Source organism: Bradyrhizobium sp. OK095, from assembly GCF_900109945.1.
Classification (GTDB): Bacteria; Pseudomonadota; Alphaproteobacteria; order Rhizobiales; family Xanthobacteraceae; genus Bradyrhizobium.
The window spans coordinates 1-226,463 of record NZ_FOBX01000003.1; the positions used below are offsets into that span (position 1 = coordinate 1).

Sequence of the window (226,463 nt, forward strand, 5' to 3'; positions counted from 1 at the left end):
CATCGGCCACCTCGTCAGAGGCGTTCTGCCCGGCGAATGCAGCAACTACTTTGTTAATGCCGGATACGCTTCCATCAAAAAATGAAACGCTCTAGATGAGTTGGTCGGGCGCGCTCTTCGAGTTTGTCGGCTCGCTCGGACAGCTGCTTGGTCTTCACCACCAGCAGGTCGGACCCGGAGTTGATCCCGATGTTCTTGAGCTTCGCTGCTTGCTGCCGGAGCGCCTTGACCTTGCGCATATCGTTCTCGAACTGCCTTCCTCGCGCAGCGTCGCGGTCCTCCAATGCTCGCAGAGCGTGAGAATAGGGCAGAGAAAAATCCGCGCTTTCCAGCGGACGCAGGAATAAGGTGCGGTTGGTCACGTCATCGAGAAAAGCTCGGTCATGGCTCGCCGCGACCACGGCGCAGTCGCGAGGTAAGGCGGCGAGAAACCTTTCGAGCACGCCGATCCGACCGATGTCGAGATGATTTGTCGGCTCATCCAGCAGGAGCAGGTCAGGTTCGACCACGGCAGCCCTCGCCAGGAGCATCGTCCGTTGCCAGCCGCCGGACAGGCTGTGAACGGCGCGGCCCCTTGTAGATTCTTCCACCAGGAGATCATCAAGCAGGATATCGACGCGCCAGCTCTCGGTCTCGGCAACCTCGTGAGCGAGAGCGTCGCGCACAGCATCGTAGAAGCTGAGGGACAGGAGCCGTTCGGGTGGATCTTGCGGGGCGGTCGCGACAATCAGTCCGCGTAAGCCGGTGACGGTTCCGGTCGTAGCATCGTCTTCGCCCGCCATAATACGAAGCAGGGACGACTTGCCGCGTCCGTTGGCGGCAACAAGGCCGACGCGATCGCCTTTGGCGATCGAGAAACTCAGTCCGGTGAAGAGCGACTCGGTACGAGTCAGAGAAGCGTCTTTGATGGCGATCAGGGTCATTGCAGTCTCATGAAGTCAGTGGGCGCGATGAAACGCGCAGAAGCGGCTGACAACGAGACGGCGATGCGTTCCTTGGTCAGCCCCGCGAGATCAGACGCGGGGCGGAGACAGGTCCTCGGGTTGGATTCTGAAAGGTATAATAGATCACTGGTTTTTCCACGCCTTCAACCTTAGGCTATGAAATACTACCAACTCAGTCGCGGCGGGGCAAGGCTATCACAGACAAGCTGGGGCACGTCCTGCGTTGATCGGTCGGCTTCGATTGAAGCGGATGCGCCACCAAATTGTTCGAGCGATCAGAGTGATAAGGACCACCGACAGCTAGTTTGAGCTGTCGGAAATGGATCCCTTAGCTTGGTCTCTAAATGAAAACAGCGAGCTACGTTGCTTCCCATAAGCTGAGGTAGTTTGCCAGACTAGCCGCCGCCTTGAGCTGGCATCTACTGCGGCTCGATTCCGGCCGCTTTAATAATCCGTCCCCACTTGCCAATCTCGGACTTCAAGAAAGCTTCGAGCGCAGCCGGCGTTGCGCGCTCGGGCTCGACCGGAGCCATGCTGAGCTCGGCAAAGCGGCTGATCAGGGCGGGATCCCTAAGCGCGGTCTGGAGCGCCCCGACCAGATGGTCAACCACCGGCTTAGGCGTGCCGCGCGGTGCGTAGAGGCCGTACCAGGTCGTGACGTTGAACTCGGGAACGCCGGCCTCTGCCGAGGTTGGCACGTCAGGCAGCGTCGCGACACGCGTCTTGCTGGTGATCGCGTAGCCCTTGATCGTGTTCGACTGAATATAGGGCGTCGGTCCGGTCGCGGGATCGCAATAGACGTCGATGTGGCCGGCGATGACATCGTTCAACGCGGGACCGCCGCCCTTGTAATAGATCTGCGAGAGCTTCGTATCGGTCGTGCTCATGAACATCAGGCCGCAGAGCTGCGAGGCCGAGCCGAGACCGACATTGCCGAAGGTCATCTTGTCGCCCTCGCTGCGGATGCGCCCGATCATCTCGCCGAGATCCTTGGCTGGAAAATTCGGCCGCGCGACCAGGATCATCGGGACGTCCGTGACGAGCCCGATCATGGCGAAGTCGTCGACGGGGTCGAAGGGCAGCTTCGCATAGAGGGCGGGAGCGGTGGCCTGGCCGACATGCATCAGCAGCAGCGTGTAGCCGTCGGGCGCGGCCTTGGCGACGCGATTGGTGCCGAGCGTACCGCCGGCGCCGACGACATTCTCGATGACGATGGACTGCTTCAGCGTCGCGCTCATGGCGTTGCCGAGGATGCGCGCGATGACGTCGCCGGGGCCGCCGGCGGAGAAGGGCACGATCATCGTGACCGGGCGGGTTGGGTAGTCGTCCGCGATCGCGGAGCCGCAGGGATAGAGCAGGAAGAACAGGATCAGCGATCGTACAACAGACTTCATCGAACACTCCCTGGCGGCATTTTTTTAGTCGTCGGAAGGCGCCGCCTGCTTGGCCGCCGACGATTTTTCGATCATGTCGAGCGCGGCCACCGCCGCCGCATTGATGTGGTCGACGCAGCAGCGCTCGGCGAGGTCCGCGTCGCCGTTCTGGATCGCGCGCCAGATCGCGGTGACTTCGCGCAGGCTCTTGTTGATCCGCTTGGGCTGCGACATCGACGTGATCCGCAACAGTTGAATGCGGTCGTGGAGCGGCTTGAGCATACGCTCGATGAACGCATTGCGGCAGCCGCCGATCAGCGCGCCGTAGAAATCGGTCTTGGCCTCGAGGCAGCCCACCAGATCTTGTCTCGCCGCAGCCGCCTTCAGCCGCGTCAAGGCATCCCCGATCCGGCGTGCGACCTCAGGGTCGTTCAGCCGGGCGCATTCGCGGCCGGCGTATCCTTCGAGGACCGCGCGTGCTGCGTAGAGCTGACGGGCTTCCTCCAGGCTAATCGTGGAGACCATGGGGCCGCGGTGTGGGACGATATTGATCAGCCCGTCGGCCTCGAGCGCGCGCAGCGCCTCGCGGATCGATGGACGGCTGACGCCCATCATTTCGCAGAGCTCGCGTTCCACCAGGCGCTGGCCGGGCTTGAGCGTCCCGGACATGATCGCCTCGCGCAACTTTTGCGCGACCATCGCCCGGACGGTCGGGACGTCGTCGATGCGGAGTGTCGACTGCAATTCGCTACGTCTTTCCATGTCCGGGTCCTGTTCGGGAAAACTCAGTACCGGTTTACAGGCAGAATCATCATTTCGGCAATTTGAACGTGGGCGGGCTGGTCAAGGGCGAAGACGATCGAGCGGGCAATATCGGCAGGCTCGAGCGCCAGCTTGAATTGGTCGAAATAGTCCTTTTCCTTCTGCGTATCGCCGCGATAGCGGGTCAGGATGATGTTGGTCCGGGTCAGGCCGGGCTGGAGCTCGGTCACCCGGATCGCGGTTTCCGCGAGCTCCCCCCGAAGGGTCTCGGTGAACATATGCACGCCCGCCTTGCTGGTGCTGTAGGCGGCCATATCCGGGACAATACGGACGGCGTTGATGGAGCTGATGTTGACGACGTGGCCGGCATTGCGCTCGACCATGCCGGGGAGGATCGCGCGGGTGACGCGCATCAAGCCGATCAGATTGGTCTGGATGATGTTGGACCAGTCGTCGGGGGAACCAACGTCGAAGCGGGTCCGTCCGCCGATATCGTGGCCGGCATTGTTGATGAGAATTTCGACCGGCTTGAACTGCGCTGGAATGGCGTCCGGCAGGCCATCCACGGCCTTTGCGTCGCTGATGTCGAGCTGGATCGGAAACACGGCGTTGCCCACCGTTGCCGCCAGCTCCTGAAGCGCCTTGGCATCGCGATCGACCAGCACGACACGGCGGCCGCTCTCCAGCAGCGCCTTGGTGATGGCGCGTCCCATGCCGCCGGCGGCACCCGTCAGCACGACCGTCTGGCCCGATTGTTCAGTCATCGCAACACTCCCAATGCTCTCATGCGACCGACCAACCGCCGTCGATCGGCAGGCTAGCGCCGGTGATGTCGTTTGCGGCGGGGCCACAGAGAAAAGCGACCATGGCGGCGACGGCATTCATTTCGACGAAACGCTGCGTCGGCTGTCGCTCGCCGAGATAGTCGCGGGTCACGTCCTCGACGGGACGGCCGTTGCTGGACGCTATCGTCGCGATCTTGTTCAGGATCGCAGGCGTCGGCAGCGTGCCGGGGCAAAGCGTGTTGCAGGTGATGCCGCTGCGGGCTGTCTCGATGGCGACGGCGCGGGTGATGCCCAGGATCGCCGTCTTGGTGGTGACGTAGTCGATGCGATCCTCGACCGCGCGGCTCGAATAGATCGAACCCAAATTGATGATCCGGCCCCAGCCGCGCCGCTTCATGGCCGGCAGCGCCAGGCGGATCAGATGGAACGGCGCCGAGAGGTTGACCGCCAGCGCCTGATCCCATTTCTCAGGCGGAAACTGCTCGATCGCGGAGAAATGCCTGACGACGGCGTTATTGACGAGAATGTCGATGGCGCCGTAGCGGTCGAGCAGGTCGGTCATCATCGCCTCGATCGCCTCGCGCTGAGACAGATCGGTGCCGGCCGCTATGACCTCGACGCCGAAGCGGGCGCGCAGATGATCCGCGGCCTGCTTCGGCGCGATGAGATCGTGAAGGACAATGTTGGCGCCCGCGCCGGCGAGGCCTTCCGCGATGGCGAAGCCGAGGCCCGCGGTTGCGCCGGTCACGAGTGCCCATTTGCCCTTCATCGCTGCCACGCTCCGCTATTTCTTGTCGAGCTCGGCGAAGACTTCCTTCGCGTTCCGGAATGCATCGACGCCTGCCGGCACACCGCAATAAATCGCCACCTGCATGAACACTTCGCGGATTTCCTCGCGGGTGGCGCCGTTGGCGAGCGCGCCGCGGACATGGGTCTTCAGCTCGTGCGGGCGATTGAGCGCGCAGAGCATCGCCAGGTTGAGGAAGCTGCGGGTCTTGCGCGTGAGGCCTTCGCGGCCCCAGACGTAGCCCCAGCAATATTCCGTGGTGAGGTCCTGCATTGGCCGATTGAATTCATCCGCGGATGCGATTGCCTTGTCGACGAACTCGTTGCCGAGCACGCTCTTGCGGATTTCGAGACCGCGGTCGTAAGTTGCCTTGTCCATATCGTTCTCCGTTTCTTGTCAGTTTTTCGGCCAGAACGGCTGCGCCAGCGCGAGCTGCGGCGGGAACACCGTCACTGGCACGCCGGCCTGCCACTGCACGATGGTCATGCCGGCGCCGACGCGGCGGCCCTTTTCGTCGAACTTGATCTCGCCCAGCGGGTAATATTTCGAGGGGCCGGCATCCATGGTGCGCAGCGCTTCGCCGACGGCGACGCGGTCGGCCTTGCCGGCCTTTTCCAGCGCGTCCTTGATCACCCACATGTCGCCATAGGTGGAGATCGCATTCTGCGTCATCCACGGCTCCTTGTAGCGGGCCTTCAATTCGGCGATCAGCGCCTCATGGCCCTTGGCGCCCCAACTCGCGACGCAGGTCAAGACGCCCTGGAGCAGTTCGGGGCTGACGGTCTGCAGCATGTCGGGCTCGGCGATCGCGATGCCGAACGAGATGGTCGGCACCTTGCCCTGGCCGAGGCCGAACTCGTTCATCTTCTCGAGCAGCAGCTTTGCGTCCGAGATCACCGTCGGCAGGAAGAACAGCAGGTCGGGCTTTGCCGACCGGATCTTCTGCACCAGCGATGTCGCATCCGCCAGCGGCGGCGTGAACGTCTCGTCGACGATCAGCTGCAACTGGTTCTCCGCCAGCAGGCCTTCGCGCATTGCCTTTGCGGAGGCGATCGAGGCCCCCGTATTGTCGGTCAGGATCGCGACCGTCTTCGGCCGCTTACCGGCGGCCGTCTCCGCGAGCTTGATAATCTGCGGCAACGCCTGCCGTGCTTGCGAACCTGCGGTGGCCGCGGTCTGGAACACGTATTTGAATCCGCGATCGGTGATCAGGTCGGAGTAGGAGAGGGTGAGAACGGGCAAATTGGCGCGCTCGGTGACCTCGGTCACCGCGAGCGTGAACGAGGACAGATAGGCGCCGCTGGCCGCGACCAGGTCGGTTTCCTGCGCGACCATGCGCTGGGCGGCGTTCTTGGCCTTCTCCGTGGTGTCGCCGGAATCGAGCACCACGAGTTTCAGCTTGGCGCCGCCGAGCGCCTTGACGCCACCTTGCGCGTTGATGTGGTCGATCGCCATCTCGGCGCCTTCGCGCATCACCGTTCCCGGACGGGCATAGAGCCCGGAGATCGGCACCAGCAGGCCGACCTTCACCTCAGAAATTTGCTGCGCCCAGGCGCGGGATGCGATCAGCGTACCGGACGCGCCGGCAAGCAGTGTTCGCCTCGAGATCGTGATCTTGGCAGTCATGACAATATCTCCTCCCTGAAAAATCGCGTGGCGCTTAGGATTTCTTCGGCCAGAACGGCTCCGCCTGCGCGAGATCGGGCGGATAAACGGTGACGGGCACGCCCGATTGCCACTGCACGATGACGACGCCGGCGCCGACGCGGCGGCCCTTCTCGTCGAATTTGAGCTGGCCGCCCGGATAGTATTTCGACGGGCCGGCATCCATGGTGCGGAAGGCTTGCGCGACCGAGTTGCGGTCGGCCTTGCCGGCCTTCTCCAGCGCCTCCTTCATCAGCCACATGTCGCCATAGGTCGAGATGACGTTCTGCGTCATCCAGGGCTCCTTGTATTTGGCCTTGAGCTCGGCGATCAGCGCCTCGTGGCCCTTCGAGCCCCAGTTGGCGACGATGGTCATGATGCCCTGCACGGTCTCCGGGCTCACGCTCTGGAGCATGTCCGGCTCGGCGATGGTGATGCTGAAGGACACCGTCGGGATCTTGCCCTGGCCGAGGCCGAACTCGCTGATCTTCTCGAGGCCGAGCTTGGCGTCCGACACCGCGTTCGGCATGAACAGCAGCAGATCGGGCTTTGCCGTACGAACCTTCTGGATCAGCGGGGTGGCATCCGACAGCGGCGGGGTCCAGACCTCCTCGACGACGAGCTGAAGGCTTTCTTGCGCGAGCAACTTGTCCTTCAGCGCCTTGGCGGTCGCGACCGACGTTGCGGTGTTGTCCATCAGCATCGCCACGGTCTTCGGCTTCTTGCCCGACGCATTTTCGGCAAGCTTAATCAGCGTCGGCAGGCCGAGCTCGGACTGACGGCTCGCGGTCGCTGCGGTCTGGAAGATGTACTTGAAGCCGCGGTCGGTCAGCAGGTCCGAATAGGACAGCGTCAGCACCGGCAGTTCGGCGCGCTCGGTCACCTCGGTGACGGCGAGCGTGAAGGAGGAGAGATAGGAGCCGGTGGCGGCGACGAGATCGGGCTCCTGCGCCACCATGCGCTGCGCCGCGTTCTTGGCCTTCTCGGTGGTGTCGCCGCAATCGATCACGACCAGCTTCAGCTTGGCGCCGCCGAGCGCCTTGATGCCGCCTTGCGCGTTGATGTGCTCGATGCCCATCTCCGCACCCATCTTCATCACCTGGCCGGGGCGGGTATAGATGCCCGACAGCGGCACGATCAGTCCGACCTTGACCTCGGCCGGAGCCTGCGCACGGGCTACGCCGGCGAGGCCGACGGCTGCGGCGCCGGACAGCACGGTCCGCCGCGTCAGTCCTTTCGATGCCTTGCCTTTCGATGTCTTGTTCATTCTGTTCTCTCCCTGGTCTTTTGTTTTTGTGTTCGTCACATGCCGAGATAGGCCTTGCGCACGCGATCGTCGGCGCGCAGCGTGTCGTTGTTGCCTTCGAGCACGACGTGCCCGGCTTCGAGGACGTAGCCGTGGTCGGCGGATTCCAGCGCTTCCGCAACGCGTTGCTCGACCAGCAGCATGGTCAGGCCGGACTGGCGCCGGATATCGATCAGCCGCTCGAAGATGAAGTCCGCGGTCGACGGGGCAAGCCCCATCGAAGGTTCGTCCAGCATCAGTAGTTTTGGCGAGGAAGCCAAGCCACGGCCGATCGCGAGCATCTGCTGCTGGCCGCCGGACATCGTGCCGGCGAACTGATCGCGGCGCTCCTTCAGCACCGGCAGCCATTCGAAGATGCGCTCGATGTTGGCTTTCCAGTCGCGCCGGCCGCTCTCGGTCATCGCGCCCATTTCCAGATTCTCCATCACGGTCAGTGACGGGAATACCTGGCGCCCCTCGGGGACATGCGCGATGCCGAGATGGGCGCGCTGCGGCGGCGGCACCGCGAGGAGGTCGACGCCGTCGAACGTGATGGCTCCGCCGCTCGGTTTCACGATGCCGGAGATCGTCTTGAACAGCGTGGTCTTGCCGGCGCCGTTGGGGCCGACGATTGCGACGAACTGGCCGGCGCCGACATTGATCGAGACGTCGTTCAGGACGGGTTTGGCGGAGTAGCCCGCGCTCAATCCTTCAATTCGCAGCATGGGCCGCCCATTTCTTTCCGAGATAGGCCTCGACGACACGGCTGTCGCGCGTGACCACCTCCGGCAGTCCCTCAGTGATGACGGCGCCGTGGTCGAGCACGAGGAATCTGTCGACCAGCCGGACCATCGCCTGCATGGTGTGCTCGATGATCGCGATGGTCACGCCGTCGCGCGCAAGCTGCTGGATCACGGCGACGACCTCGTCAGCCTCGCCGTGGCCGAGGCCTGCGAGGGTCTCGTCGAGCAGCAGGATACGCGGCTGGCCGGCGATCGCGCGGGCCAGCTCCATCAGCCGCAACTCCTTGGTCGAGAGTTCGCCGGCGACACGGTCCGCGACCGCCGAAAGCCCGACGCGCGCCACCGCATCGGCAGCGAGCCTGCGCGCCTCCGCGTCGGAGCGGGCGCGAACATAAGCGCCCACCACGACATTATCGAGGACCGACATGCGCAGGAACGGCCGCATGACCTGGAAAGTGCGGCCGATGCCGGCCTCGCAGATCACGTGCGGACGCTGGCCCGACATGTTGCGACCGTCGATCAGCACCTCGCCCTGGCTCGGCTTCAGGAAGCCGTTGAGCAGATTGAACAGCGTGGTTTTTCCGGCGCCGTTGGGGCCGATGATGCCGAGGATCTCATTCTTGTGGAGCTTGAAGCTGACATCCTGCACTGCCTTGAGGCCGCCGAAGGAGCGCGAGAGGTTACGAATCTCGAGCACGACCTCGCCGGTCGCGGCGCGCTGACGCGCCGCGGGCTTTAGAGGGGTGACATTGACGGCGGCGACTTCCGGAGTTTCGCTAGCGGCTGGTCTGGAAGCATTCCGCTTGCGCAGCAGATCGCGCAATTTCCAGAACAGGCCTTCCGGCGCGAGCAGGATGACGGAGACGATGGCAAGGCCGAAGATGACGCCCTGGATGCCGGGGATGCGCGCGCCGGCTTCGGCGTGCAGGATCTCGGCTAGCGGGATCAGGATCACCGCGCCGATGACCGGACCCCAGACCGTGCCGACGCCGCCGAACATCGCGACCGTCAGCGCCTGCGCGGACACCAGCATGCCGAACACAGATGCCGGGGTCACGACCAGCAGCACCTGCGCGTAGAATCCGCCGATGGCGGCGGCAATTGCGCCGCTCAAGGTGATTGCGCGCAGCTTCCAGGCCAGCGTGTTGATCCCGGCCGCCTCTGCTGCGGCCTCGTTCTGCTTGATCGCGAGCAGCGCCATGCCGAAACGCGAACGCTCGATCATCTGCGTCAGCACGATAGTGGCCAGCATGAGCGCCAGCCCGAGCAGAGTATAGAGGCGGGGATCGGCGAACTGCATGAAGGCGATCGGCGCGTCGCGCTTGATCGGAAGCGTCACCTCCTGGAAGCCGAGCCACTCGAACACATAGAGAATGGCAAGCGGGTAGGCCAGCATCGCAAGCGCAAAGTAGTGGCCTTGCAGGCGGAAGGTCGGAAACCCGATCAGGAGTCCGGCGATGCCGCCGAGCATGGCGGCAATCGGAATCAACAGCCAAGGCGAGATATTGAAATAGATCTGCCCGAGTGCGGTCGCATAGGCACCGATGCCGAAGAAGGCCGCGTGGCCGAACGAGATCAGTCCTGTGTAACCGCTGAGCAAATTCCAGGACAGCCCGAACACCGCCCACACCGGCACCAGCGTCAGGATGAGCTGATAATAAGAGTTGGTGACGCCGAGCGAGATCCCGGCATAGGCGAGCGTGAAGAGCAGGGGAGGCAGCAGGGAACGCATCGGGAGCATGGTCACGTCCTCTCGACCATGCGCCCGAAGAAGCCTTGCGGACGGAAGAAGATGATGAGGAGGAAGACAGCGAAGATCGCGGCGTTCTGCAATTGCGTCGGCAGGATCAGCGTCGACATCTGCTGCACGAGGCCGATCGTCATGCCGCCCCAGAAGGCGCCGATGATGCTGCCCATGCCGCCGAGCACGACGCCGGCATACATGACGATGACGTATTCGAGGCCGACGAAAGGGTGGAACGGGTAGTTAGTGGCGAGCAGGCCGCCGGCAATCGCGGTGATGCCGCAGCCGAGCGCAAAGGCGGTGCGGTGCGCGCGGTCGACGTCGATGCCCATGTAGGTCGCGGCGGTCGGATTGTCGGCTGCAGCGCGGAGCGACTTGCCGATCCGTGTGCGCGTGATCAAGAGCGAGAGCAGGATCATGATCGCAAGCGAAACGATCGCATCGATGCTGCGTGCCTTGTTGAGGAAGATGCCGATGTCGAGGAAGGGATTGAGCTCCCATGCCGAGCTCGACAGGGGCGTACGGATCGAAGCCAGCACCGAACCGAAGACGATCAGGCCGCCGTTCTGGAGGATCAGTGCGATACCGAGCGTGAGGATGAGCTGGGCGTAATGGCCTTCGCCTTCCAGCGAAGCGGTGCGCGTGCCCGACACCCGCGAGATTAGCGCCAGATGGACGAAATAGCCGAACACGGCGAGCACGGGTCCGGCCAGCAGGATCGCGACAAACGGGCCGACCGTATTGCCGAACAGCGACTGGATGCCGGCGGCGGTGAAGAGATAGAACGCGGCATACATGCCGAGCATCATGAAATCGCCGTGGGCGAAGTTGATGACGCGCATGACGCCGAAGATCAGGCCGAGCCCGACGCACATCAGACCGTAGACGGCGCCAATCAGAAGGCCCGCGGCGAGCGCTTGCAAAAAGCCTTCCATCAGCTTTGTCTCCGCGCAGCGTCTGCTTGCCGGCAATCATTCGCCGATGGCACTACTAAGCTGGTCTCCAAGTTGACCATGTTTCCCCCGTACTTCCCGGCATTTCTTATGATGCCGATCGTAAAACCCGTTCGAGCGCGTCCAGACGGCACTGCGCTGCGATGGCGCCTGCATTGCCGAGCTGTTCGCAGTCGTCGATGAGTTGCTCGAGCCGGTGTGCACGGTCGTTGCCGAGGACGCGGCTGGCGGCGGCGCGAAAGCGCGCGCGTATCTCTGAAGGCGTTGCGGCGATGACGTCGGGCAAGGCATGCCGAATCGTCCGGCCGTCCCGCAGATGCAAGGTCACATCCGCGCCCTGCTTGCCGGGGAAGGCGGCGGTGAAGACGGGGTCGACCTTGAGGTCGGTGACCGAAACCAGACGGATGATGTCGGCATCATCGAGTTCGGAATAGTTCTCTTCCTCGATCTCGCCCCGCGCTAGCGTCGCGGCGACGCTGAAGGGAATGCTCATCTTGGCCTGAAGGGCGTTGCGGTAGGGCCCCATGGAGTCGCAGCCGGGATAACGAACGGCAGCGTCGGGTGCGCGAATGACGACGCGGTCGATCTCGTCAGCGCTGGCGAGCTCGTGCGAGACGCGGAGCGCCGCCTGGGCCGCAGTCTGCGCGAAATTGCAGGCTGGGACTGGTTTGTTGTAGACGGCCATGATCTCGCTCTCCCCATTGGGGAAGAGCACGATGCTGTCGGGCGCGGCCTGGCGGCGAAAGGCTGCGAACAGGCCGGCTTCACCTTCGAGGATCGTTTCCGAGCCGAAGGCGCCGGCCACGGCAAGGCCGATCGCCTTGATCGCGTTGCTGGCGGCAAAACCCGGATGAAAATACATGTCGGAGCCGCCGGCATGCGGCCACTCATTCAATCCGCTGGATGTGTTGGCGGCGATCGCGATGGCGCTGGTCGCGGCGTCCTCGGACAGGCCGAGCGCAAAACTTCCCGCGAGCGCCGCGCCCGGAGGTGCCACAAGGCCGGTCGGACGGTAGAGGCGGGCGAGGTCGGAGGTCAGCAGCGCGCGGCCGATCCGCGCGCCGGTCTCATAGCCGATGATGGCAGAAGCGAGAAACTTGGCGCCGTGTAGCGGCGTCTGTTCCGACAGCGCAAGCAAGGTCGGCCAGATCACGACGCCGTGGTGCGCGATGCTGGCCGCATGCATGTCTTCCCGTACAAGACCGTGCCCCATGACAGCATTGGCGAAGGCGGCATCGGCCGGGGAGGAGAGTTGGGCAGTCCCAATGATCGTCGCGCTGCCACCGTCTTGCGCGATCGCAACTGCCTGGCGGCTCCAGGCATGATGGCCCGCCTCGAAAGCGCAGGACAGGAAGTCGAGCAAGCAAAGCTTTGCCTTGACGACGACCTCTGGCCCGAAGTCTCCGAGATCCAGTGCAAGCACGCTCCGCGCCATCTGGCGCGCGAGCGACACCTTGCCTGATACGGTCGGGCCGATCGTCATTGCAATCGCTCTCCCTGAGGACCTGCGCGCTTAGCCGCGCATCTCGACGCCGGCCCACTCTTCGAGCACCTTGGCGATCGAGGTGAAATCCGATGCCGCGCCGTATTTGGCGTTGGTGATCGCGAGCATCTGCCTCACCACCGCGCCGCAGACCATCGGCACGCCCATCGCTTCGGCCTCGTCAACGCACAGCCGGACGTCCTTGTAGGAAAGGCCGGTCGTGAAACCGAAATCGAAGGTGCCGGGCAGCACCGCGCGGGGGAATTTGTCTTCGGAGGCGCTGTTGCGGCCGCTGCTGGCGTTGATGATGTCGATCAGCACCTTTGCGTTGACGCCGCCCTTGACGCCCATCGCGACGGCCTCCGACGTGATGACAAGCGCCGCGGCCGCCATCAGATTGTTGGCGAGCTTGGCCGTCTGCGCCACGCCGGGCTTGTCGCCGGTGTAGAACAGCTTGCCGAAATTCTTCAGGATTGGCTGCACGGTCTCGTAGGTCGCCTGCGGGCAGGACACCATCACGGCCAGCGTACCGTTGATGGCGCCCTTGATGCCGCCGCTGACGGGCGCATCGACCAGCGTCATGCCCTTGGCTTTCAGGCCTTCCGCAACGATTTTCGCCGCACCGGGACCAGAGGTCGAGAGGTCGATCACGATCTTGGCGCGGTTGCCGCTGCTGATACCGTCCTGGCCGAGCGTGACGGCCTTGACAATGTCGGGCGTCGGCAGGCTGGCGAGCACGATGTCGGCGCGGGAGGCGACGTCGGCTGGTGATTTGCCGAGGAGTGCACCGCGCTTGACCAGTGGCTGGGTCGCTTCGGTCTGTGTGTCGTAGATGACGAGCGAATAGCCCGCATCCATCAATCGTCCCGCCATAGGACCGCCCATGCGGCCCGTGCCGATTACGCCGAGCGTTTCTCCCGCCATCGTCCACTCCCTGTCGCGCGATCCCGTGACGGGCGCGCCTTCTTGATCTCTTGGTCGTTGATCTTCTGGTCGATCGTTTTCGCCGGCCGGCCTTCCCGGCCGCCGTCGTCGTGGCGGCGGGATCCCGCGCCAACGGGGCGGATTGTTATGATTGTCAGACAAGCTGTCAAGCATAACATTTTGGGGTCGACAGTTTGCCGCGGATCGTCATATGGTCCGGGAAAACGAGGAAGACGCCCCGCGTGCCGCAAGTCCCAATTCCGAGTGTGAGCAAGACGCTCGCCGATTTCGTCGAGTCCTCGTCATGGGCGGACGTCGAGGCGCAGAGCCGCGAGGCGCGGCGCTCGATCCTCAATTTCTTTGCGACCGCGCTCGGCTCTGCGCGCGATCCCGTGGTCACGGCCGCGATGCGCACTCTGGCGCCGTTCAGCGGCGCCGCGACATCGACGGTGATCGGCCATTCGGAGCCGATGGACGCGTTGTGCGCCTCGTTTCTCAATGCCATTTCGGCAAACCTGCTCGACTTCGACGATACCCATCCCGAGACGATCATTCATCCGGCCGCGCCGGTCGCCGCGCCGATATTGGCGCTTGCGGAGACGCGAAGACTGTCGGGGCGCGAGGTGCTGACGGCGTTCATTCTCGGCGTGGATGTCGAATGCCGGATCGGCAATGCGGTTTCGCCGCGTCATTACGCGCGGGGCTGGCACATCACCTCAACCTGCGGGATTTTTGGCGCGGCGGCTGCGTGCGCGAAGCTGTTGGGGCTGCCGGCGGAAGGGATTGCGAATGCCATCGGGCTTGCGGCAAGTCAGTCCGCCGGCAACGTCGAGAACCTGCCGAGTGCCGCCAAGAACGTAAGCGTTGGCAACGCGGCACGTAACGGGTTGTTCGCCGCTCTGCTTGCGCAGCAGGGCTATGAGGCTGCGCCCCGCGCCATCGAAGGTCCGCTTGGCTGGGCGCGCACCATGGGCGACGAGCCGGACATTGCGCGCCTGCTCGATGGTCTCGGCAGCACTTGGGAGATCGCCAAGAACACCTATAAGCCCTATCCCGCCGGCATCGTGTTCCATTCGGTCATCGATGCCTGCCTGCTGCTGCGCGAACGGATCGGCCGGCAGATCGATCAGATCGAGTCGGTGACGGTGGAGGGCTCGGCGCTGCTGCTTGCGCGCGGCGACCGTCCCGTCAACAACGAGCGCGATGCGCGCGTCAGCATCCACCATTGCGTGGCTTGCGGACTCTTGCTCGGTCGGGCGGGCGTGACCGAGTTTGCGCACGAGACCGTGGTTCGGCCCGATATCGCGCAGCTGCGGCAAAAGGTCAGGGCAGAGCTTGATGCCCAGATGCCCGATGGTGCTACGCGCGTTACCTTGCGCTTGGCGTCCGGCAAGGTGCTCACCGAGATCGTGACGTCGCCGCGCGGCAGCCAGGCTGCACCGCTTTCGGATCGCGACATCGAGGAGAAGCTGCGCGAAGGCGTACGGACCGGTCGAAGCGATTGGGACGCGGACCGCGTCATCGACGCGGTCTGGCGTATCGATGCGGCGGATGACGTCGGAAATCTCCTGCAATCGCTGCGGCCGCCGTCGGCCTCGCGCCTGACAACTTCCAACTAGACTCTCTCAAGACCTGAAAGGGACGATCATGAGCAAGACCGAACTGTTCGAAAAGGGCCTCAAGGTTCGTAAAGAGGTGCTCGGCGAGGACTATGTCAACAAGTCGATCGCCGGCGCCGACGAGTTCACGCGCACGATGGCGGAATGGTCCACCGAGTTCTGCTGGGGCGCGTTGTGGACGCGGCCCGGCGTCGACCGGCGCACGCGCTCGATCGTCAATCTGGCGATGCTCGGTGCGCTGAACCGGCCGCATGAGCTGAAGCTGCACGTGAAGGGTGCCCTGAAGAACGGGCTGACCAAGGACGAGATCAAGGAGATCCTGCTCCAGGTCGGCGTCTATTGCGGCGTGCCCGCCGGCATCGACGCCTTCCGCAACGCGCGCGAGGCCTTCAACGAGGTTGATTCGGCGGGTTCCTGAGCCCGCTTGATTGGAAGCTCATGGCTGACACGGAATACGAGCTCTTCGCCATCCGCTATGCAACGCGGGATGCGCAGCGGAGCGAGCACTTCATCGGCGGCGACCCGCATGACGGGCCGATGCCGATGGACTATTTTATGTGGCTGGCGCGGGGAGGCGGGCGCACCTTCGTCATCGACACCGGGTTCAACGCGGAAATCGCCAAGCAGCGCAGGCGGAATTTCCTGCGCTGTCCCGTGGAGACGCTTGCCGCATTTGATGTCGACATCGCCGACGTCAAGGACGTGATCCTCACGCATCTGCACTATGACCACGCCGGTAATTTCGACCGGTTTCCCAATGCGCGGTTTCATCTCCAGGAGCGTGAGCTCGCCTATGCCACCGGGCGTTACATGCAATATCCCAGGCTCTCGCATTCCTTCGAGGTCGAGGACGTCTGCGGCATCGTGCGGCTGAACTACGCACGCCGGGTGCTGTTCTACGATGGCGATGCCGAGATCGCGCCCGGACTGACGGTCTATGCGGCGGGCGGGCATTCCGCCGGTCTGCAGTTCGTTCGCGTCAACACGCGCCGCGGTCCTGTCGTGCTCGCCTCCGACGTCAGTCATTTCTACGAGAACATGACCAGCGAGCGTCCATTCACGACGGCATTTCATGTCGGCGACATGCTGGTCGGCTTCGACAAGCTACGCGCCGCAGCGCCCGACGCGGACCACATCGTCCCCGGCCATGATCCGCTGGTTATGAAGCTTTATCCGCCCCCGAGCCCGGACCTGAATGGCGTCGCGGTTCGCCTCGACGTCGCGCCGTCCGATGCTGCGCATTCCCCGACCCGTAAGCCAGGCTAAAAAATCGATTTTCGATTTTCTATTGACCCTTGCTCCCTCCCTTGCGATCATCCGGCCATGGGTCCGCTTCAGTTCCAATTATCCGGAAGCCGCGGGGATGGTCCGCGCAGCCTGACATCGGCGCTGCACGGACGTCTGCGTGCCGACATTCTGGCGACGCGGCTGTTGCCGGGGCAGAAGCTCCATATCGCAGGACTCGCAAAACAGTTTTCCGTCAGCCTCGCCGCCGTGCGCGAGGCGCTGTCGCGCCTGGTCGCCGACGGGCTTGTACAGGCTTCCGACCAACGCGGCTTTCGCGTGAGCCCGGTCTCGCTCGCCGATCTCGCCGACGTGACGCAGACCCGGATCGACATCGAGGGGCTTGCGCTCCGTCGCTCGATCGAGCGGGGCGATGCTGCCTGGCTCGCCTCGGTGAAATCCGCCTGGGTGAATCTGAAGGCCGTTCCCCATCGCTATCCCGACGATCCGACCGTTCACTACGAGGAGTGGGTTGACCGTCACCGCATCTTCCATCGTGCGCTGGTCAATGCGTGCGGCTCGCCATGGCTGCTCGGCTTTCGCGACGTGCTGCACGAGCAGAGCGAGCGCTATCGCCGCCTCTCGATCCGCAGGGAAATCGGCGGCAAGCTGCGCGACGTCGAAGCCGAGCACAAGGCAATCGTCGTCGCCGTGGTGAAACGTGATGCAGATGCGGCAGTTCGCGCATTGTCAAAGCACTTCGGCATCACCAAAGAGTTCGTCGAGCTCGCCGCCTCGCGCATCGCGGAGGTGAGCCGCACGACCTGACGATCCCAAGAAATTCGGCACAAAAAAAGACAGACCGGGAGGAAACAATGAAGATCAATCGCCGTCACGCGCTGATGTCGCTCGCCGCCGTCGCAATACTGGCCGGCCCTGCGAGCGCAGCCGACACAATTCGCGTCGGCCTGCCCACGAAAACCTATTGGCCGACGACGATCGCTGAGACGGCCGTGCGCCAAAAACTGTTCGAGAAGGAAGGCATTCAGGCCGAGCTGACCATCTACCGCAGCGGCGCCGAGACGTTTGAAGGCATGGCTGCGGGCGCCGCCGACATCATTCTCGATCCGCCGTCGCTGGTCTCGGCCGGCCGCAAAAAGGGCGTGATGTCCAGGATCGTAGCCAATGCCGCGATGGGGAATTTCGGCTGGCAGTTGATGGTCCCGACCAAATCAACGCTCGACGTCAAGGATCTCAATGGCAAGAAGGTCGCGATCACCGCGGCCGGCTCCGGCTCTGATCTGCTTGCGCTGTGGACCCTCCAGGACAAGAAGATCGATTTTACGCGCGTCCCCGTCGGCGGCGGCGGCCTGGTGCCGAACCTGCTGGCCGGCAATGTCGAGGCGGCCGTGGTCTACTCGCCGCTGAGCTTCCAGATCGCGAAATCCGGCGAAGCCAAGACCATCCTCGATTACGCAACCGCAGTTCCGCCGAACCTCACCGCAGGCTGGATCGTGCTCGACAAGCTCGCCGAGGCAAAGCCGCAGATGGTGCAGAAGGCGGTGAACGCGCTCTACGGCGCGGTCGCGTTCATGCGCGCTAACCGCGACGTCACTGTCAAGCTGATCGCCGAACTCTACGAAATGCCGCCGGAGATCGCCGGTCTGGAATACGACAACACCATCATGAAGCTTGAGACCAGCGGCGACATGGGCGCAGCCAATGTGAACGCGGCCGTGCAGTTGTCGCTCGATCTCGCCAAGCTCGGCGGTCTCAAGGACATCGTGCCGGTCGAGGAGGTGATCTCGGGCAAGTTCAAGCCCGTTCCGACCAAGCCGTAACCATGCCGGGCACAATCGCCAACAACCTTGCGCGGATCGCGATCGTCATCGCGGTCCTGGCGCTTTGGGAGGTGCTGTCACGCACCGGCATCGTCAATCCGCGCCTGCTGCCGTCGGCGTCCGACACGTTTGCGACGCTCGGCGATCTCCTGCAGCGCGCGGCCGTGCGGAAGGATCTGATGGTGACCGCGACCGAAGTGCTGGCCGCATTCGCGCTGGCCGTGCCGTTCGGCGCGTTGATCGGTTTCGCGGTCGCTGAGAACCGCTACTTCGAGGATGTGGCCAAGCCGCTGCTGTTCTTTGCGTTCAGCATCCCGAAGTCGATCTTCCTGCCGATGTTTATCCTGGTATTCGGCGTCGGCTTTGCCCAGAAGGTCGGTTTCGGCTTTTTCTCCACGATCTTCATCGTGATCATGTCGACCACGACGGCGGTGGAGTCTGTCAAGATGGAACATCTGACGGTGGCGCGCTCCTATGGCGCCACGCGGGTCCAAACTGCGTTCCGGGTCTACCTGCCCAGCATGCTGCCGGTGCTGCTGGAAGCGCTCCGGATCTCGATGATCTTCAACCTGACCGGCGTGATCCTGGCCGAGATGTACGCCTCGCGCGACGGAATCGGCCACCAGATCGCGACCTGGGGTGAGAATTTCCAGATGAAGCAGCTCCTTGCCGGCGTCGTGATGGTCGCCGCGATCGCCATGACCTTCAACGAACTCGTCAGATGGGTGGAAACGCGATGCAGCCATTGGCGAACGTGACCCCGTTGAAACCTCCCGCGCGGGCCGGCGCAATCGAGGTGAAGAATGTCGGCCAAGTCTTCAGGGGCCGGTCGCAGGACGTCGTCGCGCTCGAAGATGTCTCGCTGGAGATCAAGCCCGGCCGCTTTGTCGTGCTGGTCGGCCCGAGTGGTTGCGGCAAGTCGACCCTCCTGATGATGATGGCGGGCCTGCGCCAGCAGACCTCGGGCACCATCACGATCAGCGGCGCGCCGATTCCGCAGCCCGACCCTGACAGAGTCGGCGTGGTGTTCCAGGAAGCGAGCCTGTTTCCGTGGCTGACGGCAGAGGACAATGTCGAATTTCCGCTGGCGCTGCGCGGCGTGCCCAAGGCCGAACGCCGGGCCAAGGCGCAGGATGCGCTCAAGCTGGTCGGACTCGATGGTTTTGGCAAGCGCCATCCGCACGAGTTGTCAGGCGGTATGAAGCAACGCGTCTCGATCGCGCGGGGCCTGGTGCAGGATCCGCCGGTGTTGCTGATGGACGAGCCGTTCGCGGCGCTCGACGAACAGACCCGCATGACCATGGGCGACGAGCTGCTGCGCATCTGGGCTGCGACCGGAAAGACGGTCGTGTTCGTCACGCACAGCCTCACCGAAGCAGTCTATCTCGCCGACGAGGTGATCGTGATGTCGGCGCGGCCCGGCCGCATCGTCGACCATCTCCAGGTACAGTTGCCGCGGCCCCGCACTTACGAGATGCTGAGCGGCGACGCCTTCGGGAGCTTGCGCGACCGCATCTGGCGGCACATCCGCAAATCGGCGTGAGGCGGAGATGAACGCCAGAATAAGTGCAAAGACGCTGCGATTTTTGATCGTGATAAGCCTGATTGCGCTGTGGGAGCTGCTGCCGCGCACCGGTCTCATTCCCGAGCTGTTCCTGCCGTCGCTGTCGTCGACGCTGATAGCGGGGTGGACGGATGCGGGCGAATACGGTCATGCGCTCGTGGTGACGCTCTACGAGGTCGTGGTCTCCATGACGTTCGCCTGCGGTGGCGGCATCTTGCTCGGTGCCATCGTCGGCAGCCTGCCGCGCCCGCGCGTCCTGATCATGCCGATGGTGTCGAGCCTCTATGCGGTGCCGCTCGTGATCCTCTATCCCGTCTTCACGGTGTGGCTCGGCATCGGCTCGGAATCCAAGATCGCGTTCGCCTCGATCTACGGCTTCCTGCCGACGATGCTCGCCACCGCCGCCGGCATCCAGACCATCGACCCGCAGCTCCTGCTCGCGGCACGCAGCATGGGCGCCACGTTGAGCCAGCGGCTGGTGCGCGTCATCATTCCTGCCGCGATCCCGACTGTGCTGTCGGGCCTGCGCGTCGGCGGCGCGCTGGTGATCGTCGGCGTCGTCGTCTCGGAGATGCTGATTTCCTCGGCCGGCATCGGCTATTTGATCTCGCGCTACCGCACGATCCTCGACAGCCCGCACGTGTTCGCGGGCGTGCTGCTCGTGCTGTTCCTCGCCATCGCCTTCAACGCCGCGATCCGCTGGATCGAGCGCAAGGCGGCGATCTGGCAGACCGGCACACGCGCCGGCCAGGCCAATGACGAGATCAATTCGGGCGCGATGCAGCCGGCGACCTGAGGTATCCACGTGTACGATCTGACCCTGACATTCGACAATGGCCCCGATCCCGATGTGACGCCGCGCGTGCTCGACATCCTCGAAGAGCGCGGGATCAAGACCACTTTCTTCGTCATCGGCGAGAAGCTCGCTGACCCCAAGCGGCGCGATCTTGCCGTGCGCGCGCACGCCGAGGGGCACTGGATCGGCAATCACACCTTTACACATAACATTCCGCTCGGCGAGCAGCCGGATCGCGACACGGCGGAGAACGAGATCGGTCGCACGCAGTCCGCGATCTCTGATATCGCGCATCCGCAGCGCTGGTTCCGGCCGTTCGGTGGCGGCGGCAATCTGGATGCGCGGCTATTGAAACCATCCGTCGTAGACCATCTCATCCGCAACAAGCACAGCTGTGTGCTTTGGAACGCCATCCCGCGCGACTGGGACGATCCAGACGGCTGGACCGAGCGTGGGCTCGACCAATGCAGCCGGCAGCCCTGGACGCTGATGGTGCTGCACGATCTGCCGACCGGCGCGATGGATCATCTGGAGCGGTTCCTCGACCGTGCAGAAGCCGCCGGCGCCCGCTTCCGCCAGGATTTCCCGCCGCAATGCGTTCCGATCCGCAACGGCGAGATCGCACTTCCGATCAACGACTATGTTTCCTCCATCGAAGAGAGTGTTTGACTGATGAAAGTTGCAAGCTTCACGATATCAGGCAACGCGAGCTATGGCATCGTCACTGACAAGGGTGTCATCGATGCCGGCAAGCGCCTGAAGGCATATCCGACGCTGAAGGCGCTGCTGGCGAAGGGCTCACTCGACGAATTGAAGAACATTGCCGGCGAGAAGCCCGACTATACGCTGAAAGACGTCACGCTACTGCCGACCGTGCCGGATCCGGACAAGATCTTCTGCATCGGGGTCAACTACGCGACGCATCTGGCCGAGAGCGGCCATCCGACACCGGCGTATCCGATGATTTTCACCCGCTTCGCCAACAGCCAGGTCGGCCATGGTCAGCCGATGATCCGGCCGCTGGAATCGGAGCGCTTCGACTATGAGGGCGAGATGGCCGTCATCATCGGCAAGACCGGGCGTCGCATCTCGCGCGAAGCGGCGCTCGGCCATGTCGCCGGCTATGCCTGCTACAATGACGGCAGCATCCGCGACTGGCAGCGTCACACCTCGCAATTTGCGCCGGGCAAGAACTTTGCCGGCACCGGCGGCTTCGGACCCTGGATGGTCACGACCGACGAATTGACCGATGTCACCAAGCAGACGCTGATCACGCGGCTCAACGGGGTCGAGGTGCAGAAGGCGCCGATCTCCGATCTCGTCTTCGACGTCCAGGCCCTGATCGCCTATTGCTCGACCTTCACCGAACTCGCGCCCGGCGACGTGATCGTCACCGGGACGACCGGTGGCGTCGGCGCGTATCGCAACCCGCCGCTGTGGATGAAGGGCGGCGACACCGTCGAGATCGAGATCTCGGGTATCGGCATCCTTAGCAATCCGGTCAAGGACGAGGGACGCGCGGCCTGAACGGTCACACTCGACAACAAATAAGAAGGAGAACCCCATGCCCATGCCAACCCATATCCTGCCGACCACGGTGGTCGGCAGCTATCCGCAGCCGGAATGGCTGGTGAATCGCGCGATGCTGTCGAAGGTGGTGCCGCGCACCCGCCTGCACGATATGTGGCGGCTGCCCGCGGAGCATCTGGAGGAGGCGCAGGACGATGCGACCATCGTCGCGATCCGCGACATGGAGCGCGCCGGCATCGACATCGTGACCGACGGCGAGATCCGCCGCGAGAGCTACTCCAACCGCTTCGCGACCGCGCTGGACGGCATCGACGGGGACAATCCCGCGATGATCACCGCGCGCACCGGCAACACTCAGACCCCGGTGCCGCGCGTCGTCGGCCCCGTGAAGCGCAAGGGCCCGGTGGAGTTGCACGACATGCAGTTCCTGCGCGGGAACACCGACCGCGCCGCGAAGATCACCCTGCCGGGCCCGTTCACGATGAGCCAGCAGGCCAAGAACGAGTTCTACAAGGACGAGGAAGAGCTTGCGATGGCTCTGGCCGAGGCCGTCAATGCCGAGGCGCTCGATCTGCAAAAGGCGGGCGCCGACGTGATCCAGCTCGATGAGCCCTGGGTGCGCAACAATCCGGAGCGCGCCAAGCGCTACGCCGTCAAGGCGATCAACCGCGCGCTGAAGGGCATCACCGTGCCGACCGTCGTGCATCTGTGCTTCGGCTATGCGGCGGTCGTGCCGGGCTCGAACAAGCCCGCCGGCTATTCCTTCCTTGCCGAGCTCGACGACACCATTGCCGACCAGATCTCGATCGAGGCGGCACAGCCGAAGCTCGACCTCGGCGTGCTCAGGGATCTCTCGTCGAAGAAGATCATGCTCGGCGTGCTCGATCTCGCCGACCCCGCGATCGAGAGCGTCGACACCGTAGCCGACCGTATCCGCAACGGGCTGAAATATGTCTCGCCGGATCGTCTTGTTCCTGCGCCCGATTGCGGCATGAAATATATGCCGCGTGCAACAGCATTCGGGAAGCTGAAGGCCATGTGCGATGCGGCGGCCAAGGTTCGGGGGGAGATCAGCTAACGGGCTGTAAGGTGCTTCTCGAAGCTCGTTTTGGGCTTGGCGGCGCACCTCGACTTCGCGGGAGGCAAAGCGCCGTCCCAATTGAGTCGTCTATTGATCAGATTCGCCCTGTTTGGCAGGAACTGGCTCAAACCGGCCCATGCTGGATTGGAGCGAAAATCCGAGTGTTTCAGTAGGTTAGAAGGCGTCTTGTGCACCGGGAGTTCAAGAAAAATCTACACTTCGCCAATTTGGAGCCGTCGCGTCCAACACATAGTAGATCATCGAGCCAAGCCAGCGAAGTTAGTTCGCTCCAAGTGTCCTCACCCCGCAAGAAATCCTCCATCTACTGCGACCACCGTGCCGGTCGCGTATTGCGAGGCCGGCATGCAGAGGAACGCAACGGCGCCGGCAATGTCTTCCGGCTGTCCCCAGCGCTTAAAGGCAGTGCGGTCGGCGATGCGCTGATGATGCGCACGGTCAGTGCGGCCGGCAGCGTTGATCGCCGTTTCGATATAGCCCGGCGCAACTGCGTTGACGCGAATGTCTTCCTCGGCCCACTTCAAGGCCAGCGCCTTGGTCAGCATCACGACGCCACCCTTGCTGGCGCAATAGGCGGGAATCCGCGGCAGCGCCAGCGTCGCATTCATCGAGGCGATATTGACGATCGAGCCTTTCGTCTCGGCGAGCAGGGGGTGGAAGGCCATGCAGGTCCGGAACGTGCCGGTGAGATTGACGTCGATCACCTTCATGAAGGTCTCGATTTCGAATTCCTTGTCGCGCGCGAGAATGCCGGCGCAATTGACCAGCGCGTCGACGCGCTTGTGCTGCCGGGCAAAGGACGTAACGGCTGCATCGTCGGTGACGTCGAGCGTCGCGAGTGTGAGGCCTGCACGCGGCTTGAGCAGCGTGCGGGCAAGATCCGCCTCGTTCGCGCCGGTTGCGGTGACCGTCCCGCCGAGATCGCAAAACTGATTGCTGATTGCAGCGCCAATGTCACCGGCGCCGCCGATCACGACAGCATGGAAGCCGGGCGCGAGAGAAAAATTCGAACTCATGGGAACGATCTCACGTCAGGGATTTCGGAGGCGGTGCCGTCGACTCGCGAACCACCAGCGAGAAGTCGATCTCGCGATGCATGATGGTCTGCTCGCCGGCGAGGCTGCGGACCAGATATTCTCCGGCGCGCTGCCAGGTTTCTCCGGTCGGAACGTGGATCGTGGTCAGGCTTGGCCGCAAATGACGGCTCCAGTCGAGGTCGTCGAAGCCGACGACCGACAGGTCGCGCGGTACCGAAAAGCCGCTGCGTTCGGCCTCGAGCAACACGCCGTAAGCGATGACGTCGTTGCCGCACACGACGGCCGTCGGACGATCCTTGAGGCCCAGAAGATAGCGGGCCGCCTCGCGCGCATCGTCGAGCGTATAGGGTACCTCGACATGCCACTGCGACGGCAATTCGAGGCCATTCTCGGTCAGCGCGCGGCGAAAGCCGGCGACGCGCGCGCTGGCGCGATCGTTGTTGCGCTGGAGCGCCGAGACGATCCCGATACGACGGTGACCGAGCTCCATGACATGCGCGGCGGCGCGATGGGCGGCGGCTTCGTTGTCCGTGCCGACGCAGGGGTAGGGCCGATCAGGCTGGTAGATGCCGACATTGATGAAGGGTACCGCATTGTCCGCGAGCAGCTTGCGCAATCCGTCGTGATGGCAGTCGCCGCGAAGCACGAGGCCGTCGACGCCGCGGCTGATCAAATTGCGCGCCTGTTGCAATTCGACATCGAGATCGTAGCCGCTGGTGGTGAGGAACAGCATGTATCCGACCGAGGAGAGATACTGCTGCAGCGAGGCGATGCCGCGTGCGAACATCGTGTTGTCGATCGTCGGCACGATCGCACCAAGCGTGCGCGAGCGACGCGACGACAGGATGCGCGCCGGCGCATGCGGGATGTAGCCGAGCGCGTCGATGGCCTGCTCGATGCGCGCGCGCAGAGATGGGCTCACCGCATCGGGATTGTTGAGGGCGCGCGAGACCGATGCCGTCGAGACGCCGGCACGGGCCGCCACGGCGCGGATGCCCTGTTTCACAGACTTGGCGTTGGTGAGTCTCATTGGTGTAACGTTACATCTGGCGCAATGGGGGCCGATCGGTAGCAGATACTTGACGAATTTGCCGCAGATTACGCGATTTGTCCATCGCTTGACAGAAGCGACGTGATGCTTAGGATGTAACCGTTTTCAAGTGACGTTCAAAAAAGGTCTGCCAACCCAATCAAGGCGGCCAGCCGGGAGGAGAGTTCGATGAAGGCCAGGATGCTCGCGATGCATGTCGCGTTGCCGGTTCTCGCGATTGCCGCCACCAGTACGCAGGCGCACGCGGCCGATTTCGACTGGATGAAGTTCAAGGGCAAGACCGTCACCTTTCTCGCCAACAACAATCCGGTCTCGCAGGCGCTGCTGACCTACAAGGCGGATTTCGAGAAGCTGACCGGCATGACCCTGAAGGTCGACGGCTATCAGGAACAGCAGATGCGCCAGCGTCTGGTCACGGTCATGAATGCGAACAGCGACGAGGTCGACGTGTTCATGACGCTTCCTTCTCGCGAAGGCGAGCAGTTCGCCGCCGCCGGCTGGTACGGCGATCTCACGGCGATGGCCAAGAACGATGTCGCCAAGGACTACGACCCGGCCGGACTGAGCCAGGCCCTGCTCAAGGCCGCGACCTTCGGCGGCAAGCTGACCAGCATGCCGATGAATCTCGAAGGGCCGATCTTCTACTATCGCACCGACATCTTCAAGAAGTGCGGTCTCGAGGCGCCCAAGACCATCAAGGACGTCGAGGCGGCTGCCGAAAAGATCAAGACCTGCGACAGCACAGTCACGCCGTTCGTCTCGCGCGGCCTCAAGCCCGCGATCGCCTACACCTTCAGCAATTTGCTGCATAATGTCGGCGGCAGCTACATCGCCAACGGCAAATCGAACCTCTGCTCGGCCAAGGGCAGGGAGGCGCTCGATACCTATAGCCGCCTGCTGCGCGATTTCGGGCCGCCCGGCGTCGTCAACTACAGCTTCCAGCAGATTTCCGCGCTCTATCGCAGTGGCCGTGCCGCGATGGCGTTCGAATCCTCGAACGAGTTGCGTACCGTGATGGAAGGCGGCGCGCGCCTCAAGGACACCGGCCTGTTGCCGTTCCCGGCGGGCGATGCCGGCCAGGTGCCGACCACGATCGGCTGGGGCATGGCGGTGTCCTCGCACAGCAAGCAGCCGGATGCGGCCTGGTACTTCGTGCAATGGGCGACCAGCCCGGAAGTGCAGAAGAAGATGGCGCTCCAGGGCATCGCCCCGCCGCGCCCGTCGGTCGCCAACGATCCCGAGTACCGCAAGTGGATCGACGAGGAGCCGGTGCGCAAGGAATGGCAGGCTGCGCTCGACGTGCTCGCGACCAAGGGCTCATCCGAAGTCGGCTATCCCATCGTCGCCAATCCGCAATCGCGCGAGTTCATCGGGCAGGCGGTGCAGGATCTGATCCTGAAGCAGAAGACCATCGATCAGGCTTGCGCGGATGCCGACAAGGCGCTCGACGCGCTGATCGCACTGAACTAACCGCCCGATGCCGGCTGGCTTCGCGCCGGCCGGCATCTCACTCGATCAAGGACACGAACACATGTCGGACACGGCTGCGATACTCACGCAGGACCGGCAGAAGCTGGAGATGTCGGCGCTTTCGGCGCCGGCCGTGGTTTTCACGGTCGCGATGATCGCGTTTCCGGTCGTCTACACGATCTGGCTCGGCTTCCAGACGTTCTCCTCGACCGGGAAGCAGTCCTTTGCCGGCCTCGCCAATTATTCGAAGCTGGTCTCCGACTACGAGTTCTGGCACGGGCTGTGGGTCACCATCGCGCTGTTCGTGCTGTCGCTGGTGCTGCAACTCGTCTTCGGCGTCTGGCTTGCGCTGGTGCTGTTTCACGCCAAGCGTCTGCCGGGCATCGTGCGTTCGCTGTTCATCTCGCCCTTCATGATGCCGCCGGTGGTCGCCGGCATGATGTGGCTCGTCATCCTCGATCCGTCGCTCGGTGCGGCCAACTATATCCTGCAGTCATTCGGCCTGCCGCCATCGGACTGGCTGGCCTCGCCGACATGGGTTATTCCGACTATCGCGTTGATCGACAGCTGGCAGTGGACGCCCTATGTCGCCCTGATCGTGCTGGGAGGCCTGCAATCCCTGCCGCCGAGCGTCTACGAGGCTGCGCAGATCGACGGCGCATCCGCGTTCAAGACCTTCCAGCGCATCACGCTGCCGCTGCTGCTGCCGACCATCGTCACCGCGGCGATCCTGCGCAGCGTCGACCTCCTGCGCTTCTTCGACATCATCTACATCACCACACAGGGCGGTCCCGGCAACGCCTCGAACACGCTCAACATCTACGGTTTTCGGGTTGGTTTCGAGTTCTTCAACATCGGCTATGCCAGCGCCTTGATGCTGACGCTGACGGCGATCGTGTTCGGCGCCGTGCTCGCCTTCAACCGCCTGCGCGGCGCGGTGGCGTGGTGATGTCATGAACGATGCCGCCAACACCGACCGCTGGATCCGCTGGCTCAACACGGTACAGCTCGTGATCGCCGGTGTGCTCATCATGGCGCCGACGGTCTGGATGGTGCTGTCCTCGTTCAAGCCGTCCTTCGAGGTCACCGCCTATCCGCCGACGTTGGTCTTCTCGCCGACGCTGGCGAATTACGCCGAGCTGACCAGGACCACTCCGTTCCTGAGCTATGCGCTCAACAGCCTTATCGTCACCGTCGGCTCGACCGCGCTTGGGCTGCTGTTCGGGATTCCCGCCGCCTTCGCCGTGTCCTGGACGCGTATCACGTGGCCGGCGATCCTGACGCTCGCCGCGCGCATGGCGCCCGGCACGCTGTTCCTGTTGCCGTGGTACGTCATGTTCCGGCAGATCGGCATGATCGGGTCGTATACGGCGCTGATCCTGAGCCACGCCGTCATCACTTTGCCGATCGTGATCTGGGTGCTGCTGCCGTCGTTCGACGGCATTCCGCGCAGCATCTTCGAGGCGGCTCAAGTCGACGGGTGCAGCGTCACGCGCATCCTTTGGCGCATCGCGCTGCCGCTTGTGGCGTCCGGCGTCGCGGTGTCGGCGATCCTCGCCTTCGTCTTCTCGTGGAACTACTTCCTGTTTGCGCTGGTGCTCTCCAATGGCGACACCAAGACGCTGATCGCGGCGGCCTTCAACTTCATCGGCGAAGGCTCGACGCAATGGGGCGCCCTCATGGCCGCGGCGACGCTGATCGCGTTGCCGCCGCTGGTGCTGGCGGCCCTGGTTCAGCGCTGGCTGGTGTCCGGACTGACGCTTGGCGCGGTGAAAGGCTAGGTATCTGATGAATATGTCCCCCCGTCCGAACTCGATCATGCAGGCCGCGGTCTTCCACGGCAACGACCGCATCACCATCGAGCGCGTGGCGATGCCCGATGTCGGGACGGGTGAAGTGCTCGTCCGCGTCTCGCGCACGGCGCTGTGCGGCTCGGATTTCAAGCTCTGGCACAAGGGCGCCGAGTTCACCGCCGGCCACGAGATTTTCGGCGTGGTCGAACAGCCCGGTCACCGTCTGCATGGCCGTCGCTGTGCCGTCTATATTCCCTTGCATTGCGATCACTGTGCCGCCTGCAAGCGCGGCGACACCCAGATGTGCCTGGAAGTCTCGAGCCTGATCGGCTGGAACAGGCCGGGCGGCTATGCCGAATATGTGCCGGTGCCGGAAAACTGCCTGCTGCCGGTGCCCGACGACATCGAGGACAGCCTCGCGCCGCTGCTGCTCGACACCATCGGCACATCAGGTCACGCCGTGCGGTTCGTCAGCCGTGTGGTGCCGCCGGGCGAGGCCGGTCCGGTCCTCGTGATGGGGGCGGGGCCCGTCGGCCTCGGCGTCGTGCTGGCGCTCCGCGCGCTTGGCTACAGCGATATTCACGTGGCCGATCCGAATGCGGCGCGGCTGAAGATCGCGCAATCTTTCGGTGCCAAGGCGCATCCCGTTGGCGACACCTCGAAGCGTTTTGCTCTCATCATGGAATGTTCCGGCGCGCATCCGGCGCGCAATCTCGGCATCGAGTTGGTCCTGCCGCGGGGCGCACTGGTGCTGGTCGGCGAGAACGCGGCGCCCTGGACCATCGAGGAGGGCAAGGTGTTCCGCCGCAAGGACTTCTATATGATCCGGACCTTCTACTTTCCGGTCTCGGATTTCGAGCCGAATGTCGAGCTGCTGCGCAAATACAAGGATGAGTATCGAGTCCTCGTCGACGGTGAGTTCGGCTTGTCGACGCTGCCTGAAAACTTCGCGCGCTTTGCCAAGGGCGAGCTGATCAAGCCCGTCTTGGCACTGGATTGAGCGATCATGGCCTCGATCTCGATCCGCAATCTCGTCAAGCGCTACGGCAATTTCACCGTGATCCCCGATCTCAATCTGGAGATCGCGGACCATGAATTCGTCGTCTTCGTCGGTCCGTCCGGCTGCGGCAAGTCGACCTTGCTGCGCATCATCGCAGGCCTCGAACCGATTTCGTCCGGCGACCTCTATATCGGCGACAAGTACGTCAACGGCGTGCAGGCAGCGCAGCGCGACATCGCGATGGTGTTCCAGGACTATGCGCTCTATCCGCACATGCGGGTCTACGACAACATGTCGTTTGCGCTGGAGCTGCGCGGCACGCCGAAGGCGGAGATCGACGCCCGCGTGAAGCGTGCCGCGGCGCTCCTGCACATCGAGCCCTATCTCGACCGCAAGCCGAAGGAGCTCTCCGGCGGCCAGCGCCAGCGCGTTGCCATGGGCCGCGCCATCGTGCGCAATCCGAAGGCCTTCCTGTTCGACGAGCCGCTGTCCAACCTCGACGCAAAGCTGCGCGGACAGGTGCGCGCCGAAATCAAGGCGCTGTCGCAGGAGCTAAAGACCACCATGGTCTTCGTCACCCACGACCAGATCGAGGCCATGACCATGGCCGACCGGATCGTGGTGCTCCTGAGCGGCACGATCCAGCAATACGACACGCCGGAGACGGTCTACGAGCGACCCGCCAACCAGTTCGTCGCCGGCTTCATCGGCTCGCCCGCGATGAACTTCTTCGCGGTCGAATGGCGCGAGGAGCGCGCGATCCTTTCGCAAGGTGGAACGGCAGTGCCGCTCGACGGCGAGACCGCAGGACGTCTGCGTCAGGCGGGTAATGCCGTGCTCGGCATTCGGCCCGAACATTTTGCCGTGGCCACGGATATCGCCGATGGCATTGCCATCAGCGTCAAGCTGGTCGAGCCGCTCGGCTCGGATACGCTGATCCATTTTGATCTTGCCGGCGTGTCGTCCATCGCGCGGGTCGATCCGTCGCTGCGGCCGAAGGTCGGCGATCGCATCACGCTGCGGCCGCAGTCGGGCAAGACGCATTTGTTCGACGCCGCCAACGGGGAGGTTTTGCGGTGAGCGCGCTGGCGAACATCGCGGATGTGTCGGCGCTGGCGGACGTGGCATCCGGGAAGAGCCCCGTGCACGTGATCTGCCTCGGGCTATCCGCGCTTGATCAGGTCTGGCGCGTCGATCGCCTGTTCGCGGGCCAAAGCGAGAAGATCAAGGCCGTCGGCTACGGCACGCTTGGCGGCGGTATGGCGGCCAATGCCTCGGTCGCGGTGGCAAAGCTCGGCGCGTCCGTCGCGTTCTGGGGGCGGGCAGGGAATGACGCCGCGGGTCATGAGATGAAGTCGGCCTTCACCGCCGAAGGCGTCGATGTCGAAAACTTCCGCCTGTTTCCCGATGGCCGCTCGTCCGTGTCCGGAGTTATCGTCGACAGCTCCGGTGAGCGGCAGATCGTCAACTTCCGTGGGCATTACCCGGAGGCCGCAGACTGGCTTCCGCTCGACGCCGTCGCGCGCGCATCCTCCGTGCTGGCTGACCCGCGCTGGGTCGATGGCGCCGCGACGCTGTTTCGACAAGCGCGATCGTGCGGCATCCCGACGGTGCTTGATGGCGACATGGCCGATGCCGAGGTGTTCGAACGGTTGTTGCCCTTGACCGATCACGCCATCTTCTCCGAGCCCGCGCTCACATCCTTTGCCGGCTCGGCAAAGGATGAATCTCTCGCAGCCCTCGCGCGCTTCGGCTGCCGCGTCATCGCTGTCACGCGCGGCGAGGGTGGTGTGAGCTGGTACGAAAGCGGCGAGCTGCACCGCCAGGCCGCCCATGCCGTCGATGTCGTGGACACGACAGGCGCGGGTGACGTCTTCCACGGCGCCTATGCGCTTGCGATCGCCGCCGGCCTCGACGTGCGCGCGGCCATGGCGTTCTCGGCAGCCACGGCCGCTATGAAATGCCGCCATGCCGGCGGTCGAAACGGAATCCCCGATATCAACGAGTGTCTTGTATTCATGAGGACGAAGCCATGAGAACGATTGGAAAGAACCGCGGCCTTGCACGGCTCGCTGACGCGGACGGCCATTTTCGGATGGTCGCGCTGGACCAGCGGCCGCCACTGTTCGATGCCATCGCGAAAGCGAAAGGCATCACGCGGGAGCAGGTGGAGTATTCCGACGTCACGGCGGCCAAGCGCCTCCTCGTCGAAAACCTCGCGCCGCATTGCAGCTCGATGCTGTTCGATCCGAATTTTGCGGTACCCGCTGCGATCGACCTGCTGCCGCCGCGCTGCGGACTGATCATGACCCTGGAAGAGCATCGCGTCGAGGAGACTGCGGGCGGCCGCAAGTCGCGTGCGATCACCAATTGGAGCGTGGAAAAAATTCGTGCCATGGGCGGCGACGCCGTCAAGGTGCTGGCCTGGTACCGGCCGGACGCCGATGCCGCGGTGAACGAACACCAGAAGCGCTTCGTGCGCAAGATCGGCGAGGACTGCGCCCGTCACGACATTCCCTATGTCCTGGAACTGCTGGTCTATCCGTTCCTCGGCAGCGCCAATCATACCGCCGACTACGTGGAATCGCCGGGCAAGCTCCCCGGCCTCGTCATCGACAGCGTGCGCGAGTTCGCCAAGCCGGAATACTGCGTCGATCTCCTCAAGCTGGAGAGCCCGCTCGCGGCCAACAGCCTGCCGGCCCGCGACGGTAGCGCGGAAGCAAAAGCTGCGCAGAATGAATTCGATGCGATCGGCGATATCTGCCGCCAGCGCAACATCCCCTGGGTGCTGCTGTCGGGAGGCGCTGCGCCAGAAAAGTTCGAGCTGGTGCTCGATTACTCCTATGCTGCAGGCGCGAGTGGCTTCCTGGCGGGCCGCACGATCTGGCTCGATGCCGTCCTGAAGAATTTCCCGGACCGCGCGGCGGTTTCGGCCAGCCTGCGCAAGGATGGCCTCAATGTGCTCGAGCGGCTCAGCGAGCTGACCACGGCCAAGGGCACGGCCTGGAAGGCGCGCTATCCGGTCTTCACTGAAATCAAGCAGGAAGGTGACTTCGCGCGCGCTTACTGAGATGGTGGCGGCTCCGCGTCGTCTCGCAGGATCTGCAACATGACTGACAGCTTCACCATCCGTTCGATCGAGGCGTTCTGCTATCGCTATCCGCTGGCGACGCCGGTGGTGACTTCGTTCGGCAAGATGCTCAACCGACCCGCCGTCTTCGTTCGCGCTGTCGACGAGGATGGCGTCGAGGGGTGGGGTGAAGCCTGGTCCAACTTTCCCGCACCGGGCGCCGAGCATCGCGCCCGGCTTGTCAATGACGTGCTTGCGCCGGGTCTTGTCGAGCGCAGGTTCGACGGCCCCGCGCAGGCTTTCGAGGCCTTGACTGAGGGTACCGAGGTCCTTGCACTTCAATGCGGCGAGCCCGGTCCGTTCGCGCAAGGAATTGCAGGCATCGATCTCGCGCTTTGGGATCTCGCCGCAAGGCGGCAGCGCTTGCCGCTGTGGCGGCTGCTCGGTGGGCAGTCGAGAAAGATCAAGGTTTATGCCAGCGGCATCAATCCCGGCGGCGCCGCGCAAATGGCGGAAGCCGCGCTTAAGCGCGGCCATCGCGCGCTGAAGTTGAAGGTCGGGTTCGGCGCGGAGACCGACCTTGCCAACCTCACCGCGCTGCGCGCGATCGTCGGCGCGGGCATGCTCGCCACGGATGCCAATCAGGGCTGGTCGGTGGATCAGGCATTGGAGGTGCTGCCGCGCTTGGCCGAGTTCGATCTGCGCTGGCTGGAGGAGCCGATCCGTGCCGATCGGCCGCGCGAGGAGTGGCGTAGGCTGTGGGCGAGCGCGAAGATGCCGATTGCCGCGGGCGAGAACATCTCCAGCGCTGCGGGCTTCAGGGAGGTTCTGGCGGAAGAGGTGCTCGGTGTGGTTCAGCCCGATATCGCGAAATGGGGCGGGCTCAGCGTCTGTGCCGGCCTCGCGCGAGACGTTCTGAAGTCGGGTAAAACGTTCTGCCCGCATTATCTCGGTGGCGGCATCGGACTGCTCGCCTCGGCGCATCTCCTCGCGGGTATTGGAGGTGCCGGATGGCTCGAGGTCGACGCCAACGACAATCCGCTGCGCGATCTGTTCTGCGGTCCAGTCGAGACCGTGCGCGAAGGCACCGTTTTGCTGAGCGACGAGCCCGGGCTCGGAATTGTGCCAGATCTTTCAACTATCGCTTGTTACCGCAGCGTATAGGCCCGCGGCGACGGTGTCGTCAGACGCGGCGGGCTATCAAAGTGCGATCGCTTGCGAATGCCTCTGTTATCTGGCGCGCAATCCATTCGGCCGTCGGGTTCGCGGTGACGTTGATCCAGACGAGGTCTCTGGAGGTCCGTGTCCAGCAGTGGCCGCCTACCTACCGAGCGCGACTTCCAACGCCATTAGCAGCGAATGCCTGCCCGATGCCAACGCACGAGTGTCTCGGGGCCGATGATCGTAAGGACCTCCAGGATCGACGGAAACCAACGATACAGCTGGATAAAGAACCAGCGGTCGCTGTTTGTCAGTCGCACCCGGCCCTTCACCTTACGCGTCACCCCAGCAACGCGGATAGGGTTTTCGGTACACACAGGTCGCCAGGCCTGTGCACTCGGGTTTTCGTGTGCACGATGTGTGTACGGAGGCGGCGATTTGGCTTCCAATCGGAGCGGATATGATCGTAGAAAGCCAGCTCGGGAAAGCTCGATCGCACCAAATTCTTCAGTCGGTCCAATCCGATGTGGGACCGAATGGAGACAAAAAAGACAAACGAAATGAATAGCTTAGACTGCCGCTTTTCCGTGGCGCCCATGATGGATTGGACTGATCGGCATTGCCGGGTGTTCCACCGTCACCTGACACGGCGGGCGCTGCTCTATACCGAGATGCTGACGACCGGTGCGATCATTCATGGCGACCGGGAGCGGCTGCTTGGGTTCGATGCGGTCGAGCATCCGGTCGCGCTTCAACTCGGCGGATCGGATCCGCGCGAGCTCGCGCAGGCGGCGCGGATCGGCGAGGAGTTCGGCTATGACGAGATCAATCTCAATGTCGGTTGCCCGTCCGACCGTGTGAAGGATGGCCGCTTCGGCGCTTGCCTCATGGCGGAGCCGGAGCTTGTGGCGCGGTGCGTCGAGGCGATGAAGCGTGCGGTTGCCGTGCCCGTCACGGTGAAGTGCCGCATCGGCATCGATGACCAGGATCCGGAGGTCGCACTCGATACGCTCGCGCGCGCGGTGGTCGCCTCCGGCTGCGATGCGCTGATCGTGCATGCGCGAAAAGCCTGGCTCAACGGTCTGTCGCCGAAGGAGAACCGCAACATTCCGCCGCTCGACTACGACCGCGTCTATCGCCTCAAGCGCGCGATGCCTGACGTGCCCGTCATCATCAATGGCGGCATCCCAGGCATCGACGAAGCGAAAGCCCATCTCGAACACGTCGACGGCGTGATGCTCGGCCGCGCCGCCTATCAGGAGCCGTGGCGGCTGTTGTCGGTCGATGCCGATATCTTCGGCGAGGCGGCGCCGCATGCGACCATGCAGGAGGCGTTCCAGGCGATGATGCCCTATATCGAGCAGCAGCTTGCACGGGGTACGCGGCTGCACGCCATCACGCGGCATTTCGTCGGGGCATTCCATGCCGTGCCCGGCGCACGCGCCTTCCGCCGCCATCTCGCCGAGAATGGGGTGAAGCCGGGCGCAGGTGTGGACGTGCTGCGCGATGCGATCGCGCGGGTCGGTGCGCGCGCGCCGGCGGAAGCGGCGGCCTAGCCGTAATCACACGAAGAGCCGGATTGCGACATCCGGCTCTTCGTCGATTGGTTTTAGCGGAACAGATCGAAGTGATAGTTCACGCCGACGCGGAAGGTGTGGAATTTCGCGGCGTTCCAGTCCGCCAAATCGTTATGCTTGAAGTCGGTGTAGAGATATTCGGCCTTGGCCGACCATTTCGGCAAGAACGCCCATTCGACGCCGCCGCCCGCGGTCCAGCCCATCTTCATCTTGTTGATCGGGCCGTCCTTCAGTTCGCCGGTGGCAAGACCGGCGGTCCCGAAGAAAAGCAGCCGTGAATCCATCGTGGCGATGCCGGCGCGGGCGCGGCCGGTCATATACCAGGGCAGGCTGATTGCGGCGCTGTTGAGCGCGTCGTGGTTCTTGATGTCTCCGCCTTCGAAGTCGTTCTCGATGCCGACCACGAACATCGGCGAGATCTGGTAGTTGTAGCCGATCTGCACGCCGCCAACGGCGCCCTTGACCTTGCCGCCGCCGGTGCCGACGAGATTGTTGAAGGCGTTGTCGCCGCTCTCGGCATAGCCGGCGTTGAAGCCCGCATAGAGGCCCGTCCACGAATAAACGGGCTGAGGCGTCGTGTAGGCGGAGGCCGGCGCTGCATAGCGCGGCGACAGGTCCGCAGCGCAGGCGCTGCCCGCTGCGAACGCAGCGGCAAAGGGCAGGGCGCGCATCGTGCAGCGTAAGGCGGCTCTGGCAGTCATGATTCTCAATCTCCCACTTGGCCGCATCCCCTAAGGGTGAGCAGCACTCATCCAACCCCGATCCGGGAATGGTGATTGTTATAAACCGACTGGGCGGTTTGTAAATAGCGGAAATGCCACACTCGGCCCGCTCCGGCGAGCGCGTCGCCTGTTGCAGTGTGAGGACGGTGGATTTGCGCGACTGCGTCTAATCGATCGCCGTGCGCGGGCGCCGGTGGCCGCCCTGAAGCTCCGGATAGCCGGTGAGCATCAACGTGTCGGAGCGAACGCCCCAGCTTTCGAGACGATCGAGGAAGCTCATGCCGAGCAGATTGGTCTTCATCTGGCCGCGCTGCACGACGAGGGCCGGCACTGATTTTTCGACGAGATGGCCGACGGAGAGACGGTCGAGCGTGAGGCGAGCGGCCTTGGTGTGGCCGCCGGCGGTCTCGAGATCGACGTTATACTCGAGCATATCGAGCGGCAGTCCGATCGCTCTTGCGGTTTCCCAGGTCAGCACCACCGAGGTCGCACCGGTATCGATCACCATCGGCGCGGCGATGCCGTTGATCTTTGCACGCAGCGCGAATTCGCCGCCCTGGCCGCGCTGGATCTGCACGGCAGGCGCCGGGGAGGCCGTCTGCGCGCGAAACATGTGCGAGACCTTGGTGCTCGCGCGCACGAACTGGTCGGGATCGCCATAAGCGACCACGGCACCGGCTGTGCCGGCGAGCATGACGAGAACGAGCAGGAAGCGGATCATTGCGCGCCTCCGCTGATGCGCAGGCCGGTCAGGCGCGTTTCGGCGATCCCGCGATCGGCTGCAATCCAGCATCCGTCATGCGTGCCGGCAACAGCGCCATGACCGAGAGACGCTCCGCGCTTTCCATGGCGTGCCAGCGTGCGATCTCCGGCAAGGTGCGGCCGCATCCGAAACACAGCTTGGTCTTGGGATCGATCATGCAGACGGCGACGCACGGTGTTTCTTTGCTCATCCGGACATAGTGAAGGATTGGCGGGTATGTCTGCAAGCATGGTTTAGGAGCCCGTACCTGCGCTCATGATCGGTTTGTGGCGCGGCCGGCGCTTCTCGTCGGGCACCTCCGGCTGGAGCGGCGGAGAATCATCCGACATCGGCGCCAGCGCGCTCATCACGCGCTCCGGCGGGAAGGTGACGATCACCTCGGTGCCGATGCGCAGCTTCGATTTCAGCGTGAACGTGCCGCCATGCAGGTCGATCAGGTTCTTGGCGATGGGCAGGCCCAGCCCTGCGCCCTGTTCGGCCGACTTGATCGAGTTGGAGCCCTGGCCGAACGAGGCGAGCACGATCGGAATCTCGTCCTCGGGGATTCCGGAGCCGGAATCCTTCACGGACAGATATTGTCCGCCCGACGCCGTCCAGCCGGCCTTGAGCCAGATCTCGCCGCCTTGCGGGGTGAACTTGATCGAGTTGGAGAGCAAATTGAGCACGACCTGGCGGATCGCACGTTCGTCGGCCCACAGTCGCGGCATGGCCTGCTCGAACACCTCGTGGATGGTGATGCCGCGGCTCGAGGCGCGCAGCTTCATCAGGTGGTGGCAGTCGGCGACGATTCCGACCAGCGCCACCGCCTCTTCGTTCAATTCGTAACGGCCGGCCTCGATCCGCGACAGATCGAGGATCTCGTTGATGAGGTTGAGAAGGTGCACGCCGGAATTGTGGATGTCGCCGGAATATTCCTTGTAGACCGGCACGGCATGCGCGCCAAAGATCTCGCTCTTCATCACCTCGGAGAAGCCGAGAATCGCGTTCAGCGGCGTGCGCAGCTCATGGCTCATCTGCGCCAGGAAACGCGATTTTGCGACGTTGGCGGCCTCGGCGCGGTGACGCGCTTCGTCGGAGATTGCTTTCGCCTGTTCCAGTTCGCCGATCAGCGCGTCCTTCTCGGCGCGTGCTTCCAGCGTAGCGAAGGTCGAGGAGTGCAGGCGGTGTGCCAGCAGCACGAAATAGCCTTCGGCCGCAAGCGCGAGCGCGGCCAGGATGTAATTGTCCAGCGCGCCGGTCATCGCAAAGCTCAGCGCCATCGCGACCGCAACCGGCGCGGTGGCGGCGAGAGCTGCGATCGGCAGGCTGGCCGCCAGCATACTCGATACTGCGATCACCAGCAGCATCAGGAACATCATCAGCGTTTCCGTGACCATGTCGAGGACGGGATGGATCAGGATCGCCATCCAGCACAGGCCATAGAGCAGATCGAGCATGACGAAGCGGGTCTGCCAGGCGCGCGTTGCCGCGGGCGAGGCGGGTTCGGCCAGGAAGCGGTGGCAGCTGCGGATCATCGCGGCGTGGATGCAGAGCATGCCGGCGGTCCAGGCCGCGGCCGGGATCGGCTGCATCCACAGCCCGAACAGCACGCCGGTCACGACCACCAGCAGCATCACGACATAGGAGGCCGACAGCCGCGTCTGTGCATATTGGCGCAGCATCTCGGCGTCGAAGGCCGGCCGGGTTCCGCTGGTCGACGTTAACTTATCGCGCGCCTCGCGCACCCGCTGCGACGCAGCCCGTCGGCTGCTCGCCGATGGAGCGCTTGCCGGCTCGGCCGGAAGCTGAACTACCTCTGGCTTTTCAGCGGGGTTACTCATCAAGCAACAACGATTCCTGCCCGCGCCGGACGCGGGCCTTCTGCATTGTCTATCTCTGGCAAGAAATCCTTAAGAGGTGACTTAAGGAGCTAAAGAATTACGTTAACCCCGCGTTAATTTTTAGTTCGCGCGGCGCCTCTCAATGCAGCCACGCATGCTGCGCGACATAGACCACGGCGCCCGCCAGATAGCCCGCGAGCGCGGGCACGGCGATGCGGCGGGCGTACCAGAGGAACTCGATCCGCTCGAGCCCCATGGCGGCAACGCCGGCGGCCGAGCCGATGATCAGGATCGACCCGCCAGTGCCGGCGCAATAGGCGATGAACTCCCAGAGGAAGCTGTCCGGCGGATAATGCGCGAGGTCGTACATGCCCATGGTCGCAGCCACCAGCGGCACGTTGTCGATGACCGCGCTGAGCAGCCCGAGCACGACGACGATGATGTCCTGGCGGCCGATCATGGCATCCAGCCATCGGGCCACCGTCGAGAGCAGGCCGGCATGTTCGAGACAGGCGACCGCGAGCAGGATGCCGAGGAAGAACACGACCGAGCCCATGTCGATCCGCGTCAACGCATGCGCCAGCGACAGGGGACTGCGCACATGTTCGTCCTTGTCGCGATGCACGACCTCGCCGACCAGCCAGACGACGCCCAGCCCGAGCAGGACGCCCATGAACGGCGGCAGGTGCGTGACCGTCTTGAAGGCGGGTACCGCGACGAGCGTCCCGAGCCCGAGATAGAACATCACGTTTCGCTCGAACGGAGCGACGCCCTGCAACCCGTCGTCCTTCTGCGGCGGCGCGATACTCTTGCCTTTGAGCGAAAAGCTGAGGAACGCGAGCGGCACCAGCAGATTGACCAGCGAGGGCAGGAACACCGCGCCCATGATCTTCACCGGAGATATCTGTCCGCCGATCCACAGCATGGTCGTGGTGACGTCGCCGATCACGGTCCACGCGCCGCCAGCATTCGCAGCGATGACGATGAGCGAGGCGAACAGCAGGCGGTCCTCACGCCGGGCAATCAGCCGCTGGATCAGCGAGACCATGACGATGGTGGTCGTCAGATTGTCCAGGATCGAGCTCAGGAAGAACGTCACGAAGCCGATCAGCCAGATCAGCCTGACCTGGCTGGTCGTGCTGATGCGGGAAGTGATGACCTCGAAGCCGTCATGAGCGTCGATCACCTCGACGATGGTCATCGCGCCGATCAGGAAGAACACGATCTGCGCGGTGGAGGCGACGGAGTCGTCGAGCTGACGGCCGACCACAGCGTGGTCGCCCGTCGCGAGCGCGTAGACTGTCCAGAGCAGGCCCGCAGCCAACAGCGCAGACGCGCTCTTGTTGACCCCGATGGGGTGCTCGAGCGCGATGGCCGCGTAGGCCAGAACGAAGATGGCGGCGATCGCGATCAGCAAGACAGGTCCGGAACGTTCGAGATCAGCGATTGAGGCGCGCGAGCAGGCTCGATGTATCCCAGCGCTTGCCGCCCATCTTTTCGACTTCGGCGTAGAACTGGTCGACCAGCGCGGTGACAGGCAGGTTGGCGCCGTTGCGGCGGGCCTCGGCCAGCGAGATCGAGAGGTCCTTGCGCATCCATTCGACCGCGAAGCCGAAATCGTACTTGTCGTCATTCATGGTCTTGTAGCGGTTCTCCATCTGCCAGGATTGCGCAGCGCCCTTGGAGATGGTCTCGATCACGGCGGCGACGTCGAGGCCGCTCTTCTTGGCGAAGTGGATGCCCTCCGAGAGGCCCTGAACCAGGCCAGCGATGCAGATCTGGTTGACCATCTTGGTCAGCTGCCCCGAGCCGGCGGGCCCGAGCAGTTTGCACATCCGCGCGTAGGCGCTGTTGATGATCGGCTCGGCGCCGGCATAGGCGCCCTCGGCGCCACCGCACATCACCGTCAGCACGCCGTTCTCGGCGCCGGCCTGACCGCCTGATACGGGTGCGTCGATGAACTTGAATCCGGCCTTGGTTGCGGCCGCATCGAGCTCGCGCGCGACTTCGGCCGAGGCGGTGGTGTGGTCGACGAAGGTCGCGCCCTTCTTCATGCCGGCAAACGCGCCATCAGCACCAATCGTGACCGCGCGAAGATCGTTGTCGTTGCCGACGCAGCACATCACGAAGTCCTGGCCTTCGGCCGCGGCCTTCGGGGTCGCCGCGGTCTTGCCGCCGAACTTGTCCGCCCATTCCTTCGCCTTGGCCGCAGTACGGTTGTAGACGGTGACCTCATGGCCCCCTTTTTTCACGAGGTGTCCGGCCATGGGGAAGCCCATCACGCCGAGACCGAGGAAAGCGATTTTAGCCATTGTGGTACCTTGTCCGTAGTTTGAGTTTTACGGTTGTAGCCGGGCGGAGGCGCCCAAGCGGCATTTTTGAGGTTCCGTCTTGAAACGGATCGGGCGCACCATAAACCCTTAAGTGCGGAGGGCAACGGCTTCGTTTGGCGGCCTCCCGTGCTAGGATAGCGGACCTTAAGGACTTCAAAACAAGGGAGCGAAAGCATGGGCGGCGTGAGCGTTGGTGTGCTCGATCATTTCAACATCCGGACCCGGAATTTGGCCGAGACGGTCCGCTTTTACGAGGACGTGCTGGGCCTGGAAAATGGCGCCCGGCCGAATTTCGCATTCCCCGGCGCCTGGATGTACAGCGAGGGCAAGCCGGTGGTGCACCTCGTCGATATCTCCCCGACCTCGGAGCCGCAAAAGCCGGATTCCGGCGTTGTCCATCACGTCGCCTTCGTCAGCCGCGGGTTCGACGGCATGAAGCAGCGGCTGACCTCCAAAGGCATGAAATTCGACTCCCGCCAGGTGCCCGGCGGCGACCTCTGGCAGATCTTCGTCCACGACCCCAACGGGGTCATGATCGAGCTGAATTACGAGGCGGCCCTGGAGCAGGGGGCGGCGCCCGCCGAGATGGCTGGTGACATTGGCAGGCAGTAGCCTTTTGGGTGTTTCCGCTCTAATGGGGCATCTTGAAATCTAGGAGATGCGCTTTGAGCGTGACGCAGCAACAGGTTCTCGACAGCCTCGCCAGGATCAAGTCGCCCCGCGGGGTCGCGCTCACCAATGCCAATGTGCTGAGCGCGATCAGCGCGGCCGACGGCAAGGTGTTCTTCTCGATCAACGTCGATGCCGCCGAAGCGCGGGCCTGGGAATCCGTCCGGGCCGAGGCCGAGGCGGCCGTGCGCGCCATGCCCGGCGTCACCACCGTGATGGTGGCACTGACCGCCGAGCGCAAGGCGGGTGCAGCACCACCGCCACCCCCGCAGCCGAGCCGCGGCTCGCCCGGCGTGCAGCCGGTCCACGCCCACAAGCCGCCACCGCAGGGCGGCGCTCAATCGCCGATGGCGCGGCAGTCGGAGATTCCGGGCGTTGCAGCGGTGATCGCGGTCGCCTCGGGCAAGGGCGGCGTCGGCAAATCGACCACCGCGCTCAATCTGGCGCTTGGCCTGCGCGACCTCGGACTCAAGGTCGGGCTGCTCGATGCCGACATCTACGGCCCCTCGGTGCCGCGCCTGACGGGCCTGCACGAGAAGCCGGAGCTCGACGGCGAGCGCAAGATGATTCCGCTCAAGCGTTTCGGCCTCGCCATCATGTCGATCGGCTTCCTCGTCGAGGAAGAGACCGCGATGATCTGGCGCGGCCCGATGGTGATGTCGGCGGTGACGCAGATGCTGCGCGACGTCGCGTGGGGCACGCTCGACGTGCTCGTTGTCGACATGCCGCCCGGCACCGGCGATGCCCAGCTGACGCTGGCGCAGAACGTGCCCCTGAAGGGCGCCGTGATCGTCTCGACCCCGCAGGACCTGTCGCTGATCGACGCGCGCCGGGGCCTTGCGATGTTCAAAAAGGTCAACGTGCCCGTGCTGGGGATCGTCGAGAACATGAGCTATTTCCAGTGCCCGCATTGCGGCACGAAATCCGACATTTTCGGCCATGGCGGCGCGCGCCACGAGGCCGAGAAGCTGGACGTGCCGTTCCTGGGCGAGATCCCGCTCCACATGGCGATTCGCGCCTCGTCGGATGCCGGTAGCCCGGTGGTCGACAGCGAGCCGGACGGGCCTCATGCGGCGATCTATCGCGCCATTGCGGGGCAGGTCCGGGACCAGCTCAAGGGCGTCATCGCCGCGGCCTGAGCCGGTTCTGGGGACATGCGACTTTCGTAGAGCCCCGTCATGCCAATGTCGCGTTCCGAAACCGGGCCGTCCGTGTTAAAGGCCACGGCAGTCAAGCCCCTTCGGTCCGACGCGGCCCAAAACGCGTCGCCGGAATGAGCGGCGACAAAGAGGAAGTTAGGGGAAACGCCCCAACAAGGAGAGACAAGAAGATGAAGCGTCGTGATTTTCTGAAAGTGTCGGCAGCAGGCGCGGCGGCGACCGCCGCGGTGGCCTCGCCGGCGATCGCGCAGTCCTCGCCCGAGATCAAGTGGCGCATGACGTCGAGCTTCCCGAAGTCGCTCGACACCATCTATGGCGGCGGCGAGCAGGTGGCGAAGTACGTCGCCGAGATGACCGACAACAAGTTCCAGATTCAGGTGTTCGCAGCGGGCGAAATCGTTCCCGGCCTGCAGGCGCTCGACGCGACCACCAGCGGCACGGTCGAGATGTGCCACACCGTCTCCTACTACTATGTCGGTAAGGACCCGACCTGGGCGATCTACGCCTCGGTGCCGTTCGGCCTCAACGCACGCCAGCAGAACTCCTGGTGGTATCAGGGCGGCGGCATGGAGCTCGGCAACGAGTTCTTCAAGAAGTCGAACGTGATCGGCTTCCCCTGCGGCAACACCGGCACGCAGATGGGCGGCTGGTTCCGCAAGGAGATCAAGACCGTTGCGGATCTGTCCGGCCTCAAGATGCGCATCGGCGGCATTGCCGGCCAGGTGCTTCAGAAGGTCGGCGTGGTGCCGCAGCAGCTCGCTGGCGGCGACATCTATCCGGCGCTGGAGAAGGGCACCATCGACGCCGCCGAGTGGGTCGGCCCCTACGATGACGAGAAGCTCGGCTTCGCCAAGGTCGCCAAGTACTACTACTATCCCGGCTTCTGGGAAGGCGGCCCGACCGTCCATGCCTTTGCCAATCTCGACAAGTGGAATTCGCTGCCGAAGAACTACCAGGCGATCCTCACCAACGCGATGGCCAACGCCAACAGCTGGATGGCCGCGCGCTACGACATGCAGAACCCGGGCGCGCTGAAGCGCCTGGTGGCCGGCGGCACCCAGCTTCGTCCCTTCACCAACGAGGTGCTGGAAGCCTGCCTCAAGGCGACCAACGAACTGTGGGGCGAGATCTCGGCCAAGAACCCCGACTTCAAGAAATCGATCGACGCCATGCAGGCCTACCGTTCCGACGAATATCTGTGGTGGCAGGTCGCCGAATACACCTATGACAGCTTCATGATCCGCTCGCGCACCCGCGGCTGATCTTTCGAAGCGAAGCAAGACGACGGAGCCCGGTCTCGTTCGCGAGGCCGGGCTTTTTGTTTTTTGCGGGTGCATTCGCAGGTGCCAAAACAAGAAATGTCGAAAACAACCCCATGCACAGTAGAAACGGGGTGAGGGCACGTTGCCCGGTGGGTGGGGCTAACGACTTGCCGCGTCGGGGTAAATCGACGGGACGGGGCAATCAGCCGGCAGAACCCGGCCAGCGCGACGATCTGCGCCTGATGGCGACCGGAACGACATCGTCGTTTGGCGCGCCTCGGCACCCCGCATCGTCATTGCGCTCGCAATGACGATGGATGGAGTTGGGCTCAGCCGACCAACAAGGCCGTTTGACTCGTCGGGTAAAACAGGAGCAGAATGCAATAATCGTATAATCCGAAATTAATCGGCGCCGATCCCCGGAGGCGCCGATGAGCTTCGATCCCGATGAAGTTCAGGAATGTTATCAGGACGAAATGAACTCTGCGTACAGATCGGCGATGCGCTGTGTGACCGGACCGGGCTGCCCCCGTCCGATTGTTCTGCCGTCGACCTGAGCCACTGGCGTGATTCCACCCAGGGTACCGGTCACGAATGCTTCCGTCGCATTGTACACTTCGGCCAGGGTGAAGTCGTGCTCGCGGACCACACCGCCGTCCCGACCGTAGAGGGAGATCACCTTCTGACGCGTGATGCCTTTGAAGTTGAAGCGGCCCGTGGAGGTCCACAATTCGCCACCCTTCACGATGAAAAAGTTGGTGGAATTGCAGCTTGCGACAAACCCATGTGGGTCGAGCATGAGCGCCTCATCCGCGCCAGCGTTGATTGCCTGAATAAGCGCTTGGATGAAGTTGAGCCGGCTATGCGAGTTGAGCCGCAGGTCAAAAACGTCGGGCCCACTGCAGCGAATGGCTGACGTGAAGAGACTCAAGCCCTTGGTCTTCGATTCCGGCTTAGGTGTCTTGTACTCAGCTACGATCACGATCGTCGGCTGACCCAGCGCAAAGCGCGGATCCTGGTTGGGAGTTTTCTTTCGACCGCGGGTAACCATCAGCCGCGCATGCGCACCGTCGGTCATGCCGTTGTTTTTGAACGTTGACCAAATGGCATCAACCATTTGATCCCGTGTCAGGCCGATGTCGAGCTCGATTGCACGTGCTCCCTCGTATAGGCGATCCAAATGATCGTTCAGCGCGACAATCTTCCCCTTAACCAGGCGAATTCCTTCCCAGACGCCATCGCCAAGGACAAAGCCGGCATCGAAAACCGATACTTTCGCCTCGTCTCTTTTATGAAACTGACCGTTGACGAAGATCATGACGTTGTCGTTGCGATCATCGTCGATGTAGCCCTGCGAGCTGGTTTTGCTTGAAGTCGATGTTGTCATTCTGGAGGGCCTCCCGGATACTTCCGCCACGCGCCTAGAAGGAAAATTCTGTAAAACGGCTCAGGAAAGCGCGCGTGCGTTCCTGCTTCGGATGCTTCAGCACTTCGTCAGGCGTCCCCACTTCATGGAACACGCCATCGGCGAGGAAGATCACCTTTGTCGCGTAGTGATACGCAAATCCGAGTTCGTGAGTGACGAGTAGCATTGTGCGCCCCTCGTCGGCGAGCGCACGGATCACTCGCAGGACCTCGCCAACAAGCTCCGGATCGAGCGATGACGTTGGTTCGTCGAATAGCAGAATCTCGGGCATCATCGCCAGCGCACGCGCGATGGCAACGCGCTGCTGCTGCCCACCCGAAAGACGGCCCGGATAGGCATCAACCTTGTCCGCAAGACCGACCTTTTGAAGCTCTTTCAGCGCGCATTCACGCGCCTCCTGCTTCTTCATCTTCTTGACCGTCACCAGGCCTTCCATGACATTTTCGAGCACGGTCATGTGCGGGAACAGATTGAACTGCTGGAACACCATGCCAACGCGCTCGCGAACGGCACAGAGTTCGCCTTCGGGATAGAGCCTGTCGTCGGGATTGCCCCTGACAGGCCTTCCAAGAGTTTTGCCGTCCAGTTCTATCGTCCCCGAGGTTGGGCTCTCCATGAAGTTGAGACAGCGCAAGAGCGTACTCTTTCCAGAACCGCTGCCTCCAATGATCGCAATGCGCTCGCCGGGCTCCACAGCAAAATCGATCCCACGCAGGACGTGCAGGTCACCAAACCGCTTCTGCAAATTCGTCACGCGAAGGATCGTTTCAGACATTGCACCGTTTCCAGGACTGGTCATCAGCTGTTGCTCGCCATGCGACGCTCAAGCTTCATTGAAAGATAGCTGCCGGGGTAGATCATCAAGAAATAGATCAAGGCGACGGTGGTGAGGATTTCCAGGGGACGGTAGTACGTCGAGCTGAGCAGCCGGCCCTGATACATGAGCTCGTGAACCGAGAGAACTGAGGCGAGGGACGACATCTTCGCCACCTCGATGGCGCGGTTCGTAAAGGCCGGGAGCATTCTCTTGAACACTTGCGGCAGTATGACCCTCCGCAACACAGCAGTCGGCCGCATCCCGAGCGCCTTCGCGCCCTCCCACTGGCCTGCTGCAATCGACTGGATTCCACCGCGAAAAATCTCGGCGGAATAGGCCGAGGTATTGAGGCTCAGTCCCAGGAGAGCGGCGATAAATGGCGAAAGTTGAACGCCGACGATGATCGGAAACGCATAGAAGAACCAAATGAGCTGGATCAGCACCGGAGTATCGCGGAACAGTTCGATATACAGAAGGCTCGGAACACGTATGAACGGGGTTTTTGAAAGTCTGCACAACGCCAAGAGGAGGCCGAGAGCGAGACCAGCGGCGATGCTCGGCACCCAGAGCTGTATCGTGACAAGCAATCCTCGAAGGAGCACCGGCAGGCTCTGCAAGATGAGCGCAAAATCGAAATGATAGTTCATGATCGCTGCCTCACCGCCGATAGGCGGTCATGTGAGCTTCGGCGACGCGCGCGAGGGTGCTCGCGAAAACCAGCAGAACGACGTACATCAGTGCGATCGTGGTATAGACCTCGAGCGGACGAAAGGTCTCGCTGTTGACCAGCATCGCTTGGTACATCAGGTCGGCGTAAGCCAGCGTAGAGGCGAGTGCGGTCGTCTTGGTAAGCTCGAAGGAGCGCTCGACAAACGGCGGAAACACTCGCGTCAGGGCTTGTGGTAGGACTACGCGGCGCATGAGCTGCGATTGCTTCATGCCAAGCGCTTTTGCGCCTTCCCACTGCCCGCGCTCAACGGAAACAATTCCGCCCCGAAACACTTCCGCATAGAAGGCACCCGATTGCGTGGAAAGCGCAAGGATCGCAGCAATGAAAGGATCGAGGCTGATATTTGCAATCACGGGAAGCGCATAGAAGAACCAAAAGAAGTGAACGATAGGCGGCGTGTTGCGATAGAACTCGATCAGGATCGTGGCCGGATATGATAAAGCTCGCTTCGGCGAGAGCTTCAAGAACGCAAGCGCCAATCCGATCACGACGCCAAATACGATCGAGATAACCGCGATCTCGACCGTGTTGATAAGGCCTTCAACAAGCAGATCTGAACGCGCCAGTACGGGGGCGAAATCCCATAAATAGGTCATAGTCCCTTGACCCTCATTCTCTACGGAAGGGCTCTGGCGAGAATGCCGACCGAACCCCGTCGCCTTGCAAGACCTGACGAAATACGAGGCGCAGGCGCCGTCTCAACGTCTCTCGAAAGCCGATTACCATGCTTCTTTTATGAGCCCCGGAATTCCGGTCGCGTCGATGTTCTTCGACTTGAGATAAGTGGCGAACAGCTGGTTGGGGACGCCGGCTTTATAAAGCTCGGCAAACTGAGTGTTGACCCAGTCTCGGAACGCCGTGCTCTGCTCCTTGCGCAAACCTGCGCTGGTCGCCACCGGAGTAACAGGCTCCGGCAAAATCACCTTGCCGAGCTTGAGCCGCGCGTACTGCACCACAAGCGCGGGGTGGAATTGGACGACGACATCGACGCGCTTGGCGGCGAAGGCCGCGATCGCCTCATCGTTGTTTGAAAAGCGACTGATCGCGGCCGACTTGGCCATGGCGGTCACGTTCTTGTCGAGTGAGGTGCCAAGGGTAACGCCGATGCGAGTGCCCGGCTTGTCGATCGTGGTCCACGACGCGAACGGGCCGTTTTCGGGGACCAGCGCGCCCATCGCGTAGTAAAAGAGCGGTGCATCGGGAAAATCGATGGCCTTCCTTCGCTCGTCTGTCGGATCAAGTACGAACATCAAGTCGATCTGGTTTGCTTGCAGCGCGGCGACGGCATTGGCCCATGTCGTCTCGACAGGCACCATTTCCACGCCAAGATTGGCCGCAAGCTTCTCGCCCATGGCAACGCCGATCCCGGTCCATTTCTCGGACAGCGGATCTTTGAAGAACCAAGGCTCCGCCGAGGTTACCCCGATACGCAATTGCTTTCGCGCCTTGACCTGATCCAGTGTCGTAGCGTCCTGTGCGAAGACGGGAATCGAGTCGAAGTTGGCTGCGGCGGCCGTGGCCAGAGCCAGAAAATGTCGCCTGCTGAAATCCATGTTCATTCTCCTTTGAGAGACATTCGGCGGTGACTTTCGATGCCTCTATTCGACCGACTTCGACAGTTCGCGAGCGCGGCTTGCTGCGGCAGCAGTCGTGCCTGCGTCGTTCGCGGCGGAAGGAAGCGACGGCGGTGCGATCGGCTCCTGCACGCGGCTCGCGAGAAAGGCTTCCGTCTGACTCCCGCCGCGCGCCATATGACCGGTGATTTCCTGTCGGAGGTCCTCAAAGTTATCGCCGAGCGCGGTTCTGACGTAGTCATCGTGGCCGTCACGCCTCGGACCACGGATGCCATGCGCCCTGTGATGGGCAGCCCAATACAACTGGAGCCGACCGCGAATGCTTTCCCATGTCTTCAGAAGGATTCGGTGCCCGGCCGCCTCGTAAACAAAACCGTGCAGCTCTAGCTCGGCCGAGATGCTGGCCGCGTCATCCTGTGCGTCGATGCACTGGGTCAGGGCTTCATGACGACGAACCAGACCGTCCCGGAACTGGGCATCCCGGCGCGGCCAGATCTGCTCGAATGCGAATATCTCGAGGTTGACGCGTATCGAATAGATCTCGCGAACGTCCTCGACGGAGAGATCAACGACGTGAGTCCCGGTGTACGGGACCGTCACGAGTAATCCTTCGTCAATTAGCTGACGCATTGCCTCGCGCAGGGGGCCCCTGCTGACGCCGAACTGGCTAGCAAGGTTGGCCTCGATAAGCGGAGAGCCTGGCTCCATGTCGCCGCGCAAGATCGCTTGCCGAAGTCCATCGACGATATGCGCCCGGAAGGTGGATTTCGGGACACGCGCAAACTGGCTGACGCTGCGCGTGTCTCCCCCACCCAAACGAGCTTCTTTCATACCGCGACCCATCTTTTCAGCAGGTGATCGATTGTCAACAATCTTTCATCTGCTGTTTCTTTCGTCAAGTGGAGGCGCCGTCTATTAATTAGGCGATAGGTCCGTGGTTACGAAAGCCAAGCCGTCTCGTGGTCATTATTCTCCGATTGGATTGACGCGTCGCGGAGCGATCGCGTTGCTTGCATCCGTCGCTGCATCCGAAATTCGTCCGACGCCAATCCTTGGAGATGACGATGAGCTTCGATCCCGATGAGATTCAACGCGCGCTGCGCAAGGCCTGGTCGTTGTCGACGGCGAGCCAGTGGACGGCGGACAATCCGGCGGCAGGGCAATGCAACGTCACGTCGCTGTTGATCCACGAACTCTTCGGCGGCGATCTGCTGAAGACGCCTCTGCCGGCCGGCGATCATTTTTACAATCGGATCGGAGGCAACAGTTATGACTTCACGGCAAGCCAGTTCGAGCAGCCGATCGCTTACATGGACATTGCGACAGACCCGGCCGACGCAGAGCAAGGGGCAACAAGAGATCAACTAGCTGAACTCAGAGCGGCATTTCAGGAGCGCCATGCCAGGTCAGGTTAGGTGATGCAGCGCTCCTCGCACCGTTTACTCCGCCGCGCGCCGGTCAATGTTGCCCTGCTTTCCAGTCGCGCTTGATTTTCTTGGCCAGCGACCATTTGTGAACTTCGGTCGGCCCGTCATAGATCCGAAACGCGCGGATCTCGCGGAAAGCCTGCTCGACGATCGTTTCCGTCGAGACCCCCGTGCCTCCCATCACCTGGACGCAGCGATCGGCGACGCGCATGAGAGCTTCCGACACGGCAACCTTCGCCATGGAGCTCTCGCTGGTCCCGAGCGAGCCGGAGTCGAGCACGTCTGCGCACCAGTCGATCATCAGCTCCGATTGCTTGAGATCGATCAGGTTCTCCGCCAACATGAAGCCGACGCCTTCGTGGTCGACCAGCGGTTTTCCGAACGCCTGGCGGCGGCAGGCATAGTCGGTGGCAATTTCATTGGCGCGTATCGCGAGGCCCAGCCAGCGCATGCAATGCGACAAGCGCGCGGGGCTCAGGCGAATCTGCGCATATTTGAAACCATCGCCGGAGGCGCCGAGCATCTGGTCGGCAGGCACGCGAAGGTTTTCGATGTCGATCTCGGCATGTCCGCCGGGCATCGAACTGTCGATCGTATCCAGCACGCGCAGCGTGCGGATCGCAGGGTTCGGCAGATCGACGAGGAACATGCAGGCGCCGTCGTCCGACTTCGCCATGACGATCCCGACCTTTGCGCCTTCGGCGCCAGTGATGAACTTCTTTCGCCCGTTGATGACCCAGTGATTGCCGTCGAGACGGCATGTCGTCTGCATCATCGACGGATCGGATCCGGCTCCGCCCGTATCCGCAGGCTCGGTCATGAAGAACGCCGAGCGCGCCTTGCCCGACACCAGCGGCTCGAGGAATCGCGCCTTCTGCTCACTGCTTCCGACCTTGCCCAACAGGTACATATTGCCTTCATCGGGCGCCATGGTGTTGCACGCCAGTGGCCCGAGCGGCGAGAGGCCGGATTTGATCAAGGCCTTTGCGGTCTCGCGCTGCGTGAGATGGGATCCGTCACTGAGAATATGCGGCGTCAGGACGCCGGCCTTGCGTGCCTTGGCGCGCAGCTCCTGCACGAGTTCGTCGCTCGGGCCGTGCGGACCTGTCCGCGGATCCTTCTCGTAGGGAATGACTTCGTTGCGGATGAACGCTTCGATCTTCGCGACAAGGCTGTCGTCTTGATGGGACATAAGGACGGAAACTCCGGTCGACCTCCGCCTCGGCGGAGTGCTGGCTTTCGATCACTTGCGCTCGACCACGGCGCTCGCAGGTGATTGCGGCGATCGATCAAAGTGACGGAGTTCGTTATATAGACGGGTGGGTCGGATTTGAGCAACAGCGGGAGCTCTGTCGGATGACGAAAGCCACGATCCGTCGGCTCTGCGACCGCTCCAGAAGCGGACGTCCAATGAAGGGGCCTTCCTATCTGCTTAGGGCCAGGAGCGGACATTTGCTGCATGCACGCACACATTTTATAAACGGATGCTTGCTACTTGCCTATTCTGAATTGTTTGGGTATCCGCCGTGCGTCCAAGCGTTGGAAGAAATCCGACCCCACATGCAGGGATCGAGGCGTGAGGGCTCACATGAAGGTAATATTAGTCATTTTTCTCATGGGCTGGGGCGGAGCGGCTTTAACCTCTGCGACCGCTGGAGAGCTGCGGTGTCCGACCCAACAGCAAATTCCACAAGCATCGTTTAGTGTCGGCAGTCGAGAGTGGACTTTTCAGCCAAGTGTGGGACTTCGTCACGTGACGGTGATGCACGGCGACGGGGTAAGAGGTTCCAGCTCGGTTACTTGCGGACGAGGAATTGGTGACTATTCGACCTCAACTCGTGCAAATTGCCGGTTCGTGAAAGACCAGAATTCGAAGATTAAAGCGTTGCGTTTCGATCATGGTCTACTTGAAGAATGCGAAATTCCAAATGTCCCTCCGCCCGGCGTTACGAATTCCCCGGGTACATCGGGCTGGCTACACGATACCAACGACAGCTACTGCGTAGTCGTGTGTGACGACTGAGTTGGGAGACGTTGAGCTACGTCGCGAAATGCGCTGATCGTCCGCTATGGGTCCAGGCTGTGTGAAAACCGTTCTCACACAGTCTGGGTCAAAAGCCTGCCATCGAGCATCATGCCACGACCGGTCTGCTGAGGGCCAAAAAGCGGCCCACCGCCCCGGAGCGCCAGGATGTCGGCGACGGGTCAACAGCGGCCCATATGCGGTATCGAATCTGCCGAACTACACTTGCACTTCCGCCTTCGCATCCGGGCTATGTTGGCCCAGCCGTGGCTCCGTCCTCGCCAATAGCCGTTCAATGTTGGCACGATGGCGAACGATCACGTAGATGCCGCCTGCGATCACCAGCAACCGATAGGGCATCGGGTGCTCGAAACCGCAGACGAGAACGATGGCCGTCAACGCCGCGAGGATCGAGCCAAGGGAAACAATCCGGGTCATGGCCAGCACGACGCCAAAGACGGCCGCGGCACCCAGTCCCACCGGCCATGACATCGCGAGCAGCACGCCCAGTCCGGTCGCTGCGGATTTGCCGCCTGTAAAGTTTAACCAGATCGAGCGGCCATGCCCGAACAGCACGGCAACTCCTGCCAGACAGACCGTCCATGGCACCCAGACTTGCAGTTCAAGCGCGGTCGGTGGCGTCGAGGAAAGCGCCAGAGGGAGCCAGGGACAGAACCAGCGGGCGACAACGATGGCAGCGACGCCCTTCAGCACATCGGTGATGAGCACCGCCAATGCGGGCCATTTGCCAAGCGTCCGCAAGACATTCGTTGCCCCGGTGGACCTGGAGCCGTGCTCTCGAATATCGATACCCCCAAGCAGTTTTCCTGCCAGATAGCCCGTGGGCGTGGAACCCAGGAGATAGGCGATCACCAAGCCAAACGCGCTCGCCGTCCAGAAAGTCATGGGTCGATGTCCAGTGTTGGTACTCGGTATTTTACCGCTGACTTTGCCTGACCGCCATGGCGTTCGAAGCCTCAGCACGCGAGGCGGCAAGAATGTTGACGGGATGGAAAAGGTCAGAAGAATATCGAAGGATTAGGGAGCAACGCATGGCAATAGTCTTCATCACCGGTAGCACGGATGGTCTCGGCCGGGCGGCGGCGCAATCTCTGCTCGATAAGGGACACCGCGTGGTGCTGCATGCGCGATCGACGGATCGTGCCGCCGCGGTCGATGAGTTCGCATCACAGGCGGCGGGGATTGTGGTCGGCGATCTCAGAAGCGCCGTCGAGACAAAGGACATCGCAAACCAGGTCAACGCGATCGGATGCATGGATGCGATCATCCACAACGCTGGCGTTTACACCGAGCGGAGTCGCGGCTCGACGCCGGAAGGCCATGCCGGCGCGCTGGCGATCAACACGCTTGCGCCGTACATGCTGACGGCCCTGATCGAGCGGCCGGCGCGGCTGGTGTATCTCAGCAGTGGCCTTCATCGCGGCGGAGAGGGATCATTGCGCGACCTCGATTGGACGAAGCGGAGCTGGGATGCGGCAAAAGCCTATGCCGAGAGCAAGCTGCATGCGGTCGCGCTCGCTTCCGCGTTGGCGCGGCGCTGGCCGCACATTTTGAGCAACGCCGTCGATCCGGGGTGGGTGCGCACCAAAATGGGCGGTGCGGGTGCGCCGGTGGATCTGGACACTGGACAGCGAACACAGAGCTGGCTTGCCGTGAGCGAGGAGCCGGTCGCGATGGTCAGCGGCCGCTACTGGCATCACCTCCAGCAGGAGCAGCCGGCCGCGGAGGCGATCGATCCGAAATTCCAAGACGAGCTCATCAACAGATTGGGCGAGCTGACGGGCGTCAAGCTTCCGGCGGCCTAGCCTGCGGCTTACACCAACCTGACAGGGCCCAAAAAGGCCGGTCAGCGCCGCCTTTTTGCTGGCTGAAATCGCGCGGATGGTGGAAGAGAGCGAAGATACGGCGCGAGCCGTATGAAGATTTGACAGCCTTGCGGACATGCGATGCGCCTTCTGATCGTCGAGGACAATGCCGAGCTGTCGCGGCTCGTCGCGAGCGGCCTGTCGTCGGCCGGGTACCAGAGCGACATCGTCGGCAGCGCCGCTGAAGCGCGCGAAGCGGTCAGCAGCGTCAGCTATGCCGCGATGATCCTCGACCTCGGCCTGCCCGACGGCGACGGCCTGTCGGTGCTGCGCGAGTTGCGCCGGCAGATGGAGCCGCTGCCGGTGCTGGTGCTGACCGCGCGCGGCGGTTTGCAGGACCGCGTCAGCGGCCTGCGCAGCGGCGCCGACGACTATCTCGCAAAACCGTTCGCGATGGAGGAGCTGGTGGCGCGGCTGGAGGCGATTTTGCGCCGGCCGGGCCAGTTGCTGGGGCGCTCGCTGCGCCTCGCCAACCTCATCTACGACACCGAGAGCCGCCAGATCTTCGTCGACGACCAGCCGCGGATCATTTCTGCGCGCGAGACCTCGGTGCTGGAGATCCTGCTGCGACGGCAGGGGCGGGTGGTGCCGAAGAAGAACGTCGAGGATCACATCTTCGGCCTCGAAGGCGAGGTCGCCTCCAACGCCGTCGAGGTCTACGTCTCGCGGCTGCGCAAGCAGCTCACCGAGCACGGCGCCAAGGTCGTGATCCACACCATTCGCGGCGTCGGCTATCTCATGGCCGAGGAGAAATAGCGTGGCCCAAGTTGGATTTCGCGCCGGGGCATTCGCCAGGCCGACGTTCAAATCGCTGATCTCGCGCATCGTGTTCATGCACATCGTCGCAGTCGCGGTGGTCGCGATCTTCCTGCCGCTGGTGCTGTTCTGGCTGTTGAACTCGGAGGTCGACCAACTGCATCGGGAGGCCATGCGGGCCCAGGCCGAGGTGCTCGCCGAGCGCATCGTTCCGCAGGTGGACGGTACGTTGACGTTCAATCTGCCCGACAGTCTCAGGGGCCTCTACTCGGACGCTTACGGCCGTTACCAGTACGACATTCGCGATGCCGAGGGCCGGTTGCTGTTCTCCTCGCATCGGCTGACTGGGGCGGCCGCATCGGCTCCGCGGTTGTCCGAGACCATTTCCGGCGCCGGCGTCACCCGGATCATCGAAGGCAAGACGGTGCGCATCCAGGTCGCCGAAGATCTGGCGCATCGTGACGTCATCATCGACGATATCATCTCGAACTTCTTCCGGCGGGTGGGGTGGATCACCATCCCGATCATGCTGATCCTGCTCGCCATCGACATCATCATCTTCCGCCGCGCGATCGCGCCGCTGTGGAAGGCCTCGGAGGAGGCCAGCAATATCGGCCCGGCGCGCACCCACATCCGCCTGCCGACCGAACAGATCCCGCGCGAGATCATGCCGCTCGTCACCGCGGTGAACCAGGCGCTCGACCGCCTCGAGGACGGCTTTCGGGTGCAGCGGCAGTTCACGGCGGATGCCGCGCATCAATTGCGCACGCCACTGACCATCCTGCGCACGCGGATCGAGACGCTTGGCGACGGTGCCGCAAGAGAGACATTGCATGCCGACATCGAGGGTATGAGCCGCATCGTCGCCCAGCTGCTGGAGATCGCCGAGCTCGACACGCTGGTGCTCGATCCCGGCGAGACGGCCGATCTGCGCGCCGTCTGCACCGAGGTGGTTGGTTCGATCGCGCCGTTCGCGCTGGCCCAGCACAAGGACATCGCGCTCAAGGGCGCTGATGCGCCGGTGATGATCCACGGCAATTCCGAGATGCTCCAGCGCGCGATCTTCAACCTTGCCGAAAACGCTATCAAATTCACCGCGAAGGACACCTCGGTCGACGTCGAGGTGGGCAACGACGGCTCGGTGCGCGTGCGCGATTGCGGCCCGGGCATCACGGAGGCCGAGCGCGAACTGATCTTCCAGCGCTTCTGGCGCCGCGACCGCCAGCGCAGCGACGGCGCGGGCCTCGGGCTTTCGATCGTGCGCGGCGTCGCGGACGATCACGCCGCGACGGTGGCGGTGGAGAATCTTCCGGGCGGCGGCGCGGAGTTCACGCTGCGGTTTCGGCTGGCGGAGGGAGCTTCTTTTCCCTCTCCCCTTGTGGGAGAGGGTGGCTCGCCGCGATAGCGGCGAGACGGGTGAGGGGTTCTCTCCGCGCGTTCATCTCGCACAATTGAGTTCGCCGATAGATACCCCTCATCCGGCGCTTTCGCGCCACCTTCCCCCACAAGGGGGGAAGGAAGTGAGGAAGCCGCTATTTCAGCTTGCCGTTGGACAAATCCATGATCATGCGGGTGGCCAGATAAAGCCGCGGCACGATGGTGTCGAGCTTCACATACTCCGCATCGTTGGAGTGCGCGCCGAAGCCTGACAGGCCCATGCCTTCGACCACAGCGCCGTTGGTCTTGAGCGCCGCAAACGCAGCGTCGGTGCCGCCGCCGGTTGCCTTCTCGTCGACCTTGAGAGGCAGTCCGATCTCCCCATAGATCGTCTTGCCATAGGCGGCCACGCGGCGCGAGGCGTCGTTGGCCTCGAGCGGCGGACGGCGCACCTCGAATTTCAACGCCACTTTGGAATCGGGCAGCAGGCGATTCTTGATCTTGTCCTGCAGCGCCTTCTCCAGCTCGTCGAAATCGGCGACCTTGAGCGCGCGCGCATCGGCCTGCGCGGTGGCTTCGGCAGGGATCACGTTGCGATTGGTGCCGGCCTTGGAGACCGTCCAGTTCAGCTTCAGGCCCTGTTCCGGCCTGGACAGGTCCTTCATCTGCAGCACCTGGTGCGAGAGCTCGTAGAGCGCATTGATGCCGCCCTCGGGCCTCGCGCCCGCATGCGAAGACTTGCCGATCACCGTGAGATAGGCCGAGCCGATGCCGCTGGTGGCGAGCCGCAGCGTGCCGTCGGTGCCGCCGCCCTCGAACGAGAACACCACATCCTGATCGGAAGCGAATTTGGTGATGGTGCTGCGCCAGCCGGGCGAGGAGATTTCCTCGTCGCCATTGGTGAGCACCGTGAGCGTGCCGTAATCGCTGAAGTTCAGCTTCTGCAGCAACGCCACGGTATGGAGAATGAGCGCGACGCCCTGTTTGTCGTCGGCAATGCCGAGGCCGTAGGCCTTGTCGCCGTCGACGCGGAACGGCTGGTCCTTCAGCATGCCCTTCAGGTACACCGTGTCCATGTGGGCGATCAGCATGATCTTCTTGCTGCCTGTGCCCTTGAATGTGGCGTGCACGGCCGGACCGATCTTCTCGGGCGTGTCGTCGAGGCGATAGATATCGGTGGGTTGAAGGATCTCGACCGTGCCGCCGATCTGCTTGAGCTGGCCGGCAACGCGCTCGGCGATCTGGTTCAAGCCTTCGACATCCTTGCTGCCGGATTCGATGCTGACGAGATCGCGCAGTGTGTCGAGCAGCGGCTGCTGCTCCTTTTGCGCCAGCGCGTGGACATCGGCCATGACATTCGCACTGGGCTCGGCATGCACGATTGTTGCGGCACTTGCCAGCCAGAGCGAGGCGATCAACGGAGCGACGAGTAACGGAGCAGAGTGCAATCGAGGCATGCGGCAGTCCATAGGCTGGAGGATGGCCCGGTATGCCTGTGTTTCCGACGCTTGTCACCCGGGCCGGCGCGCGCATCATGTTCCGCTTGGACGGAACATGATGCGATGGCGATGGCCGGCTACTGCTTGGGCTGTCCAAAATCGAGCGGCGGCAGATCGATCTGCGGAATCTCGATCTTGATGGTGTTGGGATCGATGTTCGACTGCACGCCCTTGTAGTGCATCACCATCGACGGGAACGTGATCACCAGCCCCACCATGATCACCTGGATGACCACGAAGGGGACCGCGCCCCAATAGATCTGCCCCGTCGTGACCGGCTCCATGCGCTTCTTGGTGAGGCGGTCGATATAGGACTCTTTCGGTGCGACCGAGCGCAGATAGAACAAGGCGAAGCCGAACGGCGGGTGCATGAACGAGGTCTGCATGTTGACGCCGAGGATGACGCCGAACCAGATCAGGTCGATGCCGAGATGCTCGGCCGCGGGCCCAAGCAGCGGGATCACGATGAAGGCGAGCTCGAAGAAGTCGAGGAAGAACGCCAGCACGAACACGAAGGCGTTGACGAAGATCAGGAAGCCGACCTGGCCGCCGGGCAGCGAGGTGAGCAGGTGTTCGACCCAGACATGGCCGTTGACGCCGTAGAAGGTCAGCGAGAACACGCGCGCACCGACCAGGATGAAGACGACGAACGCGGACAGCTTCGCCGTTGATTCCACGGCCTGGCGGACCAGGTCCCAGGTCAGCCGCCGCTTCGCGGCGCCGAGGATGAGGGCGCCGGCCGCGCCCATGGCGCCGCCTTCGGTCGGTGTCGCGATGCCGATGAAGATGGTGCCGAGCACGAGGAAGATCAGGAATAGCGGTGGCACCATCACGAAGGTTGTCTGCTGCGCCATCTTCGAGAGGAAGCGGAAGCCTGTAAGCTTGTCGATAATCCAGTTCACGACCGCGACGAAGAAGGCGAACAGGATGCCGAAGAACATGCTGAGCACGACGAAATCGGCACCGTGCGTCTCCGAGCCCCGCATCATGAGCCAGCCGAACACGCAGCTCGCCAGGAACAACACGCCCAGCGACCGCAGGCCGCGGTCGCCACTGTCCTCGCGGAAGCCGATCGCCTCCTTGGGCAAGCCGGGCGCGGCCTTCGGGAAGATCAGGGTGACGAGGAACGCGTAGCCCGCATAGAGGCCGGCGAGCACCAGGCCCGGAATGAACGCGCCTTCGTACATGTCGCCGACCGACTTGCCGAGCTGGTCGGCCATCACGATCAGAACCAGCGAGGGCGGAATGATCTGCGCCAGCGTACCGGACGCCGCGATGATGCCGGTGGCCATGCGCCGGTCATAGCCGTAGCGCAGCATGATCGGCAGCGAGATCAGGCCCATCGAGATCACGGAGGCCGCGACCACGCCGGTGGTCGCCGCAAGCAGCGCGCCGACGAACACCACCGCATAGGCGAGGCCGCCGCGGATCGTGCCGAACAACTGGCCGATGGTGTCGAGCAAATCTTCGGCCATGCCGGATCGCTCGAGTACCAGGCCCATGAAGGTGAAGAACGGAATCGCGAGCAGCGTGTCGTTGTTCATCACGCCGTAAACGCGCTCGGGCAGGGCCTGCAGGAAGTCCGGGCGGAATTCGCCGAGCTGGATTCCGACCACTGCAAAGATGAGGCCGACGGCGCCGAGCGAAAACGCCGCGGGATAGCCGAGCAGCAGCATGACGACCAGCGACGCAAACATGATCGGCGCCATATTGGCGATAAGAAACGCGGTCATAAATTCCCCCGAAAAACGCCGCTGGCGGTCACTTTTGTTCGATCGCTTGGACGAGGTGTTCGACCTCGGCTTCGATCGCCTTCACCTGCGACTCGTGAGGATCGGGAATCAGCCCGCGCATAATCGCGATTCGCTTGATCAATTCGGAGACGCCCTGAACGAACAGGAAGGCGAACGCGATCATGATCAGCGACTTCGCCGGCCATTGCGGCAGGCCGCCGGCATTGCCGGATTGTTCGTTGATATGGAACGAGCGCATGAAGAACGGTACGCCGGTAATCATCATCACGATCGTCAGCGGCAGCAGGAAGAATGCATGGCCGATGACGTCGATGATGTTGCGCGCCTTCTTCGGCATCATGCTGTTGAAGATGTCGATCCGGATGTGCTCGTTGTCGAGCAGGGTCCATGGCGAGCAGAGCAGGAAGACGATGCTGAAAAGCACCCACTGCAGCTCGAGCCAGGAATTGGATGAGGTATCGAACGTCTTGCGGACGATCGCGTTGAGGGCGGAGATGATCACGGCGACCAGGATCAGCCAAGCCAAACGCTTGCCCGTCCAACGTGTGAACGCGTCGATTCCACGGCTCAACTTTAGGAGCGCTTGCAACGATAGGTCCTCCCCCGATTTTGCCTTGGCCGTTTTGGGTCTGCGCCGACCAGGCGCGTCGGCTTGTCCCGCCGAGAAGGCTTAAGGCCGCCGCACAAAACCAGCGGCGGTGCCGCCAGTCAATCGGAAGTTTGTTGATAGTTAAGGGGAATAGGGCCGCAGGCCGCCGGTTAATGTCAGCCGCCGGTGACGCTCCGGTCAGCGGCGACCGGCTTGAAAGGCTTTCATCCGGCCGATCAGGAACCTGAGCAACTGGCTGGCCGCGTTCGGCAGCTCGCGGCCCAATCGGGTGATGATGTGAGCCTCTGCCGCTGAGAGCAGCACATTGTCGACGGGAATGGCGACCAGCGATCCGTCCTCCAGGTCCGCCGCCACCGAGAAGGCCGGCAGCAGCGTCACGCCGAGACCGGAGCGGACGAAATGCCGGAGGATGCTGATCGACGTCGTGGTCAGCTTCGGCGACAGACCGGTCTTCTCGGATGTCTCGGCCATCGTCAGCAACTGGCGCGTGCCATAGCCCGCATGCATGATTCCGAGCGCGTGCCTGGCAATTTCGCGAAGCCTGACCGGGCGGCGGAGTTTTGCGAGCGGATGGTCGGGGCGTGCGATCAGGCAGATCGGCTGCCGGATGGCGGCGCACGAACGGATTCGCGGATCCTGCGGCGGATGATAGACGAGCCCGATGTGGCAGCGGTCGTCGGCAATGGCGCGGATGACCTCGCTGGTGCCCGCAAGTTCCAGCGAGATGGTCAGCCGCGGATGGCGCTGCCAGAACTCGTCGAGCGCGCCGCCCATGAGATCGGCGACGAAGCCTTCGCCGAGCACGAGGTCGATGTGACCGCGATGCAGCCCCTGGAGCTCCCGCAAGCGGGCGAGCGTGTCGTCGCGATCCACCGTGTGGCGGCGATAATGTTCGATCAGGAGTGCACCTGCCTCGGTTGGCCGCACGCCGCGGCTGTGCCGGTCGAGCAGGGCGGTGTCGAGCTCGCGCTCCAGCAGGGCGATCTGCCGGCTTACCACAGATGGGTTCACACCGAGGGCGTCGGCCGCGGCGCGCACCGCGCCGTAGCGCGCGGCTTCGAACAGATAGCGCAGCCGGTTCTCGTCGAGTGCATTGATCATGCCGAAGTGTTGCTCATGAGGCAACATTAGGCAACCGCGCTGCTGATGCCCAGTCCGGGTCCGGGTCCCTATGGTTTCTCCGCATTATCAGGACGAGGGACAGGGATATGGCGGTGGTCGGCGTCGTTGGGCTCGGGAATATGGGGCGCGGCATGGCGCTCTCGCTGATGCGGGCCGGGCATGAGGTGCTTGGAACCGATGCATCGGAAAAGACTCGCAGCGCGCTCGCATCGGCGGGCATCGCGGTTTTCGAAGCTGTCGGACCGCTCTGCGCCCGCGCGGATCTCCTCATTCTGTCGCTGCCGAATGCCGAGATCGTCGACGCCGTGGTGGCGGGTGAGGGCGGCATCATCGCCCATGCCAAGCAGGGCTTACGCGTCGTCGACACCTCGACATCCAATCCCGAGACGACCCGCCGCTTGGCCGCAGCGCTCGCCGCGCACGGCATGGCGATGATCGACGCGCCGGTCAGCGGCGGTCCGAAGGGCGCCATCACGGCGACCATGACCATGGTGATCGGCGGCGCGGATGCCGACGTCGCCGCGGTCGAGCCAGTCCTCGCCGACATGAGCGCCAAGCGCGTCCATGTCGGATCGGTCGGCGCCGGGCACGTCTGCAAGCTCATCAACAATCTGCTGTGTGCCGCGCATCTGCTCACCGCCGCCGAGGCGATGCGGATCGCGCGCGCGGCCGAGGTCGATCCGGCCCGGCTGCTCGAAGGCCTCAATGCCGGCTCCGGCCGCTCCGGCGTCACGCAAGTCAATCTGCCGAATTGGGTGCTGAACGGCGCTTTCGATTCCGGCTTCACGATGGCCCTGATGCGCAAGGACGTTCGCCTTGCCACGCAGCTCATCGCCGGGCTCGGGCTCGACCTGCCGATCGCCGGCGAAGCCGCGCGGATCTGGTCGGACAGCGCCACCTCGATCGGCGACGGCGAAGATTTCAACAGGATCGTCGAGCTTCAGCTCGGCAGGATGTGAGTGACACCATGACCTCTTTCATCGACACGCGGCTGCGCGATGCGCTCGCGCCCTTCTGGCCGGATTGCGCGGCGGTCGGTTCCTACGTGGCGGGCCGTATCGCTCCTGGCGCGGGTGCGCTCATCACCATCGATGATCCCGCAACCGGCGCGCCGCTCTACGCCTATCAAGATGCCGGCGAGGCCGTCGTTGCCGAGGCCGCTAGCGCGGCCGTTACAGCGCAAGCCGGCTGGTCGCGGCTCACAGCTGCGGCCCGCGGGCGTGTCATGCAGGCGATCGCGCGGGCCGTTCAAGGCAAGGCGGAGGAGCTGGCGCGCCTCGAATCGCTCTCGGCGGGCAAGCCGATCCGCGACACGCGCGTCGAGGTCGCCAAGGTCGCCGAGATGTTCGAGTATTACGCCGGCTGGGCCGACAAATTCCATGGCGACGTGATCCCGGTGCCGTCGAGCCATCTCAACTACACGCGGCGCGAAGCCGTCGGCATCGTGCTCCAGATCACGCCCTGGAACGCACCGATCTTCACCTGCGGCTGGCAGGTCGCGCCCGCCATCGCCATGGGCAACGGCGTGCTGCTGAAACCTTCGGAGCTGACGCCGCTGACCTCGATGGCGCTGGCGCATCTCGCCGAGCAGGCCGGATTGCCGGTCGGTCTCGTCAATGTGCTCGCGGGCTACGGCCACACGACGGGACAGGCTGCGCTCGGCGCGCCCGCGGTGAAGAAAGTCGTGTTCGTGGGCTCAGTGCCGACGGGCAGGCTGATCGCGGAGGCCGCCGCCAAGCGCCTGCTGCCCTGCGTGCTTGAGCTCGGCGGAAAATCCGCCAATATCGTGTTTGCCGATGCGGATCTCGCACGCGCGGCGATCGGTGCGCAGTCGGCCATCTTCGCGGGTGCCGGACAGAGCTGCGTCGCAGGCTCGCGGCTGCTGGTCGAGCGTTCCGTCTATGACAGCTTCGTCAAGATGGTCGCCGACGGTGCCGCGAAGCTGAAGGTCGGTGCGCCCGGCGCGGCGGACACCGAGGTCGGGCCGATCAACAATATCAGGCAGTACGCGCGCGTGCTCGCGATGGTGAAGCAGGGCCTCAGCGAGGGTGCAACGCTTGCCACCGGCAGCGACGGCAGCCCGGGGCAGGGCGGCTTCTTCGTCGCACCGACCGTGCTGCGCGACGTCAGCAACAGCATGACGGTGGCCCGCGACGAGATTTTTGGACCGGTCGTCGCCGCGATCCCGTTCGATTCCGAAGAGGAAGCGATCGCACTCGCCAACGACAGCGATTTCGGTCTCGCCGGTGCGGTCTGGACGGGCGACGTCGCACGCGCGCACCGGGTCGCGGCACAAGTCAGGGCGGGAACGTTCTGGATCAATTCCTACAAGACGATCAGCGTCGCATCGCCCTTCGGGGGCTTCGGAATGAGCGGCTACGGCCGTTCGAGCGGGGTCGAGACGCTGTTCGAATACACCCAAGTCAAGAGTGTCTGGGTCGAGACCGCGGCTGAGCCGGCTGTGGGCTTTGGCTACGCGCCCGGGATTCGGGAGTAGCGCCGGGCCTAGCCGCCGGTGACGCTCATGTGCCTGCTGACGCTGGGTCGGTCGTGGCGGCGGTCGATGATGAAATCGTGGCCCTTGGGCTTCAGTCCGATGGCACGGTCGATCGCATCCGCAAGCAGCATGTCGTCATCGGATGCACGCAGCGGCTTGCGCAGGTCCGAGGCATCCTCGTGGCCGAGGCAGGTGTGCAGCGTGCCGGTGCAGGTGATGCGCACGCGGTTGCAGGATTCGCAGAAATTATGGGTCATCGGCGTAATGAAGCCGAGCTTGCCGCCAGTTTCGGCGACGCTGACATAGCGCGCCGGTCCGCCGGTGTTTTCGGCAAGGTCCGTCATCGTGAACTGCTGGGCGAGGCGTGCGCGTACCAGCGACAGCGGCAGATACTGGTTGATGCGGCCCGAGCCGATCTCGCCCATCGGCATCACCTCGATCAGCGTCAGGCCCATGTCCTTGCCGTGGGCCCAGCGCATCAAGTCGGGAAGCTCGTCCTCGTTGAGGTTCTTCAGCGCCACCGCGTTGATCTTCACCTTAAGGCCTGCGGCACGCGCGGCCTCGATGCCTTCCAGCACCTTGTCGATCTCGCCCCAGCGGGTGATCTCGCGAAACTTCTTGGGATCGAGCGTGTCGAGCGAAACGTTGATGCGGCGCACGCCGCAATCGGCGAGCTCGCGCGCATGCTTTGCCAGTTGCGTACCGTTGGTGGTCAGCGTCAGCTCGTTCAGGGCGCCGCTCTTGAGATGCCGCGATAGTGAGCGCACCAGCGTCATCACGTTGCGCCGGACCAGGGGCTCGCCGCCTGTGAGCCGCAGCTTCTTCACGCCCTTGGCGATGAAGGCCGTGCAGAGCCGGTCGAGCTCTTCCAGCGTCAGCAGGTCCGCCTTGGGCAGGAACGTCATGTCTTCCGACATGCAGTAGAAGCAGCGCAGGTCGCAGCGGTCGGTGACGGAGACACGCAAATACGAGATCGTGCGCCCGAACGGATCGGTCATCGCGCTCGACAGCGGGTCGCGGGGGCGCGCCTGGGCGAGGGGGCTCGCGGAAAGTCCGTTCATACCAAATGCCTTGTCACTTACGGCGACGGGCGCACCTCTGCTTCAGCGGTGCTCTGGAAGCAATCTAAGCATCGCGGAGGCCGAGGACAATCGGGTGGTATACGTAAGTGAGCGCCTGGATCAGCGCTTGCCCGCGTTCGGATCGGGGAACGCTGAGCCCGCAGCAGGTGCAGCATCGGCGGGGGCCGCTGCAGGCGCGGCTGCGGCCGGCTTCGGCTTTTTCGGCCGATGCGCTTTCTTCACCGGCTTGGGCGGCGCGGCCGGCTGAAGCTCCGCGAACACCGGATTCGGGTCGGTGGTAACCGAGGCGGATGTGGTGAGATCGCCGGGAGTCTTGATCACGTTCACCGGCACGCTCGCCGGCTGGTATTTTGGCAGCGCGAAAGCAACCGTGAACGGCGCATCGGGAGCGGGAACCGAGACCGAGCAGGGGGTCTTGCAGCCCTGACCGAGCGAGGTCGTGGCGTCAGCGCCCGGGGGATTGGATTCCAGCCGGACCTGAACGGTCGGCGGCGCAGATTTGAACATATCCCAAGACATTGAAGGCATTGAGGAGCAGCCACCCAGGCTGACTCCCACGAGCGCAATCGCGAAAACACGACGCATGACCATCCACTTCTACTGCGACGAACCGCCACATCCCCGGCCGGACCATAGGAGTGTCGTTTGGGGCAGGCAACCGGCGCGCCGCGCATAGATAATAGATGGTTAACGCAGGGTTCCGTAGAATAACCTCGATAAATCAGTGTCTTGTTGGCGCTAGGTCGTCATCAGGCTATGGGCTGCGGCCGGCAGGTCGCGCATGTGATGGATCAGCCGGTCGGGTTTCAGATCGGCGATCGGCACGTCGGTGTAGCCAAAGCTGACCCCGATTACGGGAACCCCGGCGCGGCGGGCGACGCCAACATCGGTTCCGGCATCTCCGACCATGATGCTGGCCTTCACGTCCCCGCCGGCGCGGGCCACCGTCTCGCGGAAAATGGTCGGGTCCGGCTTCTGGACGCCAAAGGTGTCGGCGCCGCAGATCGCCGCGAACCGGCGGGACAGGTCGAGCTGGTCCAGCAGCCGCTTCGACAGCCATTCCAGCTTGTTGGTGCAGACCGCGAGGCGATGGCCTTGCGCCGCAAACAGGTCGAGCGCGTCCAGGAGCCCCTCGAAGGGGCGGGATTCGACCGCGATATGGTCGGCGTAATAGGCGATGAAATCCGCCGTCATCCGGTCCATGTCAGCTAGCGTGACGCTGCGGCCCTCGGCTTCCAGGCCCCGTTCGATCAGCTTGCGGGCGCCGGCACCGATCATGTTGCGGGCCGAGGCCATCGGCACGGGCGGCAGCCCTTCGCGGTCGAGGACGTGATTCAGCGCGGTGATCAGGTCGGGCGCCGTATCCACAAGCGTGCCGTCGAGATCGAAGACGAGGGTGTAGGGGGAGGTCATGGCTTCAAGCGCTACCGGCCCGGCCCCGCCCACGCAAGGGCCGGAGCCATAAGATCACCTTATAAGATAGGTTCAGAGGCCTGTTCCCGCGCGGAAAACGAGGCTACATAGGCCGCCGCAAGCGGCACTATCGGCGGCACTCCCAATCCAGAGGCGGGCGCAGACGTGAACATGGACCAGTTGAAGCGGCAGGCTGCGGCGCGCGCCCTCGAGGAGGTGCGTGACGGCATGCAGCTCGGGCTCGGCACCGGTTCGACCGCAAAGCATTTCGTCGAGCTGCTCGGCGAGCGCGTCGCCGCCGGGCTCAAGGTGATCGGCGTGCCGACCTCCGAGGCGACTCGCGCCGACGCGATGCGTTGCGGCGTGCCCCTGACCACGCTGGATGAGATCGACCATCTCGACATCACCATCGACGGCGCCGACGAGATCGATCCCGATCTCAATTTGATCAAGGGCGGCGGTGGCGCGCTGTTGCGCGAGAAGATCGTCGCGGCTGCCTCGGATCGCATGATCGTCATTGCCGACGACACCAAATGGGTGCCGACGCTCGGCAAGTTTCCGCTGCCGGTCGAGGTCATCCCGTTCGGGTTTGGAGCGACGCGCCGGGCGATCGAGAAGGCGTTTGCCGCGTGCGGTGTTTCCGGGCAAATGGCGGTCCGTAAGGCCAAAGGCGGGGACAAGGATGGCCACGTTTTCGTCACCGATGGCGGCCACTGGATCGTCGATGCCCAGCTCGGACGTATTGTGGATCCGCCCGGTCTCGCCAAGGCGTTGAGCGCCATCCCCGGCGTGGTCGAGCATGGGTTGTTCATCGGCTTGGCCAGCTCGGCCGTTCTGGCGGGTGGCGAGGGAATTCGCGTGATTGAACGGCGAAAGCCGAAAGGAGACTAGGAATGCAGAGCGTGTTTAAATTCTTGCCGGTCGCGACCCTCGCTGTGGGACTGGCCCTGTCGGCCGCCCCGGCCGTTGCGCAGCAGCCGGCCCCGCCGAAATCGTCGCCGGCGGCCGTCGCCGCGGCCAAGGAGATTCTCACGATCAAGAACGCCGGCGCGATGTACGCCGGCGCCGTGCCGGGCCTGGTCGAAAAGACCAAGATCGCGCTGATCCAGCAGAACCTCAACTACCAGAAGGATCTCAACGAGGTCGCCGGTATCGTCGCCCAGCAGCTCAACGGGCGCCAGAACGAGATCGGCGAAGGCATGGCGCAGGTCTATGCCAGCGAGTTCACCGAGCAGGAGCTGAAGGATCTCGTCACCTTCTACAAGTCACCGCTGGGCAAGAAGCTGATCGACGCCGAGCCGCGCGCCATCGGGCTGAGCATGGCCTTCATGAACTCCTGGGCCCAGAACTTCGCCGAGACCGTGATGGGGGCCTTCCGCGCCGAGATGCGCAAGCGTGGCAAGGAAATCTGACAGTACCTATCTGATAGGGAGTTCCTGAAACAAGAGGTCGGAGTGGACAATGGCTGAATTCGACGTCGACCTCTTTGTCATCGGTGGCGGTTCGGGCGGCGTGCGTGCCGCCCGCATCGCGGCGGGCTACGGCGCCCGCGTCATGATTGCGGAAGAGTACCGCATGGGCGGCACCTGCGTGATCCGCGGCTGCGTGCCGAAGAAGCTGTTCGTGATCGGCTCGCATTTCCGTCACGAGTTCGAGGACGCCGCCGGTTTCGGCTGGACCGTTCCGCCCGCCAGCTTCGACTGGCCGACGCTGATCGCCAACAAGGACAAGGAGATCGCCCGGCTGGAGGCGATCTACACGACGAATGTCGAGAAGTCGGGCGCGCAGGTCGTGAAGAGCCGCGCCGTGATCGAGGACAAGCACACCGTCCGCCTGCTCGAAAACGACAAGAAGATCACTGCCAAATACATTCTGATCGCCACCGGTGGGGCACCCAACCACGGCGCCTCGATCCCCGGCATCGAGCACGTGATCTCGTCCAACGAGGCATTTCATCTCAAGAAGCTGCCGAAGCGGATCGTGATCCAGGGCGGCGGTTATATCGCGCTGGAATTCGCCGGCATCTTTGCCGGCTTCGGCTCCGACGTCACAGTGATCTATCGCGGCGACAACATTCTTCGCGGCTTTGACGAGGATGTCCGCGCCCATGTCCGCAGCGAGATGGAGAAGCAGGGCATCACCATTCTCACCGGCTGCACGGTGGCGAAGGTCGATCGCCACGGCGAAGAGTTCACCACCCATCTGTCGAACGGTTCGAGCATTGCCTCCGACCAGGTGATGTTCGCGATCGGCCGCCATCCGGCGGTGGCCAATCTCGGCCTGGAGAAGGCCGGCGTCGCCATCAACCCCAAGAATGGCGGCATCGCGGTCGACCATTTCTCGAAGAGTTCGGTCGACAGCATCTATGCGATCGGCGACGTCACTCATCGCTTCAACCTGACGCCGGTCGCGATCCGTGAAGGCCATGCCTTCGCCGACACCGTGTTCGGCAAGCGCGAGGTGCAGGTCGATCATTCGTATATCCCGACCGCGGTGTTCTCGCAGCCGGAGGTCGGAACGGTTGGTTTGACGGAAACCGAGGCGCGTGCGCAATTCAGTCACGTCGATATCTACAAGACGAATTTCCGTCCCATCAAGGCGACGATGTCCGGCCGCGACACCCGCGTGCTGATGAAGCTGGTCGTCGATGGCTCGACCGATCGCGTGCTTGGCTGCCACATCGTCGGCGATTGCGCCGCCGAGGTCACCCAGGTGGTTGCGATTGCCGTGAAGATGAAGGCAACCAAGGCCGATTTCGACGCGACGATTGCGCTGCATCCGACCGCGGCCGAAGAGCTCGTCACCATGCGCACGCCGACCGAGCGCCACGTGCGGCAGGCTGCGGAGTAGGCTGGAGACTGCCGGACGAGTTCGGCCGGCATGGTTCGAGACGCCCGCTTAAGCGGGCTCCTCACCATGACGGTCTAAAATCTTGCCGCAAAGCATGACCTCATCCTGAGGGCCCGCCGCAGGCGGGCGTCTCGAAGGATGGCCGCAAGCGACGGCCTACCCGTAGAGATAGCCGACCGGGTTGCCTTCGGTGCGCAGGGGACGGACGTCCTTGTGCGTGATGATCTGACCCGCGAGGCCGTCGATCTCGTCACGCTGTGTCGGCGTCCAGCCGCGCAACTCGTTCATGCCCTTGAGAAGGCCGAGCCGCAGGACCTGGGTGTTTTCGCCGAGGCCGGTGAGGCTGATCGACTCCTTGCCCGCCGTCACCACGTCGCCGGCCGCGAGCTCGAAGCTCTCACCGGACTTCTTCCTGAATTCGGCGGTGCCGCGAATGACGCGATAGATCACGACCTCGCCCTTGGCAAAGCAGGTCGGGTCGGCTGCTGCCGACGTGCTCTTCGCCAGCAGCGACTGGCCGCGCGGGTCGGTTGCGATGATGTGGCCGGTGACGAGATGACCGCTCGGGACTTCGATGCCGATATCGCGCACGTAAACCGGCATCGCCGATTTGACCGGACTGTCGGTGAGCGGCTTGAACAGCGCATCCAGCGCCAGGGGGTCCTGAAGCCAGAAGCCTGCATCGGCCGGGCGATCATGCAATGAATGGCTCCAGGCCACACGCGGCGTCTCGGCTTCGTTGATCTGGTCCGGGCCGACGATGGTCGGGTTCGGAAAGGTGGTGGGATCGGCGATGAAGGCTTCGAGGAATTTGCCGGAATAGCCCATCGAGATCGGATCGGGCACCACGGTCTGCGGCGTCTTCAAATTCTCTTCGGTCGACAGGCCCGACCAGGTGTAGAACAGTTGGCGGTGCACGATCGCGCTTTGCAGCATCACCGCGCCCGGACCGACATTGTAGAAGCGCCCGTCGTAATCGAAGGTGAATGCGCCCGAGGTGACCAGCACGAGCTGAAAGCCGCCGGGCGGAAGATGCAGGTGGAAATCGGTGGGGCCGGTGTCGGGAAGGTAGATCGGCAGGTTGGTCGCGACTTCGTGCAGCAGGAAGGTTTCGTTGTTGGCGTGGAAGCCCTCGTTGGCGCGATTGTAGAGCGCTTGCGGCCGGTAGGTTGCCTCGTACTTCGCATTCTTGTCGCGATCGATCGCGACGAAGTCCTGCTCATTGAGGCGAAGGGGTGAACCATCCGGGCGGGTAAGGCCGGTGAATTTGAGATCGCCCGCAGCATGCACGTTCATGGCATTCTCCGATCCTGGGCCGTTCATCCCGGAGCTGGCGCCCGCGTCTTGCTGCTCCTTTTTGTGGAGGGCAGGGAATCAGGCCTGATGATGTCTTGCGAATTCTGGGCCAGTTGGTGTGCGGCGCGGCGTGTGGGCCCCTTGGCTCCACGCGAGACGAGAAAAATCGAGGTTGTGCCTGAGGTTAGGTGACCGTTTCACCAACCGGCGTGGTCTTGTTCGCAAGGTGCGCAGGTCCAGCGGAGAGACGTGTCTTGTCTAATTTGTCGGCATGTCCTGCAAAGGGCATGCAAGCCGCAAAGGCGGCAAGGATCATCGTGGGATCATTGAATGCCGGCGGCCGGTCGTCCGAAGCCGCTCATTTGAACGATTGAGGGGCGATTCGCTCGGGTTTGCCGGACGGGCTGTCGGCCCACTTCGCCATCTCGACCGCGCGCACGTCGATGCCTTCGCACCAGAGGCAGCTCGGCTCCGCGCGGCCTTTGGCCGTCAGCATCGGGACAAGTGCATGACCGCAGCCAGTGCAGGACGTAGTGCGGTTCATGTGTTGCTCCACGATCATCCAATTCGAGGGCGGCACCTTGGCCGCCGAAGCTTGCGCGGGCGCTATGACGGCGCTTGAGCAGCGTGTCCGACCGGAGCGCTCGTTCCTGAGATCGTAGATGTAGCGATCCATCGTGACACGGATGCGATGTCGTCGCCGTTTTCACGGTAGGCGCGAAGCTGGAATTCGGCCGAGCTGCCGCGTTCCACGATGATGCGGCAGTGCTCGACCTCGGCGATGCAATTCAGTGCGGCCGCGTCCCCGGCGATGTCGTCGATCACGCGGGAGAGCAGCTCGGAGATCGTGACCGGCCCGTCCCTGGAGGCAAAGATGCAATCGGTGCCGTAGCGCTGCGCGCGCCATTTATTCTCCACGGCGATCGCGCGTTCGACGACGGTGACTTCTTTCGACAGATGAGGTCGCAGATAGAGGTGACGCGTCAAGCAGCGATAGAGCGAGGCAATCGCAACCGCGTCGTCGACCAAGGTGCAGGTGTCGGGTGCACGAAGCTCAAGCGTCGGGTGCTTCATGGACGGGCGCATCGCCCACCAGATGTGGCTTTCATCGGGGATCACGCCGGAGCGCTGCAGCGCGCCGACATATTCGTCGTAGTCGTGCCGGTTCTCGAACAGCTCGGGCATTCCGGTGCGCGGCAGCTCGGAATAAGCGGCCAGCCGGTAGCCCTTCAGGCCGGTCTTGTGCCCATTCCAAAAGGGGGAGGAGGCCGACAGCGCGATGAATAGCGGCAGATGCGGCAGCATCGCCCGCATCACCGCCATGCGCTTCTCGGGATCGGGCAGCTGCACGTGCACATGCATGCCGCACATCATGTTGCGGTGGCCGATGCTGCGCAGATCCTCGATCATTTCCTCGTAGCGCGGCTTCGGGCTTGGCTGCGACATGCGCCAGATTGCGGTCGGATGCGTGCCGCAGGCCATGATGACGAAGCCATATTGCGCGGCGACGTTGGCGACCTCGCGGCGGAGGAAGCGAAGCTCTTCGCGCGCGTCATTGACATCGACGTGAACATTGGTGGCGACTTCGAGCTGGGATTGCAGCATCTCGCGCATGGCCTGACCGCCGGTCGACCAGTTCGCGGACTCGAACAGCGAGTTCGGCGTTTCGATCGCAACTTCGAAGGTTCGGCGATCGGCAAGGAAGTATTCCTCCTCGATGCCAAACGAATATTCCGCCGCCTTGCCGCCGCCGCCGGCCGAGCGAATGACGAGGTGCTGCTTGTCGTCGGAGGAATCGAGCCGCAGCAATTTCAAAACGTCTGAAGCAAATGTCATGAGCCACCCGGCAGTGGTTACCTGCGGGCAATAATCCTTCGGGTCGGGGCCGGTTCCGCTTCGGACCCAGCGGAAATCGCAAGATCGAACGGAACCATTTTCACGCTGTCGGACGCGCGTGCGATCAGCGCGTGATTCGCCGGCACTTCCGTCCAGCCGGACTCCTTGTCGAACGGTTCGGACACGACCACGACGTGGCCGCCGCCAGCCTCTCGGTAGTAGAGCGTGTTGGCGGCATCGTTGATCGCAACGCGAAACGCGTAGAGATCCCGGCCGTTGGCGATCGCGCTGGTGAAGCGCAGCCGTTCGCGATGCTCGCCTTCGTTGACGAGGCCGACCAGCGATTGCAGCACGGCTTGCGTTGCGCCGAGCGGGTCGCTGTCGAGCCCGGCGCCCATCATGGCGAGGAACACGGCTTCCGAGTCGGTCGTGCCCAGCCGCGAGGGATAATAGGCATCGGGGATCAGCGCCTCGACCTTGCGGCGCAGGCGATTCCAGCTGCCGACAAAACCGTTGTGCATGAACATCCACTGGCCGCAGGCGAAGGGATGGCAATTCTGCCGCGTCACCGCCGTGCCGGTGGCGGCGCGCACATGCGCGAAGAACAGATGCGAGCGCAGATGCCGGCAGAGGTAGCGCAGATTCTCATCCGACCAGGCCGGGCGCGTTTCGCGGTAGAGACCTGGCTCCGGATGCCCGCCATACCAGCCGAGGCCAAAGCCGTCGCCGTTCGAGCCGGCGGTGGACTGAAGCGAGCGGATGCTCTGCGCGATCAGCGAATGCTCGGGCTCGGTGACGTAAGGTTCGAACGAGGTGGTCTCGCCCCGATATGCGATCCAGCGGCACATGAGGTTCCCTGCGGCAAAGTGTCGTGAGGTGCACCAACGATCCTCACCATGGCAGGGTTCCAGCCATTTGCTTGAAGCAGTTGCGCGCGGAGCGGGGTTGTCTTGATCCCGTCACCGTGTAGAACAGCGTTCGGGTGCTCGCTGCATTGGTGCAGCGTCAGGTCGAGCGATGGTCGGGCCGCCACGCGGAAAGCGTGCACCCATGAATGATCAGCGGCCGGGCAGGGACCTGTCCAAAACCAAACCTCTCGTCGCGCGAGCGCTTACCACGCTCCAGCAGTTTCTGCATGTCGAGGCCGTCAGCGGCGTCGTGCTCCTTGTGGCCGCGGCCGCGGCATTGCTCTGGGCCAATTCGCCTCTCGCCCATTCTTATCACGATGTCTGGAACCTGCCGATCCCGCTTCGTCTCGGCGAGTTCATCTTCGTCAAATCCCTGCATTTCTGGATCAACGACGGGCTGATGACGGTGTTCTTCCTCGTCGTCGGCATGGAGATCCGCCGCGAGATTCACGAGGGCGCGCTCAGCAGGTTCGATCAGGCGATACTGCCGGTGCTGGCGGCATGCGGCGGCGTGATCGTTCCCGCGCTGATCTATTTGAGCCTCAACGCCGCTGCGGGGCGTGACCAGGGCTGGGCCATACCAACCGCGACCGACATCGCTTTCGCCGTCGGCGTGCTCGCATTGCTTGGAAGATCGATCCCGACCAACGTCCGCATCTTTTTGCTGGCACTCGCTATCATCGACGACATCATCGCGGTGCTCATCATTGCCTTGTTCTACAGCAGCGGGCTGGATTCCGGCGGCTTCGTCGTCGCATCGCTCGGCATCTTGGTGGTGCTCGGGTTTCAATGGATCGGGTTAGGCTCGGCGTGGGCCTATGTCGTGCCGGCCGCCATCGTCTGGGCGGGACTCCTGAGGGCCGGCATACATCCGACGCTGGCCGGCGTCGTGCTCGGTCTGATCACGCCGGTACGGTCGGCGCGCCGCGAGATCGAGCCGCCCGTCACACGCGTTCAGACCGCGTTGCACCCCTGGGTCGCCTACGCCATCATGCCGCTGTTCGCGCTGGCGAATGCCGGCGTCAATTTCACCGGTACGAGGCTCGCGGACGGCGCGCAATTCGTGACCTTCGGCATCGCGCTGGCGCTATGCGCGGGAAAGCCGGTCGGCGTGATCGGAGCGACCTGGCTTGCGGTGCGCACCGGCTGGTGCCGGTTGGCGCCCGGCGTGTCGTGGGCGGGTGTCTGCCTCATCGGGCTACTCGCCGGTATCGGCTTCACCATGTCGATCTTCATCGCCATGCTCGCGTTTACCGACGACAAATTGCTGGATGCAGCCAAGCTCGGCGTACTGTTCGGCTCGCTGATCTCCGTGACGCTTGGGCTCGGCTGGGGCGCGAAATACGCCCAACGACTGAAGCGGGAGACCGACAGCTAATCCTGTTCACCGAGCGTTTCGACGTAGGCCTTGCCGTAGGGATAAAAATGCTCCTTGCGGCCCTGATCCCAGAGCGCCTTCAGGCCGGGCGCCGTGATGTCCCAATCGGGACGACACATCATGCTGACGGCGCGGAGATCCTGGCGAAGCTCTTCGATGGTCGGGCGTCCGAAGAACCAGTAGCCGTTGTAGATCTTGTGAATGCGGAGGCGGGGCTCCAGCACGACCACGTGCGGGATCATCGGATTGTGGAGGGGATCGGTGTATTCGGCGATGTCGAGATCCTTCTGAACGATCCGCCTGGAATCCGAGAGGAACGGCCAGTGCGCACCGACGCCGCTGCGATATTCGTTGGTCTGGGTGATGTTGTCGGTGGTCACGGTGACCAGGCGGCAATAGCCGACCTCCATCTCGCGATGGAGCTGAACCAGCCCTTCAGCCTGGCGGCGATCCTTCGGACAGAAACCGCCGCGGCCGAGGACGACGATCATGGGATCGCCACCTTGCAGCTCGGAGAGTTTTCGATGCTTGCCGGTGTGGTCGCTGAGTTCGTAATCCGGGAAGGTTGCTCCCGGCATCATGTCAGTTCGCATGAAGCTCTCCCAAGTCTTAGAAATGGATGTTTTAGAAATCTATGTCCTAGAGATCGATGACGATATCACCCTGCGGCCGCGCGCAGCAGATCAGGACATTGCCGTCTGCTGGCGGGTCGAGCGGATCCGGGGTGTAGCTGACGTCTCCGGCCACGAGCCCGCTCTCGCAATTGTGGCAGACACCCGTCCGGCATGACCAGCGCACGGGGACGTCGCACGCCTCAGCCAGCTCGAGCAGGCTGGCATAGGATGGCGCCCAGCAGACATTGAGGCCGCTGCGGGCGAACGACACCATCGGCCCCGGCCCGGGTGCGCCGACCGGCATATGTGCTGCGACCTTCGGTGCGGCGGCGATGCCTGGCGTCAGCGAGGGCTTGCTGCCGAACAGCTCGGTGTGGATGCGGTCGGGCGCAACGCCCAGCGCGGCGAGGCCGACCGAGAGATCGCTCATGAAAGCGCCCGGTCCGCAGAGATAGAAGTCGCCGTCGCGCGGCAAATTGAGCGTCTGGAGCAGGCGCTGGTCCAGATGTCCGGCGCTGTCGAAATCCGCCCCCAGGCGATCGGCCGGATCGGGTGCGCTGAAGCAGACATGGCTGTGATGGCGAGCGAGCCCGGCCAACAGCCCGCGCACTTCAGCGGCGAACGGATGTTCGCGGCCGTTGCGGGTGCCGTGCAGCCACCAGACGTCTTGCGGCGATCCTTCCGAGGCGAGCGCGTGCAGCATGGCGAGTACCGGCGTCACGCCGATGCCGGCACTCAGCAGGACGACGGGGCGCGTATCCTGCCGGAGCGCAAAGCTGCCGCGCGGCGCACCGAGTTGCACGATGTCGCCGGTTCGGAGCTCGTCGGCGACATATCCGCTGGCCGCGCCGTGCGCTTCCCGCTTAATGCTGATGCGATAGGATGCGGCGTCAGTGCGGCGCGACAGCGAATAGCTGCGTGTCATCGCGGAAGGCCCGAGGCGCACGACGACGAACTGGCCGGGCAGGGCGGTGGCGCCGGGCTGTCCGTCCGCGGGTTCGAGGATCAGCGACGTCACATTGCCGCTTTCGGCGACCTTGCGCGAGACGCGGAACGGCCGGAAGCCTCGCCAGGCCGGAGGCGGGCTTGCAGCCGGCCCGAGCCCGGCATTTCCTGTGGCCGGATTGTCTTTCTGCTCGAGCAGCGCCGCGAAGGAACGACGCCAGCCTCGGCTCAGCGCCGGAATTTTCAGCGCGCGCTCCAGCTGGTCGCGCGGGTGAGGAGACAGATAGAGCAGCGCGTTGATCTCGGACACGCTCATGCGTTCAGGGCCATCCGCGACCTGCGTGATCTCGTCGCCGGCCTCGACGTCGCCTTCCTCGATGACGCGAAGATAGAAGCCGGGCCGGCCGTGCTTGACCAGCAGCGCGGCCATGTCAGGCTCGTCCATGCGAATGCCGAGCCGGTAGCAGGTGACGCGCGGCTGCGTCACCTCGAACAGGGCGGAGCCGATCTTGTAGCGGTCGCCGATGCAGACCTCGGCGTCGGCGAGGCCCTCGACGGTGAAATTCTCGCCGAATTGACCATGGACGAGGTTCGATCGTCCGAGATGCTTCTGCCAGTAGCGATAGGACTCGTCCTGATAGACGTACACCGCGCGCTGTTCGCCGCCGTGACCGGCAGTGTCGCCCTGGCCGTCGCCGTCGATGTTGAGCCGGCGCACCCTGCGCGGGCCTGTGACAGGCGCCTTCCAGATGCCGGTATGGACGGTCCGGCCTTGCCAGGCGACGTCGCGCGGCAAGCCGACATTGAGAGAGAGCAGATGGGCCATCACAGTTTCCCGGTCCTGAGTGCGCCCCGGCCTCACGGGGCGCCGCATGTCAATCTGCATCCAAACCGGATTGTTGGCCCGTTAGGCTTTGTTAGACGTTGCTAGAGGGCCTTGCCGCCGGCGGTTTGCGCGCCGATTTAAGGAGCAGAAACCGCAAAGTGGGAGGTTGAGATGGATGACCAAACCAAGCTGGCGGCGCTCCAGCGCCATTGGGACGCGTCAGACGCGAACGATTTCGAGGCCGAGCATGACATCTATCGCGAGGATGCCGTGCTCGACTATCCGCAATCCGGCGAGCGTATCCATGGCCGCAGGACCATCCAGGAAAGCCGCTTCGTGCAGCCGAACAAGAAACGCTTCACGGTTCGGCGCATCGTCGGCGGCGGCGATCTCTGGGTGAGCGAATTCGTGCTGACCTATGACGACGTGCCGTCCTATGTCGTCAGCATCATGGAATTCCGCGACGGGTTGGTGGCGCACGAAACGCAATATTTCGGCGACCGGTTCGATCCGTCGCCGTCGCGGGCGCATCTGGTCGAGCTTGTGGCGTAAGGCGCGTTCCGTCGCAATGACGATGCGCGCGGGGGGGAGTCCTGTAGCCCGCATGAGCGAAGCGAGATGCGGGGCCGCTGTCCCGGATATCGCTTCGCTCATCCGGGCTACGAAGCTGCAGCAACACGGAACCCGATGCGGCGGCTGGTCGCAGGCTCGTTGCCTTGATTCCGGCTCATCGATCTTTATGTCTGGGAGGAACAAGAATCCGGGCCCCTCTGGCGAGGACGCTGACAATGTCGGCAAAACCTCGCGATGTCGGATGACCTGTCCCGCGCGAATGCGATGGATCGGCCGATCGTCGGGCTTTCTCGAGTTCCTTCCGACCCAATCGTCCCCATCGCAGCTCCGTGCGGCCATTTCGCCAGCTAAGGGAGCAACGATGTCTGACGCCAAATACTCAAATCCGATCGAGATCGAGATCACCGAGCCGTCCCGCCTGAACGAGCAGGCCGCGGTGGCGCTGGTCATTGCCGGCGCGCTCGTTGCGGTCGCCGACCGCCACGTGTCGCCGGTCGAGCGCGACGAGGTGATCCGCTTCATCAGGGATCGTGGATTGGCGCCGCACATCAGCGACGAACGGTTGTTTGCGATGTTCGACGAGCTGGCGGAACGATTGGAAGAGCCGGACTTTGCCAATGTGGTGATCGACACGCTACGGCCGGTCGCGAACATGCCGCTCTCGTCGCATCTGATCGAGCTGTCGGAGCGCGTTGCGGCTGCTGACGAGGACGTGCATCCCCATGAGGTGCAGGCGATCAAGCTGCTGCGCCTGCTGACGCTGGTGTTGCCGCGGGCAAAGCAGGTCGGGCCGGGTGCGGTGAACACCGCCCCCAAGGAGTGAGCATGAGCGCGGCATCGGACGAGCGGACGACGAGTACCGAGGGCACCAATGGCCAGGTGGCCGGCGGTGACCCGCGCCTCGACAAGCTCGTCCATCGCCTGCCGCCACGCGTCGGTGGCACCGTCTCCTATCTGCTCAAGCCGTCCAGCCGCTGGGTGAGGATTCCCTCGGGGGCGCTGCTCGTCGTCGGCGGCGTGCTCTCCTTTCTGCCGGTGCTCGGCATCTGGATGCTGCCGCTCGGCCTCGCGCTGCTCGCCGAGGACGTGCCCGCGCTGCGCTCCTCCCGTTCAAAGGTCTTCGACTGGATCGAACGCAAGAAGCCACATTGGCTTGATCCCTCCGCACCGAAAAAATGATCAATCATGACCGAATTCATCACCGCTGAGGCGCTGAGCGCGCTGCTTCAGGTTGTCCTGATCGACCTCGTGCTCGCCGGCGACAATGCCGTCGTCATTGGGCTCGCCGCCGCGGGTCTTCCGGCCGAGCAGCGCCGGCGCGCCATCGTCGTCGGCATCGTCGCGGCCACCGCATTGCGCATCGTCTTTGCCGGCGTCGCGACCCAGCTTTTGCAGGTGATCGGCCTCCTGCTCGCCGGCGGCGTGCTGCTGCTCTGGGTGTGCTGGAAGATGTGGCGCGAGCTGCGCGAGCAGGCCGCGCGCACAGAGCTTGCGTTCAGCCATGGCAGCGGCGGAGGCGCTGCTCCTGCGTCGCGAAAAACCTTCGGTCAGGCCGCGGCACAGATCGTCGCTGCCGACGTCTCGATGTCGCTGGACAACGTGCTCGCGGTCGCGGGCGCCGCGCGCGAGCATCCCTACATCCTCGCCTTCGGCCTGCTACTGTCGGTCGCGCTGATGGGCGTTGCCGCCGATCTGCTCGGCCGCGTGCTCCAGAAGCAGCGCTGGATCGCCTATGTCGGTCTTGCCATCATCATTTACGTCGCCTTCGAGATGATCTATCGCGGCTCGCTCGAGCTAGCGCCTGTCATCGCGAGTCTCTGAGGCGACAATTCTTATCTGCAAATCCGGAGTGATCCATGATGTCTGAACCCAAAGCACCTTCGGCGCACTCCGTGCCGCGGCCGAAAATCGGCCCGTTTGCCCAGCTGATCTTTGGCTCGCGCTGGCTGCAAGTGCCGCTCTATGTCGGCCTCATCGTCGCACAAGGCGTCTACGTGCTGCTGTTCCTCAAGGAGCTCTGGCACCTGGTCGCGCACTCGTTCGACGCCAGCGAGCAGCAGATCATGCTGGTCGTGCTCGGGCTGATCGACGTCGTCATGATCTCGAACCTGCTGGTGATGGTGATCGTCGGCGGCTACGAGACGTTCGTCTCCCGGCTGAACCTGAACGGCCATCCGGACGAGCCGGAATGGCTCAGTCACGTCAACGCCAGCGTGCTCAAGATCAAGCTGGCGATGGCGATCATCGGCATCTCCTCGATCTCGCTGCTGCGGACCTTCATCGAGGCCGGCAATCTCGGCACCGCGCGCAGCAATTTCACCGAGAGCGGCGTGATGTGGCAGGTCCTGATCCACCTGACCTTCATCATCTCCGCGATCGGCATCGCCTGGGTCGACCGCATCAGCGAGAGCGGCCACCGCAAGGAAGCCCGTCACGGTTGAAAACGGCGCTCAGAGGCGCCGGCTCCGCGCCAGCGTCTCGGAGGGCGCTTCGCCGAATGTGAGCTTGTAGCCCCGTGAGAAGTCGCCGAGGTGCCAGAAGCCGTTGCCAAGCGCCGCGGCCTTGACGCTCAAGCCGGCACTTCCGGTCATGAGCTGCACGCGAGTAGTCCACAGCCGCTTCAGGCGCAAATAATGATGCAGGCTGACGCCATGCACCGCGTGGGTCGCGGTCTGGAGCGTGCGCACGGACACGCCGAGCTGCGTGGCGAGGTCGTCGCTGTAGAGCGGCTTGCTGCCGAACAGCGCGGCCACCTCGTCGAGGCGCGCGACCAGCTTGCAGTGCTTGTCGAACGATCCGCGTCGGGCGGTCAGCGCGCCAGCGGGAACCAGGATGGTGTCGAGGCAGGCGAGGAGCGTCTCCTGGATCGGCCGGTTGAGTGCTTCGAACTGCCTGGGATCGCCGTGATCGGAGGCCAGGGAAAACATGCTCAGGATCGTGGCGCGCAGCCGCGCCATCGGATCGTCCTGCGTGCGAAAGAATCCGAGCCCGCTGTCGTAGTCGGCCCAGCCCCGATGGCGCATGTCCGAGTTGAAGCGCATCATCAGGTAGGTGTTGGGCTGGCGTTCGACGGATTTGATGGGGACCCTGCCGCGCACGACGCTCACCACCGAATTGTCGATCTCGCGGCCATTGCTGACGGAGTGAAACGAGAGCGGCACCACGAGGCCGACGCCGTGATCGGTGCCGACATCGACCTCGAGCCGGCGAGCGAACGCACGCTGGAGCACGAACAGCCCGTCCCGGAGCGGCAGGATGGCGCGGGACAGCGAGAATTCCCGCGGATGAAGCGGCGTGCTGGTACCGAGCCCGAGCACTTCGTTGGCACGAAATTCACCGAAGTCCGAGAAGCGCTCGATGCCGAGGACTCGCGAAGGCTTGAGCCGAGCTAGCGGCATTTCGGAATCCTTGGGACTTCAGGGGTGAGCGAGCTGAGGTCCCGAAAGGTATCAGACGGTTGGCCATCGGCCATATTCCGGTAAACTACTGCCAAAGCAGTTACGTCGAAGCGCATCGAGAGTTGGTTCTGTCTCATCACGCAACTTGCGGATAGGCCGCGTTCTCCCGTCGCTCGCGTTCGCCGAGCTCACGCACCAGCTCCTGGAGAAATGACTCTGTGAAGGCGGGCAGGGTGCGCTCGGCGCGAACATAGATGCCGAGGTCGGACCACACAGGACTGCCGGCATTGTCGAGCGGCAGGAAAACAAGTTGGCTGTCGCGCGATAGCCTGTTGATGCCAAGCTGGGTCTGGAAGGCGACACCGACGCCGCGCGCGGCGAGCTCGCGCATCAGGTCGATCGAATTGGCCTGGATCGCCGGCTCCGGCGTCTCGGAGAGCTGCGCGATCAGCGGCTGGAGCAGATGATAGATCGACAGCTCCGGCAGCGCCTGGATGACGGGGAAGGCGAGGCACTGCGCCAGCGTGACCGTCTTGCGGCGCGCCAGCGGGTGTTCGCGCGCGACGAGCGCGCCGAGGCGAAAGCGCTTCAGCGCGACCTGGCGCAGGTCCGGCGGATGCCGAAGCGCAATGGCAATGCCGATATCGGCTTCCCCGCGGCTCAGCGCCTCCAGCACGTCCGACGAGCCCTTCACCTCGACGGTGAAGTTGACGCGCCGGGCCCGGCCGCGATGCAAAGCGATCAGGTCCGGCAGCACTGACTCGGTGATGGACTCGATGCAGGCGATGCTGACGGTGCCGTGCCAGGCGCCGGACAGGGACGCCACGTCCGAGCGGAAGCGGTCGAGGTCCTGGAGCACGTTCATGACGTGCCGGGCCAGCATCTCGCCGACCGTCGTCAAGGTCAGGCCGCGCGCATTACGCTCGAACAGGGGTGATCCAACCTCTTGCTCTAGCTTGAGAATTTGGCGACTGACGGCTGAGGAGGCAACGTTCAGGACACGCGCGGCGGCCCGGATCGAGCCGGTGCGGCGGACGGCGTGGAAGTACTGGATGGCCGGTGAGTGAAAGCGCATGGGATCCCCCGGCTGACTATAGCTGTTGCCGAAACGGCATCAACCTGTACGAAATTCTCTGCTTTTCGAGAGCGCCGGTCCCACCTAGGTTCGCGGCCGGCTTGGCCGGTCCCGCCGGGGATGCGCCATGCCTTGCGCAACGAGGCGCCAGGGGATTTTAGGGTGGACGAGAACCTTGTTTGCGAGCCCGAAATTGTGCGGGACACGCGTCTGGTCGATCGCCGGCGAGCCGCGGCCTATGTCGGCGTGACCGCCGGCCGCTTCGAGCAATTGGTGCGTGACAATGTCGTGCCGCCGCCGGTGATGGTGGACAATAAGCGGCGCTGGGCGATCGCATTGCTCGATGTGGCCAAAGACGCGGTCGTCGGCAGCATGCCGTGCCTGCCGCCGATCGCGGCCGAAATTGCGCCGGTCGCGCGTCCCTGCGAACGTGCCCCGGCGCCGGTCTCGCATGAATTGCCCGATCAGGCCTGGTTCGAGCAGCGCGCGCGGTTCGTCCAGCGCGTCCGCCGGTCGCTGCTCTCCGGCAACGAGATCCGTCTCTTGCGCGAGTTCAAGCTGCTCAAGCAGAACGAGATCAGCATGTTCGGCTACTATGGCAGCTTCGAAGCGCTGATGGTGCGCGGCTACATCGTCGAGATCGACCGCAAGCCGCCCTCGAGCCGTCCGCTCGTGTCCTATCGCCTGACCGACCGCGGCGAGCAGGTGATATCCGCGCTGAAGGATGATTAGCGGGCGCGCTCGATCGTCAGGTCGAGGCCGAGACGCGCGAGCATGCGTCGAAAATCCGCGATATCGTAGCCTTCGCGTTCGGACACCAGGGTCCGGAATGCGCCGGAGCCGCGGCTCGCGTGCGGGGCGATAGCTTCGACGACGTCGTCGGCTGGATCGAGAAAACGCACGTGCGGCCCGGCCTCTTCGAAGTAGCGCAAAAGCCACGGCAGATGCGTGGACGACAACGTCGCGACATCCGTGTCCGGATGAAGCGTACCGAGCTTGGCCCGCACGGCAGTCAAGGTTCGGTCGGGCTCGGTGAGGAACGCGCCATTCTCGACCAACTCGACGAGATCAGACGCGCTGACGAGGTCGACGTCGCCCTGGCTTGCGGATTCTCGCTCCACGTAAGCGCGGATTTCAGAACTCGACATCAATGAGGCCACGCCCATGATGGCGATCCGCTTGGTGAGCGACGTGTCGAGCGCGCGCCGGACGGGCGGAAACACGCCGATGATCGGCGTCCGGCTCCAGCTCTTGAGATCGTCGAGGACCATGACAGAAGGCGCATTCGAGGCGATCACGATTGCTGCCGGGCCAAAACTCTCCAGCCGTTCGATCGTGCTTCGCATTACGGCAAGCAGCTCGGTCCTGCCCTTGCCGCCATAAGGGAAGTTGGCGCGGTCGGCGAAGTAGAGCACATCCTGCCCCGGGAAACGGTCTGCGATCTTGCGAGCGATGGCATAGCTGCCGATCCCGGCATCGAAGACTGCGATCGGTTGATTCAGGATGACTTTGTTCACGATGCAGCACGCCAAGCTTATGAAAGACGGGACGTCTCTGCATCAGCCGGGCGCCGATGTAAACCCACACCAAGTTGCGGATTATTTCACTTCAAAATTTCACAAACGGTCCGATGCTCATCGCGCATCGGATCCGCACCCTGCGCCGAGACGACCTGCCACCACGTGTCCAGCGCGCCGCGGTCGCAGCTAAGCTTGACGCTCATGCCGCCGGCGAATTTGATCCAGTCGGCGAAATGATCCGTGCCGACCGCGATCAGCACGGGGATGTCGGCGTCGAGTGCGCGCTCGATCAGATAGGACAGGCCCTTGCCGTCGCGCTCGCGCTTGCCGAAACGGTTGATGATGACGAGATCGGCGCCATGGGCGAGGGCATCTGCGATCCGCGTTCCGGCATTTTGCAGCCTTGCCAGATCAAGCCGGCAGCCCTGCACGGCCGGATCGAAATCCTGCGCCAGCAGAAGTTTTTCGCCGCTGTGAAGCAGCACCGCCGACAGGCTGGAGTCCGCGCAATGCCCTGCCTGAACCATGCCGACGACGCGAAAGCCGCGTGTATTCAGACCCGCTGCGAAGCTGCGCAAGATCGCGTCGGGATCCTGATGCGGCTCGTAGACGAGGGCGGCAAGGTCACATTGCGCGTCGAACATGGGTCGCCTCTGCTTCGCTGCAAAGAGAGTGGGGCCGCGGCGGTTTTGCCGCGGTCCCGGTTGTCGGATCAGGCCGCCGGCGGGCCGTTGATGATCTGGAGCTGAGTGAATTCGGCGAGGCCTTCCTCGGCAAATTCAGTGCCGATGCCCGACTGCTTGGCGCCGCCGAACGGGATGTTCGGGGCCATGTCGAGGTGCTTGTTGATCCAGACCGTGCCGGATTCGAGTTGGGTCGCGACCGCGTGCGCACGCTTGATGTCGGACGACCACACCGACGCGCCGAGGCCGTAAGTCGTGGCATTGGCGCGGCGGATCGCATCATCGTTGTCGGAATATTTGATCAGCGGCAGCACCGGGCCGAACTGCTCCTCGTCGACCAGCTTCGAGCCTTCCTTGATGTCGCGCACGATGGTCGGCTCGATGAAGTAGCCGGGCCGGTCCATCGCCGAGCCGCCGGCAACGATGTTGCCGTTCTTGCGCGCGTCCTCGAGGAACGTCTTCACCTTCTCGTACTGCATCTTGTTCTGCAGCGGTCCGAGCTTGGTGCCCTGCTTGGCGCCGTCGTCGACCACCGTGCTCTTGGCGATCGCGACAAGCTCGTTGCAGAGCTCGTCATAGACGGACTCGTGGACATAGAGCCGCTTGATGGCGAGGCAGACCTGGCCGGAGTTCTGGAAGGCGCCCTCGAAGATGCCGGGTGCGACCTTCTTCGGGTCGACGTCGTCGAGCACGATGCCGGCATCGTTGCCGCCAAGCTCGAGCGTGATGCGCTTGAGCGTCTGCGCCGCGCTCGCCATCACCTTCTGTCCGGTCGCGGACGAGCCGGTGAACGAGATCTTGCGGATGTCGGGATGCTTGGTCATCTCGCCGCCGAGATCGTTGGCATCGGTGATGAAGTTGAGTACGCCCTTCGGCAGGATGTCCTTGATCAGCTCGGCGAAGCGCAAGGTGGCGAGCGGCGTGGTCGGCGCCGGCTTGACCACCAGCGTATTGCCGGCGAGCAGCGCCGACGGCAGCTTGAAGCTGAGGATCAGCAGCGGATAGTTCCAGGGAATGATCGCGCCGACGACGCCGAGCGGACGGCGATACGCCTCGACCTTGCGGTCGCCGGAATCCTCGATCACCTTCATCGGCAGATCGAGCGAGCTGAGATAGCGGAAGAAGGCGGCCATGCCCATGACTTCGCCGGTGGCGTCGCCAAGCGGCTTGCCTTGCTCACTGGTGAGAATGCGGGCGAGATCACCCGAATTGGCCTCGATGACGTCGGCCATCTTGTTCACGAGCTTGCGGCGCTCCTCGATCGGGGTCGCAGCCCATGCCGGGAAGGCGGCCTTCGCGGCGGCCACGGCCGCGTCCAGCTGCGCCTTGGAGGCGCGCGGACACTGTGCCACCACCTCTTCGGTCGCTGGATTGAGAACCGGCATGGTCTGGTCGCCGGGCACCATCTTGCCGTCGATGAGAAGATTGTAGTCACTCATTGGCTTTGCGCTCCCTTGAACAACGGGCCGTTCGGGCCTCGTTATATCGAACTATATATCACGACTTCGCTGAACCGGCCACGCGGGCGGTTCGATCAATTCCAGAAAAGCAGGCTGGACGCGGATGGACATATCGATATATCGTAATGGATATAGCGAACTGCGTTCCGGGACTGGCGATGGAAATCAAGGTGAGGCAGCTCACGACTTGCGAGGTGGCGGCCGATGGCGGTGCGATCTCGCTGGGCTTCGAGGACGTGACGGGTAATTCCGCCGCCGTCAGCGTCTCGCTCAACCAGGTCGGCGCCCTGATCATGACGCTGCCAGGGCTACTGGAGGCGGCGCTGAAGGCCCGCTACGGCGACCAGAGCCTGCGCTACGCCTATCCGCTGGCATCCTGGGCGATCGAGCAGTCGACCGACACGACCCAGCGCATCATCACGCTCCAGACCGAAGATGGCTTCAAGGTCCGCTTCTCGATCCCGAAGGCGGAGCAGGGGCTGCTTGGCGAAGCACTGACCCAGCCGATGCCCGAAATGTCGGTGCGGCCGAACTGAGGCGAGCTACGCGGGTCGTCAGGCCGCCATTGTCCCGTGGATGCGTCCCAATGCTCTGTGAAGCGCCGCAAAGCAGTCCGCGTCGATCTGGGTCCCGACCATCCCGGACATGATCCCGAGAGCTTTGGTGATCGTCATCGCGGCGCGATATGGGCGGTCGGCGGTGAGCGCATCGAAGATGTCTGCGGTCGTGATCATGCGGGTTTCCAGGCAGATCTGGTCTCCCGCGAGACCGCGCGGATAGCCCTTGCCGTCCAGCCGTTCGTGATGCGCACCCGCGATCGGGGCGAGCGCGCTGAAAGCGCCGATGCGCGACAAAATGGCTTCGGAATGCGCGGAGTGCATCCGCATGATGTCCCATTCGGCGTCATCCAGCTTGCCCGGCTTGTCGAGGATGGCGTTGCTGACACCAAGCTTGCCGATGTCGTGCAGCAGCGCCGCACGCTTGAGCTTGCGCCGCTGCGCGGCACTGAACGCCAGCTCCTCGGCGATCATATCGGTAAACAACGTCACGCGGTCGCTGTGACCACTGGTGTAAGGGCTCTTGGAATCCACCACCTGAGCGAAGGCGGCCGCGATGTCGTCGAGATAGTCCTCGTCGATCGGCACGCTCGCCTGTTCCGGCGCCTGATGAAGGATCGATTCATGTTCATCGTCGGCGCGGAGCATCTCCCAAAACGCGGGCCGGGCCGCGATGCGCTCGAAGGCAGCGACGAGGTCGGGATCGAACCATGTCCCCGATCGGTTCTTCGCTTCGCGCAGCGCCGCCTCGGATCCGTTCGAAACGTGGAACACGTCGATCACCTGTGCCAGCAGGGCAATGCGTGAATAGATCGGGATGGCCGTGCCGGACAAACCAAGGGGTTTGCCGCCGCCGTCCCAATGCTCATCCAGGTTCTTGATGCCCTCGGCGACCGGCTCGGAGAAACGCATTTTACGGGCGATATCCGCACCGCGATGGCAGCGCGTCTCGATCAGTTCGCGCGCGATCTCGCCGCCGTTCTGGAAGATGTTGACGATGGCGCGGAACCGTTCGGCAAGCCCGGCCTTCAGGCCCGTATGGCTGAGCACGAAGCGCAGCGCCTGCGGCAAGCTGCCGTCGATCAACTTGAAGTCCTGCTTGAAGGTGAGATCATCGGTTAGATACAGCTCGCAGATGCGGGCCGCGTTGCTGCTGCAGCCGAGATCCTTCAGCAACAGCACGTAGTACAGCTCGGTAATTTCATTCTCGCCAAGGCCGATGTCCTTGCCGATCTCAACGCCGATATGGCTGCATCGTACACAATGTCCCGCCGGTTGCCCCTCGGTCAGATCGAGCGCGTGGCTGAGGGCGCCCAGGAGTTCGGACAGCGTGACCCTGTCATGCTGTTCGTGGGCCGGCGGCGCAAGTTCCATGGTCGGGGCTCCGGGGCAGCTTTCGCCGGCCGATCCGGGCCGATCGCATCTGCAAAGCCCCACCTGATCATGAGAGAATTAACAGGTGGTATTTCCCCGGGGGCGCGCGGGGTTAGCCGGCCGCCTCTGCCCGAGGCGGCAACCGCCGGATCTGAAAACCGGTCTTGCTCTGCTCGAAACCGGCCGAGGCATAGAAGGCGAGGGTCGACGGTTTCTTCGAGCCCGTCACGATGGAATTTTTGGCGTGCCCGTCCGTTCACGACTTCCGGGAACGGGCGATGTCGCTCTTGAGCGCTTCCAGCTCCTTGTGCACGGCGCGTGCGGCGTCGCGCTCGATCTTGCGGTAACGCGCAACGAGTTTTTCGCCGAAGGGCGTGAGCATCGCGCCGCCGCCATTCTTGCCGCCGGCCTGCGGCTCCACCACCGGATGTCCGCAGATTCGGTTGATCTCGTCGACGAGATCCCAGGCGCGCTTGTAGGACATGTCCATGGCGCGGCCGGCCCCCGAGATCGAGCCTTGCTCGCGGATCTGCTCCAGAAGCTCGATCTTGCCAGGCCCGATCCGATCCTCGCCGTCGAGGTCGATGCGCAGGCTCAGTTGGGGAAGCGATTTGGCGCTGGCGCGCGACATGATGGATTCTCTTGAATGGCTCTAAACGGAGATTGCCATTCTTGCCCGTCGCGAACAAGGTGCGCGCCGCCTGCCGCATCATCGCACGGCGTGCATCTCCAAAAACGCCTTCACGCCGGTCACGTTGCCGGTATCCGATGGCACGTAGCCGGGCAGGGTGGCGACGGCGGCGCGGAAATCGGCGCTGCGGATGATTTCGAGGATGCGCTGCATCGGTGCGGTATCGAGGAATCCGCGTTTGCAGACGAAGAAATAATCCTCGGTGAGGAGGCGGATGAAATCGAGGCCGAAATGCCGGGCGGCGGCCTCGACGCCAAAGCTAGCATCCGCCATGCCGCTCGCGACATAGGCGGCGACGGCGGCGTGGGTGAACTCGATCTGCTGTGCGCCGTTGATGCGGCTCTCGTCGATGCCGTCCGCTGCGAGCAACTGGTTGAACAGAAGACGCGTGCCGGAATCATGGTCGCGATTGACGAAGCGGACCTTTGGCCTGGTGATGTCGCCGAGCGAGGCGATGCGCAGCGGATTGCCGCGAGCGACCATCAGGCCCATCTCGCGAGTAACAAAATTGATGATGCGGTTCTCGCGCGGATCGAGCCACTCGCGCGCCGCCTTGATACCCTGGGCCCGCAGCGCGCCGTGCGGCAGATGCAGACCCGAGAGATCGCACGCGCCTTGCGCCAGCGACACCAGCGAATTCTGGTTGCTGACATAACGCAAATCGACGCCGATGCCGGGCTCACGGTCGAGGAATTCGCGCAGCTTTGCCACCGCAAAGCCGTGGCTCGCATGCACCCTGATCACGGACGGGCGCTGTTCGAGGAACGGCTTGATCTCGCTCGCGAGCTCCTGCGCCAGGTTTTCAAGCTGCGGCCCCAGCCGCGCCTGCATGCGCTCGCCGGCCCACACCAGCCGCTCGCCGAACGGCGTCAGTTTTGAGCCCCTGCCGCGCTGGGTCTCGACCAATGGCGTGCCGAAGAATTCCGTCCATTGCTCGATCAGATTCCAGACGTGGCGATAGGAGAGATGCGCATCGCTCGCCGCGCTGGTGATCTTTCCGGTCTTCCGGATTTCGTTGAGGATACCGATCATGATGATGGCGGTGCGCGGGCTGCCCTCGTGGCGAAACCGCCAGACGGCCTCGATCTCGATCTGAAGCATTCGCTTTCCTTATGAACTTCGCTTCATATATGGGGCCTTCATTTGTACTCCATATCATATTTACTCGGCGCAATAGAGGCCTAGTCTGGTATACCAGATCAGGAGGAAATATGATGTCTGTTGCATATGACTTTGCACACTCGCCGGCGACCGAGTTCATGTCCCGGCCGCAGCATCTGCTCATCGACGGCCGTCGCGTCCCCTCGAGTTCCGGACGCACCTTCAACTCCCTCAATCCCGCCACCGGGCAAATCATCGCCACCATCGCCGAGGGCAGCGAGGTCGACGTCGAGCTTGCGGTCGCCGCTGCACGCCGGGCGTTCGAAGGCCCGTGGCGCACGATGCGCGCCTCCGAGCGCGGCCAGATCCTGTTGCGTTGGGCCGACTTGCTGAAGGCCAATGCCGACGAGATCATCGAACTCGAATCGATCGATGCCGGCAAGCCGATCTCCGCGACGGCGCGCCAGGATTTTCCCGCCGCCGTCGACACGTTGATCTATTACGCCGGCTGGGCCGACAAGATCATGGGCGACGTCGTCCCCGTGCGCGACGATGCCCTGACCTACACCGTGCGCGAGCCGGTCGGTGTGGTCGCGGCGATCGTGCCGTGGAATTTCCCGCTGATGATCGGCATGTGGAAGCTGGCGCCGGCGCTGGCCTGCGGCTGCACCGTCGTGATGAAGCCGGCCGAGCTGACCTCGCTGTCGGCGCTGCGCATCGCCGAGCTCGCGCTCGAAGCGGGCCTGCCGGCGGGCGTCTTCAACGTCGTCACCGGACCCGGCCGCGTCGTCGGCGACGCACTGGTCAATCACCCCGATGTCGACAAGGTCACCTTCACCGGTTCGCCCGGCGTTGGCCGCGGAATCATGAAGGGCGCGGCGCGCAACTTCAAGCGCGTCTCGCTCGAGCTCGGCGGCAAGTCGGCCAACGTCATTTTCGACGATTCCGATCTCGAAGCAGCCAGCAAGGCGGCCGGCTCCGGCATCTTCTTCAATGCCGGCCAGGTCTGTTCGGCCGGCTCCCGTGTGCTGGTGCAGGAGAAGGTCTATGACGAGGTCGTCGAGCGGATCGCGGCGCGCGCGAAGTCGCTTCGGATCGGCGACCCGCTTGATCGCAAGACGGCGCTCGGCCCCGTCATCTCCGAGAAACAGATGAAGTCGATCCTCGACTATGTCGAGATCGGCCAGAAGGAAGGCGCGACTCTCGTCACCGGCGGCCAGCGGGTCGGCGATCGCGGCTATTTCATTAGCCCGACCGTGTTCGCCGATGTCGAGCACGAGATGCGGATCTCGCAGGAGGAGATTTTTGGCCCCGTCGTCAGCATCATCAAGTTCAAGGACGAGGCCGACGCACTCAGGATCGCCAACGGCACCGCCTACAGTCTCGCTGCCGGCGTCTGGAGCCGCGACATCGGCAAGCTGCAGCGCTTCGCCAAGCGGGCGCGGGCGGGTACGGTCTGGATGAACACCTATGGCTATACCGACGTGCGCCTGCCCTGGGGCGGCGAGCGCGATTCCGGTCTCGGCCGCGAGCACGGCACCGCCGCGATCGACAATTTCACCGAGCCGAAGGCGGTGTGGATGAATTTGGCCGTCTGATACCTCCCGAGCGGCCAATCCTGGAGCCCGCCTGATCCGCCCGGTCAGGCGGGCTTCGTTTTTCAGAAAGGATAAAATTGTCTGCAATCCGCTCAGGAGCGGCAAACCCTGCGGACAAGAAGGGTGGCGCCTTAAACCTCAGCTTTGGAACCGGCGTGCATCTTCACTGCAAAAGGGTGGGGTATCAGCATGTCAGTTCTCAGGGAGATCGTCGCGGCGGTTGCGGGAGTCTACGCGCTCCTGTTCGTCTGCGACGCATTGTTCGGGGTCGGCGAGGCGCGCTTCGACGATTCCTATTACAGCGCCAGCTTCTATGCGCCGAGGCCGAAGGAATTTCGTTTCGCCGGCGATACACCGCCCGCGGTTCGCATCAGCGACGCCTTCGCGCAGTTCTCGGCTGGCGAGGCCAAGCCGAACAAGCGCTACTCGTCGCTGACGACAATCATCCGTTAACGCCTCATTCCCCCTGGATCCATTCCGCGACGCCGCGCCACAGCGTGTCGCGATGCTCGGGGCGGAAGAAGCCGAAATGGCCTATTCCCTTGGCGCCGACGTCGGACGGCTTCACCGTCAGCACCTCCGGCTTGATCGCGGTGAATCCACTCACGAGCAGCTCGACCGCGGGGCGCGTTGCCCAGGGATCGTCGGAGAAGCAGAGCGCGCGCAGCTCGCCCTTGAACTTGGCAAAGTTCTCCAGCGCGGGCAGTTTTGAATCAAAGAGATAGCGCGGGCTGGAGACCCAGTCGGCCCATTGCAGGAAAACGCCCTGGGGCAGATCCTCGCCGATGCCGGCCCAGCCCGGCGCATAGCCGAGTGCGTGGACCAGCGGCACGCCGACAAAGTTCATGAAGGCGAAGACGCGATATTTTTCCGGCGCGGTCATCAGCCGCCAGGTCGCAGCCTGCGCGGCCACGAACGCGGCGCGCGCGATGTCGGTGTTGTTGTCGATCAGCCCAAGCGCCTGGCCACCGAAGGAGTGGCCGACATAGGCAAGGGGCAGGGTGGTGTAGCGCTCGCGCATCCAGCGCACCGCGGCGGTGACATCCTGCGCGGCCCAGTCCGACATCGAGGCCTTGAAGCCGACCAGCGATTTCGGCTGGTTGTAGCCGACCATCGCCGGCAGCCGGGAGTCGCCGATGCCGCGATAGTCGTAGGTCATGACCGCGCAGCCGCGATGGGCGAGATAGGAGGCAAAGCCGCGATAGATTTTCCGCGGCACGGCGGTGGCCGAATTGATCAGCACCGCATGGCGCTTGGTGCCGCGCGGCAGGAACAGGGTGCCGGTCAGCACATACCCGTCGGTTGCTGCGAAGGTGATCTCGTCGATGAAAACGTCGTCGCGCGCCGCGTCCATGGACAGCCCGTGCCCTACCAGTTTCCTCGCCAGCCCCCAGCAAATGCGAATTCGGCTTTGCCCGCAAGGGTTTGCAGTGCGAAATGGATTTACAACTGGCGGCCGGGGATTAGCCTGTGTATAAGGCGGCCCTCGCAACCCACAGATCAGGTTGTGCTTTTTGCTTCACGGAGAGATTGCGATGTCCGAGCGGTGGACGCCCGAGTCCTGGCGCAGCAAGCCGGTGCTACAGGTGCCCGACTATCCCGATGCCAAGGCCCTGGCCGACGTCGAGGCGCAGCTTGCGACCTTTCCGCCGCTGGTGTTCGCGGGCGAGGCGCGCAACCTGAAGAAGTCGTTGGCCCGCGTTGCGACCGGTCAGGCCTTCCTGCTCCAGGGCGGCGACTGCGCCGAGAGCTTTGCCGAGCACGGCGCCAACAACATCCGCGACTTCTTCCGCGTGCTGCTCCAGATGGCGGTGGTGCTGACCTATGCCGGCGCCGTCCCGGTGGTGAAGGTCGGCCGTATAGCCGGGCAATTTGCGAAGCCCCGGTCTTCGCCGACCGAGAAGATTGATGGCGTCGAGCTGCCGAGCTATCGCGGCGACATCGTCAATGACATTGCCTTCACCAAGGAAGCGCGCGTGCCGGATCCGCAGCGCCAGCTGATGGCCTATCGCCAGTCGGCCGCGACGCTGAATCTCTTGCGCGCCTTCGCCACCGGCGGCTTTGCCAATCTCGGCAGCGTGCATCAATGGATGCTCGGCTTTCTGAAGGACTCGCCGCAGTCCCGCCGCTACAAGGAATTGGCCGACCGCATCTCGGACGCGCTCAACTTCATGCAGGCCTGCGGCCTCGATCTCGAGAGCCATCCGGAGCTGCGCGCCACCGATTTCTACACCAGCCACGAGGCGCTGCTGCTCGGCTACGAGCAGGCCATGACCCGCGTCGATTCCACCACCGGCGACTGGTACGCGACTTCGGGCCATATGATCTGGATCGGCGATCGCACCCGGCAGCTCGATCACGGCCATATCGAATATTTCCGTGGCATCAAGAACCCGATCGGCCTGAAGTGCGGCCCATCGCTCAAGCCCGACGAGCTGTTGAAGCTGATCGACGTGCTCAACCCCGACAACGAGCCGGGCCGGCTGACGCTGATCAACCGTTTCGGCTCCGACAAGGTCGCCGACCATCTGCCGGGACTGATCCGCGCCGTGAAACGCGAGGGCAAAGTGGTGGTCTGGTCATGCGATCCCATGCACGGCAACACCATCACCTCGACGTCGGGCTACAAGACGCGCCCGTTCGACCGCGTGCTGTCCGAGGTGAAGTCGTTCTTCACGATCCATGCGGCGGAAGGCACCCATGCCGGCGGCGTGCATCTGGAGATGACCGGTCAGGACGTCACCGAATGTATCGGCGGTGCCCGCGCGATCACCGACGAGGACCTCAACGACCGCTACCACACGGTCTGCGATCCCCGTCTCAACGCCGAGCAATCCATCGACATGGCTTTCCTGATCGCCGAGCTGCTCAAGCAGGAGCGCGCCGGCAAGGTCAGGCCGATGCCAGCCGCAGCGGGGCTCTAGGACCTTGCTGCGGATCTGGAAGGCTACGATCAATTCGCGCAACGGACTGGCCTTTGCGTTCCGCTCGGAGCAGGCTGTCCGCGAGGAGATCGTCGCGCTGCTCGTGTCGCTGCCGCTCGCCTGGTTGGTCGGCTCGACCGCGACCCGCGCGGTCGAGCTGGTTTGCGCGGTCGCCTTCGTGCTGGTGGTCGAGTTGCTCAACACCGCTATCGAGAAGCTTGCCGACCGCCTGACCTTGGATCGCGACAAGCAGATCGGGCGGGTCAAGGACATGGGCTCGGCCGCCGTCGGCGTTGCACTGCTGATGGCCGGGGCATTCTGGATTTTGGCGATCGTCGAGCGACTGGGTTTCATCTAAAGCGCGTATCGCGCTTTAGACTTTTGTTTGAGCATGATCTTGTCGGAAAACCGCTTCACACTTTTCCGGATCATGCTCTAGCCGGATGACCGGAGTGGGGCGGCCATGACCGAACGTCTCAACGCATTCGCGGTCACGCTCGCCCAGCTCAATCCGACCATGGGCGACATCGACGGCAATGCTGCCAAGGCACGCTCGGCGCGCGCGCGCGCTGTCGCGGACGGCGCCGATCTCGTGTTGTTTCCGGAATTGTTCATCACCGGCTACCCGCCGGAAGATCTGGTGCAGAAGCCGGCCTTCCAGGCGGCCTGTCGCGCCGCGATTGAAACGCTCGCGCGCGAGACCGCCGATGGCGGCCCGGCGATGCTGGTCGGCACGCCCTGGGTCGAGGACGGCAGGCTCTACAATGCCTGCGCGCTGCTCGACGGCGGCCGCATCGCCGGCCTGCGCTTCAAATGCAATCTGCCGAATTACGGCGTGTTCGACGAGAAGCGGCTGTTTTCGCGTGGGCCTGCGGCCGGCCCCGTGACCGTGCGCGGCGTGCGCATCGGCGTGCCGATCTGCGAGGACATCTGGCTGGAAGAGTCAGAGGATTACGAGAACGTGGTCGAGACGCTGGCCGAGACCGGCGCCGAGATCATCCTGGTGCCGAACGGCTCGCCTTACGCCCGCGACAAGAACGACGTGCGCCTGTCGGTCGCGGTCGCGCGTGTCACCGAGAGCGGGCTGCCGCTGGTCTATCTCAACCAGGTTTGCGGCCAGGACGAGCTGGTGTTCGACGGCGCTTCCTTCGCTTTGAACGGAGATCTCTCGCTCGCGGCGCAATTGCCGGCGTTCGAAGAGAGCGTCACCACGCTGCGCTTCACCAGAAACGGCGACGACTGGCGCTGCGCGGGGCCGATCGCCACGCTGCCCGAGGGGGACAAGGCCGACTACGCGGCCTGCGTGCTGGGCCTGCGCGACTATGTCGCCAAGAACGGTTTTCCCGGCGTGCTGCTCGGCATTTCCGGCGGCATCGATTCCGCGCTGTGTGCTGCGATCGCGGTCGACGCGCTCGGCGCCGATCAGGTGCATGGTGTGATGCTGCCCTTTCGTTACACCGCACCCCACTCGATCGCCGACGCCGGCGAGCTCGCCGGCCATCTCGGCCTCCGCTACGAGGTGCTGCCGATCGCGGAAGCCGTGACCGGCTTCGAGACCATCCTCGAAGGCATCTTCAAGAATTTGCCATCCGACATCACCGAGGAAAACCTCCAGGCCCGCACCCGCGGCACGCTGCTGATGGCGATCTCCAACAAGACCGGCTTGATGGTGGTGACGACAGGCAACAAGTCGGAAATGTCGGTCGGCTACGCCACGCTCTATGGCGACATGAACGGTGGCTTCAACCCGATCAAGGACATCTACAAGACGCAGGTGTTTCGGCTGGCGGCGCTGCGCAACATCTGGAAGCCCGATGGCGCCCTGGGTCCGGCCGGCGAGGTCATTCCGCCCGATATCATCACGCGCCCGCCGACCGCGGAATTGCGCGAAAACCAGACCGATCAGGATTCGCTGCCACCCTACGAGGTGCTCGATGCCATCCTCGCGCGGCTAGTCGAACGCGAAGAGCCGCTCGATAAAATCATCGCCGCCGGCTTCGACCGCGAGACGGTCACGCGCATCGACCATCTGCTCAACGTCGCCGAATACAAGCGCCGCCAGGCCGCGCCCGGCGTGAAGGTGACACCCAGGAATTTCGGCCGCGACCGCCGTTATCCCATCACCAATCGCTTTCGCGATAAAGGCGAGCCGTTGCCGGCGTACGACGAGACGCTGGTGTCGCGCGGCAGCCGCGCCTCGATCGACGCGTTTGAGGGGTAGGGCAGGCTGGCTTTTGCGATTGCCTCTCCCGTATCCGCGAGCGAGATGGGCGTTATTGTGCCCTCGCCCCTTGCGGGAGAGGGCAGCTCCGCCGTCGAAGCGAACTCAGTAGGGTGAGGGGTTCTATCCGCGTACTCTCATGTACACGTGTGAGCGCGGATAGAACCCCTCATCCGGCGCTTCGCGCCACCTTCTCCCGCAAGGGGAGAAGGGAGAGGAGCGACCTGCCGCTACGACTTACTTCTGCTGCTGCGGCAGGAAGCTCGGTCCGACTGAGCGGATCGGCTTGTTCTCCGACCCGGTCGTGGTGCTCGTATCCGCAGGCGGCGCCGCAGCCGGTGCGCTCGCCGTCGTCGGCGCGGGAGTTGCGCCCTTCTTGGCATTCGCAGGCGTGCCCTTGGTGAGCTGCCGCTGCTGCATCTTCTTGGCGCTCTCCTCGGTGACAATGATGTCACCCTGCTGCTCAGCCGCAGCCTTGTCGTCGGCCGATTTCAGCGCGTCGGCCCAGGTCTGGCCCGCGGCCTTGCACGAGCAGGACGGGTTGAACTCGCTGCGGAATTTGAACGCGGTCGGCAGCGCCGTGTAGGGCTGACCGCTGACCGAGACCGCGGAGTTCATGTCCTCGCCGGGATTGCGATGGGTGTAGAGCACGGCTTCCGCGGCGGGGCAAAGCGCCTTGCAGGTCTTCTCGTCGTCGGGGAAGCGCGCCGGCACGGTCGCAAACGAGACCGGGAAATAGGCGCCGTCGCAGGTGCGCACGCACACGGTACGGTAGGTGCCGGACTGCGGCCCGAGATCGGAGGGCGCACCTTGCGGATTGTTCGAATTGTTGCCGCCGAACAGATTGCCCAGGAAGTTACCGCCGCCCTGCGATTGCGCGGCGTTGGCATATTGCGGGCCGCAATTGTTCTGCGCCAGCGCCGCCAGCACGGAGCGGCGCTGGTTGTCGCGCTCCGGGCTGAAGCCGCCGCCGCCGCGCAGGCGTTCGAGATTGCCGGTGATCTGGTCCAGATTGGCGCGCATCTGCTGGATCTGGGTGTTGACCGGACCGCATTGCGCCGACTGGCCGCTGAACAGCGAGAAGAAGCCGGAGGAATCGCAACCCATGCGCTTGGCCTGCATGGTGACGCGGTCGAGCTCGGACTGCTGCTTGGCCTGGGAATCCTGGAAGCGACGGATCTGGTCTTCGCGCGCGGGGTCACCACCGCCGCCGCCACGATCGAGCCCGGCGAGCTGGCCTTCCAGCCGCACGCACATCGGATTAGGTCCAAGCCCGTTCTGGCCGGGCTGGGGTGGCGGGCCGGGCGGGCCGGCCTGCGCGAGAGCGCTGTTGGCGAGCATGACGGTGCTCAGGAGCACGGTGCAGGCAAGGATCGAGCGGGCACGGGAGAGAGACAAAAATTCAGGCATATCCGCCATTCTAGCGAGGTCACGGCCCAGCGTGATTTGGGGGGCCGAAGCGTGCCCTCCAATAGCCGCTTCCTGCGGCATCGTCACGTCGTTTCAGGGGCCGAAAACTGCTCCTAAGGTCCGCCAGCTCCGAGCGAATTCAGCGCTGGCAGGTGATTGCGACATATTCGTCGCAATGGCCATGGGAGCAGTTTGCGCCGGTTTTGGGGACAGAGCCGGTAATTTCGTCGGGATCGACCCGGCGATAGCTTGATGCCTGGGCAAAATCCCGTGACTGGCAGTAGGTCCGTGCAGCCTGCGCGCCGCATTTGTCGCTCTTGGCCAGGCACTGGTCGACGCCGTGGCCGTCCGCCTGGTTGGCGATGATGAAGACGCGGGTCTCGGCGAATGCGCTGGATGCCGCAAGGATGGAGGCGCAGGAAATGAGCGCGAGCAAGGATCGCATGAAAACACCGGGGGGCAAAAATAAGGAACCGCCAGTTCCAGAATGGCCTCAAAAGGTTAAGGATGATGGAACCATCATGGTGTGCTGCTGCGCATCGTGGGCAGAAGACGGCATTTTCGCGGCTCCCTTGACGCAAGGGCCCCTCGTGGCCCATATGTTCCCGAATGAACGGTCTCCTCGCCATGTGTGGCATTTGCCGCGAGATTACGAGCTAGCGATTCGCTGGCTGGAGCCGTCTTTTCTCAAAACCATTGAGAGCCCTGGACGCCCGGCCAACAGCCGACGGGTATCCATATGGAATTGCGCCTTTACGATACGCTGAGCAAGGAGAAGCGCACCTTCGTGCCGCTCGATGCGAACGACGTCCGCATGTATGTCTGCGGACCGACCGTCTATGACTTCGCCCATATCGGCAACGCGCGTCCCGTGATCGTATTCGACGTGCTGTTTCGGCTGCTGCGCCATCTCTATGGCGAGGCGCACGTGAAATATGTCCGCAACATCACCGACGTCGACGACAAGATCAATGACCGCGCCGCGCGCGATTTTCCGGGGCTGCCGCTGAACGAGGCGATCCGAGAGGTCACCGAGCAGACCGGACAACAGTTTCACGCCGACGTCGATGCGCTCGGCGCGCTCCGGCCGAGCGTCGAGCCGCGTGCGACTGAGCACATCGCCGAGATGCGCGAGATCATCGACAGGCTGGTCGCCGGCGGCTTTGCCTATGTCGCCGAGGACCACGTGCTGTTCTCGCCGCAGGCGATGAACGCGGCGAACTCAGTGTTGCCGCGCTATGGCGCGCTGTCCAATCGTTCGCTGGACGAGATGGTCGCCGGTGCCCGCGTCGATGTCGCGCCTTATAAGCGAGGCAACACCGACTTTGTCCTCTGGAAGCCGTCCAAGCCGGGCGAGCCGTCATGGCCGTCGCCGGCGGGCATCGCCGCGCAGGGGCGTCCGGGTTGGCACGTCGAGTGCTCGGCCATGGCCTGGAAGCATCTCGGCGAATATTTCGACATCCATGGCGGCGGCATCGATCTCGTGTTTCCGCATCACGAGAACGAGGTCGCGCAGACCTGCTGCGCCTTCCACCGGGAGCGCATGGCGAACTACTGGATGCATAACGGCTTCCTCCAGGTCGAGAGCGAGAAGATGTCGAAGTCGCTCGGCAACTTCACCACCATCCACGAGTTGCTCAAGGACTGGCCGGGTGAGGTGCTGCGTCTGAACATGCTCAAGACGCATTACCGCTCGCCGATCGACTGGACCATGAAATCGCTGGAGGAGAGCAAAAGGACGCTCGACGACTGGTATCGCGTCGCCGCCGACGTCGCGCCCGGCCAGCCGGCCGCGTCGGTGGTCGAGCCGCTGCTCGACGACCTCAACACGTCGCTGGCGATTGCGGCGCTGCATAGCCTGCGCAACAGCGATGTGAGCGCTCTGGCGGGCTCATTGCGGCTGCTCGGCTTCTTCTCCGAGAGCGCGGCGCAGTGGGAAGGCCGCAAGCAGCAGGCAACTGGCGTCGACGCCAGCGAAATCGATCGCTTGATTGCGGAGCGCGCGGCTGCTCGCGCGCGAAAGGATTTCAAGGAGTCCGATCGCATTCGCGACGAGCTCGTCGCCAAGGGCGTCGTGCTCAAGGATGGCAAGGACGCCGCCGGCAAGCCGGTGACGACCTGGGAGCTGGCGTGATGGCACAGGCACATCCCACACCCGCGCTGCGGCCGTTCCTGCCGGCTGACGTGCCGGTCCTCGCTGCGATCTTCACGGCAAGCATCGAAGAGTTGACTGGCGACGACTACAGCGAAGCGCAGCAGCAGGCCTGGATGGCGGCGGCTGAAAGCGAAGAGTTCGGCAAGCACCTCGCTGCCGACCTGACGCTGATCGCCACGCTGGAGGGCTCCCCCGTGGGCTTTGCGTCGCTGCGCGGCAAGGATCACATCCGTATGCTCTATGTGCATCCGGCAGTCAGCCAGCAGGGCCTGGCGACAATGCTCGTCGATGCGCTGGAGAAGCTTGCCGGCGCCCGCGGTGCGGAAAAGCTGACGGTCGACGCCAGCGATACGGCGCAGGGCTTCTTCGCCAAACGCGGCTATGTCGCCATGCAGCGCAACAGCATCACCGTCAACGACGAGTGGCTCGCCAATACCACCATGCAGAAGACGCTCGGCACCGGACCCGCGTCGGGAGCACTGCAATGAGCAAGGAGCGTCTTTATCTGTTCGACACCACGCTGCGCGACGGCGCGCAGACCAATGGCGTCGATTTCACGCTGACCGACAAGCAGATCATCGCCGCGATGCTCGACGAGCTCGGCATCGACTATGTCGAGGGTGGCTATCCCGGCGCCAATCCGACCGACACCGAGTTTTTCGCCAGCAAGCCGAAGCTTGCACACGCACGCTTCACCGCCTTCGGCATGACGCGGCGGGCAGGCCGCTCGGTCTCAAACGATCCCGGCGTCGCGGGTCTGCTGGAAGCCAAGGCGGACGCGATCTGCTTCGTGGCAAAATCCTCGGCGTATCAGGTGCGCGTCGCGCTGGAGACGACGAAGGAGGAAAATCTCGCCTCGATCCGTGACAGCGTCGCGGCTGCGAAGGCCGCGGGCCGCGAGGTCATGCTCGACTGCGAGCATTTCTTCGATGGCTACAAAGAAGATTCCAGTTTTGCGTTAGCCTGCGCCAAGGCCGCCTATGAGGCCGGCGCGCGCTGGGTGGTGTTGTGCGACACCAATGGCGGCACCATGCCGAACGAGATCGAGGCCATCGTCACCGAGGTGACAAAACACATCCCCGGCGATCATCTCGGCATCCACGCCCATAACGACACCGAGCAGGCGGTGGCGAATTCGCTGGCCGCGGTGCGCGCCGGGGTGCGGCAGATCCAGGGCACGCTCAACGGCCTCGGCGAGCGCTGCGGCAACGCCAATCTCTGCTCGCTGATCCCAACGTTGAAATTGAAGAAGGAATTTTCGGACGCCTTCGAGATCGGCGTCACCGCAGAGAAGCTGGCGACACTGGTAAAAGTCTCGCGCACGCTCGACGACATGCTCAACCGCGTGCCGAACCGGCATGCGGCCTATGTCGGCGAGAGCGCTTTCGTCACCAAGACCGGCATTCACGCTTCCGCCGTGCTGAAGGATCCGCAGACCTACGAGCACGTGTTGCCCGAACTCATCGGCAATCACCGCAAGGTGCTGGTGTCCGACCAGGCCGGCCGCTCCAACGTCATCGCCGAGCTCGACCGCGCCGGCATCGCTTACGAGAAGAGCGATCCGAAGCTGACGCGCCTCGTCGAGGAATTAAAGGAGCGCGAGGCGGCGGGCTACGCCTATGAATCCGCCGACGCCTCGTTCGACCTGCTGGCACGCCGTACGCTCGGCAAGGTGCCGCATTATTTCGAGGTCGAGCAGTTCGATGTCAATGTCGAGCAGCGCTACAATTCGCACGGCGAGCGCGTCACGGTGGCGCTGGCCGTGGTCAAGGTCAACGTTGCCGGCGAGCATCTGATCTCGGCGGCCGAAGGCAACGGCCCGGTTAACGCGCTCGACGTTGCGCTTCGCAAGGACCTCGGCAAGTACCAGAAGTACATCGAGGGCCTGACGCTGATCGACTATCGCGTCCGTATCCTCAATGGCGGCACCGGCGCTGTCACGCGCGTGCTGATCGAGAGCGAGGACGAGAACGGCGACCGCTGGACCACGGTCGGCGTGTCCCCGAACATCATCGACGCCTCGTTCCAGGCGCTGATGGATTCGGTGATCTACAAGCTCGTGAAGTCGGGCGCGCCGGCGTAGGGGACGGCGGCGGAGGTACCGGCGGCGCCACAAACGCCGTCATTGCGAGGAGCTCTTGCGACGAAGCAATCCAGAATCTTTCCGCGGAGACAGTCTGGATTGCTTCGCTACGCTCGCAATGACGAGGAGAGAGGGGAGTGCGACCAATGATCGACCACATCTCCGTCGGCGTCAGCAATCTCGAACGCTCCGCGGCATTCTACGAGGCAACCCTCGCCACGCTCGGCCTCACGCGCCTCGTCACGCGGCCGCGGACGGTCGGCTTCGGCAAGGCCTATCCGGAGTTCTGGATCAATCTGCGCGTGGGCATGGTGCGCGTGTTGCCGGAGAGCGGCGTGCACATCTGCCTGCGGGCAAAGACGACAGGCGAGGTCGATGCGTTTCACGCCGCAGCGCTTGCGACTGGCGGCGCATCCGATGGTGCACCGGGCATCCGCCCGCACGACCGCGTGCGCTATTACGCAGCCTTCGTCACCGACCCCGACGGCAACCGGATCGAGGCGGTGACGTTCCCGAGTGGGTGATCTCTAAAGCTTGCGCGCGACTTCCGGGGCGAGCTGCTTTTCCGACTCGGCGATCTGCGCCACGGCCGATTTCAGCTTCGGCAAAATGTCCTCGATGCGATCGGCCTTGAGGATGTCGACCGACAGGCCGGCGCGGATGAACTCGGTCTGGCGCATATGCGACAGCAGCGAGAACAGCGGCTCCCAGAAATTGTCGATATTGGCGAGCAGCACCGGCTTGGCATGACGGCCGAGCTGTTTCCAGGTCAGCTGCTCCACCAGCTCCTCCAGCGTGCCGACACCGCCCGGCAGCGCCACGAAGGCGTCGGAGCGCTCGAACATCAGCCGCTTGCGCTCGTGCATGTCGGGGGTGACGATCATCTCCTGCACGCGGGTCAACGCGTTCTCGCGCTTGCGGAGGAATTCGGGAATGATGCCGGTGACGCTACCGCCGTGATCCAGCACGGAGGTCGCGACCGAGCCCATCAGGCCGAGCGAGCCGCCGCCATAGACCAGGCGGATGTTGTTCTCGGCGAGGGCTTTGCCGAACGCCTTTGCGCCTTCGGTGAAGCGGGGGTTGGTTCCGGGGCCGGAGCCGCAATAGACACAGACGGTTTTGATCGTGCTCATTGGTGCCATGATGCATTGCAGCGAAGAGGCGTCAAGCCCAATCGGTGATTCGGACTACCCGGAAATCTACCGGTAAATGGCGGCAAACAATCGAAGATTCGCCATCTGGCGGGGTGCGCTGGCATCGGGAAGGCTCTATATGACGGGCGAAAACAGTTAATCGCAGCGCGCCCGCATCCGGCGGGCCTTCCAGGCTTCTTGATGAACCCACCTCATTCGCCAGACGTCCCCGACGCGCCCGATCCTGCGGGCGGACCGCTGGAGCGGGCCACGCTGATGGGCACGCTGGCGCATCTATGGCCCTATATCTGGCCCGGCGACCGCGCCGACCTGAAGATGCGCGTGGTCTGGTCGATGGTGCTGCTGCTGGCGGCCAAGCTGATCACGCTCACGGTGCCGTTCAGCTTCAAATGGGCGACGGATGCGCTGACCGGTGCCAACACCGCACCGGTCGCGGCCGACAATTGGCATCTCTGGGTGATCGCATCGCCTTTGCTGCTGACCGCGAGCTACGGCGTGATGCGCATCGTGATGGCGGTGCTGACGCAATGGCGCGACGGCATCTTCGCCCGCGTCGCCATGCACGCGGTGCGCAAGCTCGCCACCATCACCTTCATCCACATGCACGAGCTGTCGCTGCGCTTTCACCTCGAGCGCAAGACCGGCGGCCTGACGCGCGTGCTCGAGCGCGGCCGCGAGGGCATCGAGGTCATCGTCCGCATGGTGATCCTGCAGCTGATCCCGACCATCGTCGAGGTCTCGCTGCTGATGGCGGTGCTGCTCTGGCAGTTCGACTGGCGCTACGTGCTCGCGACGCTCATCACCGTCGCAGTCTACATGTACTACACCTACATCGCGACCGAGTGGCGGATCGGCATCCGCCGCAAGATGAACGATTCCGACACCGAGGCGAACACCAAGGCGATCGACTCGCTGCTGAACTACGAGACCGTCAAATATTTCACCGCCGAGGCGCGCGAGGCACAGCGCTATGACCGTTCGGTCGCGCGCTACGAAGAATCGAGTGTGAAGGCCTATACGTCGCTCGCCGTGCTCAACACCGGGCAGGCCGTGATCTTCACGCTGGGACTGACCGCGACCATGCTGATGTGCGCGATCGGCGTGCGCAACGGCACCAACACGGTCGGCGATTTCGTGCTGGTCAACGCCATGATGATCCAGCTCTACCAGCCGCTGAATTTCATGGGCATGGTCTATCGCGAGATCAAGCAGGCGATCATCGATATCGAGAAGATGTTCGGCGTGCTCGGCCGCGAGGCCGAGATCGAGGACGCGCCTGATGCGAAGCCGCTGGTCGTCTCCGCCGGCGCGGTCCGGTTCGAAGACGTGCGCTTTGCCTATGAGCCGACGCGACCGATCCTGAAAGGCATCAGCTTCGAGGTGCCGGCCGGCAAGACGGTCGCGATCGTCGGCCCGTCGGGGGCAGGCAAGTCGACCATCTCGCGCCTGCTGTTCCGCCTCTACGACATCTCCGGCGGCAAGATCCTGATCGACGGCCAGGACATCCGCGAGGTCACGCAGGCGAGCTTGCGCGCCTCCATCGGCATGGTGCCGCAGGACACCGTGCTGTTCAACGACACCATCCGCTACAACATCCGCTATGGCCGCTGGGATGCCAGCGATGCCGAGGTCGAGGACGCCGCGAGCCTCGCGCAGATCGACCATTTCATCCGGATGTCGCCGATGGGCTACGAGACCCAGGTCGGCGAGCGCGGCTTGAAACTGTCTGGCGGCGAGAAGCAGCGCGTCGCCATCGCGCGCACCGTATTGAAGGCGCCGCCGATCCTGGTGCTGGACGAGGCGACCTCGGCGCTCGACACCCATACCGAGCACGAGATCCAGGGCGCGCTCGAGCGCGTGGCCAAGAACCGCACCTCGCTGGTGATCGCGCACCGGCTCTCGACCATCGTCGGCGCCGACGAGATCATCGTGCTGGACCAGGGCCGGATCGCCGAGCGCGGCACCCACGCCAAGCTGCTGGCGCAGGGCGGCCTCTATGCCAGCATGTGGAACAGGCAGCGCGAGGCCGAGGCGGCACGCGAAAAACTGGCCAAAATGGCCGATAGCAGCGAGGCGCCCAACCGGGAGCCGCCGCCGGTCGACGACGCCCTCGTGGCGCCTGCGGCGGCGGAGTGACCTTGTCTCCGGTCCCAACTCTGGCCTAAACAACCCTACCGCGCGAGACCACCCGCGCGCCATCAACTCCTAGGCGGCAGATAGCGATGTCCATTCTCGATTCGATCCAGCGTCAGATCCCGCCGATCCACAAGGAGGGCTACCCCTTCATCGGCGGCTTTGCGCTGGCAAGCCTCATCCTGTTCTGGCTGTGGTCGCCTCTGGGCTGGATCGGCACCATCCTGACCGTGTGGTGCGCGCTGTTCTTCCGCGACCCCGTGCGCGTGACGCCGGTGCGCGAGGGGCTCGTGGTGTCGCCGGCCGACGGCCGCGTTTCCATGATCACCATGGCGCTGCCCCCGGCCGAGCTTGGCCTCGGCGACCGGCCGCTGCCGCGCATCTCGGTGTTCATGAGCGTGTTCAATTGCCACGTGAACCGCAGCCCGATCACGGGCAGGGTGGACCGCATCGCCTACCGGCCCGGCCTGTTCATCAATGCCGAGCTCGATAAGGCGAGCGAGGACAATGAGCGCAACTCGCTGGTGATCACGACGCCGACGGCGCGGATCGGCGTGGTCCAGATCGCGGGTCTCGTTGCCAAGCGCATCGTCTGTTTCGTCAAGGAAGGGCAGGCCATCGGCACCGGCGAGCGTTTTGGCCTGATCCGCTTCGGCTCGCGCCTCGACGTCTACCTGCCTGTCGGCACCAAGGCACTGGTGTCGGAAGGCCAGACCGCGATTGCCGGCGAGACGATTTTGGCCGATCTCGCCGGGGACGACCCAAGCCGCGCCTATCGCGCCAATTAACCATTAGTCGGGTCCACTGGGGCCTTCCGCCGCGATGGCGGAGGGGAACGCGGCTTGCTATATCTCGCTTGAGATAAGGACGAGCCATGCAGACGCCCTATGATTTGAGAGATCCCGACGTGCGCCGCCGGCGGTTCCGACCGATCCCGGTGCGGATGCTGGTGCCCAACGTCATCACGCTGCTGGCGATCTGCGCCGGCCTGACGGCGATCCGGCTGTCGATCGAAGGGCGGATGACGCTCGCGGTTTACGCCATCGTGTTCGCGGCCGCGCTCGACGGCATCGACGGCCGCGTCGCGCGGCTGATCAAGGGGCAGTCGAAGTTCGGCGCCGAGCTCGACAGCCTCGCCGACTTCGTCAATTTCGGCGTGGCGCCCGGCTTGATGCTGTATTTCTGGCAGTTGCACGAGCTCGGCAATGCCGGCTGGATCGCGGCCATGGTGTTTGCGATCTCCATGTGCCTGCGGCTCGCGCGCTTCAACGCCACACTGGACGATCCGAACAAGCCGGCCTTCGCCGCCAATTTCTTCACCGGCGTTCCGGCCCCGGCCGGAGCCATCACCGTGATGTTGCCGATCTATGCGGCATTCCTGGATCTGGGGCGCTGGCCTGCGGCCCTGACGGCTGGCTACACGCTGCTGATTGCTTTCCTGATGGTATCGCGCCTGCCGGTGTTCTCCGGCAAGAGCATGCGCATGCGGGTGCCGCCGGAGCTGGTGCTGCCGGCGTTCGTCGCGGTGATCTTCTTCATCGCACTTCTGATCAGCTATCCCTGGTACGTGCTGTCGATCGGCACGGTGCTGTATCTCTTAGCTTTACCGCTGGGCTACAAATCCTATCGCGACCAGGCCCGCGCGATGGGAGGCGCTGCGCCGTCGTCGGGAGGCGAAGTCCCGTCGCCGCCTTCGGCGCCGACGATGGCCAATTTGTCGGAGCCGCCGCGCGAGGACGACGACCGGCCCGGACGGCTGCACTGAGGGATTTTCGCGGATATCAGCCATGAGGCGCGCTGAGTTGGGTTGAGGCCCGATCTCGGCTATATCGCCCTGTGCCGGCGGCACCGCGCCAACAGCGGCCGCCAATCTGGGAGAGAACGCCGTGACTGATACCGCGACCGGGCCGCTGCCCGCTTCCGTCCTCGAAGCGCTGGGCCGCTACGATACGCCTACGATCTGCAACGCCATGGAGATCGTGGCGCCCGAGCGCCGCCTGATCGGCTACACCACCAAGCAACTGGTCTGCCCGTTCCCCGATCTGCCGCCGATCGTCGGCTATGCCCGCACGGTGGCGATCCGCTCGGTGCTGAAAAATTCGCTACCGCCGGAAGAGCAGTCGAAGCGCCGCATCGAATATTACGAATATGTCGGCACCGGCCATGGTCCGCGCATCTCCGTGATCCAGGACATCGACGGTCCCGATGTCGGTTACGGCGCGTTCTGGGGCGAGGTGCAGAGCAACGTGCACAAGGCGCTCGGCTGCCTCGGCGTCATCACCGACGGCTCGATCCGCGACATCCCGCAATGGGCTCCTGGCTTCCAGGCGCTGGCCGGCTCGATCGGCCCCTCGCATGCATGGGTGCACGCGGAGAGCTTTGGCGGCGAGGTGCGCGTCGCCGGCATGACCGTGAAGTCCGATGATCTGATCCACGCCGACCAGCACGGCGCCATCGTGATCCCGCTCGACATCGCGGCAAAGCTGCCCGAGGCCGCCGAGCTCTGCGGCCGCCGCGAGACGCCGATCCTCGAGATCGCCCGCAGCCCCGACTTCTCGCTGGAGAAGCTCAAGGCCGCGCTGAAGCGTTCGGCTGAGATCCACTAGGCGAAACGTCGAAGGGGCACGTATCGGCGAATGAAGAAGCAATCATGAGAAGCAGTGATCGCTTCTTCAGGGGGGTATGGCGGTTCAATGCGTTCGCGATTGCGGGCGCGGCCGTTCTCTTCATCGGGCTGATTCTCTTTGTGGCCGCGTCGTTCATCTATGATCAGGCGCGGCCGCACCGGGTCACCAACGTGGTCAACGTCGGTGCGCAGGAAGCCGTCTCGAACGAATTCTCCCTGGGAACGCCGGGCGCGATTTCCGGCACCCCTTACGTCCAGCTGTCGTTGATTCGTGGGCAATCCTCTGGTGGGTCGGGGTCGCTCTATCCGAAACGTTCGGACCTCAACGTCGTCAACTTCCTGTTCGTGAACGTCTCGACGAACGAGCCCCGGTGGTTGTTTGAAGGCGTAGGGCAGTTGATCATCGACAGCTATCCGATGTTCAACAGAATGAAGGCAGCGAGCGATGATGCGCGCACGGTCGTGGGCAGGCTCTATATCGTCGTCGACAAGGATACGAATGGCGACCAGCGGCTGAGCGAACACGACGCCGTCGCTCTTGCAGCGAGCGCAGCTGACGGGACCGGCTACCGGAAGCTGATCGAGGGTATCGAGCAGGTCTATTCCGTGCAGCAGGTCGCCGAGGACAAGGCGCTGGTCCTTTATCTGAAGGACAAGCAGACCTTCTCGCAGCTGTTCAGTCTTCCCGGCATGCAGCCGCTCAAGCAGGCGATCATTCCCAAGGTCGGCCTGAACTAGACGCCGGGCGTTCATCGTTCCGGCGCGCCGCAATCATGGTTAGCGAAGTGTTGAAATCCCTGTCGGCGGCCGGCAAAGCGAGCGTCATTTCTGCGTGCTACGCCAGTCTGGCGCGTCGGCTCAACTTAACCTTTACGCGGCTTTAAGGGCGGCGCTCTAGGGTTTCCGATGCGGTTCAGGGTTGGGCCGCACCATCGGCCAGGACGGCCGTTGTTGCGTTCGCGTTGGAGTCTCCCATGGATATCATGACGACCGTCGGGCTTGTGGCCGGCTTGGCCGTTGTTACGACTATGGTGCTGCTGGGCGGCGATCTGCACATGTTCATCAGCGAGCATGCGATGATCATCATCTTCGGCGGCTCGGCTGCAGCGACCATGATCCGCTTTCCGCTCTCAGTGCTTGCGCACGGCGTGCCGCTGGGCATGAAGTTCGCCTTCACGATGAGCCGGCTGTCGGCGCACGATCTCGTCGACGAGCTCGCCCGCATCGCGGAGATCGCCCGCAAGCAGGGCCCGGTGGGTCTCGAAAAGGTCGAGACCGACGAGCCGTTCCTCGCCAAGGGGATCCGCTACGTCGCCGACGGCTACGACCTCGATTTTATCAGGGACAATTTGGAACGCGACCGCGACAATTTCCTGATGCACCTCAACGAAGGAAGCAAGATCTACCGCGCCGTCGGCGACTGCGCGCCAGCGTTCGGCATGATCGGAACCCTGATCGGCATGGTGCAGATGTTTTCGAACATGTCGGATCCCTCGAAGCTCGGCCCGTTCATGGCGACCGCCCTGCTGGCAACTCTCTACGGCGCGCTGGTCGCGAACCTGCTCTGCCTGCCGATCGCCGACAAGCTGCACGGCAAGCTGATCGACGAGGAAACCAACCGCACGCTGATCATCGACGGCATCCTGATGATCCGCGACTCCAAGAGCCCGACTTTGGTGCGCGAAATGCTGCTGGCCTATCTGCCCGAGAAGCACCGCCATGCCGAAGGCGAGCCGGTTCCGGCGTAACGCCGGACGCCGGGATCTGATCGATGGCAAAGAAAAAACGCGAAGAAGCACATGGCGGCCATGGCTGGTTCGTGACGTTTGCCGATCTGATGGCGTTGCTGCTGGCATTTTTCGTGATGCTGGTCGCGTTCTCTACCCAGGACGCCAACAAGTTGAAGATCGTCGCAGGCTCTATGCGCGACGCCTTCGGCGTCCAGAGTGAAGCGCGCTATTCCGGCATCGTCGAGTCGGACGGCCTGCCGACGCGCGCGCGGCTGAAGAACGTCGATCACATCCAGCCTGAGGATGCCTCCAACACGCCGACGCCGGATCAGGAGGATCACGACAAGACGTCCGGCGCCAAGATCAAGGTCGACCGCAATTTTGCGCTCGCCGCCGCGTCGCTGCGCCAAGCCTTGCAGGACATGCCCGAACTGACCGAGATGTCCAAGCACATCATGTTCGAGGAGACCAAGCAGGGCCTCAACCTGGAGATCGTCGACCAGGACGGCCGCTCGATGTTCGCCGACGGCTCCAAGGTGCCGTTTGATCGCACCCGCCGCCTGATCGAGAAGCTCGCCATCCCGCTCAAGGCCACGCCGCTTCGCGTCTCGATTGCAGGCCATACTGCGGCCGGCTTCGTTCCGACCCGCAGCGACTATGGCGCCTTCGACCTGTCGGCCGACCGCGCCAATGCCGTGCGCCAGATCCTCGAGCGTGAGGGCCTGCCGGCCTCCCACATCTTCGCCGTCTCCGGCAAGTCCGACACCCAGCCGCTGTTTCCGGACGACCCCTCGCTCGCCGCCAACCGGCGCGTGACCATCACCCTGATGCGCGAAGATCCGCCGCTGCCGCCGAATTTGAAGCCGTAGGGCAATAGAGCGCTTGCGCTACCATCTTACCTGAGGCATGTCGTCGCGATGGCGGCGACAGTTGCTGTGACGTCACAGCATATGCCGCGCAGCCTGCTATGGTGGTGTGCCGATTGACAGGCGCGCCGGAACCGTCAAAAGGCGCCGGATCAATTCCAGGGACGAAGCGTTTTCCACCCACATGACGGCGAGCATCACATCGACCGAGACCCAAGAAGGGCCGGTCACCTCGGGCTTTTGGTCCCTCACGCTCGGGAGCATCGGCGTCGTATTTGGTGACATCGGCACCTCGCCGCTCTACGCATTCCACGAGGCGGTCAGAGGCGCGGCCCATGGCCAACCGGTCTCGCGGGTCATGGTCCTCGGCGTGCTCTCGCTGATCCTGTGGGCGCTCTTCATCGTCGTCACCGCCAAATACGTCCTGCTGCTGCTGCGCGCCGACAATAACGGGGAGGGCGGCACGCTCTCGCTGATGGCGCTTGGCCAGCGCGCGCTCGGGCGGCGAAGCTGGTTCCTGCTCGCGCTGGGCGTGGTCGGCGCCTCCATGTTCATCGGCGATTCCATGATCACGCCGGCGATCTCGGTGCTGTCGGCGGTCGAGGGTCTCAAGCTCGCGACGCCCGCCTTCGAGCACTACGTCGTACCGCTCACGGTCATCATCCTGGCGCTGCTGTTCGCGGTCCAGAGCAAGGGCACGGCGCTGGTGGCCACGGCCTTCGGGCCGGTAATGGTGGTCTGGTTCACCGTTCTTGCGGTGATGGGCATCGTTCACATCGCCGACGATCCGTCGGTGCTGGCTGCGATCAATCCCTATTACGCGGTGCAATTCCTGCTGTCGCACGGCACCATCGGCCTGGTGACGCTGGGCGCCGTGTTCCTGGCGGTGACTGGCGGCGAGGCGCTCTATGCCGATCTCGGTCATTTCGGCCGCAAGCCGATCCAGTCGGCCTGGATGTTTTTCGTGCTGCCCTCGCTGCTGATCAACTATTTCGGGCAAGGGGCGCTGGTGCTGTCCGATCCCACCGCGATCGAGCATTCGTTCTACCGGATGGTGCCCGAATATCTGGTGCTGCCGCTGGTCGGACTTGCGACCGCGGCGACCGTGATCGCGAGCCAGGCGGTGATCACCGGGGCCTATTCGCTGGTCTATCAGGCGGTGCAGCTCGGCCTCTTGCCGCGCTTCGAGGTGCGTTTCACCTCTGAGACCCATGCCGGCCAGATCTATCTGCCGCGCGTCAACCGGTTGCTCCTGATCGGCGTGATGATGCTGGTGCTGCTATTCCACACCTCCGGCAATTTGGCCTCGGCCTACGGCATCGCGGTCTCCACCACCATGGTGGCCGACGGCATCATGGGCTTTGTCGTGATCTGGAAATTGTGGAACTGGCGCGCCGCGACGGCGGCTGCGGTGATTCTTCCCTTTGTCGTGGTCGATATGACATTTTTCAGCGCCAATCTCCTGAAACTGCTCGAGGGCGCCTGGGTGCCGCTGCTGTTCGGCGCGGCCATGGCCGGGACAATCTGGACCTGGCGCAAGGGGACCGGCATCCTGCTCCAGAAGACGCGCCGGATCGAGGTGCCGCTCGACGATCTGATCCGGAGCCTGGAGAAGCGGCCGCCGCACATCGTCAAGGGCACCGCGGTGTTTCTGACCAGCGATCCCTCTTTCGTGCCGACCGCGCTGCTGCATAATCTCAAGCACAACAAGGTGCTGCACGAGCACAACGTGATCCTGACCATCGAGACCGCGCATACGCCGCGGGTGGACCTGTCCGAGCGGTTCAGGATGGAGAAGATCAGCGAGAAGTTCTCAAAAGTCCGGCTGCGCTTCGGTTTCATGGAGCAGCCGAACGTGCCCAAGGCGCTCGCGATCGCGCGCAAGCAGGGCTGGCAGTTCGACATCATGTCGACGTCGTTCTTCGTGTCGCGCCGCTCGCTGAAGGCCTCGGCCCAGTCGGGCATGCCGCTGTGGCAGGACCATCTGTTCATCGCGCTGAGCCGGTCCGCCAATGACGCCACCGACTATTTCCAGATTCCTACCGGGCGGGTGGTTGAAGTCGGCACCCAAGTCACCATTTGAACGCAATCAGCGGACCCATGCGAATTTTGCATAGTGAGGGCCCAGAATCGGGCTAGGCTATGCCGGTAGCGCAGGACTATAAGCCGCGCGCGCTTCCGCCGTTGTGCAGTGAAGCATTTCTAGAGGCCACTGGGCTCTCCCATGACAAGTGACATAGCAGTTCCCGCCCCGGAAACGGCGGCGGCCAATGGGCATGGCGATGCCCACACCACCGCCGGTTTCGGTGCGCTGACGCTCGGCAGCATCGGCGTCGTCTATGGCGACATCGGCACCAGCCCGCTCTACGCGTTCCGCGAGGCGGTGATGGCGGCCTCGGGCGTTGAGGGGGTGCCGACGCCGGCGGCCGTGCTTGGCGTGCTCTCGCTGATCCTGTGGGCGCTCATCGTCGTGGTGACGCTCAAATACGTCGTGATCCTGCTGCGCGCCGACAACAACGGCGAGGGCGGCACACTGGCGCTGATGGCGCTGGCGCAGCGCGCGGTCGGCACCGGCGGGGCGACCATCGTCCTGCTCGGCATCATCTCCGGCGCCCTGTTCTACGGCGATGCCGTGATCACCCCGGCGCTCTCAGTGCTGTCGGCGATCGAAGGCATGAAGGACATCACGCTGCACTTCGAGCCCTACATCGTGCCGCTGACCGTGATCATCCTGGTCTTCCTGTTCGCCGTGCAGTCGCGCGGCACCGCCCGCGTCGCCGCCTTCTTCGGCCCCGTGATGTGCGTCTGGTTCGCGGTGATCGCGATCGCTGCGATCCACCCCATTATCGAGCAGCCGCAGGTGCTGTACGCGCTGAACCCGTTCTACGCCGTGTCCTTCATGCTCCACCACGGCATCATCGGCTTCGTGACGCTGGGCGCCGTGTTCCTGGCGGTCACCGGCGCCGAGGCGCTCTATGCCGACCTCGGCCATTTCGGCAAGCGGCCGATCCAGACCGCCTGGCTGTTCATCGTGCTGCCGTCGCTGGCGCTGAACTATCTCGGGCAGGGCGCACTCGTGCTCGGCGATCCCGGCGCGATCGTTAGCCCGTTCTTTCAGCTCTTCCCGCAAGGCTTTTTCCGCGGCTGCATGGTTGTTCTCGCAACCGCCGCCACCGTGATCGCGAGCCAGGCGGTCATCACCGGCGCCTTTTCGCTGACGCGCCAGGCGATCCAGCTCGGCCTGCTGCCGCGCTTCGAAATTCGCCATACCTCTGAAGCCCATTCCGGCCAGATCTTCATCCCGCGCATCAACCAGCTGCTGCTGGTCGCGGTGGTGCTGCTGGTGCTGCTGTTCCGCTCCTCCAGCGCGCTGGCCTCGGCCTATGGCATCTCGGTCACCGGCACGATGGTCGTCACCGCGATGATGGGCTTTGTCGTGATCTGGAAGGTCTGGAAGTGGTCGCCGTTCGCCGCTGCCGCCCTGATCGCGCCGTTCCTGTTCCTCGATCTGACCTTCCTCGCCGCCAATTTGCTGAAGGTGTTCGAGGGTGGCTGGGTGCCGCTGGCGCTCGGCGCGCTCATGATCATGCTGATGTACACGTGGCGGCGCGGCAGCCGGCTGCTGTTCGAAAAGTCGCGCAAGCTCGAATTTCCGCTCGCCGACCTCGTGGCGATGCTGGAGAAGCGGCCGCCACAGCGGGTGCCCGGTACCGCCGTGTTCCTGACCTCGGACCCGCTCAGCGCCCCGACCGCGCTGATGCACAGTCTGAAGCACTACAAGGTGCTGCATGAGAAGAACGTCATTCTCACCATCGAGACCGCGCAGACCCCGCGGATCGATCCGGCCGAGCGGGTGAAGCTGGAGCAGATCTCACCGACCTTCACTAAGGTGACGCTGAAGTTCGGCTTCATGGAATCGCCCAACGTGCCGAAGGCGCTCGCCATCGCCCGCAAGCTCGGCTGGCAATTCGACATCATGTCGACCTCGTTCTTCCTGTCGCGCAGGGCCCTGAAGCCCGCCGCCCATTCCGGCATGCCGCGCTGGCAGGACCGGCTGTTCATCTCGCTCAGCCGCTCCGCCAACGACGCCACCGACTATTTCCAGATCCCGAGCGGCCGCGTGGTCGAGGTCGGCACCCAGGTCACGATCTAGGATCCGAGGCGGTATTCGCCATCGTCGATGCGCACCCGGTTTGCATCGCTGTGGCAACGATGACGGGCCGCAGCCCTGCTGGACTCGAATCATCGAGCGTGCGAGACGAAATCAACGTCGTCCGGCGTGTTCGGTCAGGCCATGATCAGGTAAGGCGCGATGGAGAGGCAGCCAGCGTCTGGCAATTGGTCAATCGACGGCGATGAGTTCGTCGTCCTTGTCAATCATGACGCACAATATGCGATCTGGCCGGCCGCGAAGCCGATCCCGGCTGGCTGGAAGCAGGCGCATTCCCCGGCGCAAAAGGCTGAGTGTCTGGCATTTGTCGAAAGGCGCTGGATTGATATGCGCCCCGGCAACCTCCCGGACCGGCCCGTCCAGCGTTGAACAGCCCAATCGTGCCTGCCGGCGGGCAAATCGGTGCCATGAGGGGAGCGCCAGTTGAGCCAGAACGTTTTCCGTTATCGGTTGCCCAGCGTGACATCTGGTTTGGACATCTGCTCGACAAGACCGGCTGCGTCTACAATATAGGCTTGTACACCGAGATCGCCGGTGAGTTGGATCTACGGACCCTGGCGATCGCCGCCGAGCATGTCGTCGACCACACTGAATCGCTCCGCCTGAGGTGTTATGCGCGCGACGACGCGCTTTGGCAGGAAGCGGTCGCTGCGTGCGGCGAAATCCTCTCGGTGATCGACGTCAGGCAGGCGCCCGATCCGGCGGCTGCAGGTGTTAGGCGGATCAATTCAGAGCTCCGCCGTCCCTTCCGGCTGGAATCCGAGCCTCCGTTCCGCTGGCTGCTGCTTCAGACCGCCGATGCACGCTGGCTTTGGGGCCAGATCTATCATCACATTGCCTTCGACGGTCAGTCGGCCTGGATCGCCGGCAATCGTCTCGCCGAGATCTATTCGGCTCTGCGAGAAGAGCGGCCGCTTCCCGACTATCCTCTGGGAGGCACGGCGGCGATGGCGAGCGAGGCTCAGGCTTACCGCGCGTCGTCCCGATGTCTCGACGACCGCCGATATTGGGAGACCATGCTGGCCGGTGCCGGGAAGATGAGCAGTTGGTCGGCGACCGGCGCCCGCGTTGGTGCCTCGTCCGATGCCGTCCTGCGTGAGACCTGCTATCTGCCGACCTCGATCTCCGACCAACTGCGCGAACTGGCGCGACAGGTGGGGATCAGACCCGAGCACCTGCTGATGGCTGCCGCCGCAGTCCTGCAATCCATCTATCAGGGGCAGCACGAGGTCGTGCTCGGCACGCAATTGCTCGGCCGTTTGGCCAGCGCCGCGCGAGCTTTCCCGGCAATGGCGTCGAACGAATGCCATATCCGGCTGGAGGTCCCGCCGGGACGCGGCTTCGACGCGGTCGCCAGGGACATCTCACGGCAGATGCGGCTTGCGCTGCGCCATCAAGCCTATCGCTTCGAACAAGTCCGCAACGATCTCGGGCTGCTGCCGGGCGAGCCGGACTATTTCAGCCTGTCCGTGAACATCATGCTGGCGGACCAGGATCTGCAGTTCAGCGGCGTGCAGTCTTCATCGCATTACCTCTCTTACGGTCCTGTACGCGATCTGTCCCTGAGCTTGATCGACAACAGGACGGAGGGGCGATTGCGCATGGACCTCGATGGCAATGCCGCCCTTTATCGACGGGCGGATCTGCACGCGCATTTGTCGCGGATCGTTGCTATCGCCGGCCAATTCGCGACAGCCGACTTTCCAGTCGGTGCGCTCGCTTTGCCCGTCGACATCGATGAGCCGCGAGCCGACCCGGTCATCGCCACAACGGCAGCAGCGATCGGCAAGACGCTTCCTGAGGTTCTGGCTGCCGCAATCGCGGCTGCTCGCGGCAGCGTCGCCATCGTCGCCGGCCGCCGGTCGCAGACCTATGATGAACTCGACAGGCGCACCAACCGTCTCGCGCGTTATCTCGTCGATCGCGGCGTTGGCCCGGAAGCAGTGGTCGCGATTGGACTGGACCGAAGTTTGGAAGCCGTGGCGGCCGTGCTGGCGGTGCTGAAGGCGGGAGGCGGCTGCCTATTGCTGGATCCGCAGCATCCGGCCGAGCGGCTGGGCCATATGATCACGGATAGCGGCGCCCGCGTCTTGCTGACCCGGCGCGGCAACGCGGACATCTTCGCAGGCCGCGACATTGCGACGATCGTGCTCGACGACGGCGCGGTAGAGGAGGCGATAGCGGCATGCGATTCTGGGCCATTGAGCCAGTCGGACCGGTCGGCACCGCTGCAGGCGCAGAACATCGCATTCCTGATCTATACCTCCGGTTCGACGGGCAGACCCAAGGGCGTGGCGCTCACTCATCTGAATCTGGTCGGCAAGCTCTCTGACCAGCTGCGGCTGTGGGACGTCAGGCCATCGTCGCGCTTCGTATTCTCGAGCTCGATGAGTTTCGATCCGAGCATCCATCAGATGCTCCTGCCGCTGGTGGCGGGAGGAACCTGCATCGTCCTGTCGCCGGCCGAGACCAGTGATCCGGTGCTGTTCATGCGATCCGTGGTCACGTCGGCCGCCACGCATCTCGATGTCGTTCCGTCGTTCGCTGCGGTGCTCGCCGACGCCATTCCGATTGAATTGTCGTCGCTTCGCGTGTTCATCCTGGGCGGCGAAGTGCTGCCGGCGCCGTTGCTGGAAAAGCTCCGTTCGCGCCTGCCATCCTGCCGGTTCTTCAACATGTACGGGCCGACGGAGGCCTGCATAGACGCAACTGCGTTCGAGATTGCCGCTGTTGCCGCAGACCAGGCAATTCCCATCGGTCGCGCCCTGCCGAACTATGGCGTCCACATTCTCGACGAATGCCTGCGCCCATTGCCGCGCGGGGTTATCGGCGAGATCTATATTTCCGGCGCTGGCCTTGCTCGGGGGTATTGGCGGCGGCCCGGATTGACGGCGGAGCGTTTTCTGCCGTGTCCGTTCGGCGCAGCCGGGGAGCGCATGTATCGTACGGGCGATCGCGCCTATCGCGATGCGGATGGAGAGATCGTTTTCTGCGGTCGCAAGGACGAGCAGGTCAAGCTTCGGGGCGTGCGGATCGAACTGGCAGAAATCGAGCTGGCGCTGCTGGGGCAGGCCGGAGTCGCCGAAGCGGCGGCAATCCTCGACGACAGCAGCGCAGACGCGCGCCTGGTGGCTTATGTGGTGCCGTCCGGCGACGTCCGGCTCGACGGCTCCGGTTTGCGCGCGGTGCTGGCCACCACGATGCCGCCGGTGATGGTGCCGTCGATAGTGCTCGTGCTGGAGACCATGCCGCTCCTGCCCAATGGCAAGCTCGACCGCAGGTCATTGCCGAGAGGCCAGCGGGACGTGTCGGCTGATCGTATTGAGCCCGAGAGCGATCTCGAGGCGGACATTTGCCGGCTGTTCGGTTCACTCACCGGCGTCGACCGCGTGACCGTCCTGGACAATTTCTTCTTTCTCGGTGGGCACTCGCTGATGGTGATGCAGCTGGCCTCGCGTCTGCGGGCCGACCACGGCCACGATCTGCCGATTGAACTGGTTTTCGACAATCCGACTCCGAGGGCACTGGCGAAGGCGATCACCGCGCGCGAATTCGCCGCGGCCCATCACCAGCTTGTGCGTCTGCGCGCCTCCGGCTCGCTGAGGCCGCTGTTCTGCGTCCCTCCCGCCGCGGGGCTGGCCCAAGTGTATTATCGCATGCTGGAGGACATCGACGTCCGGATTCCCGTCTATGGGCTGCAGGCGGCTGGTGTCGTCGATGCGGCGCCGTCGCCCGCGTCAATTGCCGACATGGCGCGGGGGTATGTCGACGCCCTCCGGACAGTGCAGCCTCGCGGTCCCTATCATTTGATGGGCTGGTCGTTCGGCGGGGTTGTCGCCCACGACATGACGCGCCTGCTGGAGGCCGAGGGCGATGAGGTAGCTCTTCTGTTTTTGATTGATTCTTACTTCTCCAACGTCAGCGCCGACGTCGCCGGTCCGCGCGCCGTGCCGCGCTCGATGCTGGGAGGAGAGGGGGATGCGTCGCTGTCCGGTGGCGAAGAAATGTCGGAGGCCCTGCTTGACCGGATTGCCGCGGCTTTCGAATGGAGCGGTCGGTTGCTTGCGGACCATACGCCGGGTCGCGTCCGCGCGCCGCTCGTCTTCGTCCGCGCCACCGACAATCTCGATGCAGATCTGCGCGCGTCCCTCGGGGCGGTCAGCAGCGGCGCCATCGAAATCGTGCAGGCGGACGCCGGCCACTATTCGCTGTTCGAGCCGCCGCACGCGGCAAGGGTTGGCGCCATCCTGAGCAGCAACATGGTTCGGGCAGCCACCGGAGGATCGTGATCGGAAGCGGCGGCTGAACCCGTCAATTCGTGGGTCAGGCCGGCCGATCGACCGGGGTAAAGGCCACATCGAGCGCCTTGATGCCGGCGATGAAGTTCGACCGCAGCAGCTTCGGGGCGTCGATGGCGTGAATGTCGGGCAGCGTCGCGAGCAGTTCCTCGAACAAGATCGTGATCTGCATCTCGGCGTATCGCCAGCCCAGGCAGTGATTGATCCCCGAGCCGAACGAGATGTGGTTCGGCGCGTCCTTGCTGCAATAGCGATCGACCTTGAACTGCATGGCATCCGGCCAACGACTGTCGTCGCGATTGGCAGATTTGTACCAAAGCACGACCTTGTCGCCTTCGCGAATGTTCTGGCCTGCCAGCACGGTATCCCGGGTGGCGGTCCGGCGTGCGTGAATGAGCGGTGTGGCCCAGCGCACGAATTCCTTCGTTGCCTGGGGCACCAGGGCGGGATCGGCCTGAAGTTTGGCGCGCTCGGACGGATTCTCGGTGAGCGCGACGATGGATCGCGTCATCGTATGCCGCGTGGTTTCGTTGGCGGCGACCACGAAACTCGCGAAATTCTCGCAGAGTGCATCGAGGTCCAGCGGCTTGTTGTCGATCGTCAGGCGAGTCACGACGGTCAGGAAATCAGTCCGGTCCGATCCCGCACGCTCCTTGATGAGCGCCTCGACATACCGGTCCAGCGCGCGGACGCACTGAATGCGGTAGTCGATGGATGGAACGTAGTCATCGTCGTCGTCTCCGATCATGGCGTTCGACCATGTCATCAGCGTCGTCCCGTCAGCCTCGGGGACCTCGAGGAGGTCGGTCAGCAGGCCGGCGGCGACCGGATTGGCGATCTCCGAGACGAACTCTGCGCGCCCCCTGGGGGCGATACCGGCGATCAGACGCCGGATTCGCTGCCGGGCCCTGTCCTTGAAGGTGGCGACCGCTTCGGCGGAGAAGACCGGCTGAAATGCCTTCCTGAAGGTGGTGTGGTCCGGCGGGTCGATGGCAAAGATGTCCGGACGGGGATTGGCCGTCACGTTCTTTGCGTCGAAGATGCGCATTCCGCCCCGCCTGTAGTCGGTGGAGAAGATGTCGCGGGCGCGAGTGACGGCCTCGACATCGTCGAAGCGCGTCACGGCCCAGAATCCGGGGCCGCCAACCTCCGGATTCCAGTAGATCGGATCGTTGTCGCGCAGCTGCTTGAGCAGTTGATATTGATCGGGACGGGAATGAAAATCGGGATCTTTCAGGTCGATCGCCGCGTGCCCATCGCCCACCGACTTGCGGAATGCGGGATTGGGCATCGCTGAAGCAGATCCTTCGATCGTCATGGCTGCGTATCTTTCCGATCGTATTTGAAATAGTCGCTGACGTAATCTATGGCGCCGTTCTTGATGTGGAGCACGGTGGCTCCTTCGTTACGGAACGCATCGCCCGTCTTCAACCGTCCGTCGTTCTTCCAGGTGACGCAGAGCTTCTCTCCATCCTGAATGAAGTCGAGCGCTTCGAACCGCAATGTTTCGAACTGCGAGAATATCCTCTTCAGCAGCAGCACGACCTTTCCGCTGCCCGTCACGGCGCGCAGCCCGGGATATTCGATCCGGATGTCTTCGCTGAAGATGTCCTTTAGCGAAGACAGATTGCCGCTTCCCAGGATGTTCAGGAAGAGTTTCGCCAGGTCGACATGCGACGGCATCAACTTGCTTTTAGTTGCGCCGGTGTCGCCTTCTGCGCCAGTGCCGCCTTCTGCGCCAATGTCGCGGACATGTAGGTGTAGAGGTCGTCGACCGTCTTGACGGCCTCAAAGACGTCGTCCGACACTTCGACGTCGAATTTGGTCTCGAGTACGCTGACCAGCTCCACGATGTCGAGGCTGTCGAGGCCGAAGTCCTTCAGCTGCATTTGCGGCTCGACGGCCTGGCAGTTGCCAAGGCGGCTTCGCCCGGCCCCTGACGATTTCATGACCTCGACGATGATGCCATCGACGGTGCTTCTGACTTCCTGGGTGTTGATCATTTGGCGCTTCTCGGGGCTCCGGATGCATTTTTCGGTAAAGCAATGGCGGACGCAACAAGGAGTTGCATAAAGAACGTCTCAGCATAGAGCAGCCCGCTACGATTCGCTGCGTGTGTCGTATGTGCGCTCAAAATTCTCAGCTTCGCAATGACGTGGAAAACCCCTGCGCATACAACTGCGGCTTTTGTCTTGGTTCAGAATCGAGTGTATGGTCACGAGCTTTATTGGGGGATTGCAGCGATGACCACCGTATCGACCGTGACCGGCGCAAACACTGGTGATGCCGATGTTCACGATGGCGGCGTCGACGAAGCCAAGCTGGACAATGTCGGCCAGATCGTATCGTCGGCCGTGAAATGGTCGGCCGCGGCCGGTCTCGTGCCGCTTCCGTTCGTGGACCTCGTTGCCCTCGGAGCCGTTCAGACGCGGATGCTGATGGATCTCAGCAATGTGTATGGCCATTCATTCGGCAAGGAAGCAGCCAACGCTATCGTGTCCGTTCTGCTCGGCACGCTGATACCGGGCGCGGCCGCCGGGGCGGTGATGAAGGCCGTACCGGGTGTCGGCACGTTGGCGGGCATTGCGTCGGTGTCGGCATTCGGTGCCGCCGCCACCTATGCCATCGGCAAGGTCTTCGCCCGTCATCTGGCGGGAGGCGGCAAGCCCGGCGATTTCAGCGCCACATCGATTGCGGATGACCTGAAGGCCGAGTTCAGGCGCGGCAAGCCGCCGGCGGCGACGTAGCGCCGCCCGATGGTCGGGCCATTCCTCGTCTATCTGGCTTGCTGCCTGCTGGTCGGGTATCTCGCCCGTGACCGGGTGATCGGTTTTGCCGGCTTTTTCCTGCTGTCCTTCGTGTTGACGCCTCTGGTCATGTTCGTCGTCTTTATTCTCGGAATGCGGCGCAGCGCGTCCTAGCCGGTTTTCAAAATGAGTACATCCGAGTCATCCGCGGCCGAGGCAGGTTCAAACCTGGGCAGGCGGCTGATTGGGCTCTTGCTGAAGAGCCGGAATATCCGGCTCTCGATTCCGACGCGACTGCCGGTCATTGCGCTGGCGTCGCCCGTGGACCTGTTGCTGGTCGCGATCCTGTCGGCCGTCTCCGGGACTTTCATCATCATGGTGATCACGGCTGGCGTCAGCGAACAGAACGACGAGTTCATGTCCCTCGAACTGGGGCTGGCATTCGTCGGCTTGCTGCTGATCTATCGTTATGCCCAGACTTTGCTGCTGAGGAAAAGCGCCCGGGCGATCGAGGAGGCGCTCCACGAGCAGCGGGTGCGTGTCGCGGTGAAAGTCCTGCAACTCGACCTGAGCGATCTCAACCAGGTCAGTCGGACGGCCTTGCTGGATGGCATGGCCCGCCACTACGAGGCGGTGTCGCAGGCGACGATGCCCATACTGAGCGGATTTCAGAACGGGATCCTGCTGCTGCTCGTCATTCTCGATCTGTTCTGGCAATCGTTCGTCACGGGCGTTCTCACCGTGATCTTCGTTGGGTTGATCATCCAGTACTATCTGAACCGCGAAGGCGAGCTGAAGACGCAGATGATCGGTGCCGCGCGTGCGGATGCGTCCTTGCGCGCGACTGCCGAAGATCTCGTCGACGGCTTCAAGGAGCTGCGCCTGAGCCGGCCCAAGCAGGAGGCGATCCATCGGGAGATCGTCGAGCTTTCGGGCAACGTCGCGCGATGCAGGACCCAAGGCGCGGCCGTGATCAGCGACCTGGTCATCCTGGCCGGGTCCACGTCCTACATGCTCGGCGCGGCCGTGGTCTTCATCCTGCCGCTGATCTCCAGCGTCACGGGGGCGGAGCTTTCCAAAATCGTGACCACCGAGCTGTTCCTGCTTGGACCGCTGGGGGCAATGGTGCGGGCCGCTGAGCCGCTGTCCATTGCGCGCTTCTCCCTGAGCGGAATCGATGCTTTCGAAGCCTCGCTCGACCAGCGCGGCAAGGCGGCGCAGGTTGCATTCCCGGCGCCGCGGACGTTCGAGCGCATGCAGATGGATCGTGTCGGCTATGCTCATCGGCGCGGCGTCGGCGAAGAGGGATTTGCAATCCGCGACGTGACTTTCGAGCTGTCGCCAGGCGAGCTCGTCTTCGTCACCGGCAACAACGGATCTGGCAAGACAACGATGCTGCGGGTGCTGACGGGGCTCTACCCGGCCGGGCACGGCGCGATCTCCGTCGACGGCCGGGTGATTTCCGAGGCGACGATGGAGAGCTATCGCGGTCTGTTCTCGACCGTCTTCTCCGACTTCCACACCTTTCGAAAGCCTTATGGATTGGACGAGGCGGGGCTGGCGCTGTTTCGGCAAACTGCGCAGGACCTCGATATCGCCGACAAATTGCCGCCGGATTTCGAGCAGGGATACGACCCCGAGGCGTTCTCCACCGGCCAGCGCAAGCGGCTGGCGCTGGCGCTGGCGATGGCGGACGCGCGCCCGATCCTGGTCCTCGACGAGTGGGCCGCGGATCAGGATCCCGGCTACCGTGAGCGCTTCTATCGAACCATTCTCCCTCGCATCAAAGCGACCGGCAAGGCGATCATCGCGGTGACGCATGACGAACGCTATTTTGAACTTGCGGACCGGCGCTACCACATGGAGGACGGGCGGCTAAAGCCGGTCGATCCGACGTGAATTTTCAGCGCACGATCCGCCGGCTGTCGACGGGCCTGATTTTCGTGATCCTGCTCACGCTCTTCGTCGTGTTCATGCTCTGGCGTCACATGGTGATTTCGGTGCCGGCAGGTCATGCGGGCGTGATGTGGTGGCGCTTCTTCGGTGGCACCGACGTGGTCAATCCTGCCAGGGACGAAGGCCTGCACCTGATTTTTCCGTGGGACCAGCTCATCGTCTACGACACCAGGCTGCAGGAGTTCACCGAGGATTTCGGGGTCGTGTCCAATGATGGACTGAACCTCCGCGTGAGCGCGAGCATCCGTTGGCGGGCGCGACGCAGTCAGCTGGGCACGTTGCATCGCTCGATCGGCCCGGACTATGTAAGGCTCCTTCTGCTTCCCGAGGTGGGATCCATCCTGCGCGAAACGATATCCCGGTATAAGGCCGAGGATCTCTACGCCAAAGACCGCCATGCCATTCAGGAGGTGATCTATCGCACCCTGATCTCGTCGCACGGTTCTAGTATCGGCGGATCGGCCGACGAGCAGGGCACGACCGCGACGATCTCGTTGACTGACGTCTTGATCTCCGAAGTGAAGCTACCCGATACGCTTCGGGCGGCCGTGGAGCGCAAATTTGCCCAGGCGGAATTCGTCGAGGAGTACCGCTTCAAGGTGCAGAGCGAGATGCTCGAGAGCCAGCGCAAGGAGGTAGAGGCGAACGGAATTCGCAGGTTCCAGGAAATCGTCACGCCGACCATTTCCGACGCCTATCTGCGATGGACGGGGATCGAGGCCACCCTGAAGCTGGCGCAGTCGCCGAACAGCAAGGTGGTGATGGTTGGCAACGGACCGGGGGGCATCCCGGTCATCCTGAACGGCTTTGAGAGTCAGAAGCCGGCCACGGTCGCGGCGCCGGAGGCCGATGCCGCGATGAAGGCGCCTGAGACGCCACCGCCGCCGGCCATCCAGCCCCAGGCGGCCGAACGAAACGAAACCGCCGGCACGCCGGTTCCCGTGCCCGCCCCGAGGCGCGGATCGCCGCGACGGCGGGAAGTGCCGGTCCAGCGGTCGGGCCCAGGCGTCGTCCCATAGTCGCTGGCCGCGGGCTTCCAGGGCGCCCTTCGAAAGCTGCACTTCAAGTCGCTGCGATTTAGCTTTAACTTGCGCAAGCCAGCTCAAGCCTTTGTAGCGCTTGATTTTCGCTGGCTGAGAGGCGAGGTTGCCGCCCGCCGGGATCGCCCCGGCATGCGGCCCGCGACGTTGGAGGATGATGTGGCAAATCAAGTACAGGATCTGACCCCGGACGAGGTCTCCAAGGGTGTCGCGGAAGGCCGCTATCTGCTCGTCGACGTGCGCGAGCCGAACGAGGTCGAGGCCGAGGCCTATCCCTACGGCGTCGTCGTGCCGCTCTCGACCTTCGATCCCAAGGCGATCCCCGATCCGCAAGGCAAAGAGGTCGTGTTCGCCTGCCGCTCCGGAAAGCGTTCGGTGACCGCCTCGCTCGCAGCGCAGGCGGCGGGCCTGCCCTACGACAAGCATCTGGCCGGCGGCATGCTGGGCTGGAAGGCGGCGGGTCTTCCCAGCAAGGTCGGCTGATCCACCTGATGTCCAAAAGCTCGTCCCTGAATCAGGTCTTTGCGGACCTTCCCGTCACCATCTTCGAGGCGATGTCGCAGGCCGCGCGCGACAACAACGCCATCAATCTCGGCCAGGGCTTTCCTGATGATCCCGGCCCGGAGGACATCCGCCGCGCGGCGGCCGACGCGTCGCTGAACGGCTACAACCAGTATCCGTCGATGATGGGCATCCCGGAGCTGCGCCAGGCGATCGCGACCCATTACGGCCACTGGCACGGGCTCAAGCTCGATCCGATGAGCGAGGTGATGGTGACCTCCGGGGGCACCGAGGCGCTGACCTCGGCGATCCTCGCGGTGGTCCAGCCCGGCGACGAGGTGGTCTGCTTCCAGCCGGTCTATGATTCCTATCTGCCGATCATCCGCCAGGCCGGCGGCATTCCGCGCCTGGTGCGCCTCGAGCCGCCGCACTGGCGGCTGAATGAGGACATGCTGAAAAGCGTCTTCAACAAAGACCAAGGCGGTGCTGTTCAACAATCCCTTGAATCCTAGCGCGGTGGTCTATCCGCGCGAGGACCTCGAGCTCCTGGCGCGCTACTGCCAGGAGTTCGACGTCATCGCGATCACCGACGAGGTTTGGGAGCACGTCACTTTCGACGAGCACAAGCACATCCCGCTGATCACCATCCCCGGCATGCGCGATCGCACCATCAAGGTCGGCTCGGCCGGCAAGATTTTTTCGCTGACCGGCTGGAAGATCGGCTTCGTCTGTGCCGCGCCGCCGCTGCTGCGCGTGGCGGCCAAGGTGCATCAGTTCCTGACCTTCACCACCGCGCCGAACCTGCAGGCCGCCGTCGCCTACGGCCTCGGCAAGCCGGACGAGTACTTCCTGTCGATGCGCAAGGACCTGACGCGGAGCAGGGACCGCCTGACCAAGGGCCTCGAAAGCCTCGGCTTCCCCGTGCTGAAGTCGCAAGGCACCTACTTCCTCACCGTCGACCTGTCGCCGCTCGGGCTCAACGAGAGCGACACCGAGTTCTGCTGGCGGATCGTGAAAGACTACAAGGTCGCGGCGATCCCGGTGTCGGCCTTCTACGAGCAGGACCCGGTGACCTCCGTGGTGCGCTTCTGCTTCAACAAGAAGGACGAGACCCTCGACACCGCGCTGGAGCGGCTGTCGGACGCGGTGCGCGGGCGCAAGAGGTAGACAGAGATGACGAACGTCAGCCGCTCCGGTTTTGGCCTTGGCCTCGCAATCGCCGCCGCGCTGACGTTGCTCTCCGCCCCTGTTCGTGCCGAGGAGCGGGTCGTCAACTTCTACAACTGGTCCAACTACATGGCGCCGGATGTCCTCGAGGCCTTCACCAAGGAGACCGGCATCAAGGTGGTCTATGACACCTTCGATGCCAACGAGACGCTGGAGACGCGCCTGATGGCCGGCAAGTCCGGCTATGACGTCGTGGTGCCCACGGCCTATTTCCTCCAGCGCCAGATCAAGGCCAACATCTTCCAGAAGCTCGACAAGGCGAAGCTACCGAATTTGGCCAATGCCTGGCCGATGGTGAACCAGCGCCTCGCGACCTACGATCCCGGCAATGACTTCGCCGCCAACTACATGTGGGGCACGACGGGCATCGGCTACAACGTCGCCAAGCTGAAGCAGATCCTCGGGCCCGATGCCAAAATCGACAGCTGGGACATCGTCTTCAAGCCGGAGAACCTCGCAAAATTCAAAGACTGCGGCGTCCACATGCTCGATTCCGCCGACGACATCTTTCCGGCGGCGCTGAGCTATCTCGGGCTCGATCCGAACTCGACCAAGCAGGCCGACCTCGAGAAGGCCGCCGACATCGTCGCCAAGGTTCGCCCGTCGGTGCGCAAGTTTCACTCCTCGGAATATCTCAGCGCGCTTGCGACCGGCGAGATTTGCTTCGTGGTCGGCTGGTCCGGCGACATCATGCAGGCCCGCGCCCGTGCGGCCGAGGCGAAGTCAGGCATCGAGATCGGCTACACCATCCCGAAGGAGGGCGCGCAGATGTTCTTCGACAATCTCGCGATCCCCGCGGATGCGAAAAATGTCAAAGAGGCCTATGAGCTGATCAACTATCTCTACCGCCCTGATGTCGCCGCTGAGAATTCGGACTTTTTGTCCTACGCCAACGGCAACCTTGCCAGCCAGAAGCTGGTCGATCCGAAAATCCTGAACGACAAGAACATCTATCCGGACGAGGCGACGCTTTCAAAACTGTTCGTCATCACGGCGCGTGAGCCGGCCACGCAACGGGTCATCAACCGGCTCTGGACCAAGGTGAAGACGGGGCGGTAATCGCCTCGCCACTCATTTTCTGCAAAACAACCCCATGCACAGTAGAACCGCGACCGGCAGGTTGGTGGCAGTCGCGGCGCGTAAGTCGCGATGCCGTTTGGCCTAATCGCTCCACAGGCGCAAGGGCTGCCGCCTACCACGCATAACGCACTGTGCCCTTGCCCGTGTAGGTCTGCGCGTTGCGCGAGAATTCGCCCTCGACCGTTCCTGCCAGCGACAGACCATTTCGCCATGTCATCTCGGCGCGACCACCGACGAGTGCGGAGTCGGCGGCGGGACGCGCGCCGTTGACGGTGAAGGCGGCGCCGGGGAGCGTCTGGAAGGCGGCGTTCACGAAGCGGTTGGTGTTGGTGTCATGCGCCCAGGCGAGCCGGCCGCGCAGGGTGAGCAAACCATTGTCAACCAGGAAGCGTTGGTCGGTGCGTGCGCCGAGTTCGGTGCGAACATTGGTCGTGTCCTGCGCGGTGTAGGACAACGCGAACTGGTTGCTGCCGACGAGCGCGGTCTCGCCATAGCCAGGGAGGTGGAAGGTGGTGGCCTGCACCGCCGCGTAGGGCGTCACGCCGAAGGAGGAGGCGGGGACGGGCGCGAAGCGCCAGCCGGTTTCCAGGCGGCCGGCAAAGGTGCTGGCCTTGAAGTTCGCGGTGAGCTTGTCGGTGCCCGACACCGTCACGGTGCGGTCGGTGGTGACGTCCTGCCAGCCATAGGCAAGCGCAGCCGACACGTAAGCCGGCCCGATATTGTGGCGGGCATAGAGGCCGGCCTGGAAGACATCGGCGCGGCCGCTGCCGAGTGCATCCGCAACGGAGAAGTTGAAGCCGGCGCCGCCGAGGGCGAAGCCGACCAGCGTGTCCGGCGATATCCGATAATCGGCGCCGGCCGCCGTGCCGTAGATGCGGCTGGTGGTGGAGCTCGAACCGGCGGCTGCGTTGCCATTCAAATTGCTGGCGCCGCCATAGCCTGAGGCCCACACGCCCCAGCGCCGATCGAGGACCTCGCCGTTCGCCTCGCGTGGCGTCACCGCGGCATAGGCTTCACGCACCCCGGCGTCGCCGCCGATAGCCTCGTCCGGCGCATAGCCCAGCGCTCCGCCGTCGGCACTGCCCGTGTTGCGTCCGCCGTCCATGCCGCCGCCATTGAGCGGATCGAGCATGCCCAAAAACTGCTGCATGGCGTTGAACGCGGCTTGCGTGCTGGCGGCGCCGGGCTGGCCTGAGATCTGGCTGAGTGCCCGGTTCAATTGCGCGCCGCTCATGTTGAGCAGCGTATCGAAGCCGGCCGGCGGCGTCGCACCATTGTCCACCGCATTGTTGATGCCGCCCGCGACGCTGGTCTGGTTGCCGCTCGTGCCCGCCGGCAGGATGATCTTGCCGGGATCGAGCACGAGATAGACGTTGTTGAGGTCGTAGGTGAGGTGCGGATTGCGGGCGCCGGGCGCGAAGGTGCTGCCGGTGAGGCCGGCGAACGATGTCCCCCCGAATCCGCCGGTCGCGGTGAGAATGGTGTAGGTCTGGCCGCGGAAGCTGCCGGGGATCGCGATTGCCTGCACCGTGGCGCCGGTGAGCGTCGCGGTGCCCGTGACGTTGGTCCGGTCGGCTGCGGTCGTGGAGACCTCGATCGTGTAGAAACTGCCGGCACTGAAGCTGAGGTCGCCGCTGACGGTGAGGGTGCCGATGGAATTGCCGGGTGCGAGCGTACCGCCGCTTGCAATCGTGGTGTTGCCGACGATGCCGGTGCCGCCGAGCGTGCCGCCGGCATTCACGGTGACGCCGCTCGATGATGCGATCGAACCGTTCACCGCGAGCGTGCCGCCGTCGACCGTGGTGGCACCGGTGTAGGTGTTGACGCCCGACAGGGTCAGCCGGCCGGTGCCGACCTTGACCAGCGATGTTCCGGTGACGTTTCCGTCACCGGTGAGCACGCCGGTGACAATTGTCGACAGATTGTTGCCGCCAACCGTCAGTTCTATGCCGTTGAGGTCGAAGCGACCGTTGCCCGCGATTGAGCCGGCGCTGAGCTTGCCGTCGCTGTTCGGGCCGGGAGTGAAGAAGTTGATGACGGCGGTGGAGGCGGTGTTGATGAGCTGCGCGTTGTCGGGCGTCGAGTTGCCGTCGAACAGCACATTGCCGCTGTTGGTGATGACAGCATTGCCGGCGGTGGAGTGACCGTAGAACGTCAATTGATTGGTGTTGGTGATGACGGCGTTGCCGGCCGTGGCGCTGGTGTCGAAGACCAGCTGGGCGTTGTTGGTGATGGTCGCGCTTCCCCCTGTAGAGGTGCCGCTGAACGCGATCTGGCCGTTGTTGACGATCGTCGCATTGCCCGCGGTGCTGGTGTCGAAGAATGTGACAATGCCGGTGCTGGTGTTGGTGAGGGTCGCATGACCGCCCGTGGCCTGGTTCGAGAACCACATCGGGCCATTGTTGGTGATGGTGGCGCTGCCCGCGGTTGCGCTGTCGAGAAATTGGAAGGACTGGTTTATATTGTTGACGATCGTCGCATTCCCCGCGGTGCTGGTATTTCCGAAGAAGAGCGAACCGTTGCTGTTGATGATGGTCGCGTTGCCGGCCGTGCTCGTATTGGCGAAGGCGATTGCACCGCCGGTGATCTCGGCACTTCCGGCGCTGGCGGCGTCGAAGAAGGTAATACCACCTTGATTGTCGATGGTCGCGCTGCCGGCCGTGCTCGAATTCGAGAAGGTCACGTTACTGGTGTTGGTGATGCCGGCGTTGCCGGCCGTGCTGCTGTTCAGGAAGTTCAGCGATGCAGCGTTGCTAATTGTGGCGTTGGCCGCCGAACTGGTGTCGCGGAAGCTGATCGAGTTGGCTACGTTGTTGGTGATGTTGGCGTTACCGGCCGTGCTCGAGTCGACGAAATTCAAAGAGGCAGACTGGGGATGCATGTAATCGCCAGCATTGATGATGGTCACGCTACCGGCCGTGCTTGAGTTCCTGAAATACACATCGCCATTATTGGTGACGGTTGCGCTGCCGGCCGTACTGGCGTCGAGGAAAGTCAGGGTGGCGAAGTGATTGTTTGTGATGGTGGCGCTGCCGGCCGTGCTTGAGGCGGTGAAATCCACCGTGCCGCTGTTGGTGATGCCTGCGCTTCCGGCTGTGCTCGAATCGTTGAATCTGATCGCGCCGCTGTTGGTAATCGTCGAGCCGCCATTGATGATCGTGCCGGCGACGTTGACGCCATCGGCCCTGCTCGAGCCGTTGAAGGTCAGGGTGCCGCCGTTGGTGATGTCCGTGCTGCCGGCCCCGCTCGAGTCGTTGAAGGCCAGGGTGTCATGATTGATGATGGTCGAACGGCCGGAGAAGGTTCTGCTTGTGAGGTCGTACGTGCCCCCGGCGACACTCGTGCCGTTGAAGGTCAGCGTGCTGCTGTTGTCGATGCTGGCGTTTCCGGCGGTGCTCGTGTCGCTAAAGCTCACGGTGCCGCTGTTCGAGATGTTGATGGAGCCGGCACTGCTTGTGTTGCGAAAATTTGTGGTTCCGCCGTTGGAGATGCTGGTGATGCCGTTCGTGTCGGCGTTGACGACGTTGAACGTGGCCCCGCTGCCGACGCCGACTGTCCCCAAAATGGCGCCGGTCACACCGCTATTGCCGAGCTGGAGCGTGCCGCCCGAAATCGTTGTCCCCCCGCTATAGGTGTTGTGTCCGGTCAGGATGAGCGTCCCGGCGCCGGCCTTGGTGAGCGATTTGCCGTTCCAGCCCGTCGCGGCGTTCGCCGCCTGATCGGTCAGTGCTGCGCCGACCGTAAAGGTGTCGGTGGCGTTGGTCAGCGTGAAGGTGCCGTGGGCGAGGGAGTTGCCCGCGGTCCAGCTCAGACCGTAGCTGGCGAGGTATTGCAGGCCGTCGGTCGATTTACGGGTGGACATCGAGAGGTAGTCCACCGTGCCGCTGAAGCCGCCGACGGTGACGGCGGCGAAGTCGCCGCTGATGCCCGATCGAGTGTCGATCAGCACCTTGTCGAGCTGGCTCGCATCGCTGATGCCGCTGATGTTGAGGGCGACGCCGTTGCCGATCGCGACGCGGTCGGCGGACAGCGCGGGGCTGTTTGTGCCGGCAGTAATGGAGAGTGCAGTGTTGTTGCCGAGGGTCACGGTCTGCGCGACGTTCAGGGTCGTCGGTGTCTGGATCGCCAGCGCGCCGCCTGTTACGTTGACGTTGCCGCCCAGATTGTTGCTGCTGCTTGCGCTGCCGTCACCAAATTGCAACCGGCCGCTGGAGACGGTTGTGTCGCCGCTATAGGTGTTCGTGCCCGTCAGGATCGTGGTGCCCGAACCGATCTGCTGCACCGAACCGCTGCCGGAAATGTTGACGGCGAGGGTGACCGTGTTGCTGCGGTTGAAGGCGAGCACGCTGTCATTGGCGACAGTGCCGACGATCGAGCCGGTCGTGCCGCCATTGCCGATCTGCAAGGTGCCGGCCGCGATCGTGGTGCCGCCGGTGTAGCCGTTGCTTCCGGTCAGGATCGTGGTGCCTGAACCAACCTGCTGCAGGGAGCCGCTGCCCGAAATATCGCCGGGCAGGGTGACGGCATCGCTGCGGTTGATGGTGAGCACGCCGTCGTTGACGACATTACCGGCAAGCGAGCCGGTCGTGCCGCCATCGCCGATCTGCAAGGTGCCGGACGAGATCGTGGTGACGCCTGTGAAGCTGCTGCTGTTTCCGGTCAGGATCGTGGTGTTCGAACCGACCTGCTGCAGGAAGCCGCTGCCTGAGATATCACCGGCGAAGGTGATCGTGTCGCTGCGGTCGAAGACGAGCGTGCCGTTGTCGACGACATTGCCGAGAATAGAGCCGGTTGTCCCGCCATTGCCGAGCTGGAGTGTGCCGCCATTGATCGTGGTGCCCCCGGCATAGCTGTTGTTCCCGGAGAGGGTCAGCGTGCCGGTGCCGGTCTTTACCAGCGAACCGCCGGTGCCGATGATGCTGCCGCTCATTTCGGTCGATTGATTGTTCGAGCCGACCGTTAGTTCGTTGGCGCCGAGAATGTAAAAGCCAATGCCCGCGATCGAGCCGGCCGTGAGCTTGTGATCGCCAGCGGCGCCTGTCGAAGACGAAAAATCGAGGAAGCTGTTATTGATGATGGCGGCGTTGCCGGCATTACTATGGTCGTAGAAGTTCATTGTCGAGTTGTTGGTAATGGTGGCGCTTCCCGCGCTGCTGTTGTCGTGGAAGTACGTGACCGAGTTGTTCGTAATCGTCGCGCTGCCGGCGCTGCCGGTGCCATCGAACTGCAGAAGGGAATTGTTGTTGACGGTTGCATGCCCGGCGCTGCTGCTGGCGGAGAAGTACAGAGAGCCGGCACTATTCGTTATTGTGGCATTCCCGCCGGAGCTCGTGCCTTGAAACTGGGTGTAGCCCCCGTTGTTGAGGACCGCGGTGCCGGCAATCGAGTTGTCGTTAAAATAAAAGAAGCCGCCGCTGATATTCGTCACCGTAACATGGCCGGCGTTTGAACTCGCAAAGAAAGCGACAATTCCCGCGTTGGAAATACTGCTGATCGAATCGGTGCTTGAATTGACGAATCCGAGATTGCCGGGATTGTTCACGGTCACGGCGCCCTGGATCGAGCCGAAGCTCGTGGATGTGCCGAGTATCAGCCAGCCGTTCGAGACCGTAGTGCCGCCGGAGTAGGTGTTAATCCCGCTCAGCGTCTGCGACGCGCCGCCGATTTTTTCCAACGAGCCCGTGCCCGAAATGACGCCGCTCATCTCGGCGTCTGAATTGTTGCTGCCGACCATCAGATGATTGGCGCCGAGAACATAGTTGCCGGCCCCGGCAATCGAGCCTGCGTGGACATTGCCATCTCCCCCGGCGCCCGTCGTCCCGGAGAAGTCGACCGTGCCTCCTGCGTTGCTGACGATCCCGAAGGCCCCGCCGTCGGAGCGGTTGAGGAAGTTTGTCGTTCCGCTGTTGGAGAGCGTGCTGATGCCACTCACATCGGTATTGACGAGATTGAGCGTGCCCGAGGCGCCGACGTTGATTGCGCCTTTGACCGCGCCAATGCTACTGAGCGTGCCGAGTTGGAGAGTGCCGCCGTTGACGGTGGTGCCGCCCGTATAGGTGTTCATTCCCGACAGGGTGAACGTGCCGGAACCGGTTTTGACCAGCGATCCGCCAGCCCCCGAGATGACGCCGCTGACCTCGGTCGACTGGTTGTTGGAGCCGACCGTCAGTTGGTTGCTACCGAGAGTGTAGGCGCCTGCACCCGCGATCGAGCCGGCCGTGAGTTTGCCGTCCCCGGCGGGGCCCGCAGAATTCGTAAAATCGACCACCCCTCCGGCATTGTTGGTGATGGCCGCGTCGCCGGCCGTGCTGTTGCCATAGAAGGAGACGGTTCCGGCACTGTTGTTGACGATCGAACCGGTGCCGCCAGTGGCACTGCCGGAGAATTTCAGAAGGTTGCTGTTCGTGATGGCCGCATTGCCAGCCGTGCTGGTGCCGTCAAAAGTCACCGTGCCGGTGTTGGTGATCACCGCATTGCCGGCTGAGCTGCTGTCGTGGAAGAAGATAGACTGCGGGTTCGTAATCGTCGCGCTTCCGGCCGTGCTATTGTCACCGAAAGTCAGGCTGCCGAGGTTGTTCAGGGTCGCGGCGCCGGCCGTGCTGGCGTTGTTGAAGAACACGCCGTTATTGTTGGTGATGGACGCGCTTCCGGCCGTGCTATTGTCACCGAAAGTCAGGCTGCCGAGGTTGTTCAGGGTCGCCGCGCCGGCCGTGCTGTTAGCGGAGAATGCGACAACTCCGCCAGCCCCGTTGGCGATGGTGGCGGCGCCCGCCGAGCTGGCGTTGGCGAATGTCACAACGCTGCCAGATGAGTTGTCGATTTCAATGCCGCCACCATTGACGACGATGCCTGCCCCCGTGAACGTCAGGTTCGACTGGATGAGGATGGTGTAGCTTGAGGCGCCGGCATTGAAGGTCCAGCCACCGACCGTGACGCTCGGGTCGGTGTACAGGCTTGTCGTGTTTGAGGTGCCGAAGTAGGCGGTGCCGGATGGGACACCCGCGTCCCAATTGGGGCCAAAGTTATACAAACTGTTGCTGGGGGACGCGAGCCAGGTGGCATCCTGCGCCTGCGACGGCGTCGCCGGCAACGCCCAGGCCACGACCAGCGCCGACGATGTCAGCAGCGCGGCCCGCAGGCGGCGGGGCGACCCGAAAAACTCTTTCGGTCTACCACTCATAACGCACCGTGCCCTTGCCGGTGTACGTCTGCGTGCTCCGGGAGAACTCTCCCTCGACGGTGCCCGCGAGCGAGAGGCCGTTCCTCCATTTCATCTCGGCGCGGCCGCCGAGAAGCGCGGAATCGGCTGCCGGTTGCGCGCCGTTGACCGCGAAGGCCGCGCCCGGCAGCGTCTGGAAGGCCGCGTTCACGAGTCGGTTGGTGTTGGAATCGTGCGCCCAGGCGAGCCGGCCGCGCAAAGTGAGCACGCCGTCGCTGACCAGGAAGCGCTGGTCGGTGCGGGCGCCGAGCTCGGTGCGGACGTTGGTCGTGTCCTGCGCGGTGTAAGAGAGCGCGAACTGGTTGCTGCCGACGAGCGCGGTCTCGCCGTAGCCGGGCAGATGGAAGGTGGTGACTTGTGCGGCCGCATAGGGCGTCACGCCGAAGCTGGAGGCGGGGATGGGTGCGAAGCGCCAGCCGGTTTCCAGGCGACCTGAGAAGGTGCTGGCCTTGAAGTTCGCGGTGAGCTTGTCGGTGCCCGACACCGTCACGGTGCGATCGGTGGTGACGTCCTGCCAGCCATAGGCGAGGGCCGCGGAGAGATAGGCCGGGCCAAAGTTGTGGCGGGCATAGAGGCCGGCCTGGAACAGATCGGCACGGCCGCTGCCGAGGTTGTCAGACAGCGCGAAATTGTAGCCGGCACCGCCCAGCGCAAAGCCGACCAGCGTGTTCGGAGAGACGCGATAGTCGGCGCCGACCACGGTGCCGTAGATGCGGCTGGTGGTCGTGCTCGAACCGGCCGTGGCGTTGCCGCTCAATGTGCTGGCGCCGCCATAGCCGGAGGCCCACACGCCCCAGCGCCGGTCGATGACCTCACCGCTGGCCTCGCGCGGTGTCACCGCGGCATAGGCTTCGCGCACCCTGGCATCGTTCGGTCCGTTGGACGCGTAGCCCAGCGTCCCGCCATCGCCGCCGGCTGCACCGCGCTCGCCGTCCGAGCCACCACTGAGCGGATCGAGCATGTTCGTAAACTGCTGCATGGCGTTGAACGAGGCTTGCGTGCCTGCAGCGCCCGGCTGGCCCGAGACCTGGCCGAGCGCGCCGTTGAGCTGCGGCTGGCCCATGTTGAGCAGCGCATCGAAGCCGGCCGGCGGCGTCCCGCCGCCCGCGACGGCTCCGTTGATGGCGCCGGCAACGTTGCTCTGGTTGGCGCCGGTGCCCGCCGGCAGCACGATCGTGCCGGGATCCAGCACGAGATAGACGTTGTTCAAATCATAGGTGAGGTGCGGATTGCGGGTGGGGCTGAAGCTGCCAGTGACGCTCAGCCCGGTGAATTGCGTTCCACCGAGCCCGCCGGTCGCATTGAGAATGGTGTAGGTCTGACTGCGGAAGCTGCCCGGTATCGCCACCGCCTGCACGGTGGCGCCGGTGAGCGTCGCGGTGCCCGAAACATTGGTGCGGTCGGCGGCGGTCGTGGAGACTTCCACCCTGTAGAAGCTGCCGGCGCTGAACGCCAGATTGCCGCTGACGGTGAGGGTGCCCACGGAATTGCCGGGCGCCAGCGTGCCGCCGCTCGCAATCGTCGTGTTGCCGACGACGCCGGTGCCACCGAGCGTGCCGCCCGCGTTCACGGTGACGCCGCTCGATGCCAGGATCGAGCCGTTCACCGCCAGCGTGCCGCCATCGATGGTGGTGGCGCCGGTGTAGGTATTGATGCCCTCCAGCGTCAGCGTGCCGGTGCCGACCTTGATCAGCGAGGCGCCGGTGCCGCCGCCCGATCCGCCATCGGCGAGCACGCCGGTGACGTCGGTCGACAGATTGTTGCTGCCGACCGTCAGCTCGTTGGCGCCGAGATAGAATGTCCCGGCGCCGGCGAGCGAACCGGCGGTGAGCTTGTGGTCGCCGTTGGGACCTGACGTCATCGAGAGGTCGAAGACGGAGCCGAGCGAAGCGTTGAACAATTGTGCATTGCCGGCCGTGGAGTTGCCGTCGAACAGCGTGTGGCCGACGTTGGTGATGGTGGCGCTGCCGGCCGTGGCATTGGTGTCGAACACCAGCGTGGCGTAGTTGGTGATGGCCATGTTGCCGGCCGTGGCACTGGCGCCGAACACCAGCTTGCCGTCGGCAATCGTCGCGCGCGTAAATGTGTCCGTGCCGGTCAAGGTCAGCGTGCCGGCGCCGGATTTGGTCAGCGCGCCGCCGCCGAGGTTCTGGCTGACGACAAAATTGTTGGCCACCGCCGCAATATCGAACGTGCCGCCGCCGGCACCAAAGGTGATGCTGCGCGTGGTTGCGCTGAACGTCGTTCCGGTGATTTGCAAGGTCCCGCCGTCGAAGGTCAGGGCCCCTGCGAGGTCCCCCAGATTGGCGTCGGACGAGACGCTGACGGTGCCGCCGGCGAAGGTGGTGCCGCCGGTATAGGTGTTCGTCCCTGACAGTGTCAGCGTGCCGGTGCCGGTCTTCACCAGCGAACCGCCGGTGCCGCCGCTCGCGCCGCCATCGGCGATCACGCCGCTGACGGTGGTCGACAAATTGTTGCTGCCGACACTCAGCGCACTGGCGCCGAGATCAAAGGTGCCGTTGCCGGCGATCGAGCCGGCGCTGAGCTTGTGGTCGCCGTTCGGGCCGGAGCTGCCGGAGAAATCGAAGACGGCATTGGCCGCGTTGTTGATCAGCTGCGCATTGCCGGCGGTGGCGGCAGAGAGGAATTTGGTCGTGCCGCCGGCGTTGTTGGTGATGACGGCACTGCCGGCCGTGCTGTTTTCGTCAAAAGTCAGCTGACCGGTGTTGGCGATAACGGCGCTGCCGGCTGTGCTGCGGACGAGGAATTTGATGGTGCCGGTGTTGATGATGGAGGCGTTGCCGGCCGTGGCGTCGTCGCGGAAAACCAGCAGATTGGAGCTGGTGATGGTCGCGCCGCCAGCCGTGCTGTTGTCGTAGAAATACAGGTAGGCATTGTTGGTGAGCGTGGCGCTGCCGGCCGTGCTGTTCGTGTTGAACGACAGCCAATTGTTGTTGGTGATCGCTGCATTGCTGGCCGTGCTGTTGTCGTAGAAATACAGGTAGGCGTTGTTGCTGTTGGTGATAGCCGCACTGCCGGCCGTGGCGTTTCCGAAGAAAACGGCACTGCCGTTGGCGTTGTTGATGATGGTGGCGCTGCCTGCCGTGCTGGTATCGTTGAAATACAGGAGGTTGTTGTTCGTGATGGAGGCGCTGCCGGCGCTGGTCGCGTTGCGGAAATATGTGGTCCCGCTGTTCGAGATGCTGGTGATGCCGCTCGTGTCGGCGTTGACGACGTTGAACGTGCCGCTGGCGCCAACATTGACGGTCCCCAGAATGGTGCCGACGCTGCCGGCAGTGCCGAGCTGCAACGCGCCGCCGTTGATCGAGGTGCCGGCGGTATAGATGTTCGCTCCCGACAGGATCAGCGTGCCGGTGCCTATCTTTATCAGCGAGCCGCCGGTGCCCGCGATGACGCCGCTCACTTCGGTCGAGAGATTGTTGGACCCGACCGTCAACTCATTGACACCGAGCTGGTAGAAGCCCGCGCCTGCGATTGAGCCGGCGCTGATCTTGTTGTCGCCGTTGAGTCCCGTCGTGGCCGAGAAATCGACCGAGCCGCCGACATTATTGATGGCCGCATTGCCGGCCGTGCTGTTGCCCAGGAAAACCAGGATGCTGTTGTTGGTGATAGTGGCGGTGCCGGCCGTGCTGGAGTTGAAGAAATAGATGTTGCCATTGTTGGTGATGGTGGCGGTACCGGCCGTGCTGTTGTCCCTGAAATCGAGGTTGGCGTTGTTGGTGATCGTCGAACTGCCGGCCGTGCTCGACGTGAAGAAGGATATCAGACCGCTGTTGTTGTTGAGGGCGGCATTGCCGGCCGTGCTTTGGTCGAAGAACTGGAGGTTGCCACTGTTGTTGATGGTGGCGGCACCGGCCGTACTATTGTCCCTGAACTCGAGGTCGGCGTTGTTGGTGATCGTCGAACTGCCGGCCGTGCTCTGGTCGAAGAACTGGAGGGTGTCGTTGTTGGTGATCGTCGAACTGCCGGCCGAGCTCGAGTTGTAGAAGGCTACGAGGTAGCCGTTGTTTGCAATGGTTGCGGTACCGGCCGTGCTCGACGTGAAGAAGAGTATCTGACCGTTGCCGTTGTTGTTCACCGCGGCATTGCCGGCCGTGCTGCCGTTAAAGAACTGGAGGTCGCCGTTGTTGTTGTTGATGGTGGCGTTGCCGAGGGTGCCGCCATAGAACCCGCCATCCGCCGCGACGCTGTTGAAGTTGATCGTGACGCTGCCGCCGTTGACGGTGATGCCGGCGCCCATGAAGTTCAGCGAGTCGCTGACGTCAAAAACGTAGTTCGAGGCGCCGGCATTGAAGGTCCAGCCGCCGACCGAGGCGTTCGAAATCGACAGGCTGGTGGTGTTCGAGGTACCGAAGGAGGCCGTGCCCGCCGGCACGAAGCTGCCGTCCCAGTTGGAGCCGGTGCCATAGTCGTTGCTGCCGGGAGAGGTGAGCCAGGTGCCATCCGACGCGCCGCGCGAGGGCGCGGCTGGCAGCATCCAGGCCAAGACCAGCGCCGACGATGTCAGCAGCGCGGCCCGCAGGCGGCGGGTGGCTTTGAAACAATCTTTCCCCGTCCTCACCACGTCCCCCGGCATGCCTTCGCGAGTCCTCGACTGGATTCATCGCATTGGACGGGAGCGGTGTCCTGATAAGGGGTTGGCTTGTTTCTGAAGCTTTCTGATATTTCCGTTTCAGGGAAACTTTTCGGGCTTTTTCGACACAGTTGCCCTATATCAGCCGGCCAGAGAGACGCTGTGGGGGATCAGTTGCTTCGTTTCGCCGGCTTCGAGCTGGATCAGCAGCGCGCGGAGCTGCGCTCGGCCGATGGCGTTGCAATCAAGCTCCGGCCCAAGACCTTTGAGATGCTGCGGTTGTTTGCGACCAGCGGCGGCCGGGTGCTGAGCAAGCAGGAGTTGATGGAGGCGGTCTGGCCGAACGTCCATGTCGGCGAGGACAGCCTGTTCCAATGCATCCGCGAGCTTCGCACCGCGCTCAGTGACGAGCGGCGGCAGCTGATCAAGCTCGCCTCCGGCGGCGGCTATCTGCTGGCGACGGAGGTTGTGCTCACGGCGCACGCGCCTCCGCCCGCGCAGGCCGTCGAGATCGGGCCTGCGGCGCCGGCCGGAGGTGTCCCGGCCCAGCCGACGCCACAGCGCGCCATGTTCGGTTTGAGCCGGCAGGCCATGGTCGCCGCCGTGGCCGGGCTCTTTCTGGTCATCATGGGGCTTGCGGTGGCCGCGCCGGTACTGAGGCCGGACCTGCTGTTCAAGCGAACGCCGCCGAGGATCGCCGTGATGTCGATCGTTGACGCCAGCAACGATTCCCGCGGTGCGGTGATGGCGGCGGAGGTCACCGGCCGCCTGGCGGATGGTTTTGCCAAGATCCAGAACATCAGCGTAGTTGCACCACGATTGGCCGTCGCGGGCGGCGAAAGCGCCACCGCACCGGCCACCTCATCCGACTTCGAGCTGCGTGGCGAGTTGCAGCTGAGCGATCAGTCCTGGACGCTGCGGGCGCGCATCATCAAGGTGGACACCGGCGAGGTTCAGTCGGTCACGGCGGTGTCGGTCTCCGCGGACGAGGCGGACGCACAGCTTGCGCAATCCCGGCTCGCCGCCGGCGTCGGCCATGTGCTCGCACGCCGTCTCAACGAGATTCTGGAGCCGAGTGCAGCGCGCTCCAGGACGGCCGGCGCGTCCGCGGGCGGCGACAAGGTGGCAGTCGATCAGGCGCTCGCCTCGATCAACCAGACCACGCGCGAACGTTTTGGCGCGGCGCAGGCCATGGTGCGGAAGGCGCTGACCGACGACCCCGACAATGTCGATCTCGCGGTGGCGCTCGCCTCGCTCCAGATGCGCGGCATCCAGATGGTCTGGTTCAGCCCGGAGGAGGCGGTTACGGTCGAGGCGAGGGCCAATGCGACGCTCGAGCACACGCTGCGATTGAAGCCGAATTCCATTCCGGTGCTCGAGGCCCATTGCCGCTTCCTCAGCGCGACCAACCAATTCGTGCAAAGTCTCGTCACCTGCGCCAAGGCCTTGAGCTTCGATCCGTGGAACGGGTCTGCGCTCTATCTGATCGGCCTCGGGCAGGTCTATCTCGGGCGCTTCGACGATGCGCTCGCGACATTCCAGCAAGCCGATCGTTACGATGCGCCGCCGGCCTCGCGCTGGACCTGGCTGCTCGGCGCAGGCATGGCGAATGCCTTGATGGGGCGCTACGAGGAGGCCCTGCCGTGGCTGCAGCGTTCGATCGCGATCACGCCGGGGACCGGCCGCTCGCACTTTCTGCTCGCCGCTGCCTATCAGAGAACGGGCCGGTTCGAGGAGGCGAGGGCGGCGATCGCGGAGGGACTGCGCTTGCGGCCCGGCACGACGCGGGTCAGCGTCTGGCCGCCGATGAAGAACGCAAGTCCGGTTTGTATCGCAGCCTGGGAACGCGTCGTTCAGGCAGAGGTCGACGCAGGCTTGCCGGAGCAGTAAGCCTTACCGCCACCTGCGGTGCAGCCACAGCCACTGCTCCGGATGCTCGCGCACCCAGCCTTCTACCACGCTCGTAATCGCTTGCGTCGTGCCCTGGATGTCGATCTTGCCGTCGGCATCGCGCACCGGCTGGACCTCTTCCGTCAGTTCCGCAGCGAAGCGGTTGCCGGGCTTGCGGATGATGCGGACGCCGTGGATCGGGCATTCGACCTGGCGGAGCAGGCGGGCCAGCATCGGATTGGCGCGGGTCTTGCGGCCGAAGAAGGTGACCTCGACGCCGCCGGTGAGGTACTGATCGATCAGCATGGCGACGTGCTTGCCGTCCTTGAGCGCCTGCGCGAGGCGCAGCGGCGCGTCGCGCCCCGCAGGGATCAGCGTGCCCATGTTGACCTGGCGCATCTCCTGGATGATGCGGTCGGCCGAGGCGATGTTGGGGCGGCGGTAGAGGATCGCGGTATCGAGGCCATGCGCGACGGCGGCGAGCGCCGGCAATTCCCAATTGGCGAGATGGGCTGCAAAGATCAGCGCCGGCTTGCCGTCGTCGCGGATATGGTCGAACAGCTCGATGCTGCGCGCCGGGAGTTCGATCCGGCTGTTCTCGGGATGCGCGCGGTCGTAATCCCAGACATGGTCCATATGGGCGAACTCGGCGCCGACGCGGCCGAGATTGTCCCACACGCCCATCAGGATGGTTTCGATCTCTTCCGGCGACTTCTCGGGAAATGCCGCGGTGAGGTTGGCGCGGCCGATGCGGTGCTCGCGCAGGCGCGGGCCGATCAGTTTTACGGTGCGCGCGAAGAAGTCGGAGGTCTTGGCTGGATCGAAATAGCGCGTGGTGCGCAGCATGCCGACGGTGGCGGCACCGATCAGGCCGCCGCCGATCGATTTGGCTGCATTCCGCGCGCGAATCTTCGTGCTGATAGGAATCAGCGCCATGCGTCCGGTCAGGCCGGTTCGCGGGTCAGGATCAGCGAGGCGTTCTGGCCGCCGAAGCCGAACGAGTTCGACATCACCGCGGTGACGCGGGCGTCGCGCGCCTTGTTGCCGACGACGTCGAACAGGATCGTGGGATCCGGATTGTCGTAATTGATGGTCGGCGGAATGCGCTGATGCTCGAGCGTGAGCAGCGAGAAGATCGCCTCGACGGCGCCTGCGGCCGAGATGGTGTGGCCGACCATCGACTTGTTGGAGGTGACCGGAATCTTCGAGATGAGATCGCCGAACACGGCCGATGTCGTGTTGTACTCCATCTTGTCGTTCTCGGGCGTCGCGGTGCCGTGCGCGTTGATGTGGTCGATCTGGTCCGGCGTCATGCCGGCATCGGCCAGTGTCTTGTTCATGCAGCCGATGATCGGCTTGCCGTCGGGCGAGGAACGGGTGCGATGGAAGGAATCGGTGAGCTCGCCGCAGCCGGCGATGACGCCGAGAATTTTTGCACCACGCGCGACTGCAGCCTCGTAGCTTTCCAGCACGAGGGCGCCCGCGCCTTCGGCCATGACAAAGCCGTCGCGGTTCTTGGAGAAGGGGCGAGAGGCCGCCTGCGGGGGATCGTTCTGGGTCGACAGCGCCGAGAGCAGCGAGAAGCGCACCAGCGCTTCCGGATTGACGGTGCCGTCGGTCGCGACGCACAGCGCGGCATCGGTCTCGCCGCGGCGGATCGCCTCGACGCCGAGCTGGATCGAGGTCGCGCCCGAGGCGCAGGCCGTCGACAGCGAGATCGGCGAGCCCTTGGTGCCAAAAGTCTCGGCGAGGTGGGCTGCCACCGAGCCGAACATGAAGCGGTGGTGATAGGCGCTGTACTTGCCGCCGCCGGAGATGCGCAGCAAATCGTCATAGGTGAAATCCTGCGCGCCGACGGCGCGGCCGAGCTCGCGGCGCTGCGGCCACTCGACCTCGACCGGCGCGACCGCCAGGAAGAGGGGGCCCGGGAAATCGGCCTTGGCGCCGATACCGGCCTGCGCAAGCGCTTCTTCCGTGACCAGCTCAGCCATCCGCTCGGACAGGCCGGTGGAGGAGAACGGATCGACGCTGACGAAATCGACCGTGCCGGCCATCGTCGTCCTCAGGCCGTCGACCGGAAAGCGCGTGATGGTGCGGATGCCGGATTCGCCGGCGACGAGCTTCGCCCAATTGTCGGCCTTGCCGTTGCCGAGCGAGGTCATGATGCCCATGCCGGTAACGACGACGACGGGACGCCCGAGTTTGTCGCGTGGTGCAGTCATGTCGATCCCCCGCTTGAACTACTTCACAGCCTCGACCAGCGCCATGCCTTCGCCGCGCCAGTGTCCGGCCCCGACCACCACAATCTGGGTGGGCGCTCCCTGCATTTCAATCTCGGTCCCCGTGGAATCGTTCGGCGGGAATAGCGCGCCGCGCGAAATCGAGAGCGCGGCCAGCGCAAGGCCGAGCGGAAATTGCGTTTCCATGGTGTGGCCGAACATCGTGCCGGTCGCGCGCACCGGGACATCGGCATGGCCCTTCAGGAAGCCGCGTTCCTCGCTCGTCGCCGGCTCAGCGCCAGTTGCGCCCGAGATGATCGCGCCCTTGCCTTCGCGCTTGGGCAGTTTCGCCCAGAGCTTCTCCAGCGTCGCTTCCATGTCGCCGGACTGCTTGCGGCGGGCCAGATCAGTCACCACGCTCGACAGCTTTGCGTAAGGTTTTGCGCCGCGCGCTTCTGCGTGGGCCTTTGATTCCAGCACCAGGAAGGCGCCGGCCGAGCCGAGCGCGAAGCCGGCGTGGTCCTTGCGCGCCCAGACGGGAGCGAACTTGTCCTTCAGGTTGAAGTCGCCGAATTCGTAGAGGACCATCAGGTCCTTGCGCTCGCCATTATGCGAGCCGCCGACCAGCGCGATGTCGCTCTCGCCCGAGGCGATGCGCGACAGCGCGATGCGCGCGGCGTCGGCGCCGGCGACCTCTTCGCCCATGAACGTGCGCGATGTGCCGCCCAGACCGTTGACGATGGCGATGTTGCCGGCGAGCAGATTGGAGAGCTGGGCCAGGAACAGCGTCGGCCTGAGATCGCTCATCAGCCGCTCGTTGAGGAAGCCCGGCGCATTGGCGCCCTTGGCCTCGGCGGTGAGTACGCCGGTGTCGACGTTGAGATCGCGCTCGCCGCCGCCGGCGGCCACCACCATGTCGATCTTCGACAGGATGTCCTTGTTGCCCTTGATGCCGGCCGAGTCGAGCGCCAGGCCCGCGGCGTAGACGCCGATGCGCTGCCAGGCTTCCATCTGGCGCTGGTCGCCCTTCTTCGGGATCTGGCTGTCGAAGGTCACAGGCATCAGGGGATGCACGATGTAGGGCGCAAAGCCCTTCTCATCGACATTGATGCGCTTCTCCTGAAGCGCGGCCCAATTGGCGTCGAGACCCTCGCCGAGCGAGGTCGCAAGTCCAATGCCGGTGATCCAGACTTCCGTCTGGCCGGGCTTCGCAGCGGTGTCAGTCATGGCGATACGGCCTGTTGCGGAAAGCCGACGCGCTTGGCGACCGCGTCCATGTATCCGCGCATATCCGAGTTGGGGAAGGGGATCAGCGTGAAGGTGAGCGCCGAGTTCGCACGCAGCTTGCCGTCGACCCTGATCTTGGCCTCGGTCATCGCGTAGCCCGAGCCCTCATGGGCGAGGCTTGCCTCGAGGGTCATGACGTCGCCCGGGAAGACCGAGCCGCGCACCTTGGCTTCCTTCACGGCGGCCAGGATCGGCATGCGCTCGAACTTCAGCACGCCGAGCAGCAGAAAGCCCGAGGCCTGCGCCATCGATTCGATCAGCAGCACGCCGGGCATCAGCGGGTAGCCCGGGAAGTGCCCCTCGAAGATGGTGCTTTCCTTCGGAACCGTCGCTTCGACAACAATCCGCTTCTCGTCGACATTGAGGTCGACGATGCGATCGATCATGTGGAAGTATTCGAGTTGCATGACCGCGCGCTTAGGCGCTCGCGCCCTTGGCCGCAACCAGTTCGTCGATGCGGGCGCACAGATTCTTCAGCACGAAATACTGCTCGGTGGTCGCCTTGCCGTCGTTGACCTCCTGGGTCCACTTTTCCAGCGGCAGCTTGATACCGAACTGCTTGTCGATCGCGAACGCGATGTCCAGAAAATCGAGGCTGTCGATGCCGAGGTCATCGATGGCGTGGCTATCCGGCGTGATCGTGTCGCGCGGGATGTCGCAGGTTTCAGCGATGATCGTAGCGACCTGATCGAATGTGGTGGACATCACTAAGCCTTTGATAGATTGCGGGTATTTGTCAGATGTTCCAGAGTGGCAAGGTGGGTGGGCATCGCGCCCCGAGTGACGCCCTCAACCCCCCCTCTGGCCGGGTCGAGAGCCCGTATAACGGAGCGCCGCCCTGAGTTCAATGGAGCCGGGGGGACCAAGGGGACGGCAAGGGACAGGGCTGGGGATGCCTGCCAGAACCCATTTCGGCAGGGGACCGGCGGCGGGCGGGGCCTAGATGTGCGGCGTCGTGATCTTGACGCAGTCGCGGCGACCCATCAGCACGCAATCCTGGGTCCGCCTGAGGTCGGCGATGCTCACCGCGAGCCAGATCCCGATCGCAGTCAGCGCGATGGTGAAGGCGAGGGCTGCGATGTTGGCGAGCATGCGGTGGCGGAAATCGTCCGGCTCGGTGCGGGGCTGCTCATAACGCGACAGGTCCAGCGGTTCGGGTGCGATGCGCAACGGCTGCACGGTGGCGCTGCCCCGGTGGATCGCCGGGGGAGGCGAGGTGCGCGGCCTGAACTGGAGCACCCGATGCTCGTCATCCGAGCTTATGGGCCGCTGAATTTTCATGGTGTGAGGATCACTCCGAAGCAGCGATTTTTAGATAGCATACGTGGTGAAAGCATTGCAGGAAATCTTCTCAACGCGCACGTGCATTGCGCTTTCGCACTATCTTTCATGGGAGCTGCGAACGGCGCACGGCCGTCCGCCCGGCGTCGGAAATTCGCGGGTTGCGTTGCAGCAACCGACATCGACCCTGCACGCGTGAGCAGCGGCTTGTGATCCGCGCCCCGACCGAACGCATTTTGCCGCCGCGGTGCTGATGGCATAGTCTGGGGAACCCGGTCCGCCGGTCCAACGATGCGAGGGGATCTTCGACCATGCCCACCACCAACGCGCGCGAACCGAGAGTGCACCCGGTGCCGATCCTGTCGCTCCGGCCGACGCAGATGACGGTCGGCATGCGCGAGGTCAAGGAGAAGCGCAAGCGCTGGCGCGAGCACGACAAGAAGAAGCAATCCGACCTGCTTGGCACCCACATGATCCCCGTCGTCTACGGACCTGACGGGCGCTATTACGTGATCGACCATCATCATCTCGGCTGCGCGCTGCATGCCGAGGGCATCAAGGAGGTGCTGGTGAGCGTGGTCGGCGATCTCAGGATGGTCGAGCGCGAGGCGTTCTGGGGCGTGATGGACAACAAGCGCTGGGTCTATCCCTACGATGCCAAGGGCGAGCGGCGTCCGTTCCGCGACCTCCCGAAATCGGTCGTCGATCTCAAGGACGATCCGTTCCGAAGCCTTGCCGGCGAGCTTCGCCGCATGGGCGGCTTTGCCAAGGACACCACGCCGTTCTCCGAATTCCTGTGGGCCGATTTTCTGCGCCGAAAGCTGACGCGCAAGGCAGTCGATGCCAATTTCGACAAGGCACTCGAAAAGGCTTTGGCCGCGGCCAAGAGCAAGGATGCGATTTATCTCCCGGGCTGGTGCGGCCCGGCGGACGACGATTAGGCGCGCAACGTTCGCATCAGTCGCGCTGGAAGATCTTGGCGCCAGGGTAAGCGCGACGGGCGTAAGTCACGACCAGCGCGCGGTCCTGGGTTTCCAGGAACGGCGTTTGGATCTGGCTTGCCCCGACGATCAGGTGCCACAAACCATTGAGCTTCCGGATGATGATTTTCATTTGAGGTATCCTCGATCAGTCCGCACTTCATCCAACGCTGCTTGTCGCGGTCGTCCTGGGCTTCATGATCGCGATCGCCGGCGAAAAATTCCCTGCGCGGCTCGCGTTCGCAGCAAGACAAGTGCGACATTTGTTAGTTGGTCACGGCGCGCGGTCCGATAAGCCGGATCGCATCACAGTCGCTTGAGCGACATCATTTTCCGCGCCCATGAAGCCGTCCTGAAACAGAGCCACCGCACTTATGACCTGTAGTCGAGCTCACACAGGAGGCCAAAATGCGCCGTCTGGTTTTCGTCATCGCCCTGCTCGCGGTCGCCACAGCAGGAATCTCGGCATCGTTTGCGGCGGTTCACCACGCCAAGACATTGACGTTTGCCGAGCGCTTCGCTCCGGCACTCGATTTGATGGCGAAGCAATAGCGGCATAACGCTTTGCGGCGCTCAAGTTCACTTGGGATTTTGCGCGCCGGGTGACGCCAGCAGACGTTCCATTTCCGCGGCGGCCTCGCCGTCGCGGATCTTCTGCAACAGGGCGTGACGCTCGGCGCCGGCCGGGAGGTTTTTGGCCGCGGCGCGCGCGTTCTGGGTGAACTTGTTCAGGCGCTCCTGGAGTGAGAGCGCCGGTCGCGTGCGGTTGCGTTTCTTGGTCATGGCTTTGCCTTTCCGGTTGCAAACACAACCATGCACCGGCGAGCACCGTCCTTAACTTTTGTTGGAACTGCGACCCGATCGCCGGATTTTCATCCTGTGGCGACGCGCGTTCCAGGACCCGCAAGATGCCACGAGTTCCAATCCCCGGACCGGGAGTGTGCAGTGGCAGGCGATATGATTCGCGCGGCGCTCATCAGGCGTCTGCGCATCTCCTCCGCAATTGCGGACGAGGACGTCAAGGAGATCGAAGAGCTTCCGATCGTCGTTCGGCAATTCCCTGCGGAAACGCCGGTGGTGCGCGACGGCGAGCGGGCGACTAACTGCTGCCTGATCGCCGATGGCTTTTGCGCGCGCTCCAAGACGATTGCGAGCGGCAAGCGGCAGATCCTCTCGATCCATATCCCCGGCGAGATCCCGGACCTGATGAGCCTGTTCCTGCACGTAATGGATCATGATCTGGCGACGCTGACGCCTGCGACGCTCGGTTTCATCAGCCATGAAACGCTGCAAAGGCTGCATCGCCGCAGACCTGTTGTCGCCGAGATGTTCTGGCGGGACACGCTGATCGACGCCGCCATGTTTCGCGAATGGCTCGTCAATGTCGGTCAGCGACCGGCGCCTGCGCGTCTCGCTCATGTCATGCTCGAATTGCGCGAACGCCTGAGAATCATCGGCCGCCAGGACGGCAACAATTTCGAGATGCCGCTGACGCAGGAGCAGATCGGCGAAGCCCTCGGGATCACCGCGGTGCACGCTAACCGCATCATCAAGCAATTGCGCCAGGAGGGCATCGTCGAGCTGCACCGCGGCCGGGTCACTGTGCTGGACGAGCGCAAATTTTTGGAACTTGCGGATTTCGACGGCCGTTATCTGCACCAGTCGCCAACGCTTTGAGGGCGCCCGATGCCGCGATTCCATTTCGACATTCACGAGAATGGCTGTTTCACTCCGGACGAGGACGGGCGCGAATTTGTCGACGGTGACGACGCGCGCAAGGAGGCGGTGCTGACCGGCGCCTCCATCGCCCGCGATGCCTTCACCACCGGCAGCGCGCATCGCATCGTCGTCGACGTGCGCGAAGAGGGCGTGCCGTTCTTGAAAGTGTCGATCACGCTCGAGGTCGAGGAGGCCTAGGGCTTTTGATCTGCCGCAAGCGCACCCGGATGCCGACTGTTAAAGTTGACCGGCATGATAGCCGAGCTGGCGCCGGTCTCCGGGCTCTTCGGGTCATGCTCACCCGGAGACCTAATAGTGGGCGCGATCTTTCGTATTCTCTTTATCGCTGCGGGCGCCATCACCGCGCTGTTCGTTGCGCGCGATGCCCTGAACTTCACCATCATCCAGACCTTCGTCGCCGTTCTGCTCGTCACGGCGATTGTCGGTCTGGGGAGTTTCTGGAGCCAGCGGCGGAAGACGTAAGCAGCACGTCACGGGCCCGGCAGCGTTCACCGTCATTTCTTCGGCAGGCGCCCCATCAGATAAAACTCCTCGTTCGGCCGCATGCCTGTGAAATTCGCCAGCCGATTCGACAGGGCGAAGAAGGCTGAGATCGCGGCGATGTCCCAGATGTCGTCGTCGCTGAAGCCGTGGGGCGCGAGCGCTGCGAAATCTTCCTCCGAGACGCGCTGCGCATCGGCCGAGACCTTCATCGCGAAGTCGAGCATCGCCTTTTGCCGCGGCGTGATGTCGGCTTTGCGATAGTTCACTGCGACCTGGTCGGCAATCAGCGGGTTCTTGGCGCGGATGCGCAGGATCGCGCCATGCGCGATCACGCAATACTGGCACTGGTTGGCTGCCGAGGTCACCACCACGATCATCTCGCGGTCGGCCTTGGTGAGGCCGGAGTCCTTCTCCATCAGCGCGTCGTGATAGGCGAAGAAGGCGCGGAACTCGTCGGGCCGATAGGCGAGCGTCAGGAACACGTTCGGTACGAAGCCGCTTTTCTCCTGCACGCCCAGCAGGCGCGTGCGGATGTCTTCGGGCAGCGAGTCGAGGGCGGGAGCGGGGAAGCGTTGCGTGGCGGTTTTTGTCATGGATATGGATTCCGGCTTGGGGCCGGCAACCATAGTCGATGCGGGCGGCCGCCTCAACGTGCCCCGACATGTGGCCATGTCCGCGAGCCGACACGAGGTTTAGGAAAGCGGCTCTGCCGCGGCGTAGCGCCCGGTTCGCTCACGTCGTCTCGCCCCGTCATCGCTGTGGTTGATTGTCATTTCAAAACGTCCTAAGGTTGAAGTTATTGCGATAAGTCATTCCGTGTTTTGGGGGCGACGCCATGCGGCGATTGACCTGGATTGCGGCATCGGCCTTTGCTGCTCTTTCGAGTGGATGCTCGATCTATCCGCTGCCTGATGACGTGATGTCCTTCAACAGCGATAAGATCGCCGCGATCATCCGGTGTCAGACCCGGGACGCGATCCGGCAAGTCGTTATTCGAAACATCGAGGCTGCTGGCAGCCCGATCCTTTATGAGCAGATGAACAAAGAGCAGTTGCTGGATTGGCTGCGCAGCAATCCAGAGAGCTGGCGTCGGCTCAAATGGGAGCGCTTCGCCCTCGAACTGAGAAACCCCTTTGTGTTCTACAAGGACACCTCGATCAGCTACGACTTTACGATCGACACGACTGAGCAGAACACGACGGGGTTGAATGTCACTCTGTTGAGGCAGTTTACGGGCAGCACCAACGCGATCGGACTTGGTGCCAAGAACGACCGTACCCGGGAGGTATCGCGGCACTTCAGGACTTTTGACACCTTCGACAGTCTGGCTCGTCTAATGCGCACGGATGCGTGCGAGAACGCTCCGCGGGCGCCCAACTATCTATTTCCGGCGGCCGGATTGCTCAGGATCAATTCCCTCGTCGATTCGTTCCTGCTGGCAAACCAGTGGGAGAATCTTGCTGGCAAAGACCAAGACTATACGACGGCGTCGATGAGCGACACTCTGACGTTCACCACCAAGAACACGGGCAATTTCGATCCATCGACGACGGCGGATCCGACGATCGGAAAATGGGTGCCAACAAGTGCAAGCCTGAATCTCGACAATCTCAGGCAGGACCTCCATACGATCATCATCCTGATCAGTCTGCCGCCTGACAAGAAGGGCTTGCCACAATTCGACGAGTTCGGGCGCATCCTCGCGCCTGGCAAAGCCGCGAAGGCGGCTGCTTCGGCCGCTCTCGATCGACAGAGAGAGTTCAATACCCAAAACGCGTTGACGCGCTTTGGAACAGGCGTCGGAAGAATAGTTCCTTGATCATGCTGGGCGATTTCGTGCAACCGGAGTTGGACAGGCTGGGGAGATATCGAAAATGGCGGCCTCAAATCACAAGGACTTGCCGGTCAGCGGCGTCTATCGCTACTTCAAGGCACTCGAGAAGGCCAAAACCTTGAAGGCGTTTCTGGAAGACTGCGACAAGAAGGAGCACACGGTGGGGGTCAGCAAGGCGCTGTTCAACCTCGGGCACAAGCACTTCAAGACATCAAAGGCGACGCAGTCTGCACGCACCACCAGGGCTGTTGCGCGGGCCGTACCCGGCGGGGGCGGCGAGTGCCCGGCCTGCCCGAAGCCGCCGAAGCTCTGATCAATGGCCTCACCGAGGCTGCAGGTTGGACGACCGCGACGGCGTGCTTGACCTGTCGCGGATGCTGACGTGCCTTACCGCAGCGGCTTCTTCAGCAGCGAGAAGCGATCGGGATCGAGCCCCATCGACGGTTGCAGCATCGGCGTCTCGGCCGGGGCGAGCGTCTTGGCCGGCGGGGCCGAGAACACCGGGTCGTTCGGCGTGTCGCGCTGCGAGGTGGCGCCGCGCCAGCGTTCGAGCACCGCGCCGACGAAATGCATGTCGTGACCTGATGTGACCGACGGCACGCTCGAGATGGTGGCCTCGCCGCGCGGCAATTGGTGCGGCGGCACCTCCTTGAAGCGCAGACGGGTCGGCAGCGCGACGCCTTCGCCGAAGGCCAGCACTTCGCGGGTGCCGAGCGACGGAACGAAGGACAGCAAATTCGCGGCCGCATCCGATACCGCGGCGCGCAGCAGCGCCTGGTCGCGCTCGTTGGCAAGACGCATCGTGAACAGCGTGTTGCACTGGGAGATGATGGTGGGGTCGAGCTCGGCCGGACGCTGGGTAATGAGGCCGAGATAGACGCCGTATTTGCGGCCTTCCTTGGCGATGCGCGACACCGCCTTGCGGGTCGGCCCGAAGCCGACATTGCGGTCGGCGGAGGCGTAACGGTGGGCCTCTTCGCAGACGAACAGCATCGGCGACACGCCGTCGCTCCACAGGCCGAAGTCGAAGGCCATGCGGCAGAGCACGGAGACGACGGAGTCGATGACCTCGGCCGGGAAGCCGGCGAGCTGCATCACCGTCATCGGCTTGCCGTTGGCGGGCAGGCGGAACAAATGGCTGATGACTTCGGCCATGGTGTCGCCGCCGACATTGGCGTTGTCGAACATGAAGGCGTAGCGTGGGTCGTTGCGGACCGCTTCGATGCGCGAGATCAGCTTGTGATAGATGATGCGCGAGGAGCGGTTTTCCAGCTTGCCCATGCGCTCGTCGATCAGCGACATCAGATCGACCAGGCGGTACGGTACCGGCGTGTCGACGGTGTAGCCGATCTGTTTGGGATCGATGCGCTTGAGGCCGAGGCGATCGGCGTTCTGATACTGCGTGTAGATTCCCTTGGCGATCGGGATGACCTCGGCGAGGACGTCGAGCTCTTCGGGGACGCCGGCGCGGCCAGCGAACAGCACGTCGACGATTTCCTCGAAATTGAACAGCCAGAACGGCAGCTTCAGGTTTCGCGGGTTAAGCACCAGCGCGCGGTCGCCGAAGCAGCGGCCATATTCGTTGTGGACGTCGAGCAGGAAGATGCGCAGGTTGGGCCGCGCTTTCAGGATCTCGTTGAGCAGCAGCGACACGCCGGTGGATTTGCCGACGCCGGTCGATCCGAGCACTGCAAAATGCTTGGACAGCATTTCCTCGATATCGACATAGGCGACGACCGAGCTATCCTGCTGAAGGAAGCCGACATTGATCTGGTCGGAGCCCGTCGGCGCGTAGATCGTGCGCAGCTCCTGGCTCGTGATCAGGTCGACGGAATCGCCGATGGTCGGATAGTTGGTAACGCCGCGCTGGAATTTCGCCTTGCCGGCGGCGTTGAGGATTTCGCCGAGCAGGTCGACCGAGGCGATCGCGATCAAATTGTCGCTGCTCGAGAGGTTCTCGCAGGACACCTCGGTGATCATGGCGACGATAATCGAGCTGGCGCAGCGGATGCTGACGAACCGGCCGACGGTGGCCCGAACTTCCGAGACCGGCATCTGGCTTTCCGCCAGAAGCCCGACCCGGGCGAGCGATCCGCGAACCGAAATCACGCGTCCAAAGGATGTCACGATGAATGAACCTGGCATGAGCGAGGAGTTTAATCCTGACTATGCGAGCCGGGGGCTGCACAAACGGTTAAGCGGCAGGGGCGGGAGCTTTGTTAAATCCGTGACAATTCGGCTAATAGGGTTGTTCCCAATGCATACTTGTCGGCAGATTTGGCCGAGAAATGCTGCTTTTCTAGGCCTTCGGGCGCGAAAGCGCTTAAGGAAGATTTTACCATTCGAACATCCGGTCCCGTCCGTTCGGAGGATTGTCGCCGGCATGCTTCTCCTGACGGAGCGGCCGGTTTGTTGACTGGACCTAATCATTTGTACATTGGTACAAATGACTCGGCGGACCATGCGTCCGCCATGCCCAGGAGGAACCCATGCAGCCCGAACCGATCCTCGATCTCGCCCATCTCGGCCACATGGAGCTGCTGACGCCGAAGCCCGACGAGAGCCTGAAATTCTTCGTCGACGTCATGGGCATGACCGTCAGCGGGCAGAAGGGCGAGTCGGTTTATCTGCGCGGCTGGGACGATTACGAGCGCTATTCGCTCAAGCTCACGGCGTCGAAGACCTCAGGCATGGAGCACATGGCGCTGCGCGCGCGCAGCCAGCAGGCGCTGGAGCGCCGCGTCGCCGCGCTCAAGGGCTCGGGCTTCGACATCGGCTGGATCGACGGCGACATGGGGCAGGGGCCGACGTTCCGTTGCAGGGATCCCGACGGCCACATCGTCGAGCTCTATTACGAGACCGAATGGTACCAGGCCCCGCCGGAGCTGAAGCCGGCGTTGAAGAACCAGGCGCAGCGTTTTCCCGCACGCGGCGTCAATGTCCGCCGGCTCGATCACCTCAACTGCCTCGCCGTCGACATCAAGGCCAACCGCGAGTTCTTCGAGAATTATCTTGGCTGCCGCCTCACCGAACAGATCGTGCTCAACGACGGCCGCGAAGCTGCGATGTGGCTGACGATGTCGAACAAGAGCTATGATTTTGCTTATTCGCTCGACCACTCGGGCACGCCCGGCCGCTTCCACCACGTCACCTACGCGCTCGACAGCCGCGAGGAAATCTTGCGCGCGGCGGATATCTTCCTGGAGAACGGGATCCACATCGAGACCGGCCCGCACAAGCACGCGATCCAGCAGACTTTCTTCCTCTATGTCTACGAGCCCGGCGGCAACCGCGTCGAAGTCGCCAATGCCGGCGCACGCCTCATCCTCGCGCCGGACTGGAAGCCGATCGTGTGGACCGAAGAAGAGCGCAAGAAGGGCCAGGCCTGGGGTCTGAAGACGATCGAGTCCTTCCACACCCACGGCACGCCGCCGGTGGAAGGGAAGAAGCACGCCTGATCTCGGGCGTGTACCCATAAAAGTCGGCTTACGACAGCAAAGCGGAAGCCTGCCGGCTGGGCTGGGATCGGCCGCTTGTGACCCGAAGCGGACATGTCGGGCGGCCGGTCGGTCATTGATTGTCGTCAGTTTCAGCCCGGATGGCCGCCATCAACATGCGCTCCACCAGGCCGTCGAATTCAAATTTCCCGATTGGATCGGTCGCAGCCAGCTCATCGTAAGACTTCGTGTATGTGTCCCACCAACCATGACGTAATCCTTCATAGTGAAGGACACGTGCAGCAGCCTCGACCGCTTTTGCCGTCGGCCCTTCAATCAACGCAACCGCGGATTTACCGGCGCGCTCTCTAGTGAGCTGACTGTTTGCAGGTAGCGCGAGTTCTAACAGATGCTCTCTTAGAACGGCGTCCGAATTGTAGTCGATGTCGCTACGAGACACGATCAAACTGGCCCAGCGTTCGACGTCATGGCGGTTCAAATCGCCGTCGCAATAACGACGAAGGATCGACACCACATGCCTTCGCTCAAAGATAACCAAAGGGACGCTATCCCGCTCAAAGCGGTCCAGGGTGGGCAGGATCTCGTCCAGTGGCTTTTTAAGCTCAAGCAGCTCGCGCAGTGCTGATTTTCTGTCCATGCAAAAAGCCGGGCTTTGAGTCAATGATACAGTTGTAGCAGCCAAAGTCGCTACGGGCCAGATTTGCTCAACCTGAGTTCTTCGCACTTTGACCCATTGCAGATCATTCGCGCCTCAGAGGGGTGCCGTCGGCGGATAAGTCCTATTTTGCCATCGCTCTCAGGCTTTCCAATCTTTCTCGCACTTTTGTCCCATTAAGGTTCATGACTGGCCCGGCAGATCCATTCACAAACATGATGTAGTCATCTTCTGCCCGCAAAAAGAATATGTAATCAGCGCCAGCCATAAAAGGTATTGTGCAATTTCCGAATCCGTATGGAGCGCTCCGCACCTTGCCGCTGGCAGGTGGCGCTCCTTTGATCTGCTCTATCGTCTGAAAGGAGCCTTCGATGATCTTCCCATAAACTCCCTTCATGTCATCTGGCGCGGGAATCTCCGACACAGACGTGAGGTGAGCCACGAAGACCGACGATGCCTGCGAAAATAACTCTTGCTCCGTCGCGGGCTTGAAGGAACAGGCATATCCGAGTGAAATTTGCCCGAGCGCTATCGCGACAAACGAAAAAGCCAAGATCAAGCGGCGAGGTATCGCAATCGAATTTGGCATGGTGGTAGGTTTGTCTCAAACGCTGTTTGTCAACGGGTCGCGCGCAGTGCGCGGCAGACTACACGGCGCATAGCATTTGCCAAGCTGTTCACATGCTTCCGCTTCTGGCCGAAGGGCGCCATGCATAGTGTTGGCTTGAACGTCGCCGGTCGACACTAAAGCGGACCTGACACACACATGAGTACACGCCCTAATGCGCGGACGATCGCACGCGGGCGATCGTCTCGCGCACGCCGCTCCACGCCGGCTTGTCGGGCGCGAACTGCTTGCGCAGGAAGCTGACGAGCTCCTCGACTTGCGCGTCACTCATGCTGCTCCTGAAGGCGGGCATGTAGCCGAGATCGCTCGACACGGGCTCGGCGATGCCGTGCAGGATCACCTGCACGAGATTATCCGATGTCGCGCTGTGCAGATTGCTGTTGAGCGCGAGCGAAGGCCGGCTGCCGAACAGCGGCAGGCCGCCGACCTCGTGGCAGACGGCGCAGGCGCCCTGATAGAGCCGCGCGCCAGTGGAAGAGGCGACGGTGACTTGCGTTGCGCTCTCCAGCCTCGCTGCCAGTGTTGTCGCATCGGCCGCGGCGTCGTTGAACGAATTGAGATAGACCGCCATCGCGCGGATGTCGGGGTCGGGCAGGGCTTTGAGGTCCCTGACAACAGGCGCCATCGGGCCGGCGGCGACGCCGTGATAGCGGGAATGGCCGGTGCGCAAATAAGCGAAAAGCTCGTCCTCGTTCCATGGGATCGGCGCCTGCGACAGCGAGGTCAGCGGCGGCGCCTCCCAGCCCTCGGCAAAGCCGCCGGCGAGATAGGCCTGGCGCTGCTCGGCGCCGAGCGCATTGCGCGGCGAATGGCAGCCGCTGCAATGGCCGAGGCTCTCGACCAGATAGGCGCCACGATTCCAGGCTTCCGACTTCGCGGGATCGGGCTTGAACTCCTGCGTCTGGTGGAACAGCGCATTCCAGCCCGCCAGCAGCGGACGAAGGTTGAACGGGAAGGCGAGCGCATTTGCAGGAGCCGTCGCGCGCACCGCGGGCTGTGCCATCAGGTAGGCGTACAGCGCCTGCAGGTCCGCTTCGCTTGTCTTTGAAAAATGCGTGTAGGGGAAGGCGGGATAGAGCTGCCGTCCGTCGCGATGCAGCCCGTCGCGCATCGCGCGCTCGAAGGCGGGATAGGACCAGGCGCCGATGCCGGTCTCGGCGTCTGGCGTGATGTTGGTCGAATAGATCGTCCCGAACGGCGTCTCCAATGCCCGTCCGCCGGCATTGAGCACGCCATTGATCGTGGTGTGACACTCCGCGCAATTGCCGAGAGCTGCGAGCAGCTCTCCGCGCGCGATCGTCGCCGCGGAATAGGCAGACGCATCGGGGCGGGCGATCGGCGCGATGGCGCGGCCAGGCAGGAGCGCGGCGCCGATCCCGATCGCGGCGGTGCAGACGGCGGCAATCGTCGCGAAGACGCCGGCGCGTTTGGCGAAGGGATTTTCCCAGATGCGGGACGGTTGCGATGTTGCGGGAGCAGGTAGAGCCTGCGGTGCGGCCGTCGTGTCGCCGTGCAACCCCTTCAGGATACGCTCCGGCGTGAACGGCGGCTCGCGAAAGCGCACGCCGGTGGCATCGAAGATGGCGTTCGCAATCGCCGCAGCACTTGGCACTGATGCGGACTCGCCGACGCCGAGCGGCGGCTGGTCTGGCCGCGGCAGCAGCAAGACGTCGATCTTGGGAACGTCGGGGAAGGGGATGATGGGATAGGCGCCCCATTCGCGCGCGGCGACCGCGCCGCGTTCGAACGAGACCTCCTCCATCAGCGTGCGGCTGGTGGACTGGATAACGTTGCCGTGGATCTGGTGGCGCACGCCGTCCGGGTTGATCATCAACCCGGAGTCCTGTCCTGCGACGACGCGCGTCACGCTGACGTCGCCGGTGGTCTTGTTCACCGCGACGTCGGCGACCCAGGCCGACCATGCCGCGCCATAGCCGGGAAATTTGCTGTGGACGTAGAGCGCATAGGCAAAGCCGCGCCCGTGCACGATTTCGTCGTCCTTCTCCTCGCGAACCGGCCGGGGCGTCCAGCCCGCGCGCTCGGCGACCGCATGGACGAGATCGACCGCGCGCTGGTCTTTCAGGTAGCGCAGGCGGTATTCGATGGGATCGACGCCGGCCTCGGTCGCGGCCTCGTCGATATAGGATTCATGCGCAAACGTGTTCGGCAGTGCCGAGACGCCGCGGAACCAGGAGGCGCGCACGATCGGTGCCATGTCATGGGCGACGACGCGCATGTGGTCATAATCGTAGGGCGGGATCGCGGTGCGGTCGCCCATCTGGAGCACGTCGGGCTCGGATGAGACGCGCCCGGTGAGCAGCAGTGCGAGCGTCGGTGCCGCGTTCGACGGATAGCGCGTGGCGAGATCGTAACCGGCGATGCCGCCGTCGGCGTTCAGCCCACCATTGACGTCGATGAGCTGCGCCGCGCCCTTCGGCTCCCAGGCGTGCTCCTGCTCCCGCGTCAACTGCACGCGCACGGGACGGCCGACCGCGCGGGACAGCAGCAGCGCATCCGCGCTGACGTCGTCGGCGCAGTTGCGGCCGTAGCAGCCGGCGGCCTCGAGGCGGATGACCTCGACCTCGCTTTCGGGGCGCTCGATCAGCAGCGCGAGATCGGCGCGCAGCACGTGCGGGTTTTGCGTGCCCGACCAGATGCGGATATTTCCGTCCTGGACATCGGCAACGGCGCAGGACGGGCCGATCGAGGCGTGCATCTGATACGGCCAGACGTAAGTGCGCTGCATCGGCTTGGCTGCGCCTGAAATCGCGGTATCGACGTCGCCCTTGTCGATCAGCGTGCGCGGCGTCGAGGGATTGGCGCGCAGTGCTTTTTCGAGATCGGCGAGATCGGCGAGTGTAGGCGTCGGCTTCCAGCTTACCTTGAGCTGCTCGGCCGCGCGGATCGCATTCTCCTCGCGCTCGGCGACGACGCCGACGAAATCACCGATCCGCACGACGGCGATGATGCCGGGAATGTTGCACACCGAGGATTCGTCGACCGCAATCAGGCTGGTGCCGACGAACGGCCCGGCATCGATGCCGGCATAGGGCGGCCGCACCACACGGCCGTGGAGCATGCCGGGCAAGCGGATATCGTGGACGAAGGTCAGCTCGCCCGTGGCTTTGGCGGGCAGGTCGACGCGCGGCATCGACTGGCCGACGATGGCGTAATCACCAACGGCCTTCACGGCGACGTCGTCGGCAAGCTCGAGGCGAATCGTCTCGCCGCCGATCAATTCGCCATAGCTGACACTGCGATTGTGCCCGCGCACGAGGCCGTCTTCGACTTTGAGATCATCCGCCGGCAACTCCAGCCGCTCGGCCGCGCGTGCGATCAGGAAGTGGCGCGCCTGGGCTGCCGCCTTGCGCAGGGGCACGGCGGTGATCTGGATCGTTTCGCTGGCGATCGTCGCGCCCTGGTTCGGCACAATGGCGGTATCGCCGAGCACAACGACGACGCGGGCAAAGGAGACGTCGAGCTCTTCGGCGACGATCTGGCCGAGCGCGGTGCGGATGCCGGTGCCGAGATCGACATGGCCGTTATAGGCGCTCACCGAGCCGTCCGCGGTGATGCGGACGAAGGTCTCGGATGTGAGCTCGTCCACGGTGCGGACGACAACGAGCGAGCCCCGCTCAGCTCCGTTCGGATGCGGAGAGGCCATCAATCACCGGCCCCGGCGAGCTGGCCCGAGGCGCGCATGACCGCGCGCAAAATTTCGACATGCGTGCCGCAGCGGCAGAGATTGTAGCGCAGCGCGGCCAGCGCCTCCTGCTCTGAAGGCTGCGGGTTGATCGCGAGCAGCGCCTTGGTTGTCATGATCATGCCGTTGAGACAGTAGCCGCATTGCGCGGCCTGCTCGTCGATGAAGGCCTGCTGCACCACGTCTGGCTTGTCGCGCGTGCCGAGGCCTTCGAGTGTCACGACGTCGCGCCCGGCGCAGCCGCTGATCGGAATCACGCAGGCGCGCGCGGCGGCTCCGTCAATCAGGACAGTGCAGGTGCCGCATTCACCCAAGCCGCATCCATATTTCGGTCCGTTCAGCGCGAGGTCGTTGCGCAGCACGTAGAGCAGCGGCGTCCCGCGCGCCGCGTTGACCTCGTGGATCCCTCCGTTCACGGTGAGGCGGATCGGTGTCTGCGTCATCCTCTGTCCCAAGCGCTCGATCAAGTCATCTCAAAATCTACGTCGTGACGATACCGTTTGTACACAAACGTGCAAGCCGTGCATGCCGCACTGCAGCGCGACTGCCCGCTTTGTGGACAAAGCGGTTAGGCAAATGAGGCTTTATGCGGCAGCCACATCTTTTGCGCCGCACCGCCGCTTGACAGTCTCCGGGACCGCGCGCAACATTGTTCGTATACGAATGATAACTGCGGTGTCCGCTGGCTCTGGCATGGTGATGGAAACAACGAGCGCTGCCATCGACAAGATCCGCTGCGATGCCTGTCCGGTGATGTGCTACATCAAGCCGGGTGCGGCGGGCGCCTGCGATCGTTATGCCAATGACGATGGCAAGCTCGTCCGCGTCGATCCGCACATCATCCTCGAACGCACCGTGTCGCACGGCGGCAAGCTCGTTCCGTTCAGCCGCACCGAAGACTGGGACGGCAAGATCGTCCACGAACCCTCGACTTTCGTCACCGCCATCGGTGCGGGTACGACCTATCCCGACTACAAGCCGGCACCCTTCATCGTGTCGTCCGAGATTGACGGCGTCGACATGGTGACCGTGGTCACCGAGGGCATCTTCTCCTATTGCGGAATCAAGGTGAAGATCGACACCGACCGCTATCTCGGCCCTGAGACCGCGACCGTCCGCGCGCAGGGCGAGGCGGTCGGCCACGTCACCACCAGCGAATATGGTTCGCAGATGCTGTCGCTCGGCGGCGTGCATCATCTCACCGGCGGCTCCAAGAAGGAGGGCCGCGTCACCTGCGACACGCTGATGGACCTCGCCAATTGCAAGGCAGTCGAGCTCACCATCGATGGCGGCGCGAGCGTGATGGTGCAGGCCGGCCGGCCGCCGATCGTCAACGGCGTGAAAGAAGAACGCATGCGCGTCGGCTGCGGCTCGGCGACGATCGGCATGTTCGCAAAACAGTGGCACGGCAAGGTTGACGAGGTCGTCGTCGTCGACGACCACATCACCGGCGTGCTCAGCGAGCACCAGGCCGGAAAACTGCTCGACATCGCCGACACCGGCATCAAGATGAAGGGGCGCCGCTCGACGCCCGGCCGCTATTTCCAGGTCGCCGATCCCGGCACGGGGTGGGGCGGGACCAACATTTCCGATCCGCTGGCAATCCTCGGGCCGTTCGACGCCAAGGAGGCCAAGGCTGGCCTCTCGATGCTGATGGTCTCCACGACCGGCGAGCATTCGTCCTATTACGTGCTCGACGAGGCCTTGAAGCCGGTTGAGACCGAGATGCCCGCGGACCTGAAGTTTTCGGTCGAGCGCATCCAGGAGAATTGCGAGCCGGCGCTGTGCACGGTGCTGTTCATGGCCGGTGCCGGCGGCTCGCTGCGCGCGGGCGTCACCGACAATCCGGTGCGGCTGACGCGTTCGGTGAAGGACGCGCTGACGCGTGTCACCAGCGGCGGCGCGCCGGTCTATGTCTGGCCGGGCGGCGGCATCACCTACATGGTCGATGTGACGCAGATGCCTTCAGGCGCGTTCGGCTACGTGCCGACGCCGGCGCTGGTCGCGCCGATCGAATTCACGATGAAGATGTCCGATTATGCCGCGCTCGGCGGGCATATGGATTACGTCAAACCGCTCTCCGAAGTGCAGAGGGGCGATGATGTCCGCCAGCTGCCCTGGCAGAACCCGATCCCGGGACCTCGGGCATGACGCGGCCCCCGCGAATCGCATTGCTGTCTGATGGCCGGCGGCTGCATTTGCAGGATGGACCGATTGATCTGATCGTCGAGGCGAGGGGGCGCGCGGACGAAGTGCGCGCGGCCTATGAGGCTGCGGCGCGGCGGTTCACCGGACTGCTCGACGAGCTCTGCGTGGAACTGCCGGAACTGCGGGCGGTCGCGGAGAAGCGTACTGCGCTGAAGGGCGCCGTGGCGCGGCGGATGCACGCGGCCGTCGCGCCCTATGTTTCCGATTGCTTCATCACGCCGATGGCCGCTGTTGCCGGCAGCGTGGCGGAGGAGATTCTAGGCGCGATGCTGGGCACGGCGTCGCTTGATCTGGCCTACGTCAACAATGGCGGCGATATCGCGCTGCATCTCCGTGAAGGCGAGCATTTTTCGGTCGGTGTGATGGACCGGCCCGATCGTGACGGCGTGATGCGGACGATGCGGGTCGGTTCGGATGACGCAGTGCGCGGGATCGCGACCAGCGGACGTCACGGCCGCAGCTTTTCGCTCGGGATTGCCGATGCGGTGACGGTGCTCGCGGCGAGCGCATCGCAAGCCGATGCGGCGGCGACCGTTATCGCCAATGTCGTCGATCTGCCCGGGCATCCCGCCATCATCCGCCAACCCGCAAACGAGCTTCAACCCGACAGCGATCTCGGCGTGCGCCTTGTTACGCGTGATGTCGGTGAATTGTCGCAGAACGAGATCGCCGCAGCGCTGGAATCTGGCGCGGAATGTGCACGGCAATTGTTCGATCGTGGATTGATCGAGGGTGCCGTGTTGCAGCTTTGTGGTGATATGCTTGTCGTCGGACCGAAAGATACTGAACGGCAACGACCGCGCCCCGCTATGTTGGAGAATGCGGTTCATGTCTGAGCAGGGAAGCAAAATATGAGCGCGATCATCCGCAAGATCGTCACCGTCGTCGAAGAGACGCAGATGGAGATGGGGCGCCAGGTTTCGCCGCCGACCCGGCGCGCGGCTGCGATCGCCGTCATCGAAAATCCCTTTGCCGGAAAATATGTCGAGGATCTCTCGCCGCTGATCGCGATCGGCGAGGAGCTTGGCGAGCTGCTGTCGAAGCGCGCGGTGGCGGCGCTCGGCATCGATGGCGCGAAGGCGCAGAGCTATGGCAAGGCGGCGGCCGTCGGCGAGAACGGCGAGTTGGAGCACGCGGCCGCAATCCTTCATCCCAAGATGGGCGCGCCGGTGCGCAAGGTTCTGGGCAAGGGCGCGGCGCTGATCCCGTCGTCGAAGAAGCGCAGCGGCCCCGGCACGACTCTCGACATTCCGCTCGGCCACAAGGATGCTGCCTTCGTGCGCAGCCATTTCGACGGCATGGAAGTGCAGATCAACGATGCGCCGCGCGCCAACGAGATCATGGTCGCGGTCGCCGTCACCGACAGCGGCCGTCCGCTGCCGCGCGTCGGCGGGCTCACGGTTGCCGAGATCAAGGGCGAAGACGGTTTGAAATAGACGACGCAAGAGAGTTCAAAACTGGAGGTTGGGATGCGAGCAAGAAATTATTTCGTCGGCGCGGCCTTTGCGCTTCTGGCGGGCGGCATGGCTCATTCGGCCATGGCGCAGGAGATCAAGATCGGCGAGATCAACAGCTATTCGCTGCTGCCGGCGTTCACGGAGCCCTATCGCAAGGGCTGGCAGCTCGCGGTCGAGGAGATCAACGCGGCTGGCGGCATCAACGGCAAGAAGCTCGTCGTCGTCTCCAAGGACGACGGCGGCAAGCCGGCGGACGCACAGACCGCGGCCAACGAGCTCGTCTCCAGCGAAGGCGTTGCGATGCTGACGGGCACGTTCCTGTCGAACATCGGCCTTGCGGTCAGCGACTTCGCCAACCAGAAGAAGGTGTTTTTTCTCGCGGCCGAGCCGCTGACGGACGCCGTGACCTGGTCGAAGGGCAACAAGTACACCTTCCGCCTGCGTCCTTCCAACTACATGCAGGCCGCGATGCTGGTGGAAGCCGCCAGCAAGCTGCCGGCCAAGCGCTGGGCGACGATCGCGCCGAATTATGAATACGGCCAGTCGGCGGTTGCGGTGTTCAAGAAGCTGATGTCGGAGAAGCGCCCGGACATCCAGTGGGTCGACGAGCAATGGCCGCCGCAGGGCAAGATCGATGCGGGTCCGGTGCTGCAGGCGATTGCCGCTGCCAATCCCGAAGCGATCCTCAACGTCACCTTCGGTCCTGATCTCGTCAAGCTCGTGCGTGAAGGCAACACCCGCGGCGTGTTCAAGGGTCGCGAAGTTGTGTCCTTCCTGACCGGCGAGCCCGAATATCTCGACCCGCTCAAGGACGAGACGCCCGAGGGCTGGATCGTCACCGGCTATCCCTGGTACTCGATCAAGACGCCCGAGCATGATGCGTTCCTCAAGGCCTATCAGGGCAAGTACAACGACTATCCGCGCCTCGGCTCGATCGTCGGCTATCAGACCATCAAGGCGGCCGCGGCGATCATCGCCAAGGCGGGCTCGACCGATACCGACAAGTTGATCGCGGCGGCCGAAGGCCTCTCGATGCCGTCGCCGCTCGGCGAGATCACCTTCCGCAAGATCGACCACCAGTCGACCCTTGGCGCCTTCGTCGGCAAGACTGCGCAGAAGGACGGCAAGGGCGTGATGGTGGATGCAGTTTACAAGAAGGGCTCGGACTATCTGCCCAGCGACGCCGAAGTCGAGAAGCTGCGTCCGAAGGATTGATGCGAAGAGAGACCGGGGCCTCGTGGTTCGAGACGCGCGGCGTTGCCGCGCTCCTCACCATGAGGTTCCCGGAACCACGAGGTTCCCGGACCTCATCCTGAGGAGGCGCGCAGCGCCGTCTCGAAGGATGAAGCCCCATATTGAGACTTATGCCTAACCCGGACCGCCGATGGCCTTCTATGTCGTACAGTTTCTGACCGGTCTTGCCAGCGCAGCGTCGCTGTTTCTGGTGGCCTCGGGCCTGTCGATCATCTTCGGCGTGACGCGGATCGTGAATTTCGCGCATGGCGCCTTCTACATGATCGGTGCCTACATCGCCTTCACGCTGACCGAGCGTTTCTCCGGCGCGTTCGGCTTCTGGGGCGGCGTCGTTGTCGCAGCGCTCGCGGTAGCGTTGATCGGCGTGCTCGTCGAGATGGTGCTGCTCCGGCGCATCTATCACGCCCCCGAACTGTTCCAGCTGCTGGCGACTTTCGGCCTGACCCTGATGGTCGAGGACCTGGTCGTGCTGGTCTGGGGGCCTGACGATCTCGTCGGCCGCCGTGCGCCGGGCTTTCGGGGCGCGGTCGATTTCTTCGGCCAGAACATCCCGAGCTACGATCTGTTCCTGATCGTGCTGAGCCCCGTCGTGCTCGGCATTCTCTGGCTCTTGTTCCAGCGGACGCGCTGGGGCGTGCTGGTGCGTGCGGCAACGCAGGACCGCGACATGGTCGCGGCGCTCGGCGTCAACCAGAAATGGCTGTTCACATCCGTGTTCGCGGTCGGCGTCTTCCTCGCGGCCCTCGGCGGCGCGCTCCAGATCCCGCGCGATGCCGTGCATCACGCCATGGATCTGCGCATCATCGTCGATGTCTTTGTCGTCGTGGTGATCGGCGGCCTCGGCAGCATCGTCGGTGCCTTCGTTGCGGCGGTGCTGGTCTCCGAGCTGAACGCCTTCGGCATCCTGATCTTTCCGAAGATCTCCATCATTCTGGTGTTCCTGGTGATGGCGGTGGTGCTGATCGTTCGACCCTGGGGCTTGTTCGGCAAGCCGGAGGCGGCCGCGCGCAAGACGCCGGGTCTCACCGTCAATCCATGGCGCCCGCTGACGTCGAATGAGCGGCTCGCCTCGCTCGCCGCGCTCGTCATTACCGCGACCTTGCCGCTGTTCGCCGGCAATTACGCGCTGACCGTCGGCTCGGAGATCGCGATCTTCGTGATCTTCGCCGTCAGCCTGCACTTCCTGATGTCGGTCGGCGGTCTCGCGTCGTTCGGCCACGCCGCCTATTTCGGCCTCGGCGCCTATGGCGTCGCCTTCCTCGCCAAGATGGCGGGGCTGCCGATGATCGTGTGCCTGTTGCTCGGGCCGCTGCTCGGCTGCATGGGCGCCGCGGTGTTCGGCTTCTTTGCCGTGCAGCTCTCCGGCGTCTACTTTGCGATGTTGACGCTCGCTTTCGCGCAGATCGTGTGGTCGATCGCGTTCCAGTGGGTGAGTGTGACAGGCGGCGACAACGGCATCCTCGGCGTCTGGCCGGAAAAATGGGCAGCGAGCCCGTCGCATTTCTACTGGCTGGCGCTCGGCGTCGCAGCGCTGGTCACCATCGCGCTGCGGGTCATGGTGTTCTCGCCGTTCGGCTACGCACTTCGGGCGACGCGCGACTCGCTCCTGCGCACGGAAGCGGTCGGCATCAATGCCAAGCGCATCCAGTGGACCGCCTTCGTGATCGCAGGCACCACCGCCGGCATCGGGGGCGCGCTGTTCGCCTATCTCAAGGGCAGCGTCTTCCCGGATAATCTCGGCATCTCGCTGTCGGTCGATGCGCTGGTCATGGTGCTGCTCGGCGGCGTCGAGACGGTGTCGGGCGGGGTGATTGGTGCGATCGTCTACAAGGCGCTCAACATCTGGCTGGTCAGCCAGACCGATTTGTCGAAGCTGGTGCTCGGCGGCTTCATCGTGCTGATCGTCGTCGTCTTCCCCAAGGGCATCGTCGGCATGCTGGAGATGCTGTCGCAGCGGCGCAGGAAGGCATCGCCGCCGGGATCGCCTCTTATTGCCAAGCCGATCGAGTCCGCCGAATGAGCGTCGCACCCCCACTTCTCGCGGTTGAAGGCCTGACCAAGTCCTATGGCGGCATCCACGCCGTGCGCGGCGTCTCGTTCTCGCTGCGATCAGGCGAGATTCTGGCGCTGATCGGCCCGAACGGCGCGGGCAAGAGCACCTGCTTCGACATGCTCAACGGCCAGAATAAGCCTGATACCGGCCATGTCCGTCTGCTCGGCGAAGAAACCACGGGCAAGAAGCCGCGTGAGATCTGGCGCATGGGCGTGGGCCGGACCTTCCAGATCACCGCGACGTTCGCGACCATGACCGTGCGCGAGAATGTGCAGGTCGCGCTGATCTCGCACGGGAAGCAGCTCTTCAATCTCTGGGGCTCGGCGCCGAATTTTGACCGCGGCGAGGCCGGCCGGTTGCTCGAGCTCGTCGGCATGGGCGGCTATGCAGATCGTCCGTGCGGCGAGCTCGCCTATGGCGATCTCAAGCGGCTTGAGCTTGCGGTGGCGCTCGCCAACCAGCCGAAATTGCTGCTGATGGACGAGCCTACCGCCGGCATGGCGCCGCGCGAGCGCGTCGACCTGATGCGGCTGACTGCGAGCATCGCGCGGGAAAAGTCGATCGGCGTGCTCTTCACCGAGCACGACATGGACGTGGTGTTCGAGCATGCCGACCGCATCATCGTGCTGAATCGGGGGACGCTGATCGCCGAGGGCTCGCCGGCCGAGGTGCGCAGCAATCCGCAGGTACAGGCGGTCTATCTCGGCGAGGGCCTGCTTTACGAGGCCGGGCATCGCGAGGGAGCATCAGCATGAAGCTCACGGTGCAGGACCTCAACAGTCATTACGGCCCGGCCCATATCCTGTTCGACATCGGCTTCGAAGTGGGCGAGGGCGAAGTGGTGGCGCTGCTTGGGCGTAACGGCGCCGGCAAATCGACGACGTTCCGCTCGGTCGTCGGTCTCGTTGCTCAGCGCTCCGGCCGCATCATGTTCGAGGGTAAGGATGTCTCGGCACGTCCGACCCACGAGATCGTGCGCGATGGGCTCGGCTACGTGCCCGAGGAGCGGCGCATCTTCACCGATCTGACGGTGGAAGAGAATCTCGAAGTCGGCCGCCAGCCGAAGCGTCCGAATGCCCCGCACTGGACGCGCGAAAAACTGTTCGCGCTGTTTCCAAATCTCGGCGAGATGAAGAACCGACCGGGCGGCCGCATGAGCGGCGGCGAGCAGCAGATGCTCACCATCGCGCGCACGCTGATGGGCAATCCGTCGCTGGTGCTGCTCGACGAGCCCTCGGAGGGCCTGTCGCCAAAAATTGTGGAGCAGATGGTCGACGCCATCCTGACCATGAAGAAGGAGGGCGTCAGCATCGTCGTCTCCGAACAGAATCTGCACTTTGCGCGATTGATCTCCGATCGCGCCTATATCATCGAGCGCGGCCGCATCTGCTTCGGCGGCACCATGGCCGAGCTCGATTCGCGTCCGGATATCCGCGACGCGCATCTGTCGTTGTGAGGGGTGGGGAGCGGATGGCGAGAAGCGTTGCGGTGAAGAAGGGCGTCAAGCCGGCCAAATCGCCTAGCAAGTCGTCTTACGTGCTCGACGAGCAGGTTGGCTTCATCCTGCGCCAGGTCTGGCAGCGCCACAGCTCGATCTTCTCCCGCGACATCGGCACCAACATCACGCCGACGCAATGGGCGGCACTGTCCAAGCTCGCCGAAACCGGGGCGTGCTCGCAGAACCAGCTCGGACGGCTGACCGCGATGGACGTCGCGACCATCAAGGGCGTGATCGACCGCCTGACGGCGCGCGGCCTGACCGAGACCAGCCAGGATCCAGACGATGGACGGCGGCTGCTGGTGAGCCTGACGCGCGCCGGTCAGCAACTTGCGGAGAAGGTCGCGCCGAGCGCGCTCGCGATCACCCGCGAGACGCTGTCGCCGCTCGACGCCAGGGAGCGCGAGATGCTGATGGCGCTGTTGAACAAGCTGCGGTGAAGTCGGTCTCGTAGGGTGGGCAAAGGCGCAACGCGCCGTGCCCACCGTCTTTAGCCGTTTCAATGAAGAATGGTGGGCACGCTTCGCTTTGCCCAACCTACGGCTCTGCGGCCTCGCTCAATGACCGCCGACGATCTCCGGCACTCTCCCTGCCGGCGGCGTATTGCGGCTGCGCTGCGTCCGCACGATGCCGTCGATGATGGTCATGCCGATGCCGGGGAGGTCGCCGAGCTGGACGCTTTCCAGAATATTCTTGCCGGCCGAGTGCTGCGCCTTGTCCATGATGACGAAATCGGCGGAGCGGCCCACTTCAATGAGGCCGCAATCGAGCTCGCGCATCCGCGCGGTGTTGCCGGTGGCAAGGCAAAACGCGAGCTCGGCCGGCAGATCGCCGAGCGCGGACAGCATCGAGACCATGCGCAGAATGCCGAGCGGCTGCACGCCGGAGCCGGCGGGCGCGTCGGTCCCGAGGATCACCCGGTGCAGATCACCCATCTCGCGCGCGATGCGCAGCGTGAACAGGGCCGAGCGTTCATTGCCGTTATGCACCAGCTCGAGGCCGCGCTTGCAGCCCTCGCAGATGCAGCGGATCTGGTCGTCGGGGAGCGCCGTGTGGCCGCCATTGATATGGCCGATCACGTCGGTGTCGGCCTCCAGCACCACGTCCTTGTCGATCAGGCCGGAGCCGGGGATCGAGGGGCCGCCGGTGTGGATCGTGCTCTGGATGCCGTATTTGCGCGCCCAGCCGACCATTTTTCGCGCGGTCGGGCCGTCCTTGACGCCGCCGAGGCCGACCTCGCCGAGCAGCTTGACGCCGGCTGCGGCCAACTCCTTGAAGTCCTCCTCGACCATCTCGCATTCGATCACCGGCGCGCCGGCGTGAACCTTCACGCCGCCGGGCCGCAGATTCCAGAATGCGCGCTGGGCGAAGATCGCCATCGCCTTGAGACCGACGACGTCGCGCGGGCGGCCGGGCATGTGCACCTCGCCGGCCGAGATCATGGTGGTGACGCCGCCATGGAGGTTGCTGTCGATCCAGCCGATCTGGTTCTGCCGGGGCGTCCAGTCGCCGGCTACCGGGTGGACATGGCTGTCGATCAGGCCGGGGGCAACCGTGGTGCCGTTGGCCTCGACGATGGTGGTCGCGCCTTCGGTGTTGACGTCTTTGAAGCGGCCGATCGCGATGATCTTGCCGTTCTCGGCGACGATGGTGTCGCCGTCCAGGATCGGCTTTTCCAGCGCGCCGGACAGGATCAGGCCGATATTCCGGATCACGAGCTTCGAGGGTCCGGTGGCCTGGGGTGCGTCATGCGCCATGGAAGGGGTCCTTATCCTGAACTGCAACGCTTCCGATCTTGGGCAGCCTTGACCCCGGGAGCAAGCGGGATTATTCATTAGTATACGAATGATCGTATACAAATGACGCATAGCTGCCCGCCTCGGAACCGCAATTGAGCGACACGGATAGGTGAGATGAGCAATTTCAATCAGGAAAGCGTTTTGAGCGTCCACCACTGGACCGACACGCTGTTCTCCTTCAAGACCACCCGCAGCCCGACCTTCCGTTTCCGCAACGGCGAATTCACCATGATCGGGCTCAAGGTCGGCGAGAAGCCGCTGCTGCGGGCCTACAGCGTCGCCAGCGCCAATTACGAGGACACCCTCGAATTCTTCTCGATCAAGGTGCCCGATGGCCCGCTGACCTCGCGGCTCCAGCATTTGAAGCAAGGCGACGAGATCATCGTCAGCCGCAAGGCCACAGGTACGCTGGTGATCGACAATCTGGAGGAGGGGCGCAACCTCTACCTCATCGGCACCGGCACGGGCCTTGCTCCGTTCCTGAGCGTGATCAAGGATCCCGAGACTTACGAGCGGTTTGAGAAGGTGGTGCTGCTACATGGCTGCCGGCATGTGAAGGAGCTCGCCTATGGCGAGATGATCACCGAACATCTGCCCAAGGACGAGCTGCTCGGCGAGTACATCAGCAACCAGCTGATCTACTACCCGACCGTGACCCGCGACCCCTTCCGCAACCGCGGGCGCATCACCGACCTCATCACCTCGGGCAAGCTGTTCAGCGATATTGGCCTGCCGGGGCTGGAAGCCGCCCATGACCGCGTCATGATCTGCGGCAGCCCGGCGCTGGTTGCAGACACCCGCTCGCTCCTGGGCGAACGCGGGTTTGTCGAGGGCAATCACGGCGAGCCGGCCCAGTTCGTGGTCGAAAAGGCCTTTGCCGAGCGCTAGGCCCGTAATTCCTGCGTCATAAGACCGTATTTTCGCCGCCGCGCGGGCGTTGCGGCGCCGATTCGGCGCACGATACACTGTGGGAGCGAATCAGCGGAGTTCCCACATGGTTGCGGACAGCGACAGCAACATCGCCTGGCACCGGGTCCAGTTGAAGAAGAACCGCGCCGAGTTGAAGGCGCTGGAGACCGCGCGCTTCACGATGGGCGAGATCGCGTCCTCGAAGCGCGACGGCCAGACCCAGAAGACGATCGGGGACCTCAAGCGCAAGATCGCGCAGTCCGAGCGCGTGATCGCCGACCACGACAAGCGCACGCGCCGCCCGCTCGGCACCGACGTGCAAAGCCTCAGCAATGGCAGCTGGAGCCATTGGGACTCCTATACGACGCAACGACAGCGGAAGCCCGGTTCGCCGGGACGCTGACAGGGATCAGGATCCCGTCAGTTTCTTCGCCGCGACGAGATCGCGTTCCCAACCGAATACGGATCGGCCGTCAAGCTCCGGCGATGCGGCGCGTTCGGTTTCGATGAATGACTCCACGGATGGCCCGTGTGCGGTGCGCTCCAGCCGTCGCGCCTGATCGTCGAGGCGCCTGATCGCCTGCATCTCTTCCTCGCGGCCGAGCTTTGCGTTCTGGATCGCGCCCTTCAGCACGCGAATGGTCTCGTCATAGACCTTGATCGGGACGGGGTAGGGATGCCGGTCCTTGCCGCCATGGGCGAGTGAGAAGCGCGCAGGGTCGTTGAAGCGATAGGGCGCGCCGTGCACGACTTCGGCGACCATCGCCAGGGAGCGCACGGTGCGCGCGCCGACGCCCGGCGTCAGCAGCAGTTCCGGGAAGTCGATGGGGCCGCGCTCGGCGGCCGCAGCCAACGTGCCATGCAGGCGCCGCGCGAACACGTCCTTCGGCCGGACATCGTGATGCGCGGGCATGATCAAATGCGGCAGCATCGCCTGCGCCGGCTCGGGCGGAATCCCGGTGAGCCGCTCGAATTCCGTGAGGATGCGATCGGGGCCGAGATCGCTCAACAGCTCGAGCTGCGCAGAGCGCGAGACATCGGCGCGATGGTCGGTGAGATTGACGATCTCGCCTTGCTGCGGTCCGTCGATCGCGCTGTGCGGCGTGTCGACAAAGCTCTTCAGCGACTCTGAATGCCAGTGATAGCGGCGGGCCTGCCGCTTGTCGCCGTTCATGCCCTGCTGCACCACCGTCCACTTCGCATCGGCGGTGACGAAGAAGCCGTGGAGATAAAGATCAAAGCCGTCCTGCACAGCCGCGCTGTCAACCTTCGCGACCAGACGGCTGGCGCGCGTGAGTTTTGCGCCATCGAAGCCAACGCGGTCGCCGAGCTGCATCAATTCGTCCGGCGTCTTGCGCGAATGCTGGCCGCGGCCGCCACAGACATAGATTCCGAGCTCATCCTGGAGCGGCCCGAGCCCGCGCTTCAGCGCGCCGATCACAGAGGTGGTGATCCCTGAGGAGTGCCAGTCCATGCCCATGACGGCGCCGAACGACTGGAACCAGAACGGATGCGACAGACGCTGCATGAACGCGTCGCGCCCGTAATGATGCACGATCGCCTGCGTGACGATCGCACCCAGCGACGCCATGCGGCTCGCAAGCCACGGCGGAACCCGTCCGGTGTGCAAGGGAAGATCGGCGCTGCCGGTACGTCTGGTCATGACCGCCGCAGAATAGCGCAGTTCGACCTCGGTTGCACCCGCGTTGCATGAGGCGGCGAAGCGAAGCCCGCGGGCGTGCGTTGGGCGCCAGAGGCACGGCCCGGCGCTACGCCGCTCCAACCACGGCTGGGTTGGCCTGCCCGCCGGTGCGCCGTCGCGGCTTGCGCAGCTTCCGCCGCGCCCAGATCAGGAGGCCGGTCGACAGCAGCGTCAGCAATGCGATTGACGTCACGATGTTGAGCGGCGAAGCGATCAGGGCCGACCAGTTTCCCTCATGGATCAGGCGCGGCCAGTTGCGCGGCAGCGCGGCAACGCCCGACGAACTGACGGAATATGCGCGCAGCTCTCCGTCTTCGAAGACGCGCGCCATGATGCGCCCGCCACGCACACCTATCGAGATCACATGCGACAGCTCGTGCGAGTCTGCGACCATGCGAATGGCGTCGGGCAGGGCGACAGGACGTCCGCCGCCAGCCGGAGCGGCTCCGCTCTGAAACGTCAGGCCGAACGCCATGCACAGGCCGGTCAGCGGGCTCAGCAGGATCAGCGGCAGCGCAAACCATGCGGTGCCCTTGTGCCATCCGGAGAGCGTGTTGCGCAGCCTCGGCAGGCCCACGAGAATGCCGAGCACCATCAGCGACACCATGGCGATGGTCGAGCTCGTCACCAACCACGCCTGGCCGAGCAGCCGTTCATGCGTGACCCGCGCCCACAGGAAGAGATCAGGGAGGCTGGAGCCCGCGGCCGCGAGCTCGCCGGTTGCGAGGTCGATCGCCGGCGCATCGGTGCCTTGCAGTGTCATGCGCCGGCTGCCGGCATTGATCGAAAGCCCGCGCGCCTTGCCATCCGGATCATATCGTTTCACCAGCTCAACGACGCGACCGGAGTCGATTGCCGGACCGCCGATGCTACTGACTTGCACCAACGGCTCGAAGGACAGGATCATTCCGGTGGCAATGATCGCGAGCAGGGGAAGCGCAAAGACCAGCGTGATCCAGCGATGCAGGGTCAACAACATGGGCTTGTTCATTTTCGGTCTCCGGCGATCTGCTGCGTTGGTCGCCCAACGCAGCGCCGAAGACAAATGACGCTTTATCCATGTTGCTGCGTTGATCTGCAGCAAATGCAGTCAGCGCCCGTCGCAGCGATGCTGCCGCCGAATGCTAATCGTTCGCAGGTTCAAGCGTGGCCAACAATTTATGCAGCAGCCGCGTCGCGCGCTCGACGTCGGCTTCGGAGAATTCGCCGAGCACCATATTTTCACCGTGGTCCAGGACATCGGCCATGACGCGCTCTGCGAGTGTGCGCCCCTTGGCTGTCAGCCGAACCGGCTTGCTGCGCTTGTCGGCGGTGCCTTCCGCTCGCGTGATGAAGCCTCGCTCCTGCAAGGCGTTGAGCACCTTGGTCAGTCCGCCCGACGAGATCAGGATGGCCGGATAGAGCTCGGTCGGGATCATCTCGTAGGGCGGAGCGACGCCACGGAGCGTGATCAGCACTTCGAACTCCATGAACGACAGGTTATGCGCGGCAATCCGCTGCGCCACGCTGTCGCGCATCAGGCTGTTCAGGCGGTAGATGCGCACCATGAACTCGCCGACGGCGGTGACGGATTCGGGCCAATGCTTCTTCCTGATGGTGAGAAGCTTGTCCGCGGGATAGCGCGGCTCGGTCATGGTGGGCCTCCTTACGAAGAGTTCATCCGTTGATATCTTGCCGGAAAGATAGTTGCAGTGTATCTTTCTAGGAAGATAAATGATCGGCAGAGGCCGACCAGCGAGAGTGCGAAACGAACCTGACGCGCGCCGTAGGCCGGTGCGCGAACGGGAGGGCTTTTGCCAGAATGGAGACGATCATGTTGAAACGATATCTGATACTGACCTTGACTGCGGCGGCGATCCTCGCCGCACCGGCTACCTTCGCCGAGGCCGGCCAAACCAAGACGATTGCTGCGGCGAAGGCCACGACCAAGCAGACCGCGGCGCGCCAGGCTTTCGGGGCCGTGATGGCCGGCACCACGACGAATTCCACCGAGGGCGTCGTCGCCCGGCCGCCGGCCCAGCCAGGCGCCTGGTAAGCTCGGAGATAGGGGCTGCCAAATGGAGGCCGGCATACGCGCCGGTCTTCCAGCGCTTGAGCAGCATTCCGAACGTTCAGTGGCGTCATCCGAAACCCCTCACGGCATCGTTAGCGGCAGATAGCTTGCTGGCAAGATACCTGCGGCCTTCACGGCCATGCAAGACAGGTGTTGGACATCATTCGCCTGAAAGGACATCCCCATGAATCATTCAGTGGCAGAGATCACCACCGAGCAGGCCGGCATCTACCTGCAGCAGCTCTGCAAGCATTTTGCCCACAAGCTCGCGGTCGAGTTCACGCCGGAGCAGGGGACCATCCCGTTTTCGATGGGTATGTGCCGGCTGGAGGCTGCGGGCGACAAGCTGACGCTGAAGGCGGAGGCCGAGAACGCCGACCTCCTCGTGCAGGTCGAAGGCGTCGTCGAGCGTCATCTCGTCCGCTTCGCCTTCCGCGATCCGCCGGAGATTGTATGGCGGGCCGCGGAGCAGGCTGCGAGCTAAGGCCTGCTCGCCTTGGCCGCGCCGCGTAAGCCCGCCTGCTGCTGGATCGTGTCCAGCGCGCCGGAGGATTGCTCCTCCGCCACGAAACGGTTGAGCAGGGGGAGCGCGTCCTCGCGCCCCTTTGGGATTGCGATGGCCATATGCTCGGCGCCCCAATTGCCGTCGAGGATCCTTGCGCCTGGCATCTGGTCTGACATCTCGAATAGCGTCGGCTTATTGGTGGCATAGAGATCGATCTCACGGCTCTCGAACATCGTGATGGCGATCTTGACGCTTTCGACGGGAACGATGGTCGCGTTCTTGAACTTGGCCGGTAGCGTGCGCTCGGAGGTCGAGCCCTTGGTGACGCCGATCTTCACGCCCGCCGTGTCGATATTTTCGACTTTGCCGATGGGCGAGTTTGCCGGCACCAGAAAGCCGAGCTCGATCGCCAGTACCGGCTGGCTGAAGCTGACCTCATTGGCGCGGGCCGGCGTGGCGTTGGTCACGGTAAAATCGACCTGGCCGTCGTGGATCGCGGTGACGATGTCGGCGACGCGCTGGAACCTGACATAGTCGATGCCGACGCCAAGCCGCTTTGCCAGCTCGCCGCCGAGGTCGTAGGCGAGGCCGTGCGGCTTGCCGGCCGCATCATTCACCATCGAGGTCGGGCTGCCCGGATAGATGCCGACGCGAAGAGTGCCGCTCGGTGCCAGCAACTTTGCTTCGCCGTCGGCGCGCGCGTGCGTGCCGAGGAGACCAATGATTGCGACCGCGAGCAGGGCGAGGCGCGCGAGACTCCCGGAAGAGATCTTCATGCGAAGAGCCTCACTGCGCGTGGATGTCGGCGGCCTTCAGCATCGGCTCCCATTTGGTCGCCTCGGCGTGCATGTAGGCGTCAAAATCCTTGGCGGAGGAGCCGACCGGGGCTGCGCCGATCTTGCCCAGCGTCGACAGCACGTTCGGATCCTGCAGCGCTGCCTTCAGATCGGTCTCGAGCTTCGCCACGATCTCGGGCGGCATCTTGGCCGGGCCGAGAACGCCCCACCAGACCGAGACGTCGTAGCCTGGCACGCCTGATTCCGCGACCGTCGGAACATCAGGCAGTGCCTTGGAGCGTTCGGCCGAGGTCACCGCAAGCGCGCGCACCGGACCGCCTTCGAGCTGGGCGATGGCTTCCGCAAGCGGATTGATGCTGAGCGGAATATCGCCGGCGATGACAGCGGTGAGCGCCGGCGCGCCGCCCTTGTAGGGGATCGCGACGATCTTGGTGCCGGACATGTGCTTCAACAGCTCGCCGGCGAGATGTGCCGAGGTGCCGTTGCCCGACATGCCATAGGAGAGCTTGTCCGGCTCCTTCTTTGCAGCGGCCAGAAGATCACTGAGCGTCTTGTAGGGGCTGTCCTTGGCCACGACGATCGCAAGCGGCGAGGAGGCAACTTCACTGATCGCCGTAAAATCCTTGAACGTGTCGTAGGGCACGCTCGGATAGATGAACTGGTTGAGCGGATGGCCGCTCGCGACCAGGATCAGCGTGTAGCCGTCGGGCGCGGCCTGCGTCAGTGCCTGTGAGGCGACGATGCCGCCGGCGCCGGGACGGTTGTCGATCACGGGCTGCTGGCCCCAGGTTTTCGCGAGCGCCTGTGCGAGCGTGCGCGCGAGCACGTCGACCGCGCCGCCGGCCGCGTAGGGCACCAGGATGTGGACCGGCTTGCTCGGATAATTGTCGGCGGCCTGCGTGGCGGCGCCCGTCAGCAGCAGACCGGCGCCCAGCATGAAGCCGCCGATTGTCTTGTTCAAACCCAGCATTATTCAGCACTCCTTGGGGCATTCGCGTCCGCGCGGTGGTCTTCTGAGCCGCTCCCGGACGTTGCCCGTGGTTTTTGTTGACGAGACCTGATCTTTTGTACGATAGTACAAATCACATGGTACGCAAGCCCACCAGCAAGGAAACGACCCGCAAGCCGAATATGCGCGAGGCGATCCTCGCTGCGGCCGAGGAGTTGTTCGCCATCAACGGCTTCAACGCTGTTTCGGTGCGCGATATCGCGCAGGCCGCCGGGGCCAATCCCGGCAGCGTGACCTATCATTTCAAGACCAAGGACGGCCTGCTGCTGGAGATCTACCGGCGGCATTGCGGGCCGATGAATTTGCGTCGATCCGAGCTGCTCGCCGCCGCCAAGCGCGTGCGCGATCTCCAGGACCGGCTCGAGGCGGTGGTGCGGGCCTATGTGGCGCCGGCTTTCACCTCGGGCAGCGATCTCGCCGGCGGCGGCGCACGCTTCACGCGGCTTCGTGCGGTGATGTCGGCCGAAGGCAACGAGGTCGCGCGAAAAATCATCGCGCAGACTTTTGATGACACCAGCCACGCCTTCATCGACGCGATCCACGATAGCCTGCCGCATGTTCCGCGCACCGACATTGTCTGGCGCAGCCATTTCCTGCTCGGCGCACTCTATTATTCGCTGGTGACGCCGGATCGCGTCTCGCGCCTGTCGCGCGGCGAGGCTGACGGCAGCGACGCCGCCAGCGCCATCGAGCAATTGGTGCAGGCCACGGTGGCTGCGTTCCAGGCGCCGGCGCTCGATCAGGCCGCGCCGGTACGGCGGCGGCCGGTCGTCAGCAGCAAGACTTGAAAGAAACCGCCTGAGGGGAGGCGCGTAGCTGCGCTTCCGCTCGCAAGCGGACCATGTGACGGGGTGATTTAGGAAATGAACAGGCGGGAGTGCTTGCATCTCTTGACCGGCTTGGCCGGCGCTGTGCTCGCGAGCGAAGCGCGCGCGCAGGGTGCCGAGCCGAAAGCGATGCCGACGATCGCGCCGCCGGATCCAAATCCGAAGGTGCCGTCGTTCAAGCTGCCGCCGAAATCCTGCGACAGCCACACCCACATTTTTGGGCCGGCGTCGCGCTATCCCTTCTCGGAGAAGCGCCCCTACAACACGGCCGATGCGCCGCTGGAGATGTTCCGCAGCGTGCACGACAAGATCGGCGTCGAGCGCTGCGTCATCGTCAATGCCACGGTTCACGGCACCGATAATCGCGTCGTCACCGACGCGATCGCCCAGAGCGAGGGCGCCTACAAGGGCATCGCCAACGTCAACGACGAGATGAGCGAGAAGGATTTGGCGGCGCTCGACAAGGGTGGCATCTGCGGCTGCCGTTTCGCCTTCCTCAAGCGCCTCGGCGGCGTCGGCGACATGACAAAATTCCAGCGCATCGTGCATCGCGTCGCCGAGCTCGGCTGGCATATCGACGTCTATTTCGAGCCCGGTACGATCGCCGAATTCGCGCCCATCCTGACCGCGCTGCCGACGCCTTACGTGATCGACCACATGGGCACGGTGCAGGCCGCGAAGGGTCTCGACGATCCCGGCTACACTGCGCTGCTCGATCTCCAGAAAAAGGACGAGAAGTGCTGGGTCAAGATCACAGGCCTCGAGCGTGCCTCGGCCGCGGGCAAGCCGTTCCATGATGCCGTGCCGTTCGCGAAGGCGCTGATCGACAATGCGCCCGACCGCGTCATCTGGGGCACCGACTGGCCGCATCCCAACGTCAAGATCATGCCGAATGACGGCGAGATCGTCGACCTCATTCCCCTCTACGCGCCTGACGCGAAGATCCAGCAAAAACTGCTGGTCGACAATCCCGCGCGCTTGTTCAAGTTCAGCTGATGACCATGATGTACACGCCGACCATTCCGCCGCCCGATCCGAACACGCGCACGCCGAAATTCCAGCTGCCAAAGCTATCTTGCGACGCGCATTGTCACATCTTCGGCCCCGGCGCGAGATACCCGTATGCGCCTGATCGCTCCTACACGCCACCCGATGCGCCACTCGAGGATTTCCGCATCCTGCACGCCAAGCTCGGCGTGGAGCGCGCGGTCATCGTCAACGCCAGCGTACACGGCACCGACAACACGGTCGCGCTCGATGCCATCGCGCAGAGCAATGGCGCCTATCGCGCGGTCGCCAATATCGACGATGCCATCACCGAGCGCGAGCTTCGTGCGCTGCACGAGGGCGGCTTCCGCGGCTGCCGCTTCAATTTCGTTCGCCATCTCGGCGGTGTTCCCGACAAGCGCGTGTTCGACCGCATCGTCGCGATGGTCGCGCCGCTCGGCTGGCACATCGATCTGCATTTCGATGCGATCGACCTGCCTGAATATGCCGACGTGCTGACGAGGCTGCCGCTGAGCTACACCATCGACCATATGGGGCGGGTGAAGGCGTCGGAAGGGCTCGACCAGCTGCCGTTCAGGATTCTGATCGAGCTGATGCAGCGCGACGAGAAATGCTGGGTCAAGATCTGCGGCTCAGAACGTGTCTCCTCGGCGGGGCCGCCCTTTACCGACGCGGTGCCGTTTGCGCGAAAGATCGTCGAGACCGCGCCCGACCGAATTATCTGGGGCACTGACTGGCCGCATCCCAACGTCAAGGCGATGCCGAATGACGGCGACCTCGTCGATTTGATCCCGCTGTTCGCGCCGGAGCCGGAGTTTCAGCAAAAGATCCTCGTCGACAATCCTGCGCGCCTGTTCGAGTTCGACCAATGACGTCGCTCGCGATCGACAAGCCGCGCGGCCGCGCCTGGTGGAAGGAGCTCTGGATCCAGGTGCTCATCGCCATGGCGGCCGGCATCGCGCTTGGGATCGCTAGTCCCGAGGCGGGCGCCAAGATGCAGCCGCTTGGGGACGCCTTCATCAAGGCGATCCGGATGCTGATCGCGCCGATCATCTTCTGCACCGTCGTCCACGGCATCGCGCACATGGCCGACATGGCGCGGGTGGGACGCGTCGCGGTGAAGGCGATCGTCTATTTCGAGATCATGACCACGATCGCGCTGATCATCGGTCTCGTCGCGGTGAATGTGCTGAAGCCCGGTGTCGGCATGAACATCGATCCCGCCAGCATCAACGCCAGCGTGGTCGAGCCCTACGTCAAGCAGACTGCCGTGATCGGCTTCGTGCCGTTCCTGATGAACATCGTGCCCGCCACCTTCGTCGGCGCCTTTGCCGAAGGCAACATTCTCCAGGTGCTGTTCATCGCGGTGCTTTGCGGCTTTGCGCTGGTGCAGCTCGGCGAGCGCGCCGCGCCACTGGTCAATCTGATCGATATCGCCGCCAAGATGGTGTTCGCCGTTGTCGGCTTCGTGATGTGGGCGGCGCCGATCGGCGCGTTCGGGGCCATCGCCTTTACGGTCGGCAAGTTCGGCTTGGGATCACTGGCCTCGCTTGGCAAGCTGCTGGGCGGGTTCTATCTCACTTGCGTGATCTTCATCATCGTTGCGCTCGGCCCGGTCGCGCGGCTCTGTGGCTTCTCGCTGCTCAAGCTGATCCGCTACATCTGGGAGGAGCTGCTGATCTGCATCGCGACGACATCGTCCGAGACGGTGCTGCCGCGAATGCTGACCAAGCTGGAGAAGGCCGGCTGCGAGAAAAGCGTGGTCGGGCTGGTGATCCCGACCGGCTATTCCTTCAATCTCGACGGCACCTGTCTGTACCTTGCCGCTGCCTCGGTATTCCTCGCGCAGGCGACCAACACGCCGTTCGGGCTCGCCGAGCAGATCGAGTTGCTGCTGATCTTGCTCTTGACCTCCAAGGGCGCGGCGGGGATCGCCGGCGCCGCCTTCGTCGTGCTGGCGGCGACGCTTTCCGCCACCGGCTCCATCCCGGTGACGAGCGTTGCGCTGGTGCTCGGCATTCACCGCCTGATGTCGCAGGGGCTGACGCCGACCAATCTGATCGGGAACGCGGTCGCGACCATCGCGATCGCCAAATGGGAAGGTGCGCTCGACAGCGAACGACTGAAGCGCGTGCTCGACGGCGAGGAACCTGCGGTCACCGCCGCCTGATGAATTGGCTTCCTGCATGACGCAGGCCGCCTATGATGCTTACGAATGAGAGAGGGGAGTTTCTCCCATGAAAACAGGTCTCGTGGTCACGGCACATCCAGGCGATTTCGTCTGGCGCGCCGGCGGTGCCATCGCGCTGCATGCGAAGAAGGGCTATCGCATGAAGATCGTCTGCATGTCCTTTGGCGAGCGTGGCGAGAGCCAGTTCGCCTGGAAGGAGAAGGGCGCGACGCTGGAATCGGTCAAGGCTGGCCGCAAGGACGAGGCGGAACGCGCTGCAAAACTTCTCGGCGCCGAGATCGAGTTCTTCGATTGCGGCGACTATCCGCTAAAACTGACCGAGGCGCATTTCGACCGCATGGTCGACATCTACCGCGAGCTCAATCCGAGTTTTGTGCTGACGCACGCGCTGGAAGATCCCTACAATTTCGATCATCCGAACGCGGCGCATTTCGCGCAGGAGACCCGTGTGGTCGCGCAGGCGATGGGTCACAAGCCCGGCGCGCAGTATAAATATTCGGCGCCGCCGGTGTTTTTGTTTGAGCCGCACCAGCCCGAGCAGTGCAATTACAAGCCGGACCTGCTCCTCAAGATCGACGAGGTCTGGAAGGAGAAGTACGAGGCGTTTCAGATTCTCGCCGCGCAAAAGCATCTCTGGGGCTATTACGAGCGCGTCGCGCTCAATCGCGGCATCCAGGGCAGCCGCAACACCGGCGTGCCCATGACTTATGGCGAGGCTTATCAGCGCCTGTTCCCGACGGTTGCGGAGGAGTTGGCATGAAGCCCGTCGTCGTTCGCAACATTGAGCGGGCCGATCCCGCCGGAATGGCGGAGTATGGCGTCTCGACCGTGCACGAGGCTTACGGTCGCATCGGCCTGATGAAGCCTTATTTGCGACCGGTCTGGGCAGGCGCGTCGATTGCCGGGCCCGCCGTCACCGTGCTGGCGCAGCCCGGCGACAATTGGATGATCCATGTCGCGGTCGAGCAGTGCAAAAAGGGCGACATCCTCGTCGTCGGCTGCACCACCGACAACACCGACGGCATGTTCGGCGAGCTGCTCGCGACCTCGCTAAGGGCGCGTGGCGTGCAGGGGCTGATCATCGATGCCGGCTGCCGCGACGTCAAAGCGCTGCACGAGATGAACTTTCCGGTGTGGTCGCGCGCGGTCTCGGCCAAGGGCACGGTCAAGGCCACGCTCGGCTCGGTCAACATTCCCGTGGTCTGTGCCGGCGTCAACGTCGATCCCGGCGACATCATCGTTGCCGATGATGATGGCGTCGTGGTGGTGCCGAAGCGATATGCCACTGAGGTCGCCGAGAAGGCGAAGAAGCGCAACGCGGATGAAGGCGGCAAGCGCAAGCGCCTCGCGTCGGGCGAACTCGGCCTCGACATGTACAGCATGCGCGAGGCGCTGGCGAAGGCGGGGCTCGTCTACGTCGACAATCCCGAGGACGTCTAGAGCGACAAGAAGCGGAGCGGGCGGATGGATCGTCTCAAGCTGAAAGCCGTGCTCGGCAGTCACCCCCACGTCCAGGCGGTGAAGAGCGGCGCGCTCCGCTCCGACCTTTTCGATCTCGATTTCATCGAGTATACGCCGACCAACACCGCGTTCAAGCCGATGGTGCGCGAGCAGGCATTTGATGTTTGCGAGATGGCGATCGTCACCTATCTGATGGCGAAGGCGCACGGCAAGCCGCTGGTGTTGCTGCCCGCGACTATGATGGGCCGCTTCCAGCATTCCTACGCGCTCTACAACCCCGCGCGTGGAACACTCGGGCCGTCCAATCTCGAAGGCAAGCGCGTCGGCATCCGCTCCTTCACGACAACCACAGGCGCCTGGATCAGGGGCATCCTCGCCAACGATTACGGCGTCAATCTCGACAGGATCAAATGGGTGACGTTCGAGGATCCGCATGTCGCCGAATATGTCGACAGCACCGAACGCGCGCCAAAGGACAAGAAGGTCTTGCAGATGCTGATCGACGGCGAACTCGATGCCGTGCTCGGCGAGACGTCTAACGATCCCAAGCTGAAGTCGCTATTCCCTGATCCCGCAGCGGAAGCCGCCAAATGGTACGCTCGCCGCGGTGTCGTGCCGGTCAATCATCTCGTGGTCGTGACCGAGCAGCTCGCGAAATCGCGCCCTGATGTGGTCGCGGGCGTTTATGATTTGCTCAAGCAGAATAGGGAGCAAGCGGGACCGGCGACAATTCCTGACCTCGTTCCGTTTGGGATCGAAGCCAACAGGAAGCCACTCGAGCTGATCGTCGACTACGCTTTCCAGCAGGCGCTGATCCCGCGCCGCTATGCGGTCGACGAGCTATTCGACGAGACGACACGAGGATTGAAGTGATGGCGGATCCGAAGCGATGGCAGATCGGGCTGATTGGCTACGGTGAGGTCGGCAGGATCCTGGCGGAGGATTTGCGCCAGCAGGACATCAAGGTCTCAGCCTTCGACATCAAGCTCGGAGGCGAGCAGGGTGCTGCGCTGAAGGAGCATGCGGCGAAGTTTGGCGTAGCGCTTGCTGCGTCTCACGCCGAGCTGACCGCGAAATCCGACTTCATCATCTCCGCCGTCACGGCGAGCCAAGCCGTTTCTGTCGCAAAGGCCTGTGCGGCCGCGATCAACCAGGGCACCTGGTTCCTCGATTTCAACTCGGCCTCTCCCGGTGCCAAGCAGCGCGCTGCCGCGCTGATCGACGGCGCCGCCGGACGTTATGTCGAGGGTGCCGTGATGACCTCGGTGCCGCCTTATCGCATCAAGGTGCCACTGCTGCTCGGCGGCCCCGGCGCCCGTGAACTCGAGCCGATGCTCAACGCGATCGGCTTTGCGGCCAAGGTTGCCAGCGACAAGCTCGGTGTTTCATCCGCCGTGAAGATGTGCCGCAGCATCATGATCAAGGGCCTGGAGGCCATGGTCATCGAGAGTTTTACCACCGCACGCGCCTATGGCGTCGAGGACGCGGTGCTGGCTTCGCTGACGGAGACCTTTCCCACGATCAATTGGGAGAAGCAGGGCGCCTATTTCTTCCAGCGCGTGATCGAGCACGGTCGTCGTCGCGCCGAGGAAGTCCGCGAGGTCGCCGAGACCGTGCGCGAGGCGGGGCTGACGCCGTGGTCGGCGCAAGGCACGGCCGAGCGTCAGGCCTGGGTGGCCGATCTCGCCGACGAAGGCTTGTTCGGACCTAAGGGAACGAAGGAGTTCGCCCGCAGCGCCGACTGGCGCACCGAGGCGGATCGGATCCTGGCGAAGATCAAGCGCTGAGAGGTAGCGCGCGGCTTCAGGTCAGGACCGTGCCGCGATAGTTCAGGACTTCACCACGTGCTTGCTCGATCAGGTCGATCAGAGCCCTGGATTTGCGGACGAGTTGGTCCGTAGCCGGTTGCAGACGAAATTCGGCGAGCACCGCCCGGATGCATTTGGCTGCGGCGTCGAGGGTCCAGAGTGCGCGGGTCATGTCGCCCTGCGTCTGGATCGCCGACAGATCCAGATCCGACAGAACGTGGCCGATGCCGTCGAGCCGATTTGCGGCGGCGTCGGCGGGCGTGCTGGCCCGCATGGAATAATAATCGATGCTGCTGAATGCGCTGAACATACTGATACTCCCCATTGAACGCTGATCAGTGCAGGTCCTAAGTATGGTCAGCGGGGACCGACTCGCAACGCGTTGAGCTACGGACCGGGATTCTACCGGACCCGGGTGGGGCCGAGATCAGCGGTAAAATCGGATGGGAACTTCAGCTGCGCTTCCCCACAATCTTACCGTTGGAGGCGACCAGCCTGCCTCCTTTGTAGACGGCGCGCCCCTGCGGAACCGCGACGACAGCCTCGGGAACATGTTCCGCATCCAGCGTCACGAAATCGGCCTTGGCCCCGACGCGGAGGCCGTAGCCCTCGAGCCGGAGCGCTTTTGCGCCGGCTGCGGTGACGACATCGAACGCGGCGCGCAGCTCCTCGTCGATATTGAAACCGGAGCGATAGCCGAGCGTGGTTGCCCGGCGCAGCATGTCGCCGTCGCCATAGGGCCACCAGGAATCGCGGATGTTGTCGTTGCCGCTGAAGACGGTGACGCCGGCGTTACGCAGAGCCAGGATCGGCGGGAAGGGCCGGGCCCCCGGCGCATTGGTCATGATCGCGACGCCGGAGCGCGCGAGTATCTCCGCAATCTTCTTGAGGTAGTCTGCCGAGATATCGCCAAGCCCGTAAGCGTGGCTGATGGCGACACGACCCTCCATGCCGAGCGTGCGCGTGCGCGCTGCGATCTGCTCGATCTCGAAGGCGCCGAGCGTGCCCATGTCGTGCAGATGAATGTCGACATCGACACCGTGCTTGCTGGCGACGCCGAACACGATGTCGAGATGCTTTTCGACATCGCGGTCGAAGCTGGCGGGATCGAGCCCGCCGACGAGATCGGCGCCGAGGCCGATGGCTTCGTCCAGCAATTGCGGCGTGCCCGGGCTCGCGAGGATGCCGCTCTGGGGGAAGGCGACGAGCTGGATGTCGATCAGGCCCTTGTACTCCTCGCGCACGCGCAAAATCGTCTCGAGCGATTTCAGGCCGACCGAGCCGTCGACCATGACATGACTGCGCATCTGCGTGGTGCCGTGGGCGATGCAGAGGTCGAGCTGGTTGCGCGCTCGCACGTCCATCGGCGCAGCCTCGGCCAAGTTTTGGGCCTGGAAAGCCACGCGTTCATGCACGTCAAAACCGTTGGTGCAGGGCTTGTGCGGGCGCCAGGCGTCGCCATAGAAGCTGGTGTCGAGATGGATGTGGCCCTCGACGAAGCCGGGAACGACGAGGGCATTGTTGAGGTCGACGGTCTCGGCGCCCGCGGGCAGCTCGTTGGCAGGCGTGATGGCGGCGATACGGCCAGCCTTGACCGCGATGTGATGACGGGCTCCGCCGTCAAAGCGCGCGTTCAGGAAGATTGTGTCGAAGGCCATCCGGTCCGTCCTCCCTTGGTCGATCGAAAGCTACTCAGCTCCGGGGGCTGAACAGCGTGGGCCGCTGCCGCTCGAACGTCTGCCGGCCGCTCTTGAAGCCCATCACGATATCCGGCAGCTCGGCGATGGCAAAGCGGCTGTCTTGTGTGTCGAGCACGATGAGATCGGCGGGGTTGCCGATTTTGATGCCGTAATCCCCGAGGTTCATCAGCCGCGCCGGCAGTTCGGTCACGAGATCGAGGCAGGTGTCGAAGTCGTTGACGGAGGCGTGGGCGACGTTGGCGTAGAAGTTCGCCATCCGCAGCAGCGAGGCATCGCCGAACGGCGTGAAGGGGTTGAGCACGTTGTTGGTCGCGACCGAGCAGAGCACGCCGTTGTCGACGAGCTTGTGCGCGGGCGTCAGCCCGCGCGGCGCGTTGTGGGTGGCGTCGCGCCCCATCAGGTAGAGATCGGTCGCGGGCAGCACGGTGACGGCGACGCCGGCTTTCGCCAGTTGCGCGGTGGCAGCCTTCATCCGCTCCGGCGGTAGTGCCGAGAGTTTTGTGGCATGGCCGATCGCGACGCGCCCCTGATAGTTGCGCCGCTCGGTCTGCCGGCAGACTTCGTCGAGATGCCACCAGGAGGGATCGAGATCGAAGTCGAGATGGAGGTCGACGTCGATGTCGAATTCTTGGGCGAGATCGAAGATTCGTGCGAGATGCGCGTTGGGGTCGGTGTCGGTATAGGGGCAGCCGCCGATCACCTCGCCGCCGTCGCGCAGCGCCTGGATCAGAAGCTCCTCAGCTCCGGGGTCGTTGGTCAGGCCTTCTTGCGGGAAGACGCAGAGCGATAGGTCGAGCGCCCAGGCATAGTCGTGTTTCAGTGCCTTCACGGCCTCGAAGCTGCGCAAGCCGATGCGCGGATCGATCTCGACATGGGTGCGCATGCGTGTTGTGCCGTGCACGATCGCCCGCTCGATCACCTTGGCGCCGCGCGCATGGACATCGTCGACGCTGAAGTCCCGCTTCATCGCCGACACGGCGCGGATGGCATCGCCGAGACTGCCGTGATTGTGCTCGCAGCGGTCGAGCAGGCAGGCCTTGTCGAGATGGATGTGGGTGTCGACGAAGCCGGGCAGGGCGAGGTGACCGCCGACATCGATCTCGACGGCCTCGCAGGCGAGATGCGGCTCGATCGCCGCGATCCGGCCGTCCTTTACGCCGATGTCGACGGGGGCGGCGGATGATCGCAACAGGGCGTTGCGGAAGATCAGGTCGAAGGCAGGCTGGGCGGTCATGGCAATGGATCTTCAGAGGTTCAGTTCTGCGGCAATGTAGCTGGGGATGTGTTCAATTTATATGCATGATTTTTCCGGTGTGGACGGTAGTATTTCGCAAATTCCTCCGGGAGATACAGTCATGTCCGCAGCCGTGAAAAGTGAAAGCGCGTCCTTGTCGGATGCCGGGATCGTCGAAGCCTATCTCACGGCCTCGATGATTCCCGATCCCGATGCCGCGGCAGCCTACATGAAGCCGGGCACGGTGATCACGTTTACCGGCGGGCGCGAGTTCGACCACCCGCGCGGCCCGACCGGCTTCAACGCCAAGCGCTATCGCTGGGTCAAGAAGAAGATGGACCGCTTCGACGTCTGCCCGGGCGCGGACGAGACCGTCGTCTACAGCGTCGGCACGCTCTATGGCGAATGGATGGATGGTACGCCGTTCGAGGGCAACCGCTATGTCGATCGCTTCGTCGTCAGGAGCGGGCAGATCGTCAAGATGGATGTCTGGAACGACAGCGCCGAACGCATCCTGGTGCAGCGGGGCATCGAGGCGTAAGGGCGATCTCGTCGCTTGAGCCGGGCTGTTTCTGCAGAGACGAACTGCCGGTCATCATATCGAAAGCCGCGATAGCTGATAGACGCAGGCTGGTCTGGCGGCTGGGGCGCGCCTGCGCTATCAACCATTCGATTGCGCCCGGCACGGAGGCGCGTTCTCCCCGGGAGCCCCCAATGCGTCTACCCACACTTATCCTGGCCCTGGCCTGTCTTGCGGGCGCAGCGTCAGCCGAAGACCTGTCGGGCACGCTCCAGAAGGTCAAGGAGACGAAGAAGATCACGCTGGGCTATCAGGAGGCGTCCGTGCCCTTCAGCTATCTCGACGGCAATCAGAAGCCGGTCGGCTTTGCCATGGATATCTGCCTTAGGATCGTCGATGCCGTGAAGAAGCAGCTCGGCATGCCCGACATCGCCGTCGACTATCTCGCCGTGACCTCGTCGAACCGCATTCCCTTGATGGTCAACGGCACGCTCGATCTGCACTGCTCGGCCACCACCAACAATGCCGACCGTCAGAAGCAGGTCGCCTTCACCAACACGCATTTCCTCAGCGCGACCCGGTTCGCGGCCAAGAAGGCCGCCAAGATCAACACCATCGACGATCTCAAGGGCAAGTCGGTTACGGCAGTGGCGGGATCGGTTAACCTGACCCAGCTCGCCAAGGTCAACACCGAGCGCAATCTCGGCATCAAAATCATGCCGGCCGTGGATCAGGCCGAGGCCTTCCTGTTGCTGGAGACCGACCGCGCCCAGGCCTATGCGCTCGACGACGTTCAGCTCGCAGTCGCGATCGCGCGCTCGAAGGAGCCCGCGCTGTTCATGATCAGCGAGGAGACCTTTTCGAAGGCCGAGCCGTTCGGGATCATGCTGCGCCGGGAGGACGCGCCGTTCAAGGCGCTGGCCGATCGTGCGACGGCCGAGCTTTACGCGAGCCCGGAGATCGAGGTGTTCTACAAGCGATGGCTGGAATCGCCGACGCCGCCGAATGGCCTCAACTACAACGTCCCGATGTCGGCGGCCCTGCGCAACGCCTTCAAGAAGCCGAGCTCGAGCTTCGATCCTGACGTCTACGTGGTGAACTGAGGCGAGAGGCTAGCGTGTTCGCGGCGTATCGAGCAATTGGCCGGCCAAGCCTGCGCCGATCGCCGCGATCGCTGCCATCGCCAGCGCCCACGGCACGAACAGCCGATGGCCGATCAGCGCGCCGCTGATCAAGGGCGCGCTGATATTCGCGCCTGACATCAGCGACTGGTTGAGACCCATGATCATGCCCTGGCGGTTGATCGCAGTGCTTCGCGACAGCTCCACCGTCAGCGTGCTGCGGGCGAACATGGTGCCGACGATGATCAGTGTCAGCTCAAGCACGAGCAGGCTGATGCTGTTGCCGGCCGCGAGCCCCACAAATCCTAGACCCATGCAGACGAACGCCGCAATCACGATGCTGCGGTCGGAGGCAACGAGGTTCGCGCGAGTGATGAGCAGTCCCTGGACGATTATGTTGATGAAGCCGGCATAGGCAAACATCCAACCGAGCTCGCGCGCGCCGAAGGGGTGCCCATCCCATGAGAACCGCGCCGACAGGAACAGGCCGATCTGTGACAGGAACATCGAGTTGACGAAAAAGAACACGATCAGCAGGCCGAGGAGGCGCCAGGCGTAGCGCATGCCGAACAGGCCGCGCATCAGTGTCGGCTCAGGCACGCGATGCTGGTAGAGCGGCTCGGAGGCAGGGTGATCCGGCGGGAGCAGGGCGATCGTGGCAAAGATGCTGATCAGCGAGAGCGCGGCCGCAGCCCACACCGGCGCGGTCTGGCCGTAATGAACGAGGAAGCTCGAGAGCGCAGGGCCGAGCAGCAGCCCGGTGCCGATCGCGCCGCTGGTCATGCCGAGCGCCTGCTTGCGCGTCGCGGGCGCGCTGTGCTCGGCGGCATAGGCGTGCGCGACCGAGATGTTGCCTGATGTCAGGCCGTCGATGATGCGCGCCAGGAACACCAGCGTCAGATTGCCGGCGAGCGCGAGCAGCACGAACCCGATCAGCGTTCCGATCTGGCTGACCACCAAAACCTTCCGTCGCCCGTAGCGGTCCGAGAGCATGCCGACCACGGGGCCGGCGACGAGCTGGCAGACGGCATAGACCGAGATCAGGGCGCCGAGCAGGAACGGCGTCGCGCCGAGCCGCTGCGAATAGAAGGGGAGGAGCGGCAGGATGATCCCCATCCCGGTCGCATCCACGGCCACGACGACGAAGGTGGGGATCAGCGTCAGCGTGCTCTCGCCCGCTATTGCCTCCCGTGCCTCGGTCGTGGAACCCGGTCCCATCTGATTTATCCTCGTTCGCTTTTGCGTGATCAGCGCGATACGGCGGATTATATAGTTGCAGACTAATAGTTCGTGTCCTATCTAATTTGCATGGCACCCTCGCAAGGCTTTATCCACGCCGAACTCGGCCGGCTCATCGCGCGACTGGCCCGAATCTGGCGCCGCGAGTCGGATCAGGCGCTGTCCGATCACGGCCTGTCCTATGCGACCGCGATCCCGCTGCTGGTGCTGTCGCGCCAGGGCGAGACCGTGCGGCAGGGGGTGCTTGCCGACGAGCTCGGCATCGAGGGTCCGTCGCTGGTCCGGCTGATCGATCTGCTCCAGGCCGAGGGTCTGGTTGAACGCCGCGAGGACCCAACCGATCGCCGTGCCAAAACGCTCCATCTGACCAAGGCGGGCGAGGCCAAGGTCGAGGAGACCAACCGGGTGCTGCGCCGTGTGCGGGCCAGCCTGCTGAAGGATATCGGCGCAGACGAACTTGCGATAACCTTCGAGACGCTCCAGCGCATCGAGCAGCGGGCCAGTCGCCTGCAGGACTCCAAGGCTGGTCCAGAGGCGAAATAGTCATGCGCGCAGGTGAGCCGTTCCTGGTCCGCCATGCGGACCTCATTTTTGCTTTGAAGACGTTTGCGGCGTCGATGCTGGCGCTCGTCATTGCGCTGGCCATGGATTTGCCGCGGCCCTATTGGGCGATGGCGACGGTCTACATCACCTCGCAGCCGCTGGCGGGCGCGACCAGCTCAAAAGCCTTCTTTCGTGTGATGGGCACGCTGGCCGGCGCGACCATGACGGTGGCGCTGGTGCCGAACCTGATCAACGCGCCGGAATTGCTCTGCCTCGCCATCGCGCTCTGGGTCGGGCTCTGCCTCTATCTGTCCCTGCTCGACGGCACGCCGCGTAGCTACGTCTTCATGCTGGCCGGATACACGGTGGCGCTGATCGGCTTTCCCGCGGTGTCGGAGCCGGGCGCCATCTTCGACACCGCGGTATCGCGGGTCGAGGAGATCTCGCTCGGCATCATCTGCGCCAGTCTCGTCTCGACCATCTTCTTCCCCCGCAGCGTTGGACCTGCGGTCGCAAGCCGCGTCGATCTCTGGCTGGCTGATGCGCGTCGCCTCAGCCAGGCCGTGCTGTTGCGCGAGGGTACCAGCGAAGCCCGCCGCCCCAGGCGCCTCAAGCTTGCGACCGACATTGTCGAGATCGACACGCTCTCCACCCATCTCGCCTATGACCGCCTGACCGACCGCAATGCCGTGACGGGCCTCAGCGAAATCCGGCTGCGCATGCTGATGCTGTTGCCGGTGATCGCCTCGCTGGAGGACCGGCTGGCGGCGTTAGGGGAGGAGGCGCTGCGCCGGCAGCCGGAGCTGAAGCGCCTTCTGGAAGACCTAGCGCAATGGATCACGAGCGACGTTGGCGCCCGTCAGCCCGCCGAGCGCATCCGCGTCATGATCGCGGACCAGCAAGCGGTGCTCGATGACAGCGCCGATTGGGAGCGGATCATCACCACCAGCCTGTTGTCGCGGCTGCGCGAACTGGTCGACCTCTCGCGCGACTGTCGTGCACTGACCGAGGCGATAGCCGAGGGCCGCGATATCTCAACACGCGATCTCGCCTTTCATTCCGAAGCCGGCGCCGCGCCCGTGCGCCACAGGGATCGTGGCCTTGCATTGTGGTCGGCAGCAGGTGCTGCCACGGCCATTCTGATCTGTTGCGCATTCTGGATCGGCACCGGTTGGCCGGACGGCGCCTCGGCGCCGATGATGGCGGCGGTCGCCTGCTCGTTCTTCGCAGCCCAGGACGAGCCCGCGCGCTTCATCCGCAGCTTCGGCCTGTGGTCGCTGGTCGCTATTGTGATCGTCGCAATCTATCTGTTCGCGCTGGTGCCTGCGATCTCTCATCTCGAAGTCCTGATCGTCGCGCTGGCGCCGACCTTTCTGCTCTATGGCTTCCTGATCGGCCGGCCGGCCACGGCGGGTACCGGGATGGCGCTCGCGGCCAATACCGCGACCCTGCTCGCGATTCAGTCGACCTACAGCGCGGACTTTGCGTCCTATGCCAATTCCGCCGTCGCCTTCTTCATCGGCGTCGCCATCGCCGAGCTGGTGACGCGGATCGCGCGCGGCGTCGGCGCCGAGTGGATCGCCAATCGCCTGGTGCTGTCGAGCTGGATCACGATCGCGGTCGCCGCCGAACGACGCGGCAAGCGCGATCGCGCGGAATTCGCAGGTCTGATGCTGCACCGCCTCGGGCTTTTGGTGCAGCGTATCGCCTTCCTGTCCGAGAGCGATCGCCGCGACACCGACAGCCTCGTCCAGCTCCGCATCGGCATCAACATCATCGATTTGCGCCGCGCACGCTATGGCCTTGCGGCGTCCACCATCGCCGTGATCGACGACATGCTCGACCGGCTCGCCATCGCCTGCCGTAGCTATGCGGGGGCGGGAATGCCGGCCGCGCTGCTGACAAGCGTCGACCGGGCGCTGGCCCAGGCCGTGAAAGATCCAAATGACATCGCGCGCGAAGACGCCCTGATCGGTCTGGTCGGCATCCGTCGCGGCCTGTTCCCGGACGCGCCGGCCTATCGGCCGCGCGCAGAGAGTGTCGCGGCATGAGATATGTGATCGACATCTATGGCGTGCTGGTGCCGGCGCTGCTGCTGTGGATCATCGTCGCCTATGTGCTGAGCGCGCTTGTGCGCCGGCTGATGCAGCGCTTTGACCTCTACCGGCTGGTCTGGCACCGCGCGCTGTTCGACTTTTCGATGTTCGTTTGCCTTCTCGGTGGCGTCGTCTATCTCTCGGAGTTTTTGTCATGAAGGGGAATTTCGCCTGGCTAGGCCGCCTTGCGCTGACCGTGCTCGCCGTCATCGCCGCGCTTGCCGTCGGCCGCGAGCTCTGGGTCTACTATATGGAGCAGCCCTGGACCCGCGACGGCCGCGTGCGCGCCGACGTGGTGCAGGTCGCGCCCGATGTGTCCGGATTCGTCACCGAGGTGCTGGTCAAGGACAACCAGAAGGTCCACCGCGGCGCCGTGCTGTTCCGAATTGACCGCGAGCGCTTTGCGCTGGCGCTGCGGCAGGCCGATGCGTCGGTCGCCGGCCATCAGGCCACGCTCGATCAGGCCAACGCCGATCTGAAGCGCTACAGTGCACTGACGACCGACGCTGTCTCGCAGCAGAAGCAGGAGCAGGTGCTCGCCACCCAGCTCCAGGCCAAGGCGTCGTTCGATGCGGCTGTCGCCGACCGCGCGGTCGCCCAGCTCAATCTCGACCGCAGCCAGGTCCATGCCTCCGTGAACGGCGTCATCACCAACATGGATCTACGCCCTGGTGCCTACGTCTCGGCCGGGAAGGGCGTGATGGCACTCGTCGACACCGACACGCTGCATGTCGAAGGCTATTTCGAGGAAACAAAACTCGCGCGCATCCGCGTTGGCGACAAGGTGCAGGTGCGCCTGATGGGTGAGAAGATCACGCTGTCAGGCCGCGTCGAGAGCATCGCCGCCGGCATCGAGGACCGCGACCGCGCCGAAGGCGCCAGCATGCTCGCCAACGTCAACCCGACTTTTAGTTGGGTGCGGCTGGCCCAGCGCGTGCCGGTGCGGATCGCGCTGGATCCCGGTCCCGACACAGTGTCGCTTGTGGCCGGCCGCTCGGCGACGGTGGAGGTGCTGAACTAGCCGGGGGCGCATGATTGTGCCCTCTCCCCCTGTGGGAGAGGGCATCTCCGCTAGTTGATACGCACTCACTTGGGTGAGGGGTATGTCTCCGCAGATAGAGACCCCTCATCCGGCGCTTCGCGCCACCTTCTCCCACAAGGGGAGAAGGGAAGAAAGCGCTGCGTCGCCTGGCGCCGCTTCGCTCAAGCGTTCGAATATTTCTTCAGCTCAAACCGCGCAATCTGGTTCCTGTGAACCTCATCCGGTCCATCCGCGAGCCGCAGCAACCGCGCCGTCGCATAGGCCTGCGTCAGTCCGAAATCATTCGACGTGCCGCCGCCGCCATGCGCCTGGATCGCCCAGTCGATGACCTGGCAGGCCATGTTGGGCACGGCGACCTTGATCATCGCGATCTCGGCTTTCGCGACCTTGTTGCCGACCGTGTCCATCGCATAGGCGGCGTTCAGCGTCAGCAGGCGGGCCTGCTCGATCATGATGCGGGCCTCCGCGATGCGCTCCTGCGTTACCGTCTGCTCGGACACCGGCTTGCCGAAGGCGACGCGGCTGCGCACGCGGCGGCACATCTTTTCCAGCGTGCGTTCGGAGAGCCCAATCAGCCGCATGCAGTGATGGATGCGGCCGGGGCCGAGGCGGCCCTGCGCGATCTCGAAACCGCGGCCTTCGCCGAGCAGCATGTTCTCCTTGGGGACCCGCACATTGGTGAAGATCACTTCGGAGGCCCGATCAGGCACGCCGTAGAAGCCGAACACGGGCAGGGGACGTTTCACCTCGATGCCCGCTGTGTTCATCGGCACCAGGATCATCGATTGCTGCTTGTGGCGGTCGGCATTGTCAGGATCGGTCTTGCCCATGAAGATACAAATCTTGCAGCGCGGATCGGTCGCGTTCGTCGTGTACCATTTGCGGCCGTTGATGACGTAATGGTCGCCGTCGCGCACGATCGAGCTTTCGATGTTGGTCGCGTCCGACGATGCGACCGCAGGTTCGGTCATGGCGAAGCAGGAGCGGATTTCGCCTGCGAGCAGCGGCTTCAGCCAGCGCTCCTTGTCCTCTTGCGTGCCGTAGCGCTCAAGCACCTCCATGTTGCCGGTGTCGGGGGCCGAGCAGTTGAACACTTCGGGCGCCAGATGCGAGCGGCCCATCACCTCGCAGAGCGGGGCATATTCGAGATTGGTGAGGCCCGCGCCGTGGCTGGACTGAGGCAGGAACAGATTCCAGAGACCCTCGGCGCGCGCGAGCGGCTTCAGCTCCTCGACGACGGGATAGACTTTCCACGGCCCAAGCTCTTCCGCCTCGCGATAGAAGCGCTCCTCGTTCGGATAGATGTGCCGGTCCATGAAGCTCTCGAGCTTGCGCTTGAGCTCGACGACTTTTGGCGACATCGGGTAGAGCATCTGGGTCTCCTGTGGATAGATCAACGCCAACCTCTGCGGCCGGCTGGACTAGAATCGCGCCGGCGATCTCGCGGCATGGGGTCGCATTTTTCATCAATTGGTCTGTCGCAACTTGCGTCAGAGCCGGCCTGTTGCGTCGCGATATTAACGGTCATTCACAAGCTGTCTTGCGTCGTGCGGCGATTGAGAAGCGAGCAAGGCAACAAGAAGCAACAAACAGCAACTGTTGCTTTCACGGTACTGGCTATTCAACGCGCCGTGCCTAAGATCAGCCTCAATTAGAAGCGGGGGGCTGCAATCATGATCATACAAGGGGACTTTGGACGCGCATCCATGCGGATCGCTCGCCTTTAGTTCGCCCATCGACGAGCCGGGAGCGCTTTGTCCTAGATTGCGTCCCGGCTCTGCCAACAACCAGGAATTTCTATTCGCCGATCCCCAGCGTTCGTGATCGCTGGTTTCGTGCGTTCAAAGACGAGCAGGAGCTTGACCGCAAGGCTGCGATCACGCGTTCTATCTAAGATAGATTAAAGTAAATGCATCAATTCAAGATTTAGAAGGAAATGGACACCAACATGCACGCACATTCAGAACGTTCGGTAACTCTCCGCCGTGGACTCGCCGCCGCTGTTGCAGTGACGAGCGCGGTCATCACTTCACCCGTTCTCGCCGGCGGTCCGCTGCCTGCACCCGTCGTCTCGTGGAGCGGCTTCTACGCCGGTGTCCATGGTGGCTGGGGATGGGGCAAGAGCGAGTTTCGCGACCCGCTCAACAGTCCCGCCAACAATCCGTTCTTTGCGTACTTCAACGGGCCGCTCGCCGGCGGGCAGCTCGGTTACAACTGGCAGCAGGGCAACTACGTCCTCGGTGCGGAGATCGACGGCTCCTGGTCCTTCGTGAAGGGCAACACCAGCACCAGTCCCATTATCACGTCGAGCACCGCTAACGGGGTTGGCTACACCGGGTTCGCGACCGCGACGGGACGCCTTGGCTACGCATCGGACCAATGGCTCGCTTATGTGAAGGGCGGTGCGGCCTACGCCCGCATGGAGCTCTCGTCGAGGTTCACCGCAGATCTCACCAACTACAATCGAGAGCTGTTCGGAGCTGTGGGCGGCGTCGGGTTGGAGATCGCCTTCCTGCGCAACGTCTCCGCCAAGGTCGAATACAACGCGATCTACCTCCCTGCAGAGACGCTCCACTGGGTGAGCGCGAACACGACGTCCGAGATCAAGCATTTCGTTCAGATCGTGAAGGCCGGCATCAACGTGCACTTCAACGGCGACGGCGGCATCCCGCGTTAATCCCCCCGCACATCGAAACAGCATTCACCAGAAATTTCGGAGGCAACATCATGTCCATCACGTCCCTGAACCGCCAGTTCGTTCGCCGCGCCGCGCAGACGATCGTCGCAACCGCCGGCCTCTCCATCCTGATCGCAGCGCCGAGCCACGCCGCCGCTCCCGTCGAGTACGTCAAGGTCTGCTCGTTGTTCGGCGCCAGCTTCTATTACATTCCAGGCACCGACACCTGCACCAACGCCGGCCAGACCGTGACCAACCAGTTCGACATCGCGCGTGCGCAGACACGCGCCTCGACCGGCACGGCGATGGCCGCATCGCTCGTCGCGCCGTGGCTTCCGACCGGCACGAACTACGCGGTCTCGACCCACTGGGCGACCTATGACGGCCAGCACGCCGCGGGCTTCTCGGGCCTGGTGCGGGTCTCCGGCAATTTCGTGTTCTCGGGTGGCTTCTCGCTCGGCCTGGACAAGGGAAACCTCACGTCCCTCAGCAATCGGACTGCGACGGAGAACGGCGTAGCGATCCCGGCGCAATCGTGGAGTGACGTCCGTGGCCTCGGCCGCGCCGGCTTCATGTACGCCTGGTGAAACACGCGACATTCGCTCCGAAATTCATTCTGATATTTTGAAAGATCATCTCATGACAATCTCCCTCCCGCGATCGGCGCGCCTCCTTCTCTCCTGTGCCGCTGCCGTCACCACGCTTCTCTCGATCGTGCCGCTCTCCGCCACGTCTGCGAACGCTGCCGATATGACCGTGAAGGCTCCGGTCGTCGCGCCGGTGCCGCTCTGGAACGGTTTCTATATGGGTGTTCACGGCGGCTATAGTGTCGGAAGCAGCCGTCTCGTCGACCCCGGCTTCTCGTTCGTGCCGGACCGCTTCACGATGGATACACGCGGCGCACTTGCGGGTGCGCAGGTCGGCGGCAACTGGCAGTTCAACAATCTCGTGGTCGGCGCCGAGCTCGATCTCTCTTGGGCGTCGATTCAGGGCAGTATGCCCGCAGATCCCACGAATGCCCCGAGGACCGGCTTTGCGGTGTCGTACCACGCCCTCGCGACGGGCACTGCTCGCATCGGCTACGCGTTGGACGACGTGCTGCTCTACGCCAAGGGCGGCGTTGCATGGGCCAATGTTGCCTACCAGGCCCTCACGCTCTCGCCTGTTCCGATTGACATCAATCACCAGCGGACCGGTTTGACCGGCGGCGTCGGCCTTGAATACGCGCTGACGAACAATCTCTCGGCGCGGTTGGAATACGACTATCTGTATTTCGGTCCGGCTGCGATCTCACTGTTGACAAGGATCAGCACCCAGAACGTCGACCATGAGCTGCACCTCCTGAAGCTCGGCGTGAACTACCGCTTCAACGGCGATGTCATCGTTGCTCGTTACTGAGCCGCGCCACCGTCACTGATTGGAGACAAATATGTGGAAGCAAATCAACGCGACACGAGACGTCCTTGGACGTCACCTGTACGCCATTCTTGCGACTGCTGCTCTGGTTCTGGCGATCCCGACGCCGGGCCTGGCTGCGGTCGAGTACGAAAAGGTCTGCTCGCTCTACGGCGCCGGCTTTTTCTACATACCGGGTACCGACACCTGCGTGAACGCGGCGCAGACTGTGCAGAGTCAGTTCGATCTTGCGCGCCAGATGACCCGGGCGGCGACAGGAACGGCGATGGCGACTTCGCTCGTCAATCCGTTCCTGCCCGATGGGACCAACTACGCGATCTCGACCCACTGGGCCGTGTTCGACGGACAGCATGCCGCCGGTGTCGTCGGAATGATCAGGATCCAGGGAAACCTGTCACTGACCATGGGCATCGCGTTCGGTCTCGACCGTGGCAGCCTGACATCTACATCCAACAGGACCGTGACGGAGTTTGGCGTTGCGCTCCCGGCGCAGTCGTGGAGCGACGTGCGGACACTTGGACGGGTTGGCCTCCAGTATTCCTGGTAGGCCGGCGCTGAGGAGCCTTAACGCGAAGGTGCCGTCCGGACGATCTTCATCACGTCCGGGCGGCGCAGCATCCTTTGTGCGCAGGGAAGGCGGCCTAGCCGATTTCGAGATAGTCCGGCCCGGGCAGATTCGGGAAAGGCGCCGTCGGCAGCGTCTGGTACCAGAACGCGACCGAGGCGATGTCGTCCTGCAACGGAAGATATTTTCCGTCCCTAGCGCCGGGTAGCCAGCCCAGCGCCTGGATCGTCACGCGCAGATCGCTCTGGAAGCGGACGGGGTCGGGGATGTGCCAGCGATACAGGCCAAAGCGCTGCTGCGACCTGTAGACTCCGTCGGGGCGGATCACCTGCGGCAGGCCGGCATAGGGCGTGGTGAATTCCAAATAGCGGGATTGCCCCTGACCGGCATGCGCGACATGGGGATCGAAATTATAGGCGCCGCAAAAGTAATCCTCGGTGCCGGTGCCGCAGATGGTCGGGAATGTGCCGTCGCCGTCGATGAAGAACTTGATCTCGCCTTCGCCCCACCAGCCATTGTTGTTGACGCCCCAGGCCATGTAGGTGCCGACATAATGGCCCGCGCCCTTGACACCATCGAGGATGGTGTAGACCTCCTTGTAAGGCAGCGGATTGGTGCGCCGGAACTGCGCGTGAAAGTAGGCGCAGTCCTCGGGAACATCGGTCAGGGTGTAGTTGATCTGATAGTAGACGGTCAGCTGCTCCTCGCTGCGGTTCTCCAGCGTGAAGCGCGCGCGTTTGCGGAACGGCATTTCCCAATAGCAGTTGAAGGCGCGGCCGGGATTGACGCAGACCGCGAGCGAGGAGACTTGCGCGAACTCTTCCCAACCGCAGGCGAAGAAATCGCCGGCCGGGCATTCCACGCTCGGATGTTCCTGGTCGTCCCAGTAGACGCGCAGAATGGAATGGCGGAGCCGTCCACGCGCCAGCGTCATCCAGATCTGCTGGATCGCGCCCTGGCCCTGGATGTCGGCGAGCGTAAAGGTCGTGCCGGGCTCGATCACGACATAGGGCGAGACCTTCCAGCCTTGTCCGAGGTCGCGGGCCTGACGCGCGGCGGGGCCGTCGACGGACATGCCGCCCTTGCCCTTTTCGCCCGAAAAGTTCTCGGGGCTGATCGAGCGCGTCTGCGCGTTCGACAGGCGCGACAGATTGCCGAGATGCAGGCCCAATCCGGAAAACGCCATGGTGTCCTCGATAAGGGGTTCGCGACGTCGAGATATATCGCGCCCGAATTGACCAAAAGGTGAAGACGATCGCGCACAGTGAGGGACCTGTGCGCGATCGCGCGCGGCTCAGGCGACGCGGTATTCCCTGAATTTCTCGCGCAGCGCGGATTTCAGCACCTTGCCGGTGCCGGTCATCGGGAATTCGTCCAGAAATTCGACCGCATCGGGCATCCACCAGCCCGCGATCTTCGGCCGCATGTGGTCGAGCAGGGTCTTGCCGTCGACGGTCGCGCCCTTCTTGCGGACGACGAGGAGCAGGGGGCGCTCCTGCCATTTCTCGTGGTTGATGGCGACAACGGCCGCTTGCAGCACGTCGGGATGGGAGAGCGCGACATCCTCGAGCTGGATCGAGGAAATCCACTCGCCGCCGGACTTGATCACGTCCTTGGAGCGATCGGTCAGCGTGACGTGGCCTTGGCTGTCGATCACGGCCATGTCGCCGGTGATCAGCCAGCCGTCGCGGTCGAGGCCTTCTTCCAGCTTCATGTAGCCCGAGGCGACCCATGGCCCGCGGGCACGGAGATGACCGACGGTCTTGCCGTCGCGCGGCAGCTCGGTGCCGCCATCGTCGACGATGCGCAACGCCGTGCCGAAACAGGCGCGGCCCGAGACTTGGCGCCGATCGAATTTCTCCTTGTCGCCGAGATGCTCCGAGCCCGGCCGCAGGCCCGGCATCGAGCAACCCAAGGCTTCCGTCATGCCCCAGGCCTGGATGTAGTCGACGTTGTACTCACACTTGAGCTTTTCGACCATCGCGCGCGGCGGCGCCGAGCCCGACGACAACGTTGCGCGCAATGTTGAGAATTTATTGCCGGTCCGCCCGAGCCAGTCGAGCAGGATCAGCCAGAAGCTCGGCACGCCCGCCGACAGCGTCACCTTCTCGCCTTCGAGCAGCTCATAGAGCTTGTCGGGCTCGTAGTTGCGGCCGGGCAGCACCAGCTTCGAGCCGGTGTAGGGGGCGGTGAACGGCATGTTCCAGCCATTGCCATGGAAGAGAGGCGCCATCGGCATCATCACCTCGCGCACGCCTTCGACATGTCCCGGCAGGAAATCGAAATTGCAGCAGGTCATGGTCTGGAGGATCGCGGCGCGGTGCGAGTAGATCACGCCCTTGGGATTGCCCGTTGTGCCCGACGTATAGCAAATCGTGGACGCAGATTTTTCGTCGAACTCCGGCCAGGCGAAGCCGGCCTCGTTCTCCTTCTCCAGCAAATCCTCGTAGCAATGGACATTCGCGAGCGTCGTCTCCGGCATCCGCTCGCGCGATGACATCACGACGTAAGCCTCGACGCTCTTCAATTGTGGCGCGATCGCCTCGACGATCGGTAGCGTGGCACGGTCGACGAACAGCAGGCGGTCTTCGGCGTGATTGATGATGTAGACGAGCTGCTCAGGAAACAGCCGCGGGTTGACGGTGTGCAGCACATAGCCCATCCCCGGCGCGGCATAGAACATCTCGAAATGGCGGTGGGTGTTCCAGGCCAACGTGCCGACGCGATCGCCTTGCTTGATGCCGAGCCGCTTGAGCGCCAGCGCCATGCGCTTGATGCGCGGATGGGCGTCGGCATAAGTGTAGCGATGGATGTCGCCCTCGATCTCGCGCGCGACGATCTCGGCCTCGCCGTGATAGTCCGCGGCATACTGGATCAGGCCGCTGATCAGGAGCGGCATGTCCATCATCAATCCCTGCATGGTTTCCTCCGGATCGCCACGTCGTTGCGCGGCATGCGCTTGTGATTAGCGCTTGAGGTTAGCGGAACGTCCCGCGGCGTTCACGCAAAAAGCGAGGGATATGATTGCATGCATCGCTTTTTCAGGGCTAATTTGAGGTGAGTGGCCTGCGAAACAGCGTCCGCCGTGGAGGAAATCGATGTCAGCGGAAAGACACAAGACCGGCACAGCCGGCGACTCTACGGTCGATATTTCCGCACTCCGCGCGCGCTATCGCGACGAGCGCGATCGCCGTCTGCGTACCGAAGGCAAAGCGCAATATGTCGAGGTGGCAGGCGACTTTTGCCGCTATCTCGACGATCCCTGGGCCGATCCCGGATTTGCGCGCAAGGCCGTCAGCGAAGACACCGAAGTGCTCATCGTCGGTGGTGGCTTCGGCGGCCTGCTCTGCGGCGCGCGTTTGCGCGCGGCCGGCATCGCGGATTTTCGTATCGTGGAAAAGGCCGCCGATTTCGGCGGCACCTGGTACTGGAATCGTTACCCCGGTGCGGCCTGCGATACCGAGAGCTACATCTATCTGCCGCTGCTGGAAGAGACCGGCTACATGCCGGTGCGCAAATATGCGCGGGCACCCGAGATCTACGAACATTCCCGCCGCATCGGCCGTCATTTCGGGCTCTACGAGCGCGCGCTGTTTCAGACCGTCATTTCGCGGATGGAATGGCAGGAGCAGGAGGCGCGCTGGCTGGTCGAGACCGATCGCGGCGATCGCATCCGCGCGCGCTTCGTCATTCTGGCCGGCGGCCCGCTGAGCCGACCGAAGCTGCCGGGCATTGCCGGCATCGAAAGCTTTGAGGGACACAGCTTCCACACCAGCCGCTGGGATTACGGCTACACCGGCGGCACCGCGGAAGGCGGTCTCACGGGTCTCGCCGACAAGCGGGTCGGCATTATCGGCACGGGCGCCACCGCCGTGCAATGCGTGCCGCATCTCGGCCGTTCCGCCAAGGAGCTCTACGTCTTCCAGCGCACACCGTCAGCGATCGGCGTGCGCGACGATCGGCCGACGGATCAAAGCTGGGCGCAAAACCTCAAGCCCGGCTGGCAGCGCGAGCGCATGGACAATTTTACGGCGGTGATCTCGGGCGAGCCGTTCGAGCGGGATCTGGTGCAGGACGGCTGGACTGGTTTGCTCGGCGAGATACTGCTGGCGCCGCGCCGGCAACCGCAGCCGGTGACCTCAATGGAAGAGGCGCTGAAGGTCATCGAGCAGGCCGATTATCGCAAGATGGAAGAGATCCGCGCGCGCGTGGACGCCATCGTGAAGGACGAGGCCGCCGCGGCTGCGCTAAAACCCTGGTACAAGGCGTTCTGCAAGCGGCCGTGCTTCCACGACGAATATCTCGACACCTTCAATCGTCCCAACGTGCATCTCGTCGACACCAAAGGGCAGGGCGTCGAGCGCATCACGGAGAATGCCGTCGTCGCCGACGGTAAGGCCTACGAGCTCGACTGCCTGATCTATGCCAGCGGTTTCGAGGTTGGCACCGATTACGCGCGCCGCATGGGTTTTGAGGTCTATGGCCGCGACGGCATCAGCCTGTCCGAGCGTTGGCGCGATGGCGTCAAGACGATGCACGGCTTCTACAGCCGCGGCTTCCCTAACTGCTTCCTGATCGTCACGGTGCAGGCGGGCCAGAGCGCCAACTTCCCGCACATCATTGACGAGCAGTCGCAGCACATCGCCTATGTGATTGCCGAAGCGCGCAAGCGTGGTGCCAGAACGCTGGAGCCGACGCTCGCTGCCGAGAACGCCTGGGTCGAGGAGGTCGTCAAGGCCGCGATCGGCCGCCAGACTTATCTCGCCGAATGCACGCCCGGATACTACAACAACGAAGGCGAGTTCGATCCGATCGCGGCCAGGAACAGCCAATACTGGCGTGGGCCGGTGGCATTCCTGCGGCTGCTCGACAAATGGCGCAAGGAGGGCAATTTGGACGGCCTGGAATTGTCGTATGATCCTGCCATGGAGTCGGCGCCTTCGTCCGGGTAAGGTCACTCATCGGATCGCCGCAGACAGAGGGGACGTCGGACATGATCAGGGGCATGACTGTAGCTGGGGCGGTTTTTGGTGCGATGGTGCTGATGGGTTGCCTGGCACCCGCCACCCACGCCGCCACATGCGGCAGCTCGCCGGCGGGTTTCGAGGCCTGGAAGCGCGAGTTCAGTGCAGAGGCGCAAGGAAAGGGCATCGGCCAAACCGCGATCTCTGCTTTGATGCAGACGAATTACGCCAGCGCCACCATCGCCGCCGACCGTGGGCAACGCAGCTTCCAGCTGTCGCTCGATCAGTTCCTCGCCAAGCGCGGCGCCACCACCATCGTCGCCAAGGGGCGGCAGCTCAAGAACTCGCAGGCAGCCTTGTTCGCCTCGATCCAGCAGCGCTACGGCGTTCCGCCCGGACCGCTGATTGCGATCTGGGGCATGGAGACCGGTTTTGGCAGCCAGCGCGGCAACCAGAATATGCTCTCGTCGATCGCAACCCTTGCCTATGATTGCCGCCGCCCCGAATTCTTCACCGACCAGCTCTATTCCGCGCTGAAGCTGATCGACCGCGGCACGCTATCAGGCGCGACCCGCGGCTCCATGCATGGCGAGGTCGGCCAGACCCAGTTCATGCCCAAGAACATCCTGGCCTATGGCACCGGCAATCTCGAGGTCGCGGCGAACGCGCTGAACTCGACCGCGAATTTCCTGAAAGCCCATGGCTGGCGTGCGGGAGCCGGTTACCAGCCGGGCGAGGCGAACTTTGCGGCCATCGAAGCCTGGAACGCGGCGGGCGTGTACCAGAAGGCGATCGCGCTGATGGGCCGGCAGATCGACGAGGGTGGGGCAGCTGCCGCGCGCTGAGATGAGTCCTGAAAACGTTCCGGCTCAGCAAGGCGTGATGCGCCGGCGCAAGAAAGTTGTTGCCATCCGGAACTGACGGCATGAGGTTTGCTTTGATCGATTCAGGGCTGGGCATGAGGAGACTCAACGATGGCAACCCAGATCGTGATGGATCAAACTGGCGATACCCGCCACGAGTTTGATCCTGGCAATGCCGAAGCGCTGGCGCGGGCCGAACAGCGTTTTCGGGAGCTGACCGGAGCCGGCTTTACCGCCGCCTTCCGCACCGGGCCCGGCGATGTGACCCGTATCAAAGCGTTCGACCCGACCGCGCAGGAAACGCTGTTCTATCCCCGCCTGGTCGGCGGTTGATCTGAGCTGCTCATGTTCGCGGCACTGTGGTTCCACGCGCCGGCGCGTGCCCGTTTGCATGCGCTGCGCGAACTCTACCGGCGCTTCTTCGGCGAGAACACGCCGGATGCGCGCGGTCGCCGGCTTTTGGCCGAGTGGCTGTCGCCGGCGCAGCGCGACCAGTTCGAGCAGCACCGGTACTTCGACGTGATCGGCAGTGATACCGGCAAGCGCTATCGCATCCACTACGGCACAGCCGCCAATGTCCACGAGATCGACGATGCCGGGCTTGCGACGATGGGGTGGTGCTTCGTCCCGTCAGGCTTCCTCGTGCCCGGCGACGTCATGCTGGCGCAGAAGATCGCGCTCGAGACGGACGAGAAGGGCGCACTCTCGCTCGCCAACCGGTTTCCGCCGGCGACGCATTCGGAGCATTTCTACCGGCGACCGTTCTAGAGCATGATCCGGAAAAGTGTGGAGCGGTTTTCCGAAAAGATCATGCTCAAAAAATAAACACCGGACATCCGGCGTTCAGCTGTGCGTGGTGCGATAGGCATCCAGCGCATGCGCCGCGAAGACGCCGATGCTGCAAAGGACGAGCAGGGCTGAGATCATCTCGATCATAGCTCGTTCTCCCCTAGCGGCTGGGCGACGAGGTTCCGGCAGCACGAATAATCGTAGATCAGGTCGAGGAGGAATTGCATGGTGGCCGTCCCTGTATTTATTTTGACAACGACTTAACCGGCCATCTGTTTCAGGCGTGTTTCGTCGCACCGGGAATGCGGTTTCGTGGGGGAACCCGGGCTGGTTTGTGCGGCGCGAAGCCGCTATGTCCCGCCCTTGGTTAATTCCTTCAGCCGCGCGCCTCGGGCGGGCGGCGCATCACATTGCGAGGCAAAATCATGGCGCAAGTCGAGTGGTTCGACGATCTCACCGTCGGAATGCGGTTCAAATCGCCCGAGGTCGAGGTCACCGAGGCCGACATCAAGCGCTTCGCCGCCGAGTTCGATCCGCAGCCGATGCATCTCGACCATGAGGCGGCCAAGCAGACCCTGTTCAACGGGCTCGCCGCGTCAGGCTGGCACACCGCGGCGATCGCCATGAACCTTGCGATCCAGGCCCGCCCGTTCGGCCCGCATCCGCTGATCGGCGCCGGCGTCGACGGCTTGCGCTGGACCATTCCGGTGCGCCCCAATGACCGCCTGCATCTGGTCGGCGAGGTCATGAGCCTGACGCCGTCGAAGTCGAAGCCGCAAGGAATCGCGCTGGTGAAATGGACGATGTTCAACCAGAGCGGCGAGGAGGTTTACACCTTCACGCCGATCGCGATCGTGCCGCGGCGGGTGTAAGCACAGCCCCCACCATCGGCCTGCCGGGCGCCTGAAACCCTTGCCGGCCGCCGGAAGAGGTGGTCATCTCGGCCCGGGGAACACGCTGGAGGCTGACATGAGACGATTCCTTCTCGCCGTCGGACTGCTCGCAGGCGTCTTGAGCGCAGGCGCCTTGACCACAAGGCCCGCGGTCGCGCAACAATCCAAGGTCGGCGACTGGACCATCGAGAAGCGCACGCAGGACACGCATTGCAATGCGAGCCGCGGCTACAAGGACAAGGAGGACGAGAACCGCGACTACGTCATCGTCGTCACCTATTCCGACAAGGCGATCGTGATCGTGATGATCTATGACGGCTGGGAGTGGGACAATGTCGGCGAGATCCTCCGCGCCGATGTCAGCACCGACGATTCCGACATCATGAAGAAGGCGAAGTGGGAGGTCATGGACAAGACCACCGTGCGCGGCATCTTCGAGTTCGACCAGTCGATCATGGACCGGCTCTCGAAAGCCAAGCGGCTGTCGCTCGATTTCGAGGACGATGACGACGACAGCATCGAGATGCAGGTCCCGCGCGCCGGCGAGGCGCTCGCCGCGCTGAAGTTCTGCGAGGAGAACCGGAAGTAAATTGCCGACGCCCGCCGCGAAGCCGGCGGGAATTGGTGGCAACAAAATCCGGCAGCAGCGGGCGAGCGCGTGACCCAACGCACACTGTCCTCGCGCTGTGCGCATTTATCCTAGTCTTTGGCGAAAACGTCCAAGCCGCATCCTGCGGTTGACGTTACGCAAGGACGATGTTCGATATTCCAGAATCTCGCTACAACATCTTTTCTGCGCCGGGGATGGCGGCTTGCCATCCTGTTTGTTTCACCAATTTCCGATGCGCTCGCCCCTTTCATCGCCGGGGTAACACGCCGACCGCATCGTTCTCCCGATGACGATCCTGCAGGCAAACCGGTTCTCGTCGCTGGTCGGCGAGATCTACGACGCGGCGGCCAACCCCGCGCTGCGTAGCGCCGCGCTGGAGCAGGTTTCGAATTTCGTCGGCGGATGTGCCGCGACCATCCTGTCCAGGGACGCAGCCGGGCTCTCGATCGAGATCCACCAGCATTTCGGCACGGATCCCCGCTTCCGTCAGCTCTATCGCGACAGATATGTCGAGCTCGATCCGCTGCTCGATCGCCATCTCCATCTCGCTGCGGACCAGACGGTTGGCGTGACCGATGTCATGCCCCATTCGGACTTTGTGGCAACCAGCTTCTATCGCGAGTGGGTGGAACCGCAGGGCGCGATTGACCTTGCAACCGTCGCGCTCGAGAGATCGGATGCGCGCACCACGATCCTGCAGGTGTTGCGTCACCGGTCGCGCGGCACCGTTGACGAGGCAATGCGCGAGCGCATGCGACTGCTCGCGCCGCACCTCCAGCGTTCCAGGATCATGGGCCGCCAGATCAGGGCGCGCTCGCACACCGTGGACGATCTTGCCGATGTCCTGGACGGGCTGAGTACGGTCATCTGCCTGCTCGACGCTGAAGGGAGGGTCGTGCATGCCAACGCGGCAGGCCGCCGGCTGTTCGCCGATGCCAATCTGCTCGCGATAGTCGGCGACCGGATCGTTGCCCGCAACACCCAGACCGACAAAATATTCCGCAGCCTGCTCGAAATCGTCTCAAGCAGCGAAATTGATTCAGCGCCGCGCCGTCAGGTCGGGCTCGCAACGTCAATCGACGGCGAGCACTATCTGATTCATGTTTCTCCCTTGAAGCGGGAGCATCATCTGTCGCGGGACATTGCGGCCACCGTGCTCTACGTTCAGAGGGCTTCGATGGTGTCATCGCTCGTGCCCGATGCGATCGCCGCGGCGTTCAGGCTGACGCCGTCGGAATTGCGCGTGATGATGGCCATTGTCGAGATCGGCGGCGTTCCCGACATTGCGGCCAAGCTCGGTATCGCCGAGACGACGGTGAAGACGCATCTCGGCCGGCTGTTCGAAAAGACGGGCGCCGGCAGGCAGGCGGATCTCGTCAAGATCGCCGCCGGTTTTGCTGCACCGTTCGTTCAGCGGACGGGCGGCGGCAACGACGCGGTGTGATCCATTTCACAGCGCGAGCCGCGCATCCGCGCGATCTCAATCCATTGTGATGAGCAAGACCCGTCCGTCCTCCAAACGTATGACGCGTATCATTTGATACTTTCGTATATCGCGCCCCACCCGAAATGGGTAGGGCCGCGTGCACTACGGAGACAATGTCGATGCGTATCGAACGCGAGGCGGGGCGGTGGTACATGGCCGAGGCTTGCTCGTTGGTTGGAGAGGTTGCAGTGAGCGGCAAGGATGAATTTTCCATTTTCAATGTTTCAACGGACCACATTCCCGAAGACGAGCGCGTGCCGCTGCTGCGCGAGTTCTACTGCCGTGGCGTGCTGAAGGCGGAGGTCGAGGTCAAGGAGGGAAGGCCGGCCGCGGCAAACTTCACGTCGCATGTCCTGCCGGAAGCCCAGTTGCTGATCGGAGGATTGTGCGGCGCGCGGGTCATTCGGACGAAGCAGCTGGTCGCAGATGGCGATGACAGTCTCGCCCTGATCCTGAACAGGTCCGGCGTTCTCGGGATATCCGAGCGAGGACACGATTTGAGACTTCAGGCTGGAGAGGCGGTCCTGACGAGCGCGGAGGACGTCACGACTTTCGAGCGTCTCGCGCTGGGAAGTGGTTTCTCGCTGCGCGTGCCTCGGCGCGTGCTGGCCCCGATGATCGTGGACGTGGACGATGCGGTGATGCGCGTCATCCCGCAGAGCGCCACCGGGCTTCGACTGCTCGTCGACTATGCGATGGCACTGGTGCGCGAAAAAGCATTGGCGGTGCCGGCGTTGCGACAGTTCGGCGTCGCCCATCTGCATGATCTCCTGGCGCTCGTTCTTGGCGCCACGAATCACGCGAGGGAATCGACCGGACGGCGGGGCATCAAGGCGGCGCGGCTCCAGAAGGCGAAATTCCTCATCGTCAACAATTGCTGGCAGCAGGATATTTCGGTGGCGACGATTGCTCAAGAGCTCGGCGTGACCCCGCGCTATCTCCAGCGGCTGTTCGAGGCTGACGGCAAGACCTTCTCGTCCTTCCTGACCGAGCAGCGTCTCAAGCGTGCCCATCGTATGCTGCGCGAGCCCGATTTCGCCGAGCGTCCCGTGAGCTCGATCGCCTACGACGTCGGTTTCGGTGATCTCTCATATTTCAACCGCTGCTTCCGGCGCGCGTATGGCGCGACACCGAGCGACGTCAGGAGCGGCGGCGTGCTGTGACCGCGCAGAACTGAATTTCAGCCCAATATCGGTTTCAACAGGGAAGCATTCGAGATGATCGGTGATCGCAGAGTCATGGCCGTAGCGCAGTGGTTTTGCCGCAGTCTCATTCTTGCAGGCGTTGTGTGTGGGTCGTCGGCCCTTGCGGGAACGCCTGACGAGATCAGGGTTCCCGGCGAGATCCCGGGCATCGCGCTCCATGCAGAGGGTGCGCAGATCTACGAATGCCTACCCGACGCTGCGAAACAGCTGGTCTGGCAGCCGCGTGAGCCGGCCGCGATCCTGATGGATGGAAGCAAGTCGGTCGGCCGCCATTATGCGGCGCTGCATTGGGAGACTGTCGATAGCACCACGCTGGTCTGGGAGCACAAGGACGGCAGCTCGGTGAAGGCGGGGATCGTTGCCCGGACCGCGGGCCGCACTGCGGATGATCTGCCGTGGCTGAAGTTCAAGGTCATCGCACAAACTGGCAACGGCCTGTTCTACGGCGTCACCCACGTCCAGCGCATCAACACGCAAGGCGGTCTGGCGCGCGGACCCTGCGATCAGGCGGGCAGCTATCGCAGTGCGCCGTATTCGGCCGACTACGTCTTCTGGCGCGCGGAGTAAGTCATGACGTCGCTTTGCGCGCGGCGTCGAGAGTTGGAGTTTGGAATGCGCCGTTTCTTCTTTGATCTCCTGGTCGACAACGTCGTGAAGATCGACCCGGGCGGCATGATCTTCGAGCAAGCCAAGGCGACATTCGTCGTGGCCGACGAGATGGCGCGGCATCTGTTCGTCTGGCGTGACGATCTCCGCGATCGCGATGCCTGGATTCGCGTGCGGGATGCCGGCGGGCGCGAGATCTATCGCGCCGCGGTCTGGGCTGAGAGCGCCGAGAAGGCAGGTTGGGACCAGGCGTGAGCGCGCCGACGTGTCGCAACTCTGCATCAGTGGTGAGCGAAAGAGCGTCAGTTCGCTCTGAGACGAACCCCGGTCGCAGCCGTCCAAGTCGGATGACGGTCGTCCCTCTACCTTAGCGATTGGCGATTCACACGTCGCTGCGCTGGTTTCCTCCGATCGGAGGAGGCCCGCGCAATAAGCCTGCGTGCCCACTGGGGAAGGCGTCGATCGGGGACTGCAATCAACGCCGTAACGGTGACGATCGCAAGTAACACCGGCGCAATCACCGGAGTAGCGATCGCGATTTCGTTTCAGGACGCCGCCAAGACGGTCGACCTCGACAATGCTGGTAACATTACGGGAGGCCAAGGGATCACCGCGGATATCGGAAACATCAACAATTCCGGAACGATTACCGGACGTGAGGCAGCCATCAACATAAATGCGGCCAACGTGACAAACACCGGCCTGCTTCAGGCGACGGGCAACAGCGACGCCGGGCTCGTCGCGTCCACGGCCGATTTGACCAACACCGGCACCATCATCGGTACGACCGGTATTTTCGCGGCCTCGACTACCGCACCAGCCAGAACGTGTCGGTGTTCGGCGCGGCCGAGGGCATGGTGATGTCCAACCAGAGCCGCACCGCTACGGCCAAAGGGGGTGTTCGCGTCGCGTTCTAAGCCGGCATCAGCCCCGGCGGCTTGACCGCGATGCCCGCCGGCCGGGCTCCATCCGCCCGGCCGGCGTCTCATCCGATCGGAGGATGCCGCATGCTCTGGCTGTGTTAGGCTTGGTGATCTTGATCACTCAGGCCATTTGAAGCCATGCACGGACCTCGGAAACTGCCGGAACTGGTCGAGTCCATCTATGATGCGGGGCTCGATCCCTCGCTGTGGAACAACGTCGTCACCGGCATCCGCGATTTCGTCGGCGGGCAGGCCTGCGGGCTGTTTTCCAAGGATTCGATCAGCAAGTTCGGCGTCACCCACTATTATTGCGGGGCGGACCCGCACTACATCCAGCTCTATTCCGAGACCCATTCGAAATTCGATCCGCTCACGGTGCTGCCACCACACGGCCGGATCGTCAGCATTCCGGAGCTCGTCAATTTCGATGAGTATCGGCGCGGCCGCTTCTACCAGGAATGGATGCGACCGCAGGGCTGCAGCGATGCGGCCAACGTCGTGCTCGACAAGTCGAATGTGAGCTGCCCGGTGATGATGACGGTGCTGTCGGGCCGGCGCATGGTCGATGCCGCGATGAAGCATCGTCTCTCGCTGATCGTCCCGCATGCCAGCCGCGCACTGCTGATCAACCGCGCGATCGACTCGAAATTGACCCTGGCGACGGCGCTGGCCGACGTCCTGGACAATCTGGCATCCGGCATCTTCCTGCTCGATGCGGCGTGCCGGCTGGTGCATGCCAATTCCGCGGGCCATGCCTTACTCGCGTCCGACGATGTGGTTCGCTCCGTCGCAGGACAGCTGGTGACCTGCAGCCCAGAGACCAATCAGGCGCTGCGCGAAGCATTTGCGACCCGCAGTGACATTGTCCTGCTCGCTGCACGAGGCAACGCGATTCCGCTGCTTTCACCAACAGGCGAGCGCTACGTCGCGCATATTTTGCCGCTGTCGTCCGTGCTGCGCAATGGCAGCGAACGGGTGGTCGACGCCGTCGGTGCGCTGTTGCTGCGCAAGGTGTCGCTCGGCGGGCAGTCCTATGGCGATTTGATCGCGCGAACCTTCGATCTGACGCCGGCAGAGCTGCGCGTGTTCCTCTCGATCGTCGAGGTCGGCGGTGTTCCGGAGACGGCGGCAGCGCTGGGAATAGCGGAATCGACGGCGAAGACGCATCTGCATCGCGTCTTTGCCAAGACCGGCGTGTCCCGGCAGGCCGATCTCGTCAAGCTCGCGGCGGGATTCTCCAATCCGCTGGTCCATTGATCGCTGAATCGCCGCCGGAGTTGAACCTTTTGCTTCCGTGATCGACTCACAGAAGCCGCCGGGCACGAAGAACATTTCGCTGTCTCCATGTGACCATTGGTTCTTCCGATGCCCCGACCTCCCAAACAGTCCGAGTTGATCGAGAACATCTATGACGCCGGTCTCCACCCTGAGTTGTGGGGCGATGTCGTCGTCATGCTCAACGCGTTCGTCGGCAGCCAGGCCTGCGGCCTGATCTCGAAGGACCCGATCAGCAAATCAGGCGCGACGCATTATTACTGCGGCGTCGATCCGCACTACATCCAGCTCTATGCCGAGACCTACGCGCAGTACGATCCGCTGGCGCGGTTGCCGCGGTACGGCGAGGTGCGCAACATCCCCGATCTCGTGGATTTTGATGAGTATCGCCGCGGCCGCTTCTATCAGGAATGGCTGCGCCCGCAGGGCTGCGTCGATGTCGCCAACGTAGTGCTGGAGCAGTCGAAGTCGCCCTGTCCGATGTTGCTGACCGTGATCCCGGGCCGGCAGATGCTCGACGTGGAACAGCGCGCGCGGATGCAGTGCCTGGTGCCGCATGCGAGCCGGGCGCTGCTGATCAACAAGGCGATCGAGCGCAAGCAGCAGCGGGCGATTGCGCTCGCCGATGTCGTCGACCGGTTGAATGCCGGCGTCATCCTGCTCGATAAGGCCTGTCATATCGTCCACAGCAATCCGGCCGCGGAGACGATTTTGGCCGCCGACGATGTCCTGCGGTCAGTCGCAGGCCGGCTGGTGGCAAGGTCCACTGCGGCGAGTTCAGCGCTGCGCGCAATCTTCCGCGACGCCGGGGAGGTTGCCCTGGCGGCGGATTCGGGGCGGAAGATCCCGCTGATGTCGCATGACGGGGCCTACTACGTCGCGCAAATCATCGCGCTGCCGTCGCTGCTGCGTGGAGGCGCGGTGGAGCGCACGTCCGCCGTCGGCGCTCTGTTCATCTGGAAGGCGGAGCTCGACGGCCGCTCCTGTGCCGGCGTCATCGACCGCACGTTCGAACTCACGCCTGCGGAACTCAGGGTTCTGCAATCGATCGTCGATATCGGCGGCGTGCCGGAGACGGCGATCGCGCTCGGCATCGCCGAGACGACGGTGAAGACGCACCTGCATCGGGTCTACGCCAAGACCGGCGTGTCCCGTCAAGCGGATCTCGTCAAGCTCGCAGCCGGATTCTCCAATCCACTCGTGCACTGACGCGCCTTCGACGCGCGCAGCGAGTCGCTTCAGCTCGCAATAGGTTCAAACAAAAGCATCATTAGAAAGTTATCGCGCATCATTCGATTGAATGACGCGACTTTCGGCGTTCTCACTTACGAGACGTCACACGATCACTTGTTCGATGCATCAGGTCTTTGTGTGAAGCAACTCACTGCAAGCGAAACTGAATCCCGTCAATCTCGCGTACAGGTTGAAAGGAGATTGTCATGCGAACGAGGTTCCCGAATTTGGCAGGCGAGTTCCGCAGCATCGTCGCGCGGGTAGGAGCGGCGTTCCGCGCGCAGCGCGAGATCGATGCGCGACGCGCGTTGCAGCGCTATCGCCATCTGCTGGAGCAGCCGCACGAAACATTGCCTTTGAATGAAATCATTCCGGCCAGCAACGAAGAGGAAATTTCAGGACATGCCCACGGATTTGATGCGCGCGAGCGCGCGGCCGGCCACCCCGCGTTCGAACGTGCGTAACGCCAACATCGTCGCGGTCGCGCTGACCGCCGCACTTGTCGCGCTTCAGCTGGTCGGGCTCGCGATGCTGGAGCGGTCTCACGCACAGCCGGCCTCGCCGTCGCAGGTAAGCGGGAGTGAGCCTGTGCTCTGCAACGGCAGCGTCGAGGTTCCCGTCCCACAATTGCATTACGATTGATCCGAAAGGACGCATCGTGCCGGATATCGCAACAAGTCTTCTGCTCAGCGTCGCCGTGTTTGCCGGGGCTTTCGTCTCGGGTCTCTCGGGCTTCGCCTTCTCCGCAGTCGCCGGCGCCATCCTGCTCCGGGTGTTTCAGCCGCTGGAGGCTGTGCCGCTGATGATGGCGTGCAGCATCGGCGTGCAGGCGACCAATTTGTGGGCGCTTCGGCGTAACATTCGCTGGGAGGGCAGTCTGCTGCTGATCGTCGGCGGATTGATCGGCGTCCCCATTGCGGTGTCGCTGCTCCAGTCCACGGACACGCATCTGCTTCGGCGCGGTTTTGGCATCATCGTCGCATTGTATGCGGCTTACATGCTGCTGCGGCCGACGCTGGTGACGGCCAGTGTAGCCGTCGGCCGTCATTGGGTCGCGCTGATCGGGTTCGGAGGAGGGCTGGTCGGCGGGCTCACCGCGATGCCGGGCGCGATCCCGACCATTTGGTGCGACATGCGCGGCATGCCCAAGAGCGAGCAGCGCGGCCTGGTGCAGCCGTTCATCGCCGCGATGCAGATCTTTGCGATCACGCTATTGGTCGGACACCAGGACCTCTCGTCAAAGGTGTTCGTCGACCTCGCGATCAGCCTGCCGGCGTTGTTCGCAGGCTCCGCGCTCGGCGTGATCGCCTTTCACCGGGTCAACGAGACGGTCTTTCGCAAGACCGTGCTCGTTCTGTTGCTGCTCTCGGGGATTTCCCTGGTCTAGTGACTTGCGCCCTGCACCGGTGCCGCGCTGGTGTCACTGCCGTGATGCACCAGCGGCTTCATGCCGGTGACGGTTCGCAGCAGCACATAGAACACCGGTGTCAGGAATAGGCCGAACACGGTGACGCCGATCATGCCGGAGAACACGGCGACGCCCATCGCCCGCCGCATCTCCGAGCCGGCGCCGGTCGAGAGCACCAGCGGCAGCACGCCCATGATGAACGCCATCGACGTCATCAGGATCGGGCGAAGCCGCAACCGGCTCGCCTCGATGGCGGCCCGGATCGGCGTGCGTCCGGCGAATTCCAGCTCGCGCGCGAATTCGACGATCAGGATGGCGTTCTTGGCCGAGAGCCCCACGAGAACGATCAATCCGATCTGGGTGAAGACGTTGTTGTCGCCCTTGGATATCCAGACGCCGAACATCGCCGCCAGCAGGCCCATCGGCACGATCATGATGATCGAGAGCGGCAGGGTCAGGCTCTCATAGAGCGCGGCCAGCACCAGAAACACCAGCAGGATCGCCAGCGGGAACACCCACAAGCCGGAATTGCCGGCGATGAACTCCTGATAGGTCAGGTCGGTCCACTCGAAGGCAAAGCCCGGCGGCAACGTCTCCGCCGCGATCCGCGTTGCGACTTCCTGTGCCTGGCCCGATGAAAAGCCGGGCGCTGCGGCCGCATTGATGTCGGACGACAGGAAACCGTTGTAGCGGATCGCACGCTCGGGGCCTGCACTCTGGCGGATCGTCAACAGCGCCGACAGCGGCACCATGTCGCCCGAGGACGAACGGACCTTCAACTGCCTGATGTCGTCGGCCCGCGCGCGGAATGGGGCGTCGGCCTGGACATAGACGGAGTAGGTGCGACCAAACTTGTTGAAGTCGTTGACGTAGTAGGAGCCCAGATAGATCTGCAGCGTGTTGAAGACCTCCGTCACGGGCACGCCGAGCTGGAGCGCCTTGGTGCGGTCAATGTCGGCGAACAGTTGCGGCACGTTGACCTGAAAACTCGAGAATACACCGGCAATCTCCGGCGCCTTCTGCATCGCCGCCGTGAACGCTTTGGTGGCTTCGTTCAGCGCCTCATAGCCAAGACCGGCACGATCCTCGATCTGCAGCTTGAAGCCGCCGATGGTGCCGAGGCCGTTGACTGGCGGCGGCGGGAACATGGCGATGAACGCCTCCTGGATGCCGGCATACTTCTTGTTGAGGTCGGCCGCGATGGCATTCCCACTCAATTCCGGACCCTTGCGCTCGTCGAACGGTTTCAGCGTCGAGAACACGATGCCGGCGTTGGACGAGTTGGTGAAGCCGGCGATCGACAGGCCAGGGAAGGCGACCGAACTCTCGACACCGGGCTGGGTCAGCGCGACGTCGCTCATCTTGCGGATCACCTCTTCGGTGCGGTCGAGCGCTGCACCATCGGGGAGCCGCGAGAAGCCAACGAGATATTGCTTGTCCTGCCCCGGCACGAATCCACCAGGCACCTGCTGGAACAGGAAGACGGTCAGGCCGACCAGCACCACATAGAGGCCCATCACGGCCGCCTTGCCTGAGATCACCTTGGTGACGGTGCCGCTGTAATTCTCCGAGGAGCGCGTGAACGCTTTGTTGAAGCCGCGGAAGAACCAGCCGAGGCCCTTTTCCATGATCAGCGTCAGCCGGTCCTTCGGCTCGTTGTGCCCCTTGAGCAGCAGCGCCGACAGGGCCGGCGACAGCGTCAGCGAGTTCACCGCCGAGATCACGGTCGAAATCGCGATGGTCAGCGCGAACTGCTTATAAAATTGCCCGGTGAGGCCGGAGATGAAGGCGAGCGGCACGAACACGGCGATCAGCACCATCGCGATCGCGATGATCGGGCCTGAGACCTCGCGCATCGCCTGATAGGTTGCGTCGCGCGGCGACAGCCCACCCTCGATGTTGCGCTCGACGTTCTCGACCACGACGATGGCGTCGTCGACGACGATGCCGATCGCGAGCACCAGGCCAAACAGGCTGAGCGCGTTGATGGAGAAGCCGAACAGATGCATCACCGCGAAGGTGCCGACGATCGACACCGGCACCGCGAGCAGGGGGATGATGGAAGCGCGCCAGGTCTGCAGGAACAGGATCACCACCAGCACCACCAGTGCGATGGCCTCCAGCAGGGTGTGGATCACGGCCTCGATCGAGGAGCGCACGAACTGGGTGGGATCGTAGACGATCTGGTAGGACACGCCCTCCGGCATGTTCTTCTTGATCTCGGCCATGGTGGCGCGGACGTGGTCGGAAATCTCCAGCGCGTTGGAGCCGGGCGCCTGGAAGATCGGGATGGCGACCGCCTGCTTGTTGTCGAGCAGAGAGCGCAGGCCGTATTCGGAGGCGCCAAGCTCGATCCGCGCGACATCGCGCAGGCGCACGACTTCACCGCGCGTGCCGGTCTTGACCACGATGTCGCCGAACTGATCCTCGTTCGCAAGCCGCCCTTCCGCATTGACCGACATTTGCAGGTCGATGCCCTTGACGTTCGGGGAGGAGCCGACGACGCCGGCGGCGGCCTCGACGTTCTGCGCCTGGATCGCCTTGACGATGTCGCTCGCGGTGAGGCCGTGCTCCGCGGCCTTCTGCGGATCGACCCAGACCCGCATCGAATAGTCGCCGGCGCCATAAAGCTGGACGTCGCCGACGCCATCGATGCGCGCCAGCCGGTCCTTGACGTTGAGCACGGCGTAATTGCGCAAATACGTCATGTCGTAGCGGCCGTTCGGCGACAGCAAATGTACGACCATGGTGAGGTCGGGCGACGACTTCTTGGTGATGATGCCGAGCTGGCGCACCACGGCCGGCAGGCGCGGCTCGGCCTGCTGCACGCGGTTCTGCACCAGCTGCGTTGCCTTGTCGGGATCGGTGCCGAGCCGGAACGTCACCGTCAGCGTCATCGCGCCGTCAGTCGTTGCCTGGCTCGACATGTAGAGCATGCCTTCGACGCCGTTGATCTGCTCCTCGATGGGAGTAGCCACCGTTTCCGCGATCACCTTGGGATTGGCGCCGGGATAGGTCGCGCGCACCAGCACCGAGGGCGGCACGACATCAGGGTATTCGGAGATCGGCATCGCGAACAGCGAGATCAGTCCCGCGAGGAAAATCAGAACCGACAGCACGCCGGCGAAGATCGGACGATCGATGAAGAATTTTGAGAGATTCATGGCCTTGCCCCTGCAAAGAGAGACAGCTCTCCCGTTACCGGGACGCTGGCCACGCCCGCGAACCCGGAATCGAGATGCGATGTCTTGGTCGTTATGTCGTCGTCATTCCGGGCGCGGGGCCCGGAATGAAATAATTAGCGTTGCACCACGTCCTGGTTGCTGTGGTTCGATGCTTGCTGCGGGCTACGTGCCCCCATCGCCGCGACCTCGGTCTTGAGGAGGGCGCCGGGACGCACCCGCTGCAAGCCATTGACCACGATGCGGTCGCCGGGCTTCAGGCCCGCGGTAACGATGCGAAGCCCATCGACCGAACCGCCGAGCGTGATCGGCCGGTAGACCGCGCGGCTGTCGTCACCGACAGCCATCACGAACTTCTTGTCCTGGTCAGTGCCGATCGCGCGTTCGTCGATCATCACCAGCGTCTGTTGCTTCGGCTGGCCCATGCGCACGCGGGCGAACTGGCCGGGGATGAGACGCCCGTCCTCGTTCTGAAACACGGCGCGGACGCGGATGGTGCCGCTCTGGCCGTTGACCTGATTGTCGATGAGCTGGATGTGGCCCTTGGCCGAGAGACCGCCTGAAGTCGCCATCTCCACCGGGATCTGGTCGAGCTTGCCGCGCTGGCCGGAGGCATCCGCGATCGAGTTCAGTGCGCGCAGCACCACCTCTTCATCCGCATCGAACGACGCGTAGATCGGATTGACCGAGACAAGCGAGGTCAGCACCGGGGATGCGGTGCCGGCGGCGACGAGATTGCCGACGGTGATCTCGAACTTGCCGACGCGGCCGTCCACGGGCGCGCGCACCTCGGTGTAGTCGAGATTGAGCTTGGCGGTCTGCAGCGTCGCCTCGGCTGCCTTCACATTGGCGATGGCTTCGCGATTGGCGTTGTCGCGCTGGTCATAGTCGCGCCGCGTGACCACGGCATTGCCAACCAGCTGCGCGCCGCGCTCGAGCTCGCTCTGCGTGAACACGACGCGTGCCTTCGCCGCCTCGAGCTGCGCGTTGGCCTTGTCGACCTCGGCTGCGTAAGGCGCCGGATCGATCTTGAACAGCACGTCACCGGATTTCACCAGCGCGCCCTCGGTAAAATTGGTCGCAAGGATCGCACCCGCGACGCGCGGGCGAAGCTCGACGCGCTGGATGGCTTCGAGCCGGCCGGAGAAATCATCCCACAGCACGGTCTGCTTCGGCTCGATCAACGCGACGGTGACGGGGACCGCTTGTTCAGCCGCAGCGGCCGTTGCCGTGGCCTGGGCTGCACGGAAGTAGTGGCCGGTCGCGATCGAGCCCGCGACGGCGAGGGCGCCCACGATGGCGACGCCGCCGAGAAGACGGCGGACACGGCCCGGGCGAGAGATGTTTTGGGACGGGGGCATTTGCGCGCTCCAGATATGTAGTGTTCACTACAGATGTGGAGCTGGATATCGCAGCGCAAGATACTTATGTACCGTTCACTAAGAAAATTGTAGCCGCCTACCGCAAGAATGGGAAGGCGGAAGAGAAAATAAAGCGAGAACAAGTAGATAGGGTCAGGCGTTAAGTTAGGAGACGACGCCGATTCCAAGGAGAACAGGCACATGGGCATGGGACGCCCCCGCGAATTCAACGCCGAGACGGCGTTGGACCAGGCGATGGAAGTGTTTTGGCGCCATGGCTATGAGGGCGCCACCATCGCTCAGCTCACCGAGGCCATGGGGATCAATCCCCCCAGCCTCTACGCCTGTTTCGGCAACAAGGAAGGCCTGCTCAAGGCCGCCCTCGACCGCTACACCAAGCTGCGCGGTGTCTGGATGGACGAGGTGGTGGCAGCACCGACCGCCCGCGACGTCGCCGAGCGGATGCTGATGGGCATCGCGGAGAAGCAGACCGACCCCGCCAATCCGCCCGGTTGCCTGCTCGTGCAAGGCGGTATTGCTTGCGGCTCCGGCTCCGAGAATGTCCCCTTCGAGCTCGCGGCGCGCCGCGCCCAGAACGAAGATCAGCTCCGCGACCGTTTTGTTCGCGCCAAGGCGGAGGGCGATCTCAAGCCGACATCCGATCCCGCCGCGCTTGCGCGCTATGTTTCGGCGGTGTCCGTCGGCATGGGCGTGATGGCGTCTTCGGGTTCGGATCGCGAGGCGCTGCGGCAAGTGGCGGTCGTGGCCGTGCAGGCGGTCGAGGCGCAGTCGGCCGACCGAACCTGATTCAGTTCGCGGATTACATTGCAAGCAGCGACGGCGGCGGGACGAAGCCGCCGAACTCGCGTTCGATCAGCCCAGCCAGCGCAATCGGTGTGTGGTCCTCCAGATAGGGCCCGATGATCTGGACGCCGATCGGCAAGCCCGTTGGCGTGCGCTCGATCGGAACGGCGGTCGCCGGCAGTCCGCAGGTGGAAGCGGGGTCTGCCCAGATGAAGCACGCATCGGCATAGGGATGGAGCTTGCCATCGATGTCGAGCTGCCGCGCGTCGAACGGCTCCGACTGGTCCTGTGGAAAGGCCGGCACCGCAGCGGCCGGATAGATCACCGCGTCGAAGTCTCGGAAAAGCTGATACCACTTCTGTTGCAGTTGCAGGCGCGCCGCGTCGGCCGCCAGCCACTCGCGATGGTTCATGCCCCAGCCGCGGGCGCGCTCGGCCTGCAAGCTACGGTCGTCGGGCGCGAGTGCCGCGGCAACGCCTTGCGCCTCTGCGAGCGCGGCCGGTGTCAGGCGCGGGCTTCGCGCGCCGTTCAACAGCTTCATGTAGAGCCGTGCGGATTCCGCGAGGTCGGGCAGCGATGTGCTTGAGCGCGCAACCCGCGCGCCTGACCGCTCGAGCCGCTGCGCCAACCGTCCGATGGCAGAACGCACGGCGTCACCCGTCGGCATTAACGGATGCGTATCGACCACGAGGATCCTGTAATCCTTGAGATCGTTGTGGCGCGGCGCAGGCAGCGCAAGGCGATAGCCGATCCCGTCGCGCGTCTCGTCGGGGCCGGCAATCACGTCGAGCGACAGCGCAAGATCCGAGGCGGTGCGCGCCATCGGCCCGACGACGGCGAGATCGCCCTGCCCGGGGACGGGTAGCGCCGGCGGCAGGCTGTATCCGCGCAGCGGAACCAGGCCGAGGCTCGGCTTGTGTCCGAACACGCCGCAGAAATGCGCGGGCACCCGGATCGAGCCGCCGATATCCGAGCCGATCGAGAGCGGACCGAAGCCCGCAGCCAGTGCCGCGCCCGATCCGCCCGAGGACCCGCCGGGCGAGCGGCCAAGATCCCACGGGTTGTTCGTCGTCCCGTGGATCTCGTTGTAGCTCTGGAAATCGCGCAGCCCGATTGGGATATTGGTCTTGCCAAGGATGATGGCGCCCGCCGCCTTCAACCGCGAGACCACGAGGGCGTCGTCCGCCGGTTGGAAATCCCTGAAATGCGGAAATCCCCACGTCGTCGGCAAGCCCGCGACATTGAACGGCTCCTTCAAGGTCACGGGAATGCCGAGCAACGGTAGCCGCCCGCCGCGGCCGAGCGCAGCGTCGGCGGCGCGCGCGGCCTCTCTGGCGCGATCGAAATCGCGAACGATGATCGAATTGATTGGCCCGTCCAGCGCCTCGATGCGCGCAATCGTGTGTTCGAGCAATTCGGACGCGGATATCTTGCGCGCGTGCAGGGCGCTCAGCAATGCGCCGATCGAGCCGTAGTCCAGGTCAGCGCCATCTGCGGTCATCGCGAGCTCCGTTGCATCACATCGTCCCGGCGAACCGATCCGGGCGCCGAACATGCAATTTTAGGAGCGGAATGAGGAGGCGGTGCAACGGGAACCAGATCTGCCCGCCGGTCGGGGCCGGGGTGGTCGCACCTGGTCGTCATGGCCGGGACAAGCCCGGCCATGACGCCAAAATACGACGCCCCGACGTCGGTGTTGAAGCGTCCGCAGGCCTGTGCTCAGGACGCTTCCTTCAGCACCGGCGATGCCGTCTCCTCCGCCTTCATCTCCTCGAGACTGCGATGTCGCGGCTCGATGCCGAGCGCCCAGACCGTGATGATCTGCACCACCAAGAGTCCGATCATCAGTGCCATCACGCCGGCCACACCGCGGGTCTCGAACAGCGACACCACGAGGAACGGTGTGACGATGGTAGCGCCGCGTCCCAGTGTATTGACGAGGCCGGAGGCGCGCAGGCGGACCTCGGTCGGAAACAGTTCGGGAATGTAGATGCCGAACAGAAGCGCGACCAGGACGTAGATCGGCACCGTCAGCGCAAAGCCCACGGCCGGCAGCAGGATCGGATCCGAGATCATGGGGTAGAGGATACCCAATGCCACAGTGACCATGGATGCGCCGATGATGGTCGGCTTGCGGCCCCAGCGATCGGCGGTCAGCGCGCCGATGGCCGAACCCACGGGCGCACCGAGCGCCATCAGCAGCGAATAGCCGAACGAGGTTGCGATCGAGAGGCCCTGCTTGACGAAGAACACGGGAAGCCAGGTCACGAAACCATAGAGCAGGGTGTTGATCGTGATCAGGCAGACGGCGCCGACGATCATCCGCGACAGCAAAGGCGCGGTGAACAGCGTGCCGAGATCGGCGGATACCGGCGCCGGCGAGGTAGATGCGGGAGCAGGCAAGGGCTGGCCTTGCGCCGCCTCCTTCTCGATGGCCTGCATCAGCGCTTCCGCCTCTGCGGTGCGGCCCACCGCCTCCAGCCAGCGCGGCGATTCCGGCAGCGATTTGCGCATGTACCACACGATCAGCGCGCCGACGCCGCCGAGCACGAACATGGAGCGCCAGCCGAATTGCGGCACCAGCACGGATGCGACCAGCAGCGCTACGGGCAAACCGGTGACGACGCAGACGGTCGTGAAACCAAGCCATTTGCCGCGGGTTCGCGCCGGCACGAATTCGGTCATCGTCGAATACCCGACGACGTTCTCCGCTCCGAGTCCGACGCCCATCACGAAGCGGCAGGCGATCAGGAAGGCCATATTTGGCGAGAACGCCGCAGCAAGCGAGGCGACGCCGAAAAGAAGCAAATTGAACTGATAGGTGAAGCGGCGTCCGTAGCGATCACCGAGAAAGCCGGTACCGAACGATCCCAGCATCATGCCGACGAAGGTCGCGGAGATGAAAACCGCGTTCTGGGCGAGGGTCGAAAAACCGGTCTTCAGCGTCACGCTGAGCACGGTCCCGGCGATATAGATATCGAAGCCATCGAAAAACATGCCGATGCCGATCAGCAGCATGATGCGGCGGTGGAATGGCCCGACCGGCAGCCGATCCAGACGGCCGCCTGCGTTTACCGATGTCGACATTTACGCTCTCCCTTGACTGTTATTTTGTTTGATGCGGCCCGCCTTCTTTGGGCGGTCGGCCGCTTGCAGTTCTGCTAGTTCAATCGCTTCTGATTGGCTGTGTCGCGGTACCAGTCGAACGGTTGCTCATGCGTCGCGACCATCACGCTCTTGGTGTTGAAATGGTCGTTGAAGCTCTCGGTGCCGCATTCGCGGCCGATGCCGGAATCGTCGACGCCGCCCCAGGGCGAAGCCGGATCGAGCCGGTGATGATCGTTGATCCAGACGATGCCGGCCTTGACGTTCGCAGCGACACGATGCGCGCGCGCGACGTCGCGGGTGCGGATCGCCGCGGCGAGGCCAAACGGCGAGTCGTTGGCGAGCCGCAGCGCGTCGGCCTCGTCCTTGAACGGCGTCACCGAGGTGAAGGGACCGAACACTTCCTCCTGGAAAATGCGCATGTCGGATTTGACGTCGGCGAACACCGTCGGCTCGACGAAATAGCCGTTGTCGTGACCCTGTACCTTCGCGGCAACACCGCCGGCGACGAGACGGGCGCCGTCTGCGTGACCGTAGCCCACGTAAGTGAGAACGCGGTCGCGCTGCCGGGCGGAGATCACGGGGCCCATTTGGGTGTTCGCATCGAAGGGATCGCCGACGCGGATCGTGCGGGTCTTGGCCTGCAGCTTCTCGACGAACTCGTCGTAGATCGATGCCTGGACGATATGGCGCGAGGCGCAGACGCAGGTCTGTCCGGCGCCGATGAAGGCGCCGAAGGCCGCGTAGTTGACGGCACGGTCGACGTCGAAATCGTCGAACACCATCACCGGCGTCTTGCCGCCGAGCTCCATGGTCTGATGCGCGAACACTTTTGCGGCCGCGCTGCCGGCGATGCGGCCTGCCTCGGTGCCGCCGGTCAGGACCAGCTTGTTGATGTCGCCATGCTCGGCCAGCATCTTGCCGGCGCTCTGGCCGAGGCCGAGAACGATATTGAAGACGCCGGGCGGCAGGCCCGCTTCGCTGAAGATCTGCGCGAGCTTCAAGGTCGTCAACGGCGTGTATTCGGACGGCTTGACCACGGTGACGCACCCGGTCGCGAGCACGACCGCGAGCGATTTGCACAGGATCATCAAGGGATGATTGAACGGCGTGCAATTGGCGACGATGCCGATCGGCGTGCGGAGCGTGTAGTTGAGATACGCGCCTTCGACGGGGATCACGGAATCGCGGCGCGCGAGCGCAACACCGGCAAAGTAGCGGAAGAAATCGGGCAGGCGGGAGAGCTGGGCGCGGGTCTCGTTGATCGGGCGGCCGTTGTTGAGGGTCTCGAGCCGGTACAGGCTGTCGAGATTGGCCTCGAAGGCATCAGCGAGCTTGTTCACCAGCCTGGCCCGCGCGCGCGTGTCCATGCCGCCCCAGGCCTTGCCTTCGAACGCGGCGCGCGCGCTCTTCATGGCGCGGTCGATGTCTTCGGCGGTCGAGTTCGGGATGCGGGCGATGACGTCGCCGGTCGCGGGATTGCGGACGTCCAGCATCGTGCCGTTGCCGGCCTCGACTTCACGTCCATCGATGAAATTACCGTGGATCTCGACGTCGATCGACGCTGGGTTTGACGGGATGTTCATGACGACCTCTCTTCGACGATGACGGCGTTGCGCTTCAGCGCCGGAAGGACGCGTTTTTCGGTGGCCCCGATATGGGCCTTGATGATGCGCGCCGCGGTTCGCGTCTCGCGCTGTTGCATGGCGTCGATCAGGGCGACGTGCTCAGCGACGAGTTTTGCCGGATCGTGGCCCTTCAGATTGGAGACGCTGACGCGGACCAGCCGGTCGGCCTGGCCGATCAGATCGCACAGCGCCGTTGCCATGCGGCGATTGCCGGACGCATTTGCCAGCGCGGTGTGGAAGCCGCGGTTATAGGCGATGAAGTCTTCGTGGTTGCCGGCGAAGCGGCGGAATTCATCGAGCGATTTCAGAACACTATCAGGCGCGCTCTCGATCGCCTCCGCGACGCAGGCGGGCTCCAGCGCAAGACGGAAGCGCAGGAGGTCGCGGGCGTCGGACAGCGAGATCGGCGTGACCCGATAGCCCTGGCGCGGCTGCACCGTCACGAGGTGCTCGCGCTGCAGCCTCAGAAGCGCATCCCGGACCGGTTGCCGGCTGACCTCATAGCGCTCGGCCAGATCCTGCTCGCGCATTTCATCGCCTGGCGGAATACGACAGGCTAAAATATCAGACCTGAGACGATCGTAGATGTTTTCGCGTAATAGCATATTATTTGGTGTCTCCTGGCGCCTAATATCTCAATCGTGATATTTCACGTCAAGGGCTAAAAGCTTGAATTCTCTGACAGTTGATTTATCAGTCAGGGCCTCCAAGGCATGCAAACGACCGATAAAGTTAGGGAAAGACCGGACATGGACAGGCTTCTTGCCAACGGGACCGTCAACGCCGCGCAATCGGGCGAGGGGCCGCCGCTGTTCCTGTTCCACTCGCTGCTGTCCGATCGCGCGAGTTTTGATGCGATCGTGCCTGACCTCGAGAGATCGTTTCGAACCATCGTGCCGGAGCTGCCGGGGTTCGGCGGTTCACGCGCGGTCGAGGGCGGGCTCATCGCTGTCGCAGACAGGATGGCGGAGGCCGTGAAGGATGCTGCGGCCGGCGCACCGGCGATCGTGCTCGGCAACGGCTATGGTGGCTTCGTCGCCTTACAGATGGCGATCCGCCATCCGGAGATCGCCAGCAAGTTCATCCTCGCCGATTGCGGTGCTGCCTTCTCGGAGCCCGGCCGCGAAGCGTTTCGCAACATGGCGAAGGCATCGCGCGAGAAAGGCCTGGAAGCGATCACCGATGTCGCGATGCGGCGCCTGTTTGCGCCCGAGTTTCAGGCTCAGCATCCGGACCTGATGCAGGATCGTCGTGCAGCGTTCCTGCGGACGGATCCCGACGTGTTTCGCGCGGCGTGCGACGCGTTGGCAAGCCTCGATCTCCGCTCAGAACTTTCCGCGGTGAAAGTCCCGGTCCTCGTTCTGGTCGGTGAGCACGACGAAGCGACGCCTCCGCCGATGTCGCATGAGCTGGCCGCCGGATTGCCGCGCGCCGAGCTCAAGATCATTCCGGGATGCGCGCACGTGCCGCAGCTTCAATCGCCGCGGCAGTTTCTCGGAGCCATGAAGGGATTTCTGCTCTGAGCGCGCAGATCGTATAAGGGCAGACAAGCCCTGAGACCTCGCACGATAATAGGCAATGTTCACCCTGACGTTTCTTGGGACCTCGGCCAGCGTCCCATCCGCAGAGCGCAACCATCCAGCCCTTCTTGTGGAGGCCGCCGGCCAGCGCATGCTGGTTGATTGCGGCGAGGGCACGCAGCGCCAGTTGCTGCGCAGTGGCGCCGGCTTTCGGCGGCTTGACCGCATTCTGCTGACGCACGGTCATCTCGATCACGTGCTCGGCATCCCCGGTCTGTTCTCGACGCTGCGCTTGCGGCAGAGCTCCGATGTGATGGCCATTCATGGCGGCGCGGAGACGCTCGATATCGTCATCCGGATGCTCGCGGGTATCTGGGGCGAGGGCAGGGCGCCGATCCCGGTGGAGTTCGCAGCGCTCGCCGAAGGGCGGTTCATCGAGGCCGGCGAGTTCACCATCGATTGCTTTCCGGTCCGCCACCGCGACACCGATAGTTTTGGCTTCGTCTTCCAAAGCCCCGCACGCCGCCACCTTTTGTCCGACCGCCTCGCGGCGCTTGGCGTCCCCGACGGTCCCTTGCGCGGTGAGTTGGCGCAGGGACGACCGGTCGTCATCGCCGACCAAACGATTGTTCCGGAACACGTCCTGGGGCCGCCCAGCGGCGGCAAAAAGCTCGTCGTGATCGGCGACACCGAAACCACGGATGGGCTTTCGAAAAATGTCACTGATGCCGACATGCTGGTGATCGAGGCGACGTTCCTCGATCGCGACGCATCGACCGCGCGGGACTATGGCCACCTCACGGCAACCGAAGCCGCCGCGTTTGCCGCTGCAAACAACGTCAAGCAGCTCGTGCTGGTCCATGTGTCGGGCCGCTATGAGGACGAAGAGATTCTCGCTGAAGCGGCAAGGATATTTCCGAATACGCGGATCGCCGCCGACTTCGACCATATCGTGATCT

213 protein-coding genes and 4 pseudogenes (1 of these 217 running past the window's edge) are annotated in these 226,463 nt (G+C 63.7%); 125 read left to right on the forward strand and 92 right to left on the reverse strand.

Annotated features, from left to right (window positions below; translation table 11 throughout):
• Positions 1-86: 86 nt before the first annotated feature.
• From BMW89_RS08920 to BMW89_RS08980, 13 genes and pseudogenes are all read right to left on the reverse strand, one after another.
• Positions 87-923, reverse strand: a pseudogene (locus BMW89_RS08920) (ATP-binding cassette domain-containing protein); the annotation flags it as partial.
• Positions 924-1,363: 440 nt separating this feature from the next.
• Entirely contained in the window at positions 1,364-2,338 is a 975-nt protein-coding gene (locus BMW89_RS08925) for a tripartite tricarboxylate transporter substrate-binding protein (RefSeq protein WP_092024751.1), read from the reverse strand.
• A 24-nt stretch (positions 2,339-2,362) separates the two neighbouring features.
• Positions 2,363-3,079: a GntR family transcriptional regulator gene (locus BMW89_RS08930; protein WP_092024753.1), complete on the reverse strand. Its 717-nt coding sequence runs from the start codon at positions 3,077-3,079 to the stop codon at positions 2,363-2,365.
• 23 nt (positions 3,080-3,102) lie between these two features.
• A complete protein-coding gene (locus BMW89_RS08935; RefSeq protein ID WP_092024755.1) occupies positions 3,103-3,843 on the reverse strand; it encodes an SDR family oxidoreductase in 741 nt (246 codons plus the stop codon).
• Between the two features lie 19 nt (positions 3,844-3,862).
• Complete coding sequence (locus BMW89_RS08940) at positions 3,863-4,633, reverse strand: SDR family oxidoreductase (protein WP_092024757.1); 771 nt, start codon at positions 4,631-4,633, stop codon at positions 3,863-3,865.
• Positions 4,634-4,648: 15 nt separating this feature from the next.
• Positions 4,649-5,029 (reverse strand): carboxymuconolactone decarboxylase family protein, encoded by a 381-nt coding sequence (locus BMW89_RS08945; RefSeq protein ID WP_080139730.1) that lies wholly within the window; start codon positions 5,027-5,029, stop codon positions 4,649-4,651.
• Between the two features lie 18 nt (positions 5,030-5,047).
• Complete coding sequence (locus tag BMW89_RS08950) at positions 5,048-6,277, reverse strand: ABC transporter substrate-binding protein (protein ID WP_177195930.1); 1,230 nt, start codon at positions 6,275-6,277, stop codon at positions 5,048-5,050.
• Positions 6,278-6,311: 34 nt separating this feature from the next.
• Positions 6,312-7,562 carry an ABC transporter substrate-binding protein gene (locus BMW89_RS08955; RefSeq protein WP_092024759.1) on the reverse strand — a complete coding sequence of 417 codons (1,251 nt, stop codon included), beginning with the start codon at positions 7,560-7,562 and terminating at the stop codon, positions 6,312-6,314.
• Positions 7,563-7,597: 35 nt separating this feature from the next.
• A complete protein-coding gene (locus tag BMW89_RS08960; protein ID WP_092024761.1) occupies positions 7,598-8,305 on the reverse strand; it encodes an ABC transporter ATP-binding protein in 708 nt (235 codons plus the stop codon).
• Positions 8,292-10,064 carry a branched-chain amino acid ABC transporter ATP-binding protein/permease gene (locus BMW89_RS08965; RefSeq protein WP_177195931.1) on the reverse strand — a complete coding sequence of 591 codons (1,773 nt, stop codon included), beginning with the start codon at positions 10,062-10,064 and terminating at the stop codon, positions 8,292-8,294. The genes BMW89_RS08960 and BMW89_RS08965 overlap by 14 nt, the downstream gene beginning before the upstream one ends.
• Before the next feature lie 2 nt (positions 10,065-10,066).
• The gene (locus tag BMW89_RS08970) at positions 10,067-11,002 is read right to left on the reverse strand and encodes a branched-chain amino acid ABC transporter permease (RefSeq protein WP_092024765.1); all 936 of its coding nucleotides are present in this window, start codon (positions 11,000-11,002) and stop codon (positions 10,067-10,069) included.
• Positions 11,003-11,108: 106 nt separating this feature from the next.
• Positions 11,109-12,503, reverse strand: a complete 1,395-nt coding sequence (locus BMW89_RS08975) for an MmgE/PrpD family protein (protein ID WP_092024767.1) — start codon at positions 12,501-12,503, stop codon at positions 11,109-11,111.
• Between the two features lie 30 nt (positions 12,504-12,533).
• Positions 12,534-13,601 carry an NAD(P)-dependent oxidoreductase gene (locus tag BMW89_RS08980; protein ID WP_283805323.1) on the reverse strand — a complete coding sequence of 356 codons (1,068 nt, stop codon included), beginning with the start codon at positions 13,599-13,601 and terminating at the stop codon, positions 12,534-12,536.
• Between the two features lie 68 nt (positions 13,602-13,669).
• Between BMW89_RS08980 and BMW89_RS08985 the strand changes: the two genes are divergently transcribed.
• The 11 genes from BMW89_RS08985 to BMW89_RS09035 are packed head-to-tail and all read left to right on the forward strand — an operon-like array spanning position 13,670 to position 23,079.
• Positions 13,670-15,046, forward strand: a complete 1,377-nt coding sequence (locus BMW89_RS08985; RefSeq protein WP_092024771.1) for an MmgE/PrpD family protein — start codon at positions 13,670-13,672, stop codon at positions 15,044-15,046.
• Positions 15,047-15,074: 28 nt separating this feature from the next.
• Entirely contained in the window at positions 15,075-15,464 is a 390-nt protein-coding gene (locus tag BMW89_RS08990) for a carboxymuconolactone decarboxylase family protein (RefSeq protein ID WP_092024773.1), read from the forward strand.
• Between the two features lie 20 nt (positions 15,465-15,484).
• Entirely contained in the window at positions 15,485-16,312 is an 828-nt protein-coding gene (locus BMW89_RS08995) for an N-acyl homoserine lactonase family protein (protein ID WP_092024775.1), read from the forward strand.
• A 57-nt stretch (positions 16,313-16,369) separates the two neighbouring features.
• Positions 16,370-17,098 carry a GntR family transcriptional regulator gene (locus tag BMW89_RS09000; RefSeq protein WP_092024777.1) on the forward strand — a complete coding sequence of 243 codons (729 nt, stop codon included), beginning with the start codon at positions 16,370-16,372 and terminating at the stop codon, positions 17,096-17,098.
• Positions 17,099-17,145: 47 nt separating this feature from the next.
• On the forward strand, positions 17,146-18,111 hold the full coding sequence (locus BMW89_RS09005) for an ABC transporter substrate-binding protein (RefSeq protein WP_092024779.1): 966 nt from the start codon (positions 17,146-17,148) through the stop codon (positions 18,109-18,111).
• A gap of 2 nt (positions 18,112-18,113) precedes the next feature.
• Positions 18,114-18,869, forward strand: coding sequence for an ABC transporter permease (locus BMW89_RS09010; RefSeq protein WP_092024781.1), 756 nt, complete (start codon positions 18,114-18,116; stop codon positions 18,867-18,869).
• Positions 18,848-19,654, forward strand: a complete 807-nt coding sequence (locus BMW89_RS09015) for an ABC transporter ATP-binding protein (RefSeq protein WP_244547557.1) — start codon at positions 18,848-18,850, stop codon at positions 19,652-19,654. The genes BMW89_RS09010 and BMW89_RS09015 overlap by 22 nt, the downstream gene beginning before the upstream one ends.
• A gap of 7 nt (positions 19,655-19,661) precedes the next feature.
• Positions 19,662-20,471, forward strand: coding sequence for an ABC transporter permease (locus BMW89_RS09020; RefSeq protein ID WP_092024785.1), 810 nt, complete (start codon positions 19,662-19,664; stop codon positions 20,469-20,471).
• A 9-nt stretch (positions 20,472-20,480) separates the two neighbouring features.
• On the forward strand, positions 20,481-21,140 hold the full coding sequence (locus BMW89_RS09025; RefSeq protein ID WP_092024787.1) for a polysaccharide deacetylase family protein: 660 nt from the start codon (positions 20,481-20,483) through the stop codon (positions 21,138-21,140).
• 3 nt (positions 21,141-21,143) lie between these two features.
• Complete coding sequence (locus BMW89_RS09030; RefSeq protein ID WP_092024789.1) at positions 21,144-21,998, forward strand: fumarylacetoacetate hydrolase family protein; 855 nt, start codon at positions 21,144-21,146, stop codon at positions 21,996-21,998.
• A gap of 37 nt (positions 21,999-22,035) precedes the next feature.
• Positions 22,036-23,079, forward strand: a complete 1,044-nt coding sequence (locus BMW89_RS09035) for a uroporphyrinogen decarboxylase family protein (protein WP_210187564.1) — start codon at positions 22,036-22,038, stop codon at positions 23,077-23,079.
• A 302-nt stretch (positions 23,080-23,381) separates the two neighbouring features.
• Here BMW89_RS09035 and BMW89_RS09040 read toward each other — a convergent pair whose 3' ends face one another.
• Together BMW89_RS09040 and BMW89_RS09045 are read right to left on the reverse strand one after the other, a co-directional pair.
• A complete protein-coding gene (locus BMW89_RS09040) occupies positions 23,382-24,116 on the reverse strand; it encodes an SDR family NAD(P)-dependent oxidoreductase (protein WP_092024791.1) in 735 nt (244 codons plus the stop codon).
• A 10-nt stretch (positions 24,117-24,126) separates the two neighbouring features.
• Positions 24,127-25,167: a LacI family DNA-binding transcriptional regulator gene (locus BMW89_RS09045; RefSeq protein ID WP_092024793.1), complete on the reverse strand. Its 1,041-nt coding sequence runs from the start codon at positions 25,165-25,167 to the stop codon at positions 24,127-24,129.
• 189 nt (positions 25,168-25,356) lie between these two features.
• On the opposite strand from BMW89_RS09045, the gene BMW89_RS09050 reads away from it, so the two are divergent.
• The 9 genes from BMW89_RS09050 (at position 25,357) to dusA (ending at position 35,238) form a co-directional block, all read left to right on the forward strand.
• Positions 25,357-26,658 carry an ABC transporter substrate-binding protein gene (locus BMW89_RS09050; RefSeq protein WP_092024795.1) on the forward strand — a complete coding sequence of 434 codons (1,302 nt, stop codon included), beginning with the start codon at positions 25,357-25,359 and terminating at the stop codon, positions 26,656-26,658.
• A gap of 61 nt (positions 26,659-26,719) precedes the next feature.
• Positions 26,720-27,607, forward strand: a complete 888-nt coding sequence (locus BMW89_RS09055; RefSeq protein ID WP_177195932.1) for a carbohydrate ABC transporter permease — start codon at positions 26,720-26,722, stop codon at positions 27,605-27,607.
• A gap of 4 nt (positions 27,608-27,611) precedes the next feature.
• Positions 27,612-28,439 carry a carbohydrate ABC transporter permease gene (locus BMW89_RS09060; protein WP_092024799.1) on the forward strand — a complete coding sequence of 276 codons (828 nt, stop codon included), beginning with the start codon at positions 27,612-27,614 and terminating at the stop codon, positions 28,437-28,439.
• A gap of 7 nt (positions 28,440-28,446) precedes the next feature.
• Positions 28,447-29,451 (forward strand): zinc-dependent alcohol dehydrogenase family protein, encoded by a 1,005-nt coding sequence (locus BMW89_RS09065; RefSeq protein ID WP_092024801.1) that lies wholly within the window; start codon positions 28,447-28,449, stop codon positions 29,449-29,451.
• A gap of 6 nt (positions 29,452-29,457) precedes the next feature.
• Complete coding sequence (locus tag BMW89_RS09070) at positions 29,458-30,531, forward strand: ABC transporter ATP-binding protein (protein WP_092024803.1); 1,074 nt, start codon at positions 29,458-29,460, stop codon at positions 30,529-30,531.
• Positions 30,528-31,487 carry a sugar kinase gene (locus BMW89_RS09075; protein WP_092024805.1) on the forward strand — a complete coding sequence of 320 codons (960 nt, stop codon included), beginning with the start codon at positions 30,528-30,530 and terminating at the stop codon, positions 31,485-31,487. Before BMW89_RS09070 ends, BMW89_RS09075 begins: the two co-directional genes overlap by 4 nt.
• Entirely contained in the window at positions 31,484-32,521 is a 1,038-nt protein-coding gene (locus BMW89_RS09080; protein WP_092024807.1) for a tagatose 1,6-diphosphate aldolase, read from the forward strand. Before BMW89_RS09075 ends, BMW89_RS09080 begins: the two co-directional genes overlap by 4 nt.
• Positions 32,522-32,560: 39 nt before the next feature.
• Positions 32,561-33,685, forward strand: coding sequence for a mandelate racemase/muconate lactonizing enzyme family protein (locus BMW89_RS09085; RefSeq protein WP_092024809.1), 1,125 nt, complete (start codon positions 32,561-32,563; stop codon positions 33,683-33,685).
• Positions 33,686-34,242: 557 nt separating this feature from the next.
• On the forward strand, positions 34,243-35,238 hold the full coding sequence (gene dusA, locus BMW89_RS09090) for a tRNA dihydrouridine(20/20a) synthase DusA (RefSeq protein ID WP_092026218.1): 996 nt from the start codon (positions 34,243-34,245) through the stop codon (positions 35,236-35,238).
• Positions 35,239-35,291: 53 nt separating this feature from the next.
• On the opposite strand, the gene BMW89_RS09095 is transcribed toward dusA, so the two are convergent.
• The 6 genes from BMW89_RS09095 to BMW89_RS09120 all read right to left on the reverse strand — a co-directional run bounded on the left by BMW89_RS09095 (position 35,292) and on the right by BMW89_RS09120 (position 40,876).
• Positions 35,292-35,960, reverse strand: coding sequence for an outer membrane protein (locus BMW89_RS09095; protein ID WP_177195933.1), 669 nt, complete (start codon positions 35,958-35,960; stop codon positions 35,292-35,294).
• Between the two features lie 187 nt (positions 35,961-36,147).
• On the reverse strand, positions 36,148-36,702 hold the full coding sequence (locus BMW89_RS09100; protein ID WP_092024811.1) for a TIGR02281 family clan AA aspartic protease: 555 nt from the start codon (positions 36,700-36,702) through the stop codon (positions 36,148-36,150).
• Positions 36,703-36,730: 28 nt separating this feature from the next.
• Complete coding sequence (locus BMW89_RS09105; RefSeq protein WP_092024813.1) at positions 36,731-36,934, reverse strand: DUF1289 domain-containing protein; 204 nt, start codon at positions 36,932-36,934, stop codon at positions 36,731-36,733.
• A 43-nt stretch (positions 36,935-36,977) separates the two neighbouring features.
• The gene (locus tag BMW89_RS09110; RefSeq protein ID WP_092024815.1) at positions 36,978-38,564 is read right to left on the reverse strand and encodes a sensor histidine kinase; all 1,587 of its coding nucleotides are present in this window, start codon (positions 38,562-38,564) and stop codon (positions 36,978-36,980) included.
• A 139-nt stretch (positions 38,565-38,703) separates the two neighbouring features.
• On the reverse strand, positions 38,704-39,981 hold the full coding sequence (gene nhaD / locus BMW89_RS09115) for a sodium:proton antiporter NhaD (RefSeq protein ID WP_092024818.1): 1,278 nt from the start codon (positions 39,979-39,981) through the stop codon (positions 38,704-38,706).
• Positions 39,982-40,003: 22 nt separating this feature from the next.
• A complete protein-coding gene (locus BMW89_RS09120) occupies positions 40,004-40,876 on the reverse strand; it encodes an NAD(P)-dependent oxidoreductase (RefSeq protein WP_092024820.1) in 873 nt (290 codons plus the stop codon).
• A gap of 195 nt (positions 40,877-41,071) precedes the next feature.
• Between BMW89_RS09120 and BMW89_RS09125 the strand changes: the two genes are divergently transcribed.
• The 3 genes from BMW89_RS09125 to BMW89_RS09135 all read left to right on the forward strand — a co-directional run bounded on the left by BMW89_RS09125 (position 41,072) and on the right by BMW89_RS09135 (position 43,988).
• A complete protein-coding gene (locus BMW89_RS09125) occupies positions 41,072-41,509 on the forward strand; it encodes a VOC family protein (protein ID WP_092024822.1) in 438 nt (145 codons plus the stop codon).
• A gap of 53 nt (positions 41,510-41,562) precedes the next feature.
• On the forward strand, positions 41,563-42,705 hold the full coding sequence (locus tag BMW89_RS09130; protein ID WP_092024824.1) for an Mrp/NBP35 family ATP-binding protein: 1,143 nt from the start codon (positions 41,563-41,565) through the stop codon (positions 42,703-42,705).
• Between the two features lie 191 nt (positions 42,706-42,896).
• Positions 42,897-43,988 carry a TRAP transporter substrate-binding protein gene (locus BMW89_RS09135; protein WP_092024825.1) on the forward strand — a complete coding sequence of 364 codons (1,092 nt, stop codon included), beginning with the start codon at positions 42,897-42,899 and terminating at the stop codon, positions 43,986-43,988.
• Positions 43,989-44,454: 466 nt separating this feature from the next.
• On the opposite strand, the gene BMW89_RS09140 is transcribed toward BMW89_RS09135, so the two are convergent.
• From BMW89_RS09140 to BMW89_RS09165, 6 genes are all read right to left on the reverse strand, one after another.
• Entirely contained in the window at positions 44,455-45,375 is a 921-nt protein-coding gene (locus tag BMW89_RS09140; protein WP_092024827.1) for an aminotransferase class IV, read from the reverse strand.
• 34 nt (positions 45,376-45,409) lie between these two features.
• A complete protein-coding gene (locus BMW89_RS09145) occupies positions 45,410-46,189 on the reverse strand; it encodes an amino acid ABC transporter ATP-binding protein (protein WP_092026223.1) in 780 nt (259 codons plus the stop codon).
• Between the two features lie 23 nt (positions 46,190-46,212).
• Positions 46,213-46,878, reverse strand: a complete 666-nt coding sequence (locus tag BMW89_RS09150; protein WP_092024829.1) for an amino acid ABC transporter permease — start codon at positions 46,876-46,878, stop codon at positions 46,213-46,215.
• Between the two features lie 10 nt (positions 46,879-46,888).
• A complete protein-coding gene (locus BMW89_RS09155) occupies positions 46,889-47,557 on the reverse strand; it encodes an amino acid ABC transporter permease (protein ID WP_092024831.1) in 669 nt (222 codons plus the stop codon).
• Positions 47,558-47,680: 123 nt separating this feature from the next.
• Complete coding sequence (locus BMW89_RS09160; RefSeq protein WP_092026225.1) at positions 47,681-48,514, reverse strand: transporter substrate-binding domain-containing protein; 834 nt, start codon at positions 48,512-48,514, stop codon at positions 47,681-47,683.
• A 45-nt stretch (positions 48,515-48,559) separates the two neighbouring features.
• A complete protein-coding gene (locus BMW89_RS09165) occupies positions 48,560-49,366 on the reverse strand; it encodes a GntR family transcriptional regulator (protein ID WP_092024832.1) in 807 nt (268 codons plus the stop codon).
• Positions 49,367-49,599: 233 nt separating this feature from the next.
• Here BMW89_RS09165 and BMW89_RS09170 point away from each other — a divergent pair, with 233 nt between their 5' ends.
• Positions 49,600-49,950: a YunG family protein gene (locus BMW89_RS09170; protein ID WP_092026228.1), complete on the forward strand. Its 351-nt coding sequence runs from the start codon at positions 49,600-49,602 to the stop codon at positions 49,948-49,950.
• A gap of 43 nt (positions 49,951-49,993) precedes the next feature.
• Here the strand turns inward: BMW89_RS09170 and BMW89_RS09175 are convergent, their stop codons facing one another.
• Positions 49,994-51,154 carry an acyl-CoA dehydrogenase family protein gene (locus BMW89_RS09175; RefSeq protein WP_092024834.1) on the reverse strand — a complete coding sequence of 387 codons (1,161 nt, stop codon included), beginning with the start codon at positions 51,152-51,154 and terminating at the stop codon, positions 49,994-49,996.
• A 1,050-nt stretch (positions 51,155-52,204) separates the two neighbouring features.
• Positions 52,205-52,891: a glycerol-3-phosphate 1-O-acyltransferase PlsY gene (gene plsY / locus BMW89_RS09180; protein WP_092024836.1), complete on the reverse strand. Its 687-nt coding sequence runs from the start codon at positions 52,889-52,891 to the stop codon at positions 52,205-52,207.
• A 146-nt stretch (positions 52,892-53,037) separates the two neighbouring features.
• Here plsY and BMW89_RS09185 point away from each other — a divergent pair, with 146 nt between their 5' ends.
• From BMW89_RS09185 to BMW89_RS09195, 3 genes are all read left to right on the forward strand, one after another.
• Complete coding sequence (locus BMW89_RS09185; RefSeq protein ID WP_092024838.1) at positions 53,038-53,811, forward strand: SDR family NAD(P)-dependent oxidoreductase; 774 nt, start codon at positions 53,038-53,040, stop codon at positions 53,809-53,811.
• 141 nt (positions 53,812-53,952) lie between these two features.
• Positions 53,953-54,627, forward strand: coding sequence for a response regulator transcription factor (locus tag BMW89_RS09190; protein WP_092024840.1), 675 nt, complete (start codon positions 53,953-53,955; stop codon positions 54,625-54,627).
• A 76-nt stretch (positions 54,628-54,703) separates the two neighbouring features.
• Positions 54,704-56,032 carry a sensor histidine kinase gene (locus BMW89_RS09195; protein WP_502686387.1) on the forward strand — a complete coding sequence of 443 codons (1,329 nt, stop codon included), beginning with the start codon at positions 54,704-54,706 and terminating at the stop codon, positions 56,030-56,032.
• A 127-nt stretch (positions 56,033-56,159) separates the two neighbouring features.
• Here BMW89_RS09195 and BMW89_RS09200 read toward each other — a convergent pair whose 3' ends face one another.
• From BMW89_RS09200 to BMW89_RS09215, 4 genes are all read right to left on the reverse strand, one after another.
• Positions 56,160-57,461 (reverse strand): M20/M25/M40 family metallo-hydrolase, encoded by a 1,302-nt coding sequence (locus tag BMW89_RS09200; RefSeq protein ID WP_092026230.1) that lies wholly within the window; start codon positions 57,459-57,461, stop codon positions 56,160-56,162.
• A 119-nt stretch (positions 57,462-57,580) separates the two neighbouring features.
• Positions 57,581-59,236 (reverse strand): TRAP transporter large permease, encoded by a 1,656-nt coding sequence (locus BMW89_RS09205; RefSeq protein ID WP_092024902.1) that lies wholly within the window; start codon positions 59,234-59,236, stop codon positions 57,581-57,583.
• Between the two features lie 28 nt (positions 59,237-59,264).
• On the reverse strand, positions 59,265-59,846 hold the full coding sequence (locus BMW89_RS09210) for a TRAP transporter small permease subunit (RefSeq protein ID WP_092024904.1): 582 nt from the start codon (positions 59,844-59,846) through the stop codon (positions 59,265-59,267).
• A 198-nt stretch (positions 59,847-60,044) separates the two neighbouring features.
• On the reverse strand, positions 60,045-60,968 hold the full coding sequence (locus BMW89_RS09215; protein WP_092026233.1) for a LysR family transcriptional regulator: 924 nt from the start codon (positions 60,966-60,968) through the stop codon (positions 60,045-60,047).
• 86 nt (positions 60,969-61,054) lie between these two features.
• Between BMW89_RS09215 and BMW89_RS09220 the strand changes: the two genes are divergently transcribed.
• Both BMW89_RS09220 and BMW89_RS09225 read left to right on the forward strand, forming a co-directional pair.
• Positions 61,055-61,948, forward strand: coding sequence for an NAD(P)-dependent oxidoreductase (locus BMW89_RS09220; protein ID WP_283805325.1), 894 nt, complete (start codon positions 61,055-61,057; stop codon positions 61,946-61,948).
• Positions 61,949-61,956: 8 nt separating this feature from the next.
• Positions 61,957-63,486, forward strand: coding sequence for an aldehyde dehydrogenase family protein (locus tag BMW89_RS09225; protein WP_092026236.1), 1,530 nt, complete (start codon positions 61,957-61,959; stop codon positions 63,484-63,486).
• A gap of 8 nt (positions 63,487-63,494) precedes the next feature.
• Here the strand turns inward: BMW89_RS09225 and moaA are convergent, their stop codons facing one another.
• The 3 genes from moaA to BMW89_RS09240 form a co-directional block, all read right to left on the reverse strand.
• Positions 63,495-64,547 carry a GTP 3',8-cyclase MoaA gene (moaA, locus tag BMW89_RS09230; RefSeq protein WP_092024908.1) on the reverse strand — a complete coding sequence of 351 codons (1,053 nt, stop codon included), beginning with the start codon at positions 64,545-64,547 and terminating at the stop codon, positions 63,495-63,497.
• A 120-nt stretch (positions 64,548-64,667) separates the two neighbouring features.
• Positions 64,668-65,153, reverse strand: coding sequence for a hypothetical protein (locus BMW89_RS09235; protein ID WP_092026239.1), 486 nt, complete (start codon positions 65,151-65,153; stop codon positions 64,668-64,670).
• Positions 65,154-65,306: 153 nt separating this feature from the next.
• Entirely contained in the window at positions 65,307-65,981 is a 675-nt protein-coding gene (locus tag BMW89_RS09240) for an HAD-IA family hydrolase (RefSeq protein WP_092024911.1), read from the reverse strand.
• A gap of 165 nt (positions 65,982-66,146) precedes the next feature.
• On the opposite strand from BMW89_RS09240, the gene rpiA reads away from it, so the two are divergent.
• From rpiA to gor, 3 genes are read left to right on the forward strand one after another with little or no spacing between them, the layout of a single operon-like run.
• Entirely contained in the window at positions 66,147-66,872 is a 726-nt protein-coding gene (gene rpiA / locus BMW89_RS09245; protein ID WP_092024913.1) for a ribose-5-phosphate isomerase RpiA, read from the forward strand.
• Positions 66,873-66,874: 2 nt separating this feature from the next.
• Positions 66,875-67,393: a DUF2059 domain-containing protein gene (locus BMW89_RS09250; RefSeq protein WP_092024915.1), complete on the forward strand. Its 519-nt coding sequence runs from the start codon at positions 66,875-66,877 to the stop codon at positions 67,391-67,393.
• 49 nt (positions 67,394-67,442) lie between these two features.
• Complete coding sequence (gene gor / locus BMW89_RS09255; RefSeq protein WP_092024917.1) at positions 67,443-68,831, forward strand: glutathione-disulfide reductase; 1,389 nt, start codon at positions 67,443-67,445, stop codon at positions 68,829-68,831.
• Positions 68,832-68,987: 156 nt separating this feature from the next.
• Here the strand turns inward: gor and BMW89_RS09260 are convergent, their stop codons facing one another.
• The 4 genes from BMW89_RS09260 to BMW89_RS09275 all read right to left on the reverse strand — a co-directional run bounded on the left by BMW89_RS09260 (position 68,988) and on the right by BMW89_RS09275 (position 72,811).
• A complete protein-coding gene (locus BMW89_RS09260) occupies positions 68,988-70,127 on the reverse strand; it encodes a hypothetical protein (protein WP_092024919.1) in 1,140 nt (379 codons plus the stop codon).
• Between the two features lie 358 nt (positions 70,128-70,485).
• Positions 70,486-70,671: a hypothetical protein gene (locus BMW89_RS09265; protein WP_092026241.1), complete on the reverse strand. Its 186-nt coding sequence runs from the start codon at positions 70,669-70,671 to the stop codon at positions 70,486-70,488.
• Between the two features lie 62 nt (positions 70,672-70,733).
• Positions 70,734-71,963, reverse strand: coding sequence for a carboxylate-amine ligase (locus tag BMW89_RS09270; protein ID WP_092024921.1), 1,230 nt, complete (start codon positions 71,961-71,963; stop codon positions 70,734-70,736).
• A gap of 17 nt (positions 71,964-71,980) precedes the next feature.
• Positions 71,981-72,811 (reverse strand): class II glutamine amidotransferase, encoded by an 831-nt coding sequence (locus tag BMW89_RS09275; RefSeq protein ID WP_092024924.1) that lies wholly within the window; start codon positions 72,809-72,811, stop codon positions 71,981-71,983.
• A gap of 202 nt (positions 72,812-73,013) precedes the next feature.
• Here BMW89_RS09275 and nhaA point away from each other — a divergent pair, with 202 nt between their 5' ends.
• Positions 73,014-74,249, forward strand: coding sequence for a Na+/H+ antiporter NhaA (gene nhaA / locus BMW89_RS09280; RefSeq protein WP_092024926.1), 1,236 nt, complete (start codon positions 73,014-73,016; stop codon positions 74,247-74,249).
• Here nhaA and BMW89_RS09285 read toward each other — a convergent pair.
• Together BMW89_RS09285 and BMW89_RS09290 are read right to left on the reverse strand one after the other, a co-directional pair.
• Positions 74,246-74,842, reverse strand: coding sequence for a redoxin domain-containing protein (locus BMW89_RS09285; protein WP_092024928.1), 597 nt, complete (start codon positions 74,840-74,842; stop codon positions 74,246-74,248). The genes nhaA and BMW89_RS09285 overlap by 4 nt on opposite strands.
• A gap of 46 nt (positions 74,843-74,888) precedes the next feature.
• Entirely contained in the window at positions 74,889-76,634 is a 1,746-nt protein-coding gene (locus tag BMW89_RS09290; protein ID WP_177195934.1) for an MOSC and FAD-binding oxidoreductase domain-containing protein, read from the reverse strand.
• A gap of 171 nt (positions 76,635-76,805) precedes the next feature.
• Between BMW89_RS09290 and BMW89_RS09295 the strand changes: the two genes are divergently transcribed.
• From BMW89_RS09295 to BMW89_RS09315, 5 genes are all read left to right on the forward strand, one after another.
• Positions 76,806-77,186 carry a nuclear transport factor 2 family protein gene (locus BMW89_RS09295; protein ID WP_092024930.1) on the forward strand — a complete coding sequence of 127 codons (381 nt, stop codon included), beginning with the start codon at positions 76,806-76,808 and terminating at the stop codon, positions 77,184-77,186.
• A 382-nt stretch (positions 77,187-77,568) separates the two neighbouring features.
• A complete protein-coding gene (locus BMW89_RS09300) occupies positions 77,569-78,030 on the forward strand; it encodes a tellurite resistance TerB family protein (protein ID WP_092024932.1) in 462 nt (153 codons plus the stop codon).
• 2 nt (positions 78,031-78,032) lie between these two features.
• The gene (locus tag BMW89_RS09305; RefSeq protein ID WP_177195935.1) at positions 78,033-78,386 is read left to right on the forward strand and encodes a hypothetical protein; all 354 of its coding nucleotides are present in this window, start codon (positions 78,033-78,035) and stop codon (positions 78,384-78,386) included.
• A 6-nt stretch (positions 78,387-78,392) separates the two neighbouring features.
• The gene (locus BMW89_RS09310) at positions 78,393-79,028 is read left to right on the forward strand and encodes a TerC family protein (protein ID WP_092024937.1); all 636 of its coding nucleotides are present in this window, start codon (positions 78,393-78,395) and stop codon (positions 79,026-79,028) included.
• 35 nt (positions 79,029-79,063) lie between these two features.
• Entirely contained in the window at positions 79,064-79,648 is a 585-nt protein-coding gene (locus BMW89_RS09315; RefSeq protein ID WP_092024939.1) for a TIGR00645 family protein, read from the forward strand.
• 9 nt (positions 79,649-79,657) lie between these two features.
• Here BMW89_RS09315 and BMW89_RS09320 read toward each other — a convergent pair whose 3' ends face one another.
• Together BMW89_RS09320 and BMW89_RS09325 are read right to left on the reverse strand one after the other, a co-directional pair.
• The gene (locus BMW89_RS09320; RefSeq protein ID WP_092024941.1) at positions 79,658-80,605 is read right to left on the reverse strand and encodes a helix-turn-helix domain-containing protein; all 948 of its coding nucleotides are present in this window, start codon (positions 80,603-80,605) and stop codon (positions 79,658-79,660) included.
• A gap of 136 nt (positions 80,606-80,741) precedes the next feature.
• Positions 80,742-81,680: a LysR family transcriptional regulator gene (locus BMW89_RS09325; protein ID WP_092024943.1), complete on the reverse strand. Its 939-nt coding sequence runs from the start codon at positions 81,678-81,680 to the stop codon at positions 80,742-80,744.
• 162 nt (positions 81,681-81,842) lie between these two features.
• On the opposite strand from BMW89_RS09325, the gene BMW89_RS09330 reads away from it, so the two are divergent.
• The gene (locus BMW89_RS09330; RefSeq protein WP_092024945.1) at positions 81,843-82,412 is read left to right on the forward strand and encodes a hypothetical protein; all 570 of its coding nucleotides are present in this window, start codon (positions 81,843-81,845) and stop codon (positions 82,410-82,412) included.
• On the opposite strand, the gene BMW89_RS09335 is transcribed toward BMW89_RS09330, so the two are convergent.
• The 3 genes from BMW89_RS09335 to BMW89_RS09345 form a co-directional block, all read right to left on the reverse strand.
• Positions 82,409-83,197: a glutamate racemase gene (locus BMW89_RS09335; RefSeq protein WP_244547560.1), complete on the reverse strand. Its 789-nt coding sequence runs from the start codon at positions 83,195-83,197 to the stop codon at positions 82,409-82,411. The genes BMW89_RS09330 and BMW89_RS09335 overlap by 4 nt on opposite strands.
• An 86-nt stretch (positions 83,198-83,283) precedes the next feature.
• Entirely contained in the window at positions 83,284-83,844 is a 561-nt protein-coding gene (locus BMW89_RS09340) for a DUF2478 domain-containing protein (RefSeq protein ID WP_092024947.1), read from the reverse strand.
• Between the two features lie 68 nt (positions 83,845-83,912).
• Positions 83,913-85,322, reverse strand: coding sequence for an aldehyde dehydrogenase family protein (locus BMW89_RS09345; RefSeq protein WP_092024949.1), 1,410 nt, complete (start codon positions 85,320-85,322; stop codon positions 83,913-83,915).
• 179 nt (positions 85,323-85,501) lie between these two features.
• Here BMW89_RS09345 and BMW89_RS09350 point away from each other — a divergent pair, with 179 nt between their 5' ends.
• Positions 85,502-85,879: a hypothetical protein gene (locus BMW89_RS09350; RefSeq protein ID WP_092024950.1), complete on the forward strand. Its 378-nt coding sequence runs from the start codon at positions 85,502-85,504 to the stop codon at positions 85,877-85,879.
• A gap of 18 nt (positions 85,880-85,897) precedes the next feature.
• Here BMW89_RS09350 and BMW89_RS09355 read toward each other — a convergent pair whose 3' ends face one another.
• The 3 genes from BMW89_RS09355 to BMW89_RS09370 all read right to left on the reverse strand — a co-directional run bounded on the left by BMW89_RS09355 (position 85,898) and on the right by BMW89_RS09370 (position 89,066).
• Complete coding sequence (locus BMW89_RS09355) at positions 85,898-87,274, reverse strand: HD-GYP domain-containing protein (protein WP_092024951.1); 1,377 nt, start codon at positions 87,272-87,274, stop codon at positions 85,898-85,900.
• Positions 87,275-87,530: 256 nt separating this feature from the next.
• Positions 87,531-87,905 carry a winged helix-turn-helix domain-containing protein gene (locus BMW89_RS09365; protein WP_092024953.1) on the reverse strand — a complete coding sequence of 125 codons (375 nt, stop codon included), beginning with the start codon at positions 87,903-87,905 and terminating at the stop codon, positions 87,531-87,533.
• Positions 87,906-87,983: 78 nt separating this feature from the next.
• A complete protein-coding gene (locus tag BMW89_RS09370; protein WP_092024955.1) occupies positions 87,984-89,066 on the reverse strand; it encodes a substrate-binding domain-containing protein in 1,083 nt (360 codons plus the stop codon).
• 113 nt (positions 89,067-89,179) lie between these two features.
• On the opposite strand from BMW89_RS09370, the gene BMW89_RS09375 reads away from it, so the two are divergent.
• The gene (locus BMW89_RS09375) at positions 89,180-90,664 is read left to right on the forward strand and encodes an aldehyde dehydrogenase family protein (protein WP_177195988.1); all 1,485 of its coding nucleotides are present in this window, start codon (positions 89,180-89,182) and stop codon (positions 90,662-90,664) included.
• Positions 90,665-90,853: 189 nt separating this feature from the next.
• Entirely contained in the window at positions 90,854-91,117 is a 264-nt protein-coding gene (locus tag BMW89_RS09380) for a hypothetical protein (RefSeq protein ID WP_092024959.1), read from the forward strand.
• Positions 91,118-91,121: 4 nt separating this feature from the next.
• On the opposite strand, the gene BMW89_RS09385 is transcribed toward BMW89_RS09380, so the two are convergent.
• Complete coding sequence (locus BMW89_RS09385) at positions 91,122-92,018, reverse strand: alpha/beta hydrolase family protein (RefSeq protein ID WP_092024961.1); 897 nt, start codon at positions 92,016-92,018, stop codon at positions 91,122-91,124.
• Between the two features lie 181 nt (positions 92,019-92,199).
• Between BMW89_RS09385 and BMW89_RS09390 the strand changes: the two genes are divergently transcribed.
• From BMW89_RS09390 to BMW89_RS09400, 3 genes are all read left to right on the forward strand, one after another.
• The gene (locus BMW89_RS09390) at positions 92,200-93,588 is read left to right on the forward strand and encodes a class II 3-deoxy-7-phosphoheptulonate synthase (RefSeq protein WP_092024963.1); all 1,389 of its coding nucleotides are present in this window, start codon (positions 92,200-92,202) and stop codon (positions 93,586-93,588) included.
• A 4-nt stretch (positions 93,589-93,592) separates the two neighbouring features.
• On the forward strand, positions 93,593-93,946 hold the full coding sequence (locus BMW89_RS09395; protein WP_092024965.1) for a diacylglycerol kinase: 354 nt from the start codon (positions 93,593-93,595) through the stop codon (positions 93,944-93,946).
• 105 nt (positions 93,947-94,051) lie between these two features.
• Entirely contained in the window at positions 94,052-95,809 is a 1,758-nt protein-coding gene (locus tag BMW89_RS09400; RefSeq protein WP_092024967.1) for an NAD+ synthase, read from the forward strand.
• 237 nt (positions 95,810-96,046) lie between these two features.
• On the opposite strand, the gene BMW89_RS09405 is transcribed toward BMW89_RS09400, so the two are convergent.
• Both BMW89_RS09405 and BMW89_RS09410 read right to left on the reverse strand, forming a co-directional pair.
• Complete coding sequence (locus tag BMW89_RS09405) at positions 96,047-97,228, reverse strand: DUF2865 domain-containing protein (RefSeq protein ID WP_092024969.1); 1,182 nt, start codon at positions 97,226-97,228, stop codon at positions 96,047-96,049.
• A gap of 130 nt (positions 97,229-97,358) precedes the next feature.
• The gene (locus tag BMW89_RS09410; RefSeq protein ID WP_177195936.1) at positions 97,359-97,664 is read right to left on the reverse strand and encodes a hypothetical protein; all 306 of its coding nucleotides are present in this window, start codon (positions 97,662-97,664) and stop codon (positions 97,359-97,361) included.
• A gap of 294 nt (positions 97,665-97,958) precedes the next feature.
• Between BMW89_RS09410 and cysS the strand changes: the two genes are divergently transcribed.
• From cysS to BMW89_RS09435, 4 genes are all read left to right on the forward strand, one after another.
• Positions 97,959-99,353 (forward strand): cysteine--tRNA ligase, encoded by a 1,395-nt coding sequence (gene cysS, locus BMW89_RS09415; protein ID WP_092024973.1) that lies wholly within the window; start codon positions 97,959-97,961, stop codon positions 99,351-99,353.
• Positions 99,353-99,862 (forward strand): GNAT family N-acetyltransferase, encoded by a 510-nt coding sequence (locus BMW89_RS09420; RefSeq protein ID WP_092024974.1) that lies wholly within the window; start codon positions 99,353-99,355, stop codon positions 99,860-99,862. Before cysS ends, BMW89_RS09420 begins: the two co-directional genes overlap by 1 nt.
• A complete protein-coding gene (gene cimA / locus BMW89_RS09425; RefSeq protein WP_092024976.1) occupies positions 99,859-101,457 on the forward strand; it encodes a citramalate synthase in 1,599 nt (532 codons plus the stop codon). Before BMW89_RS09420 ends, cimA begins: the two co-directional genes overlap by 4 nt.
• A 146-nt stretch (positions 101,458-101,603) precedes the next feature.
• Positions 101,604-101,981, forward strand: coding sequence for a VOC family protein (locus BMW89_RS09435; RefSeq protein WP_092024978.1), 378 nt, complete (start codon positions 101,604-101,606; stop codon positions 101,979-101,981).
• 3 nt (positions 101,982-101,984) lie between these two features.
• Here the strand turns inward: BMW89_RS09435 and BMW89_RS09440 are convergent, their stop codons facing one another.
• Positions 101,985-102,590: an LOG family protein gene (locus BMW89_RS09440; RefSeq protein WP_177195937.1), complete on the reverse strand. Its 606-nt coding sequence runs from the start codon at positions 102,588-102,590 to the stop codon at positions 101,985-101,987.
• A gap of 201 nt (positions 102,591-102,791) precedes the next feature.
• Between BMW89_RS09440 and BMW89_RS09445 the strand changes: the two genes are divergently transcribed.
• The 11 genes and pseudogenes from BMW89_RS09445 to BMW89_RS09495 all read left to right on the forward strand — a co-directional run bounded on the left by BMW89_RS09445 (position 102,792) and on the right by BMW89_RS09495 (position 118,426).
• Positions 102,792-104,747 carry an ABCB family ABC transporter ATP-binding protein/permease gene (locus tag BMW89_RS09445; RefSeq protein WP_092024982.1) on the forward strand — a complete coding sequence of 652 codons (1,956 nt, stop codon included), beginning with the start codon at positions 102,792-102,794 and terminating at the stop codon, positions 104,745-104,747.
• Positions 104,748-104,812: 65 nt separating this feature from the next.
• A pseudogene (locus tag BMW89_RS09450) lies at positions 104,813-105,532 on the forward strand (phosphatidylserine decarboxylase); the annotation flags it as partial.
• Positions 105,533-105,618: 86 nt separating this feature from the next.
• Entirely contained in the window at positions 105,619-106,509 is an 891-nt protein-coding gene (locus BMW89_RS09455; RefSeq protein ID WP_092024986.1) for a CDP-alcohol phosphatidyltransferase family protein, read from the forward strand.
• A gap of 121 nt (positions 106,510-106,630) precedes the next feature.
• Positions 106,631-107,350, forward strand: a complete 720-nt coding sequence (locus BMW89_RS09460) for an RraA family protein (protein ID WP_092024988.1) — start codon at positions 106,631-106,633, stop codon at positions 107,348-107,350.
• Between the two features lie 44 nt (positions 107,351-107,394).
• Complete coding sequence (locus BMW89_RS09465; protein ID WP_092024990.1) at positions 107,395-108,108, forward strand: hypothetical protein; 714 nt, start codon at positions 107,395-107,397, stop codon at positions 108,106-108,108.
• Positions 108,109-108,344: 236 nt separating this feature from the next.
• Entirely contained in the window at positions 108,345-109,118 is a 774-nt protein-coding gene (locus BMW89_RS09470; protein ID WP_092024992.1) for a motility protein A, read from the forward strand.
• Positions 109,119-109,141: 23 nt separating this feature from the next.
• Entirely contained in the window at positions 109,142-109,969 is an 828-nt protein-coding gene (locus BMW89_RS09475) for an OmpA/MotB family protein (protein ID WP_092024993.1), read from the forward strand.
• Positions 109,970-110,150: 181 nt separating this feature from the next.
• On the forward strand, positions 110,151-112,049 hold the full coding sequence (locus BMW89_RS09480) for a potassium transporter Kup (RefSeq protein ID WP_177195938.1): 1,899 nt from the start codon (positions 110,151-110,153) through the stop codon (positions 112,047-112,049).
• A 141-nt stretch (positions 112,050-112,190) separates the two neighbouring features.
• Complete coding sequence (locus BMW89_RS09485; RefSeq protein WP_092024997.1) at positions 112,191-114,119, forward strand: potassium transporter Kup; 1,929 nt, start codon at positions 112,191-112,193, stop codon at positions 114,117-114,119.
• A 159-nt stretch (positions 114,120-114,278) separates the two neighbouring features.
• Positions 114,279-114,506, forward strand: coding sequence for an MbtH family protein (locus BMW89_RS09490; protein ID WP_092025000.1), 228 nt, complete (start codon positions 114,279-114,281; stop codon positions 114,504-114,506).
• Positions 114,507-114,544: 38 nt separating this feature from the next.
• Complete coding sequence (locus BMW89_RS09495) at positions 114,545-118,426, forward strand: non-ribosomal peptide synthetase (RefSeq protein ID WP_092025002.1); 3,882 nt, start codon at positions 114,545-114,547, stop codon at positions 118,424-118,426.
• A gap of 34 nt (positions 118,427-118,460) precedes the next feature.
• Here the strand turns inward: BMW89_RS09495 and BMW89_RS09500 are convergent, their stop codons facing one another.
• Genes BMW89_RS09500 through BMW89_RS09510 form a run of 3 tightly spaced genes read right to left on the reverse strand, consistent with a single transcriptional unit; the run spans position 118,461 to position 120,438 of the window.
• Positions 118,461-119,753 carry a cytochrome P450 gene (locus BMW89_RS09500; RefSeq protein ID WP_092025004.1) on the reverse strand — a complete coding sequence of 431 codons (1,293 nt, stop codon included), beginning with the start codon at positions 119,751-119,753 and terminating at the stop codon, positions 118,461-118,463.
• Positions 119,750-120,118 carry a nuclear transport factor 2 family protein gene (locus BMW89_RS09505; protein WP_092025006.1) on the reverse strand — a complete coding sequence of 123 codons (369 nt, stop codon included), beginning with the start codon at positions 120,116-120,118 and terminating at the stop codon, positions 119,750-119,752. The genes BMW89_RS09500 and BMW89_RS09505 overlap by 4 nt, the downstream gene beginning before the upstream one ends.
• On the reverse strand, positions 120,118-120,438 hold the full coding sequence (locus BMW89_RS09510) for an acyl carrier protein (protein WP_092025008.1): 321 nt from the start codon (positions 120,436-120,438) through the stop codon (positions 120,118-120,120). The genes BMW89_RS09505 and BMW89_RS09510 overlap by 1 nt, the downstream gene beginning before the upstream one ends.
• Positions 120,439-120,585: 147 nt before the next feature.
• On the opposite strand from BMW89_RS09510, the gene BMW89_RS09515 reads away from it, so the two are divergent.
• From BMW89_RS09515 to BMW89_RS09540, 7 genes and pseudogenes are all read left to right on the forward strand, one after another.
• Complete coding sequence (locus tag BMW89_RS09515; RefSeq protein WP_092025010.1) at positions 120,586-121,182, forward strand: YcjF family protein; 597 nt, start codon at positions 120,586-120,588, stop codon at positions 121,180-121,182.
• Between the two features lie 9 nt (positions 121,183-121,191).
• Entirely contained in the window at positions 121,192-121,356 is a 165-nt protein-coding gene (locus BMW89_RS37790) for a hypothetical protein (protein ID WP_177195939.1), read from the forward strand.
• 78 nt (positions 121,357-121,434) lie between these two features.
• Positions 121,435-123,081: an ATP-binding cassette domain-containing protein gene (locus BMW89_RS09520; protein WP_177195940.1), complete on the forward strand. Its 1,647-nt coding sequence runs from the start codon at positions 121,435-121,437 to the stop codon at positions 123,079-123,081.
• Positions 123,078-124,157, forward strand: a complete 1,080-nt coding sequence (locus tag BMW89_RS09525) for a prohibitin family protein (RefSeq protein ID WP_092025014.1) — start codon at positions 123,078-123,080, stop codon at positions 124,155-124,157. Before BMW89_RS09520 ends, BMW89_RS09525 begins: the two co-directional genes overlap by 4 nt.
• A 180-nt stretch (positions 124,158-124,337) precedes the next feature.
• Entirely contained in the window at positions 124,338-124,661 is a 324-nt protein-coding gene (locus BMW89_RS09530) for a rhodanese-like domain-containing protein (RefSeq protein WP_177195941.1), read from the forward strand.
• 8 nt (positions 124,662-124,669) lie between these two features.
• Positions 124,670-125,846, forward strand: a pseudogene (locus tag BMW89_RS09535) (aminotransferase).
• A gap of 6 nt (positions 125,847-125,852) precedes the next feature.
• Positions 125,853-126,965 carry a polyamine ABC transporter substrate-binding protein gene (locus BMW89_RS09540; protein ID WP_092025018.1) on the forward strand — a complete coding sequence of 371 codons (1,113 nt, stop codon included), beginning with the start codon at positions 125,853-125,855 and terminating at the stop codon, positions 126,963-126,965.
• Between the two features lie 133 nt (positions 126,966-127,098).
• On the opposite strand, the gene BMW89_RS09545 is transcribed toward BMW89_RS09540, so the two are convergent.
• Together BMW89_RS09545 and BMW89_RS09550 are read right to left on the reverse strand one after the other, a co-directional pair.
• A complete protein-coding gene (locus BMW89_RS09545; protein WP_092025020.1) occupies positions 127,099-134,166 on the reverse strand; it encodes an autotransporter-associated beta strand repeat-containing protein in 7,068 nt (2,355 codons plus the stop codon).
• A complete protein-coding gene (locus BMW89_RS09550; RefSeq protein ID WP_092025022.1) occupies positions 134,156-138,802 on the reverse strand; it encodes an autotransporter outer membrane beta-barrel domain-containing protein in 4,647 nt (1,548 codons plus the stop codon). Before BMW89_RS09550 ends, BMW89_RS09545 begins: the two co-directional genes overlap by 11 nt.
• A gap of 171 nt (positions 138,803-138,973) precedes the next feature.
• Here BMW89_RS09550 and BMW89_RS09555 point away from each other — a divergent pair, with 171 nt between their 5' ends.
• On the forward strand, positions 138,974-140,689 hold the full coding sequence (locus tag BMW89_RS09555; protein WP_092025024.1) for a tetratricopeptide repeat protein: 1,716 nt from the start codon (positions 138,974-138,976) through the stop codon (positions 140,687-140,689).
• 3 nt (positions 140,690-140,692) lie between these two features.
• Here the strand turns inward: BMW89_RS09555 and BMW89_RS09560 are convergent, their stop codons facing one another.
• From BMW89_RS09560 to BMW89_RS09585, 6 genes are all read right to left on the reverse strand, one after another.
• A complete protein-coding gene (locus tag BMW89_RS09560) occupies positions 140,693-141,625 on the reverse strand; it encodes a lipid A biosynthesis lauroyl acyltransferase (protein ID WP_092025026.1) in 933 nt (310 codons plus the stop codon).
• Positions 141,626-141,633: 8 nt separating this feature from the next.
• Positions 141,634-142,911, reverse strand: coding sequence for a beta-ketoacyl-ACP synthase (locus BMW89_RS09565; RefSeq protein WP_092025028.1), 1,278 nt, complete (start codon positions 142,909-142,911; stop codon positions 141,634-141,636).
• A gap of 18 nt (positions 142,912-142,929) precedes the next feature.
• Positions 142,930-144,135 carry a beta-ketoacyl-ACP synthase gene (locus BMW89_RS09570; protein ID WP_092025030.1) on the reverse strand — a complete coding sequence of 402 codons (1,206 nt, stop codon included), beginning with the start codon at positions 144,133-144,135 and terminating at the stop codon, positions 142,930-142,932.
• The gene (locus BMW89_RS09575) at positions 144,132-144,602 is read right to left on the reverse strand and encodes a 3-hydroxyacyl-ACP dehydratase FabZ family protein (RefSeq protein ID WP_092025032.1); all 471 of its coding nucleotides are present in this window, start codon (positions 144,600-144,602) and stop codon (positions 144,132-144,134) included. Before BMW89_RS09575 ends, BMW89_RS09570 begins: the two co-directional genes overlap by 4 nt.
• Positions 144,603-144,612: 10 nt before the next feature.
• Positions 144,613-144,900: an acyl carrier protein gene (locus BMW89_RS09580; RefSeq protein ID WP_092025034.1), complete on the reverse strand. Its 288-nt coding sequence runs from the start codon at positions 144,898-144,900 to the stop codon at positions 144,613-144,615.
• Positions 144,901-145,134: 234 nt separating this feature from the next.
• Positions 145,135-145,476, reverse strand: a complete 342-nt coding sequence (locus tag BMW89_RS09585) for a hypothetical protein (protein ID WP_092025036.1) — start codon at positions 145,474-145,476, stop codon at positions 145,135-145,137.
• Between the two features lie 311 nt (positions 145,477-145,787).
• Here BMW89_RS09585 and BMW89_RS09590 point away from each other — a divergent pair, with 311 nt between their 5' ends.
• Positions 145,788-146,417 (forward strand): ParB-like protein, encoded by a 630-nt coding sequence (locus BMW89_RS09590; protein WP_092025038.1) that lies wholly within the window; start codon positions 145,788-145,790, stop codon positions 146,415-146,417.
• A gap of 16 nt (positions 146,418-146,433) precedes the next feature.
• On the opposite strand, the gene BMW89_RS37795 is transcribed toward BMW89_RS09590, so the two are convergent.
• Positions 146,434-146,589, reverse strand: coding sequence for a hypothetical protein (locus BMW89_RS37795; RefSeq protein WP_177195942.1), 156 nt, complete (start codon positions 146,587-146,589; stop codon positions 146,434-146,436).
• A gap of 275 nt (positions 146,590-146,864) precedes the next feature.
• Here BMW89_RS37795 and BMW89_RS37800 point away from each other — a divergent pair, with 275 nt between their 5' ends.
• On the forward strand, positions 146,865-147,008 hold the full coding sequence (locus BMW89_RS37800) for a hypothetical protein (protein WP_177195943.1): 144 nt from the start codon (positions 146,865-146,867) through the stop codon (positions 147,006-147,008).
• A 27-nt stretch (positions 147,009-147,035) separates the two neighbouring features.
• Here BMW89_RS37800 and BMW89_RS09595 read toward each other — a convergent pair whose 3' ends face one another.
• A complete protein-coding gene (locus BMW89_RS09595; RefSeq protein ID WP_092025040.1) occupies positions 147,036-147,239 on the reverse strand; it encodes a hypothetical protein in 204 nt (67 codons plus the stop codon).
• Between the two features lie 162 nt (positions 147,240-147,401).
• Here BMW89_RS09595 and BMW89_RS09600 point away from each other — a divergent pair, with 162 nt between their 5' ends.
• The 3 genes from BMW89_RS09600 (at position 147,402) to BMW89_RS37805 (ending at position 148,658) form a co-directional block, all read left to right on the forward strand.
• Positions 147,402-148,133, forward strand: a complete 732-nt coding sequence (locus tag BMW89_RS09600) for a Crp/Fnr family transcriptional regulator (protein WP_244547561.1) — start codon at positions 147,402-147,404, stop codon at positions 148,131-148,133.
• Between the two features lie 9 nt (positions 148,134-148,142).
• Positions 148,143-148,373, forward strand: coding sequence for a DUF6894 family protein (locus BMW89_RS09605; RefSeq protein WP_092025045.1), 231 nt, complete (start codon positions 148,143-148,145; stop codon positions 148,371-148,373).
• Positions 148,374-148,490: 117 nt separating this feature from the next.
• Entirely contained in the window at positions 148,491-148,658 is a 168-nt protein-coding gene (locus BMW89_RS37805; protein WP_177195944.1) for a hypothetical protein, read from the forward strand.
• Between the two features lie 32 nt (positions 148,659-148,690).
• Here BMW89_RS37805 and BMW89_RS09615 read toward each other — a convergent pair whose 3' ends face one another.
• Positions 148,691-149,272, reverse strand: coding sequence for a peroxidase-related enzyme (locus BMW89_RS09615; RefSeq protein ID WP_092025050.1), 582 nt, complete (start codon positions 149,270-149,272; stop codon positions 148,691-148,693).
• Between the two features lie 242 nt (positions 149,273-149,514).
• Between BMW89_RS09615 and BMW89_RS09620 the strand changes: the two genes are divergently transcribed.
• On the forward strand, positions 149,515-150,498 hold the full coding sequence (locus BMW89_RS09620) for a Y4kA family protein (protein WP_143062733.1): 984 nt from the start codon (positions 149,515-149,517) through the stop codon (positions 150,496-150,498).
• Between the two features lie 55 nt (positions 150,499-150,553).
• Positions 150,554-150,826 carry a hypothetical protein gene (locus BMW89_RS09625; protein ID WP_092025054.1) on the forward strand — a complete coding sequence of 91 codons (273 nt, stop codon included), beginning with the start codon at positions 150,554-150,556 and terminating at the stop codon, positions 150,824-150,826.
• A 74-nt stretch (positions 150,827-150,900) separates the two neighbouring features.
• Here BMW89_RS09625 and BMW89_RS09630 read toward each other — a convergent pair whose 3' ends face one another.
• Positions 150,901-152,658: an ATP-binding protein gene (locus tag BMW89_RS09630; protein WP_092025056.1), complete on the reverse strand. Its 1,758-nt coding sequence runs from the start codon at positions 152,656-152,658 to the stop codon at positions 150,901-150,903.
• Positions 152,659-153,002: 344 nt separating this feature from the next.
• Between BMW89_RS09630 and BMW89_RS09635 the strand changes: the two genes are divergently transcribed.
• Positions 153,003-153,971, forward strand: a complete 969-nt coding sequence (locus BMW89_RS09635) for a catechol 2,3-dioxygenase (protein WP_092025058.1) — start codon at positions 153,003-153,005, stop codon at positions 153,969-153,971.
• A gap of 112 nt (positions 153,972-154,083) precedes the next feature.
• On the opposite strand, the gene BMW89_RS09640 is transcribed toward BMW89_RS09635, so the two are convergent.
• The 4 genes from BMW89_RS09640 to BMW89_RS09655 all read right to left on the reverse strand — a co-directional run bounded on the left by BMW89_RS09640 (position 154,084) and on the right by BMW89_RS09655 (position 159,400).
• Positions 154,084-154,608, reverse strand: a complete 525-nt coding sequence (locus tag BMW89_RS09640) for a hypothetical protein (protein WP_092025060.1) — start codon at positions 154,606-154,608, stop codon at positions 154,084-154,086.
• A 142-nt stretch (positions 154,609-154,750) separates the two neighbouring features.
• Positions 154,751-155,215, reverse strand: coding sequence for a hypothetical protein (locus tag BMW89_RS09645; protein ID WP_092025062.1), 465 nt, complete (start codon positions 155,213-155,215; stop codon positions 154,751-154,753).
• Between the two features lie 190 nt (positions 155,216-155,405).
• Positions 155,406-158,918 (reverse strand): molybdopterin cofactor-binding domain-containing protein, encoded by a 3,513-nt coding sequence (locus tag BMW89_RS09650; protein ID WP_092025063.1) that lies wholly within the window; start codon positions 158,916-158,918, stop codon positions 155,406-155,408.
• Entirely contained in the window at positions 158,918-159,400 is a 483-nt protein-coding gene (locus tag BMW89_RS09655) for a (2Fe-2S)-binding protein (protein WP_092025066.1), read from the reverse strand. Before BMW89_RS09655 ends, BMW89_RS09650 begins: the two co-directional genes overlap by 1 nt.
• A 250-nt stretch (positions 159,401-159,650) precedes the next feature.
• Between BMW89_RS09655 and BMW89_RS09660 the strand changes: the two genes are divergently transcribed.
• The 8 genes from BMW89_RS09660 (at position 159,651) to BMW89_RS09695 (ending at position 167,867) form a co-directional block, all read left to right on the forward strand.
• Positions 159,651-161,108, forward strand: a complete 1,458-nt coding sequence (locus tag BMW89_RS09660; RefSeq protein ID WP_177195989.1) for a 6-hydroxynicotinate reductase — start codon at positions 159,651-159,653, stop codon at positions 161,106-161,108.
• Positions 161,105-162,001 carry a UPF0280 family protein gene (locus BMW89_RS09665; protein WP_092025070.1) on the forward strand — a complete coding sequence of 299 codons (897 nt, stop codon included), beginning with the start codon at positions 161,105-161,107 and terminating at the stop codon, positions 161,999-162,001. The genes BMW89_RS09660 and BMW89_RS09665 overlap by 4 nt, the downstream gene beginning before the upstream one ends.
• Positions 162,002-162,016: 15 nt before the next feature.
• Positions 162,017-162,601, forward strand: a complete 585-nt coding sequence (locus BMW89_RS09670) for an amino acid synthesis family protein (RefSeq protein ID WP_092025072.1) — start codon at positions 162,017-162,019, stop codon at positions 162,599-162,601.
• 33 nt (positions 162,602-162,634) lie between these two features.
• Positions 162,635-163,837, forward strand: coding sequence for an ABC transporter substrate-binding protein (locus BMW89_RS09675; protein WP_092025074.1), 1,203 nt, complete (start codon positions 162,635-162,637; stop codon positions 163,835-163,837).
• A 169-nt stretch (positions 163,838-164,006) separates the two neighbouring features.
• Positions 164,007-165,896 carry an ABC transporter permease gene (locus BMW89_RS09680; RefSeq protein WP_092025076.1) on the forward strand — a complete coding sequence of 630 codons (1,890 nt, stop codon included), beginning with the start codon at positions 164,007-164,009 and terminating at the stop codon, positions 165,894-165,896.
• Positions 165,893-166,684, forward strand: a complete 792-nt coding sequence (locus tag BMW89_RS09685) for an ABC transporter ATP-binding protein (protein WP_092025078.1) — start codon at positions 165,893-165,895, stop codon at positions 166,682-166,684. The genes BMW89_RS09680 and BMW89_RS09685 overlap by 4 nt, the downstream gene beginning before the upstream one ends.
• Complete coding sequence (locus BMW89_RS09690) at positions 166,681-167,385, forward strand: ABC transporter ATP-binding protein (RefSeq protein WP_092025080.1); 705 nt, start codon at positions 166,681-166,683, stop codon at positions 167,383-167,385. The genes BMW89_RS09685 and BMW89_RS09690 overlap by 4 nt, the downstream gene beginning before the upstream one ends.
• Before the next feature lie 14 nt (positions 167,386-167,399).
• A complete protein-coding gene (locus BMW89_RS09695) occupies positions 167,400-167,867 on the forward strand; it encodes a MarR family winged helix-turn-helix transcriptional regulator (RefSeq protein ID WP_092025082.1) in 468 nt (155 codons plus the stop codon).
• A 117-nt stretch (positions 167,868-167,984) separates the two neighbouring features.
• Here BMW89_RS09695 and BMW89_RS09700 read toward each other — a convergent pair whose 3' ends face one another.
• On the reverse strand, positions 167,985-169,184 hold the full coding sequence (locus BMW89_RS09700) for an amidohydrolase family protein (protein ID WP_092025084.1): 1,200 nt from the start codon (positions 169,182-169,184) through the stop codon (positions 167,985-167,987).
• A 156-nt stretch (positions 169,185-169,340) separates the two neighbouring features.
• Between BMW89_RS09700 and BMW89_RS09705 the strand changes: the two genes are divergently transcribed.
• Positions 169,341-170,114, forward strand: coding sequence for a ferredoxin--NADP reductase (locus BMW89_RS09705; protein ID WP_092025086.1), 774 nt, complete (start codon positions 169,341-169,343; stop codon positions 170,112-170,114).
• 106 nt (positions 170,115-170,220) lie between these two features.
• Complete coding sequence (locus BMW89_RS09710; RefSeq protein WP_092025088.1) at positions 170,221-170,538, forward strand: hypothetical protein; 318 nt, start codon at positions 170,221-170,223, stop codon at positions 170,536-170,538.
• 6 nt (positions 170,539-170,544) lie between these two features.
• On the opposite strand, the gene BMW89_RS09715 is transcribed toward BMW89_RS09710, so the two are convergent.
• From BMW89_RS09715 to BMW89_RS09725, 3 genes are all read right to left on the reverse strand, one after another.
• Positions 170,545-171,798, reverse strand: coding sequence for a DUF763 domain-containing protein (locus BMW89_RS09715; RefSeq protein WP_092025090.1), 1,254 nt, complete (start codon positions 171,796-171,798; stop codon positions 170,545-170,547).
• Between the two features lie 106 nt (positions 171,799-171,904).
• Complete coding sequence (locus tag BMW89_RS09720) at positions 171,905-172,828, reverse strand: PepSY domain-containing protein (protein WP_092025092.1); 924 nt, start codon at positions 172,826-172,828, stop codon at positions 171,905-171,907.
• A 133-nt stretch (positions 172,829-172,961) separates the two neighbouring features.
• Positions 172,962-173,471, reverse strand: coding sequence for a MarR family winged helix-turn-helix transcriptional regulator (locus BMW89_RS09725; protein ID WP_092025095.1), 510 nt, complete (start codon positions 173,469-173,471; stop codon positions 172,962-172,964).
• A gap of 179 nt (positions 173,472-173,650) precedes the next feature.
• Between BMW89_RS09725 and BMW89_RS09730 the strand changes: the two genes are divergently transcribed.
• Together BMW89_RS09730 and BMW89_RS09735 are read left to right on the forward strand one after the other, a co-directional pair.
• Positions 173,651-173,872 (forward strand): hypothetical protein, encoded by a 222-nt coding sequence (locus tag BMW89_RS09730; RefSeq protein ID WP_143062734.1) that lies wholly within the window; start codon positions 173,651-173,653, stop codon positions 173,870-173,872.
• A gap of 202 nt (positions 173,873-174,074) precedes the next feature.
• Complete coding sequence (locus BMW89_RS09735) at positions 174,075-174,374, forward strand: DUF2218 domain-containing protein (protein WP_092025099.1); 300 nt, start codon at positions 174,075-174,077, stop codon at positions 174,372-174,374.
• Here the strand turns inward: BMW89_RS09735 and BMW89_RS09740 are convergent.
• Together BMW89_RS09740 and BMW89_RS09745 are read right to left on the reverse strand one after the other, a co-directional pair.
• On the reverse strand, positions 174,371-175,171 hold the full coding sequence (locus BMW89_RS09740) for an ABC transporter substrate-binding protein (RefSeq protein WP_092025101.1): 801 nt from the start codon (positions 175,169-175,171) through the stop codon (positions 174,371-174,373). The two genes, BMW89_RS09735 and BMW89_RS09740, sit on opposite strands and share 4 nt — an antisense overlap.
• A 10-nt stretch (positions 175,172-175,181) precedes the next feature.
• Positions 175,182-176,162 (reverse strand): tripartite tricarboxylate transporter substrate binding protein, encoded by a 981-nt coding sequence (locus BMW89_RS09745; protein ID WP_092025103.1) that lies wholly within the window; start codon positions 176,160-176,162, stop codon positions 175,182-175,184.
• A 116-nt stretch (positions 176,163-176,278) separates the two neighbouring features.
• Between BMW89_RS09745 and BMW89_RS09750 the strand changes: the two genes are divergently transcribed.
• The 8 genes from BMW89_RS09750 (at position 176,279) to BMW89_RS09785 (ending at position 183,475) form a co-directional block, all read left to right on the forward strand.
• Positions 176,279-176,989, forward strand: a complete 711-nt coding sequence (locus BMW89_RS09750) for a TetR/AcrR family transcriptional regulator (RefSeq protein ID WP_092025105.1) — start codon at positions 176,279-176,281, stop codon at positions 176,987-176,989.
• A 75-nt stretch (positions 176,990-177,064) separates the two neighbouring features.
• On the forward strand, positions 177,065-178,024 hold the full coding sequence (locus BMW89_RS09755; protein ID WP_092025106.1) for an amidohydrolase family protein: 960 nt from the start codon (positions 177,065-177,067) through the stop codon (positions 178,022-178,024).
• The gene (locus BMW89_RS09760; protein ID WP_092025108.1) at positions 178,024-178,908 is read left to right on the forward strand and encodes an amidohydrolase family protein; all 885 of its coding nucleotides are present in this window, start codon (positions 178,024-178,026) and stop codon (positions 178,906-178,908) included. The genes BMW89_RS09755 and BMW89_RS09760 overlap by 1 nt, the downstream gene beginning before the upstream one ends.
• Positions 178,905-180,206 carry a C4-dicarboxylate transporter DctA gene (dctA, locus tag BMW89_RS09765; protein ID WP_092025110.1) on the forward strand — a complete coding sequence of 434 codons (1,302 nt, stop codon included), beginning with the start codon at positions 178,905-178,907 and terminating at the stop codon, positions 180,204-180,206. The genes BMW89_RS09760 and dctA overlap by 4 nt, the downstream gene beginning before the upstream one ends.
• A 67-nt stretch (positions 180,207-180,273) precedes the next feature.
• Positions 180,274-180,987: a PIG-L deacetylase family protein gene (locus tag BMW89_RS09770; RefSeq protein WP_011086622.1), complete on the forward strand. Its 714-nt coding sequence runs from the start codon at positions 180,274-180,276 to the stop codon at positions 180,985-180,987.
• Positions 180,984-181,667: a 4-carboxy-4-hydroxy-2-oxoadipate aldolase/oxaloacetate decarboxylase gene (locus tag BMW89_RS09775; RefSeq protein ID WP_092025112.1), complete on the forward strand. Its 684-nt coding sequence runs from the start codon at positions 180,984-180,986 to the stop codon at positions 181,665-181,667. The genes BMW89_RS09770 and BMW89_RS09775 overlap by 4 nt, the downstream gene beginning before the upstream one ends.
• Positions 181,668-181,691: 24 nt before the next feature.
• Positions 181,692-182,561 (forward strand): substrate-binding domain-containing protein, encoded by an 870-nt coding sequence (locus tag BMW89_RS09780; RefSeq protein WP_092025113.1) that lies wholly within the window; start codon positions 181,692-181,694, stop codon positions 182,559-182,561.
• Entirely contained in the window at positions 182,561-183,475 is a 915-nt protein-coding gene (locus tag BMW89_RS09785) for a DUF1932 domain-containing protein (RefSeq protein ID WP_092025115.1), read from the forward strand. The genes BMW89_RS09780 and BMW89_RS09785 overlap by 1 nt, the downstream gene beginning before the upstream one ends.
• Positions 183,476-183,491: 16 nt before the next feature.
• Here the strand turns inward: BMW89_RS09785 and BMW89_RS09790 are convergent, their stop codons facing one another.
• The 3 genes from BMW89_RS09790 to BMW89_RS09800 form a co-directional block, all read right to left on the reverse strand.
• Complete coding sequence (locus BMW89_RS09790) at positions 183,492-183,806, reverse strand: hypothetical protein (protein ID WP_092025116.1); 315 nt, start codon at positions 183,804-183,806, stop codon at positions 183,492-183,494.
• Between the two features lie 142 nt (positions 183,807-183,948).
• A complete protein-coding gene (locus tag BMW89_RS09795) occupies positions 183,949-185,154 on the reverse strand; it encodes an amidohydrolase family protein (protein ID WP_092025119.1) in 1,206 nt (401 codons plus the stop codon).
• A 34-nt stretch (positions 185,155-185,188) separates the two neighbouring features.
• Complete coding sequence (locus BMW89_RS09800) at positions 185,189-186,430, reverse strand: amidohydrolase family protein (RefSeq protein WP_092025121.1); 1,242 nt, start codon at positions 186,428-186,430, stop codon at positions 185,189-185,191.
• A 121-nt stretch (positions 186,431-186,551) separates the two neighbouring features.
• On the opposite strand from BMW89_RS09800, the gene BMW89_RS09805 reads away from it, so the two are divergent.
• Positions 186,552-186,971 carry a nuclear transport factor 2-like protein gene (locus BMW89_RS09805; RefSeq protein WP_092025123.1) on the forward strand — a complete coding sequence of 140 codons (420 nt, stop codon included), beginning with the start codon at positions 186,552-186,554 and terminating at the stop codon, positions 186,969-186,971.
• Positions 186,972-187,144: 173 nt separating this feature from the next.
• Positions 187,145-188,053: an amino acid ABC transporter substrate-binding protein gene (locus tag BMW89_RS09810; RefSeq protein WP_092025125.1), complete on the forward strand. Its 909-nt coding sequence runs from the start codon at positions 187,145-187,147 to the stop codon at positions 188,051-188,053.
• Between the two features lie 9 nt (positions 188,054-188,062).
• On the opposite strand, the gene BMW89_RS09815 is transcribed toward BMW89_RS09810, so the two are convergent.
• The gene (locus BMW89_RS09815; protein WP_092025127.1) at positions 188,063-189,289 is read right to left on the reverse strand and encodes an MFS transporter; all 1,227 of its coding nucleotides are present in this window, start codon (positions 189,287-189,289) and stop codon (positions 188,063-188,065) included.
• A 90-nt stretch (positions 189,290-189,379) separates the two neighbouring features.
• Between BMW89_RS09815 and BMW89_RS09820 the strand changes: the two genes are divergently transcribed.
• Genes BMW89_RS09820 through BMW89_RS09835 form a run of 4 tightly spaced genes read left to right on the forward strand, consistent with a single transcriptional unit; the run spans position 189,380 to position 192,970 of the window.
• The gene (locus BMW89_RS09820; RefSeq protein WP_177195990.1) at positions 189,380-189,853 is read left to right on the forward strand and encodes a MarR family winged helix-turn-helix transcriptional regulator; all 474 of its coding nucleotides are present in this window, start codon (positions 189,380-189,382) and stop codon (positions 189,851-189,853) included.
• Between the two features lie 2 nt (positions 189,854-189,855).
• Positions 189,856-191,904 carry an FUSC family protein gene (locus BMW89_RS09825; RefSeq protein ID WP_092025131.1) on the forward strand — a complete coding sequence of 683 codons (2,049 nt, stop codon included), beginning with the start codon at positions 189,856-189,858 and terminating at the stop codon, positions 191,902-191,904.
• Complete coding sequence (locus BMW89_RS09830) at positions 191,901-192,107, forward strand: DUF1656 domain-containing protein (protein WP_092025132.1); 207 nt, start codon at positions 191,901-191,903, stop codon at positions 192,105-192,107. Before BMW89_RS09825 ends, BMW89_RS09830 begins: the two co-directional genes overlap by 4 nt.
• A complete protein-coding gene (locus BMW89_RS09835; protein WP_092025134.1) occupies positions 192,104-192,970 on the forward strand; it encodes an efflux RND transporter periplasmic adaptor subunit in 867 nt (288 codons plus the stop codon). The genes BMW89_RS09830 and BMW89_RS09835 overlap by 4 nt, the downstream gene beginning before the upstream one ends.
• Positions 192,971-193,152: 182 nt before the next feature.
• Here the strand turns inward: BMW89_RS09835 and BMW89_RS09840 are convergent, their stop codons facing one another.
• Positions 193,153-194,364, reverse strand: coding sequence for an acyl-CoA dehydrogenase family protein (locus BMW89_RS09840; protein ID WP_092026249.1), 1,212 nt, complete (start codon positions 194,362-194,364; stop codon positions 193,153-193,155).
• A 575-nt stretch (positions 194,365-194,939) separates the two neighbouring features.
• Here BMW89_RS09840 and BMW89_RS09845 point away from each other — a divergent pair.
• The 4 genes and pseudogenes from BMW89_RS09845 to BMW89_RS38685 all read left to right on the forward strand — a co-directional run.
• Positions 194,940-195,668, forward strand: coding sequence for an outer membrane protein (locus BMW89_RS09845; RefSeq protein ID WP_177195946.1), 729 nt, complete (start codon positions 194,940-194,942; stop codon positions 195,666-195,668).
• A gap of 50 nt (positions 195,669-195,718) precedes the next feature.
• On the forward strand, positions 195,719-196,255 hold the full coding sequence (locus BMW89_RS09850) for a porin (protein WP_092025140.1): 537 nt from the start codon (positions 195,719-195,721) through the stop codon (positions 196,253-196,255).
• A gap of 52 nt (positions 196,256-196,307) precedes the next feature.
• Positions 196,308-197,066 carry an outer membrane protein gene (locus BMW89_RS09855; protein WP_092025142.1) on the forward strand — a complete coding sequence of 253 codons (759 nt, stop codon included), beginning with the start codon at positions 196,308-196,310 and terminating at the stop codon, positions 197,064-197,066.
• Positions 197,067-197,097: 31 nt separating this feature from the next.
• A pseudogene (locus BMW89_RS38685) lies at positions 197,098-197,278 on the forward strand (porin); the annotation flags it as partial.
• A gap of 447 nt (positions 197,279-197,725) precedes the next feature.
• Here the strand turns inward: BMW89_RS38685 and BMW89_RS09865 are convergent.
• Both BMW89_RS09865 and BMW89_RS09870 read right to left on the reverse strand, forming a co-directional pair.
• Entirely contained in the window at positions 197,726-198,835 is a 1,110-nt protein-coding gene (locus tag BMW89_RS09865) for a glycoside hydrolase family 172 protein (protein WP_092025145.1), read from the reverse strand.
• Positions 198,836-198,943: 108 nt separating this feature from the next.
• Entirely contained in the window at positions 198,944-200,569 is a 1,626-nt protein-coding gene (locus BMW89_RS09870) for a long-chain fatty acid--CoA ligase (protein WP_092025148.1), read from the reverse strand.
• Between the two features lie 178 nt (positions 200,570-200,747).
• Between BMW89_RS09870 and BMW89_RS09875 the strand changes: the two genes are divergently transcribed.
• From BMW89_RS09875 to BMW89_RS09950, 16 genes are all read left to right on the forward strand, one after another.
• Positions 200,748-202,601, forward strand: coding sequence for a flavin-containing monooxygenase (locus tag BMW89_RS09875; RefSeq protein ID WP_092025151.1), 1,854 nt, complete (start codon positions 200,748-200,750; stop codon positions 202,599-202,601).
• Between the two features lie 41 nt (positions 202,602-202,642).
• Positions 202,643-203,458 carry a lytic murein transglycosylase gene (locus tag BMW89_RS09880; protein WP_092025154.1) on the forward strand — a complete coding sequence of 272 codons (816 nt, stop codon included), beginning with the start codon at positions 202,643-202,645 and terminating at the stop codon, positions 203,456-203,458.
• A 129-nt stretch (positions 203,459-203,587) separates the two neighbouring features.
• Positions 203,588-203,809, forward strand: a complete 222-nt coding sequence (locus BMW89_RS09885) for a hypothetical protein (RefSeq protein ID WP_092025157.1) — start codon at positions 203,588-203,590, stop codon at positions 203,807-203,809.
• Positions 203,810-203,821: 12 nt separating this feature from the next.
• Positions 203,822-204,244: a hypothetical protein gene (locus tag BMW89_RS09890; protein WP_092025160.1), complete on the forward strand. Its 423-nt coding sequence runs from the start codon at positions 203,822-203,824 to the stop codon at positions 204,242-204,244.
• A 446-nt stretch (positions 204,245-204,690) separates the two neighbouring features.
• Complete coding sequence (locus BMW89_RS09895; RefSeq protein WP_092025163.1) at positions 204,691-205,137, forward strand: MaoC family dehydratase; 447 nt, start codon at positions 204,691-204,693, stop codon at positions 205,135-205,137.
• Between the two features lie 97 nt (positions 205,138-205,234).
• Complete coding sequence (locus BMW89_RS09900) at positions 205,235-205,747, forward strand: hypothetical protein (protein WP_092025166.1); 513 nt, start codon at positions 205,235-205,237, stop codon at positions 205,745-205,747.
• 307 nt (positions 205,748-206,054) lie between these two features.
• Entirely contained in the window at positions 206,055-207,212 is a 1,158-nt protein-coding gene (locus BMW89_RS09905; RefSeq protein WP_092025170.1) for a helix-turn-helix transcriptional regulator, read from the forward strand.
• Positions 207,213-207,442: 230 nt separating this feature from the next.
• Positions 207,443-208,417, forward strand: a complete 975-nt coding sequence (locus BMW89_RS09910) for a helix-turn-helix transcriptional regulator (protein WP_092026254.1) — start codon at positions 207,443-207,445, stop codon at positions 208,415-208,417.
• A gap of 123 nt (positions 208,418-208,540) precedes the next feature.
• On the forward strand, positions 208,541-209,026 hold the full coding sequence (locus BMW89_RS09915; protein ID WP_244547563.1) for a DUF3455 domain-containing protein: 486 nt from the start codon (positions 208,541-208,543) through the stop codon (positions 209,024-209,026).
• Between the two features lie 45 nt (positions 209,027-209,071).
• Positions 209,072-209,320, forward strand: a complete 249-nt coding sequence (locus tag BMW89_RS09920; protein ID WP_092025176.1) for a DUF6894 family protein — start codon at positions 209,072-209,074, stop codon at positions 209,318-209,320.
• A gap of 234 nt (positions 209,321-209,554) precedes the next feature.
• On the forward strand, positions 209,555-209,926 hold the full coding sequence (locus BMW89_RS09925) for a hypothetical protein (RefSeq protein WP_092025179.1): 372 nt from the start codon (positions 209,555-209,557) through the stop codon (positions 209,924-209,926).
• Between the two features lie 200 nt (positions 209,927-210,126).
• Positions 210,127-211,245 (forward strand): helix-turn-helix transcriptional regulator, encoded by a 1,119-nt coding sequence (locus BMW89_RS09930; protein WP_092025181.1) that lies wholly within the window; start codon positions 210,127-210,129, stop codon positions 211,243-211,245.
• A gap of 108 nt (positions 211,246-211,353) precedes the next feature.
• Complete coding sequence (locus tag BMW89_RS09935) at positions 211,354-212,472, forward strand: helix-turn-helix transcriptional regulator (RefSeq protein ID WP_092025184.1); 1,119 nt, start codon at positions 211,354-211,356, stop codon at positions 212,470-212,472.
• A gap of 230 nt (positions 212,473-212,702) precedes the next feature.
• Entirely contained in the window at positions 212,703-212,960 is a 258-nt protein-coding gene (locus BMW89_RS09940; RefSeq protein ID WP_092025187.1) for a hypothetical protein, read from the forward strand.
• Positions 212,953-213,138: a hypothetical protein gene (locus tag BMW89_RS09945; RefSeq protein WP_244547564.1), complete on the forward strand. Its 186-nt coding sequence runs from the start codon at positions 212,953-212,955 to the stop codon at positions 213,136-213,138. Before BMW89_RS09940 ends, BMW89_RS09945 begins: the two co-directional genes overlap by 8 nt.
• Before the next feature lie 16 nt (positions 213,139-213,154).
• Entirely contained in the window at positions 213,155-213,883 is a 729-nt protein-coding gene (locus BMW89_RS09950) for a sulfite exporter TauE/SafE family protein (protein ID WP_092025193.1), read from the forward strand.
• Here the strand turns inward: BMW89_RS09950 and BMW89_RS09955 are convergent.
• Together BMW89_RS09955 and BMW89_RS09960 are read right to left on the reverse strand one after the other, a co-directional pair.
• Positions 213,880-217,068 carry an efflux RND transporter permease subunit gene (locus tag BMW89_RS09955; protein WP_092025196.1) on the reverse strand — a complete coding sequence of 1,063 codons (3,189 nt, stop codon included), beginning with the start codon at positions 217,066-217,068 and terminating at the stop codon, positions 213,880-213,882. The genes BMW89_RS09950 and BMW89_RS09955 overlap by 4 nt on opposite strands.
• 134 nt (positions 217,069-217,202) lie before the next feature.
• Positions 217,203-218,447: an efflux RND transporter periplasmic adaptor subunit gene (locus tag BMW89_RS09960; RefSeq protein WP_092025199.1), complete on the reverse strand. Its 1,245-nt coding sequence runs from the start codon at positions 218,445-218,447 to the stop codon at positions 217,203-217,205.
• A gap of 201 nt (positions 218,448-218,648) precedes the next feature.
• Between BMW89_RS09960 and BMW89_RS09965 the strand changes: the two genes are divergently transcribed.
• Positions 218,649-219,254 carry a TetR/AcrR family transcriptional regulator gene (locus BMW89_RS09965; protein WP_092025202.1) on the forward strand — a complete coding sequence of 202 codons (606 nt, stop codon included), beginning with the start codon at positions 218,649-218,651 and terminating at the stop codon, positions 219,252-219,254.
• Between the two features lie 13 nt (positions 219,255-219,267).
• On the opposite strand, the gene BMW89_RS09970 is transcribed toward BMW89_RS09965, so the two are convergent.
• From BMW89_RS09970 to BMW89_RS09985, 4 genes are all read right to left on the reverse strand, one after another.
• Complete coding sequence (locus tag BMW89_RS09970; RefSeq protein WP_092026257.1) at positions 219,268-220,752, reverse strand: amidase; 1,485 nt, start codon at positions 220,750-220,752, stop codon at positions 219,268-219,270.
• 218 nt (positions 220,753-220,970) lie between these two features.
• On the reverse strand, positions 220,971-222,338 hold the full coding sequence (locus tag BMW89_RS09975) for an MFS transporter (protein WP_092025204.1): 1,368 nt from the start codon (positions 222,336-222,338) through the stop codon (positions 220,971-220,973).
• A gap of 74 nt (positions 222,339-222,412) precedes the next feature.
• Positions 222,413-223,942 (reverse strand): aldehyde dehydrogenase, encoded by a 1,530-nt coding sequence (locus BMW89_RS09980; protein ID WP_092025207.1) that lies wholly within the window; start codon positions 223,940-223,942, stop codon positions 222,413-222,415.
• Positions 223,939-224,589: a GntR family transcriptional regulator gene (locus BMW89_RS09985; RefSeq protein WP_092025209.1), complete on the reverse strand. Its 651-nt coding sequence runs from the start codon at positions 224,587-224,589 to the stop codon at positions 223,939-223,941. The genes BMW89_RS09980 and BMW89_RS09985 overlap by 4 nt, the downstream gene beginning before the upstream one ends.
• A gap of 144 nt (positions 224,590-224,733) precedes the next feature.
• On the opposite strand from BMW89_RS09985, the gene BMW89_RS09990 reads away from it, so the two are divergent.
• Positions 224,734-225,507 carry an alpha/beta fold hydrolase gene (locus tag BMW89_RS09990; protein WP_177195947.1) on the forward strand — a complete coding sequence of 258 codons (774 nt, stop codon included), beginning with the start codon at positions 224,734-224,736 and terminating at the stop codon, positions 225,505-225,507.
• Positions 225,508-225,562: 55 nt separating this feature from the next.
• On the forward strand, positions 225,563-226,463 hold the 5' portion of the coding sequence (gene rnz / locus BMW89_RS09995) for a ribonuclease Z (RefSeq protein ID WP_092025214.1). Its footprint extends 2 nt past the window's final position; 901 of the gene's 903 nt are visible here — the first part of the coding sequence; the start codon lies at positions 225,563-225,565; the stop codon is cut by the window's right edge — 1 of its three bases falls inside, at position 226,463.

Excerpts from the sequence above, each read along its gene's own strand:
- BMW89_RS08925 (WP_092024751.1), bottom strand. The coding sequence starts at position 2,338 with ATGAAGTCTGTTGTACGATCGCTGATCCTGTTCTTCCTGCTCTATCCC.
- BMW89_RS08930 (WP_092024753.1), bottom strand. The coding sequence starts at position 3,079 with ATGGAAAGACGTAGCGAATTGCAGTCGACACTCCGCATCGACGACGTC.
- BMW89_RS08935 (WP_092024755.1), bottom strand. The coding sequence starts at position 3,843 with ATGACTGAACAATCGGGCCAGACGGTCGTGCTGACGGGTGCCGCCGGC.
- BMW89_RS08940 (WP_092024757.1), bottom strand. The coding sequence starts at position 4,633 with ATGAAGGGCAAATGGGCACTCGTGACCGGCGCAACCGCGGGCCTCGGC.
- BMW89_RS08945 (WP_080139730.1), bottom strand. The coding sequence starts at position 5,029 with ATGGACAAGGCAACTTACGACCGCGGTCTCGAAATCCGCAAGAGCGTG.
- BMW89_RS08950 (WP_177195930.1), bottom strand. The coding sequence starts at position 6,277 with ATGACTGCCAAGATCACGATCTCGAGGCGAACACTGCTTGCCGGCGCG.
- BMW89_RS08955 (WP_092024759.1), bottom strand. The coding sequence starts at position 7,562 with ATGAACAAGACATCGAAAGGCAAGGCATCGAAAGGACTGACGCGGCGG.
- BMW89_RS08960 (WP_092024761.1), bottom strand. The coding sequence starts at position 8,305 with ATGCTGCGAATTGAAGGATTGAGCGCGGGCTACTCCGCCAAACCCGTC.
- BMW89_RS08965 (WP_177195931.1), bottom strand. The coding sequence starts at position 10,064 with ATGCTCCCGATGCGTTCCCTGCTGCCTCCCCTGCTCTTCACGCTCGCC.
- BMW89_RS08970 (WP_092024765.1), bottom strand. The coding sequence starts at position 11,002 with ATGGAAGGCTTTTTGCAAGCGCTCGCCGCGGGCCTTCTGATTGGCGCC.
- BMW89_RS08975 (WP_092024767.1), bottom strand. The coding sequence starts at position 12,503 with ATGACGATCGGCCCGACCGTATCAGGCAAGGTGTCGCTCGCGCGCCAG.
- BMW89_RS08980 (WP_283805323.1), bottom strand. The coding sequence starts at position 13,601 with ATGCTTGACAGCTTGTCTGACAATCATAACAATCCGCCCCGTTGGCGC.
- BMW89_RS08990 (WP_092024773.1), top strand. The coding sequence starts at position 15,075 with ATGAGCAAGACCGAACTGTTCGAAAAGGGCCTCAAGGTTCGTAAAGAG.
- BMW89_RS08995 (WP_092024775.1), top strand. The coding sequence starts at position 15,485 with ATGGCTGACACGGAATACGAGCTCTTCGCCATCCGCTATGCAACGCGG.
- BMW89_RS09000 (WP_092024777.1), top strand. The coding sequence starts at position 16,370 with ATGGGTCCGCTTCAGTTCCAATTATCCGGAAGCCGCGGGGATGGTCCG.
- BMW89_RS09005 (WP_092024779.1), top strand. The coding sequence starts at position 17,146 with ATGAAGATCAATCGCCGTCACGCGCTGATGTCGCTCGCCGCCGTCGCA.
- BMW89_RS09010 (WP_092024781.1), top strand. The coding sequence starts at position 18,114 with ATGCCGGGCACAATCGCCAACAACCTTGCGCGGATCGCGATCGTCATC.
- BMW89_RS09015 (WP_244547557.1), top strand. The coding sequence starts at position 18,848 with ATGCAGCCATTGGCGAACGTGACCCCGTTGAAACCTCCCGCGCGGGCC.
- BMW89_RS09020 (WP_092024785.1), top strand. The coding sequence starts at position 19,662 with ATGAACGCCAGAATAAGTGCAAAGACGCTGCGATTTTTGATCGTGATA.
- BMW89_RS09030 (WP_092024789.1), top strand. The coding sequence starts at position 21,144 with ATGAAAGTTGCAAGCTTCACGATATCAGGCAACGCGAGCTATGGCATC.
- BMW89_RS09035 (WP_210187564.1), top strand. The coding sequence starts at position 22,036 with ATGCCCATGCCAACCCATATCCTGCCGACCACGGTGGTCGGCAGCTAT.
- BMW89_RS09040 (WP_092024791.1), bottom strand. The coding sequence starts at position 24,116 with ATGAGTTCGAATTTTTCTCTCGCGCCCGGCTTCCATGCTGTCGTGATC.
- BMW89_RS09045 (WP_092024793.1), bottom strand. The coding sequence starts at position 25,167 with ATGAGACTCACCAACGCCAAGTCTGTGAAACAGGGCATCCGCGCCGTG.
- BMW89_RS09050 (WP_092024795.1), top strand. The coding sequence starts at position 25,357 with ATGAAGGCCAGGATGCTCGCGATGCATGTCGCGTTGCCGGTTCTCGCG.
- BMW89_RS09055 (WP_177195932.1), top strand. The coding sequence starts at position 26,720 with ATGTCGGACACGGCTGCGATACTCACGCAGGACCGGCAGAAGCTGGAG.
- BMW89_RS09060 (WP_092024799.1), top strand. The coding sequence starts at position 27,612 with ATGAACGATGCCGCCAACACCGACCGCTGGATCCGCTGGCTCAACACG.
- BMW89_RS09065 (WP_092024801.1), top strand. The coding sequence starts at position 28,447 with ATGAATATGTCCCCCCGTCCGAACTCGATCATGCAGGCCGCGGTCTTC.
- BMW89_RS09070 (WP_092024803.1), top strand. The coding sequence starts at position 29,458 with ATGGCCTCGATCTCGATCCGCAATCTCGTCAAGCGCTACGGCAATTTC.
- BMW89_RS09080 (WP_092024807.1), top strand. The coding sequence starts at position 31,484 with ATGAGAACGATTGGAAAGAACCGCGGCCTTGCACGGCTCGCTGACGCG.
- BMW89_RS09085 (WP_092024809.1), top strand. The coding sequence starts at position 32,561 with ATGACTGACAGCTTCACCATCCGTTCGATCGAGGCGTTCTGCTATCGC.
- dusA (WP_092026218.1), top strand. The coding sequence starts at position 34,243 with ATGAATAGCTTAGACTGCCGCTTTTCCGTGGCGCCCATGATGGATTGG.
- BMW89_RS09095 (WP_177195933.1), bottom strand. The coding sequence starts at position 35,960 with ATGACTGCCAGAGCCGCCTTACGCTGCACGATGCGCGCCCTGCCCTTT.
- BMW89_RS09100 (WP_092024811.1), bottom strand. The coding sequence starts at position 36,702 with ATGATCCGCTTCCTGCTCGTTCTCGTCATGCTCGCCGGCACAGCCGGT.
- BMW89_RS09105 (WP_092024813.1), bottom strand. The coding sequence starts at position 36,934 with ATGAGCAAAGAAACACCGTGCGTCGCCGTCTGCATGATCGATCCCAAG.
- BMW89_RS09110 (WP_092024815.1), bottom strand. The coding sequence starts at position 38,564 with ATGAGTAACCCCGCTGAAAAGCCAGAGGTAGTTCAGCTTCCGGCCGAG.
- BMW89_RS09120 (WP_092024820.1), bottom strand. The coding sequence starts at position 40,876 with ATGGCTAAAATCGCTTTCCTCGGTCTCGGCGTGATGGGCTTCCCCATG.
- BMW89_RS09125 (WP_092024822.1), top strand. The coding sequence starts at position 41,072 with ATGGGCGGCGTGAGCGTTGGTGTGCTCGATCATTTCAACATCCGGACC.
- BMW89_RS09135 (WP_092024825.1), top strand. The coding sequence starts at position 42,897 with ATGAAGCGTCGTGATTTTCTGAAAGTGTCGGCAGCAGGCGCGGCGGCG.
- BMW89_RS09140 (WP_092024827.1), bottom strand. The coding sequence starts at position 45,375 with ATGACAACATCGACTTCAAGCAAAACCAGCTCGCAGGGCTACATCGAC.
- BMW89_RS09145 (WP_092026223.1), bottom strand. The coding sequence starts at position 46,189 with ATGTCTGAAACGATCCTTCGCGTGACGAATTTGCAGAAGCGGTTTGGT.
- BMW89_RS09150 (WP_092024829.1), bottom strand. The coding sequence starts at position 46,878 with ATGAACTATCATTTCGATTTTGCGCTCATCTTGCAGAGCCTGCCGGTG.
- BMW89_RS09155 (WP_092024831.1), bottom strand. The coding sequence starts at position 47,557 with ATGACCTATTTATGGGATTTCGCCCCCGTACTGGCGCGTTCAGATCTG.
- BMW89_RS09160 (WP_092026225.1), bottom strand. The coding sequence starts at position 48,514 with ATGGATTTCAGCAGGCGACATTTTCTGGCTCTGGCCACGGCCGCCGCA.
- BMW89_RS09165 (WP_092024832.1), bottom strand. The coding sequence starts at position 49,366 with ATGAAAGAAGCTCGTTTGGGTGGGGGAGACACGCGCAGCGTCAGCCAG.
- BMW89_RS09170 (WP_092026228.1), top strand. The coding sequence starts at position 49,600 with ATGAGCTTCGATCCCGATGAGATTCAACGCGCGCTGCGCAAGGCCTGG.
- BMW89_RS09175 (WP_092024834.1), bottom strand. The coding sequence starts at position 51,154 with ATGTCCCATCAAGACGACAGCCTTGTCGCGAAGATCGAAGCGTTCATC.
- plsY (WP_092024836.1), bottom strand. The coding sequence starts at position 52,891 with ATGACTTTCTGGACGGCGAGCGCGTTTGGCTTGGTGATCGCCTATCTC.
- BMW89_RS09185 (WP_092024838.1), top strand. The coding sequence starts at position 53,038 with ATGGCAATAGTCTTCATCACCGGTAGCACGGATGGTCTCGGCCGGGCG.
- BMW89_RS09190 (WP_092024840.1), top strand. The coding sequence starts at position 53,953 with ATGCGCCTTCTGATCGTCGAGGACAATGCCGAGCTGTCGCGGCTCGTC.
- BMW89_RS09195 (WP_502686387.1), top strand. The coding sequence starts at position 54,704 with ATGCACATCGTCGCAGTCGCGGTGGTCGCGATCTTCCTGCCGCTGGTG.
- BMW89_RS09200 (WP_092026230.1), bottom strand. The coding sequence starts at position 57,461 with ATGCCTCGATTGCACTCTGCTCCGTTACTCGTCGCTCCGTTGATCGCC.
- BMW89_RS09205 (WP_092024902.1), bottom strand. The coding sequence starts at position 59,236 with ATGACCGCGTTTCTTATCGCCAATATGGCGCCGATCATGTTTGCGTCG.
- BMW89_RS09215 (WP_092026233.1), bottom strand. The coding sequence starts at position 60,968 with ATGATCAATGCACTCGACGAGAACCGGCTGCGCTATCTGTTCGAAGCC.
- BMW89_RS09225 (WP_092026236.1), top strand. The coding sequence starts at position 61,957 with ATGACCTCTTTCATCGACACGCGGCTGCGCGATGCGCTCGCGCCCTTC.
- moaA (WP_092024908.1), bottom strand. The coding sequence starts at position 64,547 with ATGAACGGACTTTCCGCGAGCCCCCTCGCCCAGGCGCGCCCCCGCGAC.
- BMW89_RS09235 (WP_092026239.1), bottom strand. The coding sequence starts at position 65,153 with ATGCGTCGTGTTTTCGCGATTGCGCTCGTGGGAGTCAGCCTGGGTGGC.
- BMW89_RS09240 (WP_092024911.1), bottom strand. The coding sequence starts at position 65,981 with ATGACCTCCCCCTACACCCTCGTCTTCGATCTCGACGGCACGCTTGTG.
- BMW89_RS09250 (WP_092024915.1), top strand. The coding sequence starts at position 66,875 with ATGCAGAGCGTGTTTAAATTCTTGCCGGTCGCGACCCTCGCTGTGGGA.
- gor (WP_092024917.1), top strand. The coding sequence starts at position 67,443 with ATGGCTGAATTCGACGTCGACCTCTTTGTCATCGGTGGCGGTTCGGGC.
- BMW89_RS09260 (WP_092024919.1), bottom strand. The coding sequence starts at position 70,127 with ATGAACGTGCATGCTGCGGGCGATCTCAAATTCACCGGCCTTACCCGC.
- BMW89_RS09265 (WP_092026241.1), bottom strand. The coding sequence starts at position 70,671 with ATGAACCGCACTACGTCCTGCACTGGCTGCGGTCATGCACTTGTCCCG.
- BMW89_RS09270 (WP_092024921.1), bottom strand. The coding sequence starts at position 71,963 with ATGACATTTGCTTCAGACGTTTTGAAATTGCTGCGGCTCGATTCCTCC.
- BMW89_RS09275 (WP_092024924.1), bottom strand. The coding sequence starts at position 72,811 with ATGTGCCGCTGGATCGCATATCGGGGCGAGACCACCTCGTTCGAACCT.
- nhaA (WP_092024926.1), top strand. The coding sequence starts at position 73,014 with ATGAATGATCAGCGGCCGGGCAGGGACCTGTCCAAAACCAAACCTCTC.
- BMW89_RS09285 (WP_092024928.1), bottom strand. The coding sequence starts at position 74,842 with ATGCGAACTGACATGATGCCGGGAGCAACCTTCCCGGATTACGAACTC.
- BMW89_RS09290 (WP_177195934.1), bottom strand. The coding sequence starts at position 76,634 with ATGGCCCATCTGCTCTCTCTCAATGTCGGCTTGCCGCGCGACGTCGCC.
- BMW89_RS09295 (WP_092024930.1), top strand. The coding sequence starts at position 76,806 with ATGGATGACCAAACCAAGCTGGCGGCGCTCCAGCGCCATTGGGACGCG.
- BMW89_RS09300 (WP_092024932.1), top strand. The coding sequence starts at position 77,569 with ATGTCTGACGCCAAATACTCAAATCCGATCGAGATCGAGATCACCGAG.
- BMW89_RS09305 (WP_177195935.1), top strand. The coding sequence starts at position 78,033 with ATGAGCGCGGCATCGGACGAGCGGACGACGAGTACCGAGGGCACCAAT.
- BMW89_RS09310 (WP_092024937.1), top strand. The coding sequence starts at position 78,393 with ATGACCGAATTCATCACCGCTGAGGCGCTGAGCGCGCTGCTTCAGGTT.
- BMW89_RS09315 (WP_092024939.1), top strand. The coding sequence starts at position 79,064 with ATGATGTCTGAACCCAAAGCACCTTCGGCGCACTCCGTGCCGCGGCCG.
- BMW89_RS09320 (WP_092024941.1), bottom strand. The coding sequence starts at position 80,605 with ATGCCGCTAGCTCGGCTCAAGCCTTCGCGAGTCCTCGGCATCGAGCGC.
- BMW89_RS09325 (WP_092024943.1), bottom strand. The coding sequence starts at position 81,680 with ATGCGCTTTCACTCACCGGCCATCCAGTACTTCCACGCCGTCCGCCGC.
- BMW89_RS09340 (WP_092024947.1), bottom strand. The coding sequence starts at position 83,844 with ATGTTCGACGCGCAATGTGACCTTGCCGCCCTCGTCTACGAGCCGCAT.
- BMW89_RS09345 (WP_092024949.1), bottom strand. The coding sequence starts at position 85,322 with ATGAGTGACTACAATCTTCTCATCGACGGCAAGATGGTGCCCGGCGAC.
- BMW89_RS09350 (WP_092024950.1), top strand. The coding sequence starts at position 85,502 with ATGGAAATCAAGGTGAGGCAGCTCACGACTTGCGAGGTGGCGGCCGAT.
- BMW89_RS09355 (WP_092024951.1), bottom strand. The coding sequence starts at position 87,274 with ATGGAACTTGCGCCGCCGGCCCACGAACAGCATGACAGGGTCACGCTG.
- BMW89_RS09365 (WP_092024953.1), bottom strand. The coding sequence starts at position 87,905 with ATGTCGCGCGCCAGCGCCAAATCGCTTCCCCAACTGAGCCTGCGCATC.
- BMW89_RS09370 (WP_092024955.1), bottom strand. The coding sequence starts at position 89,066 with ATGCTTCAGATCGAGATCGAGGCCGTCTGGCGGTTTCGCCACGAGGGC.
- BMW89_RS09375 (WP_177195988.1), top strand. The coding sequence starts at position 89,180 with ATGTCTGTTGCATATGACTTTGCACACTCGCCGGCGACCGAGTTCATG.
- BMW89_RS09380 (WP_092024959.1), top strand. The coding sequence starts at position 90,854 with ATGTCAGTTCTCAGGGAGATCGTCGCGGCGGTTGCGGGAGTCTACGCG.
- BMW89_RS09385 (WP_092024961.1), bottom strand. The coding sequence starts at position 92,018 with ATGGACGCGGCGCGCGACGACGTTTTCATCGACGAGATCACCTTCGCA.
- BMW89_RS09390 (WP_092024963.1), top strand. The coding sequence starts at position 92,200 with ATGTCCGAGCGGTGGACGCCCGAGTCCTGGCGCAGCAAGCCGGTGCTA.
- BMW89_RS09400 (WP_092024967.1), top strand. The coding sequence starts at position 94,052 with ATGACCGAACGTCTCAACGCATTCGCGGTCACGCTCGCCCAGCTCAAT.
- BMW89_RS09405 (WP_092024969.1), bottom strand. The coding sequence starts at position 97,228 with ATGGCGGATATGCCTGAATTTTTGTCTCTCTCCCGTGCCCGCTCGATC.
- BMW89_RS09410 (WP_177195936.1), bottom strand. The coding sequence starts at position 97,664 with ATGCGATCCTTGCTCGCGCTCATTTCCTGCGCCTCCATCCTTGCGGCA.
- cysS (WP_092024973.1), top strand. The coding sequence starts at position 97,959 with ATGGAATTGCGCCTTTACGATACGCTGAGCAAGGAGAAGCGCACCTTC.
- BMW89_RS09420 (WP_092024974.1), top strand. The coding sequence starts at position 99,353 with ATGGCACAGGCACATCCCACACCCGCGCTGCGGCCGTTCCTGCCGGCT.
- cimA (WP_092024976.1), top strand. The coding sequence starts at position 99,859 with ATGAGCAAGGAGCGTCTTTATCTGTTCGACACCACGCTGCGCGACGGC.
- BMW89_RS09435 (WP_092024978.1), top strand. The coding sequence starts at position 101,604 with ATGATCGACCACATCTCCGTCGGCGTCAGCAATCTCGAACGCTCCGCG.
- BMW89_RS09440 (WP_177195937.1), bottom strand. The coding sequence starts at position 102,590 with ATGAGCACGATCAAAACCGTCTGTGTCTATTGCGGCTCCGGCCCCGGA.
- BMW89_RS09445 (WP_092024982.1), top strand. The coding sequence starts at position 102,792 with ATGAACCCACCTCATTCGCCAGACGTCCCCGACGCGCCCGATCCTGCG.
- BMW89_RS09455 (WP_092024986.1), top strand. The coding sequence starts at position 105,619 with ATGCAGACGCCCTATGATTTGAGAGATCCCGACGTGCGCCGCCGGCGG.
- BMW89_RS09465 (WP_092024990.1), top strand. The coding sequence starts at position 107,395 with ATGAGAAGCAGTGATCGCTTCTTCAGGGGGGTATGGCGGTTCAATGCG.
- BMW89_RS09470 (WP_092024992.1), top strand. The coding sequence starts at position 108,345 with ATGGATATCATGACGACCGTCGGGCTTGTGGCCGGCTTGGCCGTTGTT.
- BMW89_RS09475 (WP_092024993.1), top strand. The coding sequence starts at position 109,142 with ATGGCAAAGAAAAAACGCGAAGAAGCACATGGCGGCCATGGCTGGTTC.
- BMW89_RS09480 (WP_177195938.1), top strand. The coding sequence starts at position 110,151 with ATGACGGCGAGCATCACATCGACCGAGACCCAAGAAGGGCCGGTCACC.
- BMW89_RS09485 (WP_092024997.1), top strand. The coding sequence starts at position 112,191 with ATGACAAGTGACATAGCAGTTCCCGCCCCGGAAACGGCGGCGGCCAAT.
- BMW89_RS09490 (WP_092025000.1), top strand. The coding sequence starts at position 114,279 with ATGGAGAGGCAGCCAGCGTCTGGCAATTGGTCAATCGACGGCGATGAG.
- BMW89_RS09495 (WP_092025002.1), top strand. The coding sequence starts at position 114,545 with ATGAGGGGAGCGCCAGTTGAGCCAGAACGTTTTCCGTTATCGGTTGCC.
- BMW89_RS09500 (WP_092025004.1), bottom strand. The coding sequence starts at position 119,753 with ATGACGATCGAAGGATCTGCTTCAGCGATGCCCAATCCCGCATTCCGC.
- BMW89_RS09505 (WP_092025006.1), bottom strand. The coding sequence starts at position 120,118 with ATGCCGTCGCATGTCGACCTGGCGAAACTCTTCCTGAACATCCTGGGA.
- BMW89_RS09510 (WP_092025008.1), bottom strand. The coding sequence starts at position 120,438 with ATGATCAACACCCAGGAAGTCAGAAGCACCGTCGATGGCATCATCGTC.
- BMW89_RS09515 (WP_092025010.1), top strand. The coding sequence starts at position 120,586 with ATGACGTGGAAAACCCCTGCGCATACAACTGCGGCTTTTGTCTTGGTT.
- BMW89_RS37790 (WP_177195939.1), top strand. The coding sequence starts at position 121,192 with ATGGTCGGGCCATTCCTCGTCTATCTGGCTTGCTGCCTGCTGGTCGGG.
- BMW89_RS09540 (WP_092025018.1), top strand. The coding sequence starts at position 125,853 with ATGACGAACGTCAGCCGCTCCGGTTTTGGCCTTGGCCTCGCAATCGCC.
- BMW89_RS09545 (WP_092025020.1), bottom strand. The coding sequence starts at position 134,166 with ATGAGTGGTAGACCGAAAGAGTTTTTCGGGTCGCCCCGCCGCCTGCGG.
- BMW89_RS09550 (WP_092025022.1), bottom strand. The coding sequence starts at position 138,802 with ATGCCGGGGGACGTGGTGAGGACGGGGAAAGATTGTTTCAAAGCCACC.
- BMW89_RS09560 (WP_092025026.1), bottom strand. The coding sequence starts at position 141,625 with ATGGCGCTGATTCCTATCAGCACGAAGATTCGCGCGCGGAATGCAGCC.
- BMW89_RS09565 (WP_092025028.1), bottom strand. The coding sequence starts at position 142,911 with ATGACTGCACCACGCGACAAACTCGGGCGTCCCGTCGTCGTCGTTACC.
- BMW89_RS09570 (WP_092025030.1), bottom strand. The coding sequence starts at position 144,135 with ATGACTGACACCGCTGCGAAGCCCGGCCAGACGGAAGTCTGGATCACC.
- BMW89_RS09575 (WP_092025032.1), bottom strand. The coding sequence starts at position 144,602 with ATGCAACTCGAATACTTCCACATGATCGATCGCATCGTCGACCTCAAT.
- BMW89_RS09580 (WP_092025034.1), bottom strand. The coding sequence starts at position 144,900 with ATGTCCACCACATTCGATCAGGTCGCTACGATCATCGCTGAAACCTGC.
- BMW89_RS09585 (WP_092025036.1), bottom strand. The coding sequence starts at position 145,476 with ATGAAAATTCAGCGGCCCATAAGCTCGGATGACGAGCATCGGGTGCTC.
- BMW89_RS09590 (WP_092025038.1), top strand. The coding sequence starts at position 145,788 with ATGCCCACCACCAACGCGCGCGAACCGAGAGTGCACCCGGTGCCGATC.
- BMW89_RS37795 (WP_177195942.1), bottom strand. The coding sequence starts at position 146,589 with ATGAAAATCATCATCCGGAAGCTCAATGGTTTGTGGCACCTGATCGTC.
- BMW89_RS37800 (WP_177195943.1), top strand. The coding sequence starts at position 146,865 with ATGCGCCGTCTGGTTTTCGTCATCGCCCTGCTCGCGGTCGCCACAGCA.
- BMW89_RS09595 (WP_092025040.1), bottom strand. The coding sequence starts at position 147,239 with ATGACCAAGAAACGCAACCGCACGCGACCGGCGCTCTCACTCCAGGAG.
- BMW89_RS09605 (WP_092025045.1), top strand. The coding sequence starts at position 148,143 with ATGCCGCGATTCCATTTCGACATTCACGAGAATGGCTGTTTCACTCCG.
- BMW89_RS09615 (WP_092025050.1), bottom strand. The coding sequence starts at position 149,272 with ATGACAAAAACCGCCACGCAACGCTTCCCCGCTCCCGCCCTCGACTCG.
- BMW89_RS09620 (WP_143062733.1), top strand. The coding sequence starts at position 149,515 with ATGCGGCGATTGACCTGGATTGCGGCATCGGCCTTTGCTGCTCTTTCG.
- BMW89_RS09625 (WP_092025054.1), top strand. The coding sequence starts at position 150,554 with ATGGCGGCCTCAAATCACAAGGACTTGCCGGTCAGCGGCGTCTATCGC.
- BMW89_RS09630 (WP_092025056.1), bottom strand. The coding sequence starts at position 152,658 with ATGCCAGGTTCATTCATCGTGACATCCTTTGGACGCGTGATTTCGGTT.
- BMW89_RS09635 (WP_092025058.1), top strand. The coding sequence starts at position 153,003 with ATGCAGCCCGAACCGATCCTCGATCTCGCCCATCTCGGCCACATGGAG.
- BMW89_RS09640 (WP_092025060.1), bottom strand. The coding sequence starts at position 154,608 with ATGGACAGAAAATCAGCACTGCGCGAGCTGCTTGAGCTTAAAAAGCCA.
- BMW89_RS09645 (WP_092025062.1), bottom strand. The coding sequence starts at position 155,215 with ATGCCAAATTCGATTGCGATACCTCGCCGCTTGATCTTGGCTTTTTCG.
- BMW89_RS09650 (WP_092025063.1), bottom strand. The coding sequence starts at position 158,918 with ATGGCCTCTCCGCATCCGAACGGAGCTGAGCGGGGCTCGCTCGTTGTC.
- BMW89_RS09655 (WP_092025066.1), bottom strand. The coding sequence starts at position 159,400 with ATGACGCAGACACCGATCCGCCTCACCGTGAACGGAGGGATCCACGAG.
- BMW89_RS09660 (WP_177195989.1), top strand. The coding sequence starts at position 159,651 with ATGGTGATGGAAACAACGAGCGCTGCCATCGACAAGATCCGCTGCGAT.
- BMW89_RS09665 (WP_092025070.1), top strand. The coding sequence starts at position 161,105 with ATGACGCGGCCCCCGCGAATCGCATTGCTGTCTGATGGCCGGCGGCTG.
- BMW89_RS09670 (WP_092025072.1), top strand. The coding sequence starts at position 162,017 with ATGAGCGCGATCATCCGCAAGATCGTCACCGTCGTCGAAGAGACGCAG.
- BMW89_RS09675 (WP_092025074.1), top strand. The coding sequence starts at position 162,635 with ATGCGAGCAAGAAATTATTTCGTCGGCGCGGCCTTTGCGCTTCTGGCG.
- BMW89_RS09680 (WP_092025076.1), top strand. The coding sequence starts at position 164,007 with ATGGCCTTCTATGTCGTACAGTTTCTGACCGGTCTTGCCAGCGCAGCG.
- BMW89_RS09685 (WP_092025078.1), top strand. The coding sequence starts at position 165,893 with ATGAGCGTCGCACCCCCACTTCTCGCGGTTGAAGGCCTGACCAAGTCC.
- BMW89_RS09690 (WP_092025080.1), top strand. The coding sequence starts at position 166,681 with ATGAAGCTCACGGTGCAGGACCTCAACAGTCATTACGGCCCGGCCCAT.
- BMW89_RS09695 (WP_092025082.1), top strand. The coding sequence starts at position 167,400 with ATGGCGAGAAGCGTTGCGGTGAAGAAGGGCGTCAAGCCGGCCAAATCG.
- BMW89_RS09700 (WP_092025084.1), bottom strand. The coding sequence starts at position 169,184 with ATGGCGCATGACGCACCCCAGGCCACCGGACCCTCGAAGCTCGTGATC.
- BMW89_RS09705 (WP_092025086.1), top strand. The coding sequence starts at position 169,341 with ATGAGCAATTTCAATCAGGAAAGCGTTTTGAGCGTCCACCACTGGACC.
- BMW89_RS09710 (WP_092025088.1), top strand. The coding sequence starts at position 170,221 with ATGGTTGCGGACAGCGACAGCAACATCGCCTGGCACCGGGTCCAGTTG.
- BMW89_RS09715 (WP_092025090.1), bottom strand. The coding sequence starts at position 171,798 with ATGACCAGACGTACCGGCAGCGCCGATCTTCCCTTGCACACCGGACGG.
- BMW89_RS09720 (WP_092025092.1), bottom strand. The coding sequence starts at position 172,828 with ATGAACAAGCCCATGTTGTTGACCCTGCATCGCTGGATCACGCTGGTC.
- BMW89_RS09725 (WP_092025095.1), bottom strand. The coding sequence starts at position 173,471 with ATGACCGAGCCGCGCTATCCCGCGGACAAGCTTCTCACCATCAGGAAG.
- BMW89_RS09730 (WP_143062734.1), top strand. The coding sequence starts at position 173,651 with ATGTTGAAACGATATCTGATACTGACCTTGACTGCGGCGGCGATCCTC.
- BMW89_RS09735 (WP_092025099.1), top strand. The coding sequence starts at position 174,075 with ATGAATCATTCAGTGGCAGAGATCACCACCGAGCAGGCCGGCATCTAC.
- BMW89_RS09740 (WP_092025101.1), bottom strand. The coding sequence starts at position 175,171 with ATGAAGATCTCTTCCGGGAGTCTCGCGCGCCTCGCCCTGCTCGCGGTC.
- BMW89_RS09745 (WP_092025103.1), bottom strand. The coding sequence starts at position 176,162 with ATGCTGGGTTTGAACAAGACAATCGGCGGCTTCATGCTGGGCGCCGGT.
- BMW89_RS09750 (WP_092025105.1), top strand. The coding sequence starts at position 176,279 with ATGGTACGCAAGCCCACCAGCAAGGAAACGACCCGCAAGCCGAATATG.
- BMW89_RS09755 (WP_092025106.1), top strand. The coding sequence starts at position 177,065 with ATGAACAGGCGGGAGTGCTTGCATCTCTTGACCGGCTTGGCCGGCGCT.
- BMW89_RS09760 (WP_092025108.1), top strand. The coding sequence starts at position 178,024 with ATGACCATGATGTACACGCCGACCATTCCGCCGCCCGATCCGAACACG.
- dctA (WP_092025110.1), top strand. The coding sequence starts at position 178,905 with ATGACGTCGCTCGCGATCGACAAGCCGCGCGGCCGCGCCTGGTGGAAG.
- BMW89_RS09770 (WP_011086622.1), top strand. The coding sequence starts at position 180,274 with ATGAAAACAGGTCTCGTGGTCACGGCACATCCAGGCGATTTCGTCTGG.
- BMW89_RS09775 (WP_092025112.1), top strand. The coding sequence starts at position 180,984 with ATGAAGCCCGTCGTCGTTCGCAACATTGAGCGGGCCGATCCCGCCGGA.
- BMW89_RS09780 (WP_092025113.1), top strand. The coding sequence starts at position 181,692 with ATGGATCGTCTCAAGCTGAAAGCCGTGCTCGGCAGTCACCCCCACGTC.
- BMW89_RS09785 (WP_092025115.1), top strand. The coding sequence starts at position 182,561 with ATGGCGGATCCGAAGCGATGGCAGATCGGGCTGATTGGCTACGGTGAG.
- BMW89_RS09790 (WP_092025116.1), bottom strand. The coding sequence starts at position 183,806 with ATGTTCAGCGCATTCAGCAGCATCGATTATTATTCCATGCGGGCCAGC.
- BMW89_RS09795 (WP_092025119.1), bottom strand. The coding sequence starts at position 185,154 with ATGGCCTTCGACACAATCTTCCTGAACGCGCGCTTTGACGGCGGAGCC.
- BMW89_RS09800 (WP_092025121.1), bottom strand. The coding sequence starts at position 186,430 with ATGACCGCCCAGCCTGCCTTCGACCTGATCTTCCGCAACGCCCTGTTG.
- BMW89_RS09805 (WP_092025123.1), top strand. The coding sequence starts at position 186,552 with ATGTCCGCAGCCGTGAAAAGTGAAAGCGCGTCCTTGTCGGATGCCGGG.
- BMW89_RS09810 (WP_092025125.1), top strand. The coding sequence starts at position 187,145 with ATGCGTCTACCCACACTTATCCTGGCCCTGGCCTGTCTTGCGGGCGCA.
- BMW89_RS09815 (WP_092025127.1), bottom strand. The coding sequence starts at position 189,289 with ATGGGACCGGGTTCCACGACCGAGGCACGGGAGGCAATAGCGGGCGAG.
- BMW89_RS09820 (WP_177195990.1), top strand. The coding sequence starts at position 189,380 with ATGGCACCCTCGCAAGGCTTTATCCACGCCGAACTCGGCCGGCTCATC.
- BMW89_RS09825 (WP_092025131.1), top strand. The coding sequence starts at position 189,856 with ATGCGCGCAGGTGAGCCGTTCCTGGTCCGCCATGCGGACCTCATTTTT.
- BMW89_RS09830 (WP_092025132.1), top strand. The coding sequence starts at position 191,901 with ATGAGATATGTGATCGACATCTATGGCGTGCTGGTGCCGGCGCTGCTG.
- BMW89_RS09835 (WP_092025134.1), top strand. The coding sequence starts at position 192,104 with ATGAAGGGGAATTTCGCCTGGCTAGGCCGCCTTGCGCTGACCGTGCTC.
- BMW89_RS09840 (WP_092026249.1), bottom strand. The coding sequence starts at position 194,364 with ATGCTCTACCCGATGTCGCCAAAAGTCGTCGAGCTCAAGCGCAAGCTC.
- BMW89_RS09845 (WP_177195946.1), top strand. The coding sequence starts at position 194,940 with ATGCACGCACATTCAGAACGTTCGGTAACTCTCCGCCGTGGACTCGCC.
- BMW89_RS09850 (WP_092025140.1), top strand. The coding sequence starts at position 195,719 with ATGTCCATCACGTCCCTGAACCGCCAGTTCGTTCGCCGCGCCGCGCAG.
- BMW89_RS09855 (WP_092025142.1), top strand. The coding sequence starts at position 196,308 with ATGACAATCTCCCTCCCGCGATCGGCGCGCCTCCTTCTCTCCTGTGCC.
- BMW89_RS09865 (WP_092025145.1), bottom strand. The coding sequence starts at position 198,835 with ATGGCGTTTTCCGGATTGGGCCTGCATCTCGGCAATCTGTCGCGCCTG.
- BMW89_RS09870 (WP_092025148.1), bottom strand. The coding sequence starts at position 200,569 with ATGCAGGGATTGATGATGGACATGCCGCTCCTGATCAGCGGCCTGATC.
- BMW89_RS09875 (WP_092025151.1), top strand. The coding sequence starts at position 200,748 with ATGTCAGCGGAAAGACACAAGACCGGCACAGCCGGCGACTCTACGGTC.
- BMW89_RS09880 (WP_092025154.1), top strand. The coding sequence starts at position 202,643 with ATGATCAGGGGCATGACTGTAGCTGGGGCGGTTTTTGGTGCGATGGTG.
- BMW89_RS09885 (WP_092025157.1), top strand. The coding sequence starts at position 203,588 with ATGGCAACCCAGATCGTGATGGATCAAACTGGCGATACCCGCCACGAG.
- BMW89_RS09890 (WP_092025160.1), top strand. The coding sequence starts at position 203,822 with ATGTTCGCGGCACTGTGGTTCCACGCGCCGGCGCGTGCCCGTTTGCAT.
- BMW89_RS09895 (WP_092025163.1), top strand. The coding sequence starts at position 204,691 with ATGGCGCAAGTCGAGTGGTTCGACGATCTCACCGTCGGAATGCGGTTC.
- BMW89_RS09900 (WP_092025166.1), top strand. The coding sequence starts at position 205,235 with ATGAGACGATTCCTTCTCGCCGTCGGACTGCTCGCAGGCGTCTTGAGC.
- BMW89_RS09905 (WP_092025170.1), top strand. The coding sequence starts at position 206,055 with ATGACGATCCTGCAGGCAAACCGGTTCTCGTCGCTGGTCGGCGAGATC.
- BMW89_RS09920 (WP_092025176.1), top strand. The coding sequence starts at position 209,072 with ATGCGCCGTTTCTTCTTTGATCTCCTGGTCGACAACGTCGTGAAGATC.
- BMW89_RS09930 (WP_092025181.1), top strand. The coding sequence starts at position 210,127 with ATGCACGGACCTCGGAAACTGCCGGAACTGGTCGAGTCCATCTATGAT.
- BMW89_RS09935 (WP_092025184.1), top strand. The coding sequence starts at position 211,354 with ATGCCCCGACCTCCCAAACAGTCCGAGTTGATCGAGAACATCTATGAC.
- BMW89_RS09940 (WP_092025187.1), top strand. The coding sequence starts at position 212,703 with ATGCGAACGAGGTTCCCGAATTTGGCAGGCGAGTTCCGCAGCATCGTC.
- BMW89_RS09955 (WP_092025196.1), bottom strand. The coding sequence starts at position 217,068 with ATGAATCTCTCAAAATTCTTCATCGATCGTCCGATCTTCGCCGGCGTG.
- BMW89_RS09960 (WP_092025199.1), bottom strand. The coding sequence starts at position 218,447 with ATGCCCCCGTCCCAAAACATCTCTCGCCCGGGCCGTGTCCGCCGTCTT.
- BMW89_RS09965 (WP_092025202.1), top strand. The coding sequence starts at position 218,649 with ATGGGCATGGGACGCCCCCGCGAATTCAACGCCGAGACGGCGTTGGAC.
- BMW89_RS09970 (WP_092026257.1), bottom strand. The coding sequence starts at position 220,752 with ATGACCGCAGATGGCGCTGACCTGGACTACGGCTCGATCGGCGCATTG.
- BMW89_RS09975 (WP_092025204.1), bottom strand. The coding sequence starts at position 222,338 with ATGTCGACATCGGTAAACGCAGGCGGCCGTCTGGATCGGCTGCCGGTC.
- BMW89_RS09980 (WP_092025207.1), bottom strand. The coding sequence starts at position 223,942 with ATGAACATCCCGTCAAACCCAGCGTCGATCGACGTCGAGATCCACGGT.
- BMW89_RS09985 (WP_092025209.1), bottom strand. The coding sequence starts at position 224,589 with ATGCTATTACGCGAAAACATCTACGATCGTCTCAGGTCTGATATTTTA.
- BMW89_RS09990 (WP_177195947.1), top strand. The coding sequence starts at position 224,734 with ATGGACAGGCTTCTTGCCAACGGGACCGTCAACGCCGCGCAATCGGGC.